This is a genomic window from Halomonas borealis (assembly GCF_004798905.1).
Taxonomy (GTDB): domain Bacteria; phylum Pseudomonadota; class Gammaproteobacteria; order Pseudomonadales; family Halomonadaceae; genus Halomonas; species Halomonas borealis.
This window is the reverse complement of the sequence record NZ_SDMO01000003.1, coordinates 113,890-281,695: the sequence shown is the minus strand read 5'-3', so window position 1 is coordinate 281,695 and position 167,806 is coordinate 113,890. Positions and strand designations below refer to the sequence as shown.

At 67.2% G+C, this 167,806-nt stretch carries 135 protein-coding genes, 8 tRNA genes and 2 pseudogenes (1 of these 145 cut by a window edge); 54 read left to right on the top strand and 91 right to left on the bottom strand.

Features of this window, described 5'->3' with window-relative positions:
* From ETC07_RS05515 to ETC07_RS05505, 3 genes are all read right to left on the bottom strand, one after another.
* Positions 1-77, bottom strand: a tRNA-Asp gene (locus ETC07_RS05515).
* Positions 78-118: 41 nt separating this feature from the next.
* Positions 119-194 (bottom strand) — tRNA-Val (locus ETC07_RS05510).
* A 113-nt stretch (positions 195-307) separates the two neighbouring features.
* Complete coding sequence (locus ETC07_RS05505) at positions 308-955, bottom strand: alpha/beta family hydrolase (RefSeq protein WP_240724566.1); 648 nt, start codon at positions 953-955, stop codon at positions 308-310.
* A 179-nt stretch (positions 956-1,134) separates the two neighbouring features.
* Here ETC07_RS05505 and ccoN point away from each other — a divergent pair, with 179 nt between their 5' ends.
* The 9 genes and pseudogenes from ccoN to ETC07_RS05460 all read left to right on the top strand — a co-directional run.
* A complete protein-coding gene (gene ccoN / locus ETC07_RS05500) occupies positions 1,135-2,562 on the top strand; it encodes a cytochrome-c oxidase, cbb3-type subunit I (protein ID WP_136247500.1) in 1,428 nt (475 codons plus the stop codon).
* A 25-nt stretch (positions 2,563-2,587) separates the two neighbouring features.
* On the top strand, positions 2,588-3,196 hold the full coding sequence (ccoO, locus tag ETC07_RS05495; RefSeq protein WP_136247499.1) for a cytochrome-c oxidase, cbb3-type subunit II: 609 nt from the start codon (positions 2,588-2,590) through the stop codon (positions 3,194-3,196).
* Between the two features lies 1 nt (position 3,197).
* Positions 3,198-3,392, top strand: a complete 195-nt coding sequence (locus ETC07_RS05490; RefSeq protein WP_136247498.1) for a cbb3-type cytochrome oxidase subunit 3 — start codon at positions 3,198-3,200, stop codon at positions 3,390-3,392.
* Positions 3,389-4,318, top strand: coding sequence for a cytochrome-c oxidase, cbb3-type subunit III (gene ccoP / locus ETC07_RS05485; RefSeq protein ID WP_136247497.1), 930 nt, complete (start codon positions 3,389-3,391; stop codon positions 4,316-4,318). The genes ETC07_RS05490 and ccoP overlap by 4 nt, the downstream gene beginning before the upstream one ends.
* Positions 4,319-4,360: 42 nt before the next feature.
* Entirely contained in the window at positions 4,361-5,794 is a 1,434-nt protein-coding gene (ccoG, locus tag ETC07_RS05480; protein WP_136247496.1) for a cytochrome c oxidase accessory protein CcoG, read from the top strand.
* A complete protein-coding gene (locus ETC07_RS05475; protein ID WP_136247495.1) occupies positions 5,794-6,306 on the top strand; it encodes a FixH family protein in 513 nt (170 codons plus the stop codon). The genes ccoG and ETC07_RS05475 overlap by 1 nt, the downstream gene beginning before the upstream one ends.
* An 8-nt stretch (positions 6,307-6,314) precedes the next feature.
* A complete protein-coding gene (locus tag ETC07_RS05470) occupies positions 6,315-8,759 on the top strand; it encodes a heavy metal translocating P-type ATPase (protein ID WP_136247494.1) in 2,445 nt (814 codons plus the stop codon).
* On the top strand, positions 8,756-8,980 hold the full coding sequence (gene ccoS, locus ETC07_RS05465) for a cbb3-type cytochrome oxidase assembly protein CcoS (protein ID WP_240724565.1): 225 nt from the start codon (positions 8,756-8,758) through the stop codon (positions 8,978-8,980). The genes ETC07_RS05470 and ccoS overlap by 4 nt, the downstream gene beginning before the upstream one ends.
* Positions 8,977-9,657: pseudogene (locus tag ETC07_RS05460) on the top strand (sulfite exporter TauE/SafE family protein); the annotation flags it as partial. The gene ccoS and the pseudogene ETC07_RS05460, both read left to right, overlap by 4 nt.
* Before the next feature lie 225 nt (positions 9,658-9,882).
* Here the strand turns inward: ETC07_RS05460 and ttcA are convergent.
* Both ttcA and ETC07_RS05450 read right to left on the bottom strand, forming a co-directional pair.
* The gene (gene ttcA / locus ETC07_RS05455; RefSeq protein WP_136247492.1) at positions 9,883-10,797 is read right to left on the bottom strand and encodes a tRNA 2-thiocytidine(32) synthetase TtcA; all 915 of its coding nucleotides are present in this window, start codon (positions 10,795-10,797) and stop codon (positions 9,883-9,885) included.
* 85 nt (positions 10,798-10,882) lie between these two features.
* On the bottom strand, positions 10,883-11,452 hold the full coding sequence (locus tag ETC07_RS05450; RefSeq protein ID WP_136247491.1) for a 3'-5' exonuclease family protein: 570 nt from the start codon (positions 11,450-11,452) through the stop codon (positions 10,883-10,885).
* 764 nt (positions 11,453-12,216) lie between these two features.
* Here ETC07_RS05450 and ETC07_RS05445 point away from each other — a divergent pair.
* The 6 genes from ETC07_RS05445 (at position 12,217) to mntR (ending at position 20,736) form a co-directional block, all read left to right on the top strand.
* Entirely contained in the window at positions 12,217-12,477 is a 261-nt protein-coding gene (locus tag ETC07_RS05445) for a DUF4212 domain-containing protein (protein ID WP_136247490.1), read from the top strand.
* Positions 12,478-12,483: 6 nt separating this feature from the next.
* Positions 12,484-14,250: a sodium:solute symporter family protein gene (locus ETC07_RS05440; protein ID WP_136247489.1), complete on the top strand. Its 1,767-nt coding sequence runs from the start codon at positions 12,484-12,486 to the stop codon at positions 14,248-14,250.
* Positions 14,251-14,340: 90 nt separating this feature from the next.
* Positions 14,341-14,856, top strand: coding sequence for a hypothetical protein (locus ETC07_RS05435; protein ID WP_136247488.1), 516 nt, complete (start codon positions 14,341-14,343; stop codon positions 14,854-14,856).
* A gap of 100 nt (positions 14,857-14,956) precedes the next feature.
* Positions 14,957-18,907, top strand: a complete 3,951-nt coding sequence (locus tag ETC07_RS05430; RefSeq protein ID WP_136247487.1) for a hybrid sensor histidine kinase/response regulator — start codon at positions 14,957-14,959, stop codon at positions 18,905-18,907.
* Positions 18,908-19,037: 130 nt separating this feature from the next.
* Positions 19,038-20,321 (top strand): Nramp family divalent metal transporter, encoded by a 1,284-nt coding sequence (locus ETC07_RS05425; protein WP_136247486.1) that lies wholly within the window; start codon positions 19,038-19,040, stop codon positions 20,319-20,321.
* Between the two features lie 4 nt (positions 20,322-20,325).
* Positions 20,326-20,736 carry a manganese-binding transcriptional regulator MntR gene (gene mntR, locus ETC07_RS05420; RefSeq protein WP_136247485.1) on the top strand — a complete coding sequence of 137 codons (411 nt, stop codon included), beginning with the start codon at positions 20,326-20,328 and terminating at the stop codon, positions 20,734-20,736.
* Between the two features lie 124 nt (positions 20,737-20,860).
* Here mntR and ETC07_RS05415 read toward each other — a convergent pair whose 3' ends face one another.
* The 3 genes from ETC07_RS05415 to ETC07_RS05405 form a co-directional block, all read right to left on the bottom strand.
* Positions 20,861-21,526, bottom strand: coding sequence for a LuxR C-terminal-related transcriptional regulator (locus ETC07_RS05415; protein ID WP_136247484.1), 666 nt, complete (start codon positions 21,524-21,526; stop codon positions 20,861-20,863).
* 201 nt (positions 21,527-21,727) lie between these two features.
* On the bottom strand, positions 21,728-23,677 hold the full coding sequence (gene acs, locus ETC07_RS05410; RefSeq protein WP_136247483.1) for an acetate--CoA ligase: 1,950 nt from the start codon (positions 23,675-23,677) through the stop codon (positions 21,728-21,730).
* A gap of 157 nt (positions 23,678-23,834) precedes the next feature.
* Positions 23,835-24,389: a SprT family zinc-dependent metalloprotease gene (locus ETC07_RS05405; RefSeq protein WP_136247482.1), complete on the bottom strand. Its 555-nt coding sequence runs from the start codon at positions 24,387-24,389 to the stop codon at positions 23,835-23,837.
* 66 nt (positions 24,390-24,455) lie between these two features.
* On the opposite strand from ETC07_RS05405, the gene ETC07_RS05400 reads away from it, so the two are divergent.
* The gene (locus tag ETC07_RS05400) at positions 24,456-25,115 is read left to right on the top strand and encodes a YecA/YgfB family protein (RefSeq protein ID WP_136247481.1); all 660 of its coding nucleotides are present in this window, start codon (positions 24,456-24,458) and stop codon (positions 25,113-25,115) included.
* A gap of 126 nt (positions 25,116-25,241) precedes the next feature.
* On the opposite strand, the gene ETC07_RS05395 is transcribed toward ETC07_RS05400, so the two are convergent.
* On the bottom strand, positions 25,242-26,363 hold the full coding sequence (locus tag ETC07_RS05395; protein WP_136247480.1) for a phospholipase D-like domain-containing protein: 1,122 nt from the start codon (positions 26,361-26,363) through the stop codon (positions 25,242-25,244).
* Positions 26,364-26,500: 137 nt separating this feature from the next.
* Here ETC07_RS05395 and plsB point away from each other — a divergent pair, with 137 nt between their 5' ends.
* On the top strand, positions 26,501-28,915 hold the full coding sequence (gene plsB, locus ETC07_RS05390; protein ID WP_136247479.1) for a glycerol-3-phosphate 1-O-acyltransferase PlsB: 2,415 nt from the start codon (positions 26,501-26,503) through the stop codon (positions 28,913-28,915).
* On the opposite strand, the gene ETC07_RS05385 is transcribed toward plsB, so the two are convergent.
* The 6 genes from ETC07_RS05385 to ampD form a co-directional block, all read right to left on the bottom strand.
* Positions 28,912-29,688 carry a class I SAM-dependent methyltransferase gene (locus tag ETC07_RS05385; protein ID WP_136247478.1) on the bottom strand — a complete coding sequence of 259 codons (777 nt, stop codon included), beginning with the start codon at positions 29,686-29,688 and terminating at the stop codon, positions 28,912-28,914. The genes plsB and ETC07_RS05385 overlap by 4 nt on opposite strands.
* Entirely contained in the window at positions 29,685-30,389 is a 705-nt protein-coding gene (gene tsaB, locus ETC07_RS05380; RefSeq protein WP_136247477.1) for a tRNA (adenosine(37)-N6)-threonylcarbamoyltransferase complex dimerization subunit type 1 TsaB, read from the bottom strand. The genes ETC07_RS05385 and tsaB overlap by 4 nt, the downstream gene beginning before the upstream one ends.
* Before the next feature lie 253 nt (positions 30,390-30,642).
* On the bottom strand, positions 30,643-31,299 hold the full coding sequence (gene adk, locus ETC07_RS05375) for an adenylate kinase (protein WP_136247476.1): 657 nt from the start codon (positions 31,297-31,299) through the stop codon (positions 30,643-30,645).
* A 234-nt stretch (positions 31,300-31,533) separates the two neighbouring features.
* A complete protein-coding gene (gene aceF, locus ETC07_RS05370; RefSeq protein ID WP_136247475.1) occupies positions 31,534-33,519 on the bottom strand; it encodes a pyruvate dehydrogenase complex dihydrolipoyllysine-residue acetyltransferase in 1,986 nt (661 codons plus the stop codon).
* Positions 33,520-33,589: 70 nt separating this feature from the next.
* Positions 33,590-36,268: a pyruvate dehydrogenase (acetyl-transferring), homodimeric type gene (gene aceE, locus ETC07_RS05365; protein ID WP_136247474.1), complete on the bottom strand. Its 2,679-nt coding sequence runs from the start codon at positions 36,266-36,268 to the stop codon at positions 33,590-33,592.
* A 337-nt stretch (positions 36,269-36,605) separates the two neighbouring features.
* On the bottom strand, positions 36,606-37,175 hold the full coding sequence (gene ampD, locus ETC07_RS05360; protein ID WP_136247473.1) for a 1,6-anhydro-N-acetylmuramyl-L-alanine amidase AmpD: 570 nt from the start codon (positions 37,173-37,175) through the stop codon (positions 36,606-36,608).
* Between the two features lie 75 nt (positions 37,176-37,250).
* On the opposite strand from ampD, the gene nadC reads away from it, so the two are divergent.
* Positions 37,251-38,102: a carboxylating nicotinate-nucleotide diphosphorylase gene (gene nadC / locus ETC07_RS05355; RefSeq protein WP_136247472.1), complete on the top strand. Its 852-nt coding sequence runs from the start codon at positions 37,251-37,253 to the stop codon at positions 38,100-38,102.
* 5 nt (positions 38,103-38,107) lie between these two features.
* Here nadC and ETC07_RS05350 read toward each other — a convergent pair whose 3' ends face one another.
* Complete coding sequence (locus ETC07_RS05350) at positions 38,108-38,641, bottom strand: GNAT family N-acetyltransferase (protein ID WP_136247471.1); 534 nt, start codon at positions 38,639-38,641, stop codon at positions 38,108-38,110.
* Between the two features lie 125 nt (positions 38,642-38,766).
* Here ETC07_RS05350 and tsaA point away from each other — a divergent pair, with 125 nt between their 5' ends.
* The gene (tsaA, locus tag ETC07_RS05345) at positions 38,767-39,486 is read left to right on the top strand and encodes a tRNA (N6-threonylcarbamoyladenosine(37)-N6)-methyltransferase TrmO (protein ID WP_136247470.1); all 720 of its coding nucleotides are present in this window, start codon (positions 38,767-38,769) and stop codon (positions 39,484-39,486) included.
* 278 nt (positions 39,487-39,764) lie between these two features.
* Here tsaA and purC read toward each other — a convergent pair whose 3' ends face one another.
* The 4 genes from purC to dapA are packed head-to-tail and all read right to left on the bottom strand — an operon-like array spanning position 39,765 to position 43,213.
* Entirely contained in the window at positions 39,765-40,478 is a 714-nt protein-coding gene (purC, locus tag ETC07_RS05340) for a phosphoribosylaminoimidazolesuccinocarboxamide synthase (RefSeq protein WP_136247469.1), read from the bottom strand.
* A 44-nt stretch (positions 40,479-40,522) separates the two neighbouring features.
* A complete protein-coding gene (locus ETC07_RS05335; protein ID WP_136247468.1) occupies positions 40,523-41,323 on the bottom strand; it encodes an MBL fold metallo-hydrolase in 801 nt (266 codons plus the stop codon).
* Entirely contained in the window at positions 41,323-42,282 is a 960-nt protein-coding gene (locus ETC07_RS05330) for an outer membrane protein assembly factor BamC (RefSeq protein ID WP_240724564.1), read from the bottom strand. Before ETC07_RS05330 ends, ETC07_RS05335 begins: the two co-directional genes overlap by 1 nt.
* Positions 42,283-42,328: 46 nt before the next feature.
* Positions 42,329-43,213 carry a 4-hydroxy-tetrahydrodipicolinate synthase gene (dapA, locus tag ETC07_RS05325; RefSeq protein WP_136247467.1) on the bottom strand — a complete coding sequence of 295 codons (885 nt, stop codon included), beginning with the start codon at positions 43,211-43,213 and terminating at the stop codon, positions 42,329-42,331.
* A gap of 193 nt (positions 43,214-43,406) precedes the next feature.
* On the opposite strand from dapA, the gene ETC07_RS05320 reads away from it, so the two are divergent.
* Positions 43,407-43,883, top strand: coding sequence for a peroxiredoxin (locus ETC07_RS05320; protein WP_136247466.1), 477 nt, complete (start codon positions 43,407-43,409; stop codon positions 43,881-43,883).
* Positions 43,884-43,931: 48 nt separating this feature from the next.
* Here ETC07_RS05320 and ETC07_RS05315 read toward each other — a convergent pair whose 3' ends face one another.
* Both ETC07_RS05315 and ETC07_RS05310 read right to left on the bottom strand, forming a co-directional pair.
* Positions 43,932-45,044, bottom strand: a complete 1,113-nt coding sequence (locus ETC07_RS05315) for an AI-2E family transporter (protein ID WP_136247465.1) — start codon at positions 45,042-45,044, stop codon at positions 43,932-43,934.
* A complete protein-coding gene (locus tag ETC07_RS05310) occupies positions 45,041-45,289 on the bottom strand; it encodes a sulfurtransferase TusA family protein (protein ID WP_136247464.1) in 249 nt (82 codons plus the stop codon). The genes ETC07_RS05315 and ETC07_RS05310 overlap by 4 nt, the downstream gene beginning before the upstream one ends.
* Before the next feature lie 135 nt (positions 45,290-45,424).
* Here ETC07_RS05310 and ETC07_RS05305 point away from each other — a divergent pair, with 135 nt between their 5' ends.
* Positions 45,425-46,930, top strand: coding sequence for a M48 family metalloprotease (locus tag ETC07_RS05305; protein ID WP_136247463.1), 1,506 nt, complete (start codon positions 45,425-45,427; stop codon positions 46,928-46,930).
* 134 nt (positions 46,931-47,064) lie between these two features.
* Here ETC07_RS05305 and nadA read toward each other — a convergent pair whose 3' ends face one another.
* The 9 genes from nadA to ETC07_RS05260 all read right to left on the bottom strand — a co-directional run bounded on the left by nadA (position 47,065) and on the right by ETC07_RS05260 (position 57,062).
* On the bottom strand, positions 47,065-48,099 hold the full coding sequence (gene nadA, locus ETC07_RS05300) for a quinolinate synthase NadA (protein WP_136247462.1): 1,035 nt from the start codon (positions 48,097-48,099) through the stop codon (positions 47,065-47,067).
* Positions 48,100-48,376: 277 nt separating this feature from the next.
* Positions 48,377-48,452, bottom strand: a tRNA-Lys gene (locus ETC07_RS05295).
* A 41-nt stretch (positions 48,453-48,493) separates the two neighbouring features.
* Positions 48,494-48,569 (bottom strand) — tRNA-Lys (locus tag ETC07_RS05290).
* 125 nt (positions 48,570-48,694) lie between these two features.
* Positions 48,695-49,549 (bottom strand): 23S rRNA pseudouridine(2605) synthase RluB, encoded by an 855-nt coding sequence (rluB, locus tag ETC07_RS05285; RefSeq protein WP_136247461.1) that lies wholly within the window; start codon positions 49,547-49,549, stop codon positions 48,695-48,697.
* The gene (scpB, locus tag ETC07_RS05280; protein ID WP_136247460.1) at positions 49,549-50,382 is read right to left on the bottom strand and encodes an SMC-Scp complex subunit ScpB; all 834 of its coding nucleotides are present in this window, start codon (positions 50,380-50,382) and stop codon (positions 49,549-49,551) included. The genes rluB and scpB overlap by 1 nt, the downstream gene beginning before the upstream one ends.
* Positions 50,379-51,368 (bottom strand): segregation and condensation protein A, encoded by a 990-nt coding sequence (locus ETC07_RS05275; RefSeq protein ID WP_205742509.1) that lies wholly within the window; start codon positions 51,366-51,368, stop codon positions 50,379-50,381. The genes scpB and ETC07_RS05275 overlap by 4 nt, the downstream gene beginning before the upstream one ends.
* Positions 51,369-51,748: 380 nt before the next feature.
* A complete protein-coding gene (gene radD / locus ETC07_RS05270) occupies positions 51,749-53,554 on the bottom strand; it encodes a DNA repair helicase RadD (protein WP_136247459.1) in 1,806 nt (601 codons plus the stop codon).
* A gap of 67 nt (positions 53,555-53,621) precedes the next feature.
* Positions 53,622-55,274 carry a cellulose biosynthesis protein BcsG gene (gene bcsG, locus ETC07_RS05265; protein ID WP_136247458.1) on the bottom strand — a complete coding sequence of 551 codons (1,653 nt, stop codon included), beginning with the start codon at positions 55,272-55,274 and terminating at the stop codon, positions 53,622-53,624.
* Positions 55,275-55,433: 159 nt separating this feature from the next.
* The gene (locus ETC07_RS05260) at positions 55,434-57,062 is read right to left on the bottom strand and encodes a BcsE family c-di-GMP-binding protein (RefSeq protein WP_168709168.1); all 1,629 of its coding nucleotides are present in this window, start codon (positions 57,060-57,062) and stop codon (positions 55,434-55,436) included.
* Positions 57,063-57,228: 166 nt separating this feature from the next.
* Here ETC07_RS05260 and bcsR point away from each other — a divergent pair, with 166 nt between their 5' ends.
* The 7 genes from bcsR to ETC07_RS05225 all read left to right on the top strand — a co-directional run bounded on the left by bcsR (position 57,229) and on the right by ETC07_RS05225 (position 67,967).
* Positions 57,229-57,432 carry a cellulose biosynthesis protein BcsR gene (gene bcsR, locus ETC07_RS15645; protein WP_168709167.1) on the top strand — a complete coding sequence of 68 codons (204 nt, stop codon included), beginning with the start codon at positions 57,229-57,231 and terminating at the stop codon, positions 57,430-57,432.
* Entirely contained in the window at positions 57,429-58,163 is a 735-nt protein-coding gene (gene bcsQ / locus ETC07_RS05250; protein WP_168709166.1) for a cellulose biosynthesis protein BcsQ, read from the top strand. Before bcsR ends, bcsQ begins: the two co-directional genes overlap by 4 nt.
* The gene (bcsA, locus tag ETC07_RS05245) at positions 58,160-60,727 is read left to right on the top strand and encodes a UDP-forming cellulose synthase catalytic subunit (protein WP_136247454.1); all 2,568 of its coding nucleotides are present in this window, start codon (positions 58,160-58,162) and stop codon (positions 60,725-60,727) included. The genes bcsQ and bcsA overlap by 4 nt, the downstream gene beginning before the upstream one ends.
* Before the next feature lie 18 nt (positions 60,728-60,745).
* The gene (gene bcsB, locus ETC07_RS05240; protein WP_136247453.1) at positions 60,746-62,989 is read left to right on the top strand and encodes a cellulose biosynthesis cyclic di-GMP-binding regulatory protein BcsB; all 2,244 of its coding nucleotides are present in this window, start codon (positions 60,746-60,748) and stop codon (positions 62,987-62,989) included.
* A 3-nt stretch (positions 62,990-62,992) separates the two neighbouring features.
* A complete protein-coding gene (gene bcsZ / locus ETC07_RS05235) occupies positions 62,993-64,099 on the top strand; it encodes a cellulose synthase complex periplasmic endoglucanase BcsZ (RefSeq protein ID WP_136247452.1) in 1,107 nt (368 codons plus the stop codon).
* The gene (gene bcsC, locus ETC07_RS05230; RefSeq protein ID WP_136247451.1) at positions 64,096-67,596 is read left to right on the top strand and encodes a cellulose synthase complex outer membrane protein BcsC; all 3,501 of its coding nucleotides are present in this window, start codon (positions 64,096-64,098) and stop codon (positions 67,594-67,596) included. Before bcsZ ends, bcsC begins: the two co-directional genes overlap by 4 nt.
* A 155-nt stretch (positions 67,597-67,751) precedes the next feature.
* On the top strand, positions 67,752-67,967 hold the full coding sequence (locus tag ETC07_RS05225) for a hypothetical protein (protein WP_136247450.1): 216 nt from the start codon (positions 67,752-67,754) through the stop codon (positions 67,965-67,967).
* Between the two features lie 91 nt (positions 67,968-68,058).
* On the opposite strand, the gene purL is transcribed toward ETC07_RS05225, so the two are convergent.
* A complete protein-coding gene (purL, locus tag ETC07_RS05220; RefSeq protein WP_136247449.1) occupies positions 68,059-71,994 on the bottom strand; it encodes a phosphoribosylformylglycinamidine synthase in 3,936 nt (1,311 codons plus the stop codon).
* A 166-nt stretch (positions 71,995-72,160) separates the two neighbouring features.
* Between purL and mltF the strand changes: the two genes are divergently transcribed.
* Positions 72,161-73,624, top strand: coding sequence for a membrane-bound lytic murein transglycosylase MltF (mltF, locus tag ETC07_RS05215; protein WP_136247448.1), 1,464 nt, complete (start codon positions 72,161-72,163; stop codon positions 73,622-73,624).
* Positions 73,625-73,643: 19 nt separating this feature from the next.
* On the opposite strand, the gene tadA is transcribed toward mltF, so the two are convergent.
* A complete protein-coding gene (tadA, locus tag ETC07_RS05210) occupies positions 73,644-74,120 on the bottom strand; it encodes a tRNA adenosine(34) deaminase TadA (RefSeq protein ID WP_136247447.1) in 477 nt (158 codons plus the stop codon).
* Between the two features lie 90 nt (positions 74,121-74,210).
* On the opposite strand from tadA, the gene ETC07_RS05205 reads away from it, so the two are divergent.
* Positions 74,211-75,020 carry an acyl-CoA thioesterase gene (locus ETC07_RS05205; RefSeq protein WP_136247446.1) on the top strand — a complete coding sequence of 270 codons (810 nt, stop codon included), beginning with the start codon at positions 74,211-74,213 and terminating at the stop codon, positions 75,018-75,020.
* Positions 75,021-75,023: 3 nt separating this feature from the next.
* On the opposite strand, the gene ETC07_RS05200 is transcribed toward ETC07_RS05205, so the two are convergent.
* Positions 75,024-75,698, bottom strand: a complete 675-nt coding sequence (locus ETC07_RS05200) for a GntR family transcriptional regulator (RefSeq protein WP_136247445.1) — start codon at positions 75,696-75,698, stop codon at positions 75,024-75,026.
* Between the two features lie 251 nt (positions 75,699-75,949).
* On the opposite strand from ETC07_RS05200, the gene ETC07_RS05195 reads away from it, so the two are divergent.
* The 4 genes from ETC07_RS05195 to ETC07_RS05180 are packed head-to-tail and all read left to right on the top strand — an operon-like array spanning position 75,950 to position 81,405.
* Entirely contained in the window at positions 75,950-77,188 is a 1,239-nt protein-coding gene (locus ETC07_RS05195) for an NRAMP family divalent metal transporter (RefSeq protein ID WP_136247444.1), read from the top strand.
* Positions 77,189-77,202: 14 nt separating this feature from the next.
* Positions 77,203-77,973, top strand: a complete 771-nt coding sequence (locus ETC07_RS05190; RefSeq protein ID WP_136247443.1) for a LamB/YcsF family protein — start codon at positions 77,203-77,205, stop codon at positions 77,971-77,973.
* 58 nt (positions 77,974-78,031) lie between these two features.
* Positions 78,032-79,639 (top strand): 5-oxoprolinase subunit B/C family protein, encoded by a 1,608-nt coding sequence (locus ETC07_RS05185; protein WP_136247442.1) that lies wholly within the window; start codon positions 78,032-78,034, stop codon positions 79,637-79,639.
* Positions 79,636-81,405, top strand: a complete 1,770-nt coding sequence (locus ETC07_RS05180) for an acetyl/propionyl/methylcrotonyl-CoA carboxylase subunit alpha (RefSeq protein ID WP_240724563.1) — start codon at positions 79,636-79,638, stop codon at positions 81,403-81,405. Before ETC07_RS05185 ends, ETC07_RS05180 begins: the two co-directional genes overlap by 4 nt.
* Positions 81,406-81,488: 83 nt before the next feature.
* Here ETC07_RS05180 and ETC07_RS05175 read toward each other — a convergent pair.
* From ETC07_RS05175 to ETC07_RS05160, 4 genes are all read right to left on the bottom strand, one after another.
* Positions 81,489-81,564, bottom strand: a tRNA-Thr gene (locus ETC07_RS05175).
* 122 nt (positions 81,565-81,686) lie between these two features.
* Entirely contained in the window at positions 81,687-82,892 is a 1,206-nt protein-coding gene (locus tag ETC07_RS05170; protein ID WP_136247441.1) for a benzoate/H(+) symporter BenE family transporter, read from the bottom strand.
* 224 nt (positions 82,893-83,116) lie between these two features.
* On the bottom strand, positions 83,117-84,124 hold the full coding sequence (locus ETC07_RS05165) for a zinc-dependent alcohol dehydrogenase family protein (protein WP_136247440.1): 1,008 nt from the start codon (positions 84,122-84,124) through the stop codon (positions 83,117-83,119).
* Positions 84,125-84,186: 62 nt separating this feature from the next.
* Positions 84,187-85,374 carry a M24 family metallopeptidase gene (locus tag ETC07_RS05160; protein WP_136247439.1) on the bottom strand — a complete coding sequence of 396 codons (1,188 nt, stop codon included), beginning with the start codon at positions 85,372-85,374 and terminating at the stop codon, positions 84,187-84,189.
* Between the two features lie 136 nt (positions 85,375-85,510).
* On the opposite strand from ETC07_RS05160, the gene ETC07_RS05155 reads away from it, so the two are divergent.
* Positions 85,511-86,230, top strand: coding sequence for a YebC/PmpR family DNA-binding transcriptional regulator (locus ETC07_RS05155; RefSeq protein ID WP_136247438.1), 720 nt, complete (start codon positions 85,511-85,513; stop codon positions 86,228-86,230).
* 101 nt (positions 86,231-86,331) lie between these two features.
* Here the strand turns inward: ETC07_RS05155 and ETC07_RS05150 are convergent, their stop codons facing one another.
* From ETC07_RS05150 to ETC07_RS05130, 5 genes are all read right to left on the bottom strand, one after another.
* Entirely contained in the window at positions 86,332-87,105 is a 774-nt protein-coding gene (locus tag ETC07_RS05150) for an META domain-containing protein (protein WP_136247437.1), read from the bottom strand.
* A 93-nt stretch (positions 87,106-87,198) separates the two neighbouring features.
* A complete protein-coding gene (locus tag ETC07_RS05145) occupies positions 87,199-87,375 on the bottom strand; it encodes a DUF4399 domain-containing protein (RefSeq protein WP_240724562.1) in 177 nt (58 codons plus the stop codon).
* A 110-nt stretch (positions 87,376-87,485) separates the two neighbouring features.
* Positions 87,486-90,521 (bottom strand): putative bifunctional diguanylate cyclase/phosphodiesterase, encoded by a 3,036-nt coding sequence (locus ETC07_RS05140; RefSeq protein WP_136247435.1) that lies wholly within the window; start codon positions 90,519-90,521, stop codon positions 87,486-87,488.
* 1 nt (position 90,522) lies between these two features.
* Entirely contained in the window at positions 90,523-91,653 is a 1,131-nt protein-coding gene (locus ETC07_RS05135; RefSeq protein ID WP_136247434.1) for a substrate-binding domain-containing protein, read from the bottom strand.
* A 169-nt stretch (positions 91,654-91,822) separates the two neighbouring features.
* Entirely contained in the window at positions 91,823-92,440 is a 618-nt protein-coding gene (locus ETC07_RS05130; RefSeq protein ID WP_136247433.1) for a LysE/ArgO family amino acid transporter, read from the bottom strand.
* Between the two features lie 128 nt (positions 92,441-92,568).
* Here ETC07_RS05130 and ETC07_RS05125 point away from each other — a divergent pair, with 128 nt between their 5' ends.
* A complete protein-coding gene (locus ETC07_RS05125; RefSeq protein ID WP_136247432.1) occupies positions 92,569-93,438 on the top strand; it encodes a LysR family transcriptional regulator ArgP in 870 nt (289 codons plus the stop codon).
* 90 nt (positions 93,439-93,528) lie between these two features.
* Positions 93,529-93,849, top strand: a complete 321-nt coding sequence (locus ETC07_RS05120; protein ID WP_136247431.1) for a hypothetical protein — start codon at positions 93,529-93,531, stop codon at positions 93,847-93,849.
* A gap of 85 nt (positions 93,850-93,934) precedes the next feature.
* Here the strand turns inward: ETC07_RS05120 and ETC07_RS05115 are convergent, their stop codons facing one another.
* A complete protein-coding gene (locus ETC07_RS05115; protein ID WP_136247430.1) occupies positions 93,935-94,810 on the bottom strand; it encodes a hypothetical protein in 876 nt (291 codons plus the stop codon).
* Positions 94,811-95,093: 283 nt separating this feature from the next.
* Here ETC07_RS05115 and ETC07_RS05110 point away from each other — a divergent pair, with 283 nt between their 5' ends.
* The gene (locus ETC07_RS05110; protein ID WP_136247429.1) at positions 95,094-95,981 is read left to right on the top strand and encodes a S66 peptidase family protein; all 888 of its coding nucleotides are present in this window, start codon (positions 95,094-95,096) and stop codon (positions 95,979-95,981) included.
* Between the two features lie 245 nt (positions 95,982-96,226).
* Positions 96,227-96,433, top strand: coding sequence for a cold-shock protein (locus tag ETC07_RS05105; RefSeq protein ID WP_136247428.1), 207 nt, complete (start codon positions 96,227-96,229; stop codon positions 96,431-96,433).
* A 256-nt stretch (positions 96,434-96,689) separates the two neighbouring features.
* On the opposite strand, the pseudogene ETC07_RS05100 reads toward ETC07_RS05105, so the two are convergent.
* The 6 genes and pseudogenes from ETC07_RS05100 to bla all read right to left on the bottom strand — a co-directional run bounded on the left by ETC07_RS05100 (position 96,690) and on the right by bla (position 103,238).
* Positions 96,690-97,704, bottom strand: a pseudogene (locus ETC07_RS05100) (integrase core domain-containing protein).
* Positions 97,705-97,800: 96 nt separating this feature from the next.
* On the bottom strand, positions 97,801-98,721 hold the full coding sequence (locus tag ETC07_RS05095; protein ID WP_136247427.1) for a glycosyltransferase family 2 protein: 921 nt from the start codon (positions 98,719-98,721) through the stop codon (positions 97,801-97,803).
* A gap of 224 nt (positions 98,722-98,945) precedes the next feature.
* Positions 98,946-100,220 (bottom strand): dicarboxylate/amino acid:cation symporter, encoded by a 1,275-nt coding sequence (locus ETC07_RS05090; RefSeq protein WP_136247426.1) that lies wholly within the window; start codon positions 100,218-100,220, stop codon positions 98,946-98,948.
* A gap of 72 nt (positions 100,221-100,292) precedes the next feature.
* Positions 100,293-101,162, bottom strand: a complete 870-nt coding sequence (gene yghU, locus ETC07_RS05085) for a glutathione-dependent disulfide-bond oxidoreductase (protein ID WP_136247425.1) — start codon at positions 101,160-101,162, stop codon at positions 100,293-100,295.
* 211 nt (positions 101,163-101,373) lie between these two features.
* Entirely contained in the window at positions 101,374-102,222 is an 849-nt protein-coding gene (locus tag ETC07_RS05080) for a putative RNA methyltransferase (RefSeq protein ID WP_136247424.1), read from the bottom strand.
* 98 nt (positions 102,223-102,320) lie between these two features.
* Positions 102,321-103,238, bottom strand: coding sequence for a class A beta-lactamase (bla, locus tag ETC07_RS05075; RefSeq protein ID WP_205742508.1), 918 nt, complete (start codon positions 103,236-103,238; stop codon positions 102,321-102,323).
* Positions 103,239-103,669: 431 nt separating this feature from the next.
* Here bla and ETC07_RS05070 point away from each other — a divergent pair, with 431 nt between their 5' ends.
* On the top strand, positions 103,670-104,560 hold the full coding sequence (locus tag ETC07_RS05070) for a pseudouridine synthase (RefSeq protein WP_136247423.1): 891 nt from the start codon (positions 103,670-103,672) through the stop codon (positions 104,558-104,560).
* Positions 104,561-104,823: 263 nt separating this feature from the next.
* Here ETC07_RS05070 and guaA read toward each other — a convergent pair whose 3' ends face one another.
* Positions 104,824-106,401, bottom strand: coding sequence for a glutamine-hydrolyzing GMP synthase (gene guaA / locus ETC07_RS05065; protein WP_136247422.1), 1,578 nt, complete (start codon positions 106,399-106,401; stop codon positions 104,824-104,826).
* A 97-nt stretch (positions 106,402-106,498) separates the two neighbouring features.
* On the bottom strand, positions 106,499-107,968 hold the full coding sequence (gene guaB, locus ETC07_RS05060) for an IMP dehydrogenase (RefSeq protein WP_136247421.1): 1,470 nt from the start codon (positions 107,966-107,968) through the stop codon (positions 106,499-106,501).
* A 355-nt stretch (positions 107,969-108,323) separates the two neighbouring features.
* On the opposite strand from guaB, the gene ETC07_RS05055 reads away from it, so the two are divergent.
* Positions 108,324-109,373, top strand: a complete 1,050-nt coding sequence (locus ETC07_RS05055; protein WP_136247420.1) for an AbrB family transcriptional regulator — start codon at positions 108,324-108,326, stop codon at positions 109,371-109,373.
* 212 nt (positions 109,374-109,585) lie between these two features.
* Entirely contained in the window at positions 109,586-110,935 is a 1,350-nt protein-coding gene (gene xseA, locus ETC07_RS05050) for an exodeoxyribonuclease VII large subunit (protein ID WP_136247419.1), read from the top strand.
* A 36-nt stretch (positions 110,936-110,971) separates the two neighbouring features.
* On the opposite strand, the gene glrR is transcribed toward xseA, so the two are convergent.
* The 6 genes from glrR to ETC07_RS05020 form a co-directional block, all read right to left on the bottom strand.
* Positions 110,972-112,366 carry a two-component system response regulator GlrR gene (glrR, locus tag ETC07_RS05045; protein WP_276605499.1) on the bottom strand — a complete coding sequence of 465 codons (1,395 nt, stop codon included), beginning with the start codon at positions 112,364-112,366 and terminating at the stop codon, positions 110,972-110,974.
* Between the two features lie 15 nt (positions 112,367-112,381).
* Positions 112,382-112,924 carry a hypothetical protein gene (locus ETC07_RS05040; RefSeq protein ID WP_136247418.1) on the bottom strand — a complete coding sequence of 181 codons (543 nt, stop codon included), beginning with the start codon at positions 112,922-112,924 and terminating at the stop codon, positions 112,382-112,384.
* Positions 112,921-114,411, bottom strand: a complete 1,491-nt coding sequence (locus tag ETC07_RS05035) for an ATP-binding protein (protein ID WP_136247417.1) — start codon at positions 114,409-114,411, stop codon at positions 112,921-112,923. Before ETC07_RS05035 ends, ETC07_RS05040 begins: the two co-directional genes overlap by 4 nt.
* 768 nt (positions 114,412-115,179) lie before the next feature.
* Positions 115,180-116,493, bottom strand: a complete 1,314-nt coding sequence (argA, locus tag ETC07_RS05030; protein WP_136247416.1) for an amino-acid N-acetyltransferase — start codon at positions 116,491-116,493, stop codon at positions 115,180-115,182.
* 182 nt (positions 116,494-116,675) lie between these two features.
* Entirely contained in the window at positions 116,676-117,941 is a 1,266-nt protein-coding gene (locus ETC07_RS05025) for an inorganic phosphate transporter (RefSeq protein WP_136247415.1), read from the bottom strand.
* A gap of 59 nt (positions 117,942-118,000) precedes the next feature.
* The gene (locus tag ETC07_RS05020; RefSeq protein ID WP_136247414.1) at positions 118,001-118,681 is read right to left on the bottom strand and encodes a TIGR00153 family protein; all 681 of its coding nucleotides are present in this window, start codon (positions 118,679-118,681) and stop codon (positions 118,001-118,003) included.
* 109 nt (positions 118,682-118,790) lie between these two features.
* On the opposite strand from ETC07_RS05020, the gene ETC07_RS05015 reads away from it, so the two are divergent.
* Both ETC07_RS05015 and ETC07_RS05010 read left to right on the top strand, forming a co-directional pair.
* Positions 118,791-119,657: a CYTH domain-containing protein gene (locus tag ETC07_RS05015; protein ID WP_136247413.1), complete on the top strand. Its 867-nt coding sequence runs from the start codon at positions 118,791-118,793 to the stop codon at positions 119,655-119,657.
* Between the two features lie 37 nt (positions 119,658-119,694).
* Positions 119,695-120,585, top strand: a complete 891-nt coding sequence (locus tag ETC07_RS05010) for an ion transporter (protein WP_136247412.1) — start codon at positions 119,695-119,697, stop codon at positions 120,583-120,585.
* 36 nt (positions 120,586-120,621) lie between these two features.
* Here ETC07_RS05010 and ETC07_RS05005 read toward each other — a convergent pair whose 3' ends face one another.
* The 3 genes from ETC07_RS05005 to ETC07_RS04995 form a co-directional block, all read right to left on the bottom strand.
* Positions 120,622-121,395, bottom strand: coding sequence for an HAD family acid phosphatase (locus ETC07_RS05005; RefSeq protein ID WP_136247411.1), 774 nt, complete (start codon positions 121,393-121,395; stop codon positions 120,622-120,624).
* A gap of 227 nt (positions 121,396-121,622) precedes the next feature.
* Positions 121,623-122,246, bottom strand: a complete 624-nt coding sequence (locus ETC07_RS05000; protein ID WP_136247410.1) for an L-threonylcarbamoyladenylate synthase — start codon at positions 122,244-122,246, stop codon at positions 121,623-121,625.
* Positions 122,247-122,303: 57 nt separating this feature from the next.
* On the bottom strand, positions 122,304-123,215 hold the full coding sequence (locus tag ETC07_RS04995; protein WP_136247409.1) for a PHP domain-containing protein: 912 nt from the start codon (positions 123,213-123,215) through the stop codon (positions 122,304-122,306).
* A 171-nt stretch (positions 123,216-123,386) separates the two neighbouring features.
* Here ETC07_RS04995 and ETC07_RS04990 point away from each other — a divergent pair, with 171 nt between their 5' ends.
* Positions 123,387-123,686 (top strand): YciI family protein, encoded by a 300-nt coding sequence (locus ETC07_RS04990; protein WP_136247408.1) that lies wholly within the window; start codon positions 123,387-123,389, stop codon positions 123,684-123,686.
* 221 nt (positions 123,687-123,907) lie between these two features.
* Complete coding sequence (gene mnmC / locus ETC07_RS04985; protein WP_136247407.1) at positions 123,908-125,929, top strand: bifunctional tRNA (5-methylaminomethyl-2-thiouridine)(34)-methyltransferase MnmC2/FAD-dependent 5-carboxymethylaminomethyl-2-thiouridine(34) oxidoreductase MnmC1; 2,022 nt, start codon at positions 123,908-123,910, stop codon at positions 125,927-125,929.
* A 19-nt stretch (positions 125,930-125,948) separates the two neighbouring features.
* On the opposite strand, the gene ETC07_RS04980 is transcribed toward mnmC, so the two are convergent.
* Positions 125,949-126,857 carry a LysR family transcriptional regulator gene (locus ETC07_RS04980; RefSeq protein ID WP_136247406.1) on the bottom strand — a complete coding sequence of 303 codons (909 nt, stop codon included), beginning with the start codon at positions 126,855-126,857 and terminating at the stop codon, positions 125,949-125,951.
* Positions 126,858-126,953: 96 nt separating this feature from the next.
* Here ETC07_RS04980 and ETC07_RS04975 point away from each other — a divergent pair, with 96 nt between their 5' ends.
* A complete protein-coding gene (locus ETC07_RS04975) occupies positions 126,954-128,108 on the top strand; it encodes a TauD/TfdA family dioxygenase (RefSeq protein ID WP_136247405.1) in 1,155 nt (384 codons plus the stop codon).
* Positions 128,105-128,692 (top strand): HD domain-containing protein, encoded by a 588-nt coding sequence (locus tag ETC07_RS04970; protein WP_136247404.1) that lies wholly within the window; start codon positions 128,105-128,107, stop codon positions 128,690-128,692. Before ETC07_RS04975 ends, ETC07_RS04970 begins: the two co-directional genes overlap by 4 nt.
* A 53-nt stretch (positions 128,693-128,745) precedes the next feature.
* Here the strand turns inward: ETC07_RS04970 and ETC07_RS04965 are convergent, their stop codons facing one another.
* Together ETC07_RS04965 and ETC07_RS04960 are read right to left on the bottom strand one after the other, a co-directional pair.
* Positions 128,746-130,311, bottom strand: a complete 1,566-nt coding sequence (locus ETC07_RS04965) for a DHA2 family efflux MFS transporter permease subunit (RefSeq protein ID WP_240724561.1) — start codon at positions 130,309-130,311, stop codon at positions 128,746-128,748.
* Positions 130,308-131,417 carry an HlyD family secretion protein gene (locus ETC07_RS04960; protein ID WP_136247403.1) on the bottom strand — a complete coding sequence of 370 codons (1,110 nt, stop codon included), beginning with the start codon at positions 131,415-131,417 and terminating at the stop codon, positions 130,308-130,310. Before ETC07_RS04960 ends, ETC07_RS04965 begins: the two co-directional genes overlap by 4 nt.
* A gap of 147 nt (positions 131,418-131,564) precedes the next feature.
* Between ETC07_RS04960 and ETC07_RS04955 the strand changes: the two genes are divergently transcribed.
* Positions 131,565-132,206 (top strand): TetR/AcrR family transcriptional regulator, encoded by a 642-nt coding sequence (locus ETC07_RS04955; RefSeq protein ID WP_136247402.1) that lies wholly within the window; start codon positions 131,565-131,567, stop codon positions 132,204-132,206.
* 24 nt (positions 132,207-132,230) lie between these two features.
* On the opposite strand, the gene ETC07_RS04950 is transcribed toward ETC07_RS04955, so the two are convergent.
* The 13 genes from ETC07_RS04950 to ccmA form a co-directional block, all read right to left on the bottom strand.
* Positions 132,231-132,503, bottom strand: a complete 273-nt coding sequence (locus ETC07_RS04950; protein ID WP_136247401.1) for a YheU family protein — start codon at positions 132,501-132,503, stop codon at positions 132,231-132,233.
* Complete coding sequence (ligA, locus tag ETC07_RS04945) at positions 132,500-134,566, bottom strand: NAD-dependent DNA ligase LigA (RefSeq protein WP_136247400.1); 2,067 nt, start codon at positions 134,564-134,566, stop codon at positions 132,500-132,502. Before ligA ends, ETC07_RS04950 begins: the two co-directional genes overlap by 4 nt.
* 142 nt (positions 134,567-134,708) lie before the next feature.
* Positions 134,709-136,115, bottom strand: a complete 1,407-nt coding sequence (gene zipA / locus ETC07_RS04940; RefSeq protein ID WP_136247399.1) for a cell division protein ZipA — start codon at positions 136,113-136,115, stop codon at positions 134,709-134,711.
* Between the two features lie 225 nt (positions 136,116-136,340).
* Positions 136,341-139,835 (bottom strand): chromosome segregation protein SMC, encoded by a 3,495-nt coding sequence (smc, locus tag ETC07_RS04935; RefSeq protein ID WP_136247398.1) that lies wholly within the window; start codon positions 139,833-139,835, stop codon positions 136,341-136,343.
* A gap of 3 nt (positions 139,836-139,838) precedes the next feature.
* Positions 139,839-141,065 (bottom strand): c-type cytochrome biogenesis protein CcmI, encoded by a 1,227-nt coding sequence (gene ccmI, locus ETC07_RS04930; RefSeq protein WP_136247397.1) that lies wholly within the window; start codon positions 141,063-141,065, stop codon positions 139,839-139,841.
* Positions 141,062-141,529, bottom strand: coding sequence for a cytochrome c-type biogenesis protein (locus tag ETC07_RS04925; protein WP_136247396.1), 468 nt, complete (start codon positions 141,527-141,529; stop codon positions 141,062-141,064). The genes ccmI and ETC07_RS04925 overlap by 4 nt, the downstream gene beginning before the upstream one ends.
* Positions 141,517-142,047 carry a DsbE family thiol:disulfide interchange protein gene (locus ETC07_RS04920; RefSeq protein ID WP_136247395.1) on the bottom strand — a complete coding sequence of 177 codons (531 nt, stop codon included), beginning with the start codon at positions 142,045-142,047 and terminating at the stop codon, positions 141,517-141,519. Before ETC07_RS04920 ends, ETC07_RS04925 begins: the two co-directional genes overlap by 13 nt.
* On the bottom strand, positions 142,044-144,038 hold the full coding sequence (locus ETC07_RS04915) for a heme lyase CcmF/NrfE family subunit (RefSeq protein ID WP_136247394.1): 1,995 nt from the start codon (positions 144,036-144,038) through the stop codon (positions 142,044-142,046). Before ETC07_RS04915 ends, ETC07_RS04920 begins: the two co-directional genes overlap by 4 nt.
* A 12-nt stretch (positions 144,039-144,050) precedes the next feature.
* Positions 144,051-144,524 (bottom strand): cytochrome c maturation protein CcmE, encoded by a 474-nt coding sequence (gene ccmE, locus ETC07_RS04910; protein ID WP_136247393.1) that lies wholly within the window; start codon positions 144,522-144,524, stop codon positions 144,051-144,053.
* Positions 144,521-144,739: a heme exporter protein CcmD gene (gene ccmD / locus ETC07_RS04905; RefSeq protein ID WP_136247392.1), complete on the bottom strand. Its 219-nt coding sequence runs from the start codon at positions 144,737-144,739 to the stop codon at positions 144,521-144,523. The genes ccmE and ccmD overlap by 4 nt, the downstream gene beginning before the upstream one ends.
* Positions 144,739-145,479 carry a heme ABC transporter permease gene (locus tag ETC07_RS04900; RefSeq protein ID WP_136247391.1) on the bottom strand — a complete coding sequence of 247 codons (741 nt, stop codon included), beginning with the start codon at positions 145,477-145,479 and terminating at the stop codon, positions 144,739-144,741. Before ETC07_RS04900 ends, ccmD begins: the two co-directional genes overlap by 1 nt.
* Positions 145,480-145,494: 15 nt before the next feature.
* Positions 145,495-146,193: a heme exporter protein CcmB gene (ccmB, locus tag ETC07_RS04895; protein ID WP_306462087.1), complete on the bottom strand. Its 699-nt coding sequence runs from the start codon at positions 146,191-146,193 to the stop codon at positions 145,495-145,497.
* Positions 146,180-146,824, bottom strand: a complete 645-nt coding sequence (ccmA, locus tag ETC07_RS04890; RefSeq protein WP_136247389.1) for a cytochrome c biogenesis heme-transporting ATPase CcmA — start codon at positions 146,822-146,824, stop codon at positions 146,180-146,182. The genes ccmB and ccmA overlap by 14 nt, the downstream gene beginning before the upstream one ends.
* 204 nt (positions 146,825-147,028) lie before the next feature.
* Here ccmA and lexA point away from each other — a divergent pair, with 204 nt between their 5' ends.
* The 3 genes from lexA (at position 147,029) to ETC07_RS04875 (ending at position 149,266) form a co-directional block, all read left to right on the top strand.
* Positions 147,029-147,496, top strand: a complete 468-nt coding sequence (gene lexA, locus ETC07_RS04885) for a transcriptional repressor LexA (RefSeq protein ID WP_136247388.1) — start codon at positions 147,029-147,031, stop codon at positions 147,494-147,496.
* Positions 147,496-148,122 carry an IMPACT family protein gene (locus ETC07_RS04880; RefSeq protein WP_136247387.1) on the top strand — a complete coding sequence of 209 codons (627 nt, stop codon included), beginning with the start codon at positions 147,496-147,498 and terminating at the stop codon, positions 148,120-148,122. The genes lexA and ETC07_RS04880 overlap by 1 nt, the downstream gene beginning before the upstream one ends.
* 166 nt (positions 148,123-148,288) lie before the next feature.
* A complete protein-coding gene (locus ETC07_RS04875) occupies positions 148,289-149,266 on the top strand; it encodes a tRNA dihydrouridine synthase (RefSeq protein WP_136247505.1) in 978 nt (325 codons plus the stop codon).
* Between the two features lie 160 nt (positions 149,267-149,426).
* Here ETC07_RS04875 and ETC07_RS04870 read toward each other — a convergent pair.
* From ETC07_RS04870 to ETC07_RS04830, 9 genes are all read right to left on the bottom strand, one after another.
* A tRNA-Arg gene (locus ETC07_RS04870) sits at positions 149,427-149,503 on the bottom strand.
* Positions 149,504-149,558: 55 nt separating this feature from the next.
* Positions 149,559-149,635 (bottom strand) — tRNA-Arg (locus tag ETC07_RS04865).
* Between the two features lie 18 nt (positions 149,636-149,653).
* Positions 149,654-149,746, bottom strand: a tRNA-Ser gene (locus ETC07_RS04860).
* Positions 149,747-149,845: 99 nt separating this feature from the next.
* Complete coding sequence (gene csrA, locus ETC07_RS04855) at positions 149,846-150,043, bottom strand: carbon storage regulator CsrA (protein ID WP_136247386.1); 198 nt, start codon at positions 150,041-150,043, stop codon at positions 149,846-149,848.
* Between the two features lie 192 nt (positions 150,044-150,235).
* Positions 150,236-151,486: an aspartate kinase gene (locus ETC07_RS04850; RefSeq protein WP_136247385.1), complete on the bottom strand. Its 1,251-nt coding sequence runs from the start codon at positions 151,484-151,486 to the stop codon at positions 150,236-150,238.
* A gap of 103 nt (positions 151,487-151,589) precedes the next feature.
* Positions 151,590-154,196, bottom strand: coding sequence for an alanine--tRNA ligase (alaS, locus tag ETC07_RS04845; RefSeq protein ID WP_136247384.1), 2,607 nt, complete (start codon positions 154,194-154,196; stop codon positions 151,590-151,592).
* A gap of 259 nt (positions 154,197-154,455) precedes the next feature.
* Positions 154,456-154,929, bottom strand: a complete 474-nt coding sequence (locus ETC07_RS04840; protein ID WP_136247383.1) for a regulatory protein RecX — start codon at positions 154,927-154,929, stop codon at positions 154,456-154,458.
* Between the two features lie 3 nt (positions 154,930-154,932).
* Positions 154,933-155,994 (bottom strand): recombinase RecA, encoded by a 1,062-nt coding sequence (recA, locus tag ETC07_RS04835; protein ID WP_136247382.1) that lies wholly within the window; start codon positions 155,992-155,994, stop codon positions 154,933-154,935.
* A gap of 142 nt (positions 155,995-156,136) precedes the next feature.
* The gene (locus ETC07_RS04830) at positions 156,137-156,631 is read right to left on the bottom strand and encodes a CinA family protein (protein ID WP_136247381.1); all 495 of its coding nucleotides are present in this window, start codon (positions 156,629-156,631) and stop codon (positions 156,137-156,139) included.
* A gap of 212 nt (positions 156,632-156,843) precedes the next feature.
* Here ETC07_RS04830 and mutS point away from each other — a divergent pair, with 212 nt between their 5' ends.
* Positions 156,844-159,432, top strand: a complete 2,589-nt coding sequence (gene mutS / locus ETC07_RS04825; RefSeq protein ID WP_136247380.1) for a DNA mismatch repair protein MutS — start codon at positions 156,844-156,846, stop codon at positions 159,430-159,432.
* Positions 159,433-159,616: 184 nt separating this feature from the next.
* The gene (fdxA, locus tag ETC07_RS04820; protein WP_136247379.1) at positions 159,617-159,940 is read left to right on the top strand and encodes a ferredoxin FdxA; all 324 of its coding nucleotides are present in this window, start codon (positions 159,617-159,619) and stop codon (positions 159,938-159,940) included.
* Between the two features lie 475 nt (positions 159,941-160,415).
* Here the strand turns inward: fdxA and eno are convergent, their stop codons facing one another.
* The 5 genes from eno to gltB all read right to left on the bottom strand — a co-directional run.
* On the bottom strand, positions 160,416-161,708 hold the full coding sequence (gene eno / locus ETC07_RS04815; RefSeq protein ID WP_136247378.1) for a phosphopyruvate hydratase: 1,293 nt from the start codon (positions 161,706-161,708) through the stop codon (positions 160,416-160,418).
* Positions 161,709-161,756: 48 nt separating this feature from the next.
* Positions 161,757-162,608 (bottom strand): 3-deoxy-8-phosphooctulonate synthase, encoded by an 852-nt coding sequence (gene kdsA / locus ETC07_RS04810; RefSeq protein ID WP_136247377.1) that lies wholly within the window; start codon positions 162,606-162,608, stop codon positions 161,757-161,759.
* Between the two features lie 5 nt (positions 162,609-162,613).
* On the bottom strand, positions 162,614-164,269 hold the full coding sequence (gene pyrG, locus ETC07_RS04805) for a CTP synthase (protein WP_136247376.1): 1,656 nt from the start codon (positions 164,267-164,269) through the stop codon (positions 162,614-162,616).
* Between the two features lie 181 nt (positions 164,270-164,450).
* Complete coding sequence (locus ETC07_RS04800; RefSeq protein WP_136247375.1) at positions 164,451-165,869, bottom strand: FAD-dependent oxidoreductase; 1,419 nt, start codon at positions 165,867-165,869, stop codon at positions 164,451-164,453.
* A gap of 47 nt (positions 165,870-165,916) precedes the next feature.
* Positions 165,917-167,806 carry the final stretch of a glutamate synthase large subunit gene (gltB, locus tag ETC07_RS04795; RefSeq protein WP_136247374.1) on the bottom strand. The gene runs 2,559 nt beyond the window's last position, so 1,890 of the gene's 4,449 nt are visible here — the last part of the coding sequence; the start codon falls outside the window, past its right edge — the gene reads right to left on this strand; it ends in the stop codon at positions 165,917-165,919.

The following is a 167,806-nucleotide window of genomic DNA, read 5'->3' as shown; positions in this document are numbered from 1 at the left end:
TGGCGGACCGGACGGGACTCGAACCCGCGACCTCCGGCGTGACAGGCCGGCATTCTAACCAACTGAACTACCGGTCCGCACTCGTTTCTGCGATGCAATCGACCACTGAACTTCACAGTGGTGGGTGGTACAGGGATCGAACCTGTGACCCCCAGCTTGTAAGGCTGGTGCTCTCCCGGCTGAGCTAACCACCCCCGATCACATGGCGCTGCATTCTACGGAATCTGGACGCGTTGTCAACGCGTTTTTTCATAATACCGTGTCGACCAGCCGGCGTAGAACGTCAGGACATTCATCTACTTGGCCATCATCGATCGGCGATGACATGGCGTGTCATGGCCTCGGCGATGACCCCCGCCCCCTCCTCGATCAAGGCCGCCTGATCACGCCCCGAGGCGCGGCGCGGCATCCAGTCATGATCGCCGTCGTCCAGCCAATGCAGCTCCGCGCAGGCGGGCAACGCATAGCCCGCCACCTGCTCCCGCGTGCCGAAGGGATCCCGCACGCCCTGCACCACCAGGGTCGGACAGCTCAAGCGCGGCCAATGGTCGAGACGCAGCGATGCTAGCTTGCGCGGCGGATGAAAGGGATAGCCGCAGAGCGCCAGGCCGGCCGCGCCATCACGCGCCGCCAGCAGGCTCGCCACCCGGCCGCCCATGGACTTGCCGCCCAACCACAGCGGGCCCGGCATGAGCCGCCCCGTGGCATCGCGCCAGGCGGCGAACTCATCGACCAGCCGCTCGACCCGTGGCGGCGGTCGGCGACGCCCCTCCTCACGCATGCGCTGCATGTAGGCGAACTCGAAAGCCAGGGTCTGCACGCCCCGCTCGGCCAACGCCTGCCTGAGACGTCGCATGAAGGCGGAATCCTGCCCGGCCCCGGCGCCATGCGCCAGCAACAGCCGCCCGAGGCGTGCCTCGCCGGTCACCCCCAGGGGGCCCAGGCTTTCTAGCATGTGTATTTTTTCGAAATCAGACATTGTATACACTTACTGTCGACATATAATGTACTCTAAAAATGAAACAACAAGAACGTCACGCCAGGTGCCGGCGTGACGCTCATCATGCGGGCGACAGCCCCGGGCGAGACGACCGCCCAGCGCGACGCCCACCACCGCGTTCGATGGAACCCGACATGAGCAGAGCACTGGAACACCCCCGCTACAATTACAAGGTCGTGCGACAGTTCGCGATCATGACGGTGATCTGGGGCATCGTGGGCATGACCCTCGGCGTCACGATCGCCGCTCAGCTGGTCTGGCCGGAACTCAACCTGGGGCTACCCTGGACCAGCTTCGGCCGCCTGCGTCCGCTGCACACCAACGTGGTGATCTTCGCCTTCGGCGGCTCGGCGCTGTTCGCCACCTCCTACTACGTGGTGCAGCGGACCTGCCAGGCGCGTCTGTGCTCCGACCGACTGGCCGCCTTCACGTTCTGGGGCTGGCAGGCGGTGATCGTCTCGGCACTGATCACGCTGCCGCTGGGCTACACCGAGGTGAAGGAATACGCCGAGCTGGAGTGGCCGATCGACATCCTGCTCGCGGTGGTATGGATCGTCTACGCCAGCGTCTTCCTCGGCACCATCAAACGGCGCCAGACCTCCCACATCTACGTGGCCAACTGGTTCTACGCCGCCTTCATCCTCACCGTGGCGGTGCTGCACATCGTCAACAGCGCGGCACTGCCGGTCTCGGCCATGTCCTCGGTCTCGATGTACGCCGGGGCCGTCGATGCCATGACCCAATGGTGGTATGGGCACAATGCGGTGGGCTTCTTCTTGACCGCCGGCTTCCTCGGCATGATGTATTACTTCGTGCCCAAGCAGGCCGAGCGCCCGGTCTATTCCTATCGACTGTCGATCGTCCACTTCTGGGCGCTGATCATGGTCTACATGTGGGCCGGCCCCCACCACCTGCACTACACCGCCCTACCCAACTGGGCCCAGTCACTGGGCATGGTGATGTCGATCATCCTGTTGGCGCCCTCCTGGGGCGGCATGATCAACGGCATGATGACCCTCTCGGGGGCCTGGCATAAGCTGCGTACCGACCCCACCCTGCGCTTCCTGGTCGTGGCGCTGTCGTTCTACGGCATGTCGACCTTCGAGGGCCCGATGATGGCGGTGAAGACCGTCAACGCCCTGTCCCACTACACCGATTGGACCATCGGCCACGTCCATGCCGGGGCGCTGGGCTGGGTGGCGATGATCACCATCGGCTCGCTGTACCACCTGATCCCACGCGTCTACGGCCGCACCGAGATGCACTCCGTGGCGCTGATCGCCGTGCACTTCTGGCTGGCCACCGTCGGCACCGTGCTCTACATCGCCGCCATGTGGGTCAACGGCATCCTGCAGGGCCTGATGTGGCGGGCGGTCAACCCCGACGGCACCCTGATGTACAGCTTCATCGAATCCGTCGAGGCCAGTGGCGCGGGCTACGTCGTGCGTACCATCGGCGGGCTGTGCTGGGTGGTCGGCATGCTGGTCATGGCCGCCAACGTCTTCATGACCGTACGCCAGCCGCAGAGCCTGCAGCGAGCACCGGTCCAGGCGACCGCCTGAGCCCACAGGGAGCGAGAACACCGCCATGAGACACGACATCATCGAGAAGAACGTCGGCCTGCTCAGCGTACTGGTACTGGTGGTCATCAGCTTCGGCGGCCTTGCCGAGGTGGTGCCACTGTTCTTCCAGAAACAGACCACCGAGCCGGTGGAGGGGCTGGAACCGCTCTCGCCCCTGGAGCTCGCCGGCCGCGACATCTACCGCCGCGAGGGCTGCGTGGGCTGCCACTCACAGATGATCCGTCCCTTCCGCGCCGAGACCGAACGCTATGGCCATTACAGCGTCGCCGGCGAATCGGTCTACGAGCACAACTTCCTGTGGGGATCCAAGCGCACCGGCCCCGACCTTGCCCGGGTCGGCGGCCGCTACAGCGACGACTGGCACCGTGCGCATCTCTACAACCCCCGTGATGTGGTACCGGCCTCGATCATGCCGGCCTACCCCTGGCTGTTCGAGGACGTCATCGACGGCGACGCCATCGCCGCCAAGATGGGCGCCCTGCGCACCCTGGGTGTGCCCTACGACGATACGCAGATCGCCGGTGCCCGCGAGGCGGTGCACGGCGAACGCGAGATCACCGCCCTGGTGGCCTACCTGCAACAACTCGGCACCGTGCTGAAGGACGCCCGCTGACATGGATATCGGAACCCTACGCGGCATCATCACCGCCCTGCTGCTGGTCGGCTTCATCGGCCTGGTCTGCTGGGCCTATTCGAAGCGGCGCCAGCCGGACTTCGACGAAGCGGCCAACCTGCCCTTCGCCGACCAAGACGCCCCCATGAGCCACGCGGCCAGCGCCCGCCGAGACACGGGAGACCGCGACACATGAGTCATCTGTGGAGGGACGTGCTGCCCGGATTCTGGAGTGCCTGGATCATCGTCATCACCCTGGGCACCATCGCCATCAGCGCCTGGCTGCTGTTCGCCAACCGCAAGACCGACAAGCCCGCCGATGCCGACGGTCACGTCGAGACCACCGATCACACGGCCGACGAGATCGAAGAGTACGACAACCCCCTGCCGCGCTGGTGGTTCCAGCTGTATGTGGGCACGGTGATCTTCGCCCTGGGGTATCTGCTGCTTTACCCGGGGCTCGGCAACTATGCCGGCCTGCTGGGCTGGACTCAGGAAGGCCAGTGGGAAACCGAGGTGGCCCATGCCGAGGCGCGCTACGCGCCGATCTTCGAACGCTACCAACAGGTACCGATCCCGGAGCTTGCCCGGGACGCCGAGGCCATGGACGTCGCCGAGCGCCTGTTCCTCAACAACTGCGCCATCTGTCACGGCGCCAATGCCCGGGGCGGCGACGGCTTCCCCGACCTGACCGACGACGCCTGGCTCTATGGCGGCGCGCCGGACACCATCGTGGCCACTCTCACCGACGGGCGTAACGGTCGGATGCCCGCCTGGCAGCAGCTCGGCGAGGACAGCATCGAGAACCTCACCCAGCACGTGCTGTCGCTGTCCGGCCAGCCCCACGACGCCGGGCGCGCCGAGCAGGGCGCGACGATGTTCGCCTCGGTATGCAGCGCCTGCCACTCGCCCGACGGTACCGGCAACCAGGCCCTCGGCGCGCCGAACCTGACCGACGACGCCTGGCTGTATCGCCGGCCCGACCAGCCGCTGGCGGCCACGCTGCGCCAGACCCTGCGCCACGGACGCAGCGGGCACATGCCGGCCCAGGCCGACTACATCGGGGAAGACAAGGTCCACCTGGTGGCCGCCTATGTCTACGCCCTCGGCCGCCGCGATTGACCCCGCACCACGACGCGGCGTGGCCGCCGCCGAGAGCCTGTCATGAGCGATCCCATCCCCTGCCGCGACATCACCGACGCCACTCGCCACCACGCCCTGGACGAGGGCGTCGGCCAGGCGATGGGCACCCGCCGTCGCCATCTCTACGTGCGCGAGATCCGCGGGGTCTTCCAGCGCCTGCGGCGCGTCATCGGCTGGCCGCTGATGCTGGCCTACTTCGCCACCCCCTGGCTTGCCTGGGGCGAACGCCCGGCGGTGTGGTTCGATCTACCCAGCCGCGAGTTCCACCTCTTCGGCGCCACCTTCTATCCCCAGGAGTTCATGCTGCTCTCCTGGCTATTGATCATCGCCGCCTTCGGGCTGTTCTTCATCACCGTGCTCGCCGGCCGCTTGTGGTGCGGCTATGCCTGCCCACAGAGCGTCTGGACCCAGCTGTTCATCTGGGTCGAGCATCGCCTCGAGGGACCACGTCATCGCCGCATCAGGCTCGATCGGCGCGCCTGGGACGCCGACAAGTTGCGTCGCAAGTCCGCCAAACACACGGCCTGGCTCGTCATCGCCGTCGCTACCGGCCTGACCTGCGTCGGTTATTTCACGCCGATCCGCGCGCTGATGGTGGACCTCGCGCGGCTCGAGGCCCACGCCTGGGCCTGCTTCTGGATCGCCTTCTTCACGCTGTTCACCTACCTCAATGCCGGCTGGCTGCGCGAGCAGGTCTGCCATCACATGTGCCCTTATGCACGTTTCCAGGGTGTCATGTTCGACGCCGACACCCTGACCGTCGCCTATGATGCCGCGCGTGGCGAACCGCGCGGCCGGCGCGGCGGCAAGCTCCCCCATGACGCGGCCGAGGCGTCCGGCCACGGCGACTGCATCGACTGCGAGCTGTGTATCCAGGCCTGCCCCACCGGCATCGACATCCGCGACGGCCTGCAGCACGAGTGCATCGATTGTGCGGCCTGCATCGATGCCTGCGACGGCGTCATGGAGCGCCTGGGCTACCCTCGCGGGCTGATTCGCTACACCTCCGAGAACGCCCTGCAGGGCCATCCCTCGCGCCGGCTGCGTCCGCGCCTGCTCGGCTACCTGGCCGTGTTGCTGGTGATGCTCGGGCTGTTCATCGGCGCGCTCGGCGACCGTGTCCCGCTCGACATCGAGGTGGAGCGCGACCGCCAGCGGCTGTTCCAGCTGGCCGACGACGGCCGAATCCGCAACGTCTACACCCTGACGGTACGCAACCTGGATCAGCAAGATCGCGCCTACCGGCTCGAGGCCTCGGGCCTCGATGGGCTGACCCTGGACACCGCCCGCCTCCGCGTACCCGCCGGCGAGTCGCGCCGGCGGGTGGTGGAAGTCACCGTGCCGCCGCATGCCCTCGAGCACCCCAGCCACGCGATCCGGCTGCACCTCGAGGCGCTCGACGACCCCACCATCCGCCTCGAGCGCGATAGTCGTTTCCTAGGAGAGACCCGCTGATGAGCGTGCCACACCGGACCATCCCGCCCTGGTACAAGCAATTCTGGCCCTGGTTCATGATCGGCCTGCTGGGGGCCTCGGTGACCTTCAGCCTGGTCTACCTGGCCCTCTCGATTCACTACTTCGACGGCACCGTGGCCGACGACTATTACAAGGAAGGCCTGGCCATCAACCAGCAGATCGCCAAGCAGGAACGGGCCCGGGACCTAGGGCTCTCGGCCACTCTGCGCGCCGACCCGGCCACCGGCGACCTGGTCGTCGACCTGGCCGGCGAGGCGCACCCCGAGCGGCTGACCCTGAAGCTCATCTTCCCCACCGAGAACCACCGCGATCGACGGCTGACGCTCGAGCACCTGCATGCCGGGCGCTACGTCACCATGCTCGAGGCGCCGCTGCGCCACCGCCGCTACCTGCATCTGGAGCCCGCCGACACCGGCGAGCCCGCCTGGCGTCTCACCGGCGAGGCCCGATTCCCCGCCGAGACCGCGTTCACCCTGGTTCCTGGAGTCTGAGTCACCCCATGACCGCGCCCCATCCGTCTGCCGCCGAGGCCGTTGCCGCCCGCTGCTACCATTGCGGCGACCGCGTGCCGGAGGACGCCCCCTGGACGCTGACCCTCGACGGTGCCGAACAGCCGTTATGCTGTCCCGGCTGCGAGGCGGTGGCCCACGCCATCGTCGACGGCGGCCTGGCCGGCTACTACCGCTTTCGCAGCGAGCTGCCGGCGCGGCCCGACGATCGCCGGGCCGCGGATGCCGAGACCTGGGCGGTCTTCGACGCCCCCGGCCTGCAAGCACGCTTCGTGCACCCCGACGCCGATGGCGGCGTCCATGCCACCCTGGCGGTGGAAGGCATCACCTGCGCGGCCTGCGCCTGGCTGATCGAGCACCGCCTCAACGCCCTCGAGGGCATCACCTCAAGCGCCGTCAACCTCGCCCAGCATCGGCTGCGGGTCGCCTGGGATCCCGATCGCATCGCCTTCTCGCGGCTGCTCGCCGAGCTGGCCGCCATCGGCTACCCGGCCCGGCCCTATGAACCCGATGAGGCCCAGCGTCGCCTGCAGCGCGAGGAACGCCGCCAGGTGCGCCGATTGATCGTCGCCGCGGTGGGCATGATGCAGGTGGCGATGTTCTCGATCCCCTTCTACCTGGCCGGCGAGGACGGTCTGGGTGGCGACTTCGACACCCTCTTCCACTGGCTGGCCTTCGCCTTGACCACGCCGGTGGTGCTCTATTCCGCCCAGCCGTTCTGGCAAGGCGCGGCGCGCGACCTGCGCAACCGCCGGCTGGGCATGGACGTGCCGGTGTCGCTGGCCATCGCCGGCGCCTATCTCGCCAGCGGCTGGGCGCTGTTCGTCGGCCACGGCGAGGTGTATTTCGACTCCGCGGCCATGTTCACCTTCTTCCTGCTGTTCGGCCGCTACCTGGAGGTACGCGCCCGGCGGCACGGGGGGCGCCACGGCAACGCCCTGGCCGAACTGCTGCCCTTGGCGGCGACCCGCCTGGACGAGCGCGGCACGGCATGCCTGGTGCCCGCCAGCGAACTGGTCGCCGACGACCGGATACGGGTCAAGCCCGGCCACGGCGTGCCCGCCGATGGCGTGATCGAGGAAGGCGCCTCCAGCCTCGACGAGTCGCTGCTCAGCGGCGAGGCGTTGCCGGTCTCGCGCGGCGTCGGCGACACCGTGACCGGCGGCAGCCACAACGTCGAAAGCCCGCTGACCGTCCGCGTGACCCGTGCCGGCCGCGATGCCCGGGCGGCACAGCTGCTCGACCTCACCGACCGCGCCTTCGCCGAGCGCCCGCGCATCGCCCGCCAGGCCGCGCGGCTAGCCCATCACTTCGTGTTGCAGGTGCTGTTGGTCGCCGCCGCTACCGGGCTGGCCTGGTCGTTCATCGACCCCGCCCGGGCCTTCTGGGTGACGCTCTCGGTGCTGGTGGTCAGCTGCCCCTGCGCCCTGGCGCTGGCCATGCCCACGGCCCTGACCGCCGCCCACGGCCGGCTGTACCGGCGCGGCGTGCTGCTGACCCGCGCCGACGCCCTGGAGACCCTGCCGCGCCTCGAGCGAGTGATCTTCGACAAGACCGGCACCCTGACCACCGGCGACATGACACTGGGACGCCGGGTGATACTGCCGAGTGGCGATGCCGGCCGCCTGACGGCGCTGGCCGCGGCCCTGGAGGCCCATTCCGAACACCCCATCGCCCACGCCTTCCGCCCCTATCGCCGCCCGGGACTCGTCGCCCACGACGTCGTCGCCCGACCCGGCCAGGGCCTGGAAGGTCGCCTCGACGACCGGACCTGGCGGCTCGGCACGCCGGGCTTCGCCGCCCCGCAGGCCAACTCGCCGCCCCCGGGAGACGGCCACTGGCTGCTGCTCGCCGAGGACGGCGAGCCGCGGGCCTGGTTCGCCCTGCATGACCGGCTGCGCGAGGATGCCGCCGCCACGCTCGACGCCCTGAAAGCCCGCGGCATCGCGGTGGAACTGCTCTCCGGCGACGGCGAGGCGGCCACCCAGGCACTCGCCGAGGCGCTGGACATCGACGAGTGGCGCGGCGGCGCCAGCCCCGAGGACAAGCTGGCCCGGTTGCGGGAGCTGCAGGCCGCGGGCCAGCGAGTCGCGATGGTCGGCGACGGCATCAACGATGTCCCGGTGCTGGCCGGCGCCGACCTGGCCGTCGCCATGAACGGCGCCACCGATCTCGCCCGCACCCGGGCCGATGCCGTGCTGCTCGGCTCGCGCCTGGGCCGCCTCGTCGAGGCCCTCGAGATCGGCCACGCCACACGGCGGATCATCCGCCAGAACCTGGGCTGGGCGCTGGCCTACAACCTGCTGGCCCTGCCGCCGGCGGCCATGGGTTGGGTGCCCCCCTGGCTGGCGGCGCTGGGCATGTCGGCGAGCTCATTGGTAGTGGTCGCCAACGCCCTGCGGCTAACGCGCCGGCCGGACGAGGAGACCCCATGAGCATTCTCTACTTGCTGATTCCGCTGTCGCTGATGCTCCTCGGGCTAGCCGTGGCGGCCTTCTTCTGGGCGGTGCGCAACGATCAGTTCGATGACCTCGAAGGCCCCGCCCATCGCATCCTGTTCGATGATGACGACCCCGACCGGCCTGTGGCGGCCAGGTCCCGACAAGGCGGCGCGCCCGCTTCCTCCTCGACCACCCGCACAAGGACGCCCGAGTGAACCCCACCGGACTCGACCTCCCCCCGCTGGCCGCGGCCTTCGTCTTCGGCCTGCTCGGCGGCGCCCACTGCATCGGCATGTGCGGCGGCATCATGAGCGCGCTGAGCTTCGCCGTGCCGCCGAGCCAGCGCCATCCGGCGCGCCTGGCCGGCCTGCTGCTGGGCTACAACCTGGGACGCATCGCCAGCTACATGCTCGCCGGCGCGCTGGCGGCCGGGCTCGGCACCCTGGTCGGCGTGGCGCCGGGGGGGCGCCTGGCGCTCCAGGTGCTGGCCGCCACGATGCTGATCCTGATGGCGCTGTATATCGCCGACTGGTGGAAGGGGCTGCTCAGGGTCGAGGCGCTGGGCAGGCGCCTGTGGCGCCACCTGGAACCGATCGGCCGACGCCTGATGCCGGTGGTGAGGGTGCCCCAGGCGGTGGCCCTGGGCGCCGTCTGGGGCTGGCTGCCCTGCGGGCTAGTCTACTCGATGCTGGCCTGGAGCCTGGCCACTGCCGACCCGGCTAACGGCGCGCTGCTGATGGGCGCCTTCGGGCTCGGCACCCTGCCGGCGCTGCTCGCCACCGGCCTGGCCGCACGTCGGCTCGGCACGCTGATCCGCCAGCCGGCCACCCGCCGCCTCGCGGCACTGGCGATCATCGGCTTCGCCCTCTGGCAGCTGTGGGGGCTGAGACCCGGCGGCATGGACCATGGTGACGCGCACGCCGAGATGACGCCCGGGCACGCTCAGGCCAGCGAGGAGCACGCCGACATGGACGCTGGGCACAGGCATGACGACAGGGAACGGGGCGCCACGCACCCCGGCCATCGGTGAAATGGCTGTCGCGCCAGACGGGGGGGGAACGGGGACGCCATGAACGGCGAACGGATCGCTCGTCGCTTGCCGTTCAGGACGTCGGGCTTACGACTCCTGGTGCAGGTCGATCCGGTCGGCCTGCCTCTTCGCCTGCTGATCCTCGAGCCCGGCGAAGTCGAACAGTTCGCGATCGGCCAGCTGCGAGGGGGCGACATTGGTCACCGCCTTGAACATGCTTTCCAGGCGGCCGGGGTGCTTGACCTCCCAATCGGCGAGCATGTCCTTGACCACCTGGCGCTGCAGGTTGGGCTGCGAGCCACACAGGTTGCAGGGGATGATCGGGAACTCCATGCGCCGGGAGAACTCGGCGATGTCCGCCTCGCGGCAGTAGGCCAGCGGGCGTATGACCATGTTCTTGCCGTCATCGGAGAGCAGCTTGGGCGGCATGGACTTGAGGCTGCCGCCGAAGAACATGTTGAGGAACAGCGTCTCGAGGATGTCCTCGCGATGGTGGCCCAAGGCGATCTTGGTGGCGCCGATCTCCTCGGCATAGCCATACAGCGAGCCACGCCGCAGGCGTGAGCAGAGCGCACAGGTGGTCTTGCCTTCCGGGGTCTTCTCCTTGACCACCGAGTAGGTGTCGCGCTCGAGGATATGGTAATCGACGCCGATGCCGTCCAGGTACTCGGGCAGCACATGCTCGGGGAAGCCGGGCTGCTTCTGGTCGAGGTTGACCGCCACCAGCGAGAAGTTCACCGGCGCACTGCGTTGCAGGCTGCGCAGGATCTCGAGCATGGTATAGCTGTCCTTGCCGCCGGACAGGCACACCATCACCTTGTCGCCCTCGCGAATCATGCCGAAGTCGATGATGGCATTGCCGGCCTGGCGCCGTAGCCGCTTCTGCAGCTTATTGAATTCGCGCTTGGCCTGGGCGTCGGGGGCATCGGCGGACGAAGTCGACGGCGCGGCAGAGGCGGCCTCGTCGGCGGGGCGGGGATCGAAGGTCACGGCATCTTGCATGATCGGGGCGCTGCCAGGGCATCGGGGAGAAATGGAAAGGGGCTATCCTACCACCCTGCCGCGAGGCTGGCGATGTGGCGCGAGCTCAAGCGCCGTGGCGGACAGGCGCCGTGGCGCGCTCCAGGCGCCGATGCATCAGGGCGGTGGTGATCGCCGCGCCCAGCACGCCCTGGGGGTCCACCGACGGAACCTCGAGGCCCGACGCCGGATGATGGCGCTGGTAGCGCTGAGCCAGGTCGATGCCGGCGTTGGGCAATTCGAAGCCGAGGACACGCCGCAACGAGCGGTTGAGCACCGCCAGGTCGTGATCCAGCCGCCAGCTCACCAGCGGACGATTACCGACGAAATCGAGCAAGCGGGCCAGGGCCTGATCGATCGTCACCTCCTCATCGGGATCACCGCTCCGCCGGTCCGGCGTCTCGGCACCTCGTCCCTGCGGCGTCACCAGGCGCAGCTCCAGTGACTCGCGGGTCAGCACCCTGTCGCCGCGCAGGCAGACCGCGGCGATCGCCAGCGGCTCGGCATGGCGCGCGTCGTCGCTCGACTGCACGGCCAAGGCCACCAGCTCCTCCCCGGTATAGGGGCGAAACAGCCAGCCGTAGTCGCCATCGGCATGACGATGGCGATCGACCAGGCGGCGCAGGGTCTTGAGCATGCCGGACTCCTTGTCATGTCATGAATCGACTCGCCATCGCCTCAGGCGTCATCCATCGCCTCTACGCTGGCGAGTCACGCCGAATATCCTCGCCCGACATCATCACGCCGGCCGCACGCAGCATGACGGCGTTCGACATCGAGCGGGTGAGCGGGGCTCGTGCCGAAGAATCACCGCCCCACCCAGGCACTTCTCTCCCAGGCGATCGGTCTTGAACATGACGAGCCCAGCCGGTCGCCAGGGGCTTGTCATGCAGAGTATCAAGCCCCTGCCACGACCCGAATCTAGACCATGGTGTTAGGCACGACGGGCCATCATTTCGTTTCGATACCCGCTCGCTAGCGGCCTCTTCTACCAAGGTATTATCGTGCTCCACCTCGTCACCCAATGTCCTTGCCTTTAGTCCTACTCATGGCCCTGGTTCGCCTTCGGAGAAACGAATAGACGATCGTCCAATGCCGGCCTTCTCCGGATGACAAACTCTTCCATAAAAGTTATGTAATTACTTGATTTCAATGAAACCCATTCCATAGAAACGATTAACTTTCGTCTCATGATACGAAAGTCTGCGATGTTTTTTACGGGATTGTTGACCAGCATTGTCAATGATTCATGGGCGATACCATCACCCTCGAGGCCGTTACCTTTCCCGAGTCGCAAGCGTATCGCCCGCCACACCGTCGTCGTCCAGCGACCACGCCGCGACGATCCATGAATGCTATGAGCGACTTCCCGAATCCCAACAACAAGCGGAGAGCAAAAACATGGCTGAAGAGACCTCCAATGCCGAAGCCTACTGGAAGGCCAACCTGCGATTGATCACCGGCTGCCTGATCGTCTGGGCGGCCGTCTCCTACGGCGGCGCCATCCTGCTTCGACCACTGCTATCGGGCATTGCCGTGGGCGGAACCGACCTGGGCTTCTGGTTCGCTCAGCAGGGCTCCATCCTGACCTTCATCGGCCTGATCTTCTTCTATGCCTGGAAGATGAACCGGCTGGACAAGCAATTCGGGCTCGGGGAGTAAGCCAGCATGAGTCAATTCGCCATCAACGTGCTGTTCGTCGGCGCCTCCTTCGCCATCTACATCGGCATCGCCATCTGGGCCAAGGCCGGCTCGACCAAGGACTTCTACGTCGCCGGCGGCGGCATTCACCCGATCACCAACGGCATGGCCATCGGTGCCGACTGGATGTCTGCGGCTTCCTTCATATCGATGGCCGGCCTGATCGCCGCCGGCGGCTACGCCAACTCCACCTTCCTGATGGGCTGGACCGGCGGCTACGTGCTGCTGGCCATGCTGCTGGCCCCCTACCTGCGCAAGTTCGGCAAGTTCACGGTGCCGGAATTCATCGGTGACCGCTTCTACAGCAAGAACGCCCGCCTGGTCGCGGTGGTCTGTCTGATCGTGGCCTCGGTGACCTATGTCATCGGCCAGATGGCCGGCGCCGGCGTGGCCTTCTCGCGCTTCCTCGAGGTCGATGCCACCACCGGCCTGATCATCGCCGCCGTGGTGGTGTTCTGCTATGCGGTGCTGGGGGGCATGAAGGGCATCACCTATACCCAGGTGGCCCAGTACGTCGTGCTGATCATCGCCTATACCATCCCGGCGGTGTTCATCTCCCTGGAGCTGACCGGCAACCCGATTCCGGCGCTGGGGCTGTTCTCCGAACACAGCGAATCCGGTATGCCGCTGCTGTCCAAGCTCAACCAGGTGATCACCGATCTCGGCTTCAACGAGTACACCGCGGACGTGGACAACAAGCTCAACATGGTGCTGTTCACCCTGTCGCTGATGATCGGTACCGCCGGCCTGCCCCACGTCATCATCCGCTTCTTCACCGTGCCCAAGGTCGCCGATGCCCGCTGGTCGGCCGGCTGGGCACTGGTGTTCATCGGCCTGCTCTACCTGACCGCCCCGGCCGTGGCCTCCATGGCGCGCCTCAACCTGATGACCACCATCTACCCCGAGGGCCCGACCGCCGAGGCGATCCAGTACGACGAGCGTCCCAACTGGATGCGTGAGTGGGAAGTCACCGGGCTGATTCAGTACGAGGACAAGAACGACGACGGCCGCATCCAGCTCTACAACGACACCGAGGCCTTCGCCCCGACCGCCGAGCAGCGCGGCTGGGAAGGCAACGAGCTGGACGTCAACCGCGACATCCTGGTGCTGGCCAACCCCGAGATCGCCAACCTGCCCGGCTGGGTGATCGGCCTGATCGCCGCAGGCGGCCTGGCGGCGGCGCTGTCGACGGCCGCGGGGCTATTGTTGGCGATCTCCTCGGCGATCAGCCACGACCTCATCAAGGGCTCGATCAACCCTCGTATCTCCGAGAAGGGGGAGCTGCTGGCGGCGCGGATCTCGATGTCGGTGGCGATCGTCGTGGCCACGTATCTGGGCGCCAACCCTCCGGGCTTCGCCGCCCAGGTGGTGGCACTGGCCTTCGGGATCGCCGCCGCCTCGCTGTTCCCGGCGCTGATGATGGGGATCTTCTCCAAGCGAGTGAACAACTACGGCGCTACCGCCGGCATGCTCACCGGCCTGGTCTTCACGCTGGTCTACATCTTCATCTACAAGGGCTGGTTCTTCATTCCGGGCACCAACAATCTGGCGGACACCCCGGAGAACTGGGTGATGGGCATCTCGCCGCTGTCGATCGGCGCGGTCGGGGCGATCATCAACTTCGCCGTGGCCTTCGCCGTCTCCAAGTCGACCGCCGCCCCGCCCCAGGAAATCCAGGACCTGGTCGAGAGCGTGCGCTACCCGAAGGGCGCTGGCACCGCCGTCGACCACTGAGTCATACTCCTCCCGGCGCCCGCGCGGCGCCGGCCCACCCTCCATGTCGGGCTTCCTTCGGGAAGCCCGACGGCTGTCAGGACGCGTTCTATGATTTGGCACTTGATCGCGGCGCTCGTCGCCGGACTCGGCGCGGCGGGCATCGCCCTGCTGCTGCGCACGCTCACCGCCAGGCGGCTGCCGCGCTGGATCGTGCCGGCCTTCGCCGGCCTCGGCATGCTCGCCTACCAGATTCACCACGAATACACCTGGTTCGACCACAAGCAGGCCCAGCTACCCGAATCGACCCGGGTGGTGGCCAGCGAGCAGCGCCCCGCCTTCTGGCGGCCCTGGACCTACGTGGTGCCGCTGACCACGGCCTTCTCGGTGATCGACGAAGACGGGCTGGCCCGCTCCCGCGCCGCCGGCCAGCCGCTGGTCGAGTTCATCCTCTATCGCTTCGAGATGAGCGCCGCCGACCAGCTCGCGCATCGCCCACAGCTCTTGAACTGCGCCTCCGGCGAACTGGTCCCCCTCACCGAGGACTCGCGCCAGCCGCAGACCCAGGCCCTACGCCGGCTCGGCGACGACGACCCGCTGCGCCGAGCCGTCTGTCCCACCGCCTGACCGAACCACCAGACACCCAACGCCGCGAGTCGCCGAGCCAATCCACATGGACAGCACTCCACCGGGCCTTAGAATGGTCGGGAACTCGAGGGAGATGACCATGTTCGCTGGCTGGCTGCTGATCGCCGTTTCAATGCTGTATATCGCCGTGCTGTTCGCCATCGCCTGGCGAGGCGACCGCATGGCCCGCCAGCATGGCGCCACGCGGCGCCGGCCGGTGATCTACAGCCTGGCGCTGGCGATCTACTGCACCTCCTGGACCTTCCACGGCGCCGTCGGGCAGGCCGCCACCTCCGGCTGGTCGTTCACCAGTATCTTCGTCGGGCCGATCCTCACCCTGCTGTTGTTCTGGCCGGTGCTGGCCAAGATGATCCGCGTCGCCAAGCACCAGAACGTCACCTCGATCGCCGACTTCATCGCCTCGCGCTACGGCAAGACCCAGTCGCTGGCCGCCTTCGCCAGCCTGGTGGCGTTGATCGGCACCCTGCCCTACATCGTGCTGCAGCTGAAGGCGGTCTCGACGTCCTTCAGCGTGATGACCGAGGCCTCGGACATCACCCGCGCGCCGCTGTTCGGCGATACTGCCTTCTACGTGGCCCTGGTGATGGCGGCCTTCGCCATCCTCTTCGGCACCCGCCACACCGATGCCACCGAGCACCACGAAGGGTTGATCCACGCCGTGGCCTTCGAGTCGCTGGTCAAGCTGGTGGCCTTCCTGGTGCTCGGTGCCTACGTCACCTGGGGTATGTTCGACGGCCTCGGCGACCTGCTGGCCTTCGCCGATATCCAGCTCGAGCTGCAGCGCCAGCTGGCCCAGCAGGACTTCGGCCAGAGCTTCTGGGCCCAGACCCTGCTGGCGATGCTGGCAATCCTCTGCCTGCCCCGCCAGTTCCACGTCGCGGTGGTCGAGAACACCCATCACGACGATGCCACCAAGGCCCGCTGGCTGTTCCCGCTCTACCTGGCGGCCTTCGCCTTCTTCGTGCTGCCGCTGGCCGCCGCCGGCCTGACCCTGTTCGCCGACGGCAGCGTCGACCCCGACAGCTACGTGCTGGCCCTGCCCATCGCCGCGGGCAGCGAATGGCTGGCCCTGCTGACCTTCATCGGCGGTTTCTCGGCGGCCACCGGCATGGTCATCGTCGCCGCGGTGGCGGTGTCGATCATGATCTCCAACGAGATCGTCATACCGGCGCTGTTCCGGCTGCGCTGGTTCGACACCAAGGCCCGCGACTACGGCCGGCTGGTACTGCGCACGCGACGCATCACCATCGCGGTGATCCTGGCGCTGGCCTACGGCACCTATCAGCTGATCGGCGACTTCAGCTCGCTGGCCTCCATCGGCATGCTGTCGTTCGCCGCCGCCGCCCAGTTCGCCCCGGCGCTGATCGGCGGGCTCTACTGGAAACGCGGCAACCGCCTGGGGGTGATCGTCGGCATGAACGCCGGCTTCGCCATCTGGGCCTACAGCCTGCTGATGCCGGCGATGATCGCCGCCGGTGTGCTACCCCAGGCCTGGCTCGAAGGCGGCCCGTTCCACGTCGGCTGGCTGTCGCCCACCTCGCTGTTCGGCCTCAATGTCGGCGATGGCTTCACCCACGGGGTGATGCTGTCGCTGGGCGTGAACCTGGTGGCCTACATCTTCGTCTCCCAGATGACGCCCCAGCGGGTCGTGGAGCGCATCCAGGCCTCGCTGTTCGTCGACAGCGTCGAGACCCGCCAGACCTCGGTGAACCGCCCCTGGACCGGCGCCACCACGGTGGGCGACCTCAAGGTGCTGTGCCAGCGCTTCCTGGGCGCCGAACAGGTCGACCGCGCCTTCGACGACTACGCGCGTCGCAACGGCACGCCGCTCGACGCCCACGCCCGGGCCTCGATCGACGTCATCCAGTTCACCGAACGCTTCCTGGCCTCGGTGCTCGGCGCCTCCTCGGCACGCATCGTCGTCAACTCGGCGCTGCAGGGCCGCGGCATCGGCATCTCCGACGTGATCTCGATCGTCGACGAGGCCTCCCAGGTGCTGGAGTTCAACCGTGCCCTGCTGCAGGCCACCATCGAGAACATCAACCAGGGCATCAGCGTGGTCGACCAGAACCTGAGCCTGGTGGTGTGGAACCAGCGCTACCTGGAGCTGTTCCGCTTCCCCGATCACCTGATCCGGGTCGGCGCGCCGATCGACCGCATCTTCCGCTACAACGCCCACAACGGCGAATACGGCCCGGGCGACCCCGAGGAACACGTGCAGCTACTGCTCGACAACATCCGCGAGGGCCAGCCGCACCGCTACGTGCGCTACCGCCAGGATGGCAGCGTGCTGGAGGTCCAAGGCAACCCGATGCCGGGCGGCGGCTTCGTCTACACCTATCAGGACATCACCCAGCAGAAGCGCACCGAAGAGGCGCTGATCCGCTCGGAGAACAACATCCGCATCTACACCGACAACGTGCCCGCGCTGATCGCCTACTTCGACAAGGAGTGCCGCTACCTCTTCACCAACCGCGCCTACGAGCAGGCCTTCTCCATCGACCGCACCGCGGTGATCGGCCAGCCGCTCCAGGAGGTGCTGCCCACGCCCATGCACAGCGAGCGTGCACCCTGGATCCGGCGTGCCCTGGACGGCGAGCGGGTCAGCTTCGAGGTCTCGCTGCGCCTGGCCGAAGGCATCCGCTACATGCTGGTCACCTACACCCCGCACTTCGGCGACAGCGGAGCGATCCTGGGCTTCTTCGCGCTCTATCAGGACATCACCGAGCGCCGCCGCGCCGAGATCGCCCTGCAGGAGACCAACGAGACCCTCGAGGAACGGGTGCGCGAACGCACCCAGGCGCTGTCCGAGGCCAACGCCGCGCTGCGTCAGGAAAACCGGGTCCGCGCCGAGGCCGAGCAGGCGCTGCGCCAGGCCAAGCAGGGCGCCGAAGACGCCAACGCCTCCAAGACCCGCTTTTTGGCCGCGGCCAGCCATGACCTGCTGCAGCCGTTGAATGCCGCACGGCTGTTCACCTCCGCGCTCTCCCAGGAGATGGCCGCCGACGAGATGCGCCGCACCATCGGCCATATCGACAACTCGCTGCAGGCCGCCGAGGAGCTGCTCGGCACCCTGCTCGACATCTCCAAGCTCGACGCCGGGGCGCTGACGCCACGGCGCAGCCACTTCGCCCTGGCCGATGTGTTCCGCCCGCTGCGCGCCGAATTCGAGGTCATGGCCGAGGAGCGCGGCCTGGATCTGGTGGTGGTGCCGACCGCCACCTGGGTCGACAGCGACGCCCAGATGCTCAGGCGCATCGTGCAGAACTTCCTGTCCAACGCCATCCGCTACACCCAGCAGGGCCGGGTGATGCTGGGCTGCCGGCGCCAGGGCGAGCGTCTCGCCATCGAGGTCTGGGACTCCGGCCCCGGCATTCCCGAGTCCAAGCAGGCCGAGATCTTCCAGGAGTTCCGCCGCCTCGATCAGGCCTCGCGCCACAAGGAGAGCGAGAAGGGCCTGGGCCTGGGGCTGTCGATCGCCGACCGCATGGCCCGCGTGCTCGATCATCCGATCCGGGTGCGCTCCTGGGAAGGCGTGGGCACCGTGTTCTCGGTCAGCGTGCCGACGGTGGCCGCCCGCGCGCAGCAACACCCCGAGGAGGCCCGGCCCCGGCGGGCCGGCAACAAGCTGGCCGGCAAGCGAATCCTGTGCATCGATAACGAATCGCTGATCCTCGAGGGCATGAAGGCGATGCTCTCCGGCTGGGGCTGCGAGGTCTTCACCGCGACCTCGATCGGCGGCGCCAAGTCGGTGCTGCGCCACCTGGACGCGGACCCCGACGCGATACTCGCCGACTATCACCTGGACAACGAGGTAACCGGCCTGATGGCCATGGAGGCGCTCGGCGAACGCCTGGCGGGTGCCGTGCCAGGCATCGTGATCACCGCCGATCGCACCGAGGAAGTCGCCGAGGAGATCAAGCGCGCCGGCTACCAGCTGCTGCTCAAGCCGGTACGCCCCGCCGCGCTGCGCGCGCTGCTGACCCGCACCCTGCAGGCCAGCCGCGCCGCCACCCATCAGGACCCATGAGAATGGCGCGCCCGAGGCCGGACGATAGCCTGCGATGATCGGCCCGGCACCCGGAGCCTATTGGCCAGGCGGCGGCTCCCGGGTTAACTTAGGGTAAAGTCATTAACCTAGGTTAACGGGGCGTATACCGATGCTACCCGCGATTTCCAACGACGCCGTCCGCGACCAGGCGGCCCGGACCCTGAGCGGCCAGCGCCGCCGCTTTGGCTGGACGGCCTTCTTCGGGCCGGCGCTGATCGCCGCCGTGGCCTACGTCGACCCCGGCAACTTCGCCACCAACATCGAGGCCGGCTCGCGCTACGGCTATACGCTGCTATGGGTGGTGCTCGGCGCCAACCTGATGGCGATGCTGATCCAGACCCTGTCGGCACGCCTGGGGCTGGCCACCGGCCGCAACCTCGCCGAGGTGATCCGCGAGCGCTATCCACGCCCGGTGGTATGGGTCTACTGGGTGCAGGCCGAGATCGTCGCCATCGCCACCGACCTCGCCGAGTTCCTCGGCGCCGCCCTCGCCTTCAACCTGTTGTTCGGCCTGTCGCTGGTCGAGGGGGCGCTGCTCACCGGGGCCATCACCTACCTGGCGCTATTGTTGCACCGTCACGGCTTCCGGCTGATGGAGATCATCATCGGCGCCATGATCCTGGCCATCGCCAGCGGCTTCTTGCTGGAGATGGTGCTCGCGCCACCGCAGGCCGCGCCGCTGCTCAAGGGTCTGCTGGTGCCCGGCTTCCCCGACGGCTACGCCCTCTACCTGGCCGCGGGCATCCTCGGCGCCACCGTGATGCCGCATGTCATCTACCTGCACTCGGCACTGTCCCAGAACCGCATCCAGGCACGCAGCGACGGCGAGCGACGGCGGCTGATGCGTTACTACCGGCTCGACGTCATCGTCGGCATGGCGATCGCCGGGCTGGTCAACCTGAGCATGCTGGCCCTGGCGGCCTCGGTCTTCCACGCCCAGGGCCGCCTCGACGTGGCCACCATCAGCGACAGCTACCGGCTGCTGGCGCCGATGATGGGCCAGCAGCTGGCCAGCCACCTGTTCGGCCTGGCGCTGCTGCTGGCGGGGCTCTCCTCGTCGATCGTCGGCACCCTCTCGGGCCAGGTGATCATGCAAGGCTTCGTGCGCTTCACCATCCCGCTGTGGTTGCGCCGCCTGATCACCATGCTGCCGGCGCTGGCGGTGATCCTGATGGGCATCTCGGAGCAGAAGGCACTGGTCGCGAGCCAGGTGATCCTGAGCTTCGGCATCCCCTTCGCGCTCATACCGCTGCTATGCTTCACCGCCAACCGCCGCTTGATGGGCAACCTGGTCAATGGCCGCACGGTGACCGTGGTGGGCGCGGCGATCTGTGCACTGATCATCGCCCTCAACGGCTACGTGCTGTTCTTCACCCTCATCGGCAACGGATAGCCCCATGCCCCCGTTCCCCAAGCATGTCGCCTTCCAGCGCGTCCGTCAGGACCATCAGCGCGAGCTGGTCGAGGACTACGTCGAGGAAATCGCCCACCTTCACGCCCGACACGGCGAGGCCCGCGCCAGCGACCTCGCCGCCTGCTTCGGGGTCAGCGGCGCCGCCGTGTCCAAGGTGATCGCCAGGCTCAAGCGCGACGGCCTGGTGGTCGCCCGCCCCTATCGCGGCATCTTCTTGACGCCGGACGGCGAGACCATGGCCGAGCAGGTCGCCGACCGTCATCGCGTGGTGCTGGAGGCCCTGCGCCGGCTCGGCGTCCCCGAGGATACCGCCCGCGCCGATTCGGAAGGCATCGAGCATCACTGCAGCGAGGAGACGGTGGCCGCCCTGCGGCGCTTCCTCGAGCGCCCCTGAAGGCCGGCCTCACCGCGAGTCGTCTCGCCCACGGGGTCCTATCGCATGGTCGCCCGAGCGAGCCCTGAAACGACGCCGCCCCGCGAAAGCGGGGCGGCGTGGGTGCGTCGGAAGCGATCCGCGTTCAGGATGATTCCACCTTGGGCGGCTCGACCTCGAGCTTCTGGGCGGCGATCACCGCCTGGGTGCGCGAGTGTACGCCGAGCTTGCGCAGGATGGCCGTGACGTGGGCCTTGATGGTGGCCTCGGAGACATTCAGCTCGTAGGCGATCTGCTTGTTGAGCAGCCCTTCGGTGAGCATGTTGAGCACGCGGAACTGCTGGGGCGTCAGTGAGGCGATCGCCTCGGCGAAGCGCGCTTCCTCCTCGTCGGCCTCACCGAGCGCCTCGGCCATCTCCTCGGGCAACCACACCTCGCCGTCGAGGATCTCGCCCACCGCCTCGGCGATCAGCGCAAGCGACGACGACTTGGGAATGAAGCCGGAGGCGCCGTAGTCGATGGCGCGGCGCACCACGCGTAGCTCGTCGCTGCCGGAGACCACCGCCACCGGGATATCCGGCGTCTGGCCGCGCAGCTGAATCAGCCCCGAGAAGCCGTGGGCGCCAGGCATGTGCAGGTCCAACAGGATCAGGTCGGCGTCCGGATGCCGGATGACGACGTCGGTGGTGGCCTCCATGGTATCGGACTCGACGATTTCCGCCTGGGGAGCGACCTGGCGCAGCGCCTGGGTCAGGGCCGCACGGAACAGCGGATGATCATCGGCAACGATGAACTTCTGGGCAAAGGCCATGGATTCTCCTCCGGATCCGGGAGCAGCGGGGGCCGTCCGCCGCCTGCGGGACGCAGTGTTTGTTGTCGGCATGTTACCCCATGGCCGAGGAGATGCCCAAGCAATCGTCGCCACCTTGTCGACAACCTGCCTCGTGCCACGAAGAAGCCGGCCCTAAGGGCCGGCTATCGGGATTGTACGGCGCCCGGAGGCGGGTCGTCATCAACGGATGGCACGATGCTCGATCAGCTCGTCGACCACCGACGGATCCGCCAGGGTGCTGGTGTCACCGAGGCCATCGGTCTCGTTGGCGGCGATCTTGCGCAGGATGCGGCGCATGATCTTGCCCGAGCGGGTCTTGGGCAGGCTGGGCGCCCACTGGATGACGTCCGGCGAGGCGATCGGCCCGATGTCCTTGCGCACCCATTGGGTCAGCTCCTTCTTGAGCGCGTCATCGGGCTCCACATCATCGGCCAGGGTCACGTAGATGTAGATGCCCTGCCCCTTGATATCGTGGGGGAAGCCAACCACGGCGGCCTCGGCCACCGACTCATGGGCCACCAGCGAGGACTCGATCTCGGCGGTCCCCATGCGATGGCCGGAGACGTTGAGCACGTCGTCGACGCGGCCGGTGATCCAGTAGTAACCGTCTTCGTCGCGGCGGCAGCCGTCGCCGGTGAAGTACATGCCCTGGTAGGTGGTGAAGTAGGTCTGCAGGAAGCGCTCATGGTTGTTCCAGATCGAGCGCGCCTGACCCGGCCAGGCGTCGAGGATCACCAGGTTACCCTCGGCGGCGCCTTCGAGGAGGTTGCCCTCGTTGTCGACCAGCGCCGGTTGGATGCCGAAGAACGGCAGGGTCGCCGAGCCCGGCTTGAGGTCGGTGGCACCGGGCAGCGGGGTGATCATGATGCTGCCGGTCTCGGTCTGCCACCAGGTGTCGACGATCGGGCAGCGCTCGTTGCCGATCACCCGATGGAACCACTCCCAGGCCTCGGGGTTGATCGGCTCGCCCACCGAGCCCAGCAACCGCAGGCTGTCGCGTGAGCTCGAGTCCATGACGTCATCGCCATGGGCCATCAGCGCGCGCACCGCGGTGGGCGCGGTATAGAGGATGCTGACTCGGTGCTTGTCGACGATCTCGCCCATGCGGCCGTTGGTTGGATAGTTCGGCACGCCCTCGAACATCAGGGTGGTGGCGCCGTTGGCCAGCGGCCCGTAGACGATGTAGCTGTGGCCGGTGACCCAGCCCACGTCGGCGGTGCACCAGTAGATATCACCGTCGTGGTAGTCGAACACGTAACGATGGGTCAGCGCCGCCTGCAGCAGGTAACCGCCGGTGGTATGCTTGAGACCCTTGGGCGTGCCGGTGGAGCCCGAGGTGTAGAGGATGAACAGCGGATCCTCGGCGCCCATCTCCTCGGCCGGGCAGTCGCTGGACTGCGGATCGACCTGCTCGTGGAACCACAGGTCGCGGCCCTCGTGCCAGTCGATCTCGCCGCCGGTGCGCCGCACCACCAACACCTGCTCACAGACCTCGCTGCCCTCGCGGGTCAGGGCGGCGTCGACGTTGTCCTTGAGCGGCACCTGCTTGCCGCCGCGCACCGATTCGTCGGCGGTGATCACCACCCGGGAACCGGCATCCTGCACGCGCTGGGCCAGGGCATCCGGCGAGAAGCCACCGAACACCACCGAGTGCACCGCGCCGATGCGGGTACAGGCCAGCATCGCCATGGCGGCCTCGGGAATCATCGGCATGTAGAGGGTCACGGTGTCGCCGCGCTTCACCCCCATGTCCTTGAGGGCGTTGGCCAGCTGGCAGGTACGCTCATGCAGCTGGCGGTAGGTCAGGATCTGGGACTCCCCGGGATCGTCGCCCTCCCAGATGATCGCGGCCTGCTCGCCGCGAGTCTCCAGGTGGCGATCCAGGCAGTTGCTGCTGACGTTGAGGCGACCGTCCTCGAACCAGCGGATATCGACATCGTCGGCGCCAAACTCGGTGTGCTTGATCTGGCGCGGCGCCTTGAACCACTCGAGGCTCTCGGCCTGTTCGGCCCAGAAGCCCTGCGGATCGTCCAACGAACGCTGATACATGGCCTGATAGGTGGCCTTGTCGGCCCAGGCCTTGGCGGCGAAATCATCGGGTACCGGATAGACGTGCGGTTGATCACTCATGGAGTTGCCTCTGTCCTCGGGGTAGCCCCTCTAGGTTGACGATGCCGATCGCGGCGACCGGCGCCATTAAGCTGTTTTCAGCATACTCCTCCGTCGAGGCGCCTTCCCCTTAGACATTGGTATGAGCATTTTTCTTTTTGATAACAATATCTTAAAGTTAATCCTCAAGAGTCTTGAGGCCGCGATAGACCAACGGCTGAGCACAGTCTCGACATCGGTAGGCGCGCCCCGCGCGGGCCAACGCATGGCGCCGAGGGGTGAAGGCGTGTTCGCGGCAGCCACAGCGATAGCGATGGGGCGCCGGGCTCGCGCGCCCGGTATCGAAGCGGTGGGTGGTGCTGGGCGTCAGCCCGAACAGGCGTTGCATCACGCTGCGCCACTCGCGGCCATGGGGCTTGGCCCGTGCTCCGTCCTCGAGGTGGTGCACCAGCCAGTGCGCCATCTCGTGGGGCACCACCTCGACCAGGAAGGCATGGCGATTCTCGTCGAAGAGCAGCGGATTGAAGCGCAGCCCGCCGCGCCCGAAGTGCGCCTGGCCGGCGGAGCGACCGCGCAGGTCCAGCCACACGCCGGGGCGTGGAAGCGCCGGATGCACCTCGCGGCACAGCGCCAGGGCGGCCTCGACTCGTGCACGCAGCGCCGCCTGGCCGGCCTCGGCATCGAGGCCGGCCAGCCACTGCGGGTCGGGGTCGGGCAACGCGGGAATGCTCATGGGATGCTAGAATGGCGAACCGTTTTGAGGGCGTAAAGCCCCGCGCGACACCAGCGAGTGAGAGACATGTCAGACGACAAGCCCCAGCCCCTGCCGCTCCTCGACGATGAGGCCCTGGATCGCCTGGACGACTTCCTGGAGTCGGACGACGTCGACGCCGATGCCCTGGACCTGATCGGTGCCCACGGCCTGCTCGTGGCACTGGCGGTATCCCCGAGCGACGTGCCCGCCGCCACCTGGGTAGCCGAGCTCTTCCACGGCGAGCCTGCCTTCGCCGACGATGCCGAACGCGAGGAGATCCTGGGATTACTGGAGCGGCTGCGTGCCACCGCCATCTCGGTACTCGAGGGCGGTGGCCTGCCCGAGCTTCCCTTCGACCTGGAGCTCGGTGGCGTACCGCCCGAGGAGACCCCGATCGGCGACTGGTGCGCCGGCTTCATGGAAGGCGTGTTCCTCGACGAGCCCGCCTGGTTCGCCGAGGATGAGGAGACCGCCGCAACCCTGCTGCTGCCCTTCATGCTGCTCTCGGGGCTGTTCGGCGACGAGCCCGACATGGCCGAGTTGGCCAAGGACGGCCAGCGCCTGGAGAGCCTGACCGCCCAGCTGCCCGAACTGGTGCTGGACCTCTACCTGCACTACCGGGTGCCGCCGGAGACGCCCAAACCCAAGCCACGCCGCAAGCAGCCCGCCGGCCAGAGCAAGGGGAAGCAGAGGCGCAGGAAGTAAACGGGAAGACAGCCCGAGCCCCCGGGCTCCAGGAGGCTTCCGGTTGCCGGGCGCGAAGCGCCGCGCTTCGGGCCTCCGGCGCACGCCCACGACGCGGGCGCGCTGCCACCCCCGAACGCAGCCCGCTCAGCGCAACCGCGTCAGCAGACCGTCCAGGGTGCCGTAGAGCCATTCCTTGAAGCGCTGCCAGCGCGGGCGGCGCGCCCAGGCCCCGCGTCGTATCTCACGGCTGGCGGCGATGTTGCGCCGGAACAGCGCGGCCACCTCCCCGGCCAGCCGCGCGTCCTCGACCTCCTGATTGGCCTCCAGGTTCCACTGCAGGCTCCAGTGATCGAAGTTGCACGACCCCAGGCTGACCCAGTCGTCGGCCAGGGTGAACTTGGCGTGGATGAACGACGGTTGAAACTCGAAGATACGCACGCCGGCCCGCAGCATCCGGCCGTAGAAGCGTTGCCCGGCGTAGCGTACCCCAGGGTGGTCATGATGGCGGCCGGGCAGCAGCAGGCGCACCTCCACGCCGCGGCGCGCGGCGCGCACCAGGCGCCATCGCAGGCTCAGCGTCGGCACGAAATAGGGCGTGCAGATCCAGATCCGCCGCCGGGCGCCGCTCACTCGCCGCTGCAGGGAATGGCGGATCGCCTGATAGCGATAGCCCTGCCCCCAGACCACGCGCCCACGCATGCCATGCTCGCCCGCACGGACCGACCCCTGGCCACCCGGGCCAGGCACCCTCACCGGCAGGGTCGCGCCGCGGCTCATCGGCGACTCCCACAGACGCGAGAACAACCGCACCCAGTCGTCGACCACCGGCCCCTCGATGCGCATCGCCACCTCGTACCAGGCCTCGACAAACTCATCGACCACGCCGAAGCCGCCGGTGAACGCCACCTCACCGTCCACCACCACCAGCTTGCGATGGTCGCGGGTCAGGTTGCGGGCCAGCGAGTGCCAGCCCAGGGGATTGAACCAGCGCAGCGCCACCCCGGCCGCCTCCAGCCGTTCCCGGTCCTCGCTCGCAAGCCCCATGGCGCCATAGCCATCGAGCAGCAGCAACACCGTCACGTCCCGCGAGGCGGCGCGGACCAGCACCTCGATCACCGCATCGGCGAGGCGACCAGACGCCATCAGGTAGAGTTCGATCAGCACCGAACGACGGGCGCCGTCCACGGCCTCGAACATCGCCGGCAGGAAGCGCGAGGCCTCGGGTAGCAACTCGAACCGGTTCCCCTCTCGCCATGTGCCGTGCATGACACCTCCCAGGCCAGGATGACAGGCACTCATTGACGCATGTTTACCGCAACGAGAACAGCCGCGCCGCGCCTCCCCCCGAGCCCGCGCCATGCGTATACTGGCGGCACATGCGACCACACAGGCAACCCAACCGGATGGCCGATATTCCTTGGCGCCCGCTGCGCCGTCTGCTCGCCGCCTGGGCACGCGTCCGGCGTCTCGAGCCGTCCAGCGAGGCGCTGGGCCTCGACCCCGACCTCCCCACCGTCTACGTGCTACCACGGCCGGCGCTCTCCGATCGCCTGCTGCTGGAGCACCTGACCGGCCGCGACGGCCTGCCGCCCGCCGACACGCGCCATGCCCTGGACGGCCATCACGCACCCGCGCTGCTGACCCTGCCCGACCCGCGCCGGCGGCGGCGCGGGTCGGACGCGTTGCGTCGCTTGATCGACACCGGCCAAGACGTGCAGCTGGTCCCGGTAAGCGTGTTCTGGGGGCGCGCCCCGGGCAAGCGCTTCGGCCTCTGGCAACTGCTGGCCGCCGATGACTGGCGGCTGACCGGCCGGCTGCGCCGCCTGCTGGCGGTGCTGGTCAACGGCCGCGACCTGGAGGTTCAGCTGGGTGCCCCGCTGCGACTCTCCGACCTCGCCGATGGCCGCGACCCGGTCGTCATCGAGCGCAAGGCCGCCCGCCTGCTGCGGGTCCACTTCCGCCGCGTGCGCGAACGGGTGCTGGGCCCCGACCTCTCGCACCGACGCACCCTGATCGCCGGCGTGGTGGCGAGCCCCGAGGTCGAGCGCACCATCGACGACCAGGCCGACGGCGACGGCACCCGCCGGCCTCGGCTACGGCGCCGCGCGCATCGCTACGGCCGCGAGATCGCCGCCAACATGAGCTACCCGGTGCTGCGCTTCCTGGATGGCCTGCTCGGCCGGCTGTGGCATCGCCTCTATGACGGCATCGACCTGCGTGGCCTCGAACGCATCAAGGCGCTGGCCGGTCGCCACACCCTGGTCTATGTGCCCTGCCACCGCAGCCACATCGACTACCTGTTGCTCTCCTACGTGCTCTACGAACAGGGGCTGATGCCGCCGCACATCGCCGCCGGACGCAACCTGAACATGCCGCTGGTCGGCCCCCTGCTGCGTCGCGGCGGGGCCTTCTTCCTGCGCCGCAGCTTCCGCGGCCAGCCGCTCTACGCCCGGGTCTTCGACGAGTACCTGCATCGCCTGCTGTCGCGAGGCCACAGCCTGGAATACTTCATCGAGGGCGGCCGCTCGCGCAGCGGCCGACTGCTGTCGCCGCGCCCCGGCATGCTGGCCATGACGCTGAGCTCCTTCCTGCGCGGCCCGACGAGCGGCCGGCCACTGTCATTCGTGCCGGTCTACATCGGCTACGAGCGTATCCTCGAGGAGGCCAGCTATGAACGTGAGATGGCCGGCGGCGCCAAGCGACGGGAGAGCCCGCTGGCGTTGCTGGGCGTGTTGGGCCGACTGCGCGAGCCCTACGGCCGGGTCACGGTGAACGTCGGCGAGCCATTGGCCCTGGACGCCTTCCTCGATGCCCACCAGCCCGACTGGCGCGAGGCCATCGGCGACCCTCGGCCGGCCTGGCGCGACCGAGCGGTGTCGCGGCTGGGTCGAACCCTGGCCCGGCGCATCAACGCCGCCGCCACGCTCAACCCGGTCAACCTGGTCGCCCTGGGCCTGCTGGCCACGCCCTATCGCGCCATCGAGGCGGAGCTTCTCGAACGCCAGCTGGCGCTGCTCGCCGAACTCAGACGCCCGCGACCCGGCGACGAGGGGCGACGCCTGCCCACCGGTACGCCCCGCGACTGGATCGATCATGCCCGCTCCCTGGGTCTGCTCGACTGCCGTCCCCAACCGCTGGGCGATCTGGTGACCGCCGACGAGCGCCAGACCGCTCGGCTCGGTTGGTATCGCAACAATGTGCTGCACCTCTACGCCCTGACCGGCCTGGTCGCCTTCGCCTTCCGCCATCACGCTCACCATCGCCAGGAGTCCCTGGAACGCTTGCTGGCGCCGGGCTGGCCGATACTGGTCCACGAGTTCTCCATCGCCCCGCCGGCCTCGTTCGGCGAGGCGATGGGCGCCACCCTCGATCAGCTGGTTCAGGCCGGGCTGCTAGTCGAAGAGTCACACGGCTGGCGTCGCGCCGAGGGGCTGGCCGAGGCCGAACAGCTGAGGATGCTGGGGCGCTTGATGCGACCTTCGCTGGAACGTGGCTACCTGCTGGTCGCCGCGCTGCTCGGCGAGGCATCGGGGCATTTCGGCCGCGAGGGCCTGGCGGGACACGCGCGCCAGCTCGCCGAGCGGCTGGCACGCCTCACCGGCCGCGCCGCGCCGGAGTTCTTCGATGCCCGGCTGTTCGATGGCCTGGTGGAAAGCCTCGAGCAGGAGGGCTGGCTGTCGATTCGTGACGCACGCCTGCATTACGACCGCGGCCTGCGCGAGGCGGCGCGACGCAGCCGCACGCTCTTCGACCCGGCGCTGCGCCACCGGCTGGAAAGGATCGCCGCCCGTCGCGACGACGTCACCGAGGAGCATTAGGCGAGGCTCGCCAAGTCGTTCAATGAGCGGTGCACGTAGAGGTCATAGCGACTGGTCTTTCCCTCCAGGGCATGACGCGGCGGCGGGCCGTCGATGGGCGGTGCCTTGCGTGGACGCTTGACCACCACCCGGTGGGTCGCCACCTCCAGGGCCGCCTCCAGCAGCCGCGGGGCATCGGCATCATCGCCGGCGAGCTCGCGAAACACCCGCATCTCCTTCTTGACCAGCGCGGACTTCTCGCGATGGGGAAACATCGGGTCCAGATGCACCACCTGCGGCGCGACGCCGCCCTCCGCCACCAGGGTGGCAAGATCACGGCCCGCATCGCCGGGCGCCAGACGCAGTCGCGCGGCGATCTCGGCGGTCTCCGCGTCCGCCCGGGCCCGGGCCAGGCCGTCGTCGAGCAGCGCCGCGATGGCCGCGACCCGCTCGATCATCAGCACCTCGGCGCCGAGCGTGGCCAGCACGAAGGCATCACGGCCGAGCCCGGCGGTGGCATCCACGATGCTGGGCGTCACGCCCTTACCGAGCCCGCAGGCCTTGGCAATCAGCTGGCCACGGCCGCCACCGAACCGCCGCCGGTGGGCCGCACGGCCGGCGACGAAATCCACCCCCAGCGGCTTGCCATAGACGCCGGGATCGCCGGCCAGCATCAGCCGCCCGTGCTCGCGGCGCAGCGTCAACGGGGCCGCCTCGCCCGCCGGCGAGGCGCGCTCGGGCAACCCCCAGCGCGCGGCCAGGGCGACATCGTCCGCCACGGCTACCACGCTCATCGGTGTTTCTTCCAGGCGACCCGATCGCGCAGGTAGACCGGCTGAACCTCGGCGGCGGGCCGCCCCTCGCCGGCGGCGAAGGCCTCGGCGGCGAGCCGCACCATCTCCTCGGCCGCGGCCTCCTGGTCGGGCAGACACAGGCGGAGCCCCGCCTGTACCTCGGCCGGCATGGCATCCCACAGCGACCATCCCGAGCCGACGCCGACCCAGTCATGATCGGCCTCGGCATCGGGCAGGCTCAGCCGTTCGGGCGGCAACACCGCCTCCTCGGTGAGGCACTCGAGCCGCTCCTCATGGCACCGCCAGGCGGCGGCATAGATCTCGCCCATGCGGGCATCCAGGGCGGTGACCAGGTAACGATAGTGGTGACGACGGTGGGCACCCAGGGCCAGCGCCTCCAGGGTCGAGACCCCGATCAGCGGCCGATCGAGGCCGAAGGCCAGGCCCTGGGCGGCACCGGCGGCGATGCGCAGGCCGGTGAAGGAGCCCGGGCCGCGGCCATAGGCCACCGCGTCCAGCTCGGCCGGGGCGATGCCGGCCTCGGCCAGCACCTCATCGACCATCGGCAGCAGCCGGCGGGTATGGGCACGGGGAGTGAGTTCAAAACGGGACAGCAGCTCGTCGGTGGCACCCTCGCGACGCCGCAGCAGGGCGGCGGAGCAGGCGCTCGAGGAGGCATCCAGGGCCAGCAGGGTCGGCATGGGTCTCTAACGATCGGCAAAGTGTGGGAGCATTATACGACAACGGCCCGCGCAATGCGGGCCGTGGTCTTGCGATCAGCAACTCGCCCTGACGCGGGAGCGGGGCGCCGGGGACAGGTCGTAGAGGGGGTTTTGGCCAGGGGTGGCCAAAGTAGCGCCCAGGGAAGGGGTGACAGCGCCCCTCCCAGACCTGTCGCCGGATCAGCCCCGCGTCCTCAACCACCAGACGCGAGCGCCATCTTGGCCGAGAGGCTCAGCTCTCGAGGGCGGCGCTCACCTGGTTGGTGATGTCATCGACGCTGCCCACGCCGGCCACCTTGTGGTAGGCCGGCGCGTCCACGGGCTCCTGCTGGGCCCACTGCTGGTAGTAGTCGACCAGCGGCGCCGTCTGCTCATGGTAGACGGACAGTCGATTGCGCACCGTGGACTCGCTGTCATCGTCGCGCTGGATCAGCGCCTCGCCGGTGACATCGTCCTTGCCCATTTCCTTCGGCGGGTTGTGCTCGACGTGGTAGACGCGCCCGGACGCCGGGTGTACACGGCGGCCGGCCAGGCGACTGACGATCTCCTCGTCGGGCACGGCGATCTCGAGCACATGGTCGAGCTTCACGCCGGCTTCCTTCATGGCATCGGCCTGAGGAATGGTGCGCGGGAAGCCGTCGAACAGGAAGCCGTTGGCGCAGTCGGGCTGGGCGATACGCTCCTTGACCAGGGCGATGATGATGTCGTCGGACACCAGGCCACCGGTGGTCATGATCTCCTGGACCTTGAGGCCCAGCTCGCTACCTTCCTTGACGGCGGCACGCAGCATGTCCCCGGTCGAGATCTGCGGAATGCCGTAACGCTCGCAGATGAACTGGGCCTGGGTACCCTTACCGGCACCCGGGGCGCCCAAGAGGATCACACGCATCGAACTGCTCCTTGAAAGTGAGGCGAATTCAGAAAAAGTGGAGAAAATGAAGAATAGCGAACCATACCGGGGCGACCGGCGTCACACAAGCGACACACCGCTGCCACGCCCCGCCAGGCGCCGGAAAAGCCCGCGCGCTCAAGGGGCTGGCCAGTCTTGCACTTTGGTATCCCCGGGCCGTGAACGACCGACGGCGCCTCACGGCGCCGTCGGTCGTGGCCCATCCTGCTTCGCTCAGAGCAGCAGGCGACGAATATCCGTCAGTACCTGGCCGAGGAAGGCGGTGAAGCGGGCCGCATCGGCGCCATTGACCGCCCGGTGGTCGTAGGAGAGCGACAGCGGCATGGTCAGTCGCGGCTGGAAGGTCGCGCCGTCCCACACCGGCTTCATCGATGCCTTGGAGACGCCGAGGATGGCGACTTCCGGGGCGTTGACGATCGGCGTGAAGGCGGTACCGCCGATCGAGCCCAGGCTGGAGATGGTGAAACAGCCACCGGTCATCTCCTCACGCTTGAGCTTCTTCGACTGGGCCTTGCCGGCCAGTTCGATGGTCTCCTTGGCCAGCTCGATCAGTGACTTCTGGTCGGCATTGCGGATCACCGGGACCATCAGGCCATCCGGGGTATCCACGGCGATGCCGATGTGCACGTACTTCTTGTGCACCACGGTCTCGCCATCGCTCTTCAGGCTGACGTTGAACTGCGGGAACTTCTGCAGCGCGAAGGCGCAGGCCTTGACCAGGAACGGCAGCGGCGTGAGCTTGGCGCCCTGGGCCTCGGCCTCGGCCTTCATCGACTTGCGGAAGGCTTCCAGCTCGGTGATGTCGGCCTCGTCGAACTGGGTGACGTGAGGCACGTTGACCCAGCTGCGATGCAGGTTGGTGGCGCCCATCTTCATCAGGCGACCCATGGCCTTCTCTTCGACTTCACCGAACTGGCTGAAGTCCTGATCCGGGATCGGCGGAATGCCGGCGCCTTCCTGACCCGAGGCCGACGCAGCCTTGGACGGGTTCGCCATCACCTGCTTGACGTAGGCATGGACGTCGTCCTTGAGCACGCGATCCTTGGGGCCGCTGGGTTTGACCAGGCCGAGGTCGACGCCGAGCTCGCGAGCCAGCATGCGCACCGCCGGCCCGGCATGCACCAGCTTACCATCGCGGGGCTGATGGGCGGCCATCTGCGCCTCGGGGCTGGGGCCGCCGCTCGAGGCCGTGTCGGCAGACGACGACTGCTTGGCCGGCGCCTCAGGCTCGGCCGCCTGCTTCTTCGCAGGGGCGGCCTCAGGCGCCGGCGCTTCGCCGGCGGTCTCGATATAGCCGATCAGGTCGCCCTCGGAGAGGGTATCGCCTTCCTTCACCTTGAGCTCGACCAGCTTGCCCTTGAACGGGCTCGGCACATCCATGGAGGCCTTGTCGGACTCCAGGGTGACCAGCGGCTCTTCCTCGTCCACGTCGCTGCCCGCGGTCACGCCGATCTCGATGATCGGCACGTCGCTGGCACCGCCCAGGTCCGGCACCCGGACCTCGCGGCGTTGCGGCTCGCCACCGGCCTGAGCGGTGGGCTCAGGCTCGGCGGCCGGGGCCGCTTCTTCGGCGGGCTCGGAGGCGCTGGCCTCGGCCGGCGCTTCTTCGCCGCCGGCGATCTGCATGCTGCCGATCACATCGCCCTCGGAGACGGTGTCGCCTTCCTTGACGGTCAGGTTAATGATCTTGCCGTCATGCGGGCTCGGCACGTCCATGGAGGCCTTGTCGGACTCCAGGGTGATCAGGGCGTCCTCGGCGGCCACCTCGTCACCCGCGGAGACCGCGACCTCGATGATCTCGACGTCACTGCCACCGCCCAGGTCGGGGACCGTGATGTCCACACTCTGGCTGCCACCGGAGGACTTGGCGGCCGGCTCCGGCTTGTCCGGGGCCTGCTGCTCGGGCTCGGCCGGCGCGTTTTCGGCTTCGGGCTGGGGCTCGGACTCGGCATCGCCGCCACCCTCGATCTCCAGCTCGACGAGCTGGTCACCCTCGGAGACGCTATCGCCTTCCTTGACCAGCACCTTGACGACCTTGCCGCCCTTGGGGCTCGGCACGTCCATGGAGGCCTTGTCGGATTCCAGGGTGATCAGGGTGTCCTCGGGCTCGATGACGTCGCCTTCCGATACCGCGATCTCGATGATTTCCACATCGGTATCGCCACCGATGTCGGGCACTTTGATGATTTCGCTACTCAAGGTCGCGCTCCTTCAAACTCTTGACGGGGGCGGGCCCACAGGCCCGCCATGCCACCGATCGATCGACGCCTTACACCTCGAGCGGGTTGGGCTTCTTGGGGTCGATGCCATACTTCTCGATGGCCTCGCCGACGATCTTGCGATCGATCTCTCCGCGATCGGCCAGCGCCTTGAGCGCGGCAACGGTGACGAAGTAGCGATTGACCTCGAAGAAGTGACGCAGCTTCTCGCGGGTGTCGGAGCGGCCATAGCCGTCGGTCCCCAGCACATGATAGTCGGTCGGCACCCAGGCACGGACCTGGTCGGCGAACAGCTTCATGTAGTCGGTGGACACGATGGCCGGGCCCTGACGACCCTCCAGGCAGGCCGTGACGTGCGGTTTGCCCGGTTCCTCGGTCGGGTTGAGGAAGCCCTGACGATCGATCTCCAGGGCCTCGCGGCGCAGCTCGTTGAAGCTGGTGACGCTCCAGATATCGGCGCCCACGCCCCACTCCTCGCTGAGCATCCCGGCGGCGGCCTCGACCTCACGCAGGATGGTGCCACAGCCCATCAACTGCACGCGGGCCTTGTCGCCTTCGGTCTCGCGCAGCAGGTACATGCCCTTGATGATGTCATCGGCGGGCACTTCCTCGAGGGCCGGCTGCTCGTAGTTCTCGTTCATCACCGTCAGGTAATAGAAGCAGTTCTCCTTGTCGGCGAACATGCGCTTCAGGCCATCCTGAACGATCACCGCAACCTCATGAGCATAGGTCGGGTCGTAGCTGCGGCAGTTGGGGATCATCGACGCCTGCAGGTGGCTGTGACCATCCTGGTGCTGCAGACCCTCGCCATTCAGGGTGGTGCGCCCGGCAGTGCCACCGACCAGGAAGCCGCGGGCCTGCATGTCGCCGGCGGCCCAGGCCAGGTCACCGATGCGCTGGAAGCCGAACATCGAATAGTAGACGTAGAACGGCAGCAGCGGCAGCCCGTGGTTGCTGTAGGAGGTCGCCGCGGCGATCCACGAGGACATCGCACCGGCCTCGGTGATGCCTTCCTCGAGCACCTGGCCGGCCTTGTCCTCGCGGTAGAACATCAGCTGGCCCTTGTCCATGGGCTCGTACTTCTGGCCCTCGGAGGTATAGATGCCGAGCTGACGGAACATGCCTTCCATGCCGAAGGTCCGCGCCTCGTCGGGCACGATCGGCACCACCTGCTTGCCGAAGCCCTTGTGCTTGACCAGGCCGGTGAGGATACGCACGAAGGCCATGGTCGTGGAGACTTCGCGGCCCTTGGAACCGCCGGTCTGGGAGGCGAAGATCTTGTCGTCGAGGCCCGGGATGTCCAGCGCCTCAAAGTCGGCACGACGCGCCGGCAAGTAGCCGCCCAGGCGTTCGCGCTGCAGATGCATGTACTTCATCTCCGGCGAATCGTCGGCCGGCTTGTAGTACGGCATCTCGTTCTCGATGGCCTCGTCGGTCACCGGAATGCCGAAGCGATCGCGGAAGTTCTTCAACACTTCCGGGTCATCGATCGACTTGATCTGGTGCGCCTCGTTGTCGGCCTCACCGCCGGCGGCCCCCAGGCCATAACCCTTGACGGTGTGGGCCAGGATCACGGTAGGACGACCGTTGGAGTTGTGGAAGGCCTCATGGTAGGCCGCATAGACCTTGAACGGATCGTGGCCACCGCGGTTGAGCTTCCAGATGTCCTCGTCGGACATGTCCTTGACCATCTCGGCGGTCTCGGGGTACTTGCCGAAGAAGTTCTCCCGAGTATAGGCGCCGCCGTTGGACTTGCAGTTCTGGTATTCGCCGTCGACGGTTTCGTCCATGAGCTTCTGCAGGACACCCTTGCTGTCCTTCGCGAACAACGAGTCCCAGTGCCGACCCCAGACCACCTTGATGACGTTCCAGCCGGCACCGCGGAACACGCCTTCGAGCTCGTCCATGATCCGCGAGTTGCCGCGCACCGGGCCGTCGAGGCGCTGCAGGTTGCAGTTGATGACGAAGTTGAGGTTATCGAGCTTCTCGCGGCTGGCCAGGTGGATGGCGCCCAGCGTTTCCGGCTCGTCGCACTCGCCGTCACCGAGGAAGGCCCAGACCTTGCGATCGTGCATGGGCTTCAGGCCACGCTGATCCAGGTACTTCATGACATGGGCCTGATAGATCGACATGATCGGGCCCAGGCCCATGGACACGGTGGGCAGCTGCCAGTATTCCGGCATCAGCCAGGGGTGCGGATAGGAGGACAGGCCATCGCCATCGACTTCCTGACGGAACTTGTCCATCTGCTCCTCGGTGAGACGCCCCTCGAGGAAGGAACGGGCATAGATGCCCGGAGAGCTGTGCCCCTGGATGAACACCAGGTCACCCTCGAAGTCGCCGTTGGAGGCGCGGAAGAAGTGGTTGAAGCCCACGTCATAGAGAGTCGCCGAGGACATGAAGCTGGCCAGGTGGCCGCCGATCCCCTTGTTGGCCTTGTTGGCCCGGGTCACCATGGCCGCCATGTTCCAGCGAACCAGCGAGCGGATGCGACGTTCCATGAACAGGTCGCCCGGCATGGGTGACTCGCGATGCACCGGAATGGTGTTGCGGTGCGGGGTCGTGACCGAGAATGGCGCCTGCATGCCATCCCGACGGTAGCGATCCGCCAGGCGGGTCATGAGGAACCGGGCACGTTCTTCGCCCTCGTGATCCAGGACCGATTCCAGGGAATCCAACCATTCCGTGGTTTCGATCGGATCGAGATCTTCTCTTGACTCAAGACTCATTAGACGTCTCTCCGAATGACGTTGGGGGCAACCGCCCCGCAGCAAGGGGTGTGGCGCTTGAGTGGCAGTCATGGAGGGATCACCTCCATGCCGGGGTTCCAAGGTTGTAGTCGTTTTACACGTCAGCGCGACAGAAATTCGTGGGTGCGCTGACGATACCGCAAACGCTGTCGGCTGCCAATTGAAGCAGACATGGAAGGCCTTTTCAAAATATTGCAACCCCTCAACGCTTCCCGTTTCCTGCTTAATTGGCAAAGATCGACGGCGATGCCCGCCATCTTTCGACCCTTCGCGGCACGTTCCGCCATCGAGCCATCCGTGACGAAAAAAAGTTTTATTACGAAACCATCCCCTCGGCGGCGAGACATTGACGAAAATAGGCCCAGTCGAAGGCCGGCCCGGGGTCGGTCTTGCGTAACGGGGCGACACGGGCATGACTGGTGATGCGCTCGGGGGTCAGCGCCGGATAGCGACCCAGCAACGCCGCCGTCGCCTGCGCCAGCACACGGTACTGAGCCGCCGTATAGGGCGAGACCTCGTCACCCTCGAGCTCGATGCCTATCGAGAAGTCGTTGAGCCCATCGCGCTCGACCTCGCCGTCCCGCCAGCGGGAGCGCCCGGCATGCCAGGCGCGCGCCTGAAAGGGCACGAACTGCACGCATTCGCCATCGCGGCGGATCAACAGGTGTGCCGAGACCCGAAGCCCCGCTATCTCGGCGAAGCTCGGATGCCCTGCCGGGTCCAGACGATTGGTGAACAATCGCTCGATGGCCTCGCCGCCGAACTCCCCCGGCGGCAAGCTGATGGAATGCAGCACCAGCAGCGAGACCTCGTCGTGCGGCCGTGTATTATGATTGGGCGACGGCGCCCGGCGAGCCCCGGACAGCCAGCCCTCGTGAATCAGCATCTTTCCCCCTGACGTCGTTGCTGACCTTTCCCCTATAATGAAGAGCCCAGCTTCCCAGCATAGAGACCCATCACCATGCATTATCAGGATGCCCTCGCCGAAGAGATCCGTGAAGCCGCCGCCCGGTTGCTGGCCGAAGATGTCGGCCCCGGTGATATCACCGCCGAGTTGATCCCCGAGAAGGAGTGGGCGCGGGCCCGGGTGATCACCCGCGAGGCGACGGTGTTGTGTGGCGTGGCTTGGGTCGACGAGCTGTTCCGCCGCCTCGATTCTCGAGTCGTACTACGCTGGCAGGCGGCCGACGGCGACCGTCTCGAGCCCGGCGCAGCATTGCTCGAGCTCGAGGGCCCGGCGCGCACCCTGCTCACCGGCGAGCGGGCGGCGCTGAACCTGCTGCAGACGCTGTCGGCCACCGCCACTCGCACCCGGTACTATGCGGACCTGCTGGCCGACAGCGGCGTGCGCATCCTGGATACCCGCAAGACCCTGCCCGGCATGCGCCTGGCCCAGAAGTATGCCGTGACCTGCGGCGGCGGACTCAACCATCGCATCGGCCTCTATGACGCCTTCCTGATCAAGGAGAATCATATCGCCGCCTGCGGAGGGATCGAGGCGGCGGTGCGCGAGGCTCGCGATATCGCCAAGGAGCTGCCGGTGGAGGTCGAGGTGGAGACCTTCGAGGAGCTCGGCCAGGCGCTGGACGCCGGGGCCGACATCATCATGCTCGACAACTTCTCGCTCGACGACATGCGCGAGGCGGTGCGCCGCAACGACGGTCGCGCCCTCCTCGAGGCCTCCGGCAACGTCGACGAGACGACCCTTTCGGCCATCGCCGAGACCGGCGTCGACCGCATCTCCAGCGGCGCCCTGACCAAGGACATCAAGGCGATCGACCTGTCGATGCGCTTCCTCGAGCAGGGCGCCTGAGGCACTCAGGCGGCTAGCGTCTTCTCCAGGTGGCGACGCGCCAGCCGCTCGCCGCCGCGCTCGACGCACTCCTCGCGGATCCGCCGCCAGCCACGGCGCTCCAGGCCGTCGGCCATCACCAGGCTGGCATCGATGCTCAGGCGCTCCCCGCCCTGCTCGCGCAGCAGCCGCTCGGCATGCCCCAGCAGGGTGCTGCCGATGCCACGACGCGCCAGCGACGGCCAGACATAAAGCGCCTCAACGTGGCCGCCGGCCACATCCAGCTCCAGGAAAGCCACGCAGCGACCATCGCAGGTCGCCACCAAGGTGGTATAGAGCGCCTGGCGCGCCACCCAGGCGCTGGCCTCGCGGGGCAGCACCGCCACCCAGGCCTCCCGGGCGGCCAACGTGTAATGGCCTACCGCGCCCTGCATGACGGCATGGTGAAAGACCTCGGCCTGATCGCCGCCATCCTGGGCGCGGGCCTCGCGATAGAGGATGCGCGGCGCATCGGTCGTGGGCGCGGGCGAACCCTCGCGCGTGGGATCGAGATGATCCATGAAGGGCATCCTGCGACAATTAAGACGCCTAGAGCCTACCGAAGCGATAGCGCCGCGCCAATGCCTCCGGGCATGATGGCGGGCCAGCCCTTCGAGCAGCGTCACGGCGACCACCGGAAGAGCCCATGAACGAGATCCCCGCAAGCTTCAACCTGGCGTCCATCGGGCGCATCGAGAGCGACTACCCCGACAAGTTCGGCATTCCTCGCCAGCCGGGGCTCGCCGATGCCGCCCGGGCCCGGCTGGTGCTGACTCCGCCCTACGACGACCCCCTGGCGGTGCGTGGCCTCGACGCCTTCAGCCACCTGTGGCTGACCTTCGTCTTCCACCTGAGCCCCGCACGCTGGACGCCGCTGGTGCGTCCGCCGCGCCTCGGCGGCAACGCCCGGGTCGGCGTGTTCGCCAGCCGCAGCACCCACCGCCCCAATCGCCTGGGGCTGTCGCTGGTCGAGCTCGAAGGCATCGACACCCAGGGCGGCGTATGCCTCAACCTGCGCGGCGCCGACCTGGTCGATGGCACCCCGGTGCTCGACATCAAGCCCTACCTACCCTGGGCGGAGGCCCGCCCCGAGGCCAGCGCCGGCTTCGCTCCCGAGCCTCCCGACGCCCTGCCCGTGCGCCTCGCTCCGCCGGCCGAGGCGGCGCTGGCCGCGCGCCCCGACGGCGAGTCGCTGCGCGCGCTGATCCAACAGGTGCTGGCCCAGGACCCGCGCCCCGCCTATCGCAAGGGGGCCGGGGAGCGCGTCTATGGCGTGCGACTACGCGACCTGGACGTGCGCTTCCGCGCACTGGCCGATGGCGCGGGCGAGACGCGGCTGGAAGTCGTCGAGATCGTGGCGGTGTAAACAGCAGACACAAACGACGACGACCTCCGAGGAGGGCGCCGTCATATGCTGGGGACATCAGATCGAATGAAGGCCCCACAGAGCCAGAAGATGTGCTGATTCATGTTGCGAGCGACGAGAGGCCGGCCGCCGCCGGAGCACAGCCACCGGAATGTAGCCTGCTACATGAGGATGGCGAGCACCGCCGGCGGTCAGGAGCGCTAGCCCCGTGCCCGACGGGCCAACGCACTTCCCACCTCCCTATGGGTCGTCGAGCGCCGCAATGAATCGGTGTGTCCTCACGAGAAGTCGACGCCGATCCGCTTGCCTACCTCCTCGTAGGCCTCGATCACCCCGCCCAGACCCTGGCGGAAACGGTCCTTATCGAGCTTCTCGCGGGTCTCGGCGTCCCACAGCCGGCAACCGTCCGGAGAGAACTCGTCACCCAGCACGATCTGGCCCTTGAACACGCCGAACTCGAGCTTGTAGTCGACCAACAACAGGCCGCCATCGGCGAACAGCTTCTTGAGCACCTCGTTGACCCGGAAGGTCAGCGCCTTCATCTCGGCCAGCTGCTCAGGCGTCGCCCAACCGAAGGTCTCGGCCAGCGACTCGTTGATCATCGGGTCATGCTGGGCATCGTTCTTGAGGAACAGCTCGAAGGTCGGCGGATCGAGCTCGCCGCCCTCCTCCACGCCGAGGCGCTTGACCAGGCTGCCGGCGGCGATGTTACGCACCACACACTCGACCGGTAGCATTTCCATGTTCTTGACCACGCACTCGTCGTCGGAACGCAGACCCTCGAAGTGGGTCGGGATACCCGCTGCGTCGAGCCGGCCCATGATGAAGGCGTTGAAGCGGTTGTTGACCATGCCCTTGCGCTCAAGCGACTCCATGCGCTCGCCATCGAAGGCGCTGGTATCGTCGCGGAAGTGCAGGATCAGGCGATCCGGATCGTCGGTGGTGAAGACCGACTTGGCCTTGCCGGCGTAGAGTTCGTGACGCTTTTCCATGGGAGCCTCCATAGGCAACAACAGTCGGTTGGAATTCTCGAATCTCAGGTGATCGCCTGCCAGTCCAGCCCCTGATCCTGGGCCGCCACCGTCAGGCGGGAATCATCGCCATCGAGCAGCGGCACCAGCGCCTCCAGGGCCAGCTCGGGGCGGTTGTTGTGTTCGGAAAGGTGCGAACAGACGATACGCTGCAGACCATCCAGCCCCAGCCGTTTCAGCAGCCAGGCCGACTGGCCATTGGCCAGATGCCCCCACTGGCCGCCGACCCGACGCTTGAGGCTCGGCGGATAGGGCCCGACCTCGAGCAGGTGGACGTCATGATTGCACTCCAGCACCAAGGCATCGCAGCCGCGGAAGGCTTCGACGACATGCGCGCTGGGATGCCCCAGGTCGGTGAGCAGGCCGAGCCGACGACCGCCGGCCGCCAGCCGGAACTGCACCGGCTCCCGCGCATCGTGGGGCACCGTGATCGGGTCGATCTCGATGCTCTTGATGGCGAAACGCGCCTGGGGCGTGATCCAGTGCCGATGCGGCACCTCCCCCAGCTTGCCAGCAAGCCAGGTGCCGGGCGTGAGGTAGACCGGCACCTTGTGGCGGCGCGCCAGCGGGCCGACCCCGCGAAGATGATCGCCGTGCTCATGGGTGACCAGCACGGCATCGAGCTGGCGGGGATGGAGGTCGAAGCGAGCCAGGCGACGCTCGGTCTCCTTGAGGGCGAAGCCGCAGTCGATCAGCAGGCGCGTCTCGCCATCGCTGACCAGGGTGGCATTGCCCTTGCTGCCGCTGCCGAGCGAGGCGAAGTACAACCGCCCCGCCGGCACCTCCCGCTTCGCGGTCGCGGTCATCAGCCCAACAGGCCCGCCAGCCGCTCGAGCAGCTCACGTCGATCCTCGGCGGACAGCGTGCGATCATCGGCGGACTCGGCCCGCAGCACGCTGCGCTCCGGACCATCGGTCTCGAGCGACAGGCGGATACGCTGGGGGTCCGCCCCGCCGAAGCTGGTCAGGGACTCCCACACGCCCTGACTGCGCGCGCTGAGCGTCAGGTAATCGACCAGGAAGGTGCCGGCCTCGGCATCCTGTTCGATCAGCTCGCGGCGCTCTTCGGCCACGAAGTCCGCCTCGAGCTGGTAGCTCAACTCGGCCCAGGTGCGATCCGCGGCATAGGGCAGCGCCAGACGCCATTCGCCGCCGGACTGGGTCAGCAACGGGCGAGGTTGATCCTCGGGGCGCTGAACCGCCAGTGAGGAGGCGCTGGCCGTGGCATCGCGGGCCTCGAAACGACGCTGCAGGGCCTGCAGGCAACCCTGCGGGGATGTGCCGCCCTGCTCGCAGCGCAGCTCGCTGGCTCCTTGCTGAAGCCCGGAGCGGATGCTGAAGCGCGCCTGGTCGGTGACCAGCAGGCCACGATTGGCGTCGCGTTCGACGACCGTCAGGCCTCGCTCGGCCACGAAGTCCTCGAGCTCCGACCAAACGACGCTGGGCGCGGCGCCGATCACCAGCCAGCGTTGGCCGGCGGCCTCGCGCTGGGTCACGCCGCCGGCCTCCACGACGCTACCGGCCCCCAGGGCCCGCGGCGGCGGAACGCGGAAGTCCTCGCCCTGGGAGACGAACGTCCCCTGCGACTCGGGGACCGGCATGGCATCGCCATAACGACGGGTATTGCGGCCGTCGGGCAGCACCAAAGGCGCGCTCGATTCGGCCTCGACATAGTCGGTGGCACGATCATCGTAGTAGCCATCACGGGCACAGCCGGCCAGGGCCAGCGCCGCCACCAGCGGCATCCATTTCAGCGCAGAGCTCATGCGTCCACCTTGCTCAAGTTATCCAGGTCGCGGCGTCGCACACCGCTCAATCGTCGGTCACACCGGCCAGCTGAAGGGCTTCGCTGACGGTGGAATGATACTTATCGGAGAGCCAGGTCAACGGCAGGCGAATGCCCGCCTCGGCCAGGCCCATGCGGTTGAGCCCCCACTTCACGGGAATGGGGTTGGCCTCGATGCCGAGATTGGTGTGCAGCGGCATCAGGCGGGTATTGATCTGGTGGGCCTTCTCGGCATCGCCGGCCACCGCGGCGGCGCACAGCTCATGCATGGCGCGGGGCGCCACGTTGGCGGTCACCGAGATGTCGCCATGCCCCCCCATCAGCATGAAGTCACAGGCGGTGCCATCATCGCCGGAATAGAGCTTGAAGTCGCTGCCCTCGAGGCGAGCGATCAGGTCTTCGGCACGCTCGAGGTTACCGGTGGCATCCTTGAGGCCGATGATGTTGTCCACCTCGGCCAGGCGCATCACGGTCTCGTTATAGAGATCCGAGCAGGTGCGACCCGGCACGTTGTAGAGAATCACCGGCAGGTTGCTGCCCTCGGCCACGGCCTTGAAGTGCTGGTAGAGGCCTTCCTGGGTCGGCTTGTTGTAGTAAGGGCACACGGACAGGCAGTAATCCGCCCCGACCTCGCTGGCATAGCGCGCCAACTCGACCGCCTCGGAGGTGGCGTTGGCGCCGGTACCGGCGATGACCGGCAGGCGGCCGTCGACCTCATCCACCACCGTGCGAATCACATCGAAGTGCTCGGCGAACGACATGGTCGTCGGCTCGCCGGTGGTGCCGGCCGCGACGATGGCATCGGTACCGTTATCCAGATGGAAGCGCACCAGGGCCCGCAGGGCTTCCCAGTCGATATCGCCATTGACCTTCATTGGTGTCGCCAGCGCGACGATGCTACCCGTGATCATCCTCGTCTTATCCTCTCGCTACCTGCCGGCGACCGCTGGGCTCGGCCACCATGAAAACCCCGCCCTCGCCCGTGGGGTCAATGCCAGGAGTCAAATGGTACTCAGCGCTCGAGAGCCTGTACAGCGGCGACTTTACAGTCGCCCGCGGGTTGCGTGTAATCGTGACGTTCATTCCCCGATTGGAGCCTCATTCATGAGCGTCAGCCTCGGCCACCCCGTGCCCGACTTCACCGCTACCGCTACCGGCGACACCTCCCTGAGCCTCTCGGCCATGCGCGGCCGCCAGGTGGTAATCTACTTCTACCCCAAGGCCAGCACCCCGGGCTGCACCACCGAAGGCGGCGACTTCCGCGACCACAAGGCGGCCTTCGACGCCGCCAACACCGAGATCATCGGCGTCTCCCGGGACGGCATCCGCGCCCAGGAGAACTTCAAGGCCAAGCAGGGCTTCAACTTCACCCTGCTCTCCGACAAGGACGAGGCGGTGTGCCGGCTGTTCGACGTCATCAAGCTCAAGAAGCTCTACGGCAAGGAACACCTAGGGATAGAACGCAGCACCTTCCTGATCGATGCCGAGGGCAAGCTGGCTCGGGAATGGCGCAAGGTGAAGGTCAAGGGCCACGTGGACGAGGTCCTCGAGGCCGCCCAGGCGTTGCACGCCGGCGACTAAGCATCGGGAACGAGCGCCGGCCGACAAGGGCCGGCGCCACGCCATTCCTCAGGCCTCGTCGACACCGCCCGAGGCCTGATGGGCGGCCTCTTCCTGGCGATGCTGCTGGATACCGCGCGGCCAGGCATAGACCAGCGCCTTGAGCAGGGTCGCCAGCGGAATGGCGAAGAAGATGCCCCAGAAGCCCCACACGCCACCGAAGAACAGCACCGCCAGGATGATCGACACCGGATGCAGGTTGACCGCCTCGGAAAACAGCACCGGCACCAGCACGTTGCCATCCAGCGCCTGAATCACGCCGTAGGCGATCAACACATAGAGGAACTGATCCCCGAGGCCGAAGTGGAAACCGGCCACCGCCGCCACCGGTACCGTCGCCACCGCGGCACCGATGTAGGGCACCAGCACCGAGAGCCCCACCAGCACGCCGAGCAGCGCCGAATAGGGTAGCCCGAAGAAGGCGAAGGTGAAGAAGGCCACGCTGCCGACGATCACGATCTCGGTGGCCTTGCCGCGCACGTAGTTGGCGATCTGGGCGTCCATCTCCTGCCACACCCGAGTCATCAACCCACGCCGACGCGGCAGCAGCGACACGATGAAACCGACCAGCCGATCACGGTCCTTGAGCATGAAGAACACCAGGATCGGCACCAGCACCAGGTATACGATCAACCCGACGATGTTGCCTAGCGAGGCCAGCGATAGCGACAGCGCGCGCTGCCCGAGCTGGGTCACCTCGCTGCCGGCCATGCCCACCCAACCCTGGATCTGAGCCGGGGTCACCAGGTCGGGATAACGGGCCTGAAGATCGACGAGTAACTGCTGGCCGCTGGCGAACATCCGCGGCGTCTCCTGAACCAGGTTGACCAGCTGGGTCCAGATCAGCGGCAGCAGGACCAGCGCCATGGCCAGCACCACCCCGATGAAGGCCAGGTAGACCAGCATCACCGCCAGGAAATGTGGCACCCGGCGCCGGGTCAAGGCATTCACCCCGCCCTGCAGCAGGAAGGCGATGACCAGGGCGGTGAGGAAGGGCGCGAGCATCTGGCCCAGCCAGATCACCACCGCGAAGCCCACCACCAACACCACCAGCAGGATCACCGCCTCCTCGTCGGAGAGATAGTGATCGACCCAGCCGCGCAATAGCGAACGCAGCGTCATGGCGACGCCTCCCCGCCCTTGCGGATCCAGTAGTGATAGACCTCGCCCCGCACCTCGCGGGCCGGCATCGCATGGGCGCTCTGGGCGACGAAGGTCTCGAGGTCACGCCAGGAGCCGGCATCGGTGGCCATCACTTCCAGCACCTGGTCGGGCGCGAGGCGCGACAGCGCCTGCTTGGCCTTGAGCAGAGGCAACGGACAGGAAAGCCCTCGCGCATCGAGGACGTCGTCGGGTTGCACAGCCATGTAGTCTCCCGAGAGAATGCCTGAAGCCGGTGCGATCATCGTCGCGCGCGGCATGAATGCCTGCGATTTAAAGGCACTTTCTCCGCTGAATCAATGTCGGAAGAGGCGCCCTGCGCGCCCGACGAAGAGGATGCCATGCTGCGTCGCCCCTTGCCCCGCCTGTCCGCCATCGCCCTGAGCCTGGCACTGAGCGCCCCGACCCTCGGCCAGGAGCTGTCACTCGAGCTACCGGATCAGGCCACGACCCCGCCGACCTTCGATGAAACGCCGAGCTTCGAGCTGCCGAGCCTGACCCACCGTGACAACCAGGCGATCAGCGGCGAGGAGATGCAGCTGGGGCGCGCCTGGCTGCGCCAATTCCGCGCCCATGCCCCGCTGTGGCAGGATCCGCTCGCCGAACACTACCTGGCCTCGCTGGTGGCCCGCCTGCTGCCCTACAGCCAGGTCGGCGGCATCGATCCGGTCGTGACCTTGGTGGCCAGCGAGCGGCTCAACGCCTTCGCCGTGCCCGGTGGGGTGATCGGCGTCAATGCCGGCCTATTCGCCTTCGCCAAGGGCGAGGCGCCCCTCGCCTCGGTGCTCGCCCACGAACTCGGCCACCTGTCGCAGAACCACTACGCGCGTGGCCAGCAGCGCGCCGAGCAGACTCGCCTGCCGGCCATGGCCGCCATGCTCGCCGGTATGCTGCTCGCCGCCGGAGGCGGCGGCGACGCCGGGATCGCCGCCGCCATGGGCTCCCAGGCCGCCCTCATCCAGGACCAGCTGGCCTACTCGCGACGCTTCGAACGCGAGGCCGATCGTCTGGGCCTGCAGACGCTGGCCAACGCCGGCTATGATCCCCAGTCCATGGTCGAGATGTTCCGCACCATGCAACACATGGCGGCGCTACAAGGGGGCAACCCACCGGAGTTCCTGCTCACCCATCCGGTGACCGAATCGCGCATCAGCGACGCCCAGGCGCGAGTCGCGCAACTACCGGTCGGCACCCACCACATTGATACGACCGAGTATCAGATGGTCCGCGCCCGGGCGCTGCTGGCCATCCACGATCAGGCCCCTCAGCAGGCGCTGACCCGCCTGCAACGCGACGGCGCCCCACAGGCGGCGCAGCGTTACGCCACGGCCCTGATCGATGCCCAGCAAGGCCGTACCGACGCCGCGCTGTCCGCCCTGGACACGCTGGCCACGCGGCTCCCCGACCTGGCCCTGCTGCCGGCCAGCGCCGCCGAGGTGGCCCTGGACGCCGGACGAGTCGACGACGCCATCGCCCGCAGCCGCCGCCAGCTGCGGCTGATGCCCGGCTACGCGCCGGCCGAGCAATTGCTGGGCGAAGCCCTGCTGCAGCGCGACCCCGGCGAGGCCTATCGGGTGCTGCGCGAGCTCGCCGCTCGGCAGCCCGAGAACCCCCAGGTCTTCACGCTGCTGGCCGAGGCCGCCGGGCGCAGCGGCCATCGCGCCTGGGGGCATCTCGCACGGGCCGAGCAGCTACAGCTGACCGGCCGCATCGACCGCGGCATCGAACAACTCGACGTGGCCAAGGAGGTCGCCGAGGACAGCGGCGACGCCAACGCCCTGGCACGGATCGAGCAGCGTCGCGAGGCCTTCGTCGACTATCGGGAGACGATGGAGGAGTTTCGATAGCGCCGAGCCGAGCAGAAGGTCAGCTGCTCAAGATCCAAGATCAAGAAAAACCCTGCCGAATGCATGCAGCATCCCGCAGGGTCACTCGTTTCTGCCTCGGCATCAGCCGCCCATCACGGAACGGCTCGGCGCTTTCAGCCGGGCGCCTGGAAGTTGAGCATCCGCTCCAGGGGCTTGAGGGCGGCCAGGCGAAGATCGTCGTCGACGACGATCTCGCCCGAGCCTTCGCGCAGGGCGTCGGCCAGGTTATCCAGGGCGTTCATCGCCATCCACGGGCAGTGGGCGCAGCTCTTGCAGGTGGCTCCGCTCCCGGCGGTGGGGGCCTCGAACAGGGTCTTGTCGGGCACCGCCTGCTGCATCTTGAAGAAGATGCCGCGATCAGTGGCCACGATCAGTTCCTCGTTGGGCAGTTCCTTGGCCGCCTTGATCAGCTGCGAGGTGGAACCCGCCACGTCGGCAAGCTCGACCACCGAGGCCGGCGACTCGGGATGCACCAGCACCGCGGCGTCGGGATAGAGGCCCTTGAGGTCCTCGACCCCCTGGGCCTTGAACTCCTCGTGGACGATGCAGGCACCATCCCAGAGCAGCATGTCGGCGCCGGTCTGCTTCTGGATGTAGCCGCCGAGGTGCTTGTCCGGCGCCCACAGGATCTTCTCGCCGCGGGCCTGGAGGTGTTCGATCACCTCCACCGCGATCGACGAGGTCACCACCCAGTCGGCGCGCGCCTTCACCGCCGCCGAGGTATTGGCATAGACCACCACGGTGCGCTCGGGATGCTGATCGCAGAAGGCACTGAACTCGTCGGCCGGACAACCCACGTCCAGCGAGCAGGTCGCCTCCAGGGTCGGCATCAGCACGCGCTTCTCCGGCGAGAGAACCTTGGCCGTCTCGCCCATGAAACGCACGCCGGCCACCACCAGGGTGTCGGCCGGATGGCGGGCGCCGAAGCGCGCCATCTCCAGCGAATCCGCCACGCAGCCACCGGTCTCCTCGGCGAGCCGCTGGATGGCGTCATCGGTGTAGTAGTGAGCCACCAGGACGGCATTATGGGCCTCGAGCAGTCGCTTGATCTCCTCGATGAGAGCCTCGTCCTCGGCGGGAATGCGCGTGGGGCAATAGGAACGCACCAGCTGCTCACGCAGCTCGGCACGGGAAGTCATGATCGTCATCGTGTCTACCACTGTGACTGGCAGGGGCTCCCCCTGCATTGCACCAGGTGCCGACCGCGTGCGCTCCGCACGCCGCGACACACCGAGGGTCAACCGCGGCGTCTATCGCCCTGGCCAACCCGCTTCGTGTCTTACCGGAGCGTACGCCGAGCACGCCTCCCGCAAGACACAAGGATTATCATTAAGCATGACGCCGTCCCGGCCGGCTTGCAAGGTGTGCGCCGACCGTGCACGCACGAAAAACGCCCCCGCCTCATGGAGGCAGGGGCGTGAAATCTGGTGGGTCGTGTAGGATTCGAACCTACGACCAATTGGTTAAAAGCCAACTGCTCTACCAACTGAGCTAACGACCCATGATGCATGGCGGCTTGACGGCCATGAATCCAGGTTCGAATGGTGGGTCGTGTAGGATTCGAACCTACGACCAATTGGTTAAAAGCCAACTGCTCTACCAACTGAGCTAACGACCCTTCCGAACGGGTGCAGATAATACGGATATGCCCCCGGCATGACAAGCGTTTTTTCACCTCCCGGCGATTTTCCTGCCCTCCGAGGGCGGACATGCCCGCGACATCATGCGCCGCCGGTACGCGGACTACGAACGACGCGACCTGGGCTTGCGCATCGCCTGCACCGGGCGGCGCTTGTGCTTGTCGCGGCTCCAGCGATTCTTCTCGTCGGGCGTCAGCTCGGGCACCTTGCGCGACGGCACTCCGGCCAGCTCGGCCAGATCGTCGACCTCCTCCTGGCTGAGCTCCACCCACTCACTGGCCTTGGCGCGCTTATCGAGGAAGATATTGCCATAACGCACCCGCTTGAGGCGGCTGACGGTGAGCCCCTGGGATTCCCACAGGCGACGCACCTCGCGGTTGCGTCCCTCGGTGATCACCACGTGGAACCAGGTGTTGATGCCTTCACCGCCGAACTCCTGCACGTCGGTGAAGCGCGCCGGGCCATCGTCGAGCATCACGCCTTCGACCATCGCCGTGACCTGCGCCTGCTGGACATCGCCCATCACGCGCACCGCATACTCACGCTCGACCTGGGTCGAGGGATGCATCAGCTGGTTGGCCAGCTCACCGTCGGTGGTGAACAGCAGCAGGCCGCTGGTGTTGATGTCGAGGCGGCCGATGGCGATCCAGCGCTCACCCTTGAGGCGCGGCAGCCGATCGAAGACGGTACGCCGCCCTTCCGGATCCTTGCGGGTGCACAGCTCGCCCTCGGGCTTGTTGTACATGATCACCCGCCGCGGTACCTCCTCGGCGGCACGCAGCGCCACCGGGCGGTCGTCGAGGGCGACCTTGTCGCGGGCCTCGATGCGATCGCCCAGGCTCGCCACCTGGCCGTTGACCTTGACCCGGCCATCGGCGATGGCCGCTTCCATCTCGCGGCGCGACCCCATGCCGGCTCGGGCCAGGACCTTCTGCAGTTTCTCGGTGGTGGTGCTCATCAGTCGTCAGTCTCGCTGGTAGTGGATTCCGCCCCCGGGGTGGCGTCATCGTCGACGCGACCCCGGGCGCGTTCGGACAGGCGAGCTTCGAGATCGGCGAAGCTCAGGCCCGTCCGCTCGGACGCCGTCCCGGCGTGGTCATCGTCGGCCGTCCCGGCCGTCGTCTTGGTGGCAGCGGGCTCGTCCTGCGAGCCACCGCCGTACTCGTCTTCCTGCTCGGGATCCTCATCCGCCTGGGCCAGCAGTTCGTGCTGAGGCGGCGGCGGGGCATCCTCGAGGACCGGCTCCGCCTCCTCGAAGGTCTTGAGCTCGTGCATCGGTGGCAGCTCGTCCAGGGTCTTGAGCCCGAAGTCGTCGAGGAAGGCCCGGGTGGTCGCATAGACCGCCGGACGGCCCGGCACGTCGCGGTGACCGACCACCCGTACCCAGCCGCGTTCGACCAGGGTCCGCATGATCGAGCCGCTGACCGACACCCCACGCACTTCCTCGATGTCACCACGGGTCACCGGCTGCCGATAGGCGATCAGCGCCAGGGTCTCGAGCAGCGCCCGGGAATACCGCTGGGGACGTTCGTCCCACAGCCGCGACACCCAGCTCGAGAGTCGCGGACGAATGCGCAGCTGATAGCCCGAAGCGGTCTCGAGAAGCTCCATCGCACCGCGCTGATGGCGCGTCTCGAGCCGCCCCAGCGCCTCGCGTAAGGCGCGCCGGGGCAGTAACTCGTGATCGTCGAACAGCGCCTCCAGGCGTTCCAACGAGAGCGGCTCGCCGGCCGCCAGCAGCGCGGCCTCGAGGATATCGTCCAGCGCATCGGGGATTTCCATGGCGCTCATGGCGACTCGCTCCCTTGGTCGTCGTCATCCGCGAAGGGGCTCTCCCCTTCTGCCTCGTCGTCAGCGTAGGCGTCTTCGGTCTCGCCGTCCTGCGGGCCGCCGCGAGCCCGCACATGGATCGGCGACAGCGGCGCATTCTGCACGATCTCGATCATCGCCTCCTTGGCCAACTCGAGGATCGCCATGAAGGTCACCACCACGCCGGCGCGCCCTTCCTCGAGGGTAAAGAGCGCCTCGAAGGCGGTGTAGTGCGCGTGATGCAAGGCCTCCATGATCGCCAGCATGCGCTCGCGGGTCGACAGCATCTCACGGCTGATGTGGTGCGTCTGGTTGAGCTCGGCGCGGCGCAGGATGCCGGCCAACGCCCCGAGCAGCTCATCGAGCCCGACCTCAGGGTGCACCACCCGACTCTCGAGCGGCGGCAACCCGGCCCGGGCCGGGAACCAGTCGCGCCCCAGCCGCGGCAGCTCGGCCAGCGTCTCGGCGGCGTGCTTGAGCCGCTCATATTCCTGCAGGCGGCGGATCAGCTCGGCGCGCGGATCCTCCTCCTCGTCATCGCCGCCCTCCTTGGGCGGCTTGGGCAGCAGGCTGCGGGACTTGATCTCGGCCAGCATCGCCGCCATCAGCAGGTACTCGCCGGCCAGCTCGATCTCCATGGCCTTCATCAGTTCCACGTACTCGATGTACTGATGGGTGATGGCCGCCACATCGATGGCCAGGATGTCCAGGTTCTGGCGACGGATCAGGTAGAGCAGCAGGTCGAGCGGCCCCTCGAAGGCTTCGAGGAAGACCTTGAGCGCCTCGGGCGGGATATAGAGATCTTCCGGCAGCTGGGTGATCGGCTCGTCGAACAGCCGGCCCAGCACCTCGGCACTCTGGGCCAGCGCCTGGCGCTCCTCTTCACCCACCCCCTCGGCGTCGGCCAGGGTATCGGGGCGACCCGGGGCGGCGTCGGGTGTCTCGGTGGACGGGGGCGTCTCGCTCACGCGGGGCTGGCCTCCGGGCTGGTGGGGCGGCGAATGATCGACCGCACAGTCTACCAAGCGGCGCGGCTCAGGGTAAGTCATGGCTCATGCCTGGCGGCGCGAAGGCGACGACGCCCCACTCTCTTGCCCCGGGTAGAAGGCTCGCGCCCCCACAGAAAGAACGATCATTCCCCCCCCTGTTGGCATGCCGATGCTGAACGCATAGATCGCCTCACGACTGGGAGCCGCCTTCAGCAGAACGTCACGTGACCAAACTCAAGGAAACGCCGGACCTCCGCCGCCCCCCCTACATCGACACTCTCTCCGAAGGAGGTAAGGGGCATCGACCTGGTCGCTGACCCTCAGTGGCCGCACTATCGAACGTCATCGCCGCGGGGCCGCTAGCCGGCGGCCTCCGCCCGGCGATAGCGACCGGTGTAGTCGAACAGCTTGCGGCGTACCTGCCAGTGGCGCCCCGCCTGGCGGCCGATCACGAAGTCGGGGGCACGCAGCCGGCGCTGGTCGTCGACCACCTCCTGTGGCGTGGTCGGCGACCAACGCGTGCCGGGGGCGCGCAGGTGCTCGCGCAGGAAGACCGCGGCGAAGGCGCCGCGCTGAGCCGGCGTCTCCAGGGCGAACCATTCGACCAGGGTGACGCCGTCCTCATCATGGTAGACGACCTTGAGCCGCGGCAGGCCACGCCCGTTGACGGTGGCCTCGAGCTGCATGCCCGAGACGCGAAGCACCCGGGCGTCGCGCAGCTTCAGCGCCTCGCGCAGCTTGTCATCGGCGTCCACCAGCAGCGCCTCGCAGCCGTGGCAGCGCCGCGCCGCGGTGTCGTTCTCGGCGCCGCACTGATCGCAGACCTTGAAGCGGAAGCGGAAGCGGCACTGCTGCCTCTTGCCGGCGCCCGACGCCGCGCCATCCCCACTCTCTTCTTCCACCAGCCCTTGGCAACGGCGCCCGAAGTGCTCGATCACGATATCGCCGTCGCGGCGCCCCCAGAACAGGTTGGCGTGTTCGCACTGCGGGCACTCGACCTGCACCGGCTCGGTGTCGGACGCCGGCCGGGGGCTGCCCACCTCCGGCGCATAGAGATCCCAGGGATTGCCGGCATAGTCGAGGATCAGACAGTCGCGCTTGCCCGGCGCCAGACGCAGGCCGCGGCCGACGATCTGCTGGTAGAGCCCCACCGACTCGGTGGGGCGAAGGATCGCGATCAGGTCCACGTGGGGCGCATCGAAGCCGGTGGTCAGCACCGCCACGTTGACCAGGTACTTGAGCTCCCGGGACTTGAAGGCATCGATGATCGCCTCGCGCTCGGCGGCGGGCGTGGCCCCGGTGATCAGCGCCGCCTCAGCGATCGGCAGGTAGCCGAGGACCTCCTCGGCGTGGGCCACACTCGCGGCGAACAGCATCACCCCGGCCCGCTCGGCGCCGCGCGTCACGACCTCCTCGATGATCCCCGGCGTCGCCCGGTTGCCGGCGGCCACCCGATTCAGCTCGGCTTCCTGAAAGAGGCCACCACGGCCCGGTTCGAGCGCCGAGAAGTCGTAGCGCTCGACGGCCGCATCGACCGCGCGTGGCTCGGCCAGATAACCCTGCTTGACCATCAGCCGCAGCGGCTGCTCGAAGACGCAATCGCGGAAGAAGCAGTCGTCATCGCCGCGCACCATGCCGTGATAGTGCCGGTGATAGAGGAATCCCTGCCCCAGCCGGTAAGGGGTCGCGGTCAGGCCCAGCACCTTGAGCCGGGGATTGCGCTCGCGCAGATGAGCGATCACCCGCCGATAGCTGGAGTCTGCGTCCAGCGAGACTCGGTGACACTCGTCGATCACCAACAGGGTAAAGGCGTCGTCGTCGAAGGCGGCCAGGTTGCGCACCACCGACTGCACCGAACCGAACACCACCTGTCGACCGGCCTCCTTGCGGCCCAGGCCGGCGCTGAAGATATCGGCCTCGAGCCCGTAGGCCCGGTACTTGGCATGGTTCTGCTCGACCAGCTCGCGCACGTGGGCCAGCACCAGCACCCGGCCTCGGGCCAGGCGCGCCAGCTCGGCGATCACCAGCGACTTGCCGCTGCCGGTGGGCAACACCACCACGGCGGCCTCATCGCTGGCACGGAAGTGTTCGACCACACGGGTGACCGCCTGCCGCTGGTAGGGGCGCAGCTGGGGAGACGACATGGCCCGGGAGGGTACAGGCATGGGAAATCACCATCGGAATGCTGGCGCATGATACCCATGCCAGGACCATCGCCCAACCCGCCTCGAGCTATTGCGGATAAGGCATCCAGCCATCCCCCTGCAGGCGGATGTAGGGCACGCCTCCGTACGGCATCATCACCACCGCCTCGTTTTCCGAGATCGCCGGCGTGACGGGCAGATCGGCTAGCAGTGTCGACCAGTCAGGCGAGGTATCGTCGAACACATCGTTGCCGACCAGCCGGGCGGTCAACTCCGACAGCGCCAGGTAGCTGCTCGGTTCGCTCACGTGCAACGGCTCACCCTGGCGAGGCGTCTCCAGGCCGATCAGCTTGACGCCCACCGGCACATGGGTGATCAACGGGTTGGGAACCTCACGCATGCCCGCGAACTGCATCCGATCCCCGCGCAGGGCGGCCCCATGCTCCGGCACCATGAAGACGGCGACTCGACGCCCCTCGGCTTCGAGCTGTTTCAGGAAGGCCAGCAGATCATCGAACAGCTGGCTCAGCCGCACATCGTACTCGGCGAAGCCGCGCTGACCGACGTAGCGATTGCCATCATGCAGGGTGACCGTGTTGTAGAACACCGCCTCGGCGCCATCGGATTGCTGCGCCTCCCATTCCCGCAGCATGGTCAGATCACGGAACACCGGCGAGTCATCGAAGGCCACCATCGGCACCTCCATCCCGGCGGTGGACATCATCGGCACGTCCAGCCCCCCCTCACGCTGCAACAGGGTCAGATAATCATCGAAATGGCCATCATGGTTGAGCACCATCGACGACTCGAAGCCCAGCTCGGCCAGGTTGTCGAACAGATGACAGCGCTCCGGAACCTCGCCATAGAGCGCCTCGTGAGACGGCTGGCCGCAGCTGGCCTGGAGTAGGCGCAGCCCCGCCGGACCACTGTAGGAGGTCGCCGAATTGAAGTTATCGAAGACCACGTCCAGGTAGTCGAGCAGCGGGTGATCTTCCAGCCCGGACACGGCGATATCATCCCACGATAGCGAGCAGACATTGAGGAACAGGAGATCGAAGGGCGCCGCCCCGCTCGGCCGCTCGGTAAATGCCGTATGGCGCTGCTGCTCGTCGGCGTAGAAGGCCTCGAGGCGATCATCGAGCACGCTGTCACTGGCCTCCTCGGCAGGCGTGGGGATACTCGCCGCTCCCTGCCCTGCGGTATTCGTCACCTGGGCAGGCCCCTCGGGAGACACCGTCTGGGCGGAACGCACCGGCCCCGATATGCCCTCGGGAATCAGCGGTGCCACGCCCAACCAGACGAGCGCCAGCACCACCGGGACGGTCACCCGCAGCCAGGGCGCCACGAAACCATACCCCACCGCCAGCACGAAGAAACCACCGACCCAATGCCAGCTGATGATGCGACTGGCCAGCTCGAGCAGGTAGGCCGGGCTCATGGCACCGACCTGTGACGACTGCGCCAGCAGGCGTTCGAACGGTGGCAGCCAGGTATCCTGATAGAACAACGCCACACCGATCGGTATCGCGATCAGATGACGCAGGCGATGCAACCAGAGAGGTGGCAGCGGGATCAGCAGGAAGGCCGCGAACACCAGATTGGACAAGGCGTCGAAGTCGATCGCGCCTTGCCAGTAAAGGGCCAGCTTGCAGAGGAAGTACAGGTTCCACAGTCCGAGCCCACGCCAGTAACGACTGACCGGGAAGGGCGAGGTGGCGGCGATCGATTCAGTGTGACTCATGCCGTGACGCATCCTTGTCGGCCGAAGAGCGTCGCCTCACCCCCTGACGCGACAGGAGACGCGGGCGACGCGAAGAGAACTTGGAGAAAGACCGCCAGCACGGCCTCGCGATCAGCCCAAGCGTGATCCCTGCCAGGCCGGCCAGTATGCAGTGTTCACTCACGGGCGAGAGGCCTCCTGTGCGGGGTCGGTGCGCAGGCGCAGCGTGACAGGACGCGGAACCACGACAGGTTCGGGGGCATCGAGGGCAGGCTGATCCGATAACGCGGGCGATACCGGAGAGGCCGCCTGTTGGCGACCACCACCTCCTCCCCAGCCGATCATGCGGTGCACCTCGAGTGCCGCCGACTCGGGCGTATCGAAGTATTCGCGCGACTCGAACAGCGCCGCGGCGGGCAGCCCGAACAAGCGCTTCAACGCGGGGTCCAGATCGATCGCTCGACAGCCGAACAGGAACAGATAGAGCCGGCCTTCCATGACCGCCACCATGTCACCATGCCGATGCAGGCGACACCGATCCAGCGCCTGATCGGCGGACAAGCCCCCGGTCGGCTGCAGGGCCACCACCAGGCTGCCGACGGCCTCGGCCGACGAGCTTTCCAGCCACCGCGTGATCCGCTCGAGGAAGATCGTCGGCGACACCGCACCTCCCAACGTGACCGGTCGCAGGGAGGCGACGATGGCGTCGAAATCAGGATCGATCTGGCGCGTGAAGCGTTGCCCCTGAATGCCCTCGAGGCGACTCAGGAACTGCGGCAAGGTCAGCGAGGCCCCGACCACCAGCGTCACCCCACACAGCCACAGCAGGCGCTCATCCCGGTAGCGCAGGCAGGGCACCAACTCGCGAACGACCAGCTTGATGGCATTGCCCCGCTGGCTCCTCAGCCCATGCATCCAGCGCGCCACCGCCTCGATATCATCGGCATGCTCCACCCCCAGCACGACCGTCGAGGCCTGGGCATTGATCGCCTGGGCCACCACTCCGCGTGGCGTGTCATGGACATGCCAGTGCTCGGACAACGCCGGCGCGCCTTCCAGAACATCGCGTTGCACCAGGTATTCATGATCGTCGCTGCCCGCGATCTCGTCCTGAGTCAACGAGGACAACAAGCGCCAGCCGAACGCTGCGCTCGCCAGGGTCAGGTCACGCCCCCCGCAGACGCGTAGATCGCTGCGCCAGTGGACGACGAGGAAACGCCCCTCTTCACCGGCCGGCTGCAGGTGCGCCAGCCCATCCAGCGCATCGTTGTACGGGTGCAGGCGTCCGCGCATCGCCAAGCCCCGCTCACCATGGCTGACGATCACCACACAGGCCTGATGCGCATCGGCCCAGTCGCGCCATTGACGACACCAGCGGGCGAGCTCATCGCCCTCATTCAACGCGCCGTCGAGCGCCGAGGTCGCGACCTCGAGGATGACCAACCGAGGCGCGGTGCGACGCCCACGGCGCCCTCGCGAGAGGTCTTCGGGCAGGCGCAGCCAGGCCTCGGTCGTCATGCCCTCGGGCAACGCCAGGAAGTTCAGGCGCCCCGGCCCCACTTGCGGTGGCAGGCGTGCGGCGGTCTGCCGGGCGTGATCCGCGGCGGCGACCCAGTCGACTCGCGCCTCGGCCGTGGCACCGGCCAACAGGCCGAGGATCAAGGCATCGCCCTGCGCCGGCCGGTCGGCCAGCAGCCAGTACAGGCCGGGGCAACGCAAGGCGTCGAACTCGGGCCATAGCCCGTCGATGCCCAGCGAATAATGATGACGCCCCGAGCGCATCAGAACCGGATCCGACGACAGCGACATAAGCATTTCCTTGGACATGGCGAATCAATTACCTAACCTACATCTTAGAGTGAGTTTACGACATTTCATGCTGAGCACATGCGAAACACAGCATGCAAATGATGCTAGTTGTCTAGCGTTTGGTGGGCTAGCGACGCCGCCCTCACATCGATCATCAAGGAGATGCATGTCGACTCATGGCCTGATCATTCCCCATCATGCGCCTGCTTCGCCGCGCTACGATGACGATACCCGCGCACTGCTCCACAAGGCGGGGCTTCCCGACTTCCCTTACCACAACATTGCCGCACGCGAACGCCTGACGGCCGACCTGGCTCGCTGGCCACTGCTGGCCGAGACGGTGCTTTCCCGTTCGGGGCGTGCGACTTGAAGACCCTCGCCGTGCAAGGCCTGCGGGGTGGCACCGGCGCCAGCTCGGTGGCGGCCGGTCTGGCCGAGGCCTTGTCCCAGGCCGGGGAACCGGTGCTGTGTCTCGACCTGGACTCACGCAACCTGCTGCGTCTGCATTTCAACCATGCCTGGGACGATCCTCGAGGCTGGGCACAAGCCCGACAGGAGGGCCTCGCCTGGCACGAAGCCGCCTACGTGCAAGGCGCCCGGTTACACTTCCTGCCCCATGGCGAACCCGACGACCTCGAGCAGGCACAAGACGATGACCGCGACGACGAGCCCGCGCTATGGCAGCGGCGGCTAGCCTCCCTCGAGGCCGAGGCCTATCGCTGGGTGGTGATCGACGTCCCGGCCCATGACCCGGTGGCACAACGCCAGGCTCGCCGCGTGGCGGATACCTGGCTGCTGGTCAGCCAGGCCGACCCCGCTTGCCACGCCCTGCTCGAGGCGCATACCGTCAGCGTTGGTGAGTACCTGCTGATCAATCGGCTATCGGCCCGCAGCGCCCTGCAGAATGACCTGCATGCCCTGTGGCAACAGCAGCATGACGACTGGCTGGTGCCCCTCAGCATCCATCGCGACGAGGCCATGTTCGAGGCCCTGGCTCACAAGCGCGGCGTGGTCAGCCATCGCCCCGACAGCCTCGCCAGCCAGGACCTGCATCGCCTGGCGGCCTGGCTGCTGGCCCAGCATGGAGCCTCGTCGACATGACCCTGCTCCTGCGCCGCAGCCTGATGAAACCTCTCTCGCGCTATTATCGAGCCCTGCGCATCAAGCGCGGTGCCGGCCCGCTGACCGCCGCCCTGCTGACCCTGTGCTGGCTACTCGGCTGGGCCCTGTGGCGCTTCGAGTCACCGGCCTGGCGAGAGCTCTTCACTCGACATGGGCACGCCTTTCGCCATCTCCGCCGCCGCCGGCCAGGCCTAGCTGACCCCCTGCGCTATCTGATCCAGATCGTCTGGTTGGCCATGCTGCGCCCGCATCGCCCCCGGCCCTGTCGGGCATCGACTGCCGACACGCCGCCAGCATCCTGGTGGGCACAGGCTCGGGAAGCCTATCGTCAGGCCCTACACTCCCTGCCTCAACGCCTGATGCCCACCATGCGGCGTGCCCCTCAGACCACCACCGATGCCTCGTCCTGGCCGCTACTGGCCATGGGCATCCTGGCCACCCTATTGATGCTGCTGGTGATCACCCAGCCCTTCTCGCTCACGGCGCAGGCCGTATTCGTGGTGCTGCTGTGGGGCATCGCCCTGGTGGTGAAAAACATCCCCGGGCGGCTGGCGACCCTGGTTCTGATCGTGCTGTCGGTCACCGTCTCATGCCGCTACCTGTGGTGGCGCTATACCTCGACGCTGAACTGGAACGACCCACTGGACATGATCTGCGGCCTGCTCCTTCTCGGCGCCGAGACCTATACCTGGCTGATCCTGATCCTCGGCTACGTGCAGACCCTCTGGCCGCTCAATCGTCGCCCCGTGCCCCTGCCCGAGGATGCATCGCGCTGGCCGACGATCGACCTGATGATCCCTACCTATAACGAGCCACTCGAAGTCGTGCGCCCCACGGTGTTGGCCGCGCTGGGCATCGACTGGCCGCAAAGCCAGCTACGCATTCATCTGCTCGATGACGGACGACGCGCGGAGATGCGCGAGTTCGCCGCATCGGTCGGCATCAACTACATCACGCGCAACGATAATCGTCATGCCAAGGCGGGCAATCTCAATCATGCGATGACCGTCACCGACGGCGAGTTCCTGGCCATCTTCGATTGCGATCACGTCCCCCAACGCTCCTTCCTGCAGATGACACTGGGCTGGTTCCTGAAGGAGCCGCGCCTGGGTATTTTGCAGACACCGCATCACTTCTTTTCCCCGGATCCTTTCGAGCGCAACCTGGGACGTTTCCGCGAGATGCCCAATGAGGGCACACTCTTCTATGGGCTGGTGCAAGATGGCAATGACCTGTGGGATGCCTCATTTTTTTGTGGCTCCTGCGCCGTGCTCCGGCGCAGCGCCCTGGAAGCCATCGGCGGCTTCGCCGTGGAAACGGTCACCGAGGATGCTCATACCTCTCTGCGCCTGCATCGTCACGGCTATACCTCTGCCTACTTGCGCCTGCCCCAGGCGGCCGGGCTAGCCACCGAGAGCCTGTCGGCGCATATCGGCCAGCGCATCCGCTGGGCGCGTGGCATGGCGCAGATTTTCCGCCTCGACAACCCCCTGCTGGGGCGCGGCCTATCGCTGGGCCAGCGGCTGTGCTACGCCAACGCCATGCTGCATTTCCTGGCCGGCATCCCGCGGCTGATCTTCCTCACGGCGCCGCTGGCCTTCCTGCTCCTGCATGCCTACATCATCTATGCGCCGGCCGCGGCCATCCTGCTCTATGTCGCCCCTCACATGTTCCATTCGGGTCTGACCAACTCACGCATCCAGGGGCGCCACCGACACAGTTTCTGGAGCGAGATCTACGACGCCGTGCTCGCTTGGTATATCGCCCGACCGACCACGATGGCCCTGATCAACCCCCACAAGGGCAAGTTCAATGTCACCGTCAAGGGAGGCCTGGTCGCCAAGCGCTATTTCGACTGGGGAATCTCACGCCCCTACCTGCTACTGGTCCTGCTCAACCTCACCGGCGTCGTGGCGGCCGGCTGGCGCCTTTACGCCGGGCCGACGGACGAGATCCCCACCGTGCTGGTGAGCCTCGTCTGGACGCTCTACAACCTGATGATCCTGGGCGGTGCGATCGCCGTGGCCGCGGAGGCCCACCAGGTACGACATCACCATCGTGTACGGGTCGATCAGGATGCCGCCGTGGCGCGCGAGGATGGCCATGCCTTCCCCTGTGTCCTCCACGACTATGCCGAGTCGGGGGTAGGCCTCCGCCTGCCGCGTAGCAATATGCTCGAGCCAGACGAGATGGTCACGCTGCTGTTGCGTCGCGGCCGCCAGGAGCATGCCTTCGAGGCTCGCGTGGTCCACCTGAGTGATAACCAAGCCGGCCTGACCCTGGCACCGATGTCGCTGCCACAGCACATCGCCTATATCCAGTGCACCTTCGCCCGCGCCGATACCTGGACGCTGTGGCGCGACGATATCGCCGAGGACCGTCCCATGCAGAGCCTGCGCGACGTCATGGGGCTCGGCCTCGAGGGCTATCGCCGCCTGTTCCTGCACGCCCCACCGTCGGTGCGCCGTTCGCTGGGCTGGCTGGGCTCCTTCTTCCCGCGCCGGCTGACCATCGCCCCCGCCGGACAACGCCAATACCGCTAAGACAAGGATCGTGTATCGATGCGCTATCGCTTGCTTTTGTCGCTGCTGCTTGCCATTGCCCTGCCCGCTCAGGCCCAGACGACACCGCTAGAGGAGCCTCCGCCCTCCCAGGCCGCGATCGCCGACGGCAAGGCGCCGGTCACCGAACGTAGCCTCCGCCTCGAGCGTCTCGCCGGCGGCGGGCTGGAGCTAAGCGGCCTGACCCCCAGGCGCCAGCTCGAGTTCGGTATCCGCGGTGATCGCCTGGTGACCCAGGCGATCCTTGATCTGCGCTACACCCCTTCCCCGTCCCTGTTGGGAGAGGTCTCGCACCTCAAGGTCTACCTCAACGACGACCTGGTGGACACGTTGCCGCTACAAGCCACCGCCCCCGGCGGGGCCCAGCAGGCACGGATCGACCTCGACCCGCGGTTGATCGGCGATTTCAACCGCCTGCGCCTGGAGCTCGTCGGCCACTACACCAACATCTGCGAGGACCCCTCCCATACCAGCATCTGGCTCGCACTTAACGGCGACAGCACGCTGACGCTACGCGAGCAGGCGCTGCCGCTGGCCAATGATCTGTCGCGTCTCCCCCGGCCGTTCTTCTATCCGCGCGACGATGGTTCGCTGGACATTCCCTTCGTGCTGCCCACCGCACCGAGCCCCGACATGCAGCGTGCCGGCGGCATCGTCGCCTCCTGGTTCGGCACCCACGCCGACTGGCGTGGGCAACACTTCCCGGTAGCCTTCGAGGCGCCACCGAGGCGACACTCGGTGGTGCTCGCCACCAACGATCGACGCCCCGACTTCCTCGCCGACTACCCCGGGGTCGACGGCCCGACCATCGAACTGATCAGCCATCCCGATTCGCCCTATGCCAAGCTGCTGCTGGTTCTCGGCCGCGATGCAGACGACCTGGTCGAAGCCGCCCAGGCCCTGGCACTGGGCGACGTCTTGCTGCGTGGGCAGAGCGCCAGCGTCGAGACCCTCGACACCCTCGAACCCCGCCGCCCCTATGATGCACCGGCCTGGATTCCCACCGATCGTCCAGTGCGCTTCGCCGAGCTGATCGACTATCCGACCCAGCTTCAGACCGATGGCATGGAGCCCCGCCCGCTGAACCTCGACATACGCATCCCCCCGGACCTGTTCGTGTGGAACGATGAGCAGGTCGACCTGGAGCTTGGTTATCGCTACACCCCACCCTCCGTGGAGGCCGGCTCGCGGCTCGACGTCAGCATCAATGATCAGTATCTGAAGTCGTTTCCGCTCGCCTCCGAGGGGGGCAACGCCGAGACCGACGGCTTCCGAGTGCCCTTGCTACAAGGCTGGCTGGGGCAGCAACCCCGTGTCGACATCCCCGCACTCAAGCTGGGTGCCCTCAACCGGCTGCGCTTCGATTTCGACTATGCCAATCACATGGGTGGCGGAAGCGACAGTTGTCCCATCGTCTCGCCGGTCGCGCACCGGGTCAGCATCGACGACCAGTCGACCATCGATCTGTCGGGGTTCCCTCATTACCTGGCGATGCCGGCGCTGAGCACCTTCACCAACGCCGGCTTCCCGTTCAGCCGCCTCGCCGACCTGTCGCAGACCCTGGTCGTGACGCCGCCGACACCGTCGGCCAGCGAGCTGTCGACCCTGTTCGACAGCCTGGGCCGCATCGGCGCCCAGACCGGCTACCCCGGTGTGGCGGTACGCCTGACCGATGACTGGAGCGCCGCCAGCGACATCGATGCCGACCTATTGGCCATCGGCAGCCTGCCCGACCGCCTCGCGGATCACGAGTCCGTCGTGGCGCTCGGGCCCGACGCCCGGAGTCGCCTGCGTATCGCCGGCGCTGCGCGGCCCCGCCCCGACGATCTCGGCACCGACGACGTTCCGGCCGACCGCGACGTCACCGTGAGCGCCCACGGCAACCTGGCCGCGCTGCTCGAAATGCCCTCGCCGTACCACGACGAACGCAGCATGGTCGCCATGCTCGCTCCCCGGCCCGCCGACCAGCGCCTGCTCAACGACACCCTGAACGACCCGTCACGGGTCGCACAGATCCACGGCTCGGTCAGCCTGTTCCGTGACTCGGGCGTGACCAGCCAGCGGGTGGGCGAACGCTACTACGTCGGCGACCTGTCATGGAGCCACTGGCTGTGGTACCACCTGTCCGCCTACCCCGGGTGGATCGCCGGCATGGCCGTGCTTGCCGTGTTGCTGGTGGCCTTCCTGTTGTGGCGTATCCTGCGCCGCATCGCCGCCCGGCGCCTGGACGCCGGCAAGGAGTAGAGCATGCTACGCGCCGTGCTACTGGCCATGGCCCTGCAGGTCGTCGTCCTTCCGCTCCAGGCGGCCGATCAAGACTGGCCCGCCTGGGCACGCTTCAAGGCCAACCTGGTCGACGCCAGCGGCCGCGTCATCGACCCCTCCGACCCGCGTCGGATCACCACCTCGGAGGGGCAGAGTTACGCGCTGTTCTTCGCCCTGGTCGCCGACGACCGCGACACCTTCCAGCGCGTACTCGACTGGACGCAGGAGCACCTGGCCAAGGGCGACATGGGGACGATGCTGCCCGCCTGGCTATGGGGGCGACGCGACGATGACCGTTGGGGCGTGATCGATGCCAATAGCGCCGCCGACTCCGACCTGTGGCTCGCCTATACCCTGCTGGAGGCCGGCCGCCTGTGGCAGCGCCGCGACTACCGTGTGCTGGGGCAACGCCTGGCCGCGCGCATCGCCCAGCAGGAAGTCGTCGATCTGCCCGGCTTCGGCAGCATGCTGCTGCCCGGGCGCATGGGCTTCACGGGCGACGCCCGCTGGCGTCTTAATCCCAGTTATCTGCCGCCGCAGCTCATGGCCCGCCTGAGCGCACTGGGCGAGCCCTGGCCGGAGATCGCGCGCCGAGTGCCCAGCCTGCTCATCGATAGCGCCCCGCGCGGGCTGGCGCCGGACTGGGTCGCCTGGCGAGCGGACCACGGCTGGCAGCCAGACCCCCGGCATGGCGCGTCCGGCGACTACGATGCCATTCGCGTCTACCTGTGGCTGGGCATGCTCGCCGACGACGCGCCCCACCGCGACGCGCTGCTCGCGCATTTCCTGCCCATGCGCGACCTGACCGCCGAGCGAGGCGCGCCCCCGGAGCGCATCGATGCCCGAAGCGGCGAATCCCGGGGCACCGCCAACACGAGCTTCTCCGCCGCCCTACTGCCGTTCCTGGTGGCCACCGCCGGCGACGACGCTTCCCCGGCCAGGCGTCAGCGCCAGCGGATCGCCAACGATCCCGTCGATGCCGAGGCGTACTACGGCCAGGTCCTGACGCTGTTCGGCGTCGGCTGGGACCAGGGGCGCTATCGCTTCGCCGCCGACGGCACCCTACACCCGGCCTGGGAGACACCATGAGAGACACCCGCCTGCTGTCCACGACGGTACTGTGTGCCCTGCTGATCGGCATGGCCTCCCCGCTGCTCGCACAACCGCTGCCCGACGCAGCCCCGCAAGAAGCCCGCGTCTCACCTACCGCGTACCTGCTCGAGCAGGTACGCCTGGGCGAGGCACGGCACAACGAGGCGATCGTCGCTCAGGCGCTGGAGCGGCTGAGCGCGATGGCTCCGGACGACCCGCGTATCCTCGAGGCCAAGACTCGGCAGGCCCTGCGCCGCGATGATGTCGGCGAGGCCGCACGGCTGGTCGAGCGCCTGAGCCGGCTGGCGCCTGCCAGCGACGCCTACCGGCTGGCACGCCTCAACCTGTCACTGGCCGGCGACGAGTCCGGCAATGCCCTGGGGCAGGCCCGCCTGCTCGCCACCGCGGGGCGGCTCGAGGCGGCCAAGGCCGCCTACGACACGCTGTTCGCCGAGGGCCTGCCGACCCTGGCGCTGGCGCTCGAATACTGGCAGCTGGCCGCACGCCTGCCCGGTGGAAGCGAGCGCGCCATCGCCGCGCTGCGGGGCTGGGAGGCGCGCTATCCCCAAAGCCCCGAACTCGGTTTCGCCCTGGCACGCCTGCTGCTTGGCGAGGACCGCCAAACCGAGGCCGAGCGCTACCTGTCACGCCTGTCCGAGGATTCGGGGTCGCGCCTCGCCGCGGCCCGCCTATGGCGCGACACGCTGCGCGAGGCCCCGGCAAGCGACGCCAGCGTGACCGCCTGGGAGCGCTTCCTGCGCCGTTTCGGCGCTACCGAATATGCCGACGAGGCCCGACAGACCCTGGCCGAACAGCGACGCCTGCTGGCCAACCCCGCCTACCGGGCACGACAACGCGGCCTCGCACGACTGGCTCAGCAACAGGGCACCGCCGCCGAGGCCGATATCCAGCGCGCCCTGGCGGCATACCCCGACGACGTCGAACTGCTCGGCGCGCTGGGCATCATTCGCCTGCGCCAGGGTCGCCATGATGCCGCCCTGGCACGCTTCGAGCGTGCCCGGGCCCTGGACATCAGCGGTCTCAGCGGCGACAAGTGGGCCACCTTGATCGCCACCGCTCGCTACTGGCAACAGATACGACAAGGCGATGCCGCCCTGGCCGCTGGCACGCTCGACCAGGCCGAACGAGCCTACCGCAGCGCCAGCCGGCTACAGGATGACGCTTCCCGCGCCTGGCTGGGGCTCGGCGACGTGGCCCGGCAGCGCGGTGAGTCGGGGCCTGCCGAACGCGCCTACCGCCAGGCCCTCGGCCGCTCGCCCGGCTCGGCCACGGCACTGACACGACTGGCCGAACTGTATGCCGCACAATCCCCACAACGCGCCGTGGACTTCATCGACGCCCTCCCGGCGGCACAACAGCGCCTGTTGGCCGATACCCGCACCGCACTGCACCTCGACACCCTGAAGCACGAAGGCGAGCGTTTGGCCGCGGAGAGCCGCTGGGATGCGGCGGCTCAGCGCTTCGCCGAGGCTCGTACGCTGGCTCCCGACGACGTGTGGCTGACCTACGCCCTGGCTCAGGCGCTGCAACGCCTGTCACAGCCGGCGCGCGCCGATGCCGCCTTCGCGGACCTGTTGTCACGCCTCGCGACACCGCAGGCGCTCGCTCAGGGGCGCTATGCACAGGCGCTCTACCTGTCCGGCGACGATCGCGATCAGGCGGCGCTGACCAGCCTCGAGCGTATCCCGCCAGCCCAACGCGACGACGATATCCGTGCCCTGCGGCAACGCCTCGAGCTCACCCGCCTCCTGGCCCGTGCCGAGCGGCTGCGCGAGGCCGGCCAGGCCGAGCAGGCCAGGCGGCTGCTCGCCGTCCAGGCGGACAATGCCGACCTCGAACAACGCCTCGGCGACTGGGCGCTGGCCGACGACGAGCCCCGGCTCGCCGAGCGCCATTATCGACAAGCGCTGCGCCTGGCCCCCGACAGCGTCACCGCCCGACTCGGGCTGGTGGATGCGGCGCTGGCCCGTGGAGATGACGAGGCGGCTCGACGGACCCTGGCCGCCTTCACGCCACCCGACGACGACCTCAATGCGCGACGCCGCACGGCCAATGCCTGGTCGGCACTCGGCGAGCCGGCACGGGCTCAACGCCAGGCCGACGCCCTCATCGCCATGCCCACGACGAGCGACGACGCCCTGCTGTGGCGTGACGCGGCACGCATCGCCAACGCGGCGGGAGACTCGACCACGGCCCTGGCACGCTATCGACGCGCGCTGGCCATCATCGAGCCGACCGACCCGGCCATGCTGAACGACGATGCGGCGTTCAGCCGAGCCCTGCGCTCCCGGGAAGACGATGACTGGCTGGCCGCCAGCCTGCGCGCCGACGCGGCGGCTCTCTATCGCTCGCGCCACACCCACATCCGCGCCGACCGCCTGGTCCAGAACGATAGCGGCACCCACGGCGTCTCGGAGCTGACCACCGCCACCGACATGCTCGAGATCGATACCCCCTTCGGCGCGGGGCGTGGCTTCCTGCGCCTGGATCGCGTCGCCCTGGATGCGGGGCGGCTGGAGCGGGATGGCGGCGGCCTCAATCGCGATGAATTCGGCACTTGCGCCGCCACCGGCTGCCGGAACGACTTCGATCAGCAGGATAGTGGCGTCAGCGTCGGTGTGGGCTGGTATGACAACACCTGGCGCGTCGACGTCGGCACCACGCCCATCGGCTTCGCCGTGACCGATTGGGTCGGCGGCCTCGAGTACAACGGCGAACTCGGCCCGCTCTGGGCCACGGCCGAGCTCTCACGCCGCCCGCTCACCGGCTCTCTGCTCAGCTATGCCGGCACCCAAGACCCCAACACGGGCAAGACCTGGGGCGGCGTGCGCGCCACCGGCGTCGACCTCGGCCTCGGCTACGACCAAGGCGGACCCAACGGCGTCTGGTCGAACCTCGGCGTGCACCACCTGTCAGGCGAGAACGTGCCGGACAACCAGCGCCTGAGGCTGATGGGAGGCATCTACCACAAGCTGATCAATCGTCCTGACGAGCGCCTCAGCATCGGGGTCAACACCCTGGCCATGCACTACCGCGAGAACCTCGGCGGCTATTCATTCGGCCAGGGCGGCTATTACAGCCCACGGCGTTACCTGTCGTTCAGCCTGCCGGTGGGCTATCGACGCCGGACCTCCGACTGGAGCTGGTCGCTGGAGGCCGCCATCTCCCACTCCTGGACCGAAAGCGGTCCTCGCGAACGCTACCCGCTCGGGGACGCCTTTTCGGCCTCGCTCCCCGACGCCACGGCCCGCGACGCGAGCAGCCGAGGAGGTGGCATCGGCTTTTCCGCCGCCGCCACCCTCGAACGACGCCTCTCTGCCCACTGGCGGGCCGGCCTGGCTCTCGATGCTCAGCAGTCGGAAGGCTATTCACCGAATGCGCTGCAATTCTATCTGCGCTTCTCTCCCGCGCCGTGGCAGGGCGACCTGGACCTGCCGCCGGCGCCCCTGACACCCTATGCGGATGGGGGATGACGCGAACACCCGGCCGGCCAGGCAAAGACCGAAGCACGCGTGCCGTGGCGCGTCAGCGCGGCAGCGCCGTTCCGGAGTGAGGCTTGACCTTGCCATGCTCTACCATGCTATCTATGAGGCAGACCATCGCTTTCATCGACACAGGAGAGCCGCCCATGCAAGTGAAGACCCACCCCGAATGCCCGAAATGCGGTAGCCGAGTCAAGCGGCTTCCCCCGGGGCGTGAGGATCAATACCACGTCTACTGCGACGGCTGCGGCCACGATTTCGGGCGCTACGACTACCTGCAGACCCAGTTCCGTCACCTGCTCGACGACGTGGAAGCGCACCTGAAGGAGCATCGCCGCTCGGACGACGGCACCGCCTCCTGAGCGTCATGCGACGCAACGCGAGCTCCGCAAACGACGACGCCCGGGCCAGTGATGGCCCGGGCGTCTTGCGTTCGTCCGATAACGCGGGGGATCAGCCCAGCCAGCGACGCGCGTTGCGGAACAGGCGCATCCAGGCACCGTCCTGGGTCCACTCGGCCGGCCGCCAGGAGTTGGTCACCGCCCGCACCACGCGTTCGGGGTGCGGCATCATGGCGGTCACACGGCCGTCCGGCGTGGTCAGGCCGGTGATCCCTGAAGGCGAGCCATTGGGGTTGGCCGGATAGCGCGTGGTGACCTGGCCGTAGTTGTCCGCGTAGCGCAGCGCGACCTGGCCGGAGCCCTGCATGCCGCGCAGGTGGCCGCCGTCACGGAACTCGGCGCGGCCTTCACCGTGAGCCACGGCGACCGGCAGCAGCGACCCCTGCATGCCGGAGAGCAGGATCGAGGGGCTCTCCTCGACCCGCACCATGGCCACCCGGGCCTCGAACTGTTCGGACTCGTTGCGCACGAAACGCGGCCAGTCCTCGGCGCCGGGGATCAACTCCTTGAGCTGGGCGAGCATCTGGCAGCCGTTGCACACCCCCAGGGCGAAGCTGTCGTCGCGGGCGAAGAAGCCGGCGAACTGCTCACGCGCACGCTCATTGAACAGCACCGACTTGGCCCAGCCGCCGCCGGCACCCAGCACATCGCCGTAGGAGAAGCCGCCGCAGGCCGCCAGCCCCTTGAATTCCTCGAGGCTGACGCGGCCCGCGAGGATATCACTCATGTGCACGTCGACCGCCTCGAAGCCGGCACGGTCGAAGGACCAGGCCATTTCCAGGTGACCGTTGACGCCCTGCTCGCGCAGCACCGCCACCGCCGGCTTGGCGGTGTTCACGAAAGGCGCGGCGATGTCTTCGTCCACGTCGAAACTCGGCGCGGCGGAGAGACCCGGGTCGCGACCATCGAGCAGGCCATCGAACTCGTTCTTGGCACACTCGGCGTTGTCGCGCAGCGCCTGCATGCGATAGCTGGTCTCGGACCAGGTGCGCTGCGCCAGCAGCCGAGTCGTCTCGAGCAACGGCTCCTCGAACAGGGTCACGCGGACCTGATCGTCGTAGCGCGGACGGGCGATCACGCCGCAGCTCTCGAGGCCGGCGCCGGCGAACTGCGCCAGCACGTCTTCGGTGTGCTCGCGGGAGACCTGGATCACCGCGCCAAGCTCCTCGGCGAACAGCGCATTGAAGGCCTCCGGGGGTTCGTCGATCAGCCAGTCGAGCTTGATCTCGAGTCCCGCATGGGCGGCGAAGGCCATCTCCAGCAGGGTGACCAGCAGGCCACCGTCGCTGCGGTCGTGGTAGGCCAGCAGCCTGCCGTCGGCGTTGAGCCCCTGGATCACCGTGAAGAAGGCCTTGAGGTCCTCCGGATCATCCAGGTCCGGGCACTCGTCGCCCACCTGACCATAGACCTGGGCCAGCGCCGAGCCACCCAGGCGGTTCAGGCCGCCGCCCAGGTCGATCAGGATCAGGTCGGACTCGTCCTGGGTCAGGTCGATCTGCGGCGTCAGCGTCTGCATCGCATCGGTGACCGGGGCGAAGCCGGTGGTCACCAACGACAGCGGCGCGGTGATGCTCTTCTCCTCGACCTCGCCCTTGTCGTTCTCTTGCTGCCAGGCGGTGCGCATGGACATCGAGTCCTTGCCCACCGGCACGGCGATGCCCAGCGCCGGGCACAGTTCCATGCCCACGGCGTGGACGGCGTCATACAACGCCTGATTCTCGCCCGGATGGCTGGCCGCACTCATCCAGTTGGCGGAGAGCTTGACGTCGCCGAGCTTGGCGATCGGCGCGGCGGCCATGTTGGTGATGGTCTCGGCCACCGCCAGCCGGGCGCTCGCCGCGGGGTCGATCAGCGCCACCGGCGGGCGCTCACCCATGGCCATGGCCTCGCCGGCATGGGTGTCGAAGGTCGCGGTGGTCACGGCCACGTCGGCCACCGGCACCTGCCAGGGGCCGACCATCTGGTCGCGGGCGACCTGGCCGGTGATCGAGCGATCGCCGATGGTGATCAGGAAGTTCTTGGAGGCCACCGTGGGCAGGCGCAGCACGCGGTCCATGGCCTCGCGCAGGTCCAGGTTATCGAGCATGATCCCCGGCAGGGCTCGCTGCTCGCGGGTGAACTCGCGCTGCATCTTGGGCGGCTTGCCGAACAACACGCTCATCGGCAGATCGACCGGCTTGGTGTCGAAGTGGCCGTCGCGGACCTCCAGATGATGCGCCTCAGTGGCCTCGCCGACCACGGCGTAGGGACAACGCTCACGGGCACACAGGGCATCGAAGGTGTCGAGATCCTGCGGCGCCACGGCGAGCACGTAGCGCTCCTGGGCCTCGTTGCACCAGATCTCCAGCGGGCTCATGCCTGGCTCGGCGTTGGGCACCTCGCGCAGCGAGAAGCGGCCGCCGCGCTCGCCATCCTTGACCAGTTCCGGCAGGGCGTTGGACAGGCCGCCGGCGCCCACGTCGTGGATGAAGCAGATCGGGTTGTCGTCGCCCAGCGACCAGCAGCGGTCGATGACCTCCTGCACGCGGCGCTCGATCTCGGGGTTGTCACGTTGCACGGAGGCGAAGTCCAGGTCGGCACTGGAGGCGCCGGAGGCCATCGAGGAGGCCGCGCCGCCGCCCAGGCCGATCAGCATCGACGGCCCGCCCATCACGATCAGCTTGCCGCCCACCGGGATGTCGCCCTTCTGGACGTGATCCTCGCGGATATTGCCGTAGCCGCCGGCGATCATGATCGGCTTGTGGAAGCCGCGGCGCTCGACGCCGTTGGCCCCCAGGGCATCCTGCTCGAAGCTGCGGAAGTAGCCGGTCAGGTTGGGGCGACCGAACTCGTTGTTGAAGGCGGCGCCACCGACCGGCCCCTCGAGCATGATCTGAAGCGCACTGACGATGCGCTCAGGCTTACCGTAGTCGAAGGCCTCCCAGGGCTGCACGAACTCGGGGATACGCAGGTTGGAGACGGTGAAGCCGGAAAGCCCTGCCTTGGGCTTGCCGCCGATGCCGGTGGCCCCCTCGTCACGGATCTCGCCGCCGGCGCCGGTAGCGGCACCCGGATGCGGGGCGATCGCCGTGGGATGGTTGTGGGTCTCCACCTTCATCAGGATGTTGACCGGCTCCTGATGGGCGGCGTAGACGGCACGCTCGGCGGCGGCACCGGTCAGCGGCGCGGCGAAGAAGCGCCCGGCCCGGCTGCCACGGATCACCGCGGCGTTATCGCTGTAGGCGGAGAGGATGTCGTCCGGCGAGGCCGCATGGGTATTGGTGATCATCTTGAACAACGAGCGCGGCTGCGCCTCGCCGTCCACCACCCAGTCGGCGTTGAAGATCTTGTGGCGACAGTGCTCGGAGTTCGCCTGGGCGAACATCATCAGCTCGACGTCGGCCGGGTTACGACCGAGGCCCTGGAAGGCCTCGCACAGGTAATCGATCTCGTCCTCGGCCAGCGCCAGGCCCAGCTCGACGTTGGCCGTTTCCAGTGCCGGACGGCCACCGCCCAGGAGATCCACCTGGCCGAGCGGTGCCGGCTCGTGATGGGCGAACAGCCGGCTGGCATCCGAGGCATCGAACAGCACCGTCTCGGTCATGCGGTCGTGGAGCGCCGCGACGACGGCCTCATAGGCCTCCTCGGAGAGCTCACCGGCGAAGCGTACCCGATAGGCGATGCCGCGCTCGAGGCGACGGATCTGGGTCAGGCCGCAGTTGAGGGCGATGTCGGTGGCCTTGGACGACCAGGGCGACTGGGTACCGATGCGCGGCACCACCAGGAACAATCGCCCGTCGTCCCCGGCGCCGGCCTCGTGGGTCGGGCCATAGTCCAGCAGGCGCTCGAGCAGGCGACGATCCTCGTCCCCCAGCTCGCCTTCGTGGTCGACGAAGTGCACATAGTCGGCGCCGAGCGCCTCGACCTGTGGCGCCACAGCGTGCAACGCTTCGAGCAGCTTGGCATGACGGAAGGCAGAGAGGGCGGGCGCACCACGCAGTTCGAGCATATCCTGGGGCCTCTGAAACAAGCAGAATGCAATAAAGACGGGGGCCGCGGCCGGCGGCAATGAGCGCACATGATACTGGAAAGCGCGGGCGGCGAGAAATCGGCGTGGATGACAGCCGCCGGGCGGCTGGGTAAGGTGGCGTCACCCATCGCATCCCGATATCACTATGCTGGCATCCTTGCTCGACCATCTCTGTCGCCGGCGGCGAGGCTACGCGACCCTGTGTGCGCTACTGGGGCTCGCCCTGATCACCGACCGCCCGAACCGCGCGCCTGGCCCGCAGCTGGAAGGCGTGCTGGCGCGCGATTTCCTGAGCGTCCAGACCCGCCACACGCCCACGACCTACTACGAGGGCCGCCAAGGGCCGACCGGCTTCGAATACGAGCTGATGCGGCGCTTCGCCGACCACCTGGGCGTCAGCCTCAACCTCGACGCCGATCACGATATCGCCGAAGCGCTGGAGGCGGTACGCCGCCGGGGCGACCTGGGTGCGGCCGCCCTGCCCCTGGACCCGACCCGCGACGGGCTGATGTACAGCCGGCCGATCATGCCGTTGCAGCCGCTGCTGGTGTATCGCCGCGGCCTGCCGCCCCCGGATGGCATCGACGACCTCCGGGGGCTTTCGATCGGCACCCTGAGCGGCACCGGCACCTCGCGGGTGATGCGTGAGCTGCAAGCCGAGCATGACTGGCTGAGCTGGCAGGAAGCCGATGATATCGAGGTCTCGGCGCTGCTCGGGCAAGTCGCCGACGGCGGTCTGGACGCCGCCGTGGTCTTCGAGCACCAGTTCCGGCTGAATCGGCTGTTCTTCCCCGCGGTCGAGGACGGCTTCCGCCTGGGACGGCCTCTATCGCTGGCCTGGGCCTTCCCTACCGGCCAGGGCCTTGGCCTCGTGCGCGCGGCCAACCGCTTCCTCGAGCAGATGCAGGACGACGGGCTGCTGGCCCGCTTGGAGACGCATTACCTGGGCCGCGACAACTATCTGGAGTACGTCGGCGCCCGCACCTTCATCGGCCATGTTCACGAACGGCTCCCCGACTACGACGCACTGTTCCGCGAGGCCGCCCGAGATAGCCAGTTCGACTGGAAGCTGCTGGCCGCGGTCGGCTATCAGGAATCTCACTGGCGGCCCGACGCCACCTCGCCCACCGGCGTGCGCGGCATGATGATGCTGACCAATGCCACCGCCGGCGAGATGAACGTGGCGGACCGTCTCGACCCTGCCCAGAGCATCGACGGCGGGGCACGCTACCTCCGTTCGCTGAAGGAACGCCTGCCGGCGTCGATCACCGGCAATGACCGCCTGTTCATGGCCCTGGCCGCCTATAACGTCGGCCTGGGACACCTCTACGATGCGCGCCGCATCGTCGAGATGCGCGACGGCGACCCGAATGCCTGGAACGACGTACGCGAGGCACTGCCGCTGTTGCAACAGCGCAAATGGCACAGCCAGACCCGCTACGGCTATGCGCGGGGCGGCGAGCCGGTCATCTACGTCCGCAACATCCGCCGTTACTACGAGATCCTGGCCTACGTGGACCGCAGCCAACAGCAGTTCCATCGCCTCAGCACCCGCCAGCAAGCCTCCCAGGACGACGTCCTCTTCGATCAAATGCCATCGAGCGGCTGAGGCCCGCGCGCACTAGACTCTATTCGTCGGCGGCGCCTGCGCCTGGACGACGTTCGGCGAAGAAGCGCTTGAGCAGCTTCGAGACTCGGCCGGCCAGCACGCCGCCCTCCACCGCCACCCGGTGGTTGTACCAGGGCTGGGCGAACAGGTTGGCCCGCGACTCGACCATCCCGGTGCGCGGCTCGGCGGCCCCATAGACCACCCGCGCCAGCCGCGCATGGATGATCGCGCCGGTACACATCAGGCAAGGCTCCAGGGTCACGAACAGGCTGCAGCCGTCGAGGCGATAGTTGCCCAGGCGCGCGCCGGCATCGCGCAGGGCGCGAATCTCGGCGTGGGCACTGGGGTCATGCCCGGCGACCGGGGCGTTGTACCCCTGCCCGACGATCTCGCCGGCGGCATTCACCACCACCGCGCCCACCGGCACCTCGCCAGCGTCTGCGGCCAAGTGTGCCTGTTCCAGGGCGCGATGCATGTAGAACTCGTCACTGCGCATGGTCGCCGACTCCCGTAAACTACACCCGATAAGACATTCGTATGACGCCATGGTCTCTGCACCTGCCATGACCCCTGGAGGATACCCGGAATGAGCGATGCCCTGAACGCCCTGGTGGATCTGCTGCGACTCGAGCCACTGGAGGAAAACCTGTTTCGCGGTCGTAGCCAGGACCTGGGCCTGCCACAGCTGTTCGGCGGCCAGGTGCTCGGCCAGGCGCTCTCCGCCGCGACCCACACCGTGGACGCCAGCCGGCGCGTGCACTCGCTCCACGGCTACTTCCTGCGCCCTGGCGACGCCAGCCGGCCGGTGGTCTACCAGGTCGATGCGGTACGCGACGGGCGCAGCTTCACCACGCGACGCATCACCGCCATCCAGAAGGGCCGGCCGATCTTCTTCTGCAGCGCCTCCTTCCACGGCCAGGAAAGCGGCCTCGACCACCAGCCGCAGATGCCCGAGGTGCCCTCACCGGAGGACCTCGACAAGGGCCATCTGCACCAGCGCCTGCCCGGCCACCCCATCGAGTTCTGCCACGTCGAGGACGACGCCGAACCCGGCCGCCCGGCGCGCCAGCGGCTCTGGTTCCGCCTGGCCGGCACGCTGCCGGACGATCCCGCCCTGCATCGCTACCTGCTCGCCTACAGCTCGGACTTCAACCTGCTGACCACCGCCCTGGTGCCCCACGGCATGAGCTTCGGCGACCCCGGCCTGCGCATCGCCAGCCTCGACCATGCGCTTTGGTTCCACCATGACGTCAAGGTCAACGACTGGCTGCTCTACGACATGGACAGCCCCTGGGCCGGCGGTGCCCGCGCCTTCAGTCGCGGTAGCATCTTCGATCGTCAAGGCCGCCTGGTGGCCTCCAGCACCCAGGAAGGCCTGACCCGCCTGGACGACTGAGCCTCAGGCGTCGGGCCCGCCGTCTCGAGCGTAGGCCGCCAGCACCGTACGCTCCGACTGCGACAGATACTGCTCGAGCAGCGTCGCGGCCGCGTCGACATCCCCCGCCTCGAAGATCGTCAGCACGCGCTGATTCATCTCGACATAGGGGGCATGCAGCCACTGCGGGTCGGCGACCCCGCTGAAGGCCAGCCGCAACTCCGCCGAGAGCTGGCGGTAGAAGGTATCCAGCCGCTCGCTGTCCGCCAGCGCCACGATCGCGGCATGAAAGGCCATGTTGTGAGTCCCCACCGCGCCCCAGTCTTCCCGCTCGCGGCTGGCCCGTGCCTGGTCGACGGCCTCGCGCATGCGCCGTACCGCCGGGTGACCGGGCCAGGCATCGCGTAGGGCACGACACTCGATGAAGCGGCGCAGCCGATAGATATCGATCAACGATGCCAGGCTCGGCGTGGTCACGAAGACCCCGCGGTGAGGCCGGTGCGTGACCAGCCCCTCGTGCGCCAGGCTCCTGAACGCCTCGCGCAGCGTATTGCGCGACACCCCCAGACGCTCCCCCAGCGCACTCTCGGACAGACGCTGCCCTGGCACCAGCTCACCGTCCACCAGCAGGCGTCGAATCTCGTCGCCGACGGTTTCGCCCAGCGCCTTGCCCGCGCCCTCTTCTGACTGCCTCTTCATGTCTTGGCGTTCCCGTTCATGGCCCTCTCGTGCCGACCATGTTCCCGGTTCGACGCCCATGCGACAAGCGCGCCCTCGGCCGATCTCGAGAGTCACGCCGGGCGATGACGCGACCAAGGTCCAATACATCGTCCGCTCCACCACCGTTATTGTTGAACAATAATATCCAAAACAGGCTACGAATTAGACCTCACGTGGCCTATCACACCACCGGGAAACGCCATCACCCCCGTCCCTGGAGTCCTTTCGCCATGGCTAACGCCTCCGCTGCAGATGTCACGCGCTCCCGACGCACCTCGCTGATCGGTGCCGTCTTCCTGATGGCGACCTCGGCCGTGGGGCCGGGCTTCATCACCCAGACCGCGACCTTCACCTCGATGATGGGCGCCGCCTTCGCCTTCGGCATCCTGGCATCGATCGTGATCGATCTGGTCGTGCAGCTGAACATCTGGCGAGTGGTGACCGTCACCGGCCTACGCGCGCATGAAATCGCCAATGCCGCCCTGCCCGGCAGTGGTTACCTGCTGGCCATGCTGGTGATGGTCGGGGGACTGACCTTCAACGTGGGCAACATCGCCGGAGCCGGCCTCGGGCTCAACGCCCTGATGGGCCTCGACACGACCTGGGGCGGGCTCGTAAGCGCGCTGGTCGCGGTGGGCATCTTCTCGTCACGCCGTGCCGGCATCGCCATCGACCGCATCATCATCGTGCTAGGCGTATTGATGCTGGCCATGACGCTGTTCGTGGCCCTGGTCTCCCAGCCACCGATCGGCGAGGCGCTGCGCCAGACCGTGATGCCGGACACCATCGACTTCGCCACCATCACCACCATCGTCGGTGGCACGGTCGGTGGCTACATCACCTACGCCGGCGCCCACCGCGTCCTGGATCGGGGCCTGGGCGGCGTGGAGAACATCGAGACCGTCTCCGGCGCCGCGCTGCGCGGCATACTGGTCACCGGGCTGATGCGCTACATCCTGTTCCTGGCCATCCTCGGCGTCGTCGCCAGCGGCGTGGTCATCGATGTCTCCGGGCACAATGCCAACCCGGCGGCCCAGGCGTTCCAGGCCTCGGCCGGCGAGCTGGGGCTGCGGATCTTCGGGCTGATCCTCTGGGCGGCAGGCATCACCAGCATCATCGGCGCGGCCTATACCTCGATGACGTTCCTGAGCGCCTTTCATCCGGCCATCACCGAATCGCTACGCCATCGTGCCACCCTGATCTTCATCGCCGTGTCGCTGATCGCCTTCCTTTCACTGGGCACACCACCGGCCGCCATGCTGGTCTTTGTCGGCGGCTTCAACGGACTGATCCTGCCGGTCGGCCTTACCCTCTTCCTGTATGTGGCCTGGCGTCGCAATGATCTGATGCACGGCTACCCTTACCCACGCTGGCTGTTGCTCTCGGGTGTCGTGGTCTGCCTTTTGACCTGGTACATGGGCTACACGTCCATCGGCCCCATCTTCGCCTTCCTGACCCCCGCGGCCTGATCGAGGAGCCCCGAATGACCTATATCGACCTGAACAGCGACCTCGGCGAAAGCTTTGGCCAATGGCGCATGGGGGATGACGAAGCCATGCTCGGCATCGCCACCAGCGCCAACATCGCCTGCGGTTTCCACGCCGGTGATCCGGCCGGCCTGCTGCGCACCATGCAGGCCGCCGTGGAGCGCGGCGTGACGGTCGGTGCCCATGTCAGTTATCCCGACCTCGTGGGGTTCGGCCGCCGCCCCATGGAGATCGACAGCGAGGCGCTGCACACCGACGTGATCTACCAGATCGGCGCCCTCAAGGGGATCGCGGCCGCCGCCGGCAGCCAGGTGCGCTACGTCAAACCTCACGGGGCGCTTTACCACGCCGTCGCCCATGATCAGCGCCAGGCCCTGGCCGTCATCGAGGCCCTGAAGGCCGTCGATGATCGCCTGATACTGGTCGCGCTGGCGGGCTCCCCGGTGCTGGAATGGGCGCGTGCGGCGGGGCTCGACGTGGCCGCCGAAGCCTTCGCCGACCGTGGCTATCACCGCGATGGCAGCCTGGTCTCGCGGCGCGAGCCGGGCGCCCTGCTGCAGGATGTCGAGCGGGTGGCCGAACGCATGCTGCGCCTGGTGCAGGAAGGCGTGATCGAGAGCGTGGATGGACACGACATCCGGCTGGCGGCCGACTCCATCTGTGTCCATGGCGATAGCCCCGACGCGGTGGCCATGGCCGGCGCCGTACGCCGGCGGCTGCACGCCGACGGCGTGGAGCTGCGCGCCTTCGCCCGGGGCGCATCATGAACGATATCGCGACGCCCGCTGGGCCCTTCTTCAGGAGCACATCGCGTCAGGAGCCATCGTGAGAATCCTTCCCGTCAACTTAGCGTCGCTGCTCGTCGAGCTCGATGACCTGGGGCAGGCCCTCGGGCTCTACGAGCGTCTGCGGCAAGCGCCGATCGCCGGCGTGACCCACCTCATCCCCGCCGCCCGCACCCTGCTGGTGACCTTCGCCCCGGCACGCATCGATGCCGACACCCTGGCCCGGCGACTGCTCGAACAGCCGTTGACGAACGCCGATCATCACCACGGCGAACGGATCGAGATTCCCGTCTACTACGACGGCGAGGACCTCGATGATGTCGCGCGGCTGCTGGACATGACCACCGACGAGCTGATTCGGCGCCACGGCGAGCACGATTATCGGGTGGCCTTCTGCGGCTTCGCGCCGGGCTTCGCCTATCTCTCCGGCGGCGCCGGATTCGACGTCCCGCGGCGTCCTTCGCCGCGTACCCGTATCCCGGCCGGCTCCGTGGCGCTGGCCGGCGCCTTCGGGGGCGTCTACCCGACGGCCAGCCCCGGCGGCTGGCAGCTGATCGGCACCACGCCACTCGACATGTGGGACACAGGGCGCACGCCGCCGGCACTACTGCAACCCGGCATGCGCGTCAGGTTCACCGCCACCGACACGCCTCCCCAACGCACCAGCGTGCCCGCGCCCCGGCCCGACGCCATCGCCTCTAGGCCCGCGACGCTCGAGGTCCTCACCCCCGGGCTGCAGAGCCTCTACCAGGATCTCGGCCGCCCGGGCCAGACCGCCCAAGGGGTCTCCACGGCCGGCGCCATGGATCGCGGCGCCTTCCGTGCGGCCAATCGACTGGTCGGCAACCCCACGGATGCCGCGACCCTCGAGGTCGCCCTGGGGGGGCTCCAGCTGCGTTGTCACCGCCCGGCGCTGGTCGGCGTGACCGGGGCGCATCTGGCCCTCTCCATCCGCAGCGAGGCCGGCGAGACACTGACCCCATCGGTCGGCCGACCCATCGAGCTGGCCCCCGGCGACACCCTGACGCTGGGCGCCCCCAGCGCCGGGCTGCGCAGTTATCTCGCCCTGCGCGGCGGATTCGATGTGCCCCCCGTGCTGGGCAGTCGCTCCACCGACACCCTCGCCAAGCTGGGGCCGACACCGCTCGAGCGTGGCGACCCGCTGTGCTCGTCCGACCTGCCATCGACGGCGCTCTCCCTAGAGGAAGACGCGGCCTTTGCGCTGCCGCGGGCCGGCCAGACGATCACCCTGGATGTCGTCATGGGGCCCCGCAGCGACTGGTTCACCGCACAGGGCCAGGAGACGCTCTGCTCCCAGGACTGGCGAGTCACGGGGCGCTCTGACCGCGTGGGCCTGCGCCTGGCAGGCGAACACCCCCTGGAACGCACCGACAGTGCCGAATTACCCAGCGAAGGCACGGTCACCGGCGCCATCCAGGTTCCCGCCGACGGGCAGCCGGTGCTGTTCCTGGCCGACCACCCGCTGACCGGCGGCTACCCGGTGATCGCCTGCGTGGCCGACTATCACCTGGACCTGGCGGGCCAGATACCGGCCAACGCCTCGCTGCGCTTCAACCCGATCAGCGCCTTTGAACCCCTGGGCGGCGATGACACCCGCGGCCCGAACAGCCTCGAGACGTCCACATGAATCCTCAACTCGCTCATCATGATGCCGCGCACCGCCCCATCCGCCGAGTGCTGATCGCCAATCGCGGCGAGATCGCGGTGCGCCTCATTCATGCCTGTCGCGACCATGGCGCCACCTCGATCGCCGTCTACGCCGACGGCGACCTCGAGGCCCTGCATGTGCGCCTCGCCGACGAAGCCTTCGCCCTCGGCGGCGAACGCCCCGACGAGAGCTACCTGTCGATCGACACGCTGCTGGAAGTGGCCCGCCGCGCGGGGGCCGACGCCGTGCACCCGGGCTACGGCTTCCTCTCCGAGCGCGCCGACTTCGCCCGCGCCGTCGAGGCGGCGGGGCTTGCCTGGATCGGCCCGAGCCCGAGCACCATCGAAACGCTGGGCGACAAGGTCGCGGCCCGCCGGCTAGCGCTCGAGGTCGGCGCCCCGCTGGTCCAGGGCACCCCGGACCCCGTGGCAGGCGCCGAGGACGTGGTGGCCTTCGCCGAGCGGCACGGCCTGCCGATCGCCATCAAGGCCGCCTTCGGCGGTGGCGGCCGAGGCCTCAAGATCGCCTGGCACATGGACGAGGTCGCCGATTGCTATCACTCGGCGGTGCGCGAGGCCGAGGCCGCCTTCGGGCGTGGCGAGTGCTTCGTCGAGCAGTTCCTCGACCGCCCTCGCCACATCGAGGCGCAGGTGATCGGTGACCACCACGGTACGGTGGTCGTCGTGGGCACCCGCGACTGCTCGTTGCAGCGGCGCAACCAGAAGCTCGTCGAGGAGGCGCCGGCCCCCTGTCTCAGCGAGTCACAGCGCCGGCAGATTCATCGCGCCGCACACGACATCTGCGCCCGGGCAGGCTACGTGGGCGCCGGCACGGTCGAATTTCTGCTCGGAAGCGACGGCACCCTGTCGTTCCTCGAGGTCAACACCCGACTGCAGGTCGAGCATCCCGTCACCGAGGAGACGGCCGGCATCGACCTGGTCACCGAACAGCTACGCATCGCCGAGGGGCTACCACTCTCCTTCACCGAGACACCCGTCCCACGCGGCCACAGCTTCGAGTTCCGTATCAACGCCGAAGATGCCGCCAAGGGCTTCTTGCCCACTCCCGGGCGCATCACGGCATTCCACGCCCCCAGCGGGGCCGGCGTGCGCCTGGATAGCGGCGTGGAAAGCGGCGACGGCGTATCGGGGCACTTCGATTCGCTGATGGCCAAGCTGATCGTCACCGGGGCCACCCGCGAGCAGGCCATCGCCCGCTCCCGCCGAGCACTCGAGCAGTTTCATATCGACGGCGTCGCCTCGGTGCTGCCCTTCCACCGTGCCGTCATGGCCCATCCGGACTTCACCGGAGATGACGACTTCAAGGTGCATACGCGCTGGATCGATACCGACTTCCACACGCCTCTGGACTGGGCGCCCCGCCAGGCGCCGGCCGATGAGCCGGGCATGCTGCATGCCATGATCGATATCGATGGCAAGCGCCACCGGATCGGCCTGCCCACCCGCCTGCTGCAAGGCATGGCGCCGAGCGAAGAACCGACCCGCCTCTCCGGCGAGCCGACCGACGATGACGTCGGCATCACCGCGCCCATCAGTGGCACGCTGCTGGCCTGGCAGGTCGAGGATGGCTGCCGGGTGGCGGCGGGCGACGGGATCGCCATCATGGAGGCGATGAAGATGGAGACCCAGGTCGTCGCCGACCGGGCCGGTACGCTGGTGATTCAGGCCCAGACAGGCAGCACGCTCGAGGCGGGCAGCACGCTCGCCCATGTCACGACGGACTGATCGCCGCCGACCCACGCCGCTGACCCACAACGAGAAACGGCCACCGCGATGATTCGCTAAGTGGCCGTTTGCATGCCTGTCGCTGGTGCCGGTGAGTGGACTCGAACCACCGACCTACGCATTACGAGTGCGTTGCTCTACCCACTGAGCCACACCGGCATCCCCCGCATCATAAGGCCCGGCCAACCGGCTGCCAAGCGGCCTCGGCTCGCGGCGCCCTGCGCCGACGAACCGCAAGATGATCGGGTGCCAAGGGGCCGCGCGCCGGTCATCCGCCGCCTTCAGGGTGAGCCGCCGGCGGCCTTCTCCGGCTCACCATCGGGGGCGGTGCCGCGATGCAGTACGAGGTAGGCGATCGCGCCGATCACCACGCCCCAGAAGGCCGACCCCAGCCCCAAGAAGCTCACCCCCGAGGCGGTGGCCAGGAAGGTGATCACCGAGGCCTCGAGATGATCCTTGCACGCGGTGAAGGCGCTGACGTTGCTGGAGATGGCGCCGATCAGTGCCAGGCCGGCCAGCACCGTCACGAATTCGCCGGGCAGCGCGGCGACCAGCAACACGATGGTGCCGGCGAAGGTCCCCCCGATCAGGTAGAAGAGGCCACAGGCGATCCCCGCCACATAGCGCTTGCCGCGATCCGGGTGCGCCTCCTCGCCGGTACAGATCGCCGCGGTGATCGCCGCGATCGCCGTGGTGATACCGCCGAAACAGGCGGTGACCAGCGATGTCAGGCCGGCCACGGTGACGATCGGCCGGGCCGGCGTGTCATAGCCGGAGGTGCGCAGGATCGCCATGCCCGGCAGGAATTGCCCCGTCAGGCTGACCAACACTAACGGAATCGCCAGGCCGAGCGTGCCCTGCCAGGTCCATTCGGGGTGGATGAACCGGGGCTCCGCCAGCTCGAGCGCGACACCCTCGAGGCTCGCCCCCTCCAGCACCACGGCCAGGCCGACGCCGACGATCAACAACAGCACCAGGCAGTAGCGTGGCGTCAGGCGCTTGAACACCAGGTAGGCCAGCAGCATGCCGACCATCAGCGCCGGTACCGTGGCCAGCGACTCGAAGACACCGACCCCGAACTGGAACAGGATGCCCGCCATCATGGCGCTGGCGATGCCGGGCGGGATCCACCGGATGATGCGATCGAAGGAGCCGGTCAGCCCGATCACCAGGATCGCCACCGCCGCGGTGAGATAGGCACCCACCGCCTCGCCAAGCGACAGCGCGGGGAACAGCGTCACCAGCAGCGCCGTGCCCGGCGCCGACCAGGCGGTGATCACCGGCACCCGCAGCCACAGGCTGAGCCCGATGCCGGAGACGGCGGCGCCCATCGAGATCGCCCACACCCAGGAAGTCATCATCCCCGGCGAGATAGCGGCGCTCTGAGCGGCCTGGAAGAAGATCGCCAACGGTCCCGCGTAGGAGACCAGCACGGCCACGAAACCGGCGGTGACGGCGGGGATCGACCAGTCCTTGAAGCATCGCATGGCGAGTTCCTTGGGGCGAGCGAGGAGACGGCCCGCCGGCGATGCCGCGGCGGAGCATGCTGAGAGCCGAGCGAGCCCCGGACAGCCGGGCCGTCACGGCACCACGCAGACCAGCCTAGCGGGCGACGTCTCGCCGTCAAGCGCCGGGATCGCGGCCAAGGCCTGCGCGTGTCGCCGCCTCTCGGCCAGTGACGACACGCGCCCCTCGCGTCAGGCGGTCACGCTCACCAGCTCAGGCAGATCTTGCCGAAGTGGCGGCCGGACTCCTGGTGGCGGAAGGCCTCGGCGATCTCCGCCAGCGGGAACTCGCGATCGATCACCGGCTTCACGCCGCCGGCCTCGATGGCGCGAATCATCGCCTGTTGCTGGGTCCGGCTGCCGACGATCAGCCCCTGCAGGCGGGCCTGCTTGGCCATCAACTTGGCCGTCGGCACCTCGCCGCCGCGGCCGGTCAACACGCCGATCAACGAGATGTGGCCGCCGATGCGTACCGCCTCGATGGACTGCGGCAGGGTTCCCGGGCCGCCCACCTCGATCACCTGATCGACGCCGGCACCGCCGGTCAGCGCCTTCACCTTGCGGCCCCACTCGGGCTCGTCGCGGTAGTTGATGACGTGCTCGGCGCCCAGCTCGCGAAGCCGCTCGAGCTTGGCATCGGACGACGAGGTGGCGATCACCCGGGCGCCCATCAGGCGGGCGAACTGCAGGGCGAAGATCGATACCCCGCCGGTGCCCAGCACCAGCACGCTATCGCCCGCCTTGAGGCCACCATCGCTGACCAGGGCGCGCCAGGCGGTCAGTCCCGCGGTGGGCAGGGTGGCCGCCTCGGCGTGGGACCAGCCCTCGGGTTGACGGGTGAACCAGGCCACTGGACGCACCACCGATTCGCGCGCGTAGCCGTCGATGCCGTCCCCCGGCACGCTGGCGAAGTCGCCATGCCGCGCCGGGCCATCCTGCCACTCGGGGAAGAAGGTGGAGACCACGGCATCGCCGACGGCGAACTCGTCGACGCCCTGGCCGATCGCCTCGACCACGCCGGCGCCGTCCGACATCGGGATGCGGCCATCCTCGCCGGTCATCTTGCCGGTGACCACGCCGTAGTCGTGGAAGTTGAGCGAGCTGGCGTGCAGCCGCACGCGTATCTCACCAGGGGCCGGATCGCCGGGGTCCTCGCCCTCATGAACATCGAGGCGATCGAGCCCGCCGGGGGCCTTGAGTGTCACGACCTGCATCTTGCCTCCTGAGGTATCCATCATTGGCTGGTACAAGAGAGATTGAGGCATTCCCTCGCCCTTCAAGGCCGTTCGTGCAGCCGCCAGTCATTGTCGGTGAGCGGCTCGCCGCCGGCCGGGGTCACGCGCACGGTATCACTGATGCCGATGCCGAAACGCCCCGGAAGGCGCAGGCACAGCGGCAGATGGAAGACCATGTCGGCCTGGAATTCACGCACCTGGCCGCGGGCGATGAAGCCCGTTCCCTCGACCCAGCTGGGCGGGAACTGAGCGCCCACCGCATAACCGAAGACGCCGGAGAAGAACGCCCGGTCGGCCACCGACGCCAGCGCCGCCTCGCCGGCCCGGGCAGCCTCATCGAAGGTGTTGCCCGGCCGCATGGCCGCGCACAGCGCCTCGAAGGCGGCCCGACAGGCATCGCGCAACTCACCCATCTCGGCGCCGGCGTGGCCGGCCACCACGGTGCTCATCATCGGCGCGGTGTAACGCTCCCAGGCGGAACCGAATTCCAGGAACACCGGCTCGTCCGCGCCGATCACCCGTCGCTTGTGGTTGACGTGGATGGTGCCCGAGCGCGCGCCGACGGTGACGATCGGCTGCAGGCTCATGAACTCGCTGCCCGCCGACAGCATCGCCCGGGCGCCCTCGGCCGCCACCGCGCCATCGGTCACGCCGGGGGCGATGACCTCGCGAGCGGCGCGGATGCCGAGCCCGGTGATGCGCGCGCTCTCGCGCAGGCAGTCGAGCTCCAGCGGGCTCTTGACCAGCCGCAGCGCATCGACCAACGCCCCGCCATCGTCACGGAAACGCTCGGCGCCCAGCCGAGCCTGTAGGGGCGCCAGCACCCCGTGACGCAGCCCGGCGCTCATCGGGTCGAGGCCGATGGCCCGGTGCGCGGCCAGGGTCTCGACCAACGGCTCGATCACCTCTCCCGGGTTCTCCCAGCGGTAGCCGAGCACCTCGTCTACTCGGGCGGTCACCACCGCCGGGCCGGTCTCGATGGAGGGCACCTGCAGCACCAGCCGCGTGGCGGTGACCACCAGGCAGGCGTGCACCGAAACCTCGAAGGTGTGATAGCCGGTGAGATAGTAGAGGTCGGCGGGGTCGCTGAGCAGCAACGCCTCGAGGCCGGCCTCGCTCATCGCCGCGCGCAAGCGCCGACAGCGACCATCGAGCTCGGCCTCGGGCATGGGAAGCTCACTGCCTGCGAGGCGCTCGGCGAGGGCATGACGATAGGCGAGATGATCCATATGCTGACTCCACGGGTTGGCCTGAGGCCAGTGTAGCCGGGCCGCGTGGCAGCGGCGGCGGCAAAATCAGGACTGTCACCGTGGCCCGCTGTCTCGTAGAATCCAGAGCCTAGAATAGTCGCAACAGGACAATGCAATGGGCAGGGCCTTCCAGAACCGCAAGGAATCCATGGCCAAGACGGCCGATGCCAAGACCAAGGTCTACAGCAAGTACGGCCGCGAGATCTACGTCTGCGCCAAGCAGGGCGGCGTCGACCCCAACAGTAACCTGTCGCTGCGCGGGCTGATCGAGCGCGCCAAGAAGGACCAGGTGCCGTCCCACGTGATCGACAAGGCGCTGGACAAGGCCAACGGGGTCGGCGGCGAAGACTACGAGGCGGCACGCTACGAGGGCTTCGGCCCCGGCAACGCCATGGTCATCGTCGAGTGCCTAACCGACAACCCCAATCGCACCATCGGCGATGTGCGCACCTGCTTCAACAAGACCAAGAGCAAGCTGGGCACCCCGGGCAGCGTCAGCCACATGTTCGATCACTGCGCCATCCTGGCCTTCGCGGGCAGCGACGAGGAAGGCGTGCTCGAGGCGCTGATGGAGGCCGATGTCGATGTCACCGACATCGAGAACGAGGACGGTCGGATCACCATCTTCGCCCCGCATACCGAGTACGCCAAGGCCAAGCAGGCGCTGCTCGACGCCTTCGGCGAGCAGGACTTCGAGACCGACGAGATCCAGTTCCTGCCCCAGGCCACCACCCCGGTAGAGGGTGACGATGTGGCGCAGTTCGAGAAGCTGCTGGACATGCTCAACAACGTGGACGACGTGCAGAACGTCTACCATAGCGCCGAGTTGCCGTGAGCCCGGCGGCGGCGCTGGTCGCCGCGCGCTGACGCATGAAACGAAGCGGCCGGCCCCCGAGGGGGCCGGCCGCTTGTCGTTGGCCGCGACGCCGCGCGTATTCAGGTCAGGTGGCGCACCTCGAACCGCGCCAGCACCTCGCCTTCGGCATCGACGAGCTCGAGGCGGTCGGCCCGCACCCGATACCCCGCGACCTCCTCGAACATCGCCAGGAAGCGCGGCTCGAGGTCAGGGCCCGGCAGGCAGGCCCTGCGCGTGCTGGCGAGCGGACCGATGCTCAGGCTATCGCCGTCGCGCTGATACTCACCGGTCAGCCGATTACAGCCGCTGAAGCCGCTCAAGCGGGCCTGATCAGCGTGGAAAACCAGATGCGGCTCACGCGTGCCTTCCTTCACGGAGACCGCCTCGCCGCCCAGCTCGATCAGCTTCCAGTAGCTGTCTTCCAGGGTCTCGGTGACGAACTCCTCGGTGCGCTGCAAGCGATAGTTCAACGACGAGTCGATCTCGCGCCCCTCGAGGTCGAGCATTTCGAGGCTAGCGGCCTCGCCGCGTATCCGCCACTGACGCGGCCCGCTATCACCGCCCGCCAGGGTCAGGGTGTCGCCGGTCGCATCCAGCGACCACTCGCCCCGCTCATGAAAACGCCGATCTTCCTCACTCCCCAGATAGACCGTTTCCAGGCTGTAGACCCCATCGGGAAACAGCGAGAGATGGTGGCGAATGCCGGCACAGTCGGCGCAGGGTAGCTCGCCGCGGTAGCTGGCCGGCAGCTCACCGAGGGCCGTCTCGGCCTGGGGCGAGCGCTCGAAGGCGGCACAGCCGGCCAGCCACAGCGCCATGGCCAGAAAACCGACGAATTGAAAGATCCGTTTCATGGTGAGTCATCCTGATGGTTGGCTGAAGAGAATTCGCTTGGACCTGCAGCATGGTCAGGCGTTCAACGCGTCCTGGAGCGGGGCCCACGATGCTCACTCGAGGTGAAGGGTGATCGGCTCGGAGGCCACCGTCGGCTCGAAGTTCAGGTGCCGATCATCCAGGCACAGCAGCTGCAGGGTATGCTCGCCGGGCAGCCGCTCCAGGGTCAACTCAGTGTGGGCGGCGATGGCGGCCGCCGAGACGATGCACCCCACCAGCCAGTGACGCACGGTGTTGCCTCTTGGACAGCAAAGCATGTCGGGACGCCCCCTCCACGAGGCTGCCCGGACGACCATCTCACGCGCGTGACGCGAAGAGTGTCGCCACCGCACGGCCCGCGTCACGAACGCCCGGCCTGCTCGCTGTCTTCCAACGCCGCTCGCAACTGCTCGGCCGCCTGGGGACGCCCCAACAGGAATCCCTGCAATTCATCACAGCCCTGGCCTGCCAGGAAACGCCGCTGCGCCTCGCTCTCGACTCCCTCGGCCAACACCCGGAAACCCAAGGCATGCGCCATATCGATGATCGCCGCCAGCAGGATCTCGTCGTCGCCATCGCCCGGCACATCGACGAGGAAGCTACGATCGATCTTGAGCAGCTCGACCGGCAGCCGCTTGAGATAGGTCAACGAGGAATGACCGGTACCGAAGTCATCGATGGCCAACCGCACGCCCATCGCGCGAATCTGGTGAAGCACCGGCAGCACCCGATCGATGTGGTCCATGACGTGGGTCTCGGTGATCTCGAGCTCCAAGAGCTCCGGCGGAAGCCCGGACTGGCGAAGGGCATCGCGGATGTCACGGATCAGCTCGGCCGCATTCAACTGGCGCGGCGAGAGGTTCACCGATACCGGCACTCCCATCCCCCCACGGGCCCAGGCCGCAGCCTCGCGACAGGCCTCGGCGAGCACGAAGCGACCCAGTTCGACGATCAGCTCGGAGTGTTCGGCCAAGGGAATGAAGATGGCCGGCGAGACTTCGCCATGCACCGGGCTGTGCCAGCGCAGCAGCGCCTCGGCGCCGACTATCTGGCCGCCGGCAATATCGTAGCGCGGCTGATAGTGCACCCGCAGCTCGCCACCGGGCAGCGCCTGACGCAGCCCGGTTTCCAGGCGCAGCCGGGCCTGGTGGCATTCATCGATGGCCGTCTCGAAGAGCACCGCCTGCTGGCGTCCTCGAGCCTTGGCTTCGTACATCGCCTGGTCAGCCTTGCGCAGCAGGCTCTCCGAGGCGCAGCCATGACGGCCAGCCAGGGTGACCCCCACGCTGGCACTGGAGAAGCAGCGCGCCACGACCAACTCGTAGGGCTCGCTCAGCGCGGTGATGATGCGCTGGGCGATCGCCCTCGCCGGCCCCTCCTGGCTGATGCCTCGCAGCAACACGCAGAACTCATCGCCGCCGAAGCGGGCCACGGTATCGCGCGCCTGCACGCAGGCGCTCAGTCGCTGCGCCGCCTGACGCAGCAGCTCATCGCCGATCGAGTGGCCATAACGATCGTTGACATCCTTGAAACGGTCCAAATCGATGAATAGTACCGCAATCGAGGCCTCGCCCTGCAGCGCCTCGTCGAGCTCGAGCGTGAACAGGCTACGGTTGGCAAGCCCGGTCAGGGCATCGTGCCAGGCCAGCCGCTCGAGGTCCTGCTCGGCCACCTTGAGCGAGGAGATGTCGCTGAACAACAGCATGTGCCGACGCCCTTCCCCGGAGGATGCCCATAGGGGCCCCGTGTGTACCAGTACCGGTAACCGCACGCCCCGCGACGATACGAATTCGCCCTGGCCTTGCCAGCGCGCATTCTCGTCCAGGGCGTGCGTCACCTCCGGATGACATCGCAAGAAGTCGCGCACCACATCGCTCGCCTGTCCCGGCGGCCGGCCGCTCATGTCGACGAAGGCCCGGTTGGCCAGCAACACGCGCCACCGGGCGTCGAGGACCACGATCGCCTCGCCGGTCTCGGCGAAGACCTGTTGGGCAAGCGACAGCTGCTGCTGGGCCTCGCGCAGCTCGGTCACATCGGCGGCTACCCCGCCGATCAGGTAGATCCGCCCCTGGTCGTCGCGGATCGGGAACTTGGTGACCTGGTAATAGCGCCACCCTTCCGGAGTCGCGAGGCACTGATGGTGCTTGAGGGAAGCATCGCTCGCGAGCAGGCGCCGATCCGTCTCTTCAGCCTGAGCGCCGGTCGTCGCGTCCAGCAGCTCGCTCACCCGCGCTCCGGCGAGCTCAGCCGGGGTCGAGCCGATCGCCCAGGCATAGCGCTCGTTGACCAGTCGATAGCGCCCCTCGAGGTCCTTGACGAAGATCAGGTCCGGGGCGTTCTGGATGATGCCGTCCAGGTACTTGTCGCGTTCACGAATACGCTGCAGCATGCCTTCGACGGCCTGCCCCACGCGGTTGAACTCCTCAAAGCGCCCGCCCCGGAACGGCATCGGCGCACCGCTCTCCGGCACCTCCTCGGCATAGCGCACCAGGTCATCGAGGGCGCGTACCGTCAGCCGGCGCAGCAGCAGCATCAAGACGATGCCGAATGCCACCACCCACAAGGCGGCGTAGAACAGGGTGGCGACATAGGTATCGCGTAGCGACAGCAGGCCATCGTCAGGCAGCAGCACGTCGATGCGGTAAGGATCGCTGTCGCCGATCCGCAGCCGGTGACGATGCCAGACGCCCTCGGGCACGAAGACCACCGCCGGCGTCGAGCCACCCAGCGCTTCCGGCGGGGCCGAGCCTTGCGGCGTCGGGCGGGTATCCAACAGTCGCCCCTCATGCTGCAGCGTGATGGCACGGGCGCCGAACAATCGCTGTAGATCGTTGGTGAGCCAGAAGCTGTCGTCGAGCATCACGTAGGCTTGCAGATGGCCGACCACTCGGCCCAGGGCCGGCTCGAGGATCGGCTGAGTCAGCCGCAGTAGGCCATGGGGGACGCCCTGCCAGCGGGCCATCAGGCTGCTCCAGGTATCCAGGGGAGTACCGATCTCGCTCAACGCCTCCAACGGTCGAGACGACCCCAGCCGACTGACGACGGTGGTCGTCTCCTGGCCGCGCCACTCGACGACCAGCGCATCGAGAGGCTCGGCGCGGACATCGGTCAGCCCCCGCCCGATGATCTCCGCGACACGCGCCCTATCCCCACCGTCTACCGACGTGGCGAGAGCCTCTGATTCGGCCAGGCTCATGGTGTAGCGACGCAGACCCTCGAAGCGGGCGGCCACCACATGATCGAGGATCCGCTGATGCTGGGCCTGCTGCTGCGTAGCGCTCTCGCGCAGTGCCTGCCGAGCCCCCAGGTAGCCGGTAGTGAGCAGGGTGATGGCCGCCACCCCCAACAGCGCCATCGACAGCAACAGCAGCCACCGCGAGAAGCGCCAGGCACCCACGTCATTCGCCCTCTTCGCGGCCGCTCAGCCGGAAGGCCCGACGTTCCAGCTCGGCGATCGCCTGCGGCGGCGTGTCCCGGCTCACCCTGACGATCTCGCCGGCGAAGATCGCCGGTACCCGGGAGGCCTGGCCAAGCATGACCATGCGCATCGCCTCGGCCATGGCCACGCCGTTGTCGTCGTTGATGCGCATGGCGGTCACGTCCAGGTCGCCAGCCCGCAGGGCCTCAAGCTCCGCCTCGCCGCCGCCCCAGCCATTGATCAGCACATCCGTACGCTGCTTCTCGCGCAGCGCGCGCAGCGCCGCCAGCGCCATATCGGTGCTGCCGGCGAAGATCATCTTCAGTTCGGGATGCCGCTCCAGGGTCCTCAGGGTCGCCCGGTAGGCCCTCTCCGGATCACCGTCGGTGTAGTAGCTGTCCACCTCCTGCAGCTCGGGGTGGCCCGCCGCCAGACGCGAAAAGGTGCCTCCGCGCATGCGGCTGACATACCCGGACGAGAAGTGCAGCATCATGTACTCGCCTCGGTAGTCGACACGCTCGAACATCCACTCGGCAATCAGACGCGTGCCCTCCACATGGTCGAAACCGACGTAGAGGAAAGGCGGATCACCCTCCCAGTCGACCAGCGGCGTGGTGATGTTCTGCAGGATCAGCCGCGGACTCCCCAACGCCAGGACCCGCTCGATCATGCGCAGATGAGGCACCGTATCCAGGGTGAAGACCAGGTAGTCGGGCCGCCATTGCAGGGCGGTGGTCAGCTGGCGCGTCTGTAGGCCCACATCTACCGTGGGTCGCGACAGGTAGACCTTCAGCTGATAGGGAAGACGTAGCGCATCGAGCCGGGCACGCATGGCGCTAAGGCTACGCTCCCAGTAGTCCGAGGTCTGGAGGGCCGGGTAGATGACGGCGATGCGAATCTCGCGCCGCGGGGGCGACGTCAGCGGCACGGCACGCCCCTCCACGCGGGAGACGAAATCCGCCATCAGCGCCTGCTGCTCGGGATATCGTTCGATGTAGTCATCGACGCGTATCACATCGTTCGGTGCCCCGGCCGCCCCACCCGACAAGGCCACCATCCATACCCCCAGCACCAGCCCGGCGAGCCGGACGATCGGTTGGCATCCGGCCATCTGCGATCCTTTTTCGTTAGCCTAACCACCCTTCACCCGGCGCGCTTCGAAGGGGCCCTTCGTCACTGTAGCCTACCGTCAAGGCAAATGGCGAAGCGACGCGCCCGATACACGCCCCATCTCGGGGAAGGTCGCCGCATGCATGACCGCCGGCGGGGCAGGGGCAGGATCAGGCCATGGCCGCCGGCGGGGCCATCGCCAGTTGCCAGGCGATGCCGGCCATCATCATGCCGATGGCGCCATCGATGCACCGCCAGGCCAGTGGCCGCGACAACCACGGCGAGAGCAACGCCCCACCCCAGGCCAACAGGCTGAACCACAGGATGGAGGCGCTGCCGGCCCCGACCACGAAGCCCACGGCGCTGTCTTGTTGGGCACCGATGGAAGGAATCAGCAACAGGGTGTCGAGATAGACCTGGGGATTGAGCACCGTGACCGCCAGCGTCGCCAGCAGCACCCGGGCGACCCCCACGTCACGGGTCGCGTCCACCGTCAGGCCTCCCCGCCCGGCAGCGGCCCGGTACAGCGCCTGGAGAGCCAACCAGCCGAGGAAGGCCACGCCCAACCAGCGCAGGACCATCAGGGTGCCGGGGAACGCCAGCAGCAGCGTGCTCATGCCGAACATGCCTGCCGTCAGCAGCAGCATGTCGGTGCTCATGCAGACCCCGGCGGACCACCAGTGGTAGCGGCGCTGCACGGCGAGTCCCAGTACATAGGCATTCTGGGCTCCGATGGCGACGATGATGCCACCGCATACCACCAGCCCGGCCAGATAACTCTCCAGCATCGATCCTCCTGATCCGTTCCACGCTTCAACACAGGGCACCGAGTCGTCCCGGGCCGTCGGAAGCGCCAGAGTAGCCTCGCTCCGCTATACTGGAAAATCATAGTCCTAATAACGCATCAATTTTTCTTATGATTGATTATAAGCTGCTAGAAGCCCTCGCCACGGTGATCGAGAACCATGGCTTCGAACGCGCCGGCGCGGCCCTCGGGCTCTCGCAATCGGCGGTTTCCCAGCGCATCAAGGCGCTGGAGATTCGCCTCGGCCAGCCGGTGCTGATTCGCCACCCCCGCCTGTCGCCTACCCCGGCGGGCCGGCAACTGCTCAACCACTTCCAGCAGGTGCAGCTGCTCGAGCGCGACCTGCGTACCGCACTGCCGACCCTGGACAGCGCTGCGCCCCGGCTGCGCATCGCCATCAATGCCGACAGCCTGGCCACCTGGTGGGCCGAACTCGTCGCCGAACTGTGCCGCGAGGAGGGCCTGCTGCTCGACCTGGTAGTCGAGGACCAGGACGTCGGCCTCAAGCGACTGCGCGATGGCGAGGTGGCGGCCTGCCTGTGCGCCAGCGACCAGCCGATCGCCGGCGCACGCTGCCTGCCGCTGGGCACCATGGCCTACCATCCCTATGCCACGCCGGCCTACATCGACCGCTACTTCCCCGACGGCCCCAGCGACACGGCCTTCCGCCACGCCCCGGCGATCGTCTACGGGCCTCACGACCAGCTACAGCACCGCTTCCTCGCCCGGTGCGGCTACCACGGCCCCTTCCCCTATCACCTCTGCCCCTCGTCGGAGGGCTTCGTGCGCCTGGCTACCGCAGGCATCGGCTACGGCATGATGCCTCGCCGCCAGGTCGCCGAGCTGGAAGACGCCGGACGGCTCGCCAGCCTGGCGCCCTCTCACTGCCTCGAGGTGCCGCTTTACTGGCATTTCTGGCGCCACAGCGGCGCCTTGCTGGAGCGGCTGACGAGCGCGCTGAGCGAGGTACGACTAACCTGAATCAGACGGCGCCACGCGCAGAGCCAGGCGCCCCACCGACGGAGATGGCCTCACGATCGATCCGGCATTCCAAGCCGACAGGAGGTTCACATGAAGGTCTACAAGCCCGAATGGCGTTGCACCCTCTGCGTGACCGAAGGCGCGGAAACATCGGCCCGCTGGACGACTCGGCTCGCCTGGCGGATACGCCGGCTGGCCGACCGCCTGGATGGCCACGGCAGGACGATCAGGCTCGATTGTCAGACCGAGCCGAGGCTCAGCCGAGAAGACATCGACGCCTGCCTCGGCAAGGGCTTCATCATGGCCCAGGGACTACTGACCGAGCTCACCCACCAGGCCGCCTGCGAGGACATCATGCGCGATGCCCAGGCGGAACTCTTCGAGCAGACCTCTCTCGGCCCCAGGGCCTGACGCCGGGGTGCGCGCGTCGCACGACGCGTCGACGTGTGACGCGATCACGACCCGATGCCCCGTGATAGCCACGGGGCGTCGTCCATCAAAGGGTGCAATAGTCTTCCGCCTTGTAGCGCCCTTCGATCTCGTACTCCGTGCGAGGCGCCAGCATGAACTCGCTGACCCCATGGGGAGACTCGCCCTCCTCGACGCCCCAGTCATAGGTCCAGCCCTCGCGGGTCCAGGGGGCCCCCTCGGCGCTATAGGCGCTGCCCACGTTGTCGGTGAACCAGGCGGCATAGGCCTCGCGCTTCAGGTCGGGCACGCCGAGGGACTCGGGTAGCTCGACGCGGCAGGCATGGCCTTCGGTCCCCGGATCGGCACAGGGCCGCATCAGGCGCTCCGGCTCTACCCATAGGGTGACGAAGCGATCGTTCAGCGCGTAGGGCGGCAAGCCGAGCCGCTGCGAGATGCGCTGGTAACCGGCCGCGCGCTGCTGCGGGTCGTCGGACGACCAGTCGAGCCCCGAGCACCATTGCTTCAGCTCAGGCGCCAGAGTCACCCAGACCACCGGCTTGCCGGGCGGCGTGGTGCCGCTTTCCGCCGTGTAGAACTGGTCGACGGTCTGTTGGTTCGACCACAGCGCGACCCGTACACGCTCGCCTCGCCGCACCACCTCGTCGGCATCATAGGGGCTGCGCAGGGTCGGCGCCGGCGCTTGATCGTCATCGAACACCGCGGCTTCCTTCAGCGCCTCGGAATAGTCACGCCCGAGGCCTTCACACTCTGCCGCGATATCGGCCGCCAGGGCCTGCCCTCCGGGCGTCTGTGGTTGCGCCTCGGCGAGTCGTTGCCGAGTCACGTCACAGACCTCGGCGGCGAGCGGATCTTGCGGTGCCGCGGCAGCCGACAGACCCACCCCCGCGCTGAGCCACAGGGAGAGTACGGATGCACCAATCAGAGCGCTGCGGAGTTTCATCCTTGAAGTGTCCTCTTGTCATGATATGGGCCTGCCTGGCAGCGGTACGCGTCTCGGCCCTCGACGGAGATCGGCTCGCTTCTGATACAGGGCAGGCACCACAACATTAGCAAATAGCGATATTTCGACAACGTCGGCGACGCCGCCTGCGGCGCTGCTCCTCCCCGGATGACCCACCACGACTTCCTCCCGTACTCTCGACATGGCTGACGGCCTTGGCGTGACAGCCAGTCGTTTCCCGTCGACAATGCCGGCCTGCGCCCATCGCTCAACGAGGACCACCATGCCGCTCGCCGTCAGCCTCATCGCGCCATCGTCCGCCACCGACCCCGAGGCCATCGCCGCGGGCATTCGTGGCCTGGAGGCTCTCGGCGTCGAGGTGCGCTGCGACGAGCCCTTGCAAGCGCCTCATCGCTACCTGGCCGGCAGCCGCGAGCACCGGCTGTCCCGGCTGCATGCCGCCTTCGACGACCCCGCGACTCAGGCGGTATGGGCGGTGCGCGGCGGTTACGGGGCCGCCCAGCTCATCGAGGGCATCGACTGGACACGCCTGGCCCGAGCGCCCAAGCCACTGGTCGGCTACTCCGACGTCACCGTGCTGCTCGACCACTGCCATCGCCACGGCCTCCCGGCCATCCATGGGCCGGTGGCCAAGGCCGCCGGCGAGCTGTTCACCGGCGGCACCGACACCCGCGCGGTCGTGCGTCGCCAACTGGAAGAGACCCTGGCCCTGATCGCCGGACCGACGCCGCTCGACTACCCACTGACGGCCTACGCCGACGCCCCCGCCACGCTCGACGGGCCGGTGGTCGGCGGCAACCTGGCCACTCTCGCCAGCCTGGTCGGCACGCCCGCCGGCTTTCGGGCCCCGCCCGGCGCGCTGGTGATCCTCGAGGACGTGGGGGAGGCCTACTATCGACTGGAGCGCACCCTCTGGCAGTTGGTGCACGGCGGCGCCCTGGACCAAGCCGCCGCGGTGTGCCTGGGCACCTTCGAGGGCTGCACGCCCTATGGTGACACCCCACTGGAGGAGATCGTCGCCGAAACCTTGGCCGCGCGCGGCCTGCCGCTGTATACCGGCCTGCCGAGCGGCCATGGCCTGCACAACCGACCCTGGCGCTATGGCGCTCACGGACGGATCGCCCATGGACGCCTCAGCATCGCGGCCTGATCCCGACACCCGGGGCCTGTGCGAGGCACCGAGCCCCGCACAGGCCCACGACCATGCATCGTCGAAAGCCTTTGACCCTCACGACCAGACGTGTCACTGTAGCGGTAGTTGGTGAACAAGCAGCATGGTTCCAGAAGCATTCGATTCTTTTCGACCGCCTGTGATTGTATTTCTTGTTGTACCCGCTACTGATCCTGGGTAATACCAGAAACTTTACTAGGCGCTAAGCGCGAGAGGATTTTTTCATGGCTACTGGCACCGTCAAGTGGTTCAACGATTCCAAAGGTTTCGGCTTCATTTCTCCGGCCGATGGTAGCGACGACGTGTTCGCTCACTTCTCCGAGATCCAAGCCGAAGGCTTCAAGTCCCTGCAAGAAGGTCAGAACGTCTCCTTCGACGTGACCCAGGGCAAGAAAGGCCTCCAGGCCTCCAACATCAAGGCTCTCGATTGATCTAAGCGATCACGAGAACTTGCGAGCCTTATCGGCTCACTGATCAGGGCCCGCTTCGCGGGCCCTGATTCGTTGTACCCTGCCCCACAACCTCTCCCCTTTTCTCCTTTCGCGTCACACCCGGCCCTTAGGCCTTTTCTGAAAAGTCGGCGAGCGAATGCCAGGCAAGGCAAAAATCGGCGAAAAGACGGAGTTTACGGGGTGTAAATGAGGTCTTTGAGTCGTTTTTTAACGCCGTATGGCCGAGCGCAGCCAGTTATCTGTCGGGTCCCGTGTGATCAACCACCCGCTTGGTAAATAACTCAGGGCGTTTGCTCTGCCATTCCTTCATCACCGCAATCGGTGATTGGTGGTGCAGCGCTTGCTGTGGAATGTGATGATTGTACAGCCAGGTGTAGCGTTTGAGCGTCTGCTCCAGGTCCTCGCCTGAGGCGTAACGCCGAGTCGCCAGCACGTCGCTGATACGGCCGTTAAAGCGCTCCACCATGCCGTTCGTCTGCGGCCTTCCCGGCTTGATCAGGCGATACTCGATGCCATCGGCTTGGCACTCCTGGTCGAATTGATGGTTCCCGCTGGGCTTACGCTCACCGGCCCGAGTGAAGCGATCGGTAAAGGATTTTCCGCTGTCTGTCAGCACCGTCTGGGTTTCGAAGGGTGCCTTCTCCTCCACCTGTTTCATGAACACACGGGCATCCTTGGCGGACTGACTGCGCCGTCCCCCCAGGTAGACCCAGCGCGTGGCACGGTCGATGGCGACGTACAGGTAGTGCTTCTGCTGTTCGTCAGGCGTCTGAGGCAAGTGTTTGATGTCGATGTGCAGGAAGCCTGGTTCGTCGCCCTTGAAGGGCTTGTGCCGAGGTTTCTCACCCCCGCCGGCGGACCTGCCGTGCCAGCTCTGCCAGTATCGGCACGCACGTCGCGGCGCTTGAGCATGCGATGCAGCCCGGAACGTGACAAGTGGGGATTCAGGAATTCACGCGCTACGACGAGAAGATCATCCAGGCCTAAGCGAATAAATTCGCGAGCCGCGATCAGCACCTCTTCTTGCTCGGTCGTGAGCGTGGCCAGCAGATTGTGCCGCGTGCGTGGTCGGTCATGGACATCGTCACGGTATCGCCAGCGCCGGATAATCGCAGTAGTGACGCCATATTGGCGGGCCAGCTCGCTATCCGTCGGGCCAGCTCGCTATCCGAGATGCTGGAGGTCGCTGATTGGATCTCGGCACGGATCTTCGGTCTCGTGGTGGCCTGCTTATGCAGCTTGATGTCCATGAACCTGCTCCCGGATGAAATTGCTGAAGCAGCTCTCTGGCTGCTAGCAGAGAATAATTTCTATAGGCGAGGTGATCATCCGGGGCTCTACACCTATCAACTATAAGTCATAGCCTTAAAAAACCTTAACACTCCCCGTAAAGCAGTCTTTGTTTTTTTGTTTTTAACTGACAACATCAGCACCCTCGACATTAGACTAAAGGGGATCCTGCACTCACTATTATACAAAAGCCCAAGCTTCTTATATGAACTAACAAGCTCCAGCTTCTCTATCTCTCTGGGAGAAAGATGCCCCTTTAGTTCGCCCTCCTTCCTTTCCACCACCTCATATATTTCATTTATCTCTTTGGATGAAAACTTTTTCTTTGACAGCCTGAAGCCAGAGTGTACCCTATAATTAAATAGAGGCTTTCCTACAGAACCTAACCTCCACCCTTTAACCAGCGCACTGGCGACCAACATCCTATCCTCTCGGTAAGATAAATTAACGTCAAACCCCCCAGTGTCAAAGAAAACATCTCTCTTAAACATAATGGCAGGGGCATGTGGGGACGCCTTTTTAAAGAGGAAATCTTGGACACACTCAAGCTTTGGCTGTATTGCACTACGACATTCAACCTCACCTTCTGAGTCAAATCTATCGAACGAACAAACACTTACATCCAAACACCTGTCCTGCATCTCCTTAAGCTGAACTTCAACCTTATAAGAATAATAAACATCATCATCATCGAGGAATGTTATATATTCCCCACTAGACTCATGAGCACCTTTATTTCTCGTGGAAGATACGCCGATATTGACTTTGTTTGGAATATATCTAACACGACCACCTACAAAGCGAGATAATTTATTCTGCGTCTCCACCTGATCCTTAGTATCGACACCATTATCATCCACCAGTATTAACTCTATATTACTATAGGTTTGATTAACAACACTTTCGATTGCCTCTTCGACAAATTCAGGCCTCCCATGGAGAGGCATTATAACTGAAACCAAAGGATTTTTAATCATTATTCATTACCTTCTGACAATAACTCTTTACTATATGATTAATACAATGGAATCATATCCCCATCGACCATAACATTGACCTGCCGGGCCCCGTGTGATTAACCACCCGTTTGGCAAATAATTCAGGACGTTTGCTCTGCCATTCCTTCAGGCATCATCGCTGGCCAATGCCCGGGCGACGCGCACCACGCCACCCAGGCCGATCGACCCGCTCATGCCCCGGGTCAGTCTTCTGCAACCGGCTGCGCATCGGTGTCGACGCGCTCCTCGACGCGCTCGCCCTCGCTGCGGCCGATCAGCGCGCTACCGACCAGGTCCCCGGTGACATTGAGCGCCGTGCAGCCCATGCCGACCAGGGCATCGATGGCGGTCAGCAGCGCCACCGCTTCGATGGGCAGCCCCACCTGGGAAAACACCGTGGCGATCATCACGATACCGGCGCCGGGCACCCCGGCGGTCCCCACCGAGATCAGCGTCCCCACCGCCACGATCTGCAGCATGCTGGCGAAGTCCAGCGACGCGCCGGCCACGTTGGCGGCGAACACCGCCGAGATGGCGATGCGGATCGCCGCGCCGTCCATGTTCAGCGTCGCCCCCAGCGGCAGGCTGAAGCCGTAGAGACCACGCGGCAGCCCCAGGCGGCGGGCGGCGTCGAGCGTCAGCGGCAGGGTACCGGAGCTGCTCTGGGTGGCGAAGGCCGTGGCCATAGGTGTGCGCGCCTCGCGGAAGAAGGCGCGTATCGGCACCCCGAAGCCCTTGAGCAGGCCAAGATAGACCAGCAGATGAACGCCCAGCGCTACATAGAGCACCACCACCATGTCGCCGAGCGACAGCAGAGTCTCGAGACCCTGCTCGGCCACCGTGCCGGCGACGATGGCGAACACCCCGAGCGGCACCACGTGCAGGATGCCGCTCATCACCTTGAGGGTCGCCGCATTGAGCGCCTCGACCAGGCCATGCAGCCGCTCGCCCAGCTCGCCATGGCTCTCGGACTGGCGCAACCGGGCGATGGCCAGGCCGAACACCATGGCGGTGAAGATGATGCCGAGAAGGTTCTGCTCGGCGAAGGCCCCCACGATGTTGGTCGGCACGATGCCAAGCAGCACCGAGAGGATGCCGGGGTTATCGGGCACCGACACCGAGGCGGCGCCCTCGAGCGACATGCCCTCCCCTGGGGAAAGCAGGGTCGCCACCGCGAGGCCCACGGCGATCGCCAGCGCCGACGTCGCCAGGTAATAGAGAAACACCTTACGACCGATGCGGCCCAGGCTACCGTCACGCCCCTGATTGATGCCCGACATCAGGGTAAACAACACGATGGGCAGGATGATGAACTTCAACAGCCGCATCAAAAGCTCGCCCAGCGGAGCCAGCGCCTCGCCGACGGCCGGCCCGCCAAGCAAGCCGACCACGGCGCCCAGCACCAAGGCAAGGGTCACCCGCAGGATCAGCGAGGCATCGCGATAGCCGCGCCACAGGGGCATCAGGGGAGTGGACATGTGGACCTCTTGGAAACAGATAAGCGCCGCGGACCATAGGCCCACGGCGCTCGATGTGCAAAGACCAGATGGTTAGGAGCTTATAACATCCTGCGTCTTGTGCTCGAAATCGCTGGCATCGTGACGCTCATGCAGCTGCATGGCCGGCTCGCCGAAGGTGCGGTTGACCATGCGGCCGCGCTGTACCGCCGGGCGGGCGTCGATCGCCTTGGCCCAGCGCATCACATGCTCGTACTCCTGTACCTGCAGGAACTCCGCGGCATCGTAAAGGCGACCCAGCACCAGCTGCCCGTACCAGGGCCAGGCGGCCATGTCGGCGATGGAGTAGTCGTCACCGGCCAGATACGTCGACTCGGCCAGGTGGTGATTCAGCACGTCCAGCTGGCGCTTGGTCTCCATGGCGTAGCGATCGATGGGATACTCCAGCTTCTCCGGCGCATAGGCATAGAAATGCCCGAAGCCACCGCCGACGAAGGGCGCGCTGCCCATCTGCCAGAACAACCAGTTCATGGCCTCGGTACGACCGACGAAGTCGTCCGGCAGGAACGCATCGAAGCGTTCGGCCAGATAAAGCAGGATCGAGCCGGACTCGAACACCCGGATCGGCTCGTCCGGACCATGATCGACCAGAGCCGGAATCTTGGAGTTGGGATTGGCCTCCACGAAGCCGCTGCCGAACTGGTCGCCATCGCCGATACGGATCGGCCAGGCATCGTATTCGGCCTCCTGATACCCCAGCGCCAGCAGCTCCTCTAGCATCATCGTGACCTTCACGCCATTGGGCGTGGCCAGCGAATACAGTTGGAAGGGGTGCTCGCCGACCGGCAGCGGCTGTTCGTGGGTCGGCCCGGCGATAGGCCGGTTGACGCTGGCGAAACTACCGCCGCTGGCCTTCTCCCAGGTCCAGACCTTCGGCGGGGTGTAGTCATTGCCTTGGCTCATGCGGCCTCCTCGATGGCAGATGGTGTGACTCACCCTAGCACGTGGGGGCACGTTAGCGCGCTATCAACATCCATCGTTCGAGGATCGCGACGAGGCCTTATCCACGAAGCGTACGCCTCGACCCTCGCTCCCGACTCTCACCCATGCCCCGGAAACACTCCCTGGCCAACGAGACCGGCCGCTGATGCGGCGCCGGCGGACCGTTGTCGCCTCAGGCGCGACGCAGGCGCGTCAGCCGTATCTCCACGGTGAGCGCCAGTGATGTCAGCGCCGCCCCCCGCGCCCGACCTTCGGCGCTGGCGCGATGCAGGTGCGGCGTCATCGCCAGCAGGTCACCGATCGGCTCGCTCCCATCGAGCTCGATGGCGTAGCGCAGCGTCTCGCCGGAATGCCGTATGAAGCCCTCGGGCACGCCACCGTCATCGTCACGCGCCGGCTTCACGCTCGGGTAGATGATCTCGCGTAGCTCACGCAGGTGATCCGGCCCGGCCTCGACCATCAGCAGCTCGCCGCCGGGCTTGAGCACCCGGGCGAACTCCGGATAGACGGGAAACCCGAACAGACACAGCACGCGGTCGAGGCTGCCCGGCTGCACCGGCAGATGGGCGTTGGTGCCCACCGCCCAGGTGGCGGCCTGCTGCTGCTTGGCGGCGGCCAGCATCGCCCACTTGGAGATATCCACGCCCAGCAGGGAAAGCGCCGGCGCCTCGCGCTCGCTCGCGGCTTCGGCCAGCGCACGCAGGTAATAGCCTTCGCCGCAGCCGGCGTCGAGGCAATGCAGTACATCGTCGGCGGATGCCTCGGCCAGCACGGCACGACCCACCGCCTCGGCGATGGGCCGATAATGCCCGGCCTCGAGGAAGCGCCGCCGCGCCGCCACCATTTCCTTGCTGTCGCCGGGGTCACGGGAGCGCTTGTGCTGCACCGGCAGCAGGTGCACGTAGCCCTGCTTGGCGATATCGAAGCTGTGGCCGGCTTCGCACCGCCAGACGCTATCGCGGCGCGCCAGCGGTTCGCCGTCCAACGGGCAGGCCAGCGCCTCGAACGATGTGGTGCTCATGGGTCGCCCATCCTCTTCCGGTGCGGCGTTCAGGGTTCACGACATGTCGCGGTTGTCATGGCTGCGGCACGAACTCGATGCCACGCCGCAGGGCGGCATTATACGCGGGCGGCCAGCCGGCCGATGGTGGCGATGGTCTCGTCGCGCTGCCCCCCGGTCGCACCGGGCATCTTGGTATAGGCGACGGCGACTACCGCACCGCGATCGCCCGGCCAGGCGATACCGACATCGCTGGCATTGCCCTCGCCGTTGGTGCCGGTCTTCTCACCGACCAGCCACGACGCCGGCATGCCGGCGCGCAGCCGAGCGTCACCGGTCTTGCCCTCGATCATCCACGCCGCGAGCTGGTGCCGCGAGGACGGCGCCAGGGCATCGCCGAGCATCAGGGTGCGTAGCGTCGCCATCATGGCCAGTGGGGTCGTGGTGTCCCGCTCATCACCCTCGCGGTCGTGGGTGTTCAGGTCGGGCTCGACGCGATCCAGCCGGGTAGTGTCATCGCCGATGGAACGCAGGTAGGCGGTAACCGCCGCCGGCCCGCCGACGCTCTCGATCAGCGCGTTCGCCGCCGCGTTGTCGCTCCAGGCCACCGCCGCCTGGCACAGCTCGGCGACCGTCAGGCCGGGCTCGCCCAAGCGCTTTTCCGTCACCGGCGTCCAGCCGACGAGATCGCCCTCCTCGATCACGATCCGGCGCTCGAGCGTCTCACGGCCCTCGTCCACCCGGGCCAGCACCGCCGCGGCGATGAAGAACTTGCAGGTACTGTTAAACAGGAAACGTTCGTGGCCGCGATGACTCGCCACCGCACCGGTGGCGACGTTCATCAGCGCCACGCCAACGCGATCGTCGGCCGAACGCTCCAGCTCCCCCAATGGCCGCTCGAGATCAGAGGTGGCAGCGGAAGTGGGCGAGGCCGAGGTGGCGGCGAACGCCGGCTGGCCCGCGGCGAGCATGGCACCGGCGGCGGTCATGGTCCCGAGGACCTGGCGGCGTGAGAGGTTCGGCATGGAGGGAGGCACTTCAGGGCTCCTGAACAAGATAAGCGGAATCGGATAGAGCAGAATAGCCGGACGCGCAGACGTGAGGCAAAAAAGAACCCGCCGGTGGGCGGGTTCGGGGGGATGCATCATAGGGTGGCCAGGGCGTTCGGATCGAGCCCCACTGCCAGAAGATTGGCTGCATCACTCAGCCCTATCATGCCTAGCCCGACATGGATTCTTCTCTCGGTTACACTAGGCTGTGTCTGAAAAGTCGACGAGCGAAGGCCAGACAAGGCAAAAATCGGCGAAAGAGCGAAGTTTACGGGGTGTAAATGAGCATCTTGAGCCGATTTTTAACGCCGTATGGACGAGCGCAGTACTTTTCAGACATTGCCTAGCGCGACCGCCTAGCGGGTGAGATTTTCTCACCACTTGTTCACCCAGCCCCTTCCCGACCTATGATGCATTCCATGTCTATTTCCGCACGCCCTTCGAAGCTGAGCCTGCCTCAGGTCAATCCCGGTGTGTCGACGGTGCTGGAGTATCTGCTGCTCAAATTTCCGGCCATCGGTGAGGCGACATGGCGTGAGCGCATGGCCACCGGCAAGGTGCATCGCGATGACGGCTCCTGGATTACGCCGGCGTCGCCCTTCAAGCCACATCTTCGCGTGTTCTATTACCGCGAAGTGGCAAACGAGCCTAGCATTCCCTTCGCAGAGAAGACTGTCTATCGAGATGAGCACATTCTGGTGGCCTACAAACCGCACTTTCTGCCCGTCACGCCCGGCGGACGCTACGTGAACGAGTGTCTGCAGCAGCGCCTGCGCAAAAGCACGGGCATCGAGGCGCTGCAGGCGGTGCATCGCCTCGATAGAGTCACGGCAGGACTGGTGCTGTGCTCCCTCAATCCCGAGACCCGCGCGCCGTATCATCAGCTGTTCAAGTCACGACATATCCACAAGACCTATCAGGCCATCGCCGAGATAGACGGCGATACATCATTGGTGGGTCAGCAGTGGGACGTAAAGAATCGCATCGAGCCAAGCGAGCAGCGCTTTCGCATGCGGGTCAGCGAGGGCGATGCCAACAGCCACTCGGTGATCCGCTGCGTGCAGCAGACCGACACGCAGGCGCTGTTCGAATTGCATCCCGTCAGCGGGCGCCGCCACCAATTGCGCCTGCACATGCAGTCACTCGGCTGGCCGATCCTGAATGACCGTTACTACCCGATACTGCAGCCGCTCTCGCCGGATGACTATACGCGCCCCTTGCAGCTGCTCTCCAAGGGCTTCGAGTTCATTGACCCCGTGACACATGAGCCCAGGTGCATTGAATACGATGGCGGCCTGGAGCTTAAATAGCGCGGCGCCATCACTTCCTTTTTTTGCTCTACGCAGCGCGTCTTGAGCCGGACCACCATGCTTATCTCGGCTATTGCATGTTGAGCTAAACGACGCCGGATTTTCCGCACTATGGGAGCATCCCACCGGTAGCTACCACTCACACGAAAAAGCCCTTCCGGTCCGATGGCCAGAAGGGCTTTTTTGCACACGCGGCGCTCAGCTCATGTCATTGAGGTGCAACCGGCGCTGCGTCAACTCAGCGAGGAGAGATCGTCAGGCGATCACTCCCACTCAATCGTCGCGGGCGGCTTGCTGCTCACGTCGTAGGTGACGCGGGAGACGCCGGAGAGCTCATTGATGATGCGGTTGGAGACCTTCTCCAGCAGCTCGTAGGGCAGGTGGGCCCAGCGGGCGGTCATGAAGTCGATGGTCTCGACGGCGCGCAGGGCGATGACCCACTCGTAGCGACGACCGTCGCCGACCACGCCGACCGACTTCACCGGCAGGAACACCGCGAAGGCCTGGCTGGTCTTGTGATACCAGCCGGCATTGTGCAGCTCTTCGATGAAGATGGCATCGGCCTCGCGCAGGATGTCGGCGTATTCCTTCTTCACCTCGCCGAGGATGCGCACGCCCAGGCCCGGCCCCGGGAAGGGATGACGGTAGACCATGTCGTAGGGCAGGCCGAGCTCGACGCCCAGCTTGCGCACCTCGTCCTTGAACAACTCGCGCAACGGTTCGACCAGCTTGAGTTTCATGGTCTCGGGCAGGCCACCCACGTTGTGGTGCGACTTGATGACATGCGCCTTGCCGGTCTTGGCGGCGGCCGATTCGATCACGTCCGGGTAGATGGTGCCTTGGGCGAGGAAATCGACGCCCTCGATCTTGGCGGCCTGGTCGTCGAAGACATCGATGAAGGTGTTGCCGATGATCTTGCGCTTGGCCTCGGGGTCGTCGACGCCCTCGAGCTTGCCGAGGAACAGGTCTTCGGCGTCGGAGCGGATGACCCGCACACCCATATGCCGCGAAAAGGTCTCCATCACCTGTTCGCCTTCGTTCTTGCGCAGCAGGCCATTGTCGACGAACACGCAGGTCAGTTGATCGCCGATGGCCTTGTGCAGCAGCGCCGCCACCACCGAGGAGTCGACGCCACCGGAGAGGCCGAGCAACACGTGGCGATCGCCGACCTGCTCGCGCACGCGGGCGATCTGGTCCTCGATGATCTTGGCCGGGGTCCAGTTGCGTTCGCTGCCGCAGATATCCAGCACGAAGTGCTCGAGGATGCGCTGCCCCTGCAGAGTATGGGTCACCTCGGGATGGAACTGCACGCCGAAGAAACACTTCTCTTCCCAGGCCATGGCGGCGACCGGGCAGCTCGGGGTCGAGGCGGTCACACTGAACTCGGCCGGTACCTGAGCCACCTTGTCGCCGTGGCTCATCCACACGTCGAGCAGGCGCTTGCCGGTCTCGCCATCGATGTGGTCGGCAATATCCTTGAACAGTGCAGTCTCGCCATCCAGGCGAATCTGGGCATAGCCGAACTCACGCTTGTTGGAGCCTTCCACGGCGCCACCGAGCTGCTCGGCCATGGTCTGCATGCCATAGCAGATACCCAGCACCGGCAGGCCCATCTCGAACACACACTGCGGCGCGCGGGGAGAGTCCAGCTCGGTGACGGACTCCGGGCCGCCGGCGAGAATGATGCCGTTGGGGGCGTACTCGCGGATCTCCTCCTCGGTGATATCGAAGGCGCGAACCTCGGAGTAGACGCCGATCTCGCGCACTCGGCGGGCGATCAGCTGAGTGTACTGGGAGCCGAAGTCGAGGATCAGGATCTTGTGGGCGTGGATGTCGGTCATCTGGCCTTTCCTTTGAGAAGCAAAAGGGCCGAAAACACGAAAGCTGGAAGCGGCCTAGGGCCCACTTCCAGCTTCCGGCTTACGGCGTCAAGCTGGGTTAACCCGCGCGGTAGTTCGGGGCTTCCTTGGTGATCTGTACGTCATGGACATGGGACTCGTTGAAGCCGGCGCCGGTGATCTTCACGAACTCCGGCTTGGTGCGCATCTCTTCGATGTTGGCGCAGCCGGTGTAACCCATGGAGGCGCGCAGGCCGCCCATCATTTGGTGGACGATGGCGCCCATCAGGCCCTTGTAGGGCACACGGCCTTCGATGCCCTCCGGCACCAGCTTCTCGACGCCGGCTTCCTTGTCCTGGAAGTAGCGGTCGCTGGAACCCTGGGTCTGAGACATGGCCCCCATGGACCCCATGCCACGGTAGGCCTTGTAGGTACGGCCCTGGTAGAGCTCGACCTCGCCCGGCGCCTCCTCGGTACCGGCCAGCAGGCCGCCCACCATCACCGCGCTGGCGCCGGCCGCCATGGCCTTGGCCAGGTCGCCGGAGAAACGCACGCCGCCATCGGCGATCAGCGGAATATCGTAGGGTGCCAGCGCCTCGGCGACGTTGGAGACGGCGGTGATCTGCGGCACGCCAACGCCTGCCACCACGCGGGTGGTGCAGATGGAGCCGGGGCCGATGCCGACCTTGACGCCATCGGCACCGGCCTCGGCCAGCGCCCTGGCCGCCTCGGCGGTCGCGATGTTGCCGCCGATCACCTGAATCTTCGGGAAGTGCTTCTTGACCCAGGCCACGCGCTCGATCACACCACGGGAATGCCCATGAGCGGTATCGACGATCACCGCATCGACACCGGCCTCGGCCAGCGCGGCGACGCGGTCCGGCGTCTCGGGGCCGGTGCCGACGGCGGCGCCGACTAGCAGGCGACCATCCTCATCCTTGGCGGCATACGGGAAGGTGCGCGCCTTTTCGATGTCCTGGAAGGTGACCAGGCCGCGCAGGCGGAACTCGTCGTCCACCACCAGCATCTTCTCGACACGGTGCTCCTGCATCTTGCCCTTGATGACGGAGAGATCGGTGCCTTCAGGCACGGTGATCAGATTCTCGCGGGGCGTCATGATGTCGGCCACGCTGTCGCCGTGGTTGGGCTGGAAGCGCATGTCACGTTCGGTGACGATACCTACCAAGCTCTCTCCTTCCACTACCGGGAACCCCGAGAAGCCATGTTCCTTGGCCATGGCCAGAAGATCGGCGAGCTTGGCCTTGGGCCCGACGGTGACCGGGTCCTTGACGATCACGCTCTCGTGCTTCTTGACCTTACGCACCTCGGCCGCCTGTTGGGCGATGGTGATGCTCTTGTGGATGATGCCGATGCCGCCTTCCTGTGCCATGGCGATGGCCAGGCGAGCTTCGGTCACGGTATCCATGGCAGCGGAAGCGAGGGGAATGTTGAGGTAGAGCTCACGAGTCAGGCGTGTCCGGAGGCTGACGTCCTTGGGCAGAACCTCGGAATAGCCGGGAACGAGTAATACGTCATCGAACGTAAGAGCTTCTTGGGCCATACGTAGCATAATCGGCAACACCCAGTGCGCTGGTGGGAAGGAGGGAGGTGAAGTTAATCAACCATTATAGCGGCGAGGCATGGTGCTCGGCAATCCGATCGTACATCGCCGCACCGACGTACCTCGCGGCTCGCCGTGACTCCGCCTCAGCGCCGGACTCCCCGTTCCCAGGCCGCTGCGAAACACCCCGGCTCCGGCAGTACGGGGGCACGTCCAGCGTTGTCGATCAGCGGCGACGACCCGGGTATCCTGTGGCAATCTGGCAGCTTGCCGGGGCGATGGATCGCCACCCTTTTCCCGCCGACACATCACCGGATCCCACACTCGGCTCGCTGCCACGCCCCGTCCCTCGACTGGAGCCACCTTGCCCTCAGCCCTCGCCTCCCTGCTGCGCTTCCTGCCCACCCTGATCCTCGGCATCGCCGGCGGCGCTCTGGCCTTCGCCATCAACCTGCCGCTGCCATGGCTGCTCGGCGCCATGCTCGCCACCACCGTGGCGAGCATGGCCGGCTTGCGGCTGCGCTCCCCCGGGCGCGGCCGCAAGGGAGTGCTGGTGGTGATCGGGGTGATGCTGGGCTCGGCCTTTACCCCTCAGCTCTCCGGCGACCTGGGGCTGTGGAGCCTGAGCCTTGCCGTGATGCTGGCAGCCACGGCAGCGATGATGGCGTTCTCGGTGTGGTTCTCGCAGCGCGTGGCCGGTCATTCACGGGAAACGGCACTGTATGCCGGCGTACCGGGTGGTGTCTCCACGGTCACGGTGATGGCGATGGCCTCGGGCGCCGACCTGCGCGTGGTGGGAATGACTCATGCGATACGCATCCTGGTACTGTTGATCGCGATCCCCCCGGTGCTCCAGGCCATCGGCCATGTCGACCTGGCCGGCACCACGCCAGACCTGACCCAGTGGTTATGGCACCCCGGCGCACGGGATGCCGGCTGGCTGGTCGTCGCCGGCCTCGGCGGCCTGTGGCTGGGGCGCCTGCTGCGCCTGCCCAATGCCCTGCTGTTCGGCCCGGCACTGGCCTCGGCGGCCCTGCATTTGAGTGGCGTCACCCATGCCGCGGTGCCGCCGATGCTGCTCGCCCTGGCCCAGGTGCTGATCGGCATCTCGGTGGGGGTACGCTTCGCCGGCACCTCGCTGGCGCGAGTCGGCCACACGCTACTGATGGCCGTCGGGCAGGCATTGGTGCTGCTGGCATTCGCCGTGATCGCCGCCTGGCTGGGCCACCTGCTGACCGGCGTCTCGGCCGCCGCCGCACTACTCGCCTACATGCCCGGTGGGGCCCCCGAGCTGAGCCTGGTGGCGCTGACGCTGGGCATCGACCCCGCCTTCGTGACCACCCACCACCTGCTGCGCATCAGCGTGTTGGTGTTGATCCTGCCGACGCTGCTCAAGCGACTAGGAAAACACTGATTCATTGCTGCGCTCGGTATCTTGGCTGCCGGCGGTGCTCAAAATCCTCATTTAACACCCCGTAAACTCCGGTTATTCCGCTCCGGCGTCAGCCAACCTCCCATCGTTCGCGACATGAATCAGCGCTTCCCAGGCGCCGCGGTCGCCTAGCGAGCGCCCAGGCCGGTCGGCTACAGTACGGGCTCCCGACACTTCCCCCGACGAGGATGCCCATGCCCAGCGCCGACGACACGGCCCTCTCCGTCAGCGAGCTCAACCGCCGCGCCCGCCAGGCGCTGGAACAGGACGTCGGCGATGTCTGGGTAGAGGGTGAGCTATCCGGGGTCACACGGCCGGCGTCGGGCCATGTCTACTTCACCCTCAAGGACGAGCGGGCCCAGTTGCGCTGCGCCCTGTTTCGCACCCGTGCACGCTTCGTCGCCGCACCGATGCGCGACGGCGACCGCGTCAGGGTGCGCGGCCGGGTCTCGCTGTTCGAGCCACGCGGCGACTACCAATTGCTCGTCGAGGCCGTACAGGCGACGGGCGAAGGCGAACTACTGGCCGCCTACGAGCGCCTCAAGGCCCGACTCGATGCCGAGGGAGTGTTCGCCAATGCCCGCCCGCTGCCTTATCCGCCTCGCCACCTGCTGGCGCTGACGTCGCCCACCGGAGCGGCGATCCGCGACGTGCTGGCGGTATTAGCGACCCGCTGGCCGCTGACCCGGGTGACGCTGATCCCGGTACCGGTACAGGGCCGCGAGGCGGCGCCGGCGATGATCGCCGCGCTGGGTATGCTGAATCGCCAGGCGACGCTCGACCCGGCCCGCGATGCCATCCTGGTCACCCGCGGCGGCGGTAGCCTCGAAGACCTGTGGGCCTTCAACGACGAACACCTGGCCCGGGCGATCTTCCATTCCCGGCTGCCGGTGATGTCGGCGGTGGGCCACGAGGTCGACACGACGCTTGCCGACTTCGCCGCCGACCGCCGCGCCCCTACCCCCTCGGCGGCGGCCGAGCAGCTGGTGCCCGACCAGCGCGACCTGGCTCAGCGCCTGAAGGGGCTCGAGGAGCGGCTGCTCCGCGCCCAGCGCGCCCGGCTCGACACCGAGGCGCAGCGCCTCGACCATCTACACGCACGGCTACGCCATCCCGGCGAGGTGCTGAGCTTCCGGCGCCACCAGCTCGAGCAACTGGAGAAGCGCCTGCATCGGGCCATGCAGGCTCGACGGGAGGCCGCGCGCCGCCGTTCGGACGAGCTCCAGCACCGCCTGTCGCGACACTCGCCAGCGCGCCGGCTCGAACAGGAGACCCGGCGGCTGACCCTGGCTCGCCAGCGCCTGTACCAGGCCATGCCCCGCGAACTGACCCATCACCGCGAACGGCTGTCCGCCATCGCCCGCGAGCTGCAGGCCGTCAGCCCCCTGGCGGTGCTGAGCCGCGGCTATGCGATCCTCGAAAACGACGCGGGCCGGGTGGTCCGCCATGCGGCGGACACCCGGCCCGGGGAGCGCCTGTCGGCGCGGCTCGGCGAGGACCGCCTGAGCCTGGAGGTGCTACCCAGCGAGGACACCGGCGACTGAACACGCCTCGCCATGCGGCCTCGATGAGACTCCGAATCAGGAGGCTTCGCCGTGGGCCGCCCCCGGCTTGAAGGTCGAGGGCTCGAGCTCGTGGCGCGCCAGCAGCTTGTAGAAATCGGTGCGATTACGCCCGGCGATGCGCGCGGCCTGGGTCACGTTGCCCTCGGTGATCTTGAGCACCTTGATCAGGTAGCTGCGCTCGAAGCCTGCCCGGGCGTCGCTGAAGGTCGGCAGCGCGTTCTCCTCGGCGGCCAGCGCCTGGGCGACCAGCGCCTCGGGGATCATCGGCGCGCTGGTCAGCGCCACGCACTGCTCGACCACATTGACCAGCTGGCGCACGTTGCCGGGCCAAGCGCTTGAAGCCAGCAGGTTGAGCGCCTCCCGCGAGAAGCCTTTGACGAAGGGCTTGTGGCGCTCCGCCGCCTGAGTCACCAGATACTTGGCCAGCAGCGGCACGTCTTCGGCCCGCTCCTTGAGCGGCGGCAGCTTGAGATTGACCACGTTGAGGCGATAGAAGAGATCCTCCCGGAAATCGCCGTCGTGCATCGCCTGGCTCAGGTCGCGGTGGGTAGCCGAGATCAGCCGCACATCGATAGACACCGAGGTCGTAGAGCCCAGCGGGCGAATCTGGCGTTCCTGCAACGCACGCAGCAGCTTGACCTGCAACGGCAACGGCATGTCACCGATCTCATCGAGGAACAAGGTGCCGCCATCGGCCGCCTGGAATAAGCCCTTGTGTTCGCTGATCGCACCGGTGAAGGCGCCCTTGGCATGGCCGAACAGCTCACTCTCCAGCAGCTGTTCGGGCAAGGCGCCGCAATTGATGGCTACGAACGGTTTGTCGGCACGCGGGCTGGCCCTATGGATGGCCTCGGCCATCAGCTCCTTGCCCGACCCGGAGGGGCCGGTCACCAGCACGCTGACATCGGAGGACGCCACCATCCGCGCCTGCTCGAGGATGCGCTCCATCTCAGGGCTGCGGGTGATGATCGCCTCGCGCCAGCGGTCGTCACCATCGTTACCACCGGCAGCACTGGTGTGCCTGAGCGCCTCATCGATGGTGGTGAACAGCTCCTCCCGATCCACCGGTTTGGTGAGAAAGCCGAACACACCCTGGCGGGTCGCGCTGACGGCATCGGGAATCGACCCGTGGGCGGTGAGGATGATCACCGGCAGGCCCGGCAAGCGACGCTGTATCTCCTGGAACAACGCCAGGCCGTCCATCTCGTCCATGCGCATGTCGGACAACACCAGGTCCGGATTGCCGGCATCCAGCTGCTTGAGGGCCGTGCGACCGCTCTCGGCGGTGGTCACCCGATAGCCGCGACTCTCCAGGCGCATGCCCAGCAGCTTGAGGAGGCTCGGGTCGTCGTCCACCAGCAAGATATGGGCCCCCGGGTTCAGGGCTTGAGGGCTTCCGCTTGGCATCATGTTCGTGTCTCCCGATTACTCAGTCTGCTGTCGCGAGTTGATATTGCGCTCGATGTCGGTGAGAGCGTCCAGCTTCTCATCAAGCGCGGCCTTGTCGTCCTCCAGTGCCTGACGGGCCCGGCGACTTTCCTCCAACCGTCGCTGCATGGCGCGCCGCCCTTCCAGCTCATTGAGCCAATAGCGCAGCAACGGCTGTAGCCGCGGCGGCGCCGCATGGAAGTCGGCCTTGTAAAGCTTGGAGGCGCGATCCCACTCGCCCTCACTGCCCCAGGACAGCACCACGGCGCGGGCCAGTCGCTGCTCGGTGGCATCGCCCGACAGGCGCGTGATCAGGGTATCGCGCCATATACGGTCGCCGCGCTGCGAGGCCAACCCTAAGGCCAGCCATTCCTGAAACTGGCATGCCGGGTCGTCGAAGTCAGGGAGTTCGTCGTAGCAGTCAACGGGATCTTCAATCGCGGATTCGCGGGGAGACCCAGCCAGTTTCTCAGGCAGCCACTGACAACCGGCCAGGCCGACCGACAGCAGGCACAGCAACAGGGGACGTGGGATCTTCATCGTTCCTTCCTTGCGTCATCGTCCGCCGTGGCGGCGATTAATTCTGAGTGTTCGGTATCCGGCATCGGACGCGGCAGCGTGATGCGAAAACACACCGCCAGGCGCTCGTCATCCACCAGCGCCAGGCCGCCGTGCTGAAGGCGCGCACAGTCAGCGGCCACCGACAAACCGATGCCGGACCCCTTGAGCGCCCCCTTGCGGCGAACGCGCCCTTGATAGAAGGCCTCGAACAACCGTGACCGATCTTCTTCGGGGATCGGTTCGCCGCTGTTGGCCACCTCGATGACCAGCCGCTCATCACTGGTGCGAGCACGAATCTCGAGCTCACCGCCATCTTCGCCATAGGCGATGGCGTTAGAGATCAGGTTATCGACAAGACGAGAGGTGGCCGTGCGATCGAGCCGCCAGACCCGCGGTCCGTCGAAACAGTGCACGGCCATGCCTTTCTGCTGCAAAGCCAGGTGGTGCTTGGCCAGCACCTCCTTGACCACGGTGGCAACATCCAGGCGCTCGATCTCAAGGCGCTGATTGTGCTGCAACAGGTTATAGTCGAGCAGCTGCTCGATCAGCTGCTGCAATTCGCCACCGCTGGCGTCGATCAGCTCGAGGATCTCACGCTGATGGCCAGTGAGTTCACCGGCCACGCCATCGGTCAACAGCGCGGAGCCCTCACGAACACTGGCCAGCGGCGTCTTGAGCTCGTGCGACATGTGACGCAGGAACTGCTGTTTCTGCTCCTCCAGCTCGTCGAGCCGCGAGGCCAACCAGTCGAGCCGCTCATCGAGACTGACCAGCTCGGCGGGCCCCTGTACCGGCGTCGGGCGCGCGTTCTTGCCACCGCTGCCGATACCCAGGATGCGCCGCTCTAGCTGGCGTACCGGACGCACGATCAAGCGAGTGAACAACAGCATCAGGATGAAGCTGGCCGAAACCAACGCCGCGGTTTGCCACCATAGCCGGTGCTGCACGGTCTCGGCGCGCCGGCGGATGTTCTCCAGGCGATCGTCGATGCGTTGGTTAGTCGCGTGACGCATCGCCTCGGTATATTTGGCGAAGGGCAAGAAGTCGGTCAGGCGCTCCCGGAACGTCGCGATCGGCAGCTCGGACAGCTCGGACAGCCGATCGAGCTGCTCGGATAGCGCCTCGACGTCCGGATCATCGGGCAGCAGCTCACGCTGCTGGGCCAGCAAACGACGATACTCCGCCAACCGCTCGTCGTAGATATCGAGCAGGCTCTCCTGTTCGACCACGGCATACTGACGGGCGCCACGCTCCATCTCCAGCGCCAGAGCACCGAGGGTGCGGGCGCGCCGCGTCTCCTCTACCGCCTGTCGTGCGCTCTGGTCGGCAAGGCGCGAGAGTTCGGAGAGCGCCTGCCCGGCCTGAAACATCAGCACGGCCAGGGGCAGCATCACCATCAGGAAGGCCAGCAGCACCAGCTGTAACAGCGAGCGCGGCCGCCAACGGCGAGAAACGGCAGAAGTCATGGCCAGTATTCGGAAAAGGAGTGAGTCGACAACCACTATATAACCACCCGAGGATACCAGAATTCAGCCTGTCTCCCGTGCCGCATCGCGGCCGTACAGGCAAAAAAAAGGCCGGCATAGCCGGCCCAATACGCAGGGAACTGAAGGGATGGGAAAACCGTTCGACCGATCATGCGGTCCATTTTCCCGGAGCCAGAAGGCCCATGAAGCAGCGGAACCCCGTCTCAGCTAGGGTGGGATCCCTGAGGCGGCTCGCCGCCTCGCTTCTTCTGACGGCCCCGCCGGGGCGCGGCCGTGCAATTCGTCCCCCTCTACGGGGGAGAGGCATCCTTGCCAGGGCATCCTTGCCCTCTCGGTACCCTTCCATGACGACGTCGTCGGTACCGTCTCATCGCAACCTAAGTCACACATCGCTGGAGCAGACGCTGGTCGCGGCGAGGCCAAAGGCACAGGGCAGTGTCGTCGTTCGCCTCGCCGCGGCCAGAAAACGGTTCGAGCCGTTTGAACCGTTTTCCGCTTGCTCACCTTGTACAATGCCAAGCCTGTGCCAGATTATAAAAAGCATTTAAAAATCAGAATCTTATATATAACGAGATCGGAAAGGATCCGCTCATCCAGCGACGAATGACCCTTCAGGCGGATTTTTCGTCCCCGACGAGAGACGCCATCACGACAGAACGCAGAAAAAGCTTTACTGACAATGAGTTAAAGAGTCTCTAATCGGCGACATATCGCCACCCATGTGCAGGGAACGAGCGACGCCGTCGCTCAATCGAGGGGCTTGATCAGGATCTTGGATTGACGAGCCTGATTGTAGGCATCGCGCTTGAGGGGGGGCAGGTCATCGATGCCGGCGAGGCCGAAGCCATGCTCGAAGAACCAGTGGGCGGTATGCGTGGTCAGCGCGAACAAGGCCTCGAGCCCGCGTCCGCGCGCCAACCGTTCCACCTCACCGAGCATCACGTCGCCTCGGGCGCCGCCGCGGTAGTCGCCGTGCACGGCGACACAGGCCAGCTCGCCCATGCGGGCCTTGGGGAAGACATGCAGCGCGGCACAGCCGATGACCATGCCGTCACGCTCGATGACGACATAGTCGTCGATCTCGTATTCCAGACGTTCCCGGGAGCGCGGCACCAGCATGCCACGCCGCTCCAGCGGCTCCAGCAGCTCCAGCAGCCCGCCGATGTCGTCGATCCCCGCACGGCGTAGCTGCTCGTAGCGATGCTGAGTGATCATGGTACCCACGCCGTCACGGGTGAACAGCTCGCCGAGCAGGGCATCGTGATCCTGCCACGACAGCAGGTGGGTACGCGCCACGCCATGACGGGCGGCCCCGATGGCGGCCCCCAAGTGGCGGGCCAGCTCGCTGCCGGCCTCGGCGGCGGCCAGCTGCGGTTCGGCCTCGTCCGGCGCCAACTGGCGACGCAGGTGGCCGCCCTCGTCGCACAGCCCGCTGGCCTCGCCGAGCAGGATCAACTTGTCGGCGGACAATACCGTGGCCGTGTGCCGGGCGACATCGGCGGCATCCAGGTCGAAGACTTCACCGGTGCTGGAATAGCCCAGCGGCGAAAGCAGCACCAGCGAGCGCTGATCCAGCAGGCCACGGATCGCCTCGTCGCGGACGCGACGCACCTCACCGCTGCGATCGAAGTCGACGCCATCACGCACGCCCAGCGGCTTGGCCATGACCAGATTACCCGAGACCACCGTCATCTCCACGCCATGCAACGGCGTATTGGGCAGCCCCAGCGAGAGCCGCGACTCCAGCCACAGGCGTTGCTCGGCGGCCACCCGTTCGACGCGGGCCATGATCGTCTCGTCGGCGACCCAACGCCCGCGATGACGATGCGGCGTGATTTGGCCTTCGTTCAGGGCCCGCTCGACCTGTGGACGGATGCCCAGCACCACCACCAGGCGCACGCCCAGGGTATGCAGCAGCGCCAGATCCTGGATGAGCTGCTCGCCTCGGCCTTCCGCTACCGCCTCGCCTTCGATCAGGATGACGAAGGTGCATCCTCGATGGGCATTGATATACGGCGAGGAGTTGCGAAACCAGTCGACGAAGGGGAAGCGAGTATCCAAGGCCGCACTCCGGCAGCAGGTGAAGGGAAGCGAGAGCCTTGACTATACCAGACGCATGAAAACGGCGGCACCAACAAGCCTGCGAGCTGCGAATCAGCAGCGTAAAGCCGCCCGAGGCATAAGAAAACCCGAAGGCCGGGGCCTTCGGGTTGCCGTGTCGTGCGGCGCTTACTGCTCGGCGCTTAGCCGAACATGCCCTTCAGCATGAAGAAGAAGACGATCGCCAGGATCGCGCCGGCCGGCAGGGTGATCAGCCACGACATCACGATGGTGCCGATCACGCGCAGGTTGAGCGCCGCCATGCCACGCGCCAGGCCCACGCCCAGCACCGCGCCGACCAGGGTCTGGGTGGTGGAGATCGGTAGCCCGGTGCCGGAGGCCAGCACCACGGTGGTGGCGGCCGCCAGCGTGGCGGCGAAGCCACGGCTCGGGGTCAGCTCGGTGATGCCGGTGCCCACGGTGGCGATCACCTTGTGACCATAGGTCACCAGGCCGACGACGATGCCGCCGCCACCCAGCACCAGCACCCACCATGGCACCAACGCCTCGCCGCCGACTTGTCCCCCGCTCTGCACGACGGTCATCACCGCGGCCAGCGGCCCGACGGCATTGGCCACGTCGTTGGAGCCGTGTGCGAAGGCCATGGCGCAGGCGGTGAACAGCATCAGCACGCCGAACACGCGCTCGACACCACCGAAGCCGAAGGCATCGTCCTGGCGCCTCTCATTGCCCACACGGCGTTCGAGCAGCCCTCCCAGCAGCATCACGCCGACACCGACTCCAGTCGCGTAGAGCAGACTCTCGCCGAAGCCGAGTTCGAGCCCGACATGCTTGAGCCCCTTGGTCAGGGTGACCATGGCGACGATGAAGCCGACCATGAAGACATACATCGGCACATAACGCTTGGCCGCCGCGAAGGGGTCGCGGTTCTCGAAGATCAGGTGTTGGACCGACTTGAACAGCATGAAGGCGATCGAGCCCGACATCAGCGGCGAGACCACCCAGCTGGCGGCGATCTTCCCCACACCGCCCCAGTCCACGGTGGAGGCCCCCAGACCGACGGCGCCGAAGCCCACGATGGCGCCGACGATGGAATGGGTGGTAGAAACCGGCCAGCCCCGCATCGAGGCGATCAACAGCCAGGTCGCCGCCGCCAGCAGCGAGGCCAGCATGCCGTAGACCAGCAACTGCGGATCGTCCTCGAGCTGGGTCGTATCGATGATGCCCTTGCGGATGGTGTTGGTCACCTCGCCCCCGGCCAGCCAGGCACCGAGGAACTCGAAGATCACGGCGATGATGATCGCCTGCTTGATGGTGATGGCCTTGGAGCCGACGGAGGTGCCCATGGCGTTGGCCACGTCGTTGGCACCCACCCCCCAGGCCATGAAGAAGCCGAAGGCACAGGCGAGGATGATGAAGATGTCGCCGTGTTGCGCGATGATCGACATAGGACGGAAACCTTGTATCGGGTCAGAAGGTGGCGGTTATGGTTACGGGAGATTCCCGCTCAGTTGGCCGTCATGATCTGAAGGCGGCTACCGACGCGCTCGGCGCGATCGGACAGCTCACCGACCCAGTCGATGATCTTGTAGAGGAACATCACGTCCACCGGGGGCAGCTCGCCCTCGAGGGTGAAAAGCTGGCGACGGATGGCGACCTGCTGCTCGTCGGTCTGCTGCTCCAGGGTGTGCAGCTCACGGATCAACGTCTGCATCACCTCGGAGACATTACGACCGAAACCGGACTCGAGCAGGTCCTTGAGCTCTTCCAGGGCGACGCGCGCCTGGGCGACGCAAGCCACCGAGGTACGTATGTAGTCGCGCATCGGCTGGGCGAGCTCGTCGGGCATCTGCATGCGGCGGCCCAGCATGATGCCGGTGATGTCCCGCGCCTTGTTGGCGATCTTGTCCTGGACACTGATCAGGTCCAGCAGGTCGGAACGCGACACCGGCAGGAACATGGTATTGGGAAGATTGAGGCGCAGCTCGGTCTTGAGCTCGTCGGCCTCGTGTTCGAGCCGGGTAATCGACTCACGCTGTCGGGCGGCTTCCTGCCAGTCTCCCGTGAGGGTGGCCTCGAAGAACGGCGGCAGGGCTTCTGCGCAGTCGCCGACCTTGACGATATGAGCCAGCAACGGCTGGAATGGCGAGCGACCGAACATCGCCGACAAAGGATTGGATGTCACCATGGGGCATCTAGGCACTTGGAAATGGCGGCATCAGTATAGTGACTGCCCGCGCCGGCGTCATGAGAAAATCATCGAATCTCCACGCACCTGCAAACGAGGCAGCCCGTCCATGGCACAAGAGATCGAACTCAAGCTGGCCCTGGCCTTCCCTGGCCCCGATGCCCTACGCCGGCACCCCCGGCTCGCCGGCCTCAGCTCTCACATCACCCGTCTGGGCAACACCTACTTCGATACCGCGGATGGCCGTCTGGAGGCCGAGCGCATGGCGCTGCGCCTGCGTCATGCCGACGGACGACTGTTGCAGACGCTGAAGACCAGCGGCCAAGGCAGCGGCGGCCTGTCGACCCGCGGCGAGTGGGAGTGGGAAGTGATCGGCCCGGGCCTCGACCTCGCCCGGCTCGCCGAGCTGCCTCCCATCCGAGCCTTGGGCGAAGGCGTCCTGGGCCGGCTCGTCCCCTGCTTTGCTACCGATTTCGTGCGCGAGACCTGGTGGTGGGAAGGCCACGGCAGCACCGTCGAGGTCGCACTGGATCTCGGCGAGGTCAAGAGCGACGACCGCCAGGTGCCGATCCGCGAGCTCGAACTCGAGCTCAAGGACGGCGACCCCGGCGCCCTTTTCGAGCTCGCCGACGCCCTCGCCGACACGCTCCCCCTGCGTCCCTCCGATACCAGCAAGGCCGCCCGCGGCGGCGCTTTGCTGGCAGGGCACTGGACGCTGCCCGACGGAGGGTCACCCGCCGCCTGGCTACACCGCGCCGTGGTCGCTCTGGACGCCCATGCCGATACCGGCGACAGTAGCTATCGCGAGGCCGCCCGCGAGGCCTTGCTGACGCTGGCCGAGCGCCATCCCGCAGCGCGCGAACCGGCGCAGCGACTGGCCGAGGCCCTGCAACACGACGACTGGCTGACCGCCGACACCGGCCGCCGGCTGTTCAGCCTGTCACGCGGCCTGCCCGACGCCGTCGAACTGGGCTGAAGAACGGGGCAGGGACGCCCCAGAACGAGGGAACGCCGTGAATCACGATCGCTTCAAGCCCGCCACGGGTGCCTGGCGCACCCGCGTCTTTCAGGTCATCTTCGAATCGGACACCCCGCTGGCCAAGGGCTTCGACATCGCCCTGATCGGCGTCATCCTGGCCAGTGTGCTGGTGGTGATGCTGGAGAGCGTTCCCTGGCTGGACGCCGTCTACAGCGGCGAGTTCCGGCTGCTCGAATGGGGTTTCACCCTGCTGTTCACCGCCGAACTCGCGATCCGACTCTACTGCCTGGAACGCCCCTGGCAGTACCTGAGAAGCTTCTACGGCATCATCGACCTGCTAGCCATCCTGCCCACCTGGCTAGCTCTGGTGGTCCCCGGCGCCCAGTCGCTGGTGGTGGTACGCCTGCTGCGCACCCTGCGCATCTTCCGGGTATTGCGGCTGATGGAGTTCGTCGGCGAGGGGCGACTGCTGATCGATGCCCTGGTGCGCAGCAGCCACCAGATCTTCCTGTTCCTGTTCACCGTGCTGATGCTGGTGACCATCTTCGCCTCGCTGATCTACTTGATCGAGCCCGCCGAGGCCGGTTTCACCAGCATTCCCACCGCCATCTACTGGGCCGTGGTGACGCTGACCACGGTGGGCTATGGCGATATCACACCGGTGACGCCGCTGGGCCGGGCCATCTCGGTCATGGTGATGCTGACCGGCTACGCGATCATCGCCGTGCCCACCGGCGTGTTCTCCGCCGAGGTCATCCGCTCGATCCGCGCCGACCGCTACTCCGACGAGGCCTGCCCCGGCTGCGGCCATGACCGTCACGAGCACAACGCCCGCTACTGCCTCAAGTGCGGTACCTGGCTCGACGAGGAAACCGCCGACCCACGCGACGCGGCACCCCCGAACGACACGACGCCCCGGGAGTGACCCGAGGCGTCGTGTCGCGTCCTTGAGATCACGAGATCATTCGACCTCGAGCGGCGCCTCCCAGGCGTCGAGCTCTGCTTCGCTCCAATCGCCGTAAGCCGCGTTGGGGAAGACGATCCAATCCTGGCCGAAGCGATCGGCATGCTCTTCGACGAGGTCGTGCTGACCGGCGAGCTCCGCGTCGCCGAACTCGCCGGCGAAGTCATGCAGGGAATCACCGAGCTGCATCACCAGCGTATGGTTCTCGACCACCGCGGCACGGCGCTCCGCCTTGGGCGGGCCGAGCAGCATGACGCTGTCCGCGCTGACCTGAGGCAGATCGAGGGCCTTCAGGGTGGCGAGGGTGTCGGCCTCGTTCTCCTGGTAGCGGTCGGACACGTAGAAAACCGCCACGCCCTGCTCATCGGCATAGTCCAGGAAGGCCTTGGCACCGGGGATCAGGCTCGGTTCACCCTCACGCTCCCAGCGCTTCCAGGTATCCCAGGCGGTGAAGTCATGGCACTCGGCCATGTCACGGGCCAGCAATGCGCTGTTGTCGATCACCGTTTCATCGAGGTCGGTGATGATCGCCGGGGCAACGCCTTCGCCCAAGGCCTCCAGCCGATCTTCGAGCCGATAGCGAGCCAGGGCGAATCCCTGGCGCTGCAGAGCGGCGACTTCGGCGGACTGTTGCTGATAGCGCAGGCCCATCGCGTAGGCGTGTTGGGCGCAGCCCATGGAATCGTTGTCGGCGGCGACGGCTGGGGCGGCTAGCGGCAAGGCCATCAGCCCGGCCAGCATGGCGACACGGGAGTAAGCAGGCATCGGCATAGGAGTTTCCTTGTCATGGGTGCTTGCGAGGACGAGCCGTTCACCCGCCATCCCATTACACCTTGTTATCGAAGCAAGACGCCTGGATCATATTTTATTTTTATTGCACATTCAAACAACACCCATGACCAACATCGCCTCGCTTCACTCCTTCCCCAGCCCAACAAAAAACCGGCCCAGACCCGTCGGGTCTGAGCCGGTTCGAAGCATGCGCGTGTGTCAGGCGATCATGCCTGAAAAGGCGAGACGTCTCCGCGTCCTTCGCGTACCACCGTGGGCGGCAGCTCGCGCAGGTCGATCACGCTGGTCGGCTCCAGGTGACAGGCGCCGCCATCGATGATCAGCGACAGGTGAGCGCCGAAGCGATCACGAATCTCCTCGGCATCGGTCATCGGCAGTGCTTCGCCGTCGGGGATCAGGGTCACGCTCATCAGCGGTTCACCGAGCGTATCGAGCAGCGCGCGGGTGATGTTGTGGTCGGGCACCCGCACGCCGATCGAGCGGCGCTTGGGGTGCAACAGCAGGCGCGGCACCTCGTTGGTGGCCTGCAGGATGAAGGTGTAGGCCCCGGGCGTATGCGCCTTGAGCAGCCGGAAGACGGCGTTATCGACCTTGGCGTAGGTGCCGATCTCGGAGAGGTCGGCACACACCAGGGTGAAGTTGTGCTTGTCGTCCAGCGAACGCAGCCACTTGATGCGCTCGACGGCCTTCTTGTCGCCCAGGTGGCACCCCAGGGCGTAACCGGAATCGGTCGGGTAGGCGATCACACCGCCATCGCGGATGATCTGCACCGCCTGGTCGATGAGGCGCTTCTGGGGATTGTCCGGGTGGACCTGGAAGAACTGGCTCATGGGCACTCCCTGTTCTCGTGGATCACGCGTGTGATTCGTGCCGGCGCACGCCGGCCATCAGGCCGCGGGGGCCGCCCGGTCGATCCAGGCCGCCAGCCGCGGATGGGTCCAGACCGGGGCCACCGCGGTTCGCGGTAGCGGGCTCATGCTGCCCGGCGACAGATGCCCGCCGGGGAAGTGGAAGTCGCTGCCCAGCGAGGCCAGCAGGTCGCGCTCCTGGAGCTGACGGGCCAGATCGCGGGTGACATCGGCGTTCTGGAAACCGCTGATCAGCTCGGCGGCGCGGCCGCCGGCGGCGCCGAAATCGTCCAGCAGCAGGCCTCGCTTGCGACGGGTCAGCTTGTGACGCAGCGGGTGCGCCAGCACCGCGATGCCGCCCGACTCGACGATCCAGCGCACGCCCTCGCGCAGATGGGGCCACAGCGCCTTGACGTCGCCGGCCTTGCCGTTGCCCAGATGCTTCGCGAAGGCCGTGCCCACATCGGGCACCAGCCCCGCCGCGACGAGCGCCCGGGCGAAGTCAGGGCGCCCCAGCGGACGCTCGGAACCGGCCTGCTCGCGAGCCCGGGCCAGGGCATCGTCGAGGCCGATCTTCTCCAGGCGCGCGGCGATGGTCACCGCGCGTTTCTCCCGGGCATCGGCCTGGGCGACGAGCCCCTCGGCAAGCGCGCCGCGAGCGCCCTCGGGCAGCAACCCCACCACGTGCAGGTTGATGCCACGCCACTGGGTCGAGAGCTCGGTCGCCGGCAACACGGCGAGCCCCGACGCCTCGCCGGCCTGTACCGCCTCGCCCACGCCATCCATGGTGTCATGGTCGGTCAAGGCGATATGGGTGAGGCCACGATCGCGACACAGCGCCACCAGGCCCGTCGGCGACAAGGCGCCGTCCGAGGCGGTGGAATGCATGTGTAGATCGATGCTGAGGGAGTCGCCCCCCTCGAAACGCACGGGAAGTGCTGGTATCGGCATGACGCGGGCAGGTGTCTTTGACAGAATATAGCAGCCATGGTGCTCGCCCGACCCATCCCGGTCAACCGAGCCGCTCGCTCGCCTGGTGCGCCGTCGACGCGTGCACGAGCGATACCCAGCGCTCAGGGCGGCCCACCGGGTCGATACGACAATCGCCGAGGACATCCCGAGATGCTCTACGCCATCATCAGTGAAGATGTGAACGACAGTCTGGAACGCCGCCTGGCCGCCCGCCCCGATCATCTGGCCCGCCTCGAGCGGCTGCGCGACGAGGGCCGCCTGATACTGGCCGGGCCCCATCCGGCCATCGATAGCGAGGCGCCCGGCGAGGCCGGCTTCAGCGGCAGCCTGGTGGTCGCCGAGTTCGATGACCTGGAAAACGCCCAGGCCTGGGCCGACGCCGACCCCTACATCATCGCCGGCGTCTACGCCCGGGTGACGGTCAAACCCTTCAACAAGGCCCTCCCCTGAACCACGCCATATGAAGCCCCGCGCGACCGGCAGAGCACCGCCGGCACGACGGGCGCCTGTGGGCATCGCCGTGACGGCGCTTATCAACAAGGCTTTTCCCCACAGCTTCTGTGGATAACATTGTTAAGACGCCGCGGACCCATTGCCCCAGCCCAGAGACGCAGGCGCCGCGGCGCTATCGATCAATTATTGACCAGACCCCGCCTCACCCGGAGCCGACCTTGACCGCCGCCCCCGACACCCTGCCGCCGCTGGCCGGCCTGGAAGGCGCCCGCCTCGACTGGCGTCAGGACGCCAGTGGCGAGAGCGCCCCGCATTCCCGCGCCTTCGACGACGTCTACTTCTCGCGCCACGATGGCCGCGCCGAGACCGAACACGTCTTCCTGGCTGCCAACCGCCTGCCCGAACGCTTCGCCTCCTGGCGCGAACCACGCCCCTTCGTGGTCGGCGAGACCGGCATCGGCACCGGGCTCAACATGCTCTGCACCTGGGCCTGCTTCGATGCGCATGCCCCGGCGGGCGCGCGACTGCACCTGGTCTCCACCGAGAAGTTTCCCCTCGCCCGCGACGACCTGGCCCGGGCACTGGCCGCCTGGCCGGACCTCGCCGAGCGCGCCGCCATGCTGATCGAACAATGGCCCGAGCCGGTGGCCGGCGTGCATCGCCTATGGCTCGACGCGCGGGTGACCCTCGACCTGCACCTCGGCGATACCACCGAGCGGCTCCAGCTGCTCGACGGCGCCGTCGATGCCTGGTTCCTGGACGGCTTCGCGCCGTCCAAGAACCCCGAGATGTGGCACCCCGAGCTGTTCGCCGCCATGGCCGCGCGATCACGCCCCGGCGCGACCTTCGCCACCTTCACCTGCGCCGGGGTGGTCAAGCGCGGCCTGAAGGCCGCCGGCTTCGCCTGGCGAAAGGTGCCGGGCTTCGGCCGCAAGCGCGAGATGCTGGCCGGCGAGATCGATACCCCGCCGGTGGATGAGCGCCGCCAGGCTACGCCCTGGTTCACGCCGCCCACGCCTCTTCCGGCACGCCGCGTCGCGGTGATCGGCGCCGGGCTCGCCGGCACCAGCGTGGCCGCCGCGCTGGCGCGGCGCGGCGTGGCGGTGACGCTGATCGACCGCGAGGGACCCGGCGCCGGCGCCTCGGGTAACGCCCAGGGCGCGCTCTACGTGAAGCTCGCCGCCGAGACCAACCGGCAGAGCCGGACCTACCTGGCCGGACTACTGCACACCCGGCGCTGGCTCGAGGCGCTGGACCCTGACGCCACGCTCTGGTCGCCTTGCGGTGTGCTGCAGCTCGCACCTACCGAGCGCGAGGCGCGCCGCCAGGCCCGCTTCCTCGCCAATCATCCGCTACCGGAAAGCGTGGTGCGTCCTGTCGATGCCGCCGAGGCCACCCGACTGGCCGGCCTGGCGCTGCCCTACGGCGGGCTCGACTACCCGCTGGCCGGCGCCGTGCGCCCGGATGCCCTGTGCCACCGGCTGGCGGCGAGCGACGGAGTGAGCGCTTACCGGGGTGAGGTTCGCGAGCTCGCACCCCACGACACCGGCTGGCGGCTGACGCTGGACGACGATGCCACGCTCGAGGTCGACCAGGTGGTGATCGCCGCGGCGACCGCCTCCAACGACTTCCCCCAGGCCGCCGCCCTGCCCCTGCAGCCGGTACGCGGCCAGATCTCGAGCCTGGCGCTGCCCAGCGGCGCCCCGGCACCGGCGCGAGTGGTCTGCGCCGGCGGCTACGCCATGCCGCCGCTGGGCGACACCCTGACCTTCGGCGCCAGCTTCGTGCCTCACGACGCCGATGCGGCGACGCGCGAGGCGGACCATGCCACCAACCTCGACGAACTCGAGCGCACCCTGCCCGGCTACCCGGCGGCGCTGGCGGCGGCCGGCGCCGAGCCATACGCCGACACCCTGAAGGGTCGCGCCGCGGTACGCGCCGCCAGCCCCGACAAGTCACCCTACGCCGGCCCGCTGCCGGACACCGACGCCTGGCGACATGATTATGCCGTGCTGGCCAAGGACGCCACCCGGGTGCCGGAACGGCCCGGCCGCCACCACCCGGGGCTGTGGATCAGTACCGCCCACGGCTCCCGCGGGCTCGCCAGCGCGCCGCTGTGCGCCGAACTCATCGCCTCGCGGATCTGCGATGAACCGCTGCCCCTGGAGGCGCCGCTGGCCGACCACCTGCACCCCGGACGCCGCGTGATCCGTGAGCTGATCCAACGCCAGCGAGCCTGAGCCCTCCGCCGGGAACGGCTCAGCGTTCCTCGTGATGCTGGATCTGCGCGGTGATCCAGCGCATGATCTCGCCGATCAACGCGCTGTGGGCATAGCGGGTACGCAGGAGGTAGCCGTGGCTCTCGCGCCGCACCGGCGCGGAAAGCGGGATCAGGCTGCCATCCTCGAGCGCATCCTCGATCAACAGATACCAGCCCAGCGCGATCCCCCGGCCGGCCTGGGCCGCATTGATCAGCAGGGGATAGTTGTTGTACTTGAAGACCGCCCCCGGGTCTTCATAGGGCACCCCGGCCAGGGCGCTCCACTCCCGCCAGTCGATCCAGCGCGCATTACGCTCGTCCATATGCAGCAGCGGCAGCGTCAACCAGCGCGGCGCGGCATCGCCCTCGACGAGCCCATGGCGTTCGGCGAAGGCGGGACTACAGACCGGCAGCACCTCTTCGGGGGTGAAGAGATCGCCCTGCTCGCCCTCGCGATCACAGTGGATGGCGATGTCGGCCCGACGATCCTGGCTGTCCTGATCCACGGCCAGCACCTCGATGTCCACCTCCGGGAAGCTCGCCTCGAGCCGCAACAGCCTGGGCAGCAGCCATAGATGAGCGAAGCCGAAGTCGGCGGCGATGACCACCCGGGGGCGCGTCGAGCGTGCACGGGTCCTGAGCGTATGGATGGCGCTGTCGAGGCGGTTGAGCGCCGGAGCGATGTCGTCGTAGAAACGCAAGGCCTCCTGGGTCGGGGCCAGGCCGCCCGCGCTGCGGTCGAATAGCACCAGGCCGACCTGGCTCTCGAGCCCGCGGATACGCTGGGAGATGGCCGGCTGGCTGGCCCCGAGTGCCTTGGCCGCCGCGGTCAGCGAGCCCAGGCGAAGGGTGGTCTCGAAGGCGGTGAGTGCCTTGAGGCTAGGCAATGAATCGTCGGTGTCGGCCATAAGGCAACTCGATGGGATGCATAAGGTGGACGCGCCTTCCTGGCCTGCGCCCAGTGGGTAAAATGCCGACCTACACGCTCCGTCAGGCCCAAGATGATGTCAGAACCCGAATTTGTCGTCCAAGAATCCCCCGCCAAGGTCTTCGTCACGGACGCTAGCGGCACACGCACCGAGCTGCCGGCGCTGTGGCTGCGCGAGCGCTGTCAGGAGCCGGAGAGCCTGGACGGCCCCACCCAGCAGCGTCTGTTCAACCCGCACCAGCTCGATGCGGACCTGACCCTGGTGGCGGCCGAATCGCTCGGCGGCCACTGGGCGCGACTGACCTTCAGCGACGGCCACAGCGGGCGCTATGACCTGCGCCACTTCGCCGACGACTTCGATCATGACGATGGCCTGCCCGCCCCGCGGCCCTGGACCAGCGACATCGACTTCGCCTGCATCACCAGGGACTGGGCCACGCTCGCCGATCACGGCGCCTTCCACGAGGCCCTCGAGACCTACCTGCGACACGGGGTGATCATCCTCCGGAACGTGCCCACCGATGGCGCACGCCTGGTCGAGGTCGGCGAGACCTTCGGCCATGTGCGCTCGACCAACTTCGGCCAGTACTTCGAGGTCTGCTCACGCCCCGATTCCAACGACCTGGCCTATCGCAGCGTGCCGCTGGCCCCGCACACCGATAACCCCTATCGCGATCCGGTCCCCGGCATCCAGCTGCTGCATTGCCTGACCAACGAGACCACCGGTGGCCTGTCGACGCTGGTCGACAGCCTCGCCGCGGCCGAGCAGCTGCGCGCCGAGGACCCCGAGGGCTATCGCCTGCTGGCCAACGTGCCGGTCCGCTTCCGCTTCATCGACGACGGGGTCGAGCTGATCGAACGCCGCCCGATGATCCACCTCGATGCCATGGGCAAGATGGACGGGGTGCACTACAGCCCGCGCCTGGACTACCTGCCGTTGATGGACGAGGACAGCACCCGGGCGTTTCATCGCGCCCGCCGCCGTCTCGGCGAGCTGTTCACCCACCCGGACTACGAGATCCAGTTCCCACTGGGCGATGGCGAGCTGATGATGTTCGACAACAACCGAGTGCTACACGGCCGCACCGCCTACGACCAGAACGAGGGCTTCCGCCACCTGCAGGGCTGCTACATCGACCGTGACGGCCCCACCGGCCACTACCGGGCGATCGTCAAGCAGGAACGCGCCCGACAAGCCACCGCGACCGACGAGAACGTGACCACCGCATGAATACCGTTAATTTCACCCAGATGAAGGATGGCACCAAGGACGAATACCGGATGCTCGGCGAGCTCGAGGAGCGCTTCGTCGAGGGGCTGCCCGAGCGCATCCTCGAGGCGCTGAAGGGGCTCGACGAGAGCCTCTCCGGCTACCGGGTCTCACGGCTCGAGCATGTGCTGCAGTCCGCCACTCGTGCCGAGGACGACGGCGAGGACGAGGAGATGATCGTGGCGGCGCTGATCCACGACATCGGTGACGACCTGGCGCCCCACAACCATTCCCAGTATGCCGCTGCCGTCATCCGTCCTTACGTGCGGGCCGAGGTGACCTGGATCATCGAGCACCATGGGCTGTTCCAGAATTACTACTATATCCACCATTTCGGCGGCGACCCGCTGGAACGCGACCGCTACCAGGATCATCCCTGGTACCAACGCTGCGTCGACTTCTGCGAACGCTGGGACCAGGCCTCCTTCGATCCGGACTACCCGACACGCCCGCTCGAGCACTTCGCCCCCATGGTGCGCCGCATCTTCAGCCGCCCGGCCTTCGATCCGGCGCATCTCGGCGACGAAGCCCCCCGGCACCAGTGACAGGCCGGCCACCGCCATGACACGGCCCCGCCACCCGGGCGGGGCCGTCGGCGCTAGGCCGAGAGCCGGCGCAGCAGGAACACCAGCGGCACGCTGAGCAGGTAGATCATCCCCATCCACAGGAAGATGTCGTTGAAGGCCAGCACCTGGGCCTGCTGCATGACCCGCTGCCCCAGCATGCCGAGCGCCGCCTGGTGGGCGTCCGGCACCGCGCCGGCGAGCATCGCCTCATACTTGGCGATCTCCGTTCCCACCACCTCACGCCCGGCATCGATGGCCGGAATCAGCTGATTCCAGTGGAAGTCCTCGCGCAGGTCACGCACCGTATCGAGCAGCGCCAGCCCCATGGCGCCGCCGAGATTGCGCATCACGTTGAACAGCCCGCTGGCATTGCCCACCTCGTCGGCCGGCAGGGTGCCAAGCGCGATCCGCGAGGCCGGGATGATGCACATGATCAGCCCCATGCCCCGCACGATCTGCGGCAGGCAGAACTGCCAGAAGCCCGACTCCACGGTAAGGTTGGCGTTCATCATGGTGCCGACACCCACCAGCAACAGGCCGAAGAACAGCAACACCCGCAAGTCGAGGCGGTTGGAGAGCTGGCCGATCACCGGCGCGGCGCAGAACATGGTCAACCCGGTGACGAACATCACCTGGCCGATCTGCAGGCTCGAGTAGCCGCGCACATAGCCGAAGAACAGCGGCATGATGTAGACCAACCCGTAGAGCGCGATGCCGATGATGAAGCCCATGCCTGCGCCGATCGCGAAATTGCGATTGGCGAAGGCGCGCAGGTCGACGATCGGGTGAGCATGGCGCAGCGTGCGGGTGAAGAACCCGACCCCGGCCAGCACGCAGACCACCATCAGGATCAGGATACGATCGCTGGCCAGCCAGTCGTCGCCGGGGCCCTCCTCGAGCACGAATTCCAGCGAGCCCAGAAACACCGCGATCAGCACCAGTCCGATCAGATCCAGGTGCTTCGCCCGGCCATGGTCGGCCTTGTCGATATCGAGGAAGTTCCAGGCCGCCCAGCACACCAGCACCCCCGGGATCACATTGGCCAGGAACAGCCAGTGCCAGCTCATGGCCTCGGTGATGAAACCACCCACCGTGGGCCCGATCGACGGCGCCATGGTCACCACCATGCCGATCACCGCCTGCACGCTGCCCATCACCCGCCGCGGGAAGATCGAGAAGCTCACCGCCTGGGTGATCGGGATCATCGCCCCGCCCATGAAGCCCTGGATGGCACGCAGCACGATCAGCTGTTCGATCGAGGTGGCCAGGGCGCAGCCCAGGCTCGCCAGGGTGAAGCCGGCGCAGGACAGGGTAAACGCCACCCGCGTGGAGAGGATGCGCATCAGCATGCCCGACAGCGGGATCATCACGATCTCGGCGATCAGGTAGGAGGTCTGCACCCAGGAGATCTGGTCTTCGCTTGCCGACAGGCCCGACTGGATCTCGTTGAGCGAGCTGGCGACGATCTGGATATCCAGGATCGCCATGAACATGCCGAACACCGCGGCGATGAAGCCGATCCGCTGCGGCCAGGGTGGCATGTCGCCGGCCGGCGCGGCGGGACGCACCGCGGCCGGCGGGGTCCCCGCCTCACTCACGAGCCGGCCTCACCGTCGTCGGCGTCGGGCTCCCGGGTGTCGACCTCGGGCACCGCCGAGAGGCCGGCACGCAGTCGCCCCATCGCCTCGCTCGGGCCGCTGACGCGGATCTTGACCGGTATCCGCTGGACGATCTTGTTGAAGTTGCCGGTGGCATTGTCCTGGGGCAACAGGCTGAACTCGGTGCCGGTGGCCGGCGCCAGGCTGTCGACCTCGCCGTGGTAGGTCACATCGGGATAGGCATCGAGGTGCAGCTCGACCGGCTGGCCGACACGCATGCGCTCGAGCTGGGTTTCCTTGAAGTTGGCGATCACATAGGCCGAGTCGAGGGGCACCAGTTGCAGCAGCGTCAGCGACGGCTGCGCCAGGGTCCCAGCCTCCACGGTGAGATTGCCGACCACGCCGTCGCGAGGCGCCTCGAGCCGGGTCTTGTCGAGCTGGTGACGGGCGTAGGCCAGATCCGCGGCCGCGGCATCGCGCTGGGCCTCGGCCTGTCCGATCTCGGACTCGGCCACCGCCAGCTGGCGTGTCGCCGAGACCCGTGCCGCCCGGCTCTCGGCGAGCCTGGCCTCGGCGACCCGCAGCGCGGCCTGGTCGTCCTCGAGCCGCTGGCGGGAGCCATACTGGTTGGCCGCCAGCGACGAGGAGCGCTCGAGATGCTGGCGGGCCTGGTCGACGTCGGCCTGGGCCGCATCACCCTGCGCCCGGGCCTGATCGATCGACGCCCGCTGCAGCGCCACCCGGCGATGCGCCTGGGCGAGCGACGCCACGGCCACCGCCTGCTGAGCCTCGGCCTGCTGCACGCGGTCGCGATAGCTCTCGCCGTCCAGGCGCGCCAGCAACTGGCCCTTCTCGACATGCTGGTTATCGTCCACCAGCACCTCGCTGACCCGCGCCGAGAGCTCGGCGCGCACCGCCACGCTGTCGGTACGCACGTAGGCATTGTCGGTCTCCTCGATGAAGCGACCGACCTGCCACCAGCCGAGCGCCCACCAGATCAGCGCCACCAGGGCGACGAGCCCCACCAGGCCGGCGATGATCCGGCGCCGGCCTCGGCCCTTGCTGGCCGCTTGCGTTGTCGCGGCCTGCTCGTTGTCCGCTGTCATGGGCTCTCCTCGCTGCATGGCGGCCCGGCGACACTGGCGACCGAGCGCGAGCCATAAGTGTAATGAATGCTACACTATATGGCCAGCTCATCGCCGCCCGCCCGGTGCGCTACGATGAGACACCCCTCGTCGACCACAGGAGCCCCGATGCCCCGCCACTCCCCTACCGAAGCCGCTGACGCCTCGCTCACGCCGCGTGGCGTGGCGCGGCGCGAACGCCTGCTGGATGCCGCTCGCGATGTCTTCCTCGAACAGGGCTATGCCGCGGCCAGCGTCAATGAGGTCGTGGCCCGGGCCGGCGGCTCGCTGGCCACCCTGTACAAGCAATTCGGCAACAAGGAAGGGCTATTCACCGCGGCCATGGAGCGACAGGTCGCCACCGCCTGGCGGGTGCTGGAGGAGGGACAGCGCGAGCGGCGGGCCCCGGAGGAGGTGCTGTTCGAGCTGGGACGACACATGCTGGCGCTGGTCCAGGAACCCGGCGTGATCCGCCTGATACGGGGGCTGGCCTTCGAGGCCGAACGGGCCCCCGCGCTCGGCGAGCTGTTCTTGGCACGCGGCCCCGACCGCACCCGACAAGCGCTGGCCGATTACTTCACCGATCAGGTCGCACGCGGCCGGCTGAGCCTCGATGACCCACGCGAAGCCGCCGGCATGTTCATGGGCATGCTGCTCGGCGAGTGGCATCTCGATGCCCTGCTCGGCCGCCCGCCGCGCCTCGACACGGCGCAACGCGAGGCCCGCGCACGCCGCTGTACGGCGCTCTTCCTGTCGGGCGTCTCGGCATGAAGCGACACGCCGCGGCGCTATCGCTCAGCCTTCTTCCTCGTCATCGGCCAGGTCGCGGCCGAACGATCGCCACTGGGCCAGGGTCATCACCTCGGTGCTCTCGGTACGCAGGTCATGGGCGATGACCAGCTCGCTACGTTCCAGCTGGCGCTTGAGCTCGCCGACCCAGCCACTCATGCCCTCGCCGGTGTCGGTGGTGTCATACCCCTGCCGGGTGACGAAGGCCTCCAGCAGACCGTCCAGGGTCTCCCCCGGCAGCATGCGATAGGGCACCTCGATGAAACGATCGCCGCTCATGCGTTTTCCTCCTGCGTGTCTGGCTCCGGTGCACCATTCTCCCAGCCCGCCAGGCGTTCGATAAAGGTCGCCTCGTCGATCACCTCGACGCCGAGCTGTTCGGCCTTGGTCAGCTTGCTGCCGGCGGCCTCGCCGGCCACCAGGCAGGCGGTCTTCTTCGACACGCTGCCGGACACCTTGGCCCCCAGCGCCTGGAGCCGCGCCTTGCCTTGATCGCGCGTCATCGCCTCCATGCTGCCGGTGAGCACCCAGGTCTGGCCCTCGAGCGGCGTGGGGCCGTCCTCGACCTCGGCCTCTTCCCAGCGCAGGCCGGCATCGATCAACGCCTGGATCGTCGCGCGGTTATGCGGCTGCTGGAAGAAGGTGTGGGCATGGCTGGCGACGATGGGGCCGACATCGTCCACCCCCTCCAGCGCCTCGCGATCGGCCGCCATCAGCACCGCCAGGGTGCCGAAATGGCGCGCCAGGTTGGCGGCGGTGGCCTCGCCTACCTCACGGATGCCGAGCGCATAGATGAAACGCGCAAGCGACGTCGCCTTGGCCTTGCCAAGCGCCGCGACCAGGTTCTGCGCGGACTTCTCGCCCATGCGCGGCAGGCCGGCGAGGCGCTCGGCATCGAGGGCGAACAGGTCCGCCGGGGTCTGCACCCAGTCGCGCTCGACCAGCGCCTCGATCAGCTTCTCACCCAGCCCCTCGATGTCCAGCGCCCGGCGGCCGGCGAAGTGCTTGAGGGCCTCCTTGCGCTGGGCCGGGCAGTAGAGCCCACCGGAGCAGCGGGCCACGGCCTCATCCTCCAGGCGTTCGATCTGCGAAGCACACACCGGGCAACGCTCGGGGAAGACGATGGCCCGCGCCTGCTCGGGGCGCTCGTCGTGCTGGACGCGCACCACCTGGGGGATGACGTCGCCGGCGCGGCGGATGGCCACGCTGTCGCCGATCATCACCCCTAGCCGCGCGATCTCATCGGCGTTGTGCAGCGTCGCGTTGGAGACCGTGACGCCGGCCACCGAGACCGGCTCGAGGCGTGCCACAGGAGTGATGGCGCCGGTGCGACCGACCTGGAACTCGACATCGTTGAGCCGTGTGACCTGCTCCTGGGCCGGAAACTTGAAGGCGATCGCCCAGCGCGGCGCCCGGGCCACGAAACCGAGTTCGCGCTGTCGACGCCGATCGTCGACCTTGATCACCGCCCCGTCGATGTCGTAGCCGAGCCCGTCTCGCTTTTCACCGAGCCGCCGGCAGTAGTCGATGATGCCCGAGGCACCATGAACCACCTCCAGCTCGCCACTGGTACGAAAACCGAGCCCGGCGAGGCGTGCCATCAGCTGGCTGTGGCTGGCATCGCCGGCATCCGGCTCGATGCGCGCCACCTGATAGGCGCTGAATTCCAGCGGCCGGGCGTCGGTGACACGAGGATCGAGCTGGCGCAGGCTGCCGGCGGCGGCGTTGCGCGGGTTGGCGAAGACCTTGGTGTCCTCGGCCCGGGCCCGGTCGTTCATCGCCTCGAACTCGGCATGACGCATGGTGACCTCACCGCGCACCTCGAGCAGCTCGGGCCATTCCTTGCCTCGCAGCCTGAGCGGGATCGACTTCAGGGTGCGCAGGTTGGAGGTGATGCCCTCGCCGCTGCGGCCGTCACCGCGGGTCACGCCGGCGACCAGCTCGCCGCGCTCATAGACCAACGACACGGCGGCACCGTCGAGCTTGGGCTCGCAGCAGAAGGCCAGGCCATCCGGGTCGGCCTCCAGGCGATCGGCGACCCGCTTGGCGAAGGCCGCCAGCTCATCCTCGTCGAAGGCATTGTCCAGCGACAGCATGGGCACCGCATGGGCCACCTCGGGGAAACCCTCGGCGGGAGCGGCGCCGACCCGCTGGGTGGGCGAGTCCGGAGTCTCGAGCTCGGGATGCTCGGCCTCGATGTCCTGCAGGCGGCGCAGCCGATGATCGTAGTCCGCATCGGTCATGCGCGGCTCGTCGAGCACGTAGTAGCGGTAGTTGGCATCCTCGAGCTCGGCGCGCAGACGCGCCGCCTCGTCCTGAAGCGATAGGTCGGGCTGGGTCATGTCATCCGTGTCTCGATCTTATAGAAGGCCTCGAAGCTCGCAAGGCAGCGTAAACTAAACCACCTCCGTAGCAAGGCCACGGAGGTGGTTGTCTTCCCGCTTCAAGCCTGCGGCTTACGATTCCGGGCGAAGCCTGGCCAGGCTAGTTGACCTGACGATGCAAGCGGTGGCGACGCTCGAACTCCTGCACCCGCTGGCGTGCGAACTCGACGGTCTGGGCGGTCATCACGCTCATCTGCTCATCCTTCAGCTCGCCGCCGAGGTGGCGGACGATGACCATGGCGGTCTCGACCATCGCCTCGAAGGCTGCGGAGGTATCGGAGGCTCCCGGCAGCGGCATCAGCAGGGTGACACCGGGCGTGGAGAACTCGTCCATGGCCTCGAGGGGGAAGGTGCCGGGCTTGACCACATTGACCATCGAGAACTGCAGGGCGCTGCCCGGGTCCTCGGTCTCGAAGCGATGGAAGATGCCCATGTCGCGGCCATAACGCAGGCCACAAGCCATCATCAGTTCCAACAGGGTACTGCCGGAGAAGCCTTCCTCACCCCGGGCCATCACGCTGATCACGATGAGCTCCTCGGCCTCGCCGAGGGCGTCGCGGGCATGCTCGGCCTCGACATCATGACGCAAGGCCTTCTCGAGCACCGGATGCGAGCGCACCACGTCATCCCGTGGGGCTTCTTCGGCGAACGCCTCCGAGGCCTCCCGTGGCGCCTCGCGGCGAGGGGCAAACAGCGGGTCGTCTTGCTCGGCGGCGGCCTGGCGATGCTCGGCTTCCCGCGCCTCGCTATCACGCTGGCGACGAGCCGCCTCGTCGGCCTCCTGCTGCTGTCGGGCGGCCTGTTCGCGGCGTGCCTGCTCGGCCTTCTCGGCTTGCTCGGCCCTTTCCGCCTTCTCCTGCTCGCGGCGCGCCTTCTTCTGATCGCGGCGCTCGGCGATGCCCTTCTGCAGGGAAGCTCCGAAACGCTGCACCGAGGAGCCGACTCGCCGCGAGCCGTTCTTCAGCGAATCGCCCATGCCTTCCAGGTCGACCAGCCGATAATCCTCGTCATCATAGCCATCGTGATCGGCCGGATCGGCGGCCAGCGGCTCGCCGGTCGCGCCTCGCCCGTCGCCATCGTCGAGGACCGGCTCACGGCGCTCGGTCTCGACGGCCGCGGCTGCCACCGTCGGCTCACCGTGCGTCGCGGGCTCGGCCCGGCGCGCCGCCGTAGGCTCCGGCTCGCTCTTCTGGCGACGGAATTCCGACAATACGCGGGATGGACCGGGGTGCTCCTGGCGCTGAAGCTTGGGCTTGGCCTTCACACCCTGCTCTTCCGCCGGCCGGACGACACGCGCCCCGCCGTTGGGCAGTTCCCAGTTGATTTCCGCCTCGCGGGCCGCCGCCTCGGGGTCGTCCTGCTCGACACCCTGTGCCGCCGGGGTTTCATCCCCGGGCTGGTCCAGACGCGGTACGCGGCGCTGGCGTTGCAAGCGACGCACGCCGTCGATGACGATCAACGTCACCAACGCCAGTCCCAATATGATCAGCCACTCTCTAAGTTCCATGGGTCGTCATGCCTTTTTGCTAAGGCGCCATGCCTGATGGTTTCCGTGAACAGCATAGCGCGATTGCCCGGAAAAGGACCAATAATTTTGATTGTCAAGCTCGACTTTTTGTGGCCGAACTCGCATCGGTCCTGCGCAATCGCCCTTCGAGAATCCCTTCGTAACCATGCGATGCAACCTTGTTTTGTGTCTTGTTAACCCTTTTACTCCCGGCGTTCAAGTCCATCACGCCTGGGCCAGGGCCGCCGCTTCCTCGACGCCCACCGCCACCAGACGAGATACCCCGGGTTCCTGCATCGTCACTCCCATTAATCGCTCCGAGGCTTCCATGGCGATCTTGTTGTGGGTGATGTAGATAAACTGCACCGAGTCCGACATCTCCTTCACCAACTTGGCGTAGCGCCCCACGTTGGCATCATCGAGTGGGGCATCGACCTCGTCGAGCATGCAGAAAGGCGCCGGGTTGAGCTGGAAGATCGCGAATACCATGGACAACGCGGTCAGCGCCTTTTCTCCCCCGGAGAGCAAATGAATGGTGCTGTTCTTCTTGCCCGGAGGACGAGCCATGATGGCGACCCCGGTCTCCAGCAAATCGTCGCCGGTCAGCGTCAACCATGCGGTCCCGCCGCCGAAGACCTTGGGGAAAAGCGTCTGCAGGCCAGCATTGACCCGCTCGAAGGTGTCGCGAAAACGGGTTCGGGTTTCCTGGTCGATGCGACGGATCGCTCGGTCGAGGGTCTCCAGCGCCTCGCGGAGTTCACGGTGCTGGGCCTCCAGGTAGTCGCGCCGCTCGGCCTGCTGGTCGTACTCCTCGATGGCCGCCAGGTTGATGGCGCCCAGCCGGCGGATGCGCTCGCCGACCTCCTCGAGACGGGTCTGCCAGGCGGACTCGGTGGCGTTGGGGTCGAGGCCCTCGGTCAGGGCCTCGGCATCGTGCCCCAGCTCCTTGAGCTGTTCGTCCTGGGTCTCGGCCTTGAGCGCCAGCGCCTGGACCTGCATACGCGCTTCCTGAAGCCGTTCGCGGATGCCCTCGAGCTGGCGTTCGTGGCCCTGGCGGGCCTGCTCGTCCTCGCGCAGCCGCTCCACCAGCTCGGCGGCCCGGGAGCGCGCCGCGTTGAGCTCGCGCTCCTCGCGCTCACGGCGATGCAGTAGCTCCTCGAGGCGCTCGCGGCGTTCCTCGTCGGGCTCGTTGAGCCCCTCGCGGGCCTCCTCGAGCTCTGCACACCGCAGCTCGAGGCGTTCGCGGGTCTCGCCGGCACGCCCCTGCTGCTCGGCCAGGCCGGAGCGTTCGGTGGCCAGCCGCTGGTGCTCCAGCGCCAGCCGCTGAGATTGCTCGGCGAGCGGCCGCTGCTGGCTGCGCAGCTGGGTCAGCCGCTCGCGGGCCTGCTGGCGGTCTCGCTCCAGGCGCTCGCGGGTCTCGGCGCCCTGCTCGAGGCGCGCCATGGCGGCTTGCCAGTGCTCGCGGGTCTCCTCGATGGCCAGCCGCGTCTCCTCGCCGGATTCGGCCAGCCCCTCGAGTTCCTCGGCGAGCTCCCCGGCCCGCCCCTGGAGGTGCTCGAGCCGGCTGGCCAGGCCGCTGTCCTGCACCGCCAGCTGCTGGCGCTGCTGTTCGAGGTCGCGCTCCTCGAGGCGCACCGCCTCGAGGCCCTCCTCGGCGCGCTCGACGCTCTCGCCGGCCTCGGCCAGGCGCGTCTCCTGGGCCTCGAGGCGCTCCTCGACGGCAGCGAGTGCTTCTCGCACCTCGGCCTCGCGACGGCGACTGACCAGCAGCGCATCGGGGCCTTCTCCCTGGCCACGATGGCGCGCCCAGCCGTCGCCGACCCACAGCCCGCAGGCGGTGATCAGGCTCTCGCCAGGCGCCAGGCCGCCACGCTCGGCCCAGGCCTGCTCGCGGCTTGCCACGCAGCGCACGCCGGCCAGCCACCGGGCCGCGGCCCCGGCACCCCGGACCCGGGCGGCCAGGCTACCGGCCGGCGCCTGGTGTTCCTCGGCCTCGAGCAGCCCGAGCTCCGGGGCCAGCTCCGGTGTCAGCAGGTTCGCGCCCTCGCCCAGCGGGGCGAGCCGGGCACGCAGCCAGGGCGCCAGGACCCAGGACACCGCATCTTCCCAGCCGGCATCCACGTCGAGACGCTCGCCGAGGCGCGGCGCCTCGACGAGGCCCTGGGCCGATAGATGGTCGTCGAGCGTTTCGTCGTGATCGGCCAGCGCGGCCTGAATCAGCGCCTCCAGCGAGGCCAGCTCGCCCTGCAGGGTGCTGCGACGCTGGCGGTCGGCCTCGCGCAGCGTTTCGGCCTCGCGCACCGTCTCTCGGGCGGCATCGCGGTCGGCCTGCCCCTGTTCGCGGCGCGCCTCGTATCCGGCCAGGCGCTCCTCCAGTTCGGCCAGGCGTTCGGCGACCTCGCCACGCTGGGCCTCCAGGCCGGCGATGTCGGGCAGTTCCTCGCGCTGCTTGCGGCGCTTGCGGGCATCGCCTTCGAGGCGCTCTAGGGTCGCCTCCTGTTCGCGCAGGCGGTCCTGGGCGCGCTCGGCTTCGCGGCTATCGGCCTGCCAGGTCTCGCCGAAGGCCTCCCAGTCGGCGTCGGCCTGCTCGGCCAGCGGCTCGGCCTCCTCGAGGGCGGCCTCCAGCTCGGCGAGGCGCTCCGCGACTTCCTCCTGTTCGGGCCCCAGGGTCTCGAGGCGCTCGTCGAGGCGCATCAGGCGCTCGCCGTCGTCTTCGCCGAGCCGGTCGAGGTCGGCGAGCTCGCGGCGGGCGGCCTCGAGGTCCTGGGCGAGCTGCTGGTCACGCGAGCGGGTGTGCTCCAGGTCCTGCTCGAGGCGGGCGATCGCGGTGGTGGTCTCGTGGAAACGGCTCTGGTAGCCCTCGAGCTCGGAGGCCAGGCGATCATGCTCGGCGCGGGCCTCCTCTAGACGCGTCTCGCACTGGCGCAGGCCCAGCACCTCGCGCTCCACCGTGGTCTCGAACTCGCGGACGCGGCTCTCCTCCTCGTCCTGGCTGGCGCGCAGGGCTCGAGCGCGCAGCAGCGCCAGCTCGCCCTTGAGCCGGTACTCCTCCTGCTTGAGGGTCTGGTAGCGGCGCGCCGCGTCGGCCTGGCGCTTGAGGCGCTCGAGCTGCTTGTCGAGTTCCTCGCGGATGTCCTCCAGGCGCTCCAGGTTCTCCTGGGTGCGCCGCATGCGGTTCTCGGTCTCGCGACGGCGCTCCTTGTACTTGGAGATGCCGGCGGCTTCCTCGAGGGTGGCACGCAGCTCCTCGGGGCGTGACTCGATCAACCGCGAGATCATGCCCTGGCCGATGATGGCGTAGGAACGCGGCCCCAGGCCGGTGCCCAGGAACAGGTCGGAGATGTCCCGGCGACGACACTTCTGGCCATTGAAGAAATAGGTCGACTGGCCCTCGCGGGTGACCTGTCGCTTGACCGAGATCTCCGCGTATTGGGCGTAGGGCCCTCCCATGGTGCCGTCGCGGTTGTCGAACAGCAGCTCGATGGAGGCCTGGCCCACCGGCTTGCGGCCGGTGGAGCCGTTGAAGATGACGTCGGTCATCGACTCGCCGCGCAGGGTCTTGGCGGAAGATTCCCCCATGACCCAGCGCACGGCGTCGATGATGTTGGACTTGCCACAGCCATTGGGCCCGATGACGGCGGTCATGTTGCCGTCGAAGGGCACGGTGATGGGGTCGACGAACGACTTGAAGCCCACCAGGCGTATCGACTTCAGTCGCATGCGTTATTCCACGATCCTGTCGATGATCAGTTCTAGCGGTTCGCCGCCGCCCTCGCCGACCGCCGCCGAGGCGCGGCGCCCGAAGAGGTCGCCGGGCTTAGGGTCGGCCTGGCCGCTGGCCGATACCCGCGCCACCAGCCGCGCCTCGTCGACCTGGGACAGCCGCGCCATCGGCGCCATGGCGTCGCCGTCGTCGAGCGTCAGGGTGATCGGCAGCGCACCCAGGGTGGTGCGCACCACCGCCAGCGGGGGCCGTTCACCGGCCGTGTCTCGAGCGACCACGAACACCGCGGCGTCGGCGCCCAAGCGCTCGCTCAGCTCCGCGGCCAGGCTCACACGCACGTGGATGCCAGGGCCGGCGGCCTCGGGCGCCTGGCCGAGCCGACGCTGGGCGGTAAGAATGCCCTGACGCAACGACGCGATCTGCTGGGTGTCGCTCATGCCGGCGATGGCACGGCGCCAGCGATCGATGGCCGCCGCGTAGTCGGCATTCTCGAAGGCTTCGATGCCCAGCAGGCCAAGCACCGTGGGCTGAGCCGGGTCGGCCGCCAGGGTCTCATCGACCAGGGCCCGTACGCCGGGAGTCAGCTCGCGACCGGCGGCAAAATACCGCAATTGGGCCAGTTCGGCCAGCAGCCAGGGGCGACGACCCTCGAGATCGAGCAGCCGGGTCAGGGCATGGTCGGCCCGCTCGGTACGGCCACTGTCTCGATAGAGCGGAAACAGCGAGCGCCACACGTTGGGATTGCCGGGCTGACGCTCGGCCTCGGCTTCCAGGCGCTCGAGCAGGCGGGGCAGCGCCGCCTCGGGGTCGGCCATCGCCTGCTGCTGGAGGCGATACAGCGCCAGGTCACCTTCGGCGCCCTCCCCCTGGTACCAGGCCACGCTGATCACCACCAGCGCGATCATCGTCGGCGGTACCAGCCAGCGCCCGGCCCCGGCGGGCTTGAGCGACGACCGCGCGGTCGTCGCGGTGTCGTCGAGCAGGCTGCGCTCGAGCTCGAGACGATCCTCGTCGAAGCGCGCCGCGTCGATCTCGCCGCGCTCACGGGCCGCCTCCAAGGAGGCGAGGCGCCGCCGGTAGACGGCCACGTTCTGTCGATCGTTACGCTCGCTGGCCTCGTCGTCGGCCAGCGTCCGGGCCACCGCGCCGGCCCGCCGCAAGGGCAGCACCAGCAGCCACAGCGCCGGCACCAGCAACACGGCGAAGGCGATCCATAGCACGATCATCGGTCGTCCTCCCGTGCGAGAAGCGCATCCAGGCGGGCCCGCTCCTCGTCGTTGAGCCGCCGGGACGAGGCCCGGCGCCGCGTGCGCACCAGCCATGCCACCAGCAGGCCGCCGCCCAGCACCAGGGCCACCGGCAGCCCCCACAGCAGCAGGGTCCGGCCCTCCAGACGCGGGTTGTAGAGCACGTAATCGCCGAAGCGGCGGACCATGAAGTCGACGATCTCCTTGTCGGAGCGCCCGGCCTGAAGTTGTGCATAGACGCGCTTACGCATGTCGCCGGCGATCGGCGAATCGGAGTCGCCGATCGCCTGGTTCTGGCACTTGGGGCAGCGCAGCGTCGCCGTCAGCGATGCGAAGCGTTCGCGCATCACCGGATCCTCGAAGTCACGCACCTCGATGGCGGCCTGTGCCAGGGCCGGCCACAGCAGGGCCAGCAGCACCACGGCACGGATCAATCGCGCCATTTCGCCACCTCCGGCAGGATCACCCGCTCCACATCCTGCGGCGAGATATACCCGGTATGGTGATAACGGATCACGCCGTCGGCATCCACCAGGAAGCTTTCCGGGGCGCCGTACACGCCGAGGTCGAAGCCCAGGTCCCCCTCGGGGTCGAAGAGGTTGACCTCGAAGGGGTTGCCGAATCCCTGGAGGAATTCACGACCCTTCTCGCGGCTGTCCTTGTAGTCGATGCCCACCAGCCGGACGCCGCGCTCGGCAAGCTCCAGCAGCTGCGGCATTTCCTGCTTGCAGGTCGGGCACCACTCGCCCCAGACGTTGACCAGGGTGACCTCCCCTTCGAGCAGTGACTCGTCGAGGATACGTTCGGGATCACTCAGGGTGGCGAGCCTGAAGGCCGGGAAGGGGCGCTCCATCAGCGCCGACTCGCGCTCGGCGGGGTCGATCGACAACCCTTGGTAGAGGAAGCCCCCCAGCAGGACGAAGCAGACCAATGGCAACAGCAGCAACAGACGACGCCTCATGCATTCACCTCCCGTGGCTGGCGCTCGGGGGCCGGCGCGGCGACGCCGCGCCGATAGCGGCGGTCGATCACCGCCAGCAGACCGCCGCCGGCCATCAACAGCGCGCCCAGCCACAGCCAGCGCACGAAGGGCTTGAACTGGATGCGCAGCGCCCAGCTGCCATCCTCCAGGTCCTCGCCCATGGCCACGTAGAGATCACGCAAGAGCCCCGGGCGCAGCGCCACATCGGTCATCGGCATGCCGCGGGCCAGGTAGACGCGCTTCTCCGGGGTCATGGTGAAACGCCTGGTCTCCTCCCCACGACGCACCTCGAGGTGCGCGGTGTCGGCGACGTAGTTGGGGCCGCGACGCTGACCAAGGTCGGTCATGGTGAAGGTGTAACCCGCCACCTCGACGCTGTCGCCCACCGCCATGCGCACGTTGCGCTCCACGGCGTAGTTCGACACCACGGTGACGCCGACGATGGTCACCGCCAGCCCCAGATGGCCGAGCACCATGCCCCAATGGGCCAGCGACAGCCGCCGCAGGCCGACCAGGCGCCGCCCTTTGCTGTCGCGGCTCTTGACCCACAGGTCGCGCACCAGCGGCAGCACGACCCACAGCGCGGCGACCAGCCCGAGCGTCACCGCGAGGTTCCACTCCCCGCCATAGACCAGCGGCGCCAGCAGGCCGATGACCAGCGCCACGACGCCGGACAACCAGGCCCGGCGGGCCAGGTCACGGACACGGGCCTGCTTCCAGTTGGCCAGGGGACCGAGGCCCATGAACACGCACAGGATCGCCGTCAGCGGCACGAACAGGGCATTGAAGTAGGGCGGGCCGACGCTGATCTTGCCCAGCTCCAGGGCGTCGAGCAGCAGCGGATAGACGGTGCCCAGCAGCACGGTGATCGTCATGACCACCAGCAGGATGTTGTTGACCAGCAACAGGGCATCCCGGGACCACCAGCCGAAGCCGGTGCGCTGGCTGACCCGCGGGGCGCGCAGCGCGAACAGCAGCAGCGAGGCGCCCACGGTGATGCCCAGCAACAGCAGGATGAACAGCCCCCGGGAGGGATCGTTGGCGAAGGCATGCACCGAGGTCAGCACCCCGGAGCGCACCAGGAAGGTGCCCAACAGCGACAACGAGAAGGTCGAGATCGCCAGCAGCACCGTCCAGCTCTTGAAGGCGCCACGCTTCTCGGTCACCGCCAGCGAGTGGATCAGCGCGGTGCCTGCCAGCCACGGCAGCAACGAGGCGTTTTCCACCGGGTCCCAGAACCACCAGCCGCCCCAGCCAAGCTCGTAGTAGGCCCACCAGCTGCCAAGCGCGATGCCCACCGAGAGGAAGGCCCAGGCGATGTTGGTCCAGGGGCGTGCCCAACGGGTCCAGGCGGCATCCAGCCGGCCACCGAGCAGGGCCGCGATGGCGAAGGCGAAGACCACCGAGAAGCCGACATAGCCCATGTAGAGCATCGGCGGATGGATGATCAGGCCGACGTCCTGGAGCAGCGGGTTGAGGTCGGCACCGTCGGCGGGCGGGTTGGGCAGCAGCCGCGCGAAGGGGTTCGAGGTGAACAGCACGAAGGCCAGGAAGCCGACCGACACCAGCCCCATCACGCCCAGCACGCGAGCCAGCATGTCGCGAGGCAGGCCGCGGGAGAAGCGACTCACGGCGAAGGTCCAGGCGCCGAGGATCAGGCTCCACAGCAGCACCGAACCTTCGTGGTTACCCCACACGGCGCTGGCCTTGTAGTACCAGGGCAGCAGCGAGTTCGAGTTGTTGGCCACGGTGGCCACGCTGAAGTCATCGAGCAGGAAGCTGGCGGTCAAGCAGGCATAGGCGACGCTCAGGAACAGGAACTGGCCGGACGCCATGGGCCGCGCATAGGCCATCCACAGCGGCCGCCGGGTCGCCGCCCCGGCCAGCGGCACGGTCGCCTGCAGCGTCGCCAACAGCAACGCGATGATCAGCGCGAAGTGCCCGATTTCGGGAATCAACGGGGTCAGCATGGCGTCTCCGAGTCAGTCCTTGGCCCCGAGGGCGCTCTCGTCCTGGTAGTCCTCCGGCGAGTAGCCGGCATCCTCCAGGGCCTGAGCCACCTCGGGGGGCATGTAGTTCTCGTCATGCTTGGCCAGCACCTTGTCGGCGCTCAGCCAGCCCTCGGGCTGCAGCTTGCCCATGACCACCACGCCCTGCCCCTCGCGGAACAGGTCGGGCAGGATGCCGCGGTAGCGGACCTCGAGATCCTCGACATAATCGGTCACCGTGAACGACACCGCCAGGCTCTCGGGGTCGCGCGCCACGCTGTCCGCCTTGACCATGCCGCCGGCGCGGATCTGGCGTTCCAATGGGGCCTGCCCCTCGGCGATCTGCAGCGGACTGAAGAACAGGTTGATATTGCTGCGCAGGGCGTAGAGCGTGAGCCCTATGGCGATGGCGGCCAGCGTGACCAGCCCCAGGATCGCGTAGAGTTTCTGCTTGCGCTTGGCTCTCATCGGGTAGGCCCCTCATCGGTGGAGGCGTCGGCCGCCTCGGCCTGACGCCGCTCGCGACGCATGCGCCGCGCCAGGTCGCGCCTCACCCGCCGACGCTCGGCCCGAGCATGCCAGCCCACACCCAGCAGCAGGGCCGCGGTGGCGCCATAGGCGCTCCAGACATAGGGCGCGTGCCCCCCCATGGAGAGGAATGCGGATAGGGAATCGAAGGCCATCAGCGCCGCTCCTCGACCAGCGCGCGCACCCAACGCTTGGACGACTCCCGGCGCAGGATCTCGCTGCGGGTCCGCGTCAACGTCACGGCCAGGAAGAACGCATAGAAGCCCAACACCATCGACAGCAACGGCAGCCACATCTCGGCCGGCATGGCCGGCTTCTCGGTGATCGAGAAACTGGCCGGCTGGTGAAGGGTGTACCACCACTCCACCGAGAACTTGATGATCGGGATGTTGATCACGCCGACCATGGCCAGCAGCGATGCCGCCCGGGCTCCGCCGTCACGGCTGACGAAGGCGCCGCGCAGGGCGATCACGCCGATATACAGGAACAGCAGGATCAACATCGAGGTGAGCCGCGCATCCCACTGCCACCAGGTGCCCCAGGTGGGCACGCCCCACACCGCCCCGGAGAACAACGCCACGAAGGTCATGCCGGCCCCCAGCGGAGCCATCATCGCCGCGGCCATGTCGGCCAGCTTGATCTTCCAGACCATGAACACCAGCCCGGCCACGGCCATGGCGACGAAGATCGACTGGGCAAGGAAGGCCGCCGGCACGTGGACATAGATGATGCGAAAGCTGTTGCCCTGCTGATAGTCGGCCGGCGCGAAGACCAGCCCCCAGACCCCGCCGACCAGGATCAGCGCCACCGCCACCCCCCATAACGCGGGCAGCCACCTGCCGCTGATGGCGTAGAACCCCTTGGGGGAGCCGAGCTTGTGAAGGAAGGCCCACATGATACTGTCGTTTCCTCAACCGTTGAGACCGATGCGCAGCGCCGCCGCGATCGCGAAGGGCGCCAGTGTCAGCCCCGCCGCCAGCAGGGCCCCGAGGATGGCCAGATGAGCCGCTACGCCGTCCCCCTGGGCCGCCGCCTGCACGGCGCCGACGCCGAAGATCAGCACCGGGATATAGAGCGGCAGCACCAGCAGCGAGAGCAGCACGCCGCCACGGGGCACCCCGACGGTGAGCGCGGCGCCGATGGCGCCTATCAGGCTCAGGCTGGCGCTGCCCAGCGCCAGTGACAGCGCCAATACGCCGTAGCTGCCCGCCGGCAGCGACAGCATCACGCCCAGCAGCGGCGCCATCAGCGCCAGCGGCAACCCGGTCAGCAGCCAATGCGCCGCCACCTTGGCCATGGCCAACGCCGGCAGCGGCTGGGGCGACAACAGCAGCTGCTCCAAGCTGCCATCCTCGGCATCGTCACGGAACATGCCGTCCAGCGACAGCAGCGCCGCCAGCAGCGCCGCCACCCACAAGAGCCCCGGGGCGATGGTCGCCAGCAGCGACGCCGATGGCGAGAGGCCGAGCGGGAACAGGGTAATCACCAGGGCGAAGAACGCCAGCGGGTTCAACACCTCGCCGGGGCGGCGCAGCCGCAGCACCAGGTCGCGGCGCAGGGTCGCGCGCCAGGCCAGCGAGAGCCCGCCCGCCGGCTCATCGCTCGACACCGCCACCTCCTTCACCCAGCGTCAGGCGGCGCAGGCCCGATGATGCCCGCAGTTCATGATGGGTGGTCACCAGCACGCCCCCACCGCGCTCGGCATGGGCCTCGAGCCGCGCTTCGAGCGCGGCCACGCCCTGCCGATCGATGGCCGTGAAGGGCTCATCGAGCACCCACAGCAGGCGCGGCGTCAGCTCCAGCCGGGCCAGGGCCACGCGACGCTGCTGCCCGGCGGAGAGCTGGGCGGCGGGCAGATCCTCGAAGCCGGCCAGGCCGATCCGCTCGAGCGCCCCCAGGCGCGATGCCTCGTCGCCCGGCTCGCCGGCCAGCGCCTGGTACCAGGCGAGGTTCTCCAGCGGCGTCAGTGCCGCCTTCACGCCCGGGGCATGGCCCAGATACAGCAGGTTGGCGAGGAAGTCGCTCCGCGAGCGGCGCAGCGGCGTGCCGTTCCACAGCACCTCGCCCGCATGTTCCATCGGCTGGCCGGCCAGGATCTTGAGCAGGGTGGTCTTGCCGCTGCCGTTGGGGCCCTCGACGCGCAGGATCTCACCGGCCCGGATCTCCAGATCGAGATCGTGGAACAGCCAGCGGTCGTCTCGCTCACAGGCCAGCCGCCGGGCTTGCAGACGCAGGCTCAAGGCACTCTCCAGGCGCGAAAAACATGATTTTTCACTCTACACGGAAAGAGTTTCCATCACCAGCCGAGGCCCACCCGGGTCGTCCTCCCCTTCGCCTACCCCACCCGGCCTAGGAGATCCAGCCCTTGCCAGATACCCAGCGCCTGCTATGCTGGTCACGTACTGTATGTATCAACAGTTACTAACAACGGGAGATGCCACGCCATGTCACTCGCCCCACAGTACCTGCTTCGACTACCCAACCTGCCCATCGCCGAGGCCTGGACGCCGCTCGCCGACCACGACCTGGTCGAGGTTCCCCTGCTGGGCAGCGTCGCCGCCGGCGTGCCCATCGATGCCTGCATCGATGCCGGCAGCGTCGAAGTTCCTCAGCGCATGGTCAAGCGCAACACCTATGCGCTGCGAGTACGAGGCGACTCGATGATCGATTGCCAAATCTTCGACGGGGATGTGATCATCATCGAACGCCGCGAGAGCGCCGAGAACGGCGAAACCGCGGTGGTGATGATCAATGATCAGGAGGTCACCCTGAAGAAGCTCTACATCGAGAAGTCCGGCGTGCGCCTGCAGCCGGCCAACGAGGCCATGCCCCCCATTCATCTCAAGAACAGCGACATCCAGGTGCTGGGGCTGGTGATGGGCGTGGTGCGCCAGACCGACCTGGCCGCCTGATGCGCTATTCCGTTCCCGACCTGGCCGCCGGCGACTGGCATGCCAGCGAACTCGAGGTCGAGAAGAGCCGCTTCATCGCCTGGGTCTGCCATGCTCCCGATGCCGCCGCCTTCGAGGCCCTGCTCGCCGCGGCGCGCCGCCTCCACCCCAACGCCAGCCACCACTGCAGCGCCTTCATCGCCGGCCCGCCGGGCGAACAACTCGCCATCGGTTTCTCCGACGACGGCGAACCCGGCGGCACCGCCGGGCGGCCGATGTACCAAGTGCTGGAAGGCGCCGGGCTCGGCCACATCGGCTGCGTGGTGACCCGCCACTTCGGTGGCACCAAGCTCGGCACCGGCGGCCTGGCCCGCGCCTACGGCCAGGCGGTGAGCGAGGCGCTGGCGAACCTGCCGACTCGCGGCATCACCGAGCGCTCGCCCCTGCGCCTGAGGGTCGACTTCGCCGGCGAGGCTCAGGTCCGGGCATGGTGTATCGAGCGCGACATCCCGGTGGACGCCGCCGACTACGGCCCCGACGGCGTGGTGCTGACCCTGGGCTGGCCACGCGATGCCGAGCGCGACCTCTCGGCACTCACCTCACGCCTCAAGGGGCGCCTCGAGACACTCGACCCCGACCCGGCCTGACCACCGCCCGATGCCGCCCCGGCGGGCCCGACCCACCGACAGCATCGATTGGGTTGCGCAGGCACACTGAGCGTATAAGCTGCCCCCTCCCCCGCATCGCGATGACATCATTGTGGAAGCTGACGCCGTGACATTGCTACACCCCGGGCGCATCGGCCTGGCCCCCATGGAGGGCGTGATCGACTCCATCACCCGCGACCTGCTGACGCGCGGACCGGGCTTCGACTGGACGGTCACCGAATTCGTGCGCGTGGTCGACACGCGACTCCCGCCACGGGTGTTCCACCGCCATTGCCCCGAACTAGCCAAGCCCTGGCCGACCACCCCGAGCGGCGTTCCGGTGCACCTGCAACTGCTCGGCTCGGACCCGGCGGCGCTGGCCGCCAACGCTCGCCAGGCGCTGTCACTCGGCGCCGTGAGCGTGGACCTGAACTTCGGCTGCCCGGCCAAGCTGGTCAACCGCCACGACGGGGGCGCCTCGCTGCTGCGCGATCCGCGGCGGGTACACGCCGCCGTGGCCGCCGTGCACGATGCCGTGGGCGACAGCATCCCGGTGACCGCCAAGATCCGGCTCGGCTTCGATGACCGCCGCCTGGCGCTGGCCTGCGGCCAGGCCGCCGAGGATGGCGGCGCCCGCCAGCTCGCGGTGCATGCCCGCACCCGGCGCGAGGGCTACAAGCCACCCGCTCACTGGGAATGGATCGGCCGCCTGCATGCCCGACTGTCGATCCCGGTGATCGCCAACGGCGACATCTGGACGCTCGAAGACTACTGGAAGGCGCGCACCCTTTCCGGCTGCCGCGACGTGATGCTCGGCCGCGGCGCCCTCGCCGACCCGGGCCTGGCGCCTCGCATCCGCCACTGGCAGGCCACCGGCGAGCGATTCCCGGCCACCTCATGGGCCGCGCGCTCGCGTGTGCTGAGCGATTATGCGACGGCTCGGCGGCGCGGGCTGCCAGGCAAGATCGTCGTCTCGCTGCTGAAACAATGGCTCAATCACATGCGAAGCCGCGACGCCGAGGCCGCGCGACGCTTCCAGGCACTGCGCCGGATCACCGACCTGGACGACTTCCTCGCGGGCCTGGGTGACGAGCACGCCACGCCGGCCACCGCCCCCGAAAGAGCGCATCACGTCGCCGACTAAGCCACCGTGGCAGGCACAAAAAAAAGGCGCTCGTCGCAATGCGACGGCGCCCTAACGATCACGAACCTCGATCCCTCTATGGAGCGACGATCCGACTAGCAAAAAACGTGGTATCGACATAAAGAAGACCCGCTCTCGCGAGGAGAACGGGTCCGAAATCTGGCGCGCCCGGGAGGATTCGAACCTCCGACCACCTGATTCGTAGTCAGGTACTCTATCCAGCTGAGCTACGGGCGCTGGCGGCAACGAGATGTCTCATTGCGAGGATGATCAAGGATCACCCGAAAGAAGATGGCGCGCCCGGGAGGATTCGAACCTCCGACCACCTGATTCGTAGTCAGGTACTCTATCCAGCTGAGCTACGGGCGCCTACCTTCTTGTCGATGCTGGCGGAGAGGGAGGGATTCGAACCCTCGAAGAGGCTATAAACCCCTTACTCCCTTAGCAGGGGAGCGCCTTCAGCCACTCGGCCACCTCTCCCTCATCGACAGGTGCGTATCCTACCGATACGCCTGGGGTTTGTCCATAGGGGCCGGCGAATTTTCTCGTCGGCCGGACTCCCTCGCCGTACGGCGGGCCTTACTCCTGTCCTTCACCATCCTCGTCGTCGGTCCTCTCGCGCTGAATACGCTGATAGATCTCTTCACGATGCACGGCGACGTCCTTCGGAGCGTTGACACCGATACGGACCTGGTTTCCTTTGACACCCAGCACGGTCACGGTGATGTCATCACCGATCATCAGGGTTTCTCCGACACGGCGGGTCAGAATGAGCATGACTGATCTCCTTCTCAGACTTCTGACTGCGGGATGCTCGTCCGCGATGCACGGGGGTCGGCTCGCAGCCGACACCCCCGCTGTCCGCAGGCATCGCCCATGACACCCGATGAGCTCGTTGAATGAAAGCCGAGCCTCGGGCAGCCATGGGCTCTCCTATCAGCGTAGAAGCTGACGGCAGGCTGCGAAGCCTTATTCGCTCTCGATGTCATCCTTGTCCAGGCCGAAGGCCTGATGCAGGGCGCGCACCGCAAGCTCCATGTGCTTCTCGTCGACCACGACCGAGATCTTGATCTCGGACGTGGACACCATGCGGATGTTGATGCCCTCTTCGGCCAGCACGCGGAACATCTTGGAGGCGACCCCGGCGTGGGAACGCATGCCGACACCGACCAGCGAGACCTTAGCGATCTTGTCGTCGCCCTTCACCTCGCCCTCGCCCAGCGACGGCAGCACCTGATCCTGGAGGATCCGCAGCGTCTGCTTGTAGTCGCTCTTGGCCACGGTGAAGGTGAAGTCGGTGTAACTGCCCGCCGGCGACACGTTCTGCACGATCATGTCGATCTCGATGTTGGCATCGGAGATCGGGCCCAGGATCTTCGAGGCCACACCCGGCACGTCCGGGGTGTTGAGCAGGGTCAACTTGCCTTCGTTGGCGGTGAAAGCGATACCGGAGATCAGCGGTTCTTCCATGGAATCCTCGTCTTTGTCGGAGTCTGCAACGATCAGGGTGCCGGCGCCGTCCTCGAAGCTGGACAGCACGCGCAGCGGCACATTGTACTTGCCGGCGAATTCGACGGCGCGAATCTGCAGCACCTTGGAGCCGAGGCTGGCCAGCTCCAGCATTTCCTCCACGGTGATCGATTCCAGGCGCTGGGCCCGTGAACAGACCCGCGGGTCGGTGGTGTAGACGCCGTCGACGTCGGTATAGATCTGGCACTCGTCGGCGCCCAGCGCCGCGGCCAGGGCCACGCCGGTGGTATCGGAGCCGCCGCGGCCGAGGGTGGTGATGTTGCCGTCATCGTCGACACCCTGAAAACCGGCGACCACGGCCACCTGGCCGTCGTCCAGGTCCTGGCGCATGTCATCGGTCTCGATGCGCTGGATGCGCGCCTTGGTATGGGCGCTGTCGGTCATGATGCCGACCTGGGAGCCGGTGTAGGAGGTAGCCGGGACGCCGATCTTGTGCAGCGCCATCGCCAGCAGCGAGATGGTGACCTGCTCGCCGGTGGACACCAGCATGTCCATCTCGCGCGGGGTCGGCTCGTCGTTGATGTCGTTGGCCAGGCCGATCAGGCGGTTGGTCTCGCCGCTCATGGCGGAAACCACGACCACGACCTGATGACCGGCGTCACGGAAGCCCTTGACCTTCTCGGCCACGGCCTTGATGCGCTCCACGGAGCCCACCGAGGTACCGCCGAACTTCTGTACGTATAGTGCCATGCGTCGTTGTCCCTCTATCGAATTAGCATTGGAATGAATGAAAGATTGGCGAGGCCTGATACACGAGGGGCCGAAGACACTGCCGTCTTCGGCCCCGTGATGCTTACAGCACGTCCTCGATCCAGACCGGAACGCTGTCCAGCGCCGCCGGCAGGGCCGACGCATCGCTGCCGCCGGCCTGGGCCATGTCGGGTCTTCCGCCGCCCTTGCCGCCGACCTGACCGGCCACATGATTGACCAGCGCACCGGCCTTGACCCGGGCGGTGAGATCATCGGTGACCCCGGCGATCAGGCTGACCTTGCCGGCCGCCTCATCGGCGACGCCGAGCACCACGACCCCCGATCCCAGCTTGTTCTTGAGCTGGTCGAGCATGCCACGCAGCTCCTTGCCCGAGACACCTTCCAGGCGCTTGGCCAGGACCTTGACGCCCTTGATCTCGCGGACCTCGTCGAGCAGATCGTTACCGGCGGCGCTGGCCAGCTTGGACTTGAGACGTTCGAGCTCCTTTTCCAGGCCGCGATTGCGCTCGACCAGCGACTCGACGCGCTCCTCGACCTGCTCCGGCTTGGCCTTTAGGCGCTCGCCGATGCGCGCCACCCGCGCTTCCTGTTCGCGGAAGTAGCTCAGCGCGCCCTCGCCGGTGATCGCCTCGATGCGGCGCACGCCCGAGGCGACGCCGGCCTCGGCGACGATATGGAAGCAGCCGATATCGCCACTGCGGGCGACGTGAGTCCCACCGCACAGCTCCACGGAGAAGGTGTCGGCGCCGATGGTCAGCACCCGCACGCTGTCGGCGTACTTGGCCTCGAACAGCGCCGCGGCGCCTTTCTCCTTGGCCGCATCGAGGGTCATGTGCTCGATGCGGGTGTCGGCATTGGCCAGCACCTGATCGTTGACCAGGCGTTCGACCTCGGCCAGCTGCTCGCCGGTCACCGCCTCGAAGTGGCTGAAGTCGAAGCGTAGGCGCTCCGGCGTCACCAGCGAGCCCTTCTGCTCGACGTGCTCACCGAGCACCATGCGCAGCGCCTGGTGCATCAGATGGGTCGCCGAGTGGTTGCGCACATTGGCCGCACGCAGGCTGGCATCGACCTTCGGTGTCACCGCGGCGCCGACCGTCAGCGCGCCTTCGAGCAGCACCCCATGGTGCAGGTGATGCCCCCCCTGCTTCTGAGTATCGGTGACCAGGAAATGGCCGCCGTCGAACGTCAGGTAGCCGGTGTCGCCGACCTGACCGCCGGACTCGGCGTAGAAGGGCGTGCGATCCAGCACCACCATGCCGCGCTGTTCGCCCTCGAGGCCGTCCAGCGGATTGCCTTGCTGATCGACGATGGCGGTGACGGTGCCTCGGTCTTCGAGACGCTCGTAACCGGTGAAGGCGGTCTCGCCCTCTAGATCGATCGACGCCTGGTAGGCGCCGCCGAACTGGCTGGCCGCCCGGGCACGCTCGCGCTGGGCCTGGAGCTCGCGCTCGAAGCCCGCCTCATCGAGGCTCACGCCGCGCTCGCGGCAGACATCGGCGGTCAGGTCGAACGGGAAACCGTAGGTATCGTAGAGCTTGAACACCGTCTCACCCGGCAGGGTATCCCCCTCGAGCGCCTCCAGCGCCTCTCCGAGCATCCCCATGCCATGATCCAGGGTGCGGGCGAACTGCTCCTCTTCCTTGAGCAGCACGCGCTCGATCTGAGCGCGCGCCTCGCGCAGTTCCGGATAGGCCTCGCCCATCTCGGCATCCAGCGCTTCCACCAGCTGGTGGAAGAAGCGCCCCTGGGCGCCGAGCTTGTGGCCGTGGCGCACCGCGCGACGAATGATCCGGCGCAACACATAGCCGCGCCCCTCGTTGGAAGGCAGCACGCCATCGGCGATCAGGAAGGCACAGGAACGGATGTGATCGGCGATCACCCGCAGCGAGGGCGTCGACGTATCGTCATGACCGGTGGCGCGAGCCGCCGCCTCGAGCAGGTTCTGGAACAGGTCGATCTCGTAGTTGGAATGCACGCCCTGCATCACCGCGGCGATGCGCTCAAGGCCCATGCCGGTGTCGATGGACGGCTTGGGCAGCGGATGCATCTCGCCGCCCGCATCGCGATCGAACTGCATGAACACCAGGTTCCAGATCTCGATGTAGCGGTCGCCGTCCTCTTCGGGGCTGCCGGGCGGGCCACCCCAGACCTCGGCGCCGTGGTCGAAGAAGATCTCGGAGCTCGGCCCGCAGGGGCCGGTATCGCCCATCTGCCAGAAGTTGTCCTCGTCGAGTTTCGAGAAGCGCTCCGGATCGATGCCGATCTCATCCTTCCAGATGCGTTCGGCCTCTGCGTCGCTGACATGCACGGTGACCCACAGCTTCTGCTTCGGCAGCCCCAGCACCTCGGTGAGGAAGGTCCAGGCGAAGCGGATGACATCGCGCTTGAAGTAGTCGCCGAAGCTGAAGTTGCCCAGCATCTCGAAGAAGGTGTGGTGGCGGGCGGTATAGCCGACGTTATCCAGGTCGTTGTGCTTGCCGCCGGCGCGCACGCAGCGCTGGGCCGAGGTGGCGCGGACGTAGGGACGCGGATCGCGGCCGAGGAACACATCCTTGAACGGCACCATGCCGGCATTGGTGAACAGCAGGGTCGGGTCATTGCCCGGCACCAGCGAGCTGGTCGGCACGATGGTGTGGCCCTGCTCCTCGAAGTAACTCAGAAAGGCCTGTCTGATATCTGCGCTTTTCATGGGGTATCCGTGGCGATAGGCATGGTGGCCCGCAAGACGGGCACGGCAGCCATCATCGGACTGCCACCCGGGGCTCTGGAGAACACTGCCTGCATCAACGCGCCGGCTAAAGCCCGTCGACTGGCCGGCATGACGGCCCTCGTGGATGCGCGGGAATCGCGCAACACGGTGACCGAGCCACGCCGACATGCAGGCATGTGTTGTCTCCGCAAAGGGAGCCATTATAGCGCAGTGCTCGGGCGACTAAAGGGGCGGGAGATCAGGCGTCGTCCCAGGCATGCGTCATGGCATGCCGGAGCTGGTCGAATTCGAAGCCACGACCGGCCAGGAAACGCTCGCGCCGGGCGCGCTCACGGACCCCCTCGCCGGGGCCGGGGAAGCGCCGGGCGAGGGCCTCGGCGGCGAGTTCGAACCAATCGACCTCGCCGCCGGCCTCATCGAAGGCGTGGCGAGCGGTGGCCTCATCGACGCCGCGCCGGGACAACTCGGCACGAATGCGCACCGGCCCCTGCCCGCGCATGACCCGAGAGCGCAGGAAGCTCTCGGCGAAGCGCGCGTCGGACTGCAGACCCTGCTCGGCAAGCGCCGTCAGGCCGGCCTCGACCTCCGCCGGGTCATGCCCCTTGGCGACCAGCCGTGCGCGCAGCTCGGCCCAAGCATACTCCCGCCGGGCCAGCAGGCGAATGGCATCGTCGCGCAGCGTCGCGGCGGTGTCACGCTCGGGCTCCGACATGGATCAGGACGACTCTTCGCCGTCCGCCGCCGGGCCCGCCTCGGCCTCGGCAGGCTCTTCCTTGGGTTCGGGGCTCGCCAGCAGCTGGGCGCGAATGCCGCTCTCGATCTCCTCCATCACCGCCGGGTTGTCCTCGAGGAACTGGGCGGCATTGGCCTTGCCCTGACCGATCTTGTTGCCCTGATAGCTGTACCAGGCACCGGCCTTGTCGACCAGCTTACACTGCACGCCCAGGTCGACCACCTCGCCGGCATGGTAGATGCCTTTGCCGTAGAGGATCTGGAACTCACCCTGGCGGAACGGCGGCGCGACCTTGTTCTTGACGACCTTGACCCGAGTCTCGTTACCGACGACCTCGTCGCCCTGCTTGACCGAGCCGGTGCGGCGGATATCGAGGCGTACGCTGGAGTAGAACTTCAGCGCATTGCCGCCGGTGGTGGTCTCGGGGCTGCCGAACATCACGCCGATCTTCATGCGAATCTGGTTGATGAACACCACCATGCAGTTGGCGTTCTTGATGTTGCCGGTGATCTTGCGCAACGCCTGGGACATCAGGCGTGCCTGCAGGCCGACGTGGGAGTCGCCCATCTCGCCCTCGATCTCGGCGCGCGGCGTCAAGGCCGCCACCGAGTCGATGATGATCACGTCGACGCCGCCGGAGCGCACCAGCATGTCGCAGATCTCCAGCGCCTGCTCGCCGGTGTCCGGCTGGGAGACCAGCAGATCATCGAGGTCGACGCCGAGCTTCTCGGCATAGCTCGGATCGAGGGCATGCTCGGCATCGATGAAGGCGCAGGTTTTGCCTTGCTTCTGGGCCTGGGCGATCACCGACAGCGTCAGGGTCGTCTTACCCGATGACTCGGGCCCGAAGATCTCGACCACCCGGCCGAAGGGCAGGCCACCGATGCCCAGGGCGATGTCCAGCCCCAGCGAACCGGTAGACACCGACGGCATCACCACGCGCGGGGTATCGCCCAGGCGCATCACGGTCCCCTTGCCGAACTGGCGATCGATCTGGGAAAGCGCGGCGTCGAGCGCCTTGGAACGATTATCGTCCTGAGCCATGAGGGTCTCCTAAACGGTCGCCGTGGGGGCACGGCGATGACGAAACATTGGCGAAGTGGCGACACGCTGGCCGCCGAAAAGCACTGTATTATTGCACAGTAGTATGACGAAAAATCGGCCGCTCGACCAGCCCGCGGCCACCCTAACCAGACTCCAGGGCATTGATCAGCCCCTGGAGGGCGGCGTCCACGGCCTGCTCGCGTACCGCGTCGCGCTCCCCGGGGAAGACATGACACACGGCGTGCATGCGCCCCGGGGCTCCCCAGGCCAGCCACACCGTGCCCACCGGCTTTTCGTCGCTGCCGCCGCCGGGCCCGGCGACCCCACTGATCGCCACCGACATATCGGCGCCGCTCTCGGCGCAGGCGCCGGCGACCATGGCCTCGACCACCTCGCGACTGACCGCCCCGAAGCGCTCGAGCAGCGCCCCGGGCACGTCCAGCAGGCGCGACTTGGCGGCGTTGGAATAGGTCACGTAACCGGTCTCGAAATAGCTCGAACTGCCGGCGATATCGGTGATGGCACTGGCCACCCCGCCGCCGGTGCAGGACTCGGCGGTGGCCACGCTCATGCCGCCCTCGCGGCACAGCGCGCCGAGGCGCTCGGCGAGACGACGCGTCTCGGGCGATACGGGCATCGATTTCCCTCCAGATTCTCGCATTCGGCCGCTCGCGGCAGCCACGAAGCGCGGGCGCCACGCGGCGAGGTGGCCCTGAGGTTGTCGCAATGACCCTGACGACGGCCATCCTTGGGCGTAGAATACTGGCTTTGTCCGCGATATGCATGGCGCCTCACGCCATCCCGATCGCCGTGTACTTCTATCGTCTCCACAGCCAGTCAAGGAAGCCCATGTCACAGGCCAGCGCCAAGCCGCACACGCCGATGATGGCCCAGTATCTGAAGATCAAGCGCGAGCACCCCGAGGTGCTGCTGTTCTATCGCATGGGCGACTTCTATGAACTCTTCTTCGACGACGCCCGGCGTGCCGCGACGCTGCTCGACATCACCCTGACCCAGCGCGGCCAGTCGGCCGGCCAGCCGATCCCCATGGCCGGCGTGCCCTATCACAGCGCCGAGAACTATCTGGCCCGCCTGGTCGCCGCCGGCGAATCGGTGGCCATCTGCGAGCAGATGGGCGACCCCAACGCCGCCAAGGGCCCGGTGGAACGCCAGGTGGTACGCATCGTCACCCCCGGCACCCTCTACGACGAGGCGCTGCTCGATGCCCGTCGCGACAACCTGGTAGTGGCGATCCATCCTGCCGGCGAGCGTTGGGGCCTGGCCTGGTTGGAGCTTTCCAGCGGGCGCTTCAGCGTGCTCGAGGTGGAAGGCGAGACCGAGATGTTGGCCGAGCTGACCCGCCTCGACCCGGCGGAGCTGCTGATCGCCGAGGGGCTCTCCCTGCCACCCACGCTCGAGGAGCGCCGTGGCCTGCGCCGGCAGAACGACTGGCTGTTCGATCTCGAAGCGGCCACCCGCACCCTGTGTGACCAGTTCGCGGTCCAGGACCTGCGCGGCTTCGGCTGCGCCCACCTGGAGGCCGCCCTCATCGCCGCCGGCGTGCTGGTCGACTACGCCCGCGACACACAGCGGTCGAGCCTGCCCCACGTCACCACCATCGGCGTGGAAAACCGCGACGATGCCGTGGTCATCGACGCCGCCAGCCGCCGTAACCTGGAGATCGACATCAACCTCGGCGGCGGTACCGACAACACCCTGGCCAGCGTGCTGGACACCACCGCCACCGCCATGGGCTCGCGACTGCTCAAACGCTGGCTCAATCGCCCGCTACGCGACCGCGAGCGGGTCGGCGCCCGCCAGGCCGCCGTGGCCGCCCTGCTCGATCGGGATGGTTTCATGCCGTTGGGCGAGACGCTCAAGGCGATCGGCGACGTGGAGCGCATCCTCGCCCGGGTGGCGCTGTACAGCGCCCGCCCTCGCGACCTCGCCCGGCTGCGCGATGCCCTGGCCGCCCTACCCGCGCTTGAAGCCGAGCTGGCCGACTATGATGACGGCACCGCCATGGACGAGCTCAAGCATCATATCCGCCCCTACCCCCAGCTCGCCGACACCCTGCACCGTGCCCTGATGGAGAACCCGCCGGTGGTGATCCGCGACGGCGGCGTGATCGCCGAAGGCTTCGACGCCGAGCTCGACGAGCACCGCGGCCTGGCCGAGAACGCCGGCGACTACCTGGTGCAGCTGGAGGCCCGCGAGCGCGAACGCACCGGGCTCGCCGGCCTCAAGGTCGGCTACAACCGGGTGCATGGCTACTACATCGAGATCCCCCGTGCCCAGGCCCGCGAGGCGCCGGTGGACTACATCCGCCGTCAGACGCTGAAGAACGCCGAACGCTTCATCATCCCCGAACTCAAGGAGTTCGAGGACAAGGCGCTGTCGGCCAAGTCACGCGCCCTGGCCCGTGAGAAGTTGCTCTACGACGGCCTGCTCGATGATCTCAACGCCGAACTCGCGCCTCTTCAGGCGACCGGCCGGGCCCTGGCCGCCCTGGACGTGCTGGCCGCGCTGGCCGAACGAGCCCGCTCGCTGGACCTGGCACGCCCCTCGCTGCCCGAGGCACCGGGACTCGATATCCGTGGCGGCCGCCATCCGGTGGTCGAGCGGGTCAGTGAATCGCCCTTCGTGCCCAACGATCTGGCGATGGACGACGAGCGACGCATGCTGGTGATCACCGGCCCCAACATGGGCGGCAAGTCCACCTACATGCGACAGGCCGCGCTGATCACCCTGCTCGCCCACACCGGCAGCTTCGTCCCCGCCGACACCGCGAGCATCGGCCCGGTGGATCGCATCTTCACCCGCATCGGCTCCTCCGACGACCTGGCCGGCGGCCGCTCGACCTTCATGGTGGAGATGACCGAGACCGCCAACATCCTGCACAACGCCACCGACCAGAGCCTGGTGCTGATGGACGAGATCGGCCGCGGCACCAGCACCTTCGATGGCCTGTCGCTGGCCTGGGCCAGCGCCGAACATCTGACCCGTACCCGCGCCTTCACGCTGTTCGCCACCCACTACTTCGAGATGACCGCGCTGGCCGAGCAGGCCGCCGGCGTGGCCAACGTGCACCTGACGGCGGCCGAGCATCGCGATGGCATCGTGTTCATGCACAGCGTGGAAGACGGGCCGGCCAGCCAGAGCTACGGCCTGCAGGTCGCACAGCTGGCCGGCGTGCCCCAGGGCGTGATCTCGCGGGCCCGAGAAAAGCTCGCGACGCTGGAACAGCAGGAGGTCGACCAGGGTCAGCGCAGCCCCAGCGATCCGCCCGACGACGGCATCGCGCCACAGCCCCAGCAAGCGGACCTGTTCGCCAGCGCCCCGCACCCGGTGGTAGAGCACCTCTCGGGGCTGGCGCTGGACGAACTGAGCCCGCGTCAGGCGCTGGAGTGGCTGTATCACTGGCAGAACAGCCTGTAGGACCGACGCACCACCAGGCGATCGCCAGGGGCCCGCACGGCATGGCTTGCGGGCCCCTGGCGGGCCGACTAAAATGGTCCGATCAAGCGCTACTTATTATAAAATATAGTTTTTTTATAACCAAATTCGAAATTCAAGACCGATCGGCCGCGGCGCGCCCCGGCCCTCGAGGAGGGAGACTGGCATGACATTCGTCGTCACCGAGAACTGCATCAAGTGCAAGTACACCGACTGTGTCGAGGTCTGCCCGGTGGACTGCTTCTACGAAGGCCCCAACTTCCTGGTGATTCACCCCGACGAGTGTATCGACTGCGCACTGTGTGAGCCCGAGTGCCCGGCCGAAGCGATCTTCTCCGAGGACGAGTTGCCGGAAGGACAGGAACAGTTCATCGAGATCAACGCCGAACTGGCGGAGACGTGGCCGAACATCAGCGAGAAGAAGGACCCGCTGCCCGATGCCGAGGAGTGGGACGGCAAGCCCGGCAAGGCGGACCAGCTGGAACGCTGAGCCCTGCACACCACGCCCGGACACGACGACGCCGAATGTCTTTCGACATTCGGCGTCGTCGTCTTACACCGTGCGATGAAGGAGAACACCGACGCAAAGAAGGCGGCCCGCAGGCCGCCCGCTCCTAGCCATCCTTGAACGGTTCCTTCCGTTCGAACTCCTAGAGCTTCCCTGTCCGGAAACGGCGTCCTGCCGTACCGGGCTCGCTCAGCATTGCATCCCGTGGCGTCCTGCCGGGAGAGCTCTCCTCTCCCTTGTCCCGCTGTGCATTCTGGCAGCCTTGAGCCTGTTCTCAACCGGGCCCTCGCGCCACCCACCACACCATGCCGCCACAAAGAAACCAAAAAAACCTTTAAAAACAATGGCATAAAAAATGCCGACACCCATGGGTGCCGGCATCGGCAGGCGAAATGTCTTGGATTTCGCCGCGAGCGTGTCAGCAATTTCCTACACAGGCATCACCGACCCGCGGTACTCACTGCCCCTGAATAGCGTCACGTCCGGGGTAGTCCGCACGCTCGCCGAGCTCCTGCTCGATCACCAGCAGGCGGTTGTACTTGGCGACACGATCGGAGCGGCACAGCGAACCGGTCTTGATCTGGCCGGCGGCGGTACCAACGGCCAGGTCGGCGATGGTCGTGTCTTCGGTCTCGCCGCTGCGGTGGGAAATCACCGCGGTGAAGCCAGCATCCTGGGCCATGCGGATGGCATCCAGGGTCTCGGAGAGCGAGCCGATCTGGTTGAACTTGATCAGGATGGAGTTGCCGATCCGCTCATCGATGCCGCGCTTGAGGATGCGTGTATTGGTGACGAACAGGTCATCGCCGACCAGCTGCACGCGGTCGCCGAGCTTGTCGGTCAGCGCCTGCCAGCCGTCCCAGTCGGATTCGTCCATGCCATCCTCGATGGAGACGATCGGATACTGATCGCAGAGATCCACCAGGTAGTCGGCGAAGCCGGCGGCGTCGAAGCTCTTGTCCTCGCCGGAGAGACGGTACTGGCCATCCTTGAAGAATTCGGAAGAGGCGCAATCCAGCGCCAGGGTGATGTCGCGACCCAGCTCGTAGCCGGCATCGGACACCGCCTGCTTGATCACCGCCAGGGCCTCGGCGTTGGACGCCAGGTTCGGCGCGAAGCCACCCTCATCGCCCACCGAGGTGGACAGGCCACGGCCCGCGAGCACCTTCTTCAGGGCATGGAAGATCTCGGCGCCCATGCGCAGGCCTTCGCGGAAGCTCGGCGCACCCACCGGCTGGATCATGAACTCCTGGATGTCGACGTTGTTGTCGGCATGTTCGCCGCCATTGAGGATGTTCATCATCGGCACCGGCATGCGGAACCGGTTCGGCTGGCCGTAGAGCTCGGCGATGTGGGCGTAGAGCGGCATGCCCTTGGCATTGGCGGCGGCCCGGGCGGCGGCCAGCGACACCGCGAGGATGGCGTTGGCCCCCAGCGTGGCCTTGTTGTCGGTGCCGTCGAGCTCGAGCATGGCGTCGTCCAGGGCTCGCTGGTCGCGCGCATCCATGCCGACGACACGCTCACGGATCGCGCCATTAGCGGCCTCCACGGCCTTCAACACGCCCTTGCCCAGGTAGCGGGCCTTGTCGCCATCACGCAGCTCGAGGGCCTCGCGGGAGCCGGTAGAGGCGCCACTCGGGGCACAGGCCGTGCCCACGGCGCCGCTCTGCAGGCGCACTTCGGCCTGAACGGTGGGGTTGCCACGGGAATCGAGCACCTCGAGGGCGCGAACATCGACGATCTGGGTCATGTTGTCTCGTCCTAAGTGAGTCAGCGTGAATGCATCAGCGTGGGAGAATCAGGAAATCTCGAGCGGTGAAAAGCCCTTGACCATCTCGTCCAGCGCCTTGAGCTGGGCGAGGAAGGGTTCGAGGCGGTCGAGCGGCAAGGCACAGGGCCCGTCGCACTTGGCGTTGTCGGGATCCGGATGCGACTCCAGAAATATCCCCGCGAGCCCTACCGCCACGCCGGCACGAGCCAGCTCGGCGACCTGCGCCCGGCGTCCACCGGCGCTGTCGGAGCGGCCGCCCGGCTGCTGCAGGGAATGGGTGACATCGAACAGCAGCGGGCAGCCGGTCTCCTTCATCTCGCCGAAGCCCAGCATGTCGACCACCAGGTTGTTGTAGCCGAAGCTGGTGCCGCGCTCGCAGAGGATCAGCCGATCGTTGCCGGCCTCCTCGCACTTGCGCAGGATATGGCGCATCTCGTGAGGGGCCACGAACTGCGGCTTCTTGATGTTGATCACCGCGCCGGTCTCGGCCATCGCCACGACGAGGTCGGTCTGGCGAGCCAGGAAGGCCGGCAGCTGGATGACGTCGGCGACCTCGGCGGCGGGGGCCGCCTGCCAAGGCTCGTGGACATCGGTGATGATCGGCACGTCGAAGCGTTCCTTCACCTCGGCCAATATCTCGAGCCCTCGGTCGAGGCCGGGGCCACGGAAGGAATGAATGGAGCTGCGGTTGGCCTTGTCGAAGCTGGCCTTGAAGACATAGGGCATGCCGAGCCGGCCGGTGACCTCGACATAGGCCTCGGCCACTTCGAGGGCCAGCTCGCGGGATTCCAGCACATTCATGCCGCCGAACAGCGTCAGCGGCTGGTCATTGCCGACCCGGAGGCCGGCTATGTCGATCGGGCGTTCCGGGGCGGGCATGACACTCACTCCTGCGGGGTGTTCTGGGCGCGTGTGCGGGCTGCCTTGTACTCCAGCGCCGCGTTGACGAAGCCGGTGAACAGCGGATGGCCGTCACGCGGCGTGGAGGTGAACTCCGGATGAAACTGGCAAGCCACGAACCAAGGATGATCGGGCAGCTCGACCATTTCCACCAGGGAGCGGTCGACGCTCCTGCCGGACACCACCAGGCCGGCCTGCTCCAGATCGGTGACGAACTGGTCGTTGACCTCGTAGCGGTGACGATGACGCTCGACGATCTCCTCGTTGCCGTAGGCGTCGCGTGCCCGGGAGCCGGACGCCAGATGACAGACCTGGCCCCCCAGGCGCATGGTGCCGCCCAGGTCAGAGGCCGCGTCGCGCAGCTCGATCTTGCCCTCGGGGCTCAGCCACTCGGTGATCAACCCGACCACCGGATGCTGGGTGTCATGGGTGAACTCGGTGGAGTTGGCATCGCTCCAACCGGCGATGTTCCGCGCGAATTCGATCACCGCGACCTGCATGCCCAGGCAGATGCCGAGATAGGGAATGTCATTCTCGCGGGCGAAGCGAGCGGTGGCGATCTTGCCTTCCACGCCGCGCTCGCCGAAGCCGCCGGGCACCAGGATCGCATCCTTGCCGGCCAGACGCTCCGGGCCGTGGCGCTCGATGTCCTCGGAATCGATGTAGTCGATGTTGACCTTGACCCGGGTCTGGATGCCGGCGTGCACCAGCGCCTCGTTGAGCGACTTGTAGGCGTCGAGCAGCTCCATGTACTTGCCGACCATGGCGATATTGATCGACTTGAGCGGATTGAGCTTGGCATCGAGCACATGAACCCACTCGCCGAGGTCGGCCTCGTCGGCCTCCAGGCGCAGCTTGTCGCAGACGATCTCGTCCAGGCCGTGCTGGTGCAGCATCAGCGGAATGCGATAGATGGTATCGGCGTCCTGCAGCGGGATGACCGCCCGCTCCTCGACGTTGGTGAACAACGCGATCTTGCGGCGCTCGCTCTCCTCGAGCTCGACCTCGCTACGACAGATCAGGATATCCGGCTGGATGCCGATCGAGCGTAACTCCTTGACGCTATGCTGGGTCGGCTTGGTCTTGGTCTCACCGGCGGTCTGGATGTAGGGCACCAGGGTCAGGTGCATGAAGATCGCCCGGCTCGCGCCCAGCTCGCTCCTGATCTGGCGGATCGACTCGAGGAACGGCAGCGACTCGATGTCGCCGACGGTGCCGCCGATCTCGACCAGCGCCACGTCGGCGCCCTTGCCACCTTCATAGACGCGATGCTTGATCTCGTCGGTGATGTGCGGGATCACCTGCACGGTGCCGCCCAGGTAGTCGCCGCGACGCTCCTTGCGCAGCACATGCTCGTAGACGCGCCCGGTGGTGAAGTTGTTGGCCTGGCTCATCTTGGTGCGGATGAAGCGCTCGTAGTGGCCGAGATCCAGATCGGTTTCCGCCCCATCTTCGGTGACGAACACCTCGCCATGCTGGAAGGGGCTCATGGTACCCGGATCCACATTGATGTAGGGATCGAGCTTGAGCATGGTGACCTTGAGGCCGCGGGCCTCGAGAATCGCCGCCAGCGAGGCCGACGCGATGCCCTTGCCAAGAGAGGACACAACGCCGCCGGTCACGAAGATATATCGTGTCATGGAGAACCTGTCGAATCGTGATCAGAAGGCCTGGAGAAGACCGGGCCCGGATGGGACGTCAGAATAGCAGAGAGCACCCCCCGGCTCAATTTGAGCTGCAAGCCGCCAATCAGCAGCAGGATATCCGACGATGCGAAAGCCGCCCCGAGGCTGGATCTCGGGGCGGTTTGTAGCACGCCGCTCACACACCCAGGTAATCGAGGATACCCTCGCCGGCCTGACGCCCCTCGTAAACGGCGGTGACCACCAGGTCGGAGCCGCGCACCATGTCACCGCCGGCGAAGATCTTCTCGTTGCTGGTCTGGAAGGCGTAGGCGCCCTGCTCCGGCGCGGTCACCCGCCCCCGCTCGTCGACGGCGACGTTGTTGGGCGCCAGCCAATCGATGTCAGTGGGCTGGAAACCGAAGGCGATGACCACGGCATCGGCGGCCACCACCTCTTCGGAACCCGGCACCACCTCGGGCCGCTGACGGCCGTTCTCGTCGGGCTCGCCGAGCCGGGTGCGCACGACCTTCACGCCCTCGACCCGGTCCTCGCCGACCACCGCCACCGGCTGACGGTTGAACAGGAACTCCACGCCCTCTTCGCGGGCGTTGGCCACTTCCTTGCGCGAACCGGGCATGTTGTCTGCGTCGCGACGATAGGCGCAGGTCACCGCCTCGGCCCCCTGACGGATGGCGGTGCGGTTGCAGTCCATGGCGGTATCGCCGCCGCCCAGCACCACCACCTTCTGGCCTTGCAGGGAGACGTAGTCCGCCGGATCCTTCTCGAAGCCCAGGCAGTGGTTCACGTTGGCGATCAGGTAGTCCAGCGCCTTGTGCACGCCGGGCAGGCCCTCGCCGGGGAAGCCGCCTTCCATGGACTTGTAGGTTCCCATGCCGAGGAAGACGGCGTCGTAATCCGCGAGCAGCGCGTCGAAGGACATGTCGCCGCCGATCTCCACGCCCAGACAAAACTCGATGCCCATCTCCTCGAAGACGGCGCGGCGCCGCTCCATCACGGTCTTCTCGAGCTTGAACTCGGGGATGCCGAAGGTCAGCAGGCCGCCGATCTCGGGGTGCTTGTCGAACACCACCGGCTTCACACCGTTACGCACCAGGATGTCGGCACAACCGAGGCCGGCCGGGCCGGCACCGACGATCGCCACCTTCCTGTCGGTCCAGGCGACCCGCGACATGTCGGGGCGCCAGCCCATGGCGAAAGCGGTGTCGGTGATGTATTTCTCCACCGAGCCGATGGTCACCGCACCGAAGCCATCATTGAGGGTACAGTCGCCTTCGCAGAGGCGATCCTGAGGGCACACTCGACCGCAGACCTCGGGCAGCGAATTGGTGCGGTGAGAAAGCTCGGCGGCCTCCAGGATGTTGCCCTCACTGACCAGCTGCAGCCAGTTAGGGATGTAGTTGTGGACCGGGCACTTCCATTCGCAGTAGGGATTGCCGCAGCTCAGGCAGCGGTGCGCCTGATTCGCGGCGTCCTGCGGCTGGAAGGGCTCGTAGATCTCGGCGAACTGCTTCGCCCGCGCCGATGCCGGCTTCTTCTCGGGGTCCTGACGACCCACGTCGATGAACTGGAAGTCGTTATTCAAACGGTTGGCCATGAAAATATTCCTCTAATACGAACCTGATCGGGGCGCCGACGCCTCACTCATTCCGGCTGACGCCGGGACTGATCCAGCAGGCCGGCGAGACTCGCCGCCTTGGGCTTCACCAGCCAGAAATGGCGAATGAAGTCGCTGAAGTCCTCGAGGATGTCGCGACCACGCTGCGAACCGGTCTCCGCGACGTAGGCCTCGATGATCTCCCTCAGGTGTCGCCGGTGGGCCTCCATGGCCTCGGTGTTGACGCGGTGGATTTCCACCAATTCATGGTTGTACTTGTCGACGAAGGTGCGGTCCTCGTCCAGCACATAGGCGAAGCCGCCGGTCATGCCGGCACCGAAGTTAACGCCCACCTCGCCGAGCACGGTGACCAGGCCTCCGGTCATGTATTCACAGCAGTGGTCGCCGGAGCCCTCGATCACCGCATGGGCGCCGGAGTTGCGCACCGCGAAGCGCTCGCCGGCGGTGCCCACGGCGTACAGCTTGCCGCCGGTGGCGCCATACAGGCAGGTGTTGCCGACGATCGCCGTCTGGTGGCTCTCGAAACTGCTGCCGCGGGGCGGCACGATCACCACCTTGCCGCCGTTCATGCCCTTGCCGACGTAGTCGTTGGCGTCGCCCTCCAGGTAGAGGTGCAGGCCACGGGCATTCCACACCCCGAAACTCTGGCCGGCCACGCCGGTGAAGCGGGCGGTCAGCGGTGCGTCCTCGAGCCCCGCCTCGCCGTGGCGCTTGGCGATCGTGCCGGAGATCAGCGCCCCCACGGAGCGGTCGCAGTTGGTGATGGTGAAGTCGAACTCGCCGCCGGACTTGTCCGCGATGGCCGACTCGAGTGCCGCGAGCATTTCCTGATTCTTGGCGCCCGGATCATGGGGCACATTGCGGCTGACCTGGCAGAACTGCGGCGCCTCGGCGGGCACGAAGTCGTTGGTCATCAGCGGCGACAGGTCGAGGCCACGCTGGGAGTCGGTCACGCCCTCGATCGCCTCGAGCAGATCGGTACGCCCGATCAGCTCGGTGAGCTGCCGCACGCCTAGCAGGGCCATCAGCTCGCGCACCTCCTCGGCGATGAAGCGGAAGTAGTGCTTGACCATGTCGACGGTGCCGCGGAAGTGCTCGTCACGCAGGGCCTGGTGCTGGGTGGCCACGCCGGTCGCGCAGTTGTTGAGGTGACAGATACGCAGGTACTTGCAGCCCAGCGCGACCATCGGCGCGGTACCGAAACCGAAGCTCTCGGCGCCGAGAATCGCCGCCTTGATGACATCGAGCCCGGTCTTCAGGCCGCCATCGGTCTGCAGGCGGATCTTGTCGCGCAGGCCGTTGATGCGCAGCGCCTGGTGAACCTCGGGCAGGCCCAGTTCCCAGGGGCTACCGGCATGCTTGATCGAGGTCAGCGGGCTGGCCGCGGTGCCGCCGTCATAGCCCGACACGGTGATCAGGTCGGCATAGGCCTTGGCCACGCCGGTGGCGATGGTGCCGATACCGGGCTCGGAAACCAGCTTCACCGACACCTGGGCGCTCGGGTTGACCTGCTTCAGATCGAAGATCAGCTGCGCCAGGTCCTCGATGGAATAGATATCGTGGTGCGGGGGCGGCGAGATCAGGGTCACCCCGGGCACCGCATAACGCAGCCGGGCGATCAGCGCGTTGACCTTGCCGCCGGGCAGCTGGCCGCCCTCGCCGGGCTTGGCGCCCTGGGCGACCTTGATCTGCAGCACCTCGGCGTTGGCCAGGTAGGCCGGGGTGACGCCGAAACGCCCGGAGGCGATCTGCTTGATCTTGGAGGAACGCACGGTGCCATAGCGGGCCGGGTCCTCGCCGCCCTCGCCGGAGTTGGAGCGTCCTCCGGCCTCGTTCATGGCCTGGGCCAGGGCCTCGTGAGCCTCAGGCGACAGCGCGCCAAGCGACATGCCGGCGCTGTCGAAGCGTGGCAGCAG

Bases quoted from the DNA above. Each gene is read 5' to 3' on its own strand.
- ETC07_RS05505 (WP_240724566.1), bottom strand. From the start codon at position 955: ATGCTAGAAAGCCTGGGCCCCCTGGGGGTGACCGGCGAGGCACGCCTC.
- ccoN (WP_136247500.1), top strand. From the start codon at position 1,135: ATGAGCAGAGCACTGGAACACCCCCGCTACAATTACAAGGTCGTGCGA.
- ccoO (WP_136247499.1), top strand. From the start codon at position 2,588: ATGAGACACGACATCATCGAGAAGAACGTCGGCCTGCTCAGCGTACTG.
- ETC07_RS05490 (WP_136247498.1), top strand. From the start codon at position 3,198: ATGGATATCGGAACCCTACGCGGCATCATCACCGCCCTGCTGCTGGTC.
- ccoP (WP_136247497.1), top strand. From the start codon at position 3,389: ATGAGTCATCTGTGGAGGGACGTGCTGCCCGGATTCTGGAGTGCCTGG.
- ccoG (WP_136247496.1), top strand. From the start codon at position 4,361: ATGAGCGATCCCATCCCCTGCCGCGACATCACCGACGCCACTCGCCAC.
- ETC07_RS05475 (WP_136247495.1), top strand. From the start codon at position 5,794: ATGAGCGTGCCACACCGGACCATCCCGCCCTGGTACAAGCAATTCTGG.
- ETC07_RS05470 (WP_136247494.1), top strand. From the start codon at position 6,315: ATGACCGCGCCCCATCCGTCTGCCGCCGAGGCCGTTGCCGCCCGCTGC.
- ccoS (WP_240724565.1), top strand. From the start codon at position 8,756: ATGAGCATTCTCTACTTGCTGATTCCGCTGTCGCTGATGCTCCTCGGG.
- ttcA (WP_136247492.1), bottom strand. From the start codon at position 10,797: ATGCAAGATGCCGTGACCTTCGATCCCCGCCCCGCCGACGAGGCCGCC.
- ETC07_RS05450 (WP_136247491.1), bottom strand. From the start codon at position 11,452: ATGCTCAAGACCCTGCGCCGCCTGGTCGATCGCCATCGTCATGCCGAT.
- ETC07_RS05445 (WP_136247490.1), top strand. From the start codon at position 12,217: ATGGCTGAAGAGACCTCCAATGCCGAAGCCTACTGGAAGGCCAACCTG.
- ETC07_RS05440 (WP_136247489.1), top strand. From the start codon at position 12,484: ATGAGTCAATTCGCCATCAACGTGCTGTTCGTCGGCGCCTCCTTCGCC.
- ETC07_RS05435 (WP_136247488.1), top strand. From the start codon at position 14,341: ATGATTTGGCACTTGATCGCGGCGCTCGTCGCCGGACTCGGCGCGGCG.
- ETC07_RS05430 (WP_136247487.1), top strand. From the start codon at position 14,957: ATGTTCGCTGGCTGGCTGCTGATCGCCGTTTCAATGCTGTATATCGCC.
- ETC07_RS05425 (WP_136247486.1), top strand. From the start codon at position 19,038: ATGCTACCCGCGATTTCCAACGACGCCGTCCGCGACCAGGCGGCCCGG.
- mntR (WP_136247485.1), top strand. From the start codon at position 20,326: ATGCCCCCGTTCCCCAAGCATGTCGCCTTCCAGCGCGTCCGTCAGGAC.
- ETC07_RS05415 (WP_136247484.1), bottom strand. From the start codon at position 21,526: ATGGCCTTTGCCCAGAAGTTCATCGTTGCCGATGATCATCCGCTGTTC.
- acs (WP_136247483.1), bottom strand. From the start codon at position 23,677: ATGAGTGATCAACCGCACGTCTATCCGGTACCCGATGATTTCGCCGCC.
- ETC07_RS05405 (WP_136247482.1), bottom strand. From the start codon at position 24,389: ATGAGCATTCCCGCGTTGCCCGACCCCGACCCGCAGTGGCTGGCCGGC.
- ETC07_RS05400 (WP_136247481.1), top strand. From the start codon at position 24,456: ATGTCAGACGACAAGCCCCAGCCCCTGCCGCTCCTCGACGATGAGGCC.
- ETC07_RS05395 (WP_136247480.1), bottom strand. From the start codon at position 26,363: ATGCACGGCACATGGCGAGAGGGGAACCGGTTCGAGTTGCTACCCGAG.
- plsB (WP_136247479.1), top strand. From the start codon at position 26,501: ATGGCCGATATTCCTTGGCGCCCGCTGCGCCGTCTGCTCGCCGCCTGG.
- ETC07_RS05385 (WP_136247478.1), bottom strand. From the start codon at position 29,688: ATGAGCGTGGTAGCCGTGGCGGACGATGTCGCCCTGGCCGCGCGCTGG.
- tsaB (WP_136247477.1), bottom strand. From the start codon at position 30,389: ATGCCGACCCTGCTGGCCCTGGATGCCTCCTCGAGCGCCTGCTCCGCC.
- adk (WP_136247476.1), bottom strand. From the start codon at position 31,299: ATGCGTGTGATCCTCTTGGGCGCCCCGGGTGCCGGTAAGGGTACCCAG.
- aceE (WP_136247474.1), bottom strand. From the start codon at position 36,268: ATGAGTCTTGAGTCAAGAGAAGATCTCGATCCGATCGAAACCACGGAA.
- ampD (WP_136247473.1), bottom strand. From the start codon at position 37,175: ATGCTGATTCACGAGGGCTGGCTGTCCGGGGCTCGCCGGGCGCCGTCG.
- nadC (WP_136247472.1), top strand. From the start codon at position 37,251: ATGCATTATCAGGATGCCCTCGCCGAAGAGATCCGTGAAGCCGCCGCC.
- ETC07_RS05350 (WP_136247471.1), bottom strand. From the start codon at position 38,641: ATGGATCATCTCGATCCCACGCGCGAGGGTTCGCCCGCGCCCACGACC.
- tsaA (WP_136247470.1), top strand. From the start codon at position 38,767: ATGAACGAGATCCCCGCAAGCTTCAACCTGGCGTCCATCGGGCGCATC.
- purC (WP_136247469.1), bottom strand. From the start codon at position 40,478: ATGGAAAAGCGTCACGAACTCTACGCCGGCAAGGCCAAGTCGGTCTTC.
- ETC07_RS05335 (WP_136247468.1), bottom strand. From the start codon at position 41,323: ATGACCGCGACCGCGAAGCGGGAGGTGCCGGCGGGGCGGTTGTACTTC.
- ETC07_RS05330 (WP_240724564.1), bottom strand. From the start codon at position 42,282: ATGAGCTCTGCGCTGAAATGGATGCCGCTGGTGGCGGCGCTGGCCCTG.
- dapA (WP_136247467.1), bottom strand. From the start codon at position 43,213: ATGATCACGGGTAGCATCGTCGCGCTGGCGACACCAATGAAGGTCAAT.
- ETC07_RS05320 (WP_136247466.1), top strand. From the start codon at position 43,407: ATGAGCGTCAGCCTCGGCCACCCCGTGCCCGACTTCACCGCTACCGCT.
- ETC07_RS05315 (WP_136247465.1), bottom strand. From the start codon at position 45,044: ATGACGCTGCGTTCGCTATTGCGCGGCTGGGTCGATCACTATCTCTCC.
- ETC07_RS05310 (WP_136247464.1), bottom strand. From the start codon at position 45,289: ATGGCTGTGCAACCCGACGACGTCCTCGATGCGCGAGGGCTTTCCTGT.
- ETC07_RS05305 (WP_136247463.1), top strand. From the start codon at position 45,425: ATGCTGCGTCGCCCCTTGCCCCGCCTGTCCGCCATCGCCCTGAGCCTG.
- nadA (WP_136247462.1), bottom strand. From the start codon at position 48,099: ATGACGATCATGACTTCCCGTGCCGAGCTGCGTGAGCAGCTGGTGCGT.
- rluB (WP_136247461.1), bottom strand. From the start codon at position 49,549: ATGAGCACCACCACCGAGAAACTGCAGAAGGTCCTGGCCCGAGCCGGC.
- scpB (WP_136247460.1), bottom strand. From the start codon at position 50,382: ATGAGCGCCATGGAAATCCCCGATGCGCTGGACGATATCCTCGAGGCC.
- radD (WP_136247459.1), bottom strand. From the start codon at position 53,554: ATGCCTGTACCCTCCCGGGCCATGTCGTCTCCCCAGCTGCGCCCCTAC.
- bcsG (WP_136247458.1), bottom strand. From the start codon at position 55,274: ATGAGTCACACTGAATCGATCGCCGCCACCTCGCCCTTCCCGGTCAGT.
- ETC07_RS05260 (WP_168709168.1), bottom strand. From the start codon at position 57,062: ATGTCGCTGTCGTCGGATCCGGTTCTGATGCGCTCGGGGCGTCATCAT.
- bcsR (WP_168709167.1), top strand. From the start codon at position 57,229: ATGTCGACTCATGGCCTGATCATTCCCCATCATGCGCCTGCTTCGCCG.
- bcsA (WP_136247454.1), top strand. From the start codon at position 58,160: ATGACCCTGCTCCTGCGCCGCAGCCTGATGAAACCTCTCTCGCGCTAT.
- bcsB (WP_136247453.1), top strand. From the start codon at position 60,746: ATGCGCTATCGCTTGCTTTTGTCGCTGCTGCTTGCCATTGCCCTGCCC.
- bcsZ (WP_136247452.1), top strand. From the start codon at position 62,993: ATGCTACGCGCCGTGCTACTGGCCATGGCCCTGCAGGTCGTCGTCCTT.
- bcsC (WP_136247451.1), top strand. From the start codon at position 64,096: ATGAGAGACACCCGCCTGCTGTCCACGACGGTACTGTGTGCCCTGCTG.
- ETC07_RS05225 (WP_136247450.1), top strand. From the start codon at position 67,752: ATGCAAGTGAAGACCCACCCCGAATGCCCGAAATGCGGTAGCCGAGTC.
- purL (WP_136247449.1), bottom strand. From the start codon at position 71,994: ATGCTCGAACTGCGTGGTGCGCCCGCCCTCTCTGCCTTCCGTCATGCC.
- mltF (WP_136247448.1), top strand. From the start codon at position 72,161: ATGCTGGCATCCTTGCTCGACCATCTCTGTCGCCGGCGGCGAGGCTAC.
- tadA (WP_136247447.1), bottom strand. From the start codon at position 74,120: ATGCGCAGTGACGAGTTCTACATGCATCGCGCCCTGGAACAGGCACAC.
- ETC07_RS05205 (WP_136247446.1), top strand. From the start codon at position 74,211: ATGAGCGATGCCCTGAACGCCCTGGTGGATCTGCTGCGACTCGAGCCA.
- ETC07_RS05200 (WP_136247445.1), bottom strand. From the start codon at position 75,698: ATGAAGAGGCAGTCAGAAGAGGGCGCGGGCAAGGCGCTGGGCGAAACC.
- ETC07_RS05195 (WP_136247444.1), top strand. From the start codon at position 75,950: ATGGCTAACGCCTCCGCTGCAGATGTCACGCGCTCCCGACGCACCTCG.
- ETC07_RS05190 (WP_136247443.1), top strand. From the start codon at position 77,203: ATGACCTATATCGACCTGAACAGCGACCTCGGCGAAAGCTTTGGCCAA.
- ETC07_RS05180 (WP_240724563.1), top strand. From the start codon at position 79,636: ATGAATCCTCAACTCGCTCATCATGATGCCGCGCACCGCCCCATCCGC.
- ETC07_RS05170 (WP_136247441.1), bottom strand. From the start codon at position 82,892: ATGCGATGCTTCAAGGACTGGTCGATCCCCGCCGTCACCGCCGGTTTC.
- ETC07_RS05165 (WP_136247440.1), bottom strand. From the start codon at position 84,124: ATGCAGGTCGTGACACTCAAGGCCCCCGGCGGGCTCGATCGCCTCGAT.
- ETC07_RS05160 (WP_136247439.1), bottom strand. From the start codon at position 85,374: ATGGATCATCTCGCCTATCGTCATGCCCTCGCCGAGCGCCTCGCAGGC.
- ETC07_RS05155 (WP_136247438.1), top strand. From the start codon at position 85,511: ATGGGCAGGGCCTTCCAGAACCGCAAGGAATCCATGGCCAAGACGGCC.
- ETC07_RS05150 (WP_136247437.1), bottom strand. From the start codon at position 87,105: ATGAAACGGATCTTTCAATTCGTCGGTTTTCTGGCCATGGCGCTGTGG.
- ETC07_RS05135 (WP_136247434.1), bottom strand. From the start codon at position 91,653: ATGGCCGGATGCCAACCGATCGTCCGGCTCGCCGGGCTGGTGCTGGGG.
- ETC07_RS05130 (WP_136247433.1), bottom strand. From the start codon at position 92,440: ATGCTGGAGAGTTATCTGGCCGGGCTGGTGGTATGCGGTGGCATCATC.
- ETC07_RS05125 (WP_136247432.1), top strand. From the start codon at position 92,569: ATGATTGATTATAAGCTGCTAGAAGCCCTCGCCACGGTGATCGAGAAC.
- ETC07_RS05120 (WP_136247431.1), top strand. From the start codon at position 93,529: ATGAAGGTCTACAAGCCCGAATGGCGTTGCACCCTCTGCGTGACCGAA.
- ETC07_RS05115 (WP_136247430.1), bottom strand. From the start codon at position 94,810: ATGAAACTCCGCAGCGCTCTGATTGGTGCATCCGTACTCTCCCTGTGG.
- ETC07_RS05110 (WP_136247429.1), top strand. From the start codon at position 95,094: ATGCCGCTCGCCGTCAGCCTCATCGCGCCATCGTCCGCCACCGACCCC.
- ETC07_RS05105 (WP_136247428.1), top strand. From the start codon at position 96,227: ATGGCTACTGGCACCGTCAAGTGGTTCAACGATTCCAAAGGTTTCGGC.
- ETC07_RS05095 (WP_136247427.1), bottom strand. From the start codon at position 98,721: ATGATTAAAAATCCTTTGGTTTCAGTTATAATGCCTCTCCATGGGAGG.
- ETC07_RS05090 (WP_136247426.1), bottom strand. From the start codon at position 100,220: ATGTCCACTCCCCTGATGCCCCTGTGGCGCGGCTATCGCGATGCCTCG.
- yghU (WP_136247425.1), bottom strand. From the start codon at position 101,162: ATGAGCCAAGGCAATGACTACACCCCGCCGAAGGTCTGGACCTGGGAG.
- ETC07_RS05080 (WP_136247424.1), bottom strand. From the start codon at position 102,222: ATGAGCACCACATCGTTCGAGGCGCTGGCCTGCCCGTTGGACGGCGAA.
- ETC07_RS05070 (WP_136247423.1), top strand. From the start codon at position 103,670: ATGTCTATTTCCGCACGCCCTTCGAAGCTGAGCCTGCCTCAGGTCAAT.
- guaA (WP_136247422.1), bottom strand. From the start codon at position 106,401: ATGACCGACATCCACGCCCACAAGATCCTGATCCTCGACTTCGGCTCC.
- guaB (WP_136247421.1), bottom strand. From the start codon at position 107,968: ATGCTACGTATGGCCCAAGAAGCTCTTACGTTCGATGACGTATTACTC.
- xseA (WP_136247419.1), top strand. From the start codon at position 109,586: ATGCCCAGCGCCGACGACACGGCCCTCTCCGTCAGCGAGCTCAACCGC.
- glrR (WP_276605499.1), bottom strand. From the start codon at position 112,366: ATGATGCCAAGCGGAAGCCCTCAAGCCCTGAACCCGGGGGCCCATATC.
- ETC07_RS05040 (WP_136247418.1), bottom strand. From the start codon at position 112,924: ATGAAGATCCCACGTCCCCTGTTGCTGTGCCTGCTGTCGGTCGGCCTG.
- ETC07_RS05035 (WP_136247417.1), bottom strand. From the start codon at position 114,411: ATGACTTCTGCCGTTTCTCGCCGTTGGCGGCCGCGCTCGCTGTTACAG.
- ETC07_RS05025 (WP_136247415.1), bottom strand. From the start codon at position 117,941: ATGTCGATCATCGCGCAACACGGCGACATCTTCATCATCCTCGCCTGT.
- ETC07_RS05020 (WP_136247414.1), bottom strand. From the start codon at position 118,681: ATGGTGACATCCAATCCTTTGTCGGCGATGTTCGGTCGCTCGCCATTC.
- ETC07_RS05015 (WP_136247413.1), top strand. From the start codon at position 118,791: ATGGCACAAGAGATCGAACTCAAGCTGGCCCTGGCCTTCCCTGGCCCC.
- ETC07_RS05005 (WP_136247411.1), bottom strand. From the start codon at position 121,395: ATGCCGATGCCTGCTTACTCCCGTGTCGCCATGCTGGCCGGGCTGATG.
- ETC07_RS05000 (WP_136247410.1), bottom strand. From the start codon at position 122,246: ATGAGCCAGTTCTTCCAGGTCCACCCGGACAATCCCCAGAAGCGCCTC.
- ETC07_RS04995 (WP_136247409.1), bottom strand. From the start codon at position 123,215: ATGCCGATACCAGCACTTCCCGTGCGTTTCGAGGGGGGCGACTCCCTC.
- ETC07_RS04990 (WP_136247408.1), top strand. From the start codon at position 123,387: ATGCTCTACGCCATCATCAGTGAAGATGTGAACGACAGTCTGGAACGC.
- ETC07_RS04980 (WP_136247406.1), bottom strand. From the start codon at position 126,857: ATGGCCGACACCGACGATTCATTGCCTAGCCTCAAGGCACTCACCGCC.
- ETC07_RS04975 (WP_136247405.1), top strand. From the start codon at position 126,954: ATGTCAGAACCCGAATTTGTCGTCCAAGAATCCCCCGCCAAGGTCTTC.
- ETC07_RS04970 (WP_136247404.1), top strand. From the start codon at position 128,105: ATGAATACCGTTAATTTCACCCAGATGAAGGATGGCACCAAGGACGAA.
- ETC07_RS04960 (WP_136247403.1), bottom strand. From the start codon at position 131,417: ATGACAGCGGACAACGAGCAGGCCGCGACAACGCAAGCGGCCAGCAAG.
- ETC07_RS04955 (WP_136247402.1), top strand. From the start codon at position 131,565: ATGCCCCGCCACTCCCCTACCGAAGCCGCTGACGCCTCGCTCACGCCG.
- ETC07_RS04950 (WP_136247401.1), bottom strand. From the start codon at position 132,503: ATGAGCGGCGATCGTTTCATCGAGGTGCCCTATCGCATGCTGCCGGGG.
- ligA (WP_136247400.1), bottom strand. From the start codon at position 134,566: ATGACCCAGCCCGACCTATCGCTTCAGGACGAGGCGGCGCGTCTGCGC.
- zipA (WP_136247399.1), bottom strand. From the start codon at position 136,115: ATGGAACTTAGAGAGTGGCTGATCATATTGGGACTGGCGTTGGTGACG.
- smc (WP_136247398.1), bottom strand. From the start codon at position 139,835: ATGCGACTGAAGTCGATACGCCTGGTGGGCTTCAAGTCGTTCGTCGAC.
- ccmI (WP_136247397.1), bottom strand. From the start codon at position 141,065: ATGATCGTGCTATGGATCGCCTTCGCCGTGTTGCTGGTGCCGGCGCTG.
- ETC07_RS04925 (WP_136247396.1), bottom strand. From the start codon at position 141,529: ATGGCGCGATTGATCCGTGCCGTGGTGCTGCTGGCCCTGCTGTGGCCG.
- ETC07_RS04920 (WP_136247395.1), bottom strand. From the start codon at position 142,047: ATGAGGCGTCGTCTGTTGCTGCTGTTGCCATTGGTCTGCTTCGTCCTG.
- ETC07_RS04915 (WP_136247394.1), bottom strand. From the start codon at position 144,038: ATGCTGACCCCGTTGATTCCCGAAATCGGGCACTTCGCGCTGATCATC.
- ccmE (WP_136247393.1), bottom strand. From the start codon at position 144,524: ATGAGAGCCAAGCGCAAGCAGAAACTCTACGCGATCCTGGGGCTGGTC.
- ccmD (WP_136247392.1), bottom strand. From the start codon at position 144,739: ATGGCCTTCGATTCCCTATCCGCATTCCTCTCCATGGGGGGGCACGCG.
- ETC07_RS04900 (WP_136247391.1), bottom strand. From the start codon at position 145,479: ATGTGGGCCTTCCTTCACAAGCTCGGCTCCCCCAAGGGGTTCTACGCC.
- lexA (WP_136247388.1), top strand. From the start codon at position 147,029: ATGTCACTCGCCCCACAGTACCTGCTTCGACTACCCAACCTGCCCATC.
- ETC07_RS04880 (WP_136247387.1), top strand. From the start codon at position 147,496: ATGCGCTATTCCGTTCCCGACCTGGCCGCCGGCGACTGGCATGCCAGC.
- ETC07_RS04875 (WP_136247505.1), top strand. From the start codon at position 148,289: ATGGAGGGCGTGATCGACTCCATCACCCGCGACCTGCTGACGCGCGGA.
- csrA (WP_136247386.1), bottom strand. From the start codon at position 150,043: ATGCTCATTCTGACCCGCCGTGTCGGAGAAACCCTGATGATCGGTGAT.
- ETC07_RS04850 (WP_136247385.1), bottom strand. From the start codon at position 151,486: ATGGCACTATACGTACAGAAGTTCGGCGGTACCTCGGTGGGCTCCGTG.
- alaS (WP_136247384.1), bottom strand. From the start codon at position 154,196: ATGAAAAGCGCAGATATCAGACAGGCCTTTCTGAGTTACTTCGAGGAG.
- ETC07_RS04840 (WP_136247383.1), bottom strand. From the start codon at position 154,929: ATGTCGGAGCCCGAGCGTGACACCGCCGCGACGCTGCGCGACGATGCC.
- recA (WP_136247382.1), bottom strand. From the start codon at position 155,994: ATGGCTCAGGACGATAATCGTTCCAAGGCGCTCGACGCCGCGCTTTCC.
- ETC07_RS04830 (WP_136247381.1), bottom strand. From the start codon at position 156,631: ATGCCCGTATCGCCCGAGACGCGTCGTCTCGCCGAGCGCCTCGGCGCG.
- mutS (WP_136247380.1), top strand. From the start codon at position 156,844: ATGTCACAGGCCAGCGCCAAGCCGCACACGCCGATGATGGCCCAGTAT.
- fdxA (WP_136247379.1), top strand. From the start codon at position 159,617: ATGACATTCGTCGTCACCGAGAACTGCATCAAGTGCAAGTACACCGAC.
- eno (WP_136247378.1), bottom strand. From the start codon at position 161,708: ATGACCCAGATCGTCGATGTTCGCGCCCTCGAGGTGCTCGATTCCCGT.
- kdsA (WP_136247377.1), bottom strand. From the start codon at position 162,608: ATGCCCGCCCCGGAACGCCCGATCGACATAGCCGGCCTCCGGGTCGGC.
- pyrG (WP_136247376.1), bottom strand. From the start codon at position 164,269: ATGACACGATATATCTTCGTGACCGGCGGCGTTGTGTCCTCTCTTGGC.
- ETC07_RS04800 (WP_136247375.1), bottom strand. From the start codon at position 165,869: ATGGCCAACCGTTTGAATAACGACTTCCAGTTCATCGACGTGGGTCGT.